This window comes from Paenibacillus sp. TAB_01 (assembly GCF_043945595.1).
Lineage (GTDB): Bacteria > Bacillota > Bacilli > Paenibacillales > NBRC-103111 > Paenibacillus_S.
Genome location: NZ_JBIFNP010000001.1, coordinates 1 through 230686 on the forward strand (window position 1 = coordinate 1; position 230686 = coordinate 230686).

Annotated in this window: 212 protein-coding genes, 4 tRNA genes and 15 pseudogenes (1 of these 231 cut by a window edge); 173 read left to right on the forward strand and 58 right to left on the reverse strand. The window is 50.6% G+C overall.

Annotated features, from left to right (window positions below; translation table 11 throughout):
* The 28 genes and pseudogenes from ACHHV8_RS00005 to ACHHV8_RS00140 form a co-directional block, all read left to right on the forward strand.
* Nucleotides 1-288, forward strand: a pseudogene (locus ACHHV8_RS00005) (hypothetical protein); the annotation flags it as partial.
* A gap of 1 nt (nucleotide 289) precedes the next feature.
* Complete coding sequence (locus tag ACHHV8_RS00010) at nucleotides 290-475, forward strand: phage head closure protein (RefSeq protein ID WP_395155626.1); 186 nt, start codon at nucleotides 290-292, stop codon at nucleotides 473-475.
* Between the two features lie 166 nt (nucleotides 476-641).
* Nucleotides 642-815: a phage tail terminator family protein gene (locus tag ACHHV8_RS00015; protein ID WP_395155628.1), complete on the forward strand. Its 174-nt coding sequence runs from the start codon at nucleotides 642-644 to the stop codon at nucleotides 813-815.
* Nucleotides 816-886: 71 nt separating this feature from the next.
* Nucleotides 887-1150, forward strand: a complete 264-nt coding sequence (locus ACHHV8_RS00020; RefSeq protein WP_395155630.1) for a hypothetical protein — start codon at nucleotides 887-889, stop codon at nucleotides 1148-1150.
* A gap of 17 nt (nucleotides 1151-1167) precedes the next feature.
* Nucleotides 1168-1308, forward strand: coding sequence for a hypothetical protein (locus ACHHV8_RS00025; protein ID WP_395155632.1), 141 nt, complete (start codon nucleotides 1168-1170; stop codon nucleotides 1306-1308).
* A 139-nt stretch (nucleotides 1309-1447) separates the two neighbouring features.
* Complete coding sequence (locus ACHHV8_RS00030) at nucleotides 1448-1993, forward strand: phage tail sheath subtilisin-like domain-containing protein (RefSeq protein WP_395155634.1); 546 nt, start codon at nucleotides 1448-1450, stop codon at nucleotides 1991-1993.
* Nucleotides 1990-2382: a phage tail sheath C-terminal domain-containing protein gene (locus ACHHV8_RS00035; protein ID WP_395155636.1), complete on the forward strand. Its 393-nt coding sequence runs from the start codon at nucleotides 1990-1992 to the stop codon at nucleotides 2380-2382. Before ACHHV8_RS00030 ends, ACHHV8_RS00035 begins: the two co-directional genes overlap by 4 nt.
* A 16-nt stretch (nucleotides 2383-2398) precedes the next feature.
* Complete coding sequence (locus tag ACHHV8_RS00040; RefSeq protein WP_395155638.1) at nucleotides 2399-2680, forward strand: phage tail tube protein; 282 nt, start codon at nucleotides 2399-2401, stop codon at nucleotides 2678-2680.
* Between the two features lie 35 nt (nucleotides 2681-2715).
* Entirely contained in the window at nucleotides 2716-2826 is a 111-nt protein-coding gene (locus tag ACHHV8_RS00045) for a phage tail tube protein (protein WP_395155640.1), read from the forward strand.
* 39 nt (nucleotides 2827-2865) lie between these two features.
* Nucleotides 2866-3183, forward strand: coding sequence for a hypothetical protein (locus ACHHV8_RS00050; protein ID WP_395155642.1), 318 nt, complete (start codon nucleotides 2866-2868; stop codon nucleotides 3181-3183).
* A 72-nt stretch (nucleotides 3184-3255) separates the two neighbouring features.
* A complete protein-coding gene (locus ACHHV8_RS00055) occupies nucleotides 3256-3411 on the forward strand; it encodes a hypothetical protein (protein WP_395155644.1) in 156 nt (51 codons plus the stop codon).
* Between the two features lie 437 nt (nucleotides 3412-3848).
* Nucleotides 3849-4067, forward strand: a complete 219-nt coding sequence (locus tag ACHHV8_RS00060; RefSeq protein WP_395155646.1) for a tape measure protein — start codon at nucleotides 3849-3851, stop codon at nucleotides 4065-4067.
* A complete protein-coding gene (locus ACHHV8_RS00065; protein ID WP_395163383.1) occupies nucleotides 3970-4212 on the forward strand; it encodes a tape measure protein in 243 nt (80 codons plus the stop codon). Before ACHHV8_RS00060 ends, ACHHV8_RS00065 begins: the two co-directional genes overlap by 98 nt.
* Before the next feature lie 309 nt (nucleotides 4213-4521).
* The gene (locus ACHHV8_RS00070) at nucleotides 4522-4998 is read left to right on the forward strand and encodes a hypothetical protein (RefSeq protein WP_395155648.1); all 477 of its coding nucleotides are present in this window, start codon (nucleotides 4522-4524) and stop codon (nucleotides 4996-4998) included.
* Between the two features lie 117 nt (nucleotides 4999-5115).
* Nucleotides 5116-5268: a hypothetical protein gene (locus ACHHV8_RS00075; RefSeq protein ID WP_395155650.1), complete on the forward strand. Its 153-nt coding sequence runs from the start codon at nucleotides 5116-5118 to the stop codon at nucleotides 5266-5268.
* A gap of 549 nt (nucleotides 5269-5817) precedes the next feature.
* Nucleotides 5818-6195, forward strand: a complete 378-nt coding sequence (locus ACHHV8_RS00080) for an XkdQ/YqbQ family protein (protein WP_395155652.1) — start codon at nucleotides 5818-5820, stop codon at nucleotides 6193-6195.
* Nucleotides 6195-6497, forward strand: a complete 303-nt coding sequence (locus ACHHV8_RS00085) for an XkdQ/YqbQ family protein (protein WP_395155654.1) — start codon at nucleotides 6195-6197, stop codon at nucleotides 6495-6497. The genes ACHHV8_RS00080 and ACHHV8_RS00085 overlap by 1 nt, the downstream gene beginning before the upstream one ends.
* A 272-nt stretch (nucleotides 6498-6769) precedes the next feature.
* Nucleotides 6770-7039 (forward strand): annotated as a pseudogene (locus ACHHV8_RS00090) (DUF2577 family protein); the annotation flags it as partial.
* A 465-nt stretch (nucleotides 7040-7504) separates the two neighbouring features.
* Entirely contained in the window at nucleotides 7505-8566 is a 1062-nt protein-coding gene (locus ACHHV8_RS00095) for a baseplate J/gp47 family protein (protein WP_395155656.1), read from the forward strand.
* Nucleotides 8556-9092, forward strand: coding sequence for a putative phage tail protein (locus ACHHV8_RS00100; RefSeq protein ID WP_395155658.1), 537 nt, complete (start codon nucleotides 8556-8558; stop codon nucleotides 9090-9092). Before ACHHV8_RS00095 ends, ACHHV8_RS00100 begins: the two co-directional genes overlap by 11 nt.
* Before the next feature lie 33 nt (nucleotides 9093-9125).
* Nucleotides 9126-10478: a hypothetical protein gene (locus ACHHV8_RS00105; RefSeq protein ID WP_395155660.1), complete on the forward strand. Its 1353-nt coding sequence runs from the start codon at nucleotides 9126-9128 to the stop codon at nucleotides 10476-10478.
* A complete protein-coding gene (locus ACHHV8_RS00110; protein WP_395155662.1) occupies nucleotides 10475-10627 on the forward strand; it encodes a hypothetical protein in 153 nt (50 codons plus the stop codon). The genes ACHHV8_RS00105 and ACHHV8_RS00110 overlap by 4 nt, the downstream gene beginning before the upstream one ends.
* Nucleotides 10628-10646: 19 nt before the next feature.
* Nucleotides 10647-10895, forward strand: a complete 249-nt coding sequence (locus tag ACHHV8_RS00115) for a hypothetical protein (RefSeq protein WP_395155664.1) — start codon at nucleotides 10647-10649, stop codon at nucleotides 10893-10895.
* A gap of 1 nt (nucleotide 10896) precedes the next feature.
* Complete coding sequence (locus ACHHV8_RS00120; RefSeq protein WP_395155666.1) at nucleotides 10897-11091, forward strand: hypothetical protein; 195 nt, start codon at nucleotides 10897-10899, stop codon at nucleotides 11089-11091.
* A gap of 519 nt (nucleotides 11092-11610) precedes the next feature.
* Entirely contained in the window at nucleotides 11611-11997 is a 387-nt protein-coding gene (locus tag ACHHV8_RS00125; protein WP_395155667.1) for a hypothetical protein, read from the forward strand.
* Between the two features lie 21 nt (nucleotides 11998-12018).
* Nucleotides 12019-13464 (forward strand): hypothetical protein, encoded by a 1446-nt coding sequence (locus tag ACHHV8_RS00130; RefSeq protein WP_395155668.1) that lies wholly within the window; start codon nucleotides 12019-12021, stop codon nucleotides 13462-13464.
* 379 nt (nucleotides 13465-13843) lie between these two features.
* On the forward strand, nucleotides 13844-14083 hold the full coding sequence (locus ACHHV8_RS00135; RefSeq protein ID WP_395155670.1) for a hypothetical protein: 240 nt from the start codon (nucleotides 13844-13846) through the stop codon (nucleotides 14081-14083).
* Nucleotides 14076-14873 (forward strand): DUF1906 domain-containing protein, encoded by a 798-nt coding sequence (locus tag ACHHV8_RS00140; protein WP_395155672.1) that lies wholly within the window; start codon nucleotides 14076-14078, stop codon nucleotides 14871-14873. The genes ACHHV8_RS00135 and ACHHV8_RS00140 overlap by 8 nt, the downstream gene beginning before the upstream one ends.
* 55 nt (nucleotides 14874-14928) lie before the next feature.
* On the opposite strand, the gene ACHHV8_RS00145 is transcribed toward ACHHV8_RS00140, so the two are convergent.
* Nucleotides 14929-15276 (reverse strand): hypothetical protein, encoded by a 348-nt coding sequence (locus ACHHV8_RS00145; protein ID WP_395155674.1) that lies wholly within the window; start codon nucleotides 15274-15276, stop codon nucleotides 14929-14931.
* Nucleotides 15277-15416: 140 nt separating this feature from the next.
* Here ACHHV8_RS00145 and ACHHV8_RS00150 point away from each other — a divergent pair, with 140 nt between their 5' ends.
* From ACHHV8_RS00150 to ACHHV8_RS00180, 7 genes are all read left to right on the forward strand, one after another.
* Nucleotides 15417-15608 (forward strand): hypothetical protein, encoded by a 192-nt coding sequence (locus tag ACHHV8_RS00150; protein ID WP_395155676.1) that lies wholly within the window; start codon nucleotides 15417-15419, stop codon nucleotides 15606-15608.
* Nucleotides 15605-15976, forward strand: a complete 372-nt coding sequence (locus tag ACHHV8_RS00155) for a YolD-like family protein (RefSeq protein WP_395155678.1) — start codon at nucleotides 15605-15607, stop codon at nucleotides 15974-15976. The genes ACHHV8_RS00150 and ACHHV8_RS00155 overlap by 4 nt, the downstream gene beginning before the upstream one ends.
* A gap of 651 nt (nucleotides 15977-16627) precedes the next feature.
* Nucleotides 16628-16918, forward strand: a complete 291-nt coding sequence (locus ACHHV8_RS00160) for a hypothetical protein (RefSeq protein ID WP_395155680.1) — start codon at nucleotides 16628-16630, stop codon at nucleotides 16916-16918.
* A gap of 165 nt (nucleotides 16919-17083) precedes the next feature.
* Nucleotides 17084-18406: an FtsK/SpoIIIE domain-containing protein gene (locus ACHHV8_RS00165; protein WP_395155682.1), complete on the forward strand. Its 1323-nt coding sequence runs from the start codon at nucleotides 17084-17086 to the stop codon at nucleotides 18404-18406.
* Entirely contained in the window at nucleotides 18387-18947 is a 561-nt protein-coding gene (locus tag ACHHV8_RS00170; protein ID WP_395155684.1) for a replication-relaxation family protein, read from the forward strand. Before ACHHV8_RS00165 ends, ACHHV8_RS00170 begins: the two co-directional genes overlap by 20 nt.
* Before the next feature lie 12 nt (nucleotides 18948-18959).
* Nucleotides 18960-19457, forward strand: coding sequence for a hypothetical protein (locus tag ACHHV8_RS00175; RefSeq protein WP_395155686.1), 498 nt, complete (start codon nucleotides 18960-18962; stop codon nucleotides 19455-19457).
* Nucleotides 19458-20097: 640 nt separating this feature from the next.
* Entirely contained in the window at nucleotides 20098-20346 is a 249-nt protein-coding gene (locus ACHHV8_RS00180; RefSeq protein WP_395155688.1) for a hypothetical protein, read from the forward strand.
* A 201-nt stretch (nucleotides 20347-20547) separates the two neighbouring features.
* Here the strand turns inward: ACHHV8_RS00180 and ACHHV8_RS00185 are convergent, their stop codons facing one another.
* Complete coding sequence (locus ACHHV8_RS00185) at nucleotides 20548-20952, reverse strand: type II toxin-antitoxin system VapC family toxin (RefSeq protein ID WP_395163384.1); 405 nt, start codon at nucleotides 20950-20952, stop codon at nucleotides 20548-20550.
* Entirely contained in the window at nucleotides 20949-21182 is a 234-nt protein-coding gene (locus tag ACHHV8_RS00190; protein WP_395155690.1) for a hypothetical protein, read from the reverse strand. Before ACHHV8_RS00190 ends, ACHHV8_RS00185 begins: the two co-directional genes overlap by 4 nt.
* A gap of 462 nt (nucleotides 21183-21644) precedes the next feature.
* On the opposite strand from ACHHV8_RS00190, the gene ACHHV8_RS00195 reads away from it, so the two are divergent.
* Genes ACHHV8_RS00195 through ACHHV8_RS00205 form a run of 3 tightly spaced genes read left to right on the forward strand, consistent with a single transcriptional unit; the run spans nucleotide 21645 to nucleotide 26705 of the window.
* Complete coding sequence (locus ACHHV8_RS00195) at nucleotides 21645-23369, forward strand: SWIM zinc finger family protein (protein ID WP_395155692.1); 1725 nt, start codon at nucleotides 21645-21647, stop codon at nucleotides 23367-23369.
* Nucleotides 23366-26431 (forward strand): DEAD/DEAH box helicase, encoded by a 3066-nt coding sequence (locus ACHHV8_RS00200; RefSeq protein WP_395155694.1) that lies wholly within the window; start codon nucleotides 23366-23368, stop codon nucleotides 26429-26431. The genes ACHHV8_RS00195 and ACHHV8_RS00200 overlap by 4 nt, the downstream gene beginning before the upstream one ends.
* Nucleotides 26432-26444: 13 nt before the next feature.
* Nucleotides 26445-26705, forward strand: a complete 261-nt coding sequence (locus tag ACHHV8_RS00205; protein ID WP_395155696.1) for a hypothetical protein — start codon at nucleotides 26445-26447, stop codon at nucleotides 26703-26705.
* Between the two features lie 73 nt (nucleotides 26706-26778).
* Here the strand turns inward: ACHHV8_RS00205 and ACHHV8_RS00210 are convergent, their stop codons facing one another.
* From ACHHV8_RS00210 to ACHHV8_RS00235, 6 genes and pseudogenes are all read right to left on the reverse strand, one after another.
* Nucleotides 26779-27534, reverse strand: coding sequence for an S-layer homology domain-containing protein (locus ACHHV8_RS00210; RefSeq protein ID WP_395155698.1), 756 nt, complete (start codon nucleotides 27532-27534; stop codon nucleotides 26779-26781).
* A gap of 189 nt (nucleotides 27535-27723) precedes the next feature.
* Nucleotides 27724-29346 carry an S-layer homology domain-containing protein gene (locus tag ACHHV8_RS00215; RefSeq protein WP_395155700.1) on the reverse strand — a complete coding sequence of 541 codons (1623 nt, stop codon included), beginning with the start codon at nucleotides 29344-29346 and terminating at the stop codon, nucleotides 27724-27726.
* Between the two features lie 173 nt (nucleotides 29347-29519).
* Nucleotides 29520-31961, reverse strand: a complete 2442-nt coding sequence (locus tag ACHHV8_RS00220; protein ID WP_395155702.1) for an O-antigen ligase family protein — start codon at nucleotides 31959-31961, stop codon at nucleotides 29520-29522.
* On the reverse strand, nucleotides 31954-33060 hold the full coding sequence (locus tag ACHHV8_RS00225) for a glycosyltransferase (protein ID WP_395155704.1): 1107 nt from the start codon (nucleotides 33058-33060) through the stop codon (nucleotides 31954-31956). The genes ACHHV8_RS00220 and ACHHV8_RS00225 overlap by 8 nt, the downstream gene beginning before the upstream one ends.
* 31 nt (nucleotides 33061-33091) lie before the next feature.
* Nucleotides 33092-34237, reverse strand: a complete 1146-nt coding sequence (locus ACHHV8_RS00230) for a glycosyltransferase family 4 protein (protein WP_395155706.1) — start codon at nucleotides 34235-34237, stop codon at nucleotides 33092-33094.
* Between the two features lie 2 nt (nucleotides 34238-34239).
* Nucleotides 34240-35679: pseudogene (locus tag ACHHV8_RS00235) on the reverse strand (sugar transferase).
* 352 nt (nucleotides 35680-36031) lie between these two features.
* Here ACHHV8_RS00235 and ACHHV8_RS00240 point away from each other — a divergent pair.
* The 21 genes and pseudogenes from ACHHV8_RS00240 to ACHHV8_RS00340 all read left to right on the forward strand — a co-directional run bounded on the left by ACHHV8_RS00240 (nucleotide 36032) and on the right by ACHHV8_RS00340 (nucleotide 60859).
* A complete protein-coding gene (locus ACHHV8_RS00240; RefSeq protein ID WP_395155708.1) occupies nucleotides 36032-37108 on the forward strand; it encodes a mannose-1-phosphate guanylyltransferase in 1077 nt (358 codons plus the stop codon).
* Between the two features lie 56 nt (nucleotides 37109-37164).
* Nucleotides 37165-38136 carry a GDP-mannose 4,6-dehydratase gene (gene gmd / locus ACHHV8_RS00245; protein WP_395155710.1) on the forward strand — a complete coding sequence of 324 codons (972 nt, stop codon included), beginning with the start codon at nucleotides 37165-37167 and terminating at the stop codon, nucleotides 38134-38136.
* 2 nt (nucleotides 38137-38138) lie between these two features.
* On the forward strand, nucleotides 38139-39086 hold the full coding sequence (locus ACHHV8_RS00250; protein WP_395155712.1) for a GDP-mannose 4,6-dehydratase: 948 nt from the start codon (nucleotides 38139-38141) through the stop codon (nucleotides 39084-39086).
* 16 nt (nucleotides 39087-39102) lie between these two features.
* Nucleotides 39103-39876, forward strand: coding sequence for an ABC transporter permease (locus ACHHV8_RS00255; protein WP_395155714.1), 774 nt, complete (start codon nucleotides 39103-39105; stop codon nucleotides 39874-39876).
* A 21-nt stretch (nucleotides 39877-39897) separates the two neighbouring features.
* Nucleotides 39898-40638 carry a hypothetical protein gene (locus tag ACHHV8_RS00260; RefSeq protein WP_395155716.1) on the forward strand — a complete coding sequence of 247 codons (741 nt, stop codon included), beginning with the start codon at nucleotides 39898-39900 and terminating at the stop codon, nucleotides 40636-40638.
* On the forward strand, nucleotides 40635-42293 hold the full coding sequence (locus ACHHV8_RS00265) for an ABC transporter ATP-binding protein (RefSeq protein ID WP_395155718.1): 1659 nt from the start codon (nucleotides 40635-40637) through the stop codon (nucleotides 42291-42293). Before ACHHV8_RS00260 ends, ACHHV8_RS00265 begins: the two co-directional genes overlap by 4 nt.
* On the forward strand, nucleotides 42271-43593 hold the full coding sequence (locus ACHHV8_RS00270) for a glycosyltransferase family 4 protein (RefSeq protein WP_395155720.1): 1323 nt from the start codon (nucleotides 42271-42273) through the stop codon (nucleotides 43591-43593). Before ACHHV8_RS00265 ends, ACHHV8_RS00270 begins: the two co-directional genes overlap by 23 nt.
* Nucleotides 43565-44131 carry a class I SAM-dependent methyltransferase gene (locus tag ACHHV8_RS00275; protein WP_395155722.1) on the forward strand — a complete coding sequence of 189 codons (567 nt, stop codon included), beginning with the start codon at nucleotides 43565-43567 and terminating at the stop codon, nucleotides 44129-44131. The genes ACHHV8_RS00270 and ACHHV8_RS00275 overlap by 29 nt, the downstream gene beginning before the upstream one ends.
* Nucleotides 44128-45171 carry a glycosyltransferase family 4 protein gene (locus ACHHV8_RS00280; RefSeq protein ID WP_395155724.1) on the forward strand — a complete coding sequence of 348 codons (1044 nt, stop codon included), beginning with the start codon at nucleotides 44128-44130 and terminating at the stop codon, nucleotides 45169-45171. Before ACHHV8_RS00275 ends, ACHHV8_RS00280 begins: the two co-directional genes overlap by 4 nt.
* Before the next feature lie 10 nt (nucleotides 45172-45181).
* Nucleotides 45182-46549 carry a glycosyltransferase family 4 protein gene (locus ACHHV8_RS00285; RefSeq protein ID WP_395155726.1) on the forward strand — a complete coding sequence of 456 codons (1368 nt, stop codon included), beginning with the start codon at nucleotides 45182-45184 and terminating at the stop codon, nucleotides 46547-46549.
* Nucleotides 46550-46568: 19 nt separating this feature from the next.
* A complete protein-coding gene (locus ACHHV8_RS00290) occupies nucleotides 46569-47471 on the forward strand; it encodes a decaprenyl-phosphate phosphoribosyltransferase (protein ID WP_395155728.1) in 903 nt (300 codons plus the stop codon).
* A gap of 11 nt (nucleotides 47472-47482) precedes the next feature.
* Complete coding sequence (locus tag ACHHV8_RS00295) at nucleotides 47483-49300, forward strand: hypothetical protein (RefSeq protein ID WP_395155730.1); 1818 nt, start codon at nucleotides 47483-47485, stop codon at nucleotides 49298-49300.
* A 24-nt stretch (nucleotides 49301-49324) separates the two neighbouring features.
* A complete protein-coding gene (locus ACHHV8_RS00300; RefSeq protein WP_395163385.1) occupies nucleotides 49325-49741 on the forward strand; it encodes a divergent PAP2 family protein in 417 nt (138 codons plus the stop codon).
* A 31-nt stretch (nucleotides 49742-49772) separates the two neighbouring features.
* Nucleotides 49773-50135 (forward strand): DMT family transporter, encoded by a 363-nt coding sequence (locus ACHHV8_RS00305; protein WP_395155732.1) that lies wholly within the window; start codon nucleotides 49773-49775, stop codon nucleotides 50133-50135.
* A gap of 2 nt (nucleotides 50136-50137) precedes the next feature.
* Nucleotides 50138-51121 carry an NAD-dependent epimerase/dehydratase family protein gene (locus ACHHV8_RS00310; RefSeq protein WP_395155734.1) on the forward strand — a complete coding sequence of 328 codons (984 nt, stop codon included), beginning with the start codon at nucleotides 50138-50140 and terminating at the stop codon, nucleotides 51119-51121.
* Nucleotides 51122-51202: 81 nt separating this feature from the next.
* Nucleotides 51203-53290, forward strand: coding sequence for a hypothetical protein (locus ACHHV8_RS00315; RefSeq protein ID WP_395155736.1), 2088 nt, complete (start codon nucleotides 51203-51205; stop codon nucleotides 53288-53290).
* A gap of 302 nt (nucleotides 53291-53592) precedes the next feature.
* Nucleotides 53593-54804, forward strand: a complete 1212-nt coding sequence (locus tag ACHHV8_RS00320) for a DUF4367 domain-containing protein (protein WP_395155738.1) — start codon at nucleotides 53593-53595, stop codon at nucleotides 54802-54804.
* 1393 nt (nucleotides 54805-56197) lie between these two features.
* Nucleotides 56198-57385, forward strand: coding sequence for an alanine racemase (alr, locus tag ACHHV8_RS00325; RefSeq protein ID WP_395155740.1), 1188 nt, complete (start codon nucleotides 56198-56200; stop codon nucleotides 57383-57385).
* Between the two features lie 234 nt (nucleotides 57386-57619).
* The gene (locus ACHHV8_RS00330) at nucleotides 57620-57901 is read left to right on the forward strand and encodes a CopG family ribbon-helix-helix protein (RefSeq protein ID WP_094012924.1); all 282 of its coding nucleotides are present in this window, start codon (nucleotides 57620-57622) and stop codon (nucleotides 57899-57901) included.
* A 3-nt stretch (nucleotides 57902-57904) separates the two neighbouring features.
* Nucleotides 57905-58255: a type II toxin-antitoxin system PemK/MazF family toxin gene (locus ACHHV8_RS00335; protein WP_014649298.1), complete on the forward strand. Its 351-nt coding sequence runs from the start codon at nucleotides 57905-57907 to the stop codon at nucleotides 58253-58255.
* A gap of 377 nt (nucleotides 58256-58632) precedes the next feature.
* Nucleotides 58633-60859, forward strand: a pseudogene (locus ACHHV8_RS00340) (Tex family protein).
* A gap of 231 nt (nucleotides 60860-61090) precedes the next feature.
* On the opposite strand, the gene cmpA reads toward ACHHV8_RS00340, so the two are convergent.
* Together cmpA and ACHHV8_RS00350 are read right to left on the reverse strand one after the other, a co-directional pair.
* Entirely contained in the window at nucleotides 61091-61231 is a 141-nt protein-coding gene (gene cmpA / locus ACHHV8_RS00345) for a cortex morphogenetic protein CmpA (RefSeq protein WP_395155744.1), read from the reverse strand.
* Nucleotides 61232-61299: 68 nt separating this feature from the next.
* Nucleotides 61300-61659, reverse strand: a complete 360-nt coding sequence (locus ACHHV8_RS00350) for a hydrolase/acyltransferase (RefSeq protein WP_395155746.1) — start codon at nucleotides 61657-61659, stop codon at nucleotides 61300-61302.
* 146 nt (nucleotides 61660-61805) lie between these two features.
* On the opposite strand from ACHHV8_RS00350, the gene ACHHV8_RS00355 reads away from it, so the two are divergent.
* The 3 genes from ACHHV8_RS00355 (at nucleotide 61806) to ACHHV8_RS00365 (ending at nucleotide 62470) form a co-directional block, all read left to right on the forward strand.
* On the forward strand, nucleotides 61806-62279 hold the full coding sequence (locus ACHHV8_RS00355; protein ID WP_395155748.1) for a SprT family protein: 474 nt from the start codon (nucleotides 61806-61808) through the stop codon (nucleotides 62277-62279).
* An 18-nt stretch (nucleotides 62280-62297) separates the two neighbouring features.
* Nucleotides 62298-62373 (forward strand) — tRNA-Asn (locus ACHHV8_RS00360).
* An 8-nt stretch (nucleotides 62374-62381) separates the two neighbouring features.
* Nucleotides 62382-62470, forward strand: a tRNA-Ser gene (locus ACHHV8_RS00365).
* 399 nt (nucleotides 62471-62869) lie between these two features.
* Here the strand turns inward: ACHHV8_RS00365 and ACHHV8_RS00370 are convergent.
* Both ACHHV8_RS00370 and ACHHV8_RS00375 read right to left on the reverse strand, forming a co-directional pair.
* Nucleotides 62870-63505 (reverse strand): magnesium transporter CorA family protein, encoded by a 636-nt coding sequence (locus ACHHV8_RS00370; protein WP_395163386.1) that lies wholly within the window; start codon nucleotides 63503-63505, stop codon nucleotides 62870-62872.
* Complete coding sequence (locus ACHHV8_RS00375) at nucleotides 63402-63806, reverse strand: CorA family divalent cation transporter (RefSeq protein WP_395155750.1); 405 nt, start codon at nucleotides 63804-63806, stop codon at nucleotides 63402-63404. The genes ACHHV8_RS00370 and ACHHV8_RS00375 overlap by 104 nt, the downstream gene beginning before the upstream one ends.
* A 171-nt stretch (nucleotides 63807-63977) precedes the next feature.
* Between ACHHV8_RS00375 and ACHHV8_RS00380 the strand changes: the two genes are divergently transcribed.
* From ACHHV8_RS00380 to ACHHV8_RS00390, 3 genes are all read left to right on the forward strand, one after another.
* Nucleotides 63978-64052: transfer RNA gene (locus tag ACHHV8_RS00380), tRNA-Glu, on the forward strand.
* Between the two features lie 38 nt (nucleotides 64053-64090).
* A tRNA-Leu gene (locus tag ACHHV8_RS00385) sits at nucleotides 64091-64173 on the forward strand.
* Between the two features lie 170 nt (nucleotides 64174-64343).
* The gene (locus ACHHV8_RS00390; protein WP_395155752.1) at nucleotides 64344-65687 is read left to right on the forward strand and encodes an MATE family efflux transporter; all 1344 of its coding nucleotides are present in this window, start codon (nucleotides 64344-64346) and stop codon (nucleotides 65685-65687) included.
* 154 nt (nucleotides 65688-65841) lie between these two features.
* Here the strand turns inward: ACHHV8_RS00390 and ACHHV8_RS00395 are convergent, their stop codons facing one another.
* Nucleotides 65842-67377 carry a DHA2 family efflux MFS transporter permease subunit gene (locus ACHHV8_RS00395; RefSeq protein ID WP_395155754.1) on the reverse strand — a complete coding sequence of 512 codons (1536 nt, stop codon included), beginning with the start codon at nucleotides 67375-67377 and terminating at the stop codon, nucleotides 65842-65844.
* A 15-nt stretch (nucleotides 67378-67392) separates the two neighbouring features.
* A complete protein-coding gene (locus ACHHV8_RS00400; protein WP_395155756.1) occupies nucleotides 67393-68052 on the reverse strand; it encodes an HlyD family secretion protein in 660 nt (219 codons plus the stop codon).
* A gap of 182 nt (nucleotides 68053-68234) precedes the next feature.
* Here ACHHV8_RS00400 and ACHHV8_RS00405 point away from each other — a divergent pair, with 182 nt between their 5' ends.
* From ACHHV8_RS00405 to ACHHV8_RS00425, 5 genes are all read left to right on the forward strand, one after another.
* Entirely contained in the window at nucleotides 68235-68777 is a 543-nt protein-coding gene (locus tag ACHHV8_RS00405; RefSeq protein ID WP_395155758.1) for an NAD(P)H-dependent oxidoreductase, read from the forward strand.
* 22 nt (nucleotides 68778-68799) lie between these two features.
* On the forward strand, nucleotides 68800-69222 hold the full coding sequence (locus ACHHV8_RS00410) for a hypothetical protein (RefSeq protein ID WP_395155760.1): 423 nt from the start codon (nucleotides 68800-68802) through the stop codon (nucleotides 69220-69222).
* Nucleotides 69223-69323: 101 nt separating this feature from the next.
* Nucleotides 69324-69509 (forward strand): YjfB family protein, encoded by a 186-nt coding sequence (locus ACHHV8_RS00415; RefSeq protein ID WP_395155762.1) that lies wholly within the window; start codon nucleotides 69324-69326, stop codon nucleotides 69507-69509.
* A 136-nt stretch (nucleotides 69510-69645) separates the two neighbouring features.
* Nucleotides 69646-70392 carry a glycerophosphodiester phosphodiesterase gene (locus ACHHV8_RS00420; RefSeq protein ID WP_395155764.1) on the forward strand — a complete coding sequence of 249 codons (747 nt, stop codon included), beginning with the start codon at nucleotides 69646-69648 and terminating at the stop codon, nucleotides 70390-70392.
* Nucleotides 70393-70742: 350 nt separating this feature from the next.
* Complete coding sequence (locus ACHHV8_RS00425) at nucleotides 70743-72122, forward strand: S-layer homology domain-containing protein (protein ID WP_395163387.1); 1380 nt, start codon at nucleotides 70743-70745, stop codon at nucleotides 72120-72122.
* Nucleotides 72123-72276: 154 nt separating this feature from the next.
* Here ACHHV8_RS00425 and ACHHV8_RS00430 read toward each other — a convergent pair whose 3' ends face one another.
* Nucleotides 72277-72702, reverse strand: coding sequence for a DUF2621 family protein (locus ACHHV8_RS00430; protein ID WP_395155766.1), 426 nt, complete (start codon nucleotides 72700-72702; stop codon nucleotides 72277-72279).
* A 152-nt stretch (nucleotides 72703-72854) separates the two neighbouring features.
* On the opposite strand from ACHHV8_RS00430, the gene ACHHV8_RS00435 reads away from it, so the two are divergent.
* Complete coding sequence (locus tag ACHHV8_RS00435; protein ID WP_395155768.1) at nucleotides 72855-73976, forward strand: deoxyribonuclease IV; 1122 nt, start codon at nucleotides 72855-72857, stop codon at nucleotides 73974-73976.
* A gap of 29 nt (nucleotides 73977-74005) precedes the next feature.
* Complete coding sequence (gene purU / locus ACHHV8_RS00440) at nucleotides 74006-74896, forward strand: formyltetrahydrofolate deformylase (RefSeq protein ID WP_395155770.1); 891 nt, start codon at nucleotides 74006-74008, stop codon at nucleotides 74894-74896.
* Between the two features lie 97 nt (nucleotides 74897-74993).
* Here the strand turns inward: purU and ACHHV8_RS00445 are convergent, their stop codons facing one another.
* On the reverse strand, nucleotides 74994-76103 hold the full coding sequence (locus tag ACHHV8_RS00445) for a GGDEF domain-containing protein (RefSeq protein ID WP_395155772.1): 1110 nt from the start codon (nucleotides 76101-76103) through the stop codon (nucleotides 74994-74996).
* Nucleotides 76104-76497: 394 nt separating this feature from the next.
* On the opposite strand from ACHHV8_RS00445, the pseudogene tkt reads away from it, so the two are divergent.
* From tkt to ACHHV8_RS00480, 7 genes and pseudogenes are all read left to right on the forward strand, one after another.
* Nucleotides 76498-78508: pseudogene (gene tkt / locus ACHHV8_RS00450) on the forward strand (transketolase).
* A gap of 73 nt (nucleotides 78509-78581) precedes the next feature.
* Nucleotides 78582-78899, forward strand: a complete 318-nt coding sequence (ppnP, locus tag ACHHV8_RS00455; protein WP_395155774.1) for a pyrimidine/purine nucleoside phosphorylase — start codon at nucleotides 78582-78584, stop codon at nucleotides 78897-78899.
* A 234-nt stretch (nucleotides 78900-79133) separates the two neighbouring features.
* Nucleotides 79134-80489, forward strand: coding sequence for a glucose-6-phosphate isomerase (locus tag ACHHV8_RS00460; protein WP_395155776.1), 1356 nt, complete (start codon nucleotides 79134-79136; stop codon nucleotides 80487-80489).
* A gap of 84 nt (nucleotides 80490-80573) precedes the next feature.
* Nucleotides 80574-81212 carry a YigZ family protein gene (locus ACHHV8_RS00465; protein WP_395163388.1) on the forward strand — a complete coding sequence of 213 codons (639 nt, stop codon included), beginning with the start codon at nucleotides 80574-80576 and terminating at the stop codon, nucleotides 81210-81212.
* Between the two features lie 312 nt (nucleotides 81213-81524).
* Entirely contained in the window at nucleotides 81525-82112 is a 588-nt protein-coding gene (locus ACHHV8_RS00470) for a TetR/AcrR family transcriptional regulator (RefSeq protein WP_395155778.1), read from the forward strand.
* A 134-nt stretch (nucleotides 82113-82246) separates the two neighbouring features.
* On the forward strand, nucleotides 82247-82471 hold the full coding sequence (locus ACHHV8_RS00475; RefSeq protein WP_395155780.1) for a DUF1128 domain-containing protein: 225 nt from the start codon (nucleotides 82247-82249) through the stop codon (nucleotides 82469-82471).
* Nucleotides 82472-82609: 138 nt separating this feature from the next.
* Nucleotides 82610-82924 (forward strand): hypothetical protein, encoded by a 315-nt coding sequence (locus ACHHV8_RS00480; protein WP_395155782.1) that lies wholly within the window; start codon nucleotides 82610-82612, stop codon nucleotides 82922-82924.
* Nucleotides 82925-83302: 378 nt separating this feature from the next.
* Here ACHHV8_RS00480 and cyoD read toward each other — a convergent pair whose 3' ends face one another.
* The 8 genes and pseudogenes from cyoD to ACHHV8_RS00520 all read right to left on the reverse strand — a co-directional run bounded on the left by cyoD (nucleotide 83303) and on the right by ACHHV8_RS00520 (nucleotide 91161).
* Complete coding sequence (gene cyoD / locus ACHHV8_RS00485; RefSeq protein ID WP_395155784.1) at nucleotides 83303-83638, reverse strand: cytochrome o ubiquinol oxidase subunit IV; 336 nt, start codon at nucleotides 83636-83638, stop codon at nucleotides 83303-83305.
* 1 nt (nucleotide 83639) lies between these two features.
* Nucleotides 83640-84254 carry a cytochrome o ubiquinol oxidase subunit III gene (gene cyoC, locus ACHHV8_RS00490; protein WP_395155786.1) on the reverse strand — a complete coding sequence of 205 codons (615 nt, stop codon included), beginning with the start codon at nucleotides 84252-84254 and terminating at the stop codon, nucleotides 83640-83642.
* Nucleotides 84254-86228, reverse strand: a pseudogene (locus tag ACHHV8_RS00495) (cbb3-type cytochrome c oxidase subunit I). The gene cyoC and the pseudogene ACHHV8_RS00495 overlap by 1 nt, the downstream one beginning before the upstream one ends.
* Before the next feature lie 24 nt (nucleotides 86229-86252).
* Complete coding sequence (cyoA, locus tag ACHHV8_RS00500; protein ID WP_395155788.1) at nucleotides 86253-87251, reverse strand: ubiquinol oxidase subunit II; 999 nt, start codon at nucleotides 87249-87251, stop codon at nucleotides 86253-86255.
* 334 nt (nucleotides 87252-87585) lie between these two features.
* Nucleotides 87586-89037, reverse strand: coding sequence for an IS1182 family transposase (locus ACHHV8_RS00505; RefSeq protein ID WP_395155790.1), 1452 nt, complete (start codon nucleotides 89035-89037; stop codon nucleotides 87586-87588).
* Between the two features lie 163 nt (nucleotides 89038-89200).
* Nucleotides 89201-89476: a hypothetical protein gene (locus ACHHV8_RS00510; RefSeq protein ID WP_395155792.1), complete on the reverse strand. Its 276-nt coding sequence runs from the start codon at nucleotides 89474-89476 to the stop codon at nucleotides 89201-89203.
* 207 nt (nucleotides 89477-89683) lie between these two features.
* Nucleotides 89684-90625: a hypothetical protein gene (locus tag ACHHV8_RS00515; RefSeq protein ID WP_395155794.1), complete on the reverse strand. Its 942-nt coding sequence runs from the start codon at nucleotides 90623-90625 to the stop codon at nucleotides 89684-89686.
* A 137-nt stretch (nucleotides 90626-90762) separates the two neighbouring features.
* Nucleotides 90763-91161: a MerR family transcriptional regulator gene (locus tag ACHHV8_RS00520; RefSeq protein WP_395155796.1), complete on the reverse strand. Its 399-nt coding sequence runs from the start codon at nucleotides 91159-91161 to the stop codon at nucleotides 90763-90765.
* 112 nt (nucleotides 91162-91273) lie between these two features.
* Between ACHHV8_RS00520 and ACHHV8_RS00525 the strand changes: the two genes are divergently transcribed.
* Nucleotides 91274-91657, forward strand: a complete 384-nt coding sequence (locus tag ACHHV8_RS00525) for a carboxymuconolactone decarboxylase family protein (RefSeq protein ID WP_395155798.1) — start codon at nucleotides 91274-91276, stop codon at nucleotides 91655-91657.
* A gap of 86 nt (nucleotides 91658-91743) precedes the next feature.
* Here the strand turns inward: ACHHV8_RS00525 and ACHHV8_RS00530 are convergent.
* From ACHHV8_RS00530 to rlmD, 3 genes and pseudogenes are all read right to left on the reverse strand, one after another.
* Nucleotides 91744-92963 (reverse strand): annotated as a pseudogene (locus ACHHV8_RS00530) (IS256 family transposase).
* 311 nt (nucleotides 92964-93274) lie between these two features.
* The gene (locus tag ACHHV8_RS00535) at nucleotides 93275-93682 is read right to left on the reverse strand and encodes a hypothetical protein (protein WP_395155800.1); all 408 of its coding nucleotides are present in this window, start codon (nucleotides 93680-93682) and stop codon (nucleotides 93275-93277) included.
* 226 nt (nucleotides 93683-93908) lie between these two features.
* On the reverse strand, nucleotides 93909-95504 hold the full coding sequence (gene rlmD / locus ACHHV8_RS00540) for a 23S rRNA (uracil(1939)-C(5))-methyltransferase RlmD (protein WP_395155802.1): 1596 nt from the start codon (nucleotides 95502-95504) through the stop codon (nucleotides 93909-93911).
* A 404-nt stretch (nucleotides 95505-95908) separates the two neighbouring features.
* Between rlmD and ACHHV8_RS00545 the strand changes: the two genes are divergently transcribed.
* The 13 genes and pseudogenes from ACHHV8_RS00545 to ACHHV8_RS00605 all read left to right on the forward strand — a co-directional run bounded on the left by ACHHV8_RS00545 (nucleotide 95909) and on the right by ACHHV8_RS00605 (nucleotide 113065).
* Nucleotides 95909-96883, forward strand: a complete 975-nt coding sequence (locus ACHHV8_RS00545) for an ABC transporter permease (RefSeq protein ID WP_395155804.1) — start codon at nucleotides 95909-95911, stop codon at nucleotides 96881-96883.
* 21 nt (nucleotides 96884-96904) lie between these two features.
* Nucleotides 96905-97783 (forward strand): carbohydrate ABC transporter permease, encoded by an 879-nt coding sequence (locus tag ACHHV8_RS00550; RefSeq protein WP_395155806.1) that lies wholly within the window; start codon nucleotides 96905-96907, stop codon nucleotides 97781-97783.
* 29 nt (nucleotides 97784-97812) lie between these two features.
* Nucleotides 97813-99342, forward strand: a complete 1530-nt coding sequence (locus ACHHV8_RS00555; protein WP_395155808.1) for an extracellular solute-binding protein — start codon at nucleotides 97813-97815, stop codon at nucleotides 99340-99342.
* 127 nt (nucleotides 99343-99469) lie between these two features.
* A complete protein-coding gene (locus ACHHV8_RS00560) occupies nucleotides 99470-101827 on the forward strand; it encodes a helix-turn-helix domain-containing protein (protein ID WP_395155810.1) in 2358 nt (785 codons plus the stop codon).
* Between the two features lie 814 nt (nucleotides 101828-102641).
* Nucleotides 102642-103511 (forward strand): carbohydrate ABC transporter permease, encoded by an 870-nt coding sequence (locus tag ACHHV8_RS00565; protein WP_395155812.1) that lies wholly within the window; start codon nucleotides 102642-102644, stop codon nucleotides 103509-103511.
* Nucleotides 103512-103544: 33 nt separating this feature from the next.
* A complete protein-coding gene (locus ACHHV8_RS00570) occupies nucleotides 103545-104633 on the forward strand; it encodes an extracellular solute-binding protein (protein WP_395155814.1) in 1089 nt (362 codons plus the stop codon).
* A 46-nt stretch (nucleotides 104634-104679) separates the two neighbouring features.
* Nucleotides 104680-105120: a type 2 periplasmic-binding domain-containing protein gene (locus ACHHV8_RS00575; protein WP_395155816.1), complete on the forward strand. Its 441-nt coding sequence runs from the start codon at nucleotides 104680-104682 to the stop codon at nucleotides 105118-105120.
* A 177-nt stretch (nucleotides 105121-105297) separates the two neighbouring features.
* A complete protein-coding gene (locus tag ACHHV8_RS00580) occupies nucleotides 105298-106623 on the forward strand; it encodes a cache domain-containing protein (RefSeq protein ID WP_395155818.1) in 1326 nt (441 codons plus the stop codon).
* On the forward strand, nucleotides 106517-107482 hold the full coding sequence (locus tag ACHHV8_RS00585) for an AraC family transcriptional regulator (protein ID WP_395155820.1): 966 nt from the start codon (nucleotides 106517-106519) through the stop codon (nucleotides 107480-107482). Before ACHHV8_RS00580 ends, ACHHV8_RS00585 begins: the two co-directional genes overlap by 107 nt.
* Nucleotides 107483-107504: 22 nt before the next feature.
* Entirely contained in the window at nucleotides 107505-108443 is a 939-nt protein-coding gene (locus ACHHV8_RS00590; protein WP_395155822.1) for an ABC transporter permease, read from the forward strand.
* 102 nt (nucleotides 108444-108545) lie between these two features.
* Nucleotides 108546-109820, forward strand: a complete 1275-nt coding sequence (locus ACHHV8_RS00595; RefSeq protein WP_395155825.1) for a sulfatase-like hydrolase/transferase — start codon at nucleotides 108546-108548, stop codon at nucleotides 109818-109820.
* Nucleotides 109821-110960: 1140 nt separating this feature from the next.
* A complete protein-coding gene (locus tag ACHHV8_RS00600) occupies nucleotides 110961-111185 on the forward strand; it encodes a hypothetical protein (RefSeq protein WP_395155827.1) in 225 nt (74 codons plus the stop codon).
* A 112-nt stretch (nucleotides 111186-111297) separates the two neighbouring features.
* Nucleotides 111298-113065 (forward strand): annotated as a pseudogene (locus ACHHV8_RS00605) (B12-binding domain-containing radical SAM protein).
* Between the two features lie 279 nt (nucleotides 113066-113344).
* On the opposite strand, the gene ACHHV8_RS00610 reads toward ACHHV8_RS00605, so the two are convergent.
* From ACHHV8_RS00610 to mnmL, 4 genes are all read right to left on the reverse strand, one after another.
* Entirely contained in the window at nucleotides 113345-114313 is a 969-nt protein-coding gene (locus ACHHV8_RS00610; RefSeq protein WP_395155829.1) for a type I phosphomannose isomerase catalytic subunit, read from the reverse strand.
* Between the two features lie 69 nt (nucleotides 114314-114382).
* Nucleotides 114383-114973 (reverse strand): tRNA 5-(aminomethyl)-2-thiouridylate-methyltransferase MnmM, encoded by a 591-nt coding sequence (gene mnmM / locus ACHHV8_RS00615; RefSeq protein WP_395155831.1) that lies wholly within the window; start codon nucleotides 114971-114973, stop codon nucleotides 114383-114385.
* Nucleotides 114974-115000: 27 nt separating this feature from the next.
* Nucleotides 115001-115762: a c-type cytochrome gene (locus ACHHV8_RS00620; RefSeq protein ID WP_395155833.1), complete on the reverse strand. Its 762-nt coding sequence runs from the start codon at nucleotides 115760-115762 to the stop codon at nucleotides 115001-115003.
* A 50-nt stretch (nucleotides 115763-115812) separates the two neighbouring features.
* Entirely contained in the window at nucleotides 115813-116793 is a 981-nt protein-coding gene (gene mnmL / locus ACHHV8_RS00625) for a tRNA modification radical SAM protein MnmL/YtqA (RefSeq protein ID WP_395155835.1), read from the reverse strand.
* A 174-nt stretch (nucleotides 116794-116967) separates the two neighbouring features.
* Here mnmL and ACHHV8_RS00630 point away from each other — a divergent pair, with 174 nt between their 5' ends.
* The 4 genes from ACHHV8_RS00630 (at nucleotide 116968) to trmB (ending at nucleotide 118674) form a co-directional block, all read left to right on the forward strand.
* Nucleotides 116968-117390 carry a hypothetical protein gene (locus tag ACHHV8_RS00630; protein ID WP_395155837.1) on the forward strand — a complete coding sequence of 141 codons (423 nt, stop codon included), beginning with the start codon at nucleotides 116968-116970 and terminating at the stop codon, nucleotides 117388-117390.
* Nucleotides 117371-117562, forward strand: a complete 192-nt coding sequence (locus ACHHV8_RS00635; RefSeq protein ID WP_395155839.1) for a WGxxGxxG family protein — start codon at nucleotides 117371-117373, stop codon at nucleotides 117560-117562. Before ACHHV8_RS00630 ends, ACHHV8_RS00635 begins: the two co-directional genes overlap by 20 nt.
* Nucleotides 117563-117588: 26 nt before the next feature.
* Nucleotides 117589-117792 carry a hypothetical protein gene (locus tag ACHHV8_RS00640; RefSeq protein ID WP_395155841.1) on the forward strand — a complete coding sequence of 68 codons (204 nt, stop codon included), beginning with the start codon at nucleotides 117589-117591 and terminating at the stop codon, nucleotides 117790-117792.
* 120 nt (nucleotides 117793-117912) lie between these two features.
* The gene (gene trmB / locus ACHHV8_RS00645; RefSeq protein ID WP_395155843.1) at nucleotides 117913-118674 is read left to right on the forward strand and encodes a tRNA (guanosine(46)-N7)-methyltransferase TrmB; all 762 of its coding nucleotides are present in this window, start codon (nucleotides 117913-117915) and stop codon (nucleotides 118672-118674) included.
* Between the two features lie 157 nt (nucleotides 118675-118831).
* Here trmB and ACHHV8_RS00650 read toward each other — a convergent pair whose 3' ends face one another.
* Together ACHHV8_RS00650 and ACHHV8_RS00655 are read right to left on the reverse strand one after the other, a co-directional pair.
* A complete protein-coding gene (locus tag ACHHV8_RS00650) occupies nucleotides 118832-119953 on the reverse strand; it encodes an MGDG synthase family glycosyltransferase (RefSeq protein ID WP_395155845.1) in 1122 nt (373 codons plus the stop codon).
* A gap of 86 nt (nucleotides 119954-120039) precedes the next feature.
* Nucleotides 120040-120567 carry a phosphatase PAP2 family protein gene (locus ACHHV8_RS00655; protein WP_395155847.1) on the reverse strand — a complete coding sequence of 176 codons (528 nt, stop codon included), beginning with the start codon at nucleotides 120565-120567 and terminating at the stop codon, nucleotides 120040-120042.
* 985 nt (nucleotides 120568-121552) lie between these two features.
* Between ACHHV8_RS00655 and ACHHV8_RS00660 the strand changes: the two genes are divergently transcribed.
* The 13 genes and pseudogenes from ACHHV8_RS00660 to ACHHV8_RS00720 all read left to right on the forward strand — a co-directional run bounded on the left by ACHHV8_RS00660 (nucleotide 121553) and on the right by ACHHV8_RS00720 (nucleotide 135577).
* Nucleotides 121553-122788: a glycosyltransferase family 2 protein gene (locus ACHHV8_RS00660; RefSeq protein WP_395155849.1), complete on the forward strand. Its 1236-nt coding sequence runs from the start codon at nucleotides 121553-121555 to the stop codon at nucleotides 122786-122788.
* A 249-nt stretch (nucleotides 122789-123037) separates the two neighbouring features.
* On the forward strand, nucleotides 123038-123553 hold the full coding sequence (gene infC / locus ACHHV8_RS00665) for a translation initiation factor IF-3 (protein WP_395163389.1): 516 nt from the start codon (nucleotides 123038-123040) through the stop codon (nucleotides 123551-123553).
* A gap of 22 nt (nucleotides 123554-123575) precedes the next feature.
* Nucleotides 123576-123779, forward strand: coding sequence for a 50S ribosomal protein L35 (rpmI, locus tag ACHHV8_RS00670; protein WP_395155851.1), 204 nt, complete (start codon nucleotides 123576-123578; stop codon nucleotides 123777-123779).
* Nucleotides 123780-123818: 39 nt separating this feature from the next.
* Nucleotides 123819-124178, forward strand: a complete 360-nt coding sequence (gene rplT, locus ACHHV8_RS00675; protein ID WP_395155853.1) for a 50S ribosomal protein L20 — start codon at nucleotides 123819-123821, stop codon at nucleotides 124176-124178.
* Nucleotides 124179-124740: 562 nt separating this feature from the next.
* Complete coding sequence (locus tag ACHHV8_RS00680) at nucleotides 124741-125901, forward strand: glycosyltransferase (protein ID WP_395155855.1); 1161 nt, start codon at nucleotides 124741-124743, stop codon at nucleotides 125899-125901.
* Entirely contained in the window at nucleotides 125898-127457 is a 1560-nt protein-coding gene (locus ACHHV8_RS00685; RefSeq protein ID WP_395155857.1) for a glycosyltransferase family 39 protein, read from the forward strand. The genes ACHHV8_RS00680 and ACHHV8_RS00685 overlap by 4 nt, the downstream gene beginning before the upstream one ends.
* A 76-nt stretch (nucleotides 127458-127533) precedes the next feature.
* Nucleotides 127534-128850, forward strand: a complete 1317-nt coding sequence (locus tag ACHHV8_RS00690) for a sugar phosphate nucleotidyltransferase (protein ID WP_395155859.1) — start codon at nucleotides 127534-127536, stop codon at nucleotides 128848-128850.
* A gap of 4 nt (nucleotides 128851-128854) precedes the next feature.
* Nucleotides 128855-129100, forward strand: a complete 246-nt coding sequence (locus ACHHV8_RS00695) for a hypothetical protein (RefSeq protein WP_395155861.1) — start codon at nucleotides 128855-128857, stop codon at nucleotides 129098-129100.
* 221 nt (nucleotides 129101-129321) lie between these two features.
* A pseudogene (locus tag ACHHV8_RS00700) lies at nucleotides 129322-131429 on the forward strand (cyclic di-GMP-binding domain-containing protein, MshE-related).
* A gap of 455 nt (nucleotides 131430-131884) precedes the next feature.
* Nucleotides 131885-133626 (forward strand): annotated as a pseudogene (gene ilvB / locus ACHHV8_RS00705) (biosynthetic-type acetolactate synthase large subunit).
* Nucleotides 133623-134111 carry an acetolactate synthase small subunit gene (ilvN, locus tag ACHHV8_RS00710; RefSeq protein ID WP_395155863.1) on the forward strand — a complete coding sequence of 163 codons (489 nt, stop codon included), beginning with the start codon at nucleotides 133623-133625 and terminating at the stop codon, nucleotides 134109-134111. Before ilvB ends, ilvN begins: the two are co-directional and overlap by 4 nt.
* Before the next feature lie 144 nt (nucleotides 134112-134255).
* The gene (ilvC, locus tag ACHHV8_RS00715; protein ID WP_395155865.1) at nucleotides 134256-135248 is read left to right on the forward strand and encodes a ketol-acid reductoisomerase; all 993 of its coding nucleotides are present in this window, start codon (nucleotides 134256-134258) and stop codon (nucleotides 135246-135248) included.
* A 203-nt stretch (nucleotides 135249-135451) separates the two neighbouring features.
* The gene (locus tag ACHHV8_RS00720) at nucleotides 135452-135577 is read left to right on the forward strand and encodes a YjcZ family sporulation protein (protein WP_395155867.1); all 126 of its coding nucleotides are present in this window, start codon (nucleotides 135452-135454) and stop codon (nucleotides 135575-135577) included.
* Between the two features lie 245 nt (nucleotides 135578-135822).
* Here ACHHV8_RS00720 and ACHHV8_RS00725 read toward each other — a convergent pair whose 3' ends face one another.
* On the reverse strand, nucleotides 135823-137010 hold the full coding sequence (locus ACHHV8_RS00725) for an aminotransferase-like domain-containing protein (RefSeq protein ID WP_395155869.1): 1188 nt from the start codon (nucleotides 137008-137010) through the stop codon (nucleotides 135823-135825).
* Between the two features lie 245 nt (nucleotides 137011-137255).
* Between ACHHV8_RS00725 and leuB the strand changes: the two genes are divergently transcribed.
* From leuB to ACHHV8_RS00750, 5 genes are all read left to right on the forward strand, one after another.
* Nucleotides 137256-138335, forward strand: a complete 1080-nt coding sequence (gene leuB / locus ACHHV8_RS00730; protein ID WP_395155871.1) for a 3-isopropylmalate dehydrogenase — start codon at nucleotides 137256-137258, stop codon at nucleotides 138333-138335.
* A 217-nt stretch (nucleotides 138336-138552) separates the two neighbouring features.
* On the forward strand, nucleotides 138553-139101 hold the full coding sequence (locus ACHHV8_RS00735; RefSeq protein ID WP_395155873.1) for a peroxiredoxin: 549 nt from the start codon (nucleotides 138553-138555) through the stop codon (nucleotides 139099-139101).
* A gap of 159 nt (nucleotides 139102-139260) precedes the next feature.
* Nucleotides 139261-139644 carry a glycine cleavage system protein GcvH gene (gene gcvH / locus ACHHV8_RS00740; RefSeq protein WP_395155875.1) on the forward strand — a complete coding sequence of 128 codons (384 nt, stop codon included), beginning with the start codon at nucleotides 139261-139263 and terminating at the stop codon, nucleotides 139642-139644.
* Nucleotides 139645-139830: 186 nt separating this feature from the next.
* Complete coding sequence (locus tag ACHHV8_RS00745; RefSeq protein ID WP_395155877.1) at nucleotides 139831-140457, forward strand: YhbD family protein; 627 nt, start codon at nucleotides 139831-139833, stop codon at nucleotides 140455-140457.
* Between the two features lie 25 nt (nucleotides 140458-140482).
* A complete protein-coding gene (locus ACHHV8_RS00750; RefSeq protein ID WP_395155879.1) occupies nucleotides 140483-141211 on the forward strand; it encodes a polymer-forming cytoskeletal protein in 729 nt (242 codons plus the stop codon).
* A 189-nt stretch (nucleotides 141212-141400) separates the two neighbouring features.
* On the opposite strand, the gene ACHHV8_RS00755 is transcribed toward ACHHV8_RS00750, so the two are convergent.
* Nucleotides 141401-143365, reverse strand: coding sequence for a glycoside hydrolase family 15 protein (locus tag ACHHV8_RS00755; protein ID WP_395155881.1), 1965 nt, complete (start codon nucleotides 143363-143365; stop codon nucleotides 141401-141403).
* 261 nt (nucleotides 143366-143626) lie between these two features.
* Complete coding sequence (locus ACHHV8_RS00760; RefSeq protein WP_395155883.1) at nucleotides 143627-143836, reverse strand: hypothetical protein; 210 nt, start codon at nucleotides 143834-143836, stop codon at nucleotides 143627-143629.
* A gap of 397 nt (nucleotides 143837-144233) precedes the next feature.
* Here ACHHV8_RS00760 and ACHHV8_RS00765 point away from each other — a divergent pair, with 397 nt between their 5' ends.
* The 4 genes from ACHHV8_RS00765 to ACHHV8_RS00780 all read left to right on the forward strand — a co-directional run bounded on the left by ACHHV8_RS00765 (nucleotide 144234) and on the right by ACHHV8_RS00780 (nucleotide 148418).
* The gene (locus ACHHV8_RS00765) at nucleotides 144234-144662 is read left to right on the forward strand and encodes a hypothetical protein (protein WP_395155885.1); all 429 of its coding nucleotides are present in this window, start codon (nucleotides 144234-144236) and stop codon (nucleotides 144660-144662) included.
* A 160-nt stretch (nucleotides 144663-144822) separates the two neighbouring features.
* Nucleotides 144823-145638, forward strand: coding sequence for an RNA polymerase sigma factor SigI (sigI, locus tag ACHHV8_RS00770; RefSeq protein WP_395155887.1), 816 nt, complete (start codon nucleotides 144823-144825; stop codon nucleotides 145636-145638).
* On the forward strand, nucleotides 145631-147238 hold the full coding sequence (locus tag ACHHV8_RS00775; RefSeq protein WP_395155889.1) for an anti-sigma-I factor RsgI family protein: 1608 nt from the start codon (nucleotides 145631-145633) through the stop codon (nucleotides 147236-147238). The genes sigI and ACHHV8_RS00775 overlap by 8 nt, the downstream gene beginning before the upstream one ends.
* Before the next feature lie 160 nt (nucleotides 147239-147398).
* Entirely contained in the window at nucleotides 147399-148418 is a 1020-nt protein-coding gene (locus ACHHV8_RS00780; protein ID WP_395155891.1) for an aldo/keto reductase, read from the forward strand.
* Nucleotides 148419-148512: 94 nt separating this feature from the next.
* Here ACHHV8_RS00780 and ACHHV8_RS00785 read toward each other — a convergent pair whose 3' ends face one another.
* The gene (locus ACHHV8_RS00785; RefSeq protein WP_395155893.1) at nucleotides 148513-149097 is read right to left on the reverse strand and encodes a hypothetical protein; all 585 of its coding nucleotides are present in this window, start codon (nucleotides 149095-149097) and stop codon (nucleotides 148513-148515) included.
* Nucleotides 149098-149231: 134 nt separating this feature from the next.
* Here ACHHV8_RS00785 and ACHHV8_RS00790 point away from each other — a divergent pair, with 134 nt between their 5' ends.
* From ACHHV8_RS00790 to ACHHV8_RS00800, 3 genes are all read left to right on the forward strand, one after another.
* Entirely contained in the window at nucleotides 149232-150200 is a 969-nt protein-coding gene (locus tag ACHHV8_RS00790; protein ID WP_395155895.1) for a Gfo/Idh/MocA family protein, read from the forward strand.
* Nucleotides 150201-150273: 73 nt separating this feature from the next.
* Nucleotides 150274-152502, forward strand: a complete 2229-nt coding sequence (locus tag ACHHV8_RS00795) for a PAS domain-containing protein (RefSeq protein ID WP_395155897.1) — start codon at nucleotides 150274-150276, stop codon at nucleotides 152500-152502.
* A 113-nt stretch (nucleotides 152503-152615) separates the two neighbouring features.
* On the forward strand, nucleotides 152616-153209 hold the full coding sequence (locus ACHHV8_RS00800; protein ID WP_395155899.1) for a sulfite oxidase-like oxidoreductase: 594 nt from the start codon (nucleotides 152616-152618) through the stop codon (nucleotides 153207-153209).
* Nucleotides 153210-153301: 92 nt separating this feature from the next.
* Here ACHHV8_RS00800 and ACHHV8_RS00805 read toward each other — a convergent pair whose 3' ends face one another.
* Complete coding sequence (locus tag ACHHV8_RS00805; RefSeq protein WP_395155901.1) at nucleotides 153302-153916, reverse strand: DUF975 family protein; 615 nt, start codon at nucleotides 153914-153916, stop codon at nucleotides 153302-153304.
* Nucleotides 153917-154191: 275 nt separating this feature from the next.
* Here ACHHV8_RS00805 and ACHHV8_RS00810 point away from each other — a divergent pair, with 275 nt between their 5' ends.
* Both ACHHV8_RS00810 and ACHHV8_RS00815 read left to right on the forward strand, forming a co-directional pair.
* A complete protein-coding gene (locus ACHHV8_RS00810; protein ID WP_395155903.1) occupies nucleotides 154192-155841 on the forward strand; it encodes a YhgE/Pip family protein in 1650 nt (549 codons plus the stop codon).
* 25 nt (nucleotides 155842-155866) lie between these two features.
* Nucleotides 155867-156868 (forward strand): YhgE/Pip family protein, encoded by a 1002-nt coding sequence (locus tag ACHHV8_RS00815; protein ID WP_395163390.1) that lies wholly within the window; start codon nucleotides 155867-155869, stop codon nucleotides 156866-156868.
* Nucleotides 156869-157314: 446 nt separating this feature from the next.
* On the opposite strand, the gene ACHHV8_RS00820 is transcribed toward ACHHV8_RS00815, so the two are convergent.
* From ACHHV8_RS00820 to ACHHV8_RS00840, 5 genes and pseudogenes are all read right to left on the reverse strand, one after another.
* Entirely contained in the window at nucleotides 157315-157587 is a 273-nt protein-coding gene (locus ACHHV8_RS00820) for a MarR family winged helix-turn-helix transcriptional regulator (RefSeq protein WP_395155905.1), read from the reverse strand.
* A 306-nt stretch (nucleotides 157588-157893) separates the two neighbouring features.
* Nucleotides 157894-159378, reverse strand: a complete 1485-nt coding sequence (locus ACHHV8_RS00825; protein ID WP_395155907.1) for a sugar porter family MFS transporter — start codon at nucleotides 159376-159378, stop codon at nucleotides 157894-157896.
* A 295-nt stretch (nucleotides 159379-159673) separates the two neighbouring features.
* Nucleotides 159674-161033, reverse strand: a pseudogene (locus ACHHV8_RS00830) (response regulator transcription factor).
* Nucleotides 161008-162473, reverse strand: a pseudogene (locus ACHHV8_RS00835) (sensor histidine kinase). The pseudogenes ACHHV8_RS00830 and ACHHV8_RS00835 overlap by 26 nt, the downstream one beginning before the upstream one ends.
* Entirely contained in the window at nucleotides 162470-163468 is a 999-nt protein-coding gene (locus ACHHV8_RS00840; protein ID WP_395155909.1) for a substrate-binding domain-containing protein, read from the reverse strand. Before ACHHV8_RS00840 ends, ACHHV8_RS00835 begins: the two are co-directional and overlap by 4 nt.
* A gap of 472 nt (nucleotides 163469-163940) precedes the next feature.
* Here ACHHV8_RS00840 and ACHHV8_RS00845 point away from each other — a divergent pair.
* From ACHHV8_RS00845 to ACHHV8_RS00875, 7 genes and pseudogenes are all read left to right on the forward strand, one after another.
* Nucleotides 163941-165988, forward strand: a pseudogene (locus tag ACHHV8_RS00845) (molybdopterin-containing oxidoreductase family protein).
* Nucleotides 165989-166003: 15 nt separating this feature from the next.
* On the forward strand, nucleotides 166004-168001 hold the full coding sequence (locus tag ACHHV8_RS00850) for a PDC sensor domain-containing protein (RefSeq protein WP_395155911.1): 1998 nt from the start codon (nucleotides 166004-166006) through the stop codon (nucleotides 167999-168001).
* Entirely contained in the window at nucleotides 167913-168308 is a 396-nt protein-coding gene (locus ACHHV8_RS00855) for a helix-turn-helix transcriptional regulator (RefSeq protein ID WP_395155913.1), read from the forward strand. The genes ACHHV8_RS00850 and ACHHV8_RS00855 overlap by 89 nt, the downstream gene beginning before the upstream one ends.
* A gap of 517 nt (nucleotides 168309-168825) precedes the next feature.
* A pseudogene (locus ACHHV8_RS00860) lies at nucleotides 168826-169793 on the forward strand (ABC transporter permease).
* Nucleotides 169794-169814: 21 nt separating this feature from the next.
* Nucleotides 169815-170690, forward strand: coding sequence for a carbohydrate ABC transporter permease (locus tag ACHHV8_RS00865; protein WP_395155915.1), 876 nt, complete (start codon nucleotides 169815-169817; stop codon nucleotides 170688-170690).
* A 164-nt stretch (nucleotides 170691-170854) separates the two neighbouring features.
* Nucleotides 170855-171838, forward strand: a complete 984-nt coding sequence (locus ACHHV8_RS00870) for an extracellular solute-binding protein (protein WP_395155917.1) — start codon at nucleotides 170855-170857, stop codon at nucleotides 171836-171838.
* Nucleotides 171823-172410 (forward strand): type 2 periplasmic-binding domain-containing protein, encoded by a 588-nt coding sequence (locus tag ACHHV8_RS00875; protein WP_395155919.1) that lies wholly within the window; start codon nucleotides 171823-171825, stop codon nucleotides 172408-172410. The genes ACHHV8_RS00870 and ACHHV8_RS00875 overlap by 16 nt, the downstream gene beginning before the upstream one ends.
* 69 nt (nucleotides 172411-172479) lie before the next feature.
* Here ACHHV8_RS00875 and ACHHV8_RS00880 read toward each other — a convergent pair whose 3' ends face one another.
* On the reverse strand, nucleotides 172480-173733 hold the full coding sequence (locus tag ACHHV8_RS00880) for an MFS transporter (protein ID WP_395155921.1): 1254 nt from the start codon (nucleotides 173731-173733) through the stop codon (nucleotides 172480-172482).
* Between the two features lie 137 nt (nucleotides 173734-173870).
* Between ACHHV8_RS00880 and ACHHV8_RS00885 the strand changes: the two genes are divergently transcribed.
* From ACHHV8_RS00885 to ACHHV8_RS00970, 18 genes are all read left to right on the forward strand, one after another.
* Nucleotides 173871-174353 (forward strand): LysR family transcriptional regulator, encoded by a 483-nt coding sequence (locus ACHHV8_RS00885; RefSeq protein ID WP_395155923.1) that lies wholly within the window; start codon nucleotides 173871-173873, stop codon nucleotides 174351-174353.
* Nucleotides 174299-174757: a LysR substrate-binding domain-containing protein gene (locus ACHHV8_RS00890; RefSeq protein ID WP_395155925.1), complete on the forward strand. Its 459-nt coding sequence runs from the start codon at nucleotides 174299-174301 to the stop codon at nucleotides 174755-174757. Before ACHHV8_RS00885 ends, ACHHV8_RS00890 begins: the two co-directional genes overlap by 55 nt.
* A 114-nt stretch (nucleotides 174758-174871) precedes the next feature.
* Entirely contained in the window at nucleotides 174872-175762 is an 891-nt protein-coding gene (locus ACHHV8_RS00895; protein WP_395155927.1) for a LysR family transcriptional regulator, read from the forward strand.
* A gap of 282 nt (nucleotides 175763-176044) precedes the next feature.
* A complete protein-coding gene (locus ACHHV8_RS00900) occupies nucleotides 176045-177700 on the forward strand; it encodes an ABC transporter substrate-binding protein (RefSeq protein WP_395155929.1) in 1656 nt (551 codons plus the stop codon).
* 15 nt (nucleotides 177701-177715) lie between these two features.
* Nucleotides 177716-178747, forward strand: a complete 1032-nt coding sequence (locus ACHHV8_RS00905) for an ABC transporter permease (RefSeq protein WP_395155931.1) — start codon at nucleotides 177716-177718, stop codon at nucleotides 178745-178747.
* Nucleotides 178744-180504: a dipeptide/oligopeptide/nickel ABC transporter permease/ATP-binding protein gene (locus ACHHV8_RS00910; protein WP_395155933.1), complete on the forward strand. Its 1761-nt coding sequence runs from the start codon at nucleotides 178744-178746 to the stop codon at nucleotides 180502-180504. Before ACHHV8_RS00905 ends, ACHHV8_RS00910 begins: the two co-directional genes overlap by 4 nt.
* Nucleotides 180491-181315, forward strand: a complete 825-nt coding sequence (locus tag ACHHV8_RS00915) for an ABC transporter ATP-binding protein (RefSeq protein ID WP_395155935.1) — start codon at nucleotides 180491-180493, stop codon at nucleotides 181313-181315. The genes ACHHV8_RS00910 and ACHHV8_RS00915 overlap by 14 nt, the downstream gene beginning before the upstream one ends.
* A 32-nt stretch (nucleotides 181316-181347) precedes the next feature.
* Complete coding sequence (locus ACHHV8_RS00920) at nucleotides 181348-181710, forward strand: hypothetical protein (RefSeq protein ID WP_395155937.1); 363 nt, start codon at nucleotides 181348-181350, stop codon at nucleotides 181708-181710.
* Nucleotides 181707-181976, forward strand: coding sequence for a hypothetical protein (locus ACHHV8_RS00925; RefSeq protein ID WP_395155939.1), 270 nt, complete (start codon nucleotides 181707-181709; stop codon nucleotides 181974-181976). Before ACHHV8_RS00920 ends, ACHHV8_RS00925 begins: the two co-directional genes overlap by 4 nt.
* Nucleotides 181973-182578 (forward strand): type 1 glutamine amidotransferase family protein, encoded by a 606-nt coding sequence (locus ACHHV8_RS00930; protein WP_395155941.1) that lies wholly within the window; start codon nucleotides 181973-181975, stop codon nucleotides 182576-182578. Before ACHHV8_RS00925 ends, ACHHV8_RS00930 begins: the two co-directional genes overlap by 4 nt.
* Nucleotides 182578-183225: a cell division ATP-binding protein FtsE gene (locus tag ACHHV8_RS00935; RefSeq protein WP_395155943.1), complete on the forward strand. Its 648-nt coding sequence runs from the start codon at nucleotides 182578-182580 to the stop codon at nucleotides 183223-183225. The genes ACHHV8_RS00930 and ACHHV8_RS00935 overlap by 1 nt, the downstream gene beginning before the upstream one ends.
* Nucleotides 183222-184091, forward strand: a complete 870-nt coding sequence (locus tag ACHHV8_RS00940) for a cell division protein FtsX (protein WP_395155945.1) — start codon at nucleotides 183222-183224, stop codon at nucleotides 184089-184091. The genes ACHHV8_RS00935 and ACHHV8_RS00940 overlap by 4 nt, the downstream gene beginning before the upstream one ends.
* 89 nt (nucleotides 184092-184180) lie before the next feature.
* Entirely contained in the window at nucleotides 184181-184762 is a 582-nt protein-coding gene (locus ACHHV8_RS00945; RefSeq protein WP_395155947.1) for a hypothetical protein, read from the forward strand.
* 49 nt (nucleotides 184763-184811) lie between these two features.
* Nucleotides 184812-185099, forward strand: coding sequence for a hypothetical protein (locus ACHHV8_RS00950; protein ID WP_395155949.1), 288 nt, complete (start codon nucleotides 184812-184814; stop codon nucleotides 185097-185099).
* Nucleotides 185100-185142: 43 nt separating this feature from the next.
* The gene (locus ACHHV8_RS00955; RefSeq protein WP_395155951.1) at nucleotides 185143-186222 is read left to right on the forward strand and encodes a hypothetical protein; all 1080 of its coding nucleotides are present in this window, start codon (nucleotides 185143-185145) and stop codon (nucleotides 186220-186222) included.
* A 32-nt stretch (nucleotides 186223-186254) separates the two neighbouring features.
* A complete protein-coding gene (locus ACHHV8_RS00960) occupies nucleotides 186255-186479 on the forward strand; it encodes a hypothetical protein (protein ID WP_395155954.1) in 225 nt (74 codons plus the stop codon).
* 29 nt (nucleotides 186480-186508) lie between these two features.
* Nucleotides 186509-186778: a hypothetical protein gene (locus ACHHV8_RS00965; RefSeq protein WP_395155956.1), complete on the forward strand. Its 270-nt coding sequence runs from the start codon at nucleotides 186509-186511 to the stop codon at nucleotides 186776-186778.
* A gap of 394 nt (nucleotides 186779-187172) precedes the next feature.
* Nucleotides 187173-188063 (forward strand): LysR family transcriptional regulator, encoded by an 891-nt coding sequence (locus tag ACHHV8_RS00970; RefSeq protein ID WP_395155958.1) that lies wholly within the window; start codon nucleotides 187173-187175, stop codon nucleotides 188061-188063.
* Nucleotides 188064-188634: 571 nt separating this feature from the next.
* On the opposite strand, the gene hxlB is transcribed toward ACHHV8_RS00970, so the two are convergent.
* Entirely contained in the window at nucleotides 188635-189210 is a 576-nt protein-coding gene (hxlB, locus tag ACHHV8_RS00980; RefSeq protein WP_395155962.1) for a 6-phospho-3-hexuloisomerase, read from the reverse strand.
* Nucleotides 189211-189215: 5 nt separating this feature from the next.
* Nucleotides 189216-189848: a 3-hexulose-6-phosphate synthase gene (gene hxlA / locus ACHHV8_RS00985; RefSeq protein WP_395155964.1), complete on the reverse strand. Its 633-nt coding sequence runs from the start codon at nucleotides 189846-189848 to the stop codon at nucleotides 189216-189218.
* A gap of 208 nt (nucleotides 189849-190056) precedes the next feature.
* On the opposite strand from hxlA, the gene ACHHV8_RS00990 reads away from it, so the two are divergent.
* The 6 genes from ACHHV8_RS00990 to ACHHV8_RS01015 all read left to right on the forward strand — a co-directional run bounded on the left by ACHHV8_RS00990 (nucleotide 190057) and on the right by ACHHV8_RS01015 (nucleotide 195874).
* Nucleotides 190057-190410, forward strand: a complete 354-nt coding sequence (locus tag ACHHV8_RS00990; RefSeq protein WP_395155966.1) for a winged helix-turn-helix transcriptional regulator — start codon at nucleotides 190057-190059, stop codon at nucleotides 190408-190410.
* A gap of 361 nt (nucleotides 190411-190771) precedes the next feature.
* Nucleotides 190772-191584: a helix-turn-helix domain-containing protein gene (locus ACHHV8_RS00995; protein ID WP_395155968.1), complete on the forward strand. Its 813-nt coding sequence runs from the start codon at nucleotides 190772-190774 to the stop codon at nucleotides 191582-191584.
* Between the two features lie 91 nt (nucleotides 191585-191675).
* The gene (locus ACHHV8_RS01000) at nucleotides 191676-192659 is read left to right on the forward strand and encodes an ABC transporter substrate-binding protein (protein ID WP_395155970.1); all 984 of its coding nucleotides are present in this window, start codon (nucleotides 191676-191678) and stop codon (nucleotides 192657-192659) included.
* A gap of 1 nt (nucleotide 192660) precedes the next feature.
* Nucleotides 192661-193683, forward strand: coding sequence for a FecCD family ABC transporter permease (locus ACHHV8_RS01005; RefSeq protein ID WP_395155972.1), 1023 nt, complete (start codon nucleotides 192661-192663; stop codon nucleotides 193681-193683).
* The gene (locus ACHHV8_RS01010; protein ID WP_395155974.1) at nucleotides 193680-194657 is read left to right on the forward strand and encodes a FecCD family ABC transporter permease; all 978 of its coding nucleotides are present in this window, start codon (nucleotides 193680-193682) and stop codon (nucleotides 194655-194657) included. Before ACHHV8_RS01005 ends, ACHHV8_RS01010 begins: the two co-directional genes overlap by 4 nt.
* A 371-nt stretch (nucleotides 194658-195028) precedes the next feature.
* Nucleotides 195029-195874 (forward strand): SDR family NAD(P)-dependent oxidoreductase, encoded by an 846-nt coding sequence (locus tag ACHHV8_RS01015; RefSeq protein WP_395155976.1) that lies wholly within the window; start codon nucleotides 195029-195031, stop codon nucleotides 195872-195874.
* A gap of 194 nt (nucleotides 195875-196068) precedes the next feature.
* On the opposite strand, the gene ACHHV8_RS01020 is transcribed toward ACHHV8_RS01015, so the two are convergent.
* Entirely contained in the window at nucleotides 196069-196497 is a 429-nt protein-coding gene (locus tag ACHHV8_RS01020) for a universal stress protein (protein ID WP_395155978.1), read from the reverse strand.
* Nucleotides 196498-196529: 32 nt separating this feature from the next.
* Nucleotides 196530-197739, reverse strand: a pseudogene (locus ACHHV8_RS01025) (MFS transporter).
* A 291-nt stretch (nucleotides 197740-198030) separates the two neighbouring features.
* Between ACHHV8_RS01025 and ACHHV8_RS01030 the strand changes: the two are divergent.
* Nucleotides 198031-199251 carry an MFS transporter gene (locus ACHHV8_RS01030; protein WP_395155980.1) on the forward strand — a complete coding sequence of 407 codons (1221 nt, stop codon included), beginning with the start codon at nucleotides 198031-198033 and terminating at the stop codon, nucleotides 199249-199251.
* A gap of 14 nt (nucleotides 199252-199265) precedes the next feature.
* On the forward strand, nucleotides 199266-199526 hold the full coding sequence (locus tag ACHHV8_RS01035) for a YkgJ family cysteine cluster protein (protein ID WP_395155982.1): 261 nt from the start codon (nucleotides 199266-199268) through the stop codon (nucleotides 199524-199526).
* A gap of 202 nt (nucleotides 199527-199728) precedes the next feature.
* Here the strand turns inward: ACHHV8_RS01035 and ACHHV8_RS01040 are convergent, their stop codons facing one another.
* Nucleotides 199729-200085, reverse strand: a complete 357-nt coding sequence (locus ACHHV8_RS01040; RefSeq protein ID WP_395155984.1) for an ArsR/SmtB family transcription factor — start codon at nucleotides 200083-200085, stop codon at nucleotides 199729-199731.
* A gap of 129 nt (nucleotides 200086-200214) precedes the next feature.
* Here ACHHV8_RS01040 and ACHHV8_RS01045 point away from each other — a divergent pair, with 129 nt between their 5' ends.
* Together ACHHV8_RS01045 and ACHHV8_RS01050 are read left to right on the forward strand one after the other, a co-directional pair.
* On the forward strand, nucleotides 200215-201600 hold the full coding sequence (locus tag ACHHV8_RS01045; RefSeq protein ID WP_395155986.1) for an MFS transporter: 1386 nt from the start codon (nucleotides 200215-200217) through the stop codon (nucleotides 201598-201600).
* Between the two features lie 248 nt (nucleotides 201601-201848).
* Nucleotides 201849-203060: an MFS transporter gene (locus tag ACHHV8_RS01050; protein ID WP_395155988.1), complete on the forward strand. Its 1212-nt coding sequence runs from the start codon at nucleotides 201849-201851 to the stop codon at nucleotides 203058-203060.
* Between the two features lie 268 nt (nucleotides 203061-203328).
* On the opposite strand, the gene ACHHV8_RS01055 is transcribed toward ACHHV8_RS01050, so the two are convergent.
* On the reverse strand, nucleotides 203329-203805 hold the full coding sequence (locus tag ACHHV8_RS01055) for a CBO0543 family protein (protein ID WP_395155990.1): 477 nt from the start codon (nucleotides 203803-203805) through the stop codon (nucleotides 203329-203331).
* Nucleotides 203806-204008: 203 nt separating this feature from the next.
* Between ACHHV8_RS01055 and ACHHV8_RS01060 the strand changes: the two genes are divergently transcribed.
* From ACHHV8_RS01060 to ACHHV8_RS01085, 6 genes are all read left to right on the forward strand, one after another.
* Entirely contained in the window at nucleotides 204009-205352 is a 1344-nt protein-coding gene (locus tag ACHHV8_RS01060) for a spore germination protein (RefSeq protein ID WP_395155992.1), read from the forward strand.
* A 4-nt stretch (nucleotides 205353-205356) separates the two neighbouring features.
* Nucleotides 205357-205626, forward strand: coding sequence for a hypothetical protein (locus ACHHV8_RS01065; protein ID WP_395155994.1), 270 nt, complete (start codon nucleotides 205357-205359; stop codon nucleotides 205624-205626).
* Nucleotides 205627-205845: 219 nt separating this feature from the next.
* A complete protein-coding gene (locus ACHHV8_RS01070; protein WP_395155996.1) occupies nucleotides 205846-206466 on the forward strand; it encodes a hypothetical protein in 621 nt (206 codons plus the stop codon).
* A complete protein-coding gene (locus tag ACHHV8_RS01075) occupies nucleotides 206463-207557 on the forward strand; it encodes a Ger(x)C family spore germination protein (protein WP_395155998.1) in 1095 nt (364 codons plus the stop codon). The genes ACHHV8_RS01070 and ACHHV8_RS01075 overlap by 4 nt, the downstream gene beginning before the upstream one ends.
* Nucleotides 207558-207653: 96 nt before the next feature.
* Nucleotides 207654-208046, forward strand: coding sequence for a Fur family transcriptional regulator (locus ACHHV8_RS01080; RefSeq protein ID WP_395156000.1), 393 nt, complete (start codon nucleotides 207654-207656; stop codon nucleotides 208044-208046).
* Nucleotides 208028-208723 carry a winged helix-turn-helix domain-containing protein gene (locus ACHHV8_RS01085; protein WP_395156002.1) on the forward strand — a complete coding sequence of 232 codons (696 nt, stop codon included), beginning with the start codon at nucleotides 208028-208030 and terminating at the stop codon, nucleotides 208721-208723. Before ACHHV8_RS01080 ends, ACHHV8_RS01085 begins: the two co-directional genes overlap by 19 nt.
* Nucleotides 208724-208870: 147 nt before the next feature.
* Here the strand turns inward: ACHHV8_RS01085 and ACHHV8_RS01090 are convergent, their stop codons facing one another.
* The 3 genes from ACHHV8_RS01090 to ACHHV8_RS01100 form a co-directional block, all read right to left on the reverse strand.
* A complete protein-coding gene (locus tag ACHHV8_RS01090; protein ID WP_395156004.1) occupies nucleotides 208871-209719 on the reverse strand; it encodes a carbohydrate ABC transporter permease in 849 nt (282 codons plus the stop codon).
* Entirely contained in the window at nucleotides 209716-210687 is a 972-nt protein-coding gene (locus ACHHV8_RS01095; RefSeq protein WP_395156006.1) for a carbohydrate ABC transporter permease, read from the reverse strand. Before ACHHV8_RS01095 ends, ACHHV8_RS01090 begins: the two co-directional genes overlap by 4 nt.
* Nucleotides 210688-210813: 126 nt before the next feature.
* On the reverse strand, nucleotides 210814-212118 hold the full coding sequence (locus tag ACHHV8_RS01100; RefSeq protein WP_395156008.1) for an ABC transporter substrate-binding protein: 1305 nt from the start codon (nucleotides 212116-212118) through the stop codon (nucleotides 210814-210816).
* A gap of 254 nt (nucleotides 212119-212372) precedes the next feature.
* Between ACHHV8_RS01100 and ACHHV8_RS01105 the strand changes: the two genes are divergently transcribed.
* From ACHHV8_RS01105 to ACHHV8_RS01120, 4 genes are all read left to right on the forward strand, one after another.
* Nucleotides 212373-212639: a hypothetical protein gene (locus ACHHV8_RS01105; RefSeq protein ID WP_395156010.1), complete on the forward strand. Its 267-nt coding sequence runs from the start codon at nucleotides 212373-212375 to the stop codon at nucleotides 212637-212639.
* Nucleotides 212633-214573: a helix-turn-helix domain-containing protein gene (locus ACHHV8_RS01110; RefSeq protein WP_395156012.1), complete on the forward strand. Its 1941-nt coding sequence runs from the start codon at nucleotides 212633-212635 to the stop codon at nucleotides 214571-214573. The genes ACHHV8_RS01105 and ACHHV8_RS01110 overlap by 7 nt, the downstream gene beginning before the upstream one ends.
* A 358-nt stretch (nucleotides 214574-214931) precedes the next feature.
* Complete coding sequence (locus ACHHV8_RS01115) at nucleotides 214932-215171, forward strand: glutaredoxin family protein (protein WP_395156014.1); 240 nt, start codon at nucleotides 214932-214934, stop codon at nucleotides 215169-215171.
* A gap of 347 nt (nucleotides 215172-215518) precedes the next feature.
* Nucleotides 215519-216073, forward strand: coding sequence for a peroxiredoxin (locus ACHHV8_RS01120; protein WP_395156016.1), 555 nt, complete (start codon nucleotides 215519-215521; stop codon nucleotides 216071-216073).
* Between the two features lie 399 nt (nucleotides 216074-216472).
* Here the strand turns inward: ACHHV8_RS01120 and ACHHV8_RS01125 are convergent, their stop codons facing one another.
* The 4 genes from ACHHV8_RS01125 to ACHHV8_RS01140 all read right to left on the reverse strand — a co-directional run bounded on the left by ACHHV8_RS01125 (nucleotide 216473) and on the right by ACHHV8_RS01140 (nucleotide 221103).
* Nucleotides 216473-218089 (reverse strand): S-layer homology domain-containing protein, encoded by a 1617-nt coding sequence (locus ACHHV8_RS01125; protein WP_395156019.1) that lies wholly within the window; start codon nucleotides 218087-218089, stop codon nucleotides 216473-216475.
* Between the two features lie 161 nt (nucleotides 218090-218250).
* A complete protein-coding gene (locus tag ACHHV8_RS01130; RefSeq protein ID WP_395156021.1) occupies nucleotides 218251-220011 on the reverse strand; it encodes a hypothetical protein in 1761 nt (586 codons plus the stop codon).
* Nucleotides 220008-220961 (reverse strand): hypothetical protein, encoded by a 954-nt coding sequence (locus ACHHV8_RS01135; RefSeq protein ID WP_395156023.1) that lies wholly within the window; start codon nucleotides 220959-220961, stop codon nucleotides 220008-220010. Before ACHHV8_RS01135 ends, ACHHV8_RS01130 begins: the two co-directional genes overlap by 4 nt.
* A complete protein-coding gene (locus tag ACHHV8_RS01140; RefSeq protein ID WP_395156025.1) occupies nucleotides 220951-221103 on the reverse strand; it encodes a hypothetical protein in 153 nt (50 codons plus the stop codon). Before ACHHV8_RS01140 ends, ACHHV8_RS01135 begins: the two co-directional genes overlap by 11 nt.
* Before the next feature lie 470 nt (nucleotides 221104-221573).
* Between ACHHV8_RS01140 and ACHHV8_RS01145 the strand changes: the two genes are divergently transcribed.
* From ACHHV8_RS01145 to ACHHV8_RS01160, 4 genes are all read left to right on the forward strand, one after another.
* Nucleotides 221574-223343, forward strand: coding sequence for a VWA domain-containing protein (locus ACHHV8_RS01145; protein WP_395156027.1), 1770 nt, complete (start codon nucleotides 221574-221576; stop codon nucleotides 223341-223343).
* A 23-nt stretch (nucleotides 223344-223366) separates the two neighbouring features.
* On the forward strand, nucleotides 223367-226759 hold the full coding sequence (locus tag ACHHV8_RS01150) for a tubulin-like doman-containing protein (protein WP_395156029.1): 3393 nt from the start codon (nucleotides 223367-223369) through the stop codon (nucleotides 226757-226759).
* A gap of 437 nt (nucleotides 226760-227196) precedes the next feature.
* Complete coding sequence (locus tag ACHHV8_RS01155; protein ID WP_395156031.1) at nucleotides 227197-229566, forward strand: hypothetical protein; 2370 nt, start codon at nucleotides 227197-227199, stop codon at nucleotides 229564-229566.
* 251 nt (nucleotides 229567-229817) lie between these two features.
* Nucleotides 229818-230686 carry the 5' portion of a vWA domain-containing protein gene (locus ACHHV8_RS01160; RefSeq protein WP_395156033.1) on the forward strand. Its footprint extends 430 nt past the window's final position, so the window shows 869 of its 1299 coding nt (coding positions 1-869); its start codon is at nucleotides 229818-229820; its stop codon lies off the right edge, out of view.

Genomic DNA, 230686 nt, shown 5'->3' on the forward strand with positions numbered 1-230686 from the left:
CCTAACGTCACCTTTGAAATTCACAAGTTCGAATACAATGGAGAGCAGAAGATCCGGTACGACGGCAAGGAATATTTGATTTTGCGAACCTTCAGCAAAAATAATGAAATACTCGAACTGGTCTGCCAAGCATATGATGATGTGCGGACGAACCTTGCCAAGCTGCGGGATATCGTGGAAATCTGGCATAACGAATTGTCGGAAAACAGCATGGGTGAGATGAGTCCGACACCAGTACAGCTTCATCGTTCCGGCTCAGCTCGAGTACAAAGGCGGCGGAAGCAGTGAAATGACCGATCAAGGCAATATGATCGAAACGACGAATACCGTCGAGGTGACAATCCGGTACCATTCGGGCATAACCCCGGATATGTTCCTCGTAATCGATGGCCAACGGTACGACATTCAGTATATCGATGACCCATACAATCGGCATGAGACGCTTGTGATTCATGCGGAAAGGGTGATTCCGTGATGCTGACTCGTGCAGGTCTGGAATCTGGACTTAACGATAAAATCAAAGTGGAATTCCCAGGCATTCCGATTCAAAGCAGTGACGTGGAGGAAGAGGTTTAAACGCCCTTCTTTGTGTCACTGGAGACCAATACAACGAGACGTTCCCGTTCCAAGTGCAGCGGGATATGACCTGCCGAATTCTATACTTCCCAAGGGACCGTCATGTCTTTAAAGAGGAAGCTTATGATGTACAAGACAGGCTGGAGCGCTTGTTCGGGTTGAATTTTCCTGCAGGTGACCGAACGATTACCATCGATAGCGCTTCTACTGATATTATCAACAAGGTTTCTCCATTATGATTTTGACTTCTCTTATTTGGAGGAGCGTGCAGATAATGACGCTGGCGAGCTAATGGAGGAGCTGGGATATCGTGGCTAGTTTTGATATTAAATCAAGTGGGCTCGATACATTTAGCCGAGAACTGGAGGACCTGCAACATCATTTTCCAAGGGAAGCGCGGCAGCTCATGCTTCGGTTAGGTACCAAGGCCAAAGCAATTGTTACCAGCAAAGCGAAGCAGCTTGTCAAGAAAGAATCGGGTAACTATTTGCGTTCTATCAAGCGCGGAAAGGTACGGATGGATGCCGAAGGGACGAAGGTTCGCGTTTATAGCGGAAGCCCCATGCCCATCTAATCGAGAAAGGCCACCGCATGGTCGGGCACGAACCTGGCAAGAAAGAAATCGGGTTTGTCCGCGGATATCATGTTTTCGACAAGGCTGAACAGGAAATTGATGATCAATGGACAGAAATAGTGGAACAAGAGTTTGACCGAATTATGAGTAAATTATAAAAAAAGGGTGATATCGATGGGCTTGCCCGAAATTAATATAAGTTTTTCAAGCTTGGCTGTATCCGCAGTCCAGCGAAGCCAGTGGGGCATTGTCGCCTTGATCCTCAAGGATGACACGGAGGATTCTTTTGACACGAAGGTGTATACCGCAGCAACTGAAATCGATGCAGATGATTGGACTGCCATGAATAAATCCTATATTGAACAGGCTTTTCTTGGTGTTCCTTCTAAAGTCATCGTAGAGCGGATTCCTGCGGAAGCGGCGAATTATAATGCAGCCTTAACGCGGCTATCGTTCAAAAAATGGAATTATCTCGCTGTCCCTGGCATTGTAGATGCGGACGTAAATACGGTTTCCACCCAAATCAAAACGTGGCGGGACAACGATAAGCGGACATTCAAGGCCGTTCTTCCAAACAGCGACAGCGATCATGAAGGCATCATCAATTTTACTACGGCTGGAATTGTGGTGGGGGCCTCAACCTATACGGCATCCGATTATACGGCCCGTATAGCCGGCATTCTCGCAGGACTGCCGCTAACGCGGTCTGCAACCTATTATGTCCTTCCGGAAGTTGATTTCATAACCGAGCATACAACGCCAGATCAAGATATTGACGAAGGCGAGCTCATTGAATCAATCATGGGGAAAAAATTAAGATCGGCCGGGGGGTCAATTCTTTGACGACCACTACCGTGGGCAAAGGCGCCGACTTTAAGAAGATCAAGATCATCGAAGGGCATGACATCGTTGCAGGAAGATATAAAGCGACCTTCAACGATGAATACGTCGGGAAAGTGAATAACAGCTATGACAATCAGGTGCTGCTCATCACTGCAATTAATGCCTATCTGCGCGGGCTGGAGGGAGATGTGCTTGATCCGTCCGCCGACAATGCGGTGACCGTAGATATCGAAGCGCAGCGTCAGGCTTGGGACGGCATCGGGACAGATACCAGCTCATGGGATGACCAGAAGGTAAAAGAAACAAGCTTTCAGTCAAAAGTGTTTTTGGCAGCTAACCTGAAGTTTCTCGATGCCGTCGAAGACCTGACATTCAAAATTTCTGTTTAAGGACGTGGTGAAATAAATGATTCCGGCAAATCGAGTTATTAGCGGCACATATGGCACCGTTTGGGTCAATGGTGAGCTCTGGGCGGAAGTAGATGCGTTTGAGGCCGATTGCGCCATTGATTATGAAGATGTTAATTTTTGCGGTGATGGAGCGACGTATAAGAAGGGTATGGGCTGGAAGGGTGAAGGGAGTATGACAATCAAAAAGGTCTACTCCCGCGTGCAGCGCGCGATGGCTGAAAATGTTCGTAAGGGAATCTATCCGAGGTTCGAGATCGGTGAAGCTGGCCGACCCTGACGCGTTCGGAGCAGAACGGGCTTCCCGTACATGATGTGACGATCAACGAATTTAACCTGCTGAAGTTTGAGAAAAAGACGATGGGAAGTGAAGAGATCCCATTCGCATTTAGCGACTATGAGCTTGTAGATACAATCAACCCATAACCTCCTATTTAGGAGAATCTGAAAGGATTTGATGAAAAGATGGCAAAAAAATTAACAATTACTGATTTGATCGCTCAGAAGGAGAGGCTGAAACAGAAGAAAAAACGGACGCAGACGCTCTATGTTGAATCTCTGGATGCAGAAGTTGTTATTCAAGAGCCGGCTTCATCCATCGCAGATGAAGCCATTGAAATGACGCAAGATCCACAAAAAAGCGATATGGCGGATGTCCATATGGTGTACCATACCATGATCGAGCCAAATCTCAAGGATGCTGAATTGCAAAAGGCATATGGTTGTGTGGCCGACGGATATTGTGCGCATGCTTTTCCGCTCGGGAGAAATTCTCAACTATAGCGGGTTTGCGCTTCAACTTGCTGGATACGGCAGCGGTGTGAAAAAGGTAGATGATGACTTAAAAAACTAATCATGTCCGATAGTGATCTGTACATGGTGCATCATTATGTGCAGCGGGGGCATGCGCTGTCGGACTTGTTAGGTTTGGACGCGGCATCGAAGCGGTTTATGAAAGTTTCGATGCTGCTGCACTATGAGGAGGAGGCAAAGCGTTGGGGGAATAGCTAGGAATCCCTAACGCGCTGCATCGAAAGGCAAGGTGACCTTATGGGATCTAAAGTCATATCCAAAACGATGGTTCTGCGTGACGGCGTCACCCGGCCCTTGAATAAGATGGCAGAAGGACCGTTGAATATAAAAACAAGCTGAAAGAGCTTAAAGAAGCCGGAGAAGAAGCATGGTCTGGCATCAAAAAGGGCGCGCTGGCCGCGACAGCTGCTATGGGAGCAGTTGGTGCTGGAGCGGTTGGCTTGGGGTCAAAACGAATGCGGGTATGGAAACTGCCGAGCCATACATTCGATATCCTTCTCGTTAGGCATCCAAAGCCCAAGTCATGGTATCGGATCTTCAGAAACTGGCAACACAGTCACCCTTTGAATTGCCGGACTACAGGATGCCGCCAAGACGTTAATTGGTATGGGCTTCTCAGGAGATAAGGTCGTCCCATGCTTCACAGTTTAGGCGACGCTGTAGCGGCTGTAGGTGGCGATACGGAGCAAATGAAGGGTATTGCTCTTGCTATCGGACAAATCCAGTCAAAAGGCAAACTGAGCGCTGAAGAGGTCAATCAGCTCGCAGAGCGCAGGGGTTCCTGCTTGGCAATTGCTTGCCAAGGAGATGGGGAAATCCACTGGCGAGCTAATGAATCTTGCCGCGAACGGTGAGCTGCTGTCCGATCAGGTCATTCCTGCACTGATGAAGGGGCTGGATTCGCGTTTTGGTGGCTCTATGGAAGCGATGTCCGATACATTTTCGTATACGGTCGCCAATATGATAGAAACAGCGACGCTCGGGCTTGCGGGTGACTAAACCTTTATTTGAGGCAATGAAGAAGGATTTGCAAGGGGTACAGGGGCTTCTATCCGGAGACGGCGTTGCTGCATGGAGTAATCTTTTCAGCCAAGGGCTGTTGAACGTTTATAACGGAACTAAGGCAGTCGCTTCTGTGCTCTTTTCTATCACTAATTTCGTTGTCAACAACTTGGGTTTTCATTGGGCCTATCGTTTATGGAGTGGCCGCCGCCTTTGCAGCCTACGGGATTGCGCTTCTTGTCGTGAGAGGCTACTCGTTAGCGACGACAGCTGCAACCTGGCTAATGGCGAGGTCACAATTCGGGATTGGCTGCAGCTGTACGGCTGAATCCGATCGGAGTTCTTGCGACTGTCCTTGGCTTACTTGTGATCGCCGGAACCTATGTTATTCAGAACTGGGAGCAGCATTTTTACGGCATGCAATTATGGAATACGGTCGTCGGTGCGGCAGAATGGGCAGTAAATAAGTATCTCGTATTCGCCAATTTCATGCTCAGGTTTTATAAATTCGCTTGGGACAGTATAGAGTTCTCCGGAAAATCGATCTGGAACGGCATTATTAGTGCCGGCGAAGCGGGTGTTAACGGTTTTATCGGATTAATCGATACGATGGTGGATCGGGCTACGAGCGGGCTCAATACGCTCATCCGCGGTGCGAACCAGGTTTCCAATAAGCTCGGTTATGGGAATGTGGCCGACGAGTTATCCTTTGGCGGGTTCGGTAAGGTCGATTTTGGCGGAGCAAAAGCAAATATGGAAAAGCCAAATGGGAAAGTGATCTAAACCTTATTCCAAAGGTGGATTTCGACGGAGCCAAGTTTTCCGAAGACAGCATCATGGCGCAAACCAAGAAGGCGCAAGCAGATCGGGATAAAAAAGAAGTCGGATGACGACAAAGAGATGACCGATTCAATGGCCGGCCTGACGGAGGCTCTGAATGCCAATACCGCGGCGACAACCCAGAATACAGCGAAGCTGAAGGATAACAGCACGCCGCTTGAAATTGCGGATTCGCTTCTGGGCCGCATTGAAAGACATCTGTATGCCACATAAAGGAGAAAGATCATGGTTGCAGGTATTTCTTTCGATCAATAACAACGAAGAAGTCATTCAACTTCCTGTGCCGCCGGCAGATTCCAATTCCCTAGTCCGTGGAAAAACGAGCAGATGAGCGGCCTTCAAGGGCAGCCGAATCTGATCGGCCTCGAGGACTCCGCTCCATTGAGATCAGTCCTTTTTTCCGGCCATCGGTCATGATTATCCGTTTTTACAATCTCGTGAACTGTGGGGGATGGCCTATGTGGAAACCATCGAACGATGGAGAGATCGGCGCCTCCGGTTCGTTTGGTTATTTCGAACACAAACGGCCAATCGCTTAATATGGCTGTCACCATTGATGATTTTGATCATGGAATAAAAAAGACGGCGATATTTACTATACCCTGAAGATGACCGAATTTACATTCATCACAATGTAGGGGGGAGCACGTTTAAGTTGCTGCTTGTGAAAAATGATCAATAGAAACGTATGATATTACGCCGCTTGCCGGGACGATCACCTGGGACAGTAATTTATCGCTCATGTCGGTTTTGGAGTATGAATTGTTCTGGAATGATACGGCGTTATTCCCGATTAACCCTTGCGAGTTGGGCAATGTTGACGTGCTTAAAGATGACGAGGAAGTGTACCGCGGCATTATTGTCACGGAGAGCCGGCCCGGATGGGAAGCAAATAAGTATACCGTGTATGATTATGCCTGGTATCTCGGCAAATCAAAGAGCGTTTACCAATTCAATAACCTTTCGGCTTCCAAGGCGATCGAGCGCATATTGAAGGATTTTGGCATGCTGATCGGCAGTGTTCCTGAAATGAACACGCCTATAGATGAAATTTATCTTGAGAAATCGCCAGCTGAGATCATCGACGAAATTCTTAAGAAACACGAGCGCCGCAGCGGGAAACGATACAGCGAGCTGTAATGCGGAAAGGCAAGATTTATTTTGAAGAGATGGCCGATATGGTCATTACCGGTACTTTTCAATTAGCGGGTAATATTGCCCCGGTCAATATCATGGCAAGCCCGCTTGCGGCCTGGAGACGGACCATTGAAAGCTTGCGGAACCAGGTGAAAATCTTGGTTGAACATGACAAGGATGATAAGGCTGCGGCAAAATACGAAGTCGTGGCAACGGCACAGGACGAGGAATCTGTCACTAAATATGGACTGCTGGAGGATGTCTATAAAATCGATGCGGAGGATGCTGCCGAAGACCAGAGGTAGCAAGAATCCTTCTGCAGCGTCTTAACCGCATTCACGAAACAAACAGCATTAAGCTGCTTGGGGATGTAGTTAAAGCAGGAAGGTTGCTTGAGCATGAGACGAGCCAATTACGGGCATGTCCGGCCGATTTATGATTGTAACCGCGAAACATACGGTATCCAATCAGATTCACATGATGGATCTGGAGCTGGCACTGCCGGAGGAGGTCAATTGATGGATAGTATCGACCTATTAGCCAGGAAAATTGCTGATTTGTATATGCAAAATCGGAATCCCCGAGTACATCTCTACGAATGGGCAGAGTCGTCGAAACCAATCCGCTTGCAGTGCAGTGGGGCGACAGTATCATCCTGAAGGCAGACAAGCTCATCATGCCAAGGATCTTTACCGATGGGCTTCAGATCCCTAACCGATGGCAGGACGCTAACGGGAATATGGTGGACGATACCGTTCTGTGGAAGATTCCCCTATCTGTAGGGGATCAATTAATTGTTGCACCGGATGAGTATCTGCAGATGTGGTATGTCATTGATTTAGTATAGGTGGTGGTTCATGCCGGCGGGTTTCCCCGCAAATCGCGCAGCTGGATTTTCCCGACAACGACCTGCAGTCATCAACTGCATCGACAACTGTTCACCGGACGTTGGATTGGGATTTTAATACTGGCGATTTTAAAATGATGGACGGAAAGCTGATGGCAGTAACCGAATTAAGCTATTTAAAAATCTGGGTTCAAAAAAATACTTCTTTTTACCGTCAAAGACAGCGGTATATATTGCCGGAACCGAATTCGGCAGCGAGCATGATACGATTATCGGCAAGAATTTCAATCCCGCCTATAGCCAAGCTGAATTTGAACGAATGATCACGGGAAGCGTTACTCCAGAATGATGCCATCACACGGGTGGATGGCTTTGGTTTTACGATGGACGGTGCGCGGTTCTTGTACATTAGTTTTGAAGTCAGTAGTATTTACGGGAAAACGGCGAGAGCAGGTGGTGGTGTAGGTGGCAAGCAAAGACGAGATTCTTTCAAATATGCTCAGCGATGTTCCGGATGACTATGATAAGCGGGCAGGTAGCTTCATCTATGACGCCCTTGTACCGGCTGCGGAGCAGTTTGAGCAAACAGATGTGTCCATACAAACAGTGAAGGACAAATTAAGCATTAATAATCTTGCTGGGGATGAATTGGCGCAGCGAATCAACGAACGAACGGGCATAACCCGTAAGACAGCGACAAAAGCAACGGGTAGCGTTGTGCTAACCGGTACAGGAACCATTCATATAGGCGACTTGTTTGAAACAGCAGGCGGCACACAATTTCAGGCAACCGAAACGAAACCCATTGTATTAAGTGGATCGGTTTCAATCGAAGCAGTGATTGCTGGCAGTAGCGGCAATGTCGCCGCAAATACGATCACGTTATTTCCCGTTACACTGACCGGGTTCACTGCCGTCAACAACCCAGGACAAACGATGGATGGTTTTGAAGAGGAGTCAGACACTGATTTGCTGCAACGCTACTTTGATCGAATCCAAACGCCGGCCACCAGCGGCAACAAAGCGCATTATCGGAATTGGGCCAAGGAGGTGTCGGGCGTTGGCGATGCCAGGATTATATCTCTTTGGGATGGTGATAACACGGTCAAAGTTGTGGTCATTGATGCAAATCGTCTGCCGGCATCGACTCAGCTTGTGAGTAACGTGCAGGAATATATCGATCCTGGGGTATCCGGTCTGGGTGAGGGCGCGGCCCCTATTGGAGCATTTGTGACCGTCGCCAGTGCAGCTGCCGTAGAGATTAACATCTCAGTGTCTATTGTACTTTCGACGGGGTATACCCAGCAGCAAGCGGAAGGTCATATTGAAGATAGTCTGGTGCAATATTTTCGCGATGTTGCTTTTGTGGAATCGATTGTCAGCTACGGAAAAACCGGAGCTGCAATATTGGCCAGCGATGGCGTCGAGGATTATTCGGATCTGCTGATTAACGGTAGCAACTCTAATATTGCTATTGGCACAGAAAATGTGCCTGTGCTTGGGACGGTGTCTGTCAATGTCACGTAGCGAGGAGATGCGAAAACGGCTGCAACCATTCATGCGCGGTTCTCTCGTATACAAATCGATTTTTGATGCAGAGGCCGCTCAGTTTAATAGTCGGGACGGTGTATTATCTGATCTGCAGGCGCAGTTATCCGTTGATACAGCCACCTGGGCATTGGACATATATGAATCTGAGCTCGGAATAGTGAAAGATGCCAGCAAGCCGTACAGTGAGCGTAGATCGGTCGTAAAAAGCAAGATGCGTGGAACAGGTAAGATCGATGCGGCTTTAATAAAAATTGTGGCAGATAGCTTTACGAATGGTGATGTTGAGGTTACTTTCGACGGGCATATACGGATTCAATTTGTCAGTGTAATCGGGTCGCCACCTAATGTGAACGATTTGTATGCAGCGATTGAAAATATTAAGCCGGCGCATTTACCCGTGAATTATTCATTACGTTACCTGACCATTTCCGAAGTTGAAAGTATGACAATAGCACAAATTGAAAGCACAACGCTCGATAGATTCGCAGGAGGTGGCGTATGACCCCACAGACACCAAACATTGGATTAAATAAGATTGATCCGGCCGTCCCCTACCACGACGTATTTTAATCTGGAGACAAACCTAGACGATAACTGGGACAAAATTGATTTACTGGTTCCGGTTAAATCAACGGCTGACAAGACTTATTACGTAAGCCCAGCCGGAAGCGACTCGAACAACGGTACGAGTGCGGCAACACCATTTAAGACGGTTGGTAAAGCAGTAAGCATGATTCCGCAGGTGTGTAATCATCTGTATACAATCAATGTAGCAGCAGGCACCTATGCCGAGGATGTATTAATTACAGGTATCGTGGGTAGTGGTACGATACGAATCGCGGGTGTTCCTGCAAACCCGGACACCCTCGTTATTAATTCCATTGCTATAAAAAACACAATGATAATTGCAAGCGTTGCAGGGTTCATGGCATCTAGTACAACACAGGCTGGATTCTTGGCGGTTCGATCCAAGCATGTTATTTTCGACAGTTGTCGTATTACAGCTAGTGCAAGCATAGCAGGCGTTGTATTCGATGGTACTTCAGGCCGCTGTATCAACAGTACCATTTCAAATCGATCTATAGGTATCGAAGTCGCTTATGCTTGTAAAGTCTATTGTGCCGCAAATAAAGGATCAGGAAATACAATTGGAATGCAAGCGCATGAGGGTGGGCAAATCGACTACACAGGCACCTATCCGGGGGGTACATCAGCCTTCTCAACATGGGCCAGCGGATCGATATCCCCTCTTATAGTGAGTGCTACAGAAGGGAATATCACGTTGTATGTCGCCACGACAGGGAATGACTCGAATGATGGATTGACAAGTGGGACAGCCTTGAGAACCATTCAGGCAGCCATTAACCGGATACCTCAGATTGTCAATCATCAAGTTACAATTAATGTGTCCGCCGGAACCTACAGTGAAGGTATAGGTATAAACGGGTTCATGGGTAAAGGATCGATTCTTCTCGTAGGTGGAACAGCCGTATCCGATAATTATGCTGTGAATAGTGTAGATGTATTTAACTGCGTACTGGATGTAACCATACGAGGCCTAAAAGCAATATCCACTACCCATGATGGATTTTCGGCCTATGGTAGTTCAGCCGTCACATTCGACGCCTGTAGGTGTACCAATGCGACAACATCGTTTAGTGCGGTTATATACAATAAGTCTAAAGGAACGGTTTCAGGATGCGAATTATCAAATAGACAAAACGGGATTTTCATTCAACGACATTCGATTGTATTTAGTACAACAAATACGGGGTCGGGGAACACGAACGGGCTTCAATCTTCGGAAGCATCGACACTCGGAAAATTTAGTTCACAACCCGCAGGAACAACGGCAGAAGCCACAGGTGGGGGAGGAGTTATCCGATGATAGCTATTCTATACAAGGATGGGTTACTTGCTAACTTTATTGATAAGGTCACAGCGATTGACGGCGATATCATCGAGGCCGAGGGGGGAGGGGCCAAGGGGGTACAGCATGATATAATCGTGCTGGATCGAAGCAATCATCCGGTATGACCGGATCGAGTCGGGACGGGTGGCGTATACAGATTGGGTTCCCGACGATCAGGGCATTCCCCAGCCCGAAGAAAAGGTAAACATTTACTACACGGATATTCCCGTACTGGTCACGGATCACGGCGAATATAAGCCAGGTGACGATTTCGACGCTTCATTGTTTACTGATGAACGGGATCGGATACCCAAAACGCAGGCTCAGATTGACCGCGCGCGGCTCGCTGACCTGGAATTAATGATGGCTGATCTTATTATGGGAGGTTTGTAAAATGGCAAATATGACATCTCTGCAGGTGCGCATTGTCGGTAATGCCTGCATCACACGATTTAACGCAGGTGAGGCCCCGACGCTTACTCTGATCATCGCAAGTAATTATGATGCCCTGAACGATCCGGGGCGGGAAGAGGATCGGAAGGCGGTTGTCGCTTATGTGGCTGCTCAAAAACCGGAGATTCCACTTTAAAATCAACGAATCCAGTAAAGCATATATTACTTTGTGAAATCAATCTTTCCATCCTCTTCTACAATAAACCGAACCGTTATAAAAAAAGAAATTGTCGAATCTAAATAAGTCCTCGGATAGCTGAATAGTGTGGCGAGTTTTCTTATTGGAGTAATTAGTTACCAGGAATAAGTGCTAAAACAACTCCGAAAATGGTGTAAAAGGTATCCAAATAGGGTAGCTCCTTAAGAAGAAATGGTGAGGTCAAAAATGAGTGGAACTGATTTGATACAGTTAATCGTTTTTATTTTAACAACGTTTTCAGCCATTGTATATATTATCCGGTTTAAAGAACAACAAAGTAACTATGTCTATTTACTCTGCTCTGCATCTATGTTTTTGTCATCTATCTGTTGGTGGAAGGCTTTTCTCATTTAGTACTCGTTTCTAATTTTCAATACGGATCATCCCTTTGAAGCTAAATGGGATGGTTGCTTTTCATTTTCCAATTCATTCTACGAAAGGCGGCGACTTAGGTATATGCTGAAAATCTCCAAAAACAGCGGTTTGACCGATATTGTCTCTGACGCAAATCCCATTACCACGCAACATCCAACAACCGGATCTGCGCAAGAAGTTAAGGTATGGCTTTTTAACGATGATGCCACTAGGACATACCAGGGCATCAACATCGATCCGACGGACGCAACCGGAGGAGACGAGAGTACATGGTTCCAGTTGGCTCCTGACGTTTCCGGTTCTGCTGGGACTTACGGTGCGGCCAGCGCTGCCCTGAGTATGGCAAACATCACTTCGGCTAATGTTGGGGTTCCATTTTGGATTAAGGTTACCGTACCTTCGGGCCAATCGGTTCAAAATAAATCGGATATCAAGCTGATAGTGAGCTACACGGAATATGCCGCATAGCCATTCGAGGAGGTAGGTAACTTGGCGTACTATCTCCAAATGCCTGGGAACGGCAGTTACATCAAGCTGCCGTCCATGACCCTGAGCCGGATTGTCGCAGAAGTAGCGGTAAGACGTAAAACAGATGTCGTAAGGGTTTTGTGGGACTTTAGGACAGGCATCAGCTTTGCCTATCTTATACAACAGATAAACGGCACCGACGCAATAGGCGCGGGAGCTATCAAGGTAAGTGGCACTTCTGTTAGCAATGGCACTACATTCATTCCTGAGAATACTAAAACGACTATTGAACATACGTTTTCTTCCACCGCTATGGATGACGGCAATATATTTTCGAACAGCAGCGGAGCCGCAAACAGCACAATAGACGGCGATATTTATGACATCAAACTGTATAACGGCACTACGCTAGTTGCCCATTATGACATGTCCACCGGCACCGTACAGGACCAGACTGGCAATGGTAATCATGCGACTCTAATCGGCGGTAGTTGGGTACAGGACGGTCCGGTAGGGGATGCCGGAACAGTCAATTATGCGACCAAACAAGTCATCACTCAATCCGGCAGTGTCGCCGTCTCTACGAAGCAGATCGTCAGCCAAATTGGGGCAGATAGCTATGCCACAGGCCAGACGATCTACCAGCCCCAGACCACCAACGCGCCCACAAAACAGGCTATCTATGCTATTGGCTCCGTATCCTATTCCACTCTGCAGGTCATCACGCAAGATGGGATTCCTGGGGTTATTTCGTATGCCACGAGACAATCAATCTATTCGTCCGGGGCGGCTGCTTATCCAACAAAGCAGGTTATAGTCAGGCAAGGAACTGACCAGCATCCAACCAGGCAATCCATTTACTCGCCCGGCGTGATTCAACTCCCGGCAAGACAGAGCATATACCGCATCGGGGTGGACCCGTCCGACACCCGGCAGATTATTTATAAGTCCGGTGCAGATATGATCCCTGTGAAGCTGGCAATCTTTCAGACAGGCTCACTCGATTTGCCAACATTGCAGATCGTTTTCGATGAGCAAAATTTGATTGTTTCCCGGGTTGCGCTGCAGGCAGATCGGGTACTGCGGGTTAGCCTGCTTGCATCCCGCGAATTAAGGATCGAGCTGGGAGGTGATTTGCAAACTGTGAAGAAGAATCAGAATTTCGAAATGGAACGCGGCGAGTCCAAGTATCTGGATTTCTCCGTGGCAGGCATTGATGATTTTACGAGTGCTTCCGTCATGTGGGCGATGAGAAAAGGCAATGCCAGCGAGCCCGCCCTGCTCAAGGATACAGTTGGCGGCATCGAAATCACTGGGTCCGAGAGATTTACTGTCTCGCTTACCACGGCAGATACCGAGAATTTTCCACCGGGCATCTACTACCACGAAGCTTATGTTATCGATGCACAGCAGCACAAGTCCCCGGTTGCTTCCGGCATCATTACTCTAACACTAGGATTAATTTAGCACTAGCCCCGAGCCGATCGGGGTATTTTTATGCCCTTAGTGGGGCGAGAGGAGTAATAGATGCAGGACATGACAGCATTCACAACAACAATCTCTATTTTAGCTGCCATTAGCGGTATAATCATCGGCTGGTTCCGGGAGGACACGTTCTATTCGACAGGAAATTCGAAAAGAGGCTGGGGACGGCGCGGTATTGCATGCTGATGTGGAGTACATCAAAAGAGGCGTAGATGACATTCGCCTTGAGCAGCGCGCCCAAGGAAAGCGAATTGACGAATTGGCTGAACGAGTGACCCGAGTAGAAGAATCTGCTAAGCAAGCACATAAACGAATGGATCGGCTTGATATAGCGCCGAGACATGACAGGGAGGAATAAATCATGCAAGATGAAATGATTCTGCAGTTAGCCACGATTGTTGCGGCCTATGTGGGCGTGATTAAAACGCTCGGAGTTAACCCCAAATACAGCCCGCTGATTGCTATTGCGATCGCGGCTGTTTTTGTATTGGTACCGAATGATATCCAGAATAAAGTTACAACAATCTCTGTGATCGGTCTTACAGCCAGCGGCGCCTATAGCTATGTCAAAAATAAAAACGGAGGCGGGATGAATGTCTAAAGGATTTGATTGCTCAACGCCGCTCACTACGGACAAGGCCCGGGAGTTTGCAGCTGATGGATTTACCTTTGTCTGCCGATATCTCGCTCCTCCGGGGTCCAGGAAGCGCCTGACGGCAGCCGAGGCGCAGGCAATCACGGACGCGGGCATGTGGATCGTGTCGGTGTTTGAGCGCGGCGCGGCCAACGCTCTTGCCGGCGCAGCGCAGGGGGCAGAGGATGGTAAACTCGCCCTGCAGTATGCGCGGGAGGTCGGTCAGCCGGAGGGCAGCGTGATTTACGCCGCGGTGGACACGGACGTCAACGCTTCGCATTACGACGCCGTCGAAGCATACCTGCGAGCGTTTGACGCAGAGATCAGCGGATATGAGCTTGGCGTGTACGGTGAGTATGAGATCTGCAAGGCGATGCACGACCGCGGCGTAGTAAGTAAGGTGTGGCAGACCTATGCCTGGAGCCGGGGAACCAAGCTGAACGATCCTAACATTTATCAATATGAGAATGACATTGTCGTGAATGGGATAGGCATAGACCGGGATGAATCCAATGGAGATGCGGGAGGGTGGCGAATAGGGATGGCCATAACACAGCAAACGACGCTTGATGCCGGGGTCGCTCAGACGATTATTAATACATGGATCGGTCCGGCATGGGACGATGCAGATAGGGCACAGCAAGTTGTAGAAGTTGATGGCGATGCAGCAGCAGCGGCAAAATTAGAAGAGCAAAAGCAATACTATAACTGGTTAGCCAACAAACTCCGCAAGGCTGCCGGCCTGGATGAAGAGTAAAAAATAAGCCCTCTTTCCTTTCGGATTGAGGGCTTACTTTTATTAGCATCAAAGCTTAGAAGCATTGTTTTAATAGTGCCTTATATACCTTCTCGTCAATTTCAAGCAGGCTCTTTTTCCCATCCTTAAACTGGATTGCTACAACGTGGGTACCCTTTGTTTTTGCCGATAGACCAGCAAGTAGCCCCACAGGGCCAAGTAAAAAACCCCCAACAAGACCTCTTCCGACTGCGCTAACTGCGCTTTTTCGATGCTCTTCGTTCATAACTTCATAAGAATCTACCGTCGTTTTGTCTACAATGATTTTTTTAAGAAAACCTGTAGTTATTGTTACTATTCCGAGGGCTTGTGTAACCATCTTCCCCTCGTAGTCCCCCGCGATTACCTTGTTTTTTGCTCCCATAGAATACCGGTCTCCTCTTCAGCCTTATAATACCAACATTCTACCACGACTAATGGACTATTTCCATAAATTTCTTGCTTGAAATAGGAACCTATGTTCGCATATAATAAGAACATAGGTTCTTGTTTGGAGGCGAACAGATGGAAAAGTACATTGGTAAAACCATTGAAATCATCTACCTGGGCGGCGATGGCCAGATCACGCAACGTCTGATTAAGGTCAACTCCGTAGGGAACGGCACCGTCAAAGCCCGATGTTTCCAGCGAAACGCGCCGCGCTTATTCCGGATTGAGAATATTTTGGCCGTACAGCCGGTTGGGAGAGCATCATGAAGCCGAATAAGTTGACGCCAGGTTCAAATATGTTTTGGGAATCAAGTCGTATGATTCTGCCTCAGCACAAGGAAGCAAGTATACATCAAGCGAAGCAATCAGTAAAAAGGTTTAAGCCGGAATTCTCGGAGGAAGAGATGGGAGAAATGTTCGGTCGATTGCAGGTGGCTAAAGCGAACACAATCGAAGTAACAATCACGGTTTATGGGGAACTTGATGATCAAGTAATAACAGGAAATGTGACCGGTCTTGATCCGCGGCTGCGTCTTATAAAAATTGAGGTTGAAGATCCGAAACATGATTGGCATCTCGTAGAGTTTTCTGATGTAATCGGTGTAGAGTTAGGGGATGATTACTATCCTTTCTGACATTGAGCGAAAGATGCTGAGGATACTTTATAATTTCACAATTAGATGGGATGGACCCCCGACTATACAGGATTTAGAGGTAAAGACTGGCCGAGACAGAGATGGTGTATATAAGGTATTGACCGTTTTAAACGATGAGGAGTACATCGAGTGGGATCGTTCTCAACCCGACAAGATAGTTATAATTGAGGGATGGGAAAGACAGCCGCTTTATAAATTCGATCCAAAACCAGCTGCATCTACAAAAAACTCCCCATTCATGAATTAGACTCATGAGCTTGCCTCAAGAGTCTTTTTAATTTGGCCAAAAATCCTCGGGCGTAACATTTCGCCCCATTCTCCTAAGAGCCCCAACGATTGCGATTTGAGTAGAGGCTCCGGCCCTCACTCCTTTACTACCATCACAAAGATCAGCGATCGTGTTTCGACTTCGACCTGAAGCCTTCGCTAAATCACCTTGGCTTATCCCTTTAGAATCAATATATTTACCAAGCAATGTCCTCTTTTTTCCTAGTCCATACATAGAAATAAAACCCCTTTCTATTACCAATTTGGACAATCTATGAAAAAAATATTCAAAAAACCGTGCATTTTGGACAATCGATACTCCGTAGACTTGAGGTATACAACGGTTTACAGGAGGTGCACAGAATGAAAACACCGATATCTTTCCGGCTTCGGAAAGACTTAGATGCGGATCTTATCAAAGCCGTCGAGAAGCTCGACAAGCGAGCATTGAAGGCACTCTGCCGGGACGGACTAAGATTAATGCTCGGGATACGTACAACGCGCACGATTGAGTTTCAGGAGCGCCCATTGAGTCTCCCGCAGTTCCCAGTTCGTCCGGATGATCCGGCGATGTCGATCGACCCCGGGCAAGGAGCTGCCCCAGTAAACAAGCCGACTATCTACGTACCTGGACGGCAGAACAAGCCCCGATAAGCTTCCGGGTGTTATTCCGATCCTATCTTCCGGGAGGAATGCCGACGCGGCAATGTCCGCGGAATATTCCGAACGGCGTCAGAACAGGGAAAACAGCGGGTTCGGAATATTCCGCAACGGGGGAACTATCCTATCGGATACTCAATGGAAAGGGGTGGCGCTGTTGTGTTGGTTGAAATCGTAAGTAGTGCTGTTATGGCCGGCGTATTGGGGTGGACGATTTTAGATAAGCAAGGAGCAAACGAGGGGAGCAAAATACAGCGGATCGCGGCTAACTGCGGGTTGACTATCAAGGATGGCAGCAAGACGATGACTATTCATTTGCTTCGGAAACGGCGGCATCCGTGGGGCACGGAATACGTTTACAAGCTGCCATTGGGTTTGTCCTTCGAAGATGCGCAAAAGAAGCAGCGGCATCTTGAAGACGGTTTGAATCATAAGCGCGGGCTGCTCGATGTAACGTTTGATGATTTCAAGAGGCTGCAGCTGCGGGCCGATCTGCTGGAACAAATAAAGAAAATATTCTCGGGGACAAAGCAACGGAAGGAAATCACGCTCGATTATGACGGTACGCTTCGAATAAATGTTTACCGGGAGCCACTTCCGGAAATGGTGCCATTCAATAACAGCACGCTGCAATCCTGTTCATCCGGCTGGACGGTAAGCCTGGGAGAGTCACGTACCGAGTCAGTCCGGCATGACTTCGAGCGGATCCCACATATGGTTGTAGCCGGCACTACGCGGTACGGCAAGTCCGTATTTTTGAAAAACACAGTAACTACCTTAATCCACAACCATACCGAGCATGTCGTGCTGACCCTGATCGATTTAAAAGGTGGTCTCGCGTTCAACCGCTTCTCCAACACCCGACAGGTCCGGACGGTCGCCAAGGACTCGTTCGAAGCGTTGGAGGCACTACAGGCAATTCAAGAGGAGATGAAGCGTCGGCAGGCGGAGTATCTCGACAAAGGATTTGAAGACATACGGGAAGCGGGGCAGAAGCAGCGACACTTTATCATTATCGACGAAGCAGCAGAACTCGCCAGCCAGGGAGAGCCAGATAAGGACGTCAAAAAGGTAAAGGTCGAATGTGAAAAGATTATATCGGAAATCGCTCGGATCGGCGGCGGGTTAGGGTACCGGTTAATCTTTGCTACGCAATATCCTACTGCAGACACGCTACCTCGCCAGGTTAAGCAAAACTGTGACGCTCGGCTCTGCTTCCGGCTGCAGACCGGTACGGCCAGCCAAGTCGTGCTTGACGAGTCCGGAGCAGAGAGCCTGCCGTTTATAAAGGGCCGGGCCATTTACCGGACGGATCGTAAGGTGATTGTACAGACCCCGTTTATCGAAAACGATTTTATCGACCGGACAATACGGCCACACATTACTATAAAACCCCGGAAGGAGAGGCCGAAGAATGAATCGGGTTCAACAGCTGAAACTCTGCAGGGAAGAAGCAATACTCTTGTCATTGAAGAGACTTGATTATTTGAGCCGGAGCCAGATCCAGCGGCTCCATGATCTTGGCGGGGAGCGTAATGCCCGGCGCGTACTGAGCAATATGGGCAGCTTAGTCTCCAGCTTTCGGGGGGAGACGGGCGAAAGTATTTTTTATCTCAGCAAAGCCGGCCGGGAACAGATTGGCTGCGAGTTAGTCCGCCAGAAGATGGCCCAGGTTAATCACTATTTAATGAGAGCGGACGTTTACATCCATTTGCGCCCCGAGGAGTGGAAGAACGAAGTCAAGGTAAGCGTTGGCGATATTGTGCGATTGACCCCCGATGCCTACTTTAGTTATCAGCTGCGCCGGCACTTCCTTGAGGTTGACCACCTGCAGCACATGCAGAAGAATCGGGACAAAATTGAGCGATACAAGCGGCTGCGGGATACTGGGTCGTTCCAGGAAAGACTACGGTACTTCCCCAAGCTCGTATGGGTGACGAGAACAGAGAGCCGTAAAAGGCAACTCGCGGAGCTGTGCAACGGGCTGGACACATTGATTTACACCTGGGCAGACATACGATAGGAGGGGATCAGGATGCAGATAACGATCAAATCAAGGTGCTGGGATGGGGCAAGACAAAAGGAGCTGCAGCTTGCAGGAGGATCGGTGATCGGTGAGGAGGTAGCATCCGGCTCAGACCGGGAGAAATTGCGGAGATGGGAGCGGGGCCTCAAGTCAATGTTGGGGTACACTGTACCTGTCGTGTTTGCTTCAAGCTTCATACCATATGGTAACGTGTCTGCCCATGGATTAGAGGAGCCTGCGCCGGCTCCCGTAATGATAGCGGCTGCCGTCCCTGCCGCGGTGAAGGAACGGATACTGCATGCTTTTGATCCGCTGATTGATCTGGCCATATCCCTTTCATATCCGATAGCCGGGGTGATGATCGCCGGAGGCTGCCTTTTTATCATGATAGGCAATCGGGAGCGGGGCATGCAGATGCTGCAAAATTCAGCGATCGGGTATATTCTCGTGCAGCTCTCGCCGATGTTTCTCAACCTTCTTGTTGGTGTCGGGCAGACTGTATCGTAGCAAAATTTTATTATAAGAAAGTCTTTGGTCGATTTGAAAAATAATCACTAAAAAATCACAAAAATTCCGTTTTGAAATGAAACAAGACGGAAAACAAATTACTGTTTCTTCTATTATAAAGGCGTTTATATTGGTTGACGAATGTCTGCGAAAGCAAGCGAGAGTAATTAATAAATGGGCGGCATGATGTAAACAAGGCCTCAAAGCCTTGTGGGGCAACGGTTTCTCTTCGGAGAAACCTGGTTAGCCCACATTTTGCCCACATCGTGTAAAATGAAGACACTTTAGAGTGATGAGAAATCCTCTAAGGTGTCTTTTGTTTTTTTAAGAAAGGGAGGGGTCTTGCTTTGGAGATTAAGCATCTTGAGCAATTTTTTGAATACATAACTGCTCATAATATTGAGGTGTATAATGAGTTTAGCTTTCAGCACGAATTAGGAATTTTCTTACGGATGACTTTACGCAATATAAAGTACAATTTGAACGGAATGTTTCCTACTTTGGAATTGGCAATACAGTAAAAAAGGAAATCGATATAAGTATCGTAGGTGGCGAGAATAGACATGCTGTCGAATTAAAATATCCAACGAATGGTCAGTATCCTGAGCAATTGTATTCATTCGTAAAGGATATTAAATTTATGGAACAACTAAAGGAGCAGGGATTTACAAAAACATTTTCCGTAGCTCTGGTAAGGGATCGTCCATTTTACGAAGGTAAGGACAATTCGGGCATATATGATTACTTTAGAGGAAGCAAGGTAGTTCAGGGAAGGATTTATAAGCCGACAGGACAACTAAAGAATAGCGATTTTATTGATGTTGCTGGGGTGCATCAAATTAATTGGAGGTTATTGGATGATAGGAGATACTTCATTGTAGAAATATAAGTACTGTCCTAAAATGCTAGGACAGTATAGTGTAGGTATCGTATATGATTACGACGAGAGGACCAACTTAGAAGGGCTTCAAAAATTTTATGTATAACTGATGAGAAGTAAAACCTGGATGAAGTTAATGCGTTTTCCGTACTTACTTTGGAGAACGCATTAACTTCAGTGTATCCTTTGTCTGTTTTCAGCACAGTAACCCTATATTTTCAATAAAGTCATCCCATACTCATTCGTAACAAAGTTCATGTCTGAATCGCGAGAAACCAGCATCAAATTAGCTGTTAAGGCAGTTGCAATAATGAGCGCATCAGGAGTTTTTATTTTCCGTCCCTTGCTTCTCTGCTCGCTTTGCATGGAAGCTGCTTTTCTTGAGACATTGGAATCGACATGTATCATATGCCGAGGTGAGAATAACCTTTCTGCGATTAAGAACTGATTGTGCCTGACACCGCTCAGTACTTCACATTCGGTAATCGTCGAAAAGAATATTCGCCGTTTTTCTTCTTGGGCCTGTCGTACTAAGTTAACAGCCGAATGATCGTTGTCTAGAATGGCGATGACGATGTTCGAATCGAATAAATATCCGGAGTGGTTATGGGTCACTTTCCCCAATCCTCCCGTGACTCCTGAATGTGATCTAATAATTGTTGCGCTTCGCCGGGCTTCAGGATTCCAGCCACACTTAAAATGTCATCGACGGAGTAATCATCATAGTCCTCGATGGTTTCTGCTTCAAGGTCTATGACAAGCTTTTTGGTGGAAATATTGTTTTCAGATAAAAACTCCCGTAAGTCTTTTGCTATATGAGGATGGAGTTTGCGTACCATTGACATGGAGAACCACTCCTTTATCAAAATATGTTGCTAAATCGGTTCGCTTCTGCGATCTTTACTTATAAACAATTATACCCGATAATGGAATGAATGGATACGGCCGCGGCGCACAGAACGAGCGATTATCGTGTGCCTTTCATGTACGATTGGGATTAATGTTAGTGCCCACCACTTGCCCACGAATCCTACGCATGCATCATATTCACACGGAGTTATCGAACCAAACTTTTAAGAAAACCGGACAAATAGTCCACCAAAATACTCAATAAACCCATGAAAAAGCTTTTGTCTCATGGGCGGCATGATGTAAGGCTCCCCAGCCTAACCGGTTTTTATAAGGAAGAAGCCTCTCGGGCAAGTTCTTGATGAACTTGTTCGAGAGGCTTCTTTGTCTGTCTATCATTTTCAGAGTAGCCTCATATGCTATAATGAAAATATGACTATTTTTCATGGAGGCATTACATGATCAGCCTGACGTATCAAGGACTTATCCAGCAATTACGCCCCTATTTTACGCAACCGGTTCTCAAGAGAGGCTGGCTATATTATAAAGATGACACGATTGAGCAATTTCAGGCTATCAATGAAACGACAGTGAAAGCCATCGTTCATGGCTCGGTGCCTTATTTTGTGCAGCTCGATTTAAAACAATTCCGCAACAGCCGGTGCAACTGTCCGGTGGATGGCTATTGCAAGCATATGGCAGCCTTGCTGTACGAGACGGCCTATAGGGCGGGGCTTCAGGCGAAGCAGCTGTTATCTCCAACGTTGAAGCTGCTGTCGGAGCCAGTGTCCTCAGGGGCATTGAAGGAAGAGAAGGTGCCGGATTTTAACGGAGTACAACTGAATCTAGACTTGGATATTGAAGAGAGCCCCATCCTGACAGGGGGTTCTTCAGGGCAAGGCAGGAGAAACAGCACGGAGATTGCCGGCAGGGGGAAATCCTTGCTTGCTTTTCCCAAGAAATCGATCAGCCCGGCTGTTCCCAAGGAGAACGGAACCGCTGCGGATTGGCATCGATATTTTGAAAAACAGTATGAACGATTCTCCATCTATGAGAACGGGCGGGAGATGGAGGAGCTGTTTCATCAGGCGATGGAGCGGTTTCTTCCTTTTGCCTCCGGGTGGGGGAATGCCGTGCGGCTTATTTATGGCATCCATATTATTTTGTTTCTGATGAAGCGGACGGATGAGCTTAAAGCGGAAATGATGAAGCAGCATTACTATCGGTTGTTCGCCTATACCCAGACCTTCACGGATATAGCCGAGCAATGTTATGTGGTGATGGCCGATATGGTCGGCAGAGTAGATCCTCTCGAAGCTCGCGGGCAGCATCCGAGGCTTGTGCAGGAAACGGCAGATTATTTGAGCGCGCATGCTTTTCCGGAGCAGCGCTCTTCTATGCCATGGGACGACGTATTCACTCTGCTGTGGCGGACGCTGTTGTTTGAGCCTGCCCTGTTGGAGCGGGAACGACGCCGGCTGGATGAGAATTTGGCCAACCAGCGGTTGTTCCCTTCGCAAAGAGATGCATTGGTTATTAGCAGGGCGTTCTTCGATATTATGGAAAGAAATGACCGGCAGGCCCGAGCATGGCTTGTGCAGGAGCTGAGTTCCAGAGGTACGGGATTGATATTCTCGCTTCTGGAAGGCTTTGCTGTCGAACGGGATTGGGACCGTCTGGTGGAATGGCTGCAGTGGCTCGTCCCGGCCGTTAAAAATGGCGGCTCCGCCTTGATGGAGACCTATTTTCAGTATTGGCAGGAAGCAGCCAAATACCTCGATCTGGAAGACGAATGGAGACATGTCATTTGTTCGATGCTGCCGGACAGCTATCTTTTTTATTCGAGGATGTTATTTCAGCAGCAGCAGTACCGGGAATGGGTCGACTTGAACGTTCTCTTCATGCGTTCTCCGACGCATTTCAGCGCAGCGGAGCTTAAGCAAGTGGAGGCGGAAGATGGAAGATTGTTGCTGCCCTTGTATCATTTGGCGGTGGAGCGCTACGTAATGGAGAAAAACCGCGCTTCCTACAAGTCGGCAGTGCGCTTGCTAAAGAAGCTGGGGGCGCTGTACAAGCGGTTGAAGGAAACCGAGCAGTGGGAGCGGTACGTGGAACAGATCAGCAAGCAGTATTCCCGGTACCGTGCTTTTCAGGAAGAGCTGCGGAAAGGAAAGCTGTTATGATCGATATATTGCAAACGTTATTCGTACATGTAGAACGGAAAGAAGACGGAGTCTTTTGGGTGAGGGGGCATGGTGAAGAACAGAGCGAGGTCCACTCGCACCTTTTAAAAATACGCCTGTTCACTTGGCATGCGCCGTCTCATTATGGCACAACCTTGGTGGAGCAGGAGGATGGGTGGCTGCTGTCGCCTTATATGGCGCTGCATTATTTAGGTTCTGACTCGCCGGCCATTCACGGCACGATTGTGTGGAGTCCGGAAGCCGCGCTGCTTCGCAGGCTTGCTGCGCTATTTAAGCAGGCGATGGAGCGCGGCTGGTATATGCCCTCCTACGAAGCGTGGAGGCAAGGAGCCTGGGGCTGGAAGCTGCTGCTGCCAGCGGAGGAAAGACAGGTATATATGCATCTGTGTCAAGAGGCTTCAGAGCTTGGACTCGACTATGCGGAAACCTGGTTCCAGCAGGCCATGCAGGAATTATTGGGGCGGGGCGGAGAGCCGGAACAAGCGTGGGAACAGTTACGCAAGGAATACGGGATTTTACGGCTCACGCTTACGAAACAGGAGCAGCCGCCTTCCAACCGGGAAGCGGCAATCGACAGCAGTGAGAATGCGGACCTGGAATGGATGAGTGAAGAGGACTGGCTGCTGGCGATAGGGTGGAAGCAGGATAGCAGCCCGTTCCGGCTTTGTCTTCAGCTGGTGGAGCCGATGGCGGGTCAAGATCCCGACTTGGACCTGGAGGATGAAGATAATTGGCGTCTCAAAGTGATCGCGCAGGACAAACAAGACCCTGGCCTGCTGCGCGAGCTTGGGCCGCGGCTTAAGCCATCCATGCTTCCAGCCCACTGGCTGGATCATTTGGCGGGTAAGCTGGAGAAGGATATGGAAGCCTGGCTGCGTATTGTCCCTATGCTGCGGGATGAGCGGAGGCCGGACCGGCTGCTAACCGAGCTGACGGACGATCAGGCGTGGCAGTTTATGGAGGAAAGCAGCCTCAAGCTGCTGCAGGCGGGATTTTCCATTTGGCTCCCATCCTGGTGGGAAGAGCTGAGCCGATCCAAGCCTAAGCTGAAGGCGCAGGTAAAATCCGGTCCGACAGGCGGCGGCTCTGGTGAGAATTCTTTGGTTGGGCTTGGACAGCTGATCGATTTCGACTGGAAGGTAGCGGTTGGCGGCATCGATTTGACCGAGGCGGAATTTATGCAAATGGCCGCTGAGAAAAAACGGCTCATGTTTATCCGCGGCAGATGGGTTCAGTTGGATCCTGCCTTTCTGGAGCAGGTCCGGCTGACGATGAAGCAGGTGGAGAAGCGGCGGGGTTTATCCTTCCGCGATGTGCTGGAGCTGCATCTGCTGGGTCCGGATGACGGAAACGGAGCGAATACATCCGGTGAGGAGGGCGAGCGGGAAGCGGAGCGGCTGCAGATCCACATCGAGCTGAACCGCCATTTACAAAAGCTGATGCTCCAGCTTCAGCAGATGCAGCGCATCCCTATCGTAAAGCCATCCTCGGCTTTGCAAGCTGAGCTTAGGAGCTACCAGCAGGACGGCTTCTCGTGGCTGCTGTTTATGCGTTCGCTTGGACTTGGCTGCTGCCTGGCAGACGATATGGGTCTGGGGAAGACAGTGCAGTTTATCAGCTACCTGCTGCATACGAGAGAGGCATTGCAACGTAAGAACAAGGGGGCCCGTAAAGTGAAGGAAGAAGCGGAGGATGCGTCGTCCCACAGCGCTGTAACAAGTGCAAGGGATTCAGAGGCTGCCCCTGCACTGCTCATTTGTCCAACTTCGGTGCTGGGGAACTGGCAGAAGGAGTTGGCCCGTTTTGCGCCTTCCTTGAACGTCTACCTCCACTATGGTCCGCAGCGGGCCAAACAGGAAGCTTTCAAGACACAAGTGGCGTCGGCCGATCTCGTGCTCACTTCCTATCCTCTCGCTCAGATGGACGAGGAGGAGCTGTCCGGCATCCAATGGGATGTGATCGGCATCGATGAAGCGCAAAATATTAAAAATGCTTATACCAAGCAGTCCACTGCTGTGCGGCGGCTGCAGGGAAATCACTGTATCGCTTTGACCGGCACGCCGATTGAGAATCGTCTGAACGAGCTGTGGTCGATCTTTGATTTCATCAATCCAGGCTATTTGGGCACGCAGCGGCAGTTTAATTACCAGTATGTCAATCCGGTTGAGAAGACCCGCGATGAAGATAAGATTCTACAGCTGCAAAAGCTGGTTCGGCCCTTTTTACTGCGCAGAGAAAAGAAGGATCCCGCCATTCAGCTGGACCTTCCGGAGAAGAACGAGATGAAAGCCTATGTGGCTTTAACTCCGGAGCAGGGAGCTTTGTACGAGAATGTAGTACAGAGCTTGATGGAGAAAGTCGATAATCTGACCGGCATGGAGAAAAAGGGATTGATCCTCTCCACCTTGACGAAGCTGAAGCAAATTTGCAACCACCCTGCACTGCTGTTGAAGGAACAAGCTATCGACGGAGGCACTAAGGAGCGCTCACTCAAAATGCTCAGGCTGCTGGAAATGATCGATGAGCTGAGGACGGAAGGCGACAATTGTCTGATCTTCACCCAATTTGTTGAAATGGGACATATGCTTCAGCGGATTCTTGAACAGGAGCGCGGAGAACGCGTACAGTTTTTGCATGGAGGCATACCTAAGGTGAAGCGGGATGAAATGGTTGCTCGCTTCCAAGATGCGACCTTGTCAGCAGAGGGGCGGTGCGGCATATTTATTTTGTCTTTGAAGGCGGGGGGCACCGGCTTGAATCTGGTTGCGGCCAACCACGTGTTTCATTTCGATCGCTGGTGGAACCCGGCCGTAGAAAACCAGGCGACCGACCGGGCGTTCCGCATCGGGCAGACGAAGGATGTGCAGGTGCATAAATTTGTGGCTCTGGGTACGCTGGAGGAGCGAATCGATGAAATGATCGAGCGCAAGCAGGGGCTCAGCGACCAAATTGTTGGGGCAGGCGAGAACTGGGTGACGGAAATGTCCACGAGCGAGCTGAAGGACCTATTTGCCTTGAGAAAAGAATGGATGGGAAAGTGAGGCGAGGATTCTAGTGAAGCAGCGTTTAGATAAAGAAGAAGAAGCGTTGGCAGACGACGGGCCACGAGCTTCGGACGAGCAAAAGAGTGAGGAAGCTCCTGACGGAGCAGACAAGCCTGTAAGGAAGCCAAAAGCACGCACAGCGCGGAAGTCTAAAGCCGCCGAACCGGAGCTTGTAGTGCCCGCTGAGCTGGAACAAAATCCTGAGCTTCAAGGTGCGTCGAGGCCATGGTTGAAGCTTTACTCGGCTATTCATAAGGAAGCAGGACGATGATGTAAGTAAAAAAAGCCCTGTACCTTTTCACTCGTGATGAGTTAAAAAAGTACAGGGCTTTTTAGCCGTTCAGTTATTTCTGAATTTGGCTAAGGATATCAAAAACACGTTTCAAGACAACGGCAGCTTGCGCTCTCGTTGCTTGAGCTTCAGGAGCCAGTGTATCTTCTGTCATACCGGAAATCAACCCAGTGTTGATTGCTGCAGCCAGTTCTTTTTGTGCCCAGATGATTTGATCAGCATCCGTATAATTTTTCAACGCTTCTTCCGGATCGGAAACATTCGTAGCAATATCCGAGTGGTCCAAAGCACGGATAACGATAGCTGCGAGTTCCTCACGGGTAATTTTAGCATCCGGACGGAAAGTCTCATCGTCGTAGCCATTGATAATGCCTGCATTAGAAGCAGCAGCTACAGTGCTTGCATACCACGCGTCAGAAGGAACGTCTGTGAAAGTACTTGCTGGAGCTTCAGCATTGGTTAAACCAAGTGCACGCACCACCAGAGCGGCAAATTCCGCACGAGTAATGTCACGCTCAGGAGCGAAGGACGTTTCGCTAACTCCGTTAATAATGTTTTTGCTAACCAGGTACTCTACATCGGATTTTGCCCAGTGATCGGACAAATCTTCAAAAGAATATACGTTTGAATATACGCTGTCTGTTGTTGTAGTGTCCACGTCTGTGTAAACACTATCCGTAGTTGTAGCAGCTGTGGTTTCCGCATCGGTGGAAGCTGTGTCTGCAAATGCAAGAACAGGTACCAATGCAGTAACTAGCATCATCGTTACAACCAGTTGAGCCGTTTTTTTGAAAAAAGATGACTTCACTGCGAGTTTCACTCCTTAAATAATTATAAAATCAAATAAATTACGCATATAAATGTACCATCTTTTTTCTATTTAGGATAGCTATTCTATGAAAAAAAGGAGTGGCAAATAGTAGTATCCATAAGATAGGCTCCCTGAAAAGAAAAAGGGACCCGATACTTTAAGTATCGGATCCTTTAAGAGCAGTAACTAGTTAATGAAACGTGCTGTGCTCAACAGACGTTTCAGAATCGTTGCGGATTGTGCACGGGTTGCTTGACCGGCAGAACCGATGGTGTCATCCGTCATCCCGTTAATCAAACCAGCGTTAATCGCAGCAGCGATTTCCTTTTGAGCCCAAACGATGTCTTTGGAGTCTTTGAACTTGCTCAGAACGCTGTCTGGATTCGAAACATTGGTAGCTACATTTGCATAGTTCAATGCACGAATCGTCATGGCAGCCAATTCTTCACGAGTAATTTGGTTGTCCGGACGGAAGGTGTTATCTTCGTAACCGTCAATGATTCCAGCCTTTACAGCGGTAGCCACGACATTGGCATACCAAGCGCTGGAGCTTACATCTTTAAAGTTGTTAGTGCCCGATACGGAAGACAATCCAAGAGCGCGAACAACCAAAGCTGCGAATTCAGCACGGGTAATATTGCGATCCGGCTGGAAAGTCGTATCCGTAACGCCGTCTACAACCAGTTTGTTAGCCAACAGCTCAACATCGGCTTTAGACCAATGGGAAGCTACGTCGGCAAAGCTTTTACTGGAAGTAACAACGGTATAGATGCTGCTGCCGTTACGCTTCAAAGTCGCTACTGTTTCGCCGTCCACAGTGGAGAAAGTGGATGGTACGAAGCTGAGCTGCTTCGTTGCAGGATTGTACAGTACGCCGGTTGTCTTGCTTGTATCGACGGAACCGGTCACTTTCAATGTGCGAGCAACATAGGTGGAGCCAAAGCTGCTCGCTGTCGATTGATTGTCTTTTCCTACTGCTTCTACGTTAAAGTCTACGGAGCTTGCTGCTTGAGCTGCGCCTAGAGCTTCAACGGCTGTTTTAATTGCATTTGCTGTATCGTCAGATACTTTGGCAATGGATACTTTGATTTTGAGGTCTTGAACGCTTACATCGAGTGCTTTAGCCAAAGCTTCCAGATCCAGTAAGGACAATGGAAGAGTCAGGGAACCATTATCGTTTACAATGATAATCGTTTTACCTGCATCCACAGCATCTTCCAGTGCGGAAGCAGGGATCAAGGCGAAATCACCGGATAGTTTCAAGGTTACGGTATCGTTGTTAGCCAAAGCATTCGAGAGCCCATAGGCGTCGACAGTACCGTCACTATTCACGGAAACCGTTCCGTCAGTGGAAATAAATCCGCCACCAGGGCCGCTACCGCTACTGCTGTGGTGATTATCTCTGGAAGATGTATTGTATACGACTTGGTATACAGAACTTTCTACCACTGATTTACCATCAAGGTACACATTTCCACTCACATTAAGATAGTTATAAGCATTAGACACATCTTTCGTGAAATTGTAGTAATAAAACTCACCGTTGAAAGACGAATAAGTCGCTTTAACTGTTGTAAGCGGGTTTTTATTCGTATCGTATACATTTACATATACAGCATCGCTAACAGCATCCTCGGCGTACACATTAGAGTATACGACTCCAGAGACAGTTCCACTTTTGTATGTAAGACTTGAGAATCCGATGTTAGCCTCTCTATTAGCAAATGCCAATACAGGAACCATAACAGCAATAATAAGCATTAATGACAGCATTGCAGATACTTTTTTTAACAAAGCATGTTTTTGCACCAGTGTTGCCCTCCTAGTTCTTCTATCTCTATTATTTGGGGATTGCAAAGTCGCCATTTCTCCTCTCACCTCCTTCTAATGGCTTGAATTGAAAAACACAACCCAAAGCCAAACCATTACAGTAATGGTAGGCTTTGGGTATGATGTTTTCCATATATTAAACGCAGCTGGGATTAAAAAGTTGCACTAACTAATTTATTTATTTCATCCCTTTCATTGGGTTCCTTGGAAATTAGTTTGTCGTAAAGCACTTGATCGTTTTTATTTTGCTTTTGAAGCGCGGCGAGGTACCAACGGGCTATTTCTTGATTGGTCTCATCGTCGAATTGGTCAGAAATAAATGGCTTTAAGTAATTTTCCGTTGAAGCATATTTTCCGCTGATGAATTCCATTTTGCTCAAATCCAGTGCCATAGTATTAGTCACATTAAAAGGTTTAACGATAACCAGCTCTTTTGGTAACTTACCAAGCTCCTCTACTTTGCTAAGAACCATATTGTGTACAGCGTAAGCATCATCCCAATATTGCTTCATGAGAGATTGATCTTTATTAATCCTGGCCTGCTCAGCTAAAGCAAAATCAAAATTAATGCGCTTTTCATACATATCAATATCCCAAGGATAATTGTCGATCTGTGTCTTAACCACATTCAAAGCCTGAGAAAGCTGGTTCTTTAATAAATAAGCTTGTATTTCTTGATCTACTAAGTAGCGGTTATGCGGCTCATCTGCTTTTGACTGATTAATTTGATTCATCAGTTGAGTAAAAAATTGTTCATTTTTTGTTTGCTGGTATCCTTGTAGTAAAATACTATTTTCAAAGGCGAGATAATCTGGATGATTTTCTTTAATACTTAAGGCTTTATTTAAAGGAGTGAAGATTTCGTTTACCGATTTTTGTCCAGACGCTGCAGCACGGGCTGATTGAAATAAGCTGTTTGCATTCAAGCTCTGAGCCGACAGGAAGAACATAATAACTGAGAGCAGCAACAAAGCAGCGGGATAAGATTTGTTAATATAAGGTAGAGAACCTTCTTTGATAAACTTGGGTCCGCTCAGACTAATATTGGATACCATGGCGCCCAAACATAAGAATACCAATATCCCTAAAAAGACAAAACTCAAGTCAAAGTCAATCGTACTGTGAATTAACAAAGATAGCGCAATAACAAAGAAAACATGTCGATCAAGTTCTTTTTCCGAATTTTTAATGCAGTTACGGATATAAAGAATAAAGTTATAGAGAAGGAATCCAATCAAAACAACAATACCGACAATGCCTGTCTCAACTAGATACTGCATAAAGAAATTATGTGCCTGACGACTTGTATATGAGTAGCTTTGATATTTCTCGTATAACGCAGCCCATGCTCCGCCGCCAGCCCCGAGAAGAGGATAATCTTCAAACAGCTTAACAGCGTCCTTATAAAATAATCCCCGCTCGATAACACTATGTGTATTAAAGTTGATACTTTCAATACGCTGTTTGATGTAGTCCGGCAATAAGTTTGTAACTCCTATGTTACCAAATAACAGTAGAACTCCCAATCCGCCAACTACCAAGGCAACGGCGGGCAATAAAATATTCGCATATTTTATTCGTATTTTTGATTCAACAATTCGTTCGACTGTAGGATATACGAACTTCTGAAACAGCCAAAGCAAGAGTGCACAGCCTAGGGACGCCCCCAAAAGAATCCAAATACCTGTAGATGCTTGAGCTAAGCTTTGATGCAAATAAAACTGCTCTCCGATTGCAGTAATCTTACTAAGAATTAAAACGGAAATTACAGAAGCAATAACCAGATATAACAGCATAAATATTTGTTTTGTAAGCTTCATAAAAGGCAAAATTAGCAGCAGTACTACCGGCAATAATACGATGGCGCCGCGGGAAAGCGTGAGGAAAAATGAAACGATAATTGGCACCAGCATAAAGCCATTTACAGCGATAGCAGCAGCTTTACGGCTATTGACAAGCAAGTAAGCTGCTCCAAATAAAAGAGCAATCAGCAAAGCAGCGTAGGAATTGGCATATTGGAAAGTAGCGGTAAGACGCAGTTCGTTACTCGCTGACATGACGGCATCTCGATAGCCTGATGGATCGCCTAAATCAACAAACCATTTCACCAAGTTTCCTGCAAATTGTTTGTAGCCTACCCAGTTTATCAGTCCAAACCATACCACGACATAGCCGGAAGCCATGATGCTATATGTAAGGATACGGTTTCCGATAGCGCTTTTGCATAAATAAATACCCAAAATAAAGAAAATTGCATAGAGCATTTGAATATAAACCATGTTGGTTGCATAATATCGGGATGCTTCATTGAGCTTAGATAATAAGTAAGTCAGGGGCAGAAGCCAAACAACAATGCTCAATATATCTCTATGATCTTTCAATTTCCAGTTGTAGAAGAAGTAAATAGAAGCTGCTATAAGAGCAATAAACCCCCACAAGGTTGCGCTGTAAATCGGACGTTCAAAATCGGCGGTAAACCCGTTAAAAAGTCCTTTTTGAAAGGGAGCCCAAAACAAGAATAAGACTACAAAACAGGTAAGCAGCCAATAAAGCAGGGATGTTTTTTCTTCTTTGACAAGATTCTTTTTATACATGACCAAACTCCTTTTGTTTAATTGCACTTTGAACGAAATCAAGTATTTCTTCCTTAAACCGAATCTCATCAAAGCTTTTTGCATGTTCACGAATTCTAACAGGATCGAATGAAAGGGAATCAAATTGTTGAACAGCCTGAAGTAAGCTTTCTACAGTGGACTCATTAAAGAACACACCTGTCTCTTTGTGAATGACAGTTTCCAAGGCGCCGCCTTTGCCATAAGCAATCACCGGCCGTCCGCTTGCTTGTGCTTCCAATGGAGTGATACCAAAATCCTCTTCGCCAGCAAGAATGAATCCTTTACACCTGGAATAATAGTCCACAATAACATCATCGGGTTGTCTTCCCAAAAAGGTTATAGTTGGCCCAGCCAAAGATTGCAGCCGGTTTCTATCATAACCATCACCTATAATAACTAAGGGTTTCTTTAAATGATTAAATGCTTCGATAGCCAGATCGATTCGCTTGTATGGAATCATTCTCGAAACAATGAGAAAAAAGTCTTCAATGCGTTCTGATTGTTTAAATTTATCAAAGCTAACCGGTGGATAAATGACCTGCGAATCTCTTCCATAATATTTGCTAATCCGTTTAGAAATACTTTTGGAGTCTGCTATAAAATGGTCGACCCGCTGAGCCGTAAGCTGATCCCATGAGCGTATCTTGTGAAGAACAAACGGAAGCGCCATACGAAAGAGCGGATTCGTGACATCCTCTTTAATATACTGGTGGTACAGGTCCCACACATATCGCATAGGAGTATAACAATAGCAGATGTGCAGTTGGTTAGGGTTTGTAATAACTCCCTTGGCAAACGCACTTGAACTGCTTAGAATGACGTCGAATTCACGCAGATCGAATTGCTCTACAGCAATAGGAAATAAGGACAACATTTTTTTATAATGCTTTTTAGCAAAGGGCAGATTATGAATGAATGAATTTCGAATATCAGCTTGCTCAAAACGTTTCGGCATCTTGGATAAGTCGGTCAGCATGGTGAATACAGGGGCTTCCGGGAATAGATCCATGAAGCATTCGAGAACCCGTTCAGCCCCGCCGTACTGATTCAAGTAGTCATGTATAATAGCGATTCTCATAAAGATTCCTCTTCTCTGTTTAAACAATTGATCACATTTTACCCAATACATGCGTGTATATTTTTCTGGTCAGTTCTGCAGTTTGACTCCAAGTAAACTGTTTGGACCGCTCTAACCCCAATTGTGAATAGGTGGCCCTTAGTGAGGTATTCGAAATGACGGTATAAATAGCCTCAGCCCAGGAGGAATAATCATCCGGGGCGATTAATATGCCTGCGTTCTCAATAATTTCGGGAATCGACGAAACGTTAGACCCAATCACAGGTGTGCCACATTGCATAGCTTCCAACAATGGCAACCCAAAACCCTCATAAATCGACGGCATAACAAACAGTGTAGCTGCACTATAGATGGCAGGAAGGTCGGTGTCATCTATAAATCCTGTGAAAACAACTTCGTTCTCCAATTGATTCTCCTTGACCCAATCAAAAATCGGGGTAAACTTCCAGCCCCGAGCCCCTACAATAACTAACTTTTCTTCAATATCATACTGATTCTTTAATAATAAAAAAGATTTTAATAAACCAATTAAATTTTTCCTTGGCTCGAGAGTACCTACAAATAAAACATATTTGGAAGGCAAGTCATACTTTTTTAAAATATCAGGGCAATTGTCAATATATCGGAAATGTTCGTCCGCTGCTAAGGGGACAACGCTAATTTTGCTCTCGGGAATGCGAAGTAGTTCTTCAATATCCCTTTTTGTTTGAATAGAATCGGCAATAATATAATCACACTTCTGTGCACTATAGGGAACCCATTTGCTGTGATGCTTTAATATCCGTTCGCTTGTCGCTTCTGGATAATGCATGTAGGCCAGATCATGAATAGTAATGACATGTTTTCCTTTTAAGACAGGTGTATAAGTAAAATTTGTTCCGTGGAAAATATCCACTTTTTTACCGCTCATCAAGTCATAAGGGAAATGGTAAAACATATTAGGTTTAAGCAGCCTGCGGATTACTTTATAAGGATACATGTTATTGATTAAATGCAGATGAAAATCACGCTCCATAGAGATGACATGATTTTCCCGAATAGATTTGGCAATACGGTTAAATGCTAAACTTACATTCATATCGGCTTGGGACGCGAATTGTTTTGCCAGACATTCAACATAACGTGCAATCCCGGATCTAGGTCCTAATAGGGGCTGGGCATCCAAAAAAACGTTCAAGATTAGTAAGCTCCTTCCCCTTTTATCACCACAGGAAGTGTTTTTAATAAAATTTTAATATCAAGAGCGATACTCCAGTTCTCAATATAATAAATATCAAGATTCATCCATTGCTGAAAAGATAGGTCACTTCTCCCACTAACTTGCCATAAACCGGTAATACCAGGAAGAACCTCAAGACGTCTCCATTCCCAATCCCCATAGCGTTCGACTTCATATGGAAGAGGGGGTCTTGGTCATACAAGACTCATGTTTCCAATGAGAACATTAAACAGTTGCGGGAGCTCGTCTATGGAGTATTTACGGATAAACCGCCCGACTTTTGTTATGCGAGGGTCATCCTTCATTTTAAAAGCAAGACCGTCAACCTCGTTCTTGTTCTGAAGATCATTCAGAAGTTTATCTGCATCAGTAACCATAGATCTGAATTTTAGCATATAAAACGGCTTCCCGTTTCTTCCAATACGCTCTTGCTTGTAAATGATCCCACCTTTGGAGTCCATTTTGATCGCAAGTGCAGTTAACAGGAAAATGGGCGAAATGATAAGTATTAATATAGCGGCGGCGATCATATCTATCATTCTTTTCAGAGCTAACCCGACACCCCGCATGGGGGTTTTAACCAAAGTAACGACGGGTAAAGCATTAATATTGCCTATTTGAACTGTACTCATAACAAGATTATAAAAATCGGGGACAATTTTAATATTAATATCCAACTTCCTTAGGTCTGTAATAATTTTATTAACTAAATCCCGTTCGGATGGAATGGTAATAATGATTTCTTCAACCAAGTGTTTATTAATTAATTGATTCAAACTGGATATTGGGCCTAAATATTTCTGGTTGTCACAATCCTCTTGTTCGTTATCATCGACGAAACCCACGATTCGATAACCAAGATATTTGTAGTTGGACAACTCTTCCATTAGAGATTTGCCGAATTTACCGGCTCCTACAATGACAACATTTTTGCTGACAATGCCTTTTTGAGCAAGTTGAATGTACGTTACACGCTTTAATCCCCGGATCACTCCTGTGGAGATAATAGCTAATATCCAGTAACTAACAATAACAATCCTAGAGAAATCGGTGAATTTCAGTAAAAAACTGACGCCAATAGTGATTAGCATGGAGAATGAGTACGCCTTTATTACTTTGTATAATTCTTCTGTAAGCCCTGAACCAGAACGAAATTGGTACAGTTTATAACGATAAACAAATACAGAATAAACTAGGGATGATATTACAAAAAAAGCCAAGTAATTTATAAAACGCGGAGACTGTAAATTCCAAATTGTAATATTTCTATCAAATTCTTGTTCAATTCGAAATTCGTATAAATAGAAATAAATCAAGCAAATTATAGATGCTTCGATAACAAAAAAAAGTATGGCTAATGCAACCGAATAATTTTTTTTTGTCTCTAATTGTCTATTCATCTCAATTGTAGGAATGTAATGACTTTTTTTTGATTTTGTTGTCGCAAACGGGTATTCCACGGAACGTACCTCCGAAAATTCGACTTGTTATACTAATTTTATTCTGAATATATAGAGGAAAGCAACTTTAGATATTGGCAATTTGTTAGTCTAGCTATTTATTTGGACACTTGATAACATGAAAATTAATTTAGTAGGCCTTCGGAAAAATGAACATATGAGTCTATTATACTAAGAATGTAGCGAAAGAAACAAATAATTCCAGCAATCGTTGCTTTGTCGCTTTTTGTTAGGCTATAATGTTATAGTTGTTTAAAATAGCTCGTTTTACGTCGATACTGGAGGGAAAGACATGACGATTACCGCAGTGATCATGGCTGGCGGGAAAGGCGAACGTTTCTGGCCCAAAAGCCGAACTCATCTCCCAAAGCAATTCTTGAATATATCTGGGAATAAATCTATGATTCAACAAACAATAGCTAGATTAGAGCAACTTATTGATATTTCACAAGTATTTATAGTAACAAATGAGCTTTATGCTGAATTGATCAGGGCGCAGCTACCTAGCTTACCGGTAGAAAATATTATTATTGAACCTGTAGGCAGAAATACAGCACCCTGTGTTGGCCTTGCCTCATTAATAATTGAAGAAAAATTTCCTGACAGTACAATGGTAGTATTACCTTCAGATCATATTATAGAAAATGAAGAAGGTTTTGTTCATATTCTACAAACGGCAGCTGATGTTTCTAATGAAAATAATAACCTAGTTACACTCGGTATAAAACCTACTTATCCTGAAACAGGCTATGGGTACATCGAAAGTACCAAGCAGGTCTCTATTGTTAATGATTTAGAAGTACACAAAGTCAATAAATTTGTTGAGAAGCCTAGCCTTGAAACTGCGCAGATGTATCTGGACTCAGGTAATTTCTTCTGGAATAGCGGCATCTTTATCTGGAAAACGGCAGTTATTCGTCAATATATTAAGGAATTAATGCCGGAAATGTATGATGTGCTTGAGTCCATGAAAGAAGCATTCAAGTTTTCAGACCGAAACGAAGTAATACGTTCGGAATTTTATAAGATGCCAGATCAATCTATTGATTATGGGATTATGGAAAAAGTAAATAATATCTATGTTATTCCTTGTATTTTCGGATGGGACGATGTGGGCAGTTGGACTGCTCTTGACAGGATTAATGAACGGGATGAACATGGAAATGTCATTAAGGGGAATATTTTAAATCTGGATACTAAACGTTGCATTATTGAAAGCAACGGCAAACTGATAGCTACGCTAGGAGTCGAGGATTTAATTATTGTTGATACCGAAGATGTAACGCTAATTTGTACTAAAGAAAAAGCCCAGGAGGTTAAGTTGCTGCTTAAGGAACTTCGTATGCAAAAACTTGATCAATATTTGTAATAATACAAATTCAAATTTTTTAAAAAAATGTCTTGGACAAAGGAGAACTTATTCAAATGACGAAGTCTGCTTTAATTACAGGAATTACGGGACAAGACGGCTCTTATTTAGCTGAGCTGTTACTCTCTAAGGGATATAAAGTCTTTGGCTTAAGAAGAAGAACGAGCGTCCCTATCCTGGAGAATATTGATCATATAAAGAACGAAATTGAGTTTCTTGAAGGGGATCTTTTAGACCAAGGTTCATTGATTCAAGCAGTTCGCGCCTCTAATCCGGATGAAGTTTACAACTTGGCTGCTCAATCTTTTGTAGGGACTTCCTGGGGCCAGCCTGTAGTGACGGGAGAAGTTACTGGAGTAGGCGTAACCAACATGTTGGAAGCCGTTAGGCTCATTAAACCAGAGGCAAGGTTTTATCAGGCGTCTAGCAGCGAAATGTTCGGTAAAGTTGTGGAAACACCACAACGGGAGACAACGCCATTTTACCCAAGAAGTCCATATGGTGTTGCAAAAGTATACGGCCACTGGATTACTGTAAACTATCGTGAAAGCTTCGATATGTTTGCTTGCTCCGGTATTCTTTTTAATCATGAATCTCCTCGCCGCGGCGTCGAATTTGTGACCCGTAAAGTAACGGATGCCGCTGCTCGAATAAAATTAGGTCTGCAAAAAGAACTTCGCATGGGGAACTTGGATGCCAAGAGAGATTGGGGCTTTGCAGGAGACTATGTGAAGGCTATGTATCTCATGCTGCAGCAGGATCAAGCTGATGATTATGTCATTTCTACGGGTGAAATGCATACCGTTCAGGAACTTGTTGAGATAGCATTTGGGCATGTAGGTTTGAAATGGCAAGATCATGTGGTAATTGATCCGAAATTTGTTCGTCCTGCAGAAGTAGATCTACTGTTGGGAGATTGTACAAAAGCAAAAGAAAAATTAGACTGGAAGTTGGAAGTTGGCTTTGAACAATTGGTTACCATGATGGTTGAGAGTGATTTGAGAAAAAACTCTAAATACAAGGTGTAATCATGAAAGTATCCCTTATAACTGGAATTAATGGATTTGTAGGTAAACATTTGGGATTATTACTAAAAATGAACGGTCATAATGTTTATGGTACTTCTAGACAACCATTTATTGAAGAAATGCCATATTCAGATTCACAGTTTAACCTATCATTTAACGATAAAGATGAAATAAAAAAGCTGCTTATAAGATTGAAACCAAATTTTATTTTTCATTTAATGGCACAAAGTAATGTTCCGAAATCTTGGGAAAACCCTGAAGAGACGAACTTTATTAATGTTACAAAAACTAAAAATCTTATTGAAGCAATAATTGAATTGAAGTCTTCCACTCGAATTATCAATATTGGCTCTTCTGAGGAATATGGATATAATCGTGATTGGAAGATGCCTATTAAAGAAACATATGACTTATTTCCACAAAATCCATACGGGAAATCTAAAGCTGCAGTTTCTAAATTAATACAACAATATGTAACTGAGTATGATTTAGATATTATCCACATGCGCCCTTTTAATCATATTGGACCTGGTCAGAAACTAGGGTTTGTTGTTCCTGATTTCGCAAATCAAATTATCCAAATCGAGGCTGGACGAAGAAATCCTGAATTAAAAGTAGGAAATTTATCGTCTCAAAGGGATTTTTCAGATGTTAGGGATATCGTAAAGGGTTACTTATTGGCAGCTGAAAAAGGGAGAAGAGGCCAAATCTATAATATTTGTTCTGGTTCACCTATACGTATAATATCTTTGCTGGAAAAACTTATTTCCTTTTCTACTGCAAAGATTTCTTATGAAGTTGATAGTAAACTTTTTAGACCAAATGATATACCAGAATATTTTGGTGATAACAGTAAGTTAATTGAACATACTGAATGGAGTCCGGAGTGGTCTATTGATGACACACTGTTGGATACGATGAACTACTTTAGAGATCTTCTCAAATTATAAGGGATTTGGTGGTCCAATGGGTACAAAATATGCAGGTCTATTAAGAGATTTAACAATTAAAGATTTTAAAAGCAAGTATGCCAGTTCCCATTTGGGGATATTGTGGAATGTATTAATGCCTATTTGTTATATATTAATTTACACTTTGATTTTTTCGAAATTAATGATGGCGCGACTACCCCAAATGACAGGAACATTTGACTACAGTATATATTTAAGTTCAGGTATTTTAGCTTGGACGATTTTTAATAATTCTCTTACAAGGCTTCAAAATGTATTTATAGAGAATTCTAATATTGTCAAAAAGGTTTATTTTCCTAAGGTGATCTTATTACTTGCGATAATTTGCTCTTCATTAATTGAATTATTTATAAATTATGTATTGTTATTTATTGTCTTGTTAGTAATCGGTCATCCTATATCTTTAAGTTATATTTTAGTTTTCCCTCTACTTATTCTGCTTCAGTCATTTGCTCTTGGGATTGGCTTAGCTCTTTGTGTAACAACAATTTATTTCCGTGATTTATCTCAGATATTCTCTATTATTCTTCCGCTATGGTTTTGGTTTACACCTATTGTTTATGTAAAAGACATAATTCCAGCCGAGTACCAGTTTTTAATAGAGTGGAATCCCTTATATTATTTCATGAATATATTTCAAGATATTGTTTTTAATAAAACTTTACTTTTTAGCGAATTTACTGTGCCTCTTTTAATTACTGTTTTTACAATTATTATAGGTACTTTATTTTATAGAAAACTTGCGCGTGAAGTGTCCGATTTGATCTAACAACAAAGGTTGGTGTCTTTAATGCAGCTTAACCTCAATACCGAGCAATTAAAAAAAAGGTTGAAGGAAAATATTGAACGAAACATCGTTACAGGGCATCAACTTCAAGATACGTATTTTTCGAATGTAGAAAAATTAATTGAAATTCACAATATTTCAGATGTTCACTATTTCTCACATAGAAAGTTTTTAGGTAAGTTTATTATAGCTTTTAAAAAAATAGTAAGAAAACTTATGAGACCGATTCTAAATAAACAAATTATATTCAACCAGTTAATGATTGAGAATATCCGCTTTTTACAACAACAGGTTAAACAAAATCAAACAGAGCAATTAAGAAAAGTAGAAGATTTATTAACCAATTCTATAGATGAGATAATTAACGATTTTGAAAGTTATCAAGTTACAAGGAATACTGATTTAACAGAAGTTGTTTTATCTAATAATGACTTAGCCAAGGACTTTCAGAAGTTCAAAGAAGAGATTACTACTGATACAAAATTAGTAACACAGATTGATTTGTTGAAATGTGACGTTGAAAAGCTAACAGCTTATATCGAGGAAATCAAGCAAGAATCAATAAAAGAAGCTTCAAAAAACATTCTTATTGAAATAAGTGATTTTTATTATAAAAAAAATGAGTTTGATTTAAGTTATCATTTGCTCTTATCAGCTTTGAAATATGACCCTCAGAATATAGAACTTGAGAGAAAATTACTTTCGGTGTTCGATACTCTAAATAAAAGTAGGGACTTACAATGAATAATGAATATAGGGCAAAAATAAATGTGGTAGAACAATCAGCACCAATAGCTCTTTCATTAAATCGGATGAGCAGTATTGTTCTTTCTATTACAAATATAGGCCAATGCACTTGGAGTGCCTATGATAAGAAAAATCCAATAACTATATGCTATAGAGTAAAAATTGAAAATAAAATTATATCTGAAGGAATCAGAACAAAATTACCTTACAATGTTGCTCCAGGAGAAGAAATTATTGTTAGAGCTAATTACATTATATCTGATGAACTTAAAAAGCAACGTGCTATTAATATAACTTGGGACCTTGTTCATGAAGGGATTTCATGGTTCGAAGATTATGGATCAGATAGTTTGCAAACAAATGTATTAATTGACTCCACTTTGGATAAAAAAAAGATTAGGACTAGAAAAAATAATGATGATGTAGCTATTCAATGTATCAATCTGTCTAAGCGTTATAAATTGTTTTCAAACTCTGTTCATAAGTTGGTCGATTTAATTCCTTTTCATAAAAAAAAGCAGTTTAAAGATTTTTGGGCGTTAAAGGACATTAATTTCAAAGTCTATAAAGGTGAGACTTATGGCATTATCGGCTTTAATGGGTCAGGAAAAAGTACATTGCTTAGCATATTAGCCCAAACAAAACAACAGACAGCTGGAGAATTTTATGTTAATGGAAGAATAGCGGCCCTTCTAGAACTTGGTGCTGGATTTCATTCGGAATTATCAGGTAGGGAAAATGTTATTTTAAATAGCCACCTACATGGTATCTCAAGAAGTGAAATGTTAAGCAGGATTGATGAAATTAAAGACTTTGCTGGCATTGGTGACTTCTTCGATAAACCGGTAAAGAGCTACTCCAGTGGAATGTTTGTTAGGTTGGCTTTTTCTTTGGCGATTAATGTGGATCCTGACGTTTTGATTATTGATGAAGCGTTGGCAGTAGGAGATGAAGTTTTCCAAAGAAAATGTTATAAGAAATTTGAAGAATTTAAGGCAAAAGGGAAAACGATAATTTTTGTTAGTCATGATTTGAATGCAGTACGTGCTTTGTGTACAAGGGTAGCTTTGATATATGATGGAAATCTGATATTTGAAGGATCTTCTAACGAAGTTGCTAATTATTATCAGAAAATGTCATTGACAGCAAATCTTGACCAAGTTAACAATACTGAAAAGAAAGAGAAAGACGATATTCGTTATGGGAATGGTAATGCCCGTATAACTTCCTTTAGGCTTAGCGATGAGAATAACGAAGAGAGTTCAGTATTCAAAACCGGTAAGTTCATAAGCATAGAAGTACAAGCAAAAGTAGAGCATTATATTGAGGAGCCAGTTATTGGAGTTTTATTTAAAACTATAAATGGTGTCGAGTTATTTGGCTCCAATAGTAAAATTTTGGGGTATAAAATAGAATCTGTAAATGCTGATGACATTTTAAAAGTTACATTTAAATTCCCAATGCATTTAAATGAAGGAACATACTTCTTAAGCCTTGGTATAACAGATCAATCCAATGGAGAGAGCATAACTGTAGACAGACTAGTTGACGTTACTTTCATTCGAGTAATTTCTGAAATGTCATGTCTGGGGCTTGTTAACCTAAACACAGGAGCTGAAATCAAAGGCTATGTCAACACAGGATTTGAATAATATACCGAAAGTATATTTCTTTTGTTTTAATTATCGAAAAGACAGAGATATTGAAGCTATAAAAAAAGAGGCAAAGACGTATTATGATAATTTTAGTGAGTTTGTAGATCGATTCGAATTTAAATTTATTTCATTAGAAGATGATTTAAAAGATAATGAAGAATATAACGATTCTGATTTAGATATCTCCTGCTGGGGATTTAAGTTTAGTGAATTATTAAATAAATATAATCCTGATATTATTCATGTGTTTAGTGATAGTCTAGAAGGTTATCATGTATTTGAAGAAAACTATGGAGATTTACCTTATCTAACATTATATACGGTTACAGGAATGGATCCTTTGCCACGATATGAAGAAGGATATTTAATTCATCTGCGACACGCAATTGATGTTGGAAATCTTCATATTGTGACAAAGTCATCGGTGGTATCACGAATGCTTTCAGAGTTGGGTATACGCTCTACACAAGTTATTACAAAGACAGATATGAAGCGAAACCAACTAAATAAAACAAACAATAACAATAAATTCACTATTGGTTTTGCATCATCTCCAATGTCAGATAATTCTTGGGAAGATAGAGGTATTCCATTATTACTTGATTTAGCTTCTAGTTTAAGTAGTTATCAATTTAAAATAGCTTGGCGTTCAAGAAATATGGAAAGATTAGCTCTTGAACTGCAACAACGTAAGTTAGATAATGTAGAAGTTTTAAACGGATTTATAGATATGTATGATTTTTATAAAGATGTGGATGCGGTGGTAGCTCCGTACACTTCATTTCATAATAATCACTCAAGCCCATTATCTATAATTGAAGCCATCGCTTTAGGAATACCAGTAATTGTGACCGGACAAGTAGGAATAAAGGATATTATTTCTAAATACGATTTTGGAATTATTACTGAAGCTACAGTTGAGGATTTAGTTCAGAAAGTTCGCTTATTAGTTGAAAAATATGATTATTATAAAAAGCAGGTTGACAGTAATGGAACAGCAGTGTTTTATTTAGATCATATCGAATTTCATGAATATATTAAATTATATACTTTAATTAGTGAACAAACTTCTGCACCGACCCTAAAGTATTGGCAGAATATTTTAAATAAAGCAGATAAATATTTAGTTATGGGTGAGAGAGAGATTGCTTATTATTACAATGATGAGAGAGTAGCAGCAATGTATGATGAGCATAGATTTAGTGAATACCCTATGAGGACGTTTGACTTAATAGAGAGATCAGCTATTAATTTCTTGATCGGGAAGTTTGGTCCGTTCAGGGTTAGCAAAGACTAAGCTGCTTGATATTGCGTCAGGTGATGGAAGAATTCTTAGAGAATTGACGAAATATGGACATGTCTCAGCACTTGAGAATTCTGGATTTATGATATCCGTTTCAGCTAGAAAGTTGGATTCAAACAGTAAAGTTACGTACATTAAGGATAATTTTTATGATTTTGAATCAATTCGGCATCAATATGATGTCATTACAATTTTTAGATTTATTAGGCACTATGATTATTGTGATCGTAAAAAAATATACCATAAGCTGTATGAGTTGGTTAGAGATGATGGTATCATTTTATGTGAATTCCCTAATAAAGTCACTGAAACTCAGTTGCGTGCCAGCATAGGATGGGAAAACTTCAATGTTTATGATGTATTCTGGCATGAGTTTGAAATTAAAGAAGAATTAGAAGAAAATAACTTTGAGATTTTAGACACCATTCCTTATGGTGAAATGTTGTTGTCCGAAGAGGTCGTTAAGAGCCAATCAGTGCCATTAGCTTTTTTAGTTTGTTTTAGAAAGAAAAGGGTGAAAATAAATTCGTGAAGAAAAAGATAGCCATATGCCACGCACAAGTACCATTCTTCTATGGTGGGGGCGAGGTTCATGCTGAATCCTTAAAAAGAGAACTATTGAAACGAAATTTTCATGCCGATATTGTTACTCTTCCTTATAAGTGGTATCCCAATGATCAATTAGTCCAAAGCATGCTTAATTGGCGCTTAATTGACCTATCAGAGAGCAATGGTGAAAAGATTGATTTAGTTATACCTATGAAGTTTCCTTCATACGGAGTACAACATGAAAATAAAGTTGTTTGGTTAATGCACCAGTTCAGACAAGTATATGATTTATATGGAACTCAATATAGTGAATTTGATCATACACCCGAAAATCAGTCCACTAGAGAGCTTGTTAAGAGATTTGATTTTAATACCATAAATGAATGCAGAAAAATATATACTACTTCTAATAACAATTCAAGCCGCCTTCAAAAATATAATAGTATAAGCGCTGAGGTTTTGTATCATCCACCAAAACACTATGGGAATTATTATACAGAAGATTATAATAATTATATCTTATCGGTTGGAAGATTAGATAAACTAAAAAGAATTGATTTATTAATTAAGGCAATGAAAGATGTAGATAAGAATGTAAATTGTATCATTGTAGGTACAGGTCCAGAGAAAGAAAATTTGGAGAAGTTAATTTATAAATTGGGTTTAGAACATAGGATAAAATTAGTGGGCTTCGTTGAAGATAAAGACTTGCTTCACTATTTAGCTAATTGTTTGGGAGTTTATTATGCTCCTTACGATGAAGATTACGGTTATGTAACATTAGAAGCATTTTTGTCGAAAAAAACGATTATTTCTTTTGAAGATTCAGGTGGAGTTCTAGAATTTGTCCAAGATAATGAGAACGGATTTATATTAAAAAATCCAGATCAAATTGCTGATAAGATTAACTTTTTATTTCACAATAAAAATACAGCAGTTTCTTATGGTGAAACAGGATATAATCTAGTTAAAGATATCTCATGGGATTATGTGATTGATCGATTAACTGAAACTATACGATAGGAAGAGATAGATGGATAAAATAGCTTTCTTTTCACCGCTTAATCCTATCCGTTCAGGGATTTCCGATTATAGTGAGGATTTGTTGCCATATTTAAAAGACTATTTTGACATAGATGTATACGTTTCTAATGGATTTGAGATAGAAAATGCGCATATTAGAACTAATTTCACCATAAGAACTTATAACGAATTTGCCAGGCTTTTTAATCAAAAAGAATATAAAGCAATAATCTACCATATGGGAAATAACTATTATGCTCATAAAGAGATTTATGATTTCATGATGCAATACCCTGGTATTGTAGTTTTGCATGATTTTTCTCTACATCACTTTTACGCGGCTAAAACGTTAGAGAACGGTGATATGAAGTCTTATGAAAATGAAATGTTTTATAGTCACGGAAAAGAGGGTTTAAGAGAGGTCGAAAAATTTGTAAAAGGTGAGATTCCGCCTATTTGGGAAACTAATTCATTAAATTTCCCTTTAAACTTAAGGGTACTTGACCGGGCAGCTGGAGTTATTGTTCACTCACAGTTTGCCCAGTCTCATTTACAGGAAATAGCAAGTTACGTACCTATTTGTGTTGCACCGATCCCTGCGCCTTTTATTGAAGATCCAGATAATATGGAAAATGCAAAATTTAACGCTAGAGAGAAACTTAATATTGATCAAGGTTGTTTGATTTTGAGTACGCTAGGATTTGTTAACCATACCAAGCGTGTAGATAAAATATTGGAGGCCTTGTATGAGCTAAAACGAGAAAGAGTTTTAAAAGATTTTAAATTTTATATTGTTGGGCAATTGGCTGCAGATTATCCTTTAGAAGAAAAAATAAAGAAATTAAGTCTAACTGAAGATGTTATTGTTACAGGATTCGTAGACCTGCAAGATTTCGATCGCTATATTTCAGCATCCGACATATGTTTTAATTTGAGGTATCCAACTCAGGGTGAAAACTCGGCAAGTTTACTAAGAATTATGGGGCATGGTAAACCAGTTATTACAACTGATATTGGATCGTTTAGTGAATTCCCAGAAGAAATAGTATTTAAAGTATCATATGGAGAAAAAGAAAAAGAAGAAATAAAACTTCAATTAAGTCATTTGTTGCATTATAAATTCAAAGAACTTGGAGAAAGTATAATTCAATATACTTTAAATAGGCATAGTATTTATCATTGTATCCAAAAATATAAGGAATTTTCAAATTCAATTATTTCTGGAAACCAGTGCAATACATTCTTAACACTTGATAAATTGATACAAAGTTTTGCATTGTCATCAAGTACTCTGTTCAACGAAAGCAATAATAATTCGATTAATAGATTTGTTAATTCTCTGAATGATATTTTTAAAGATAATACTCCACAAAATTAAATTTTAGAGGGTGTTTTGAATGAATTCTCCTGTAATAGTTAAGGAAAAAGTGGATTCATCTGTGCCACTGTTACTTTTTAAGCAATTAAGACCAAAACAATGGACTAAAAATTTTTTGGTTTTTGCAGCGCTTCTTTTTTCTTTTAAAGAAATAACGTTTGACATGAGTTTGAGTTCTATCATCGGATTTTTTTTGTTTTGTTTTGTTTCGGGCTGTGTATACATTATTAATGATTATGTAGATAGAGAGTCTGACAAAAATCACCCGGAAAAAAAATTTAGACCAATGGCATCGGGAGCACTTAATCCTTACCTCGCTCTTTCTTTTGGGCTCATTTTATTGGTAACTTCATTAATAGTTAGTTATTTTTTGCAACCTCTATTTTCGATAATCCTGATTATCTACTTTATACTTAATGTTGCATATTCACTTAAATTGAAGAATGTAGTTATTCTTGATGTTATGATCATTGCTGCTGGTTTCGTATTGCGGGCAATAGGTGGGGGAGTAGTTATAGGGGTAGGTTTTACTCCATGGTTTCTTATTTGTACAATGCTGCTAGCTCTGTTCCTTGCTCTGAGTAAAAGAAGACATGAACTTTTATTATTACAGGAATCTAAAGGGTCACATCGTAAAGTGTTAGATCATTATTCTCCTGAACTTGTGAATCAATTGAATAGTATTGTTACAACCGCAACTATAATTAGTTACTCTTTATTTACTTTTACTTCTGGAAGAACTATTCAGCTTATGTGGACTATACCATTTGTTTTATATGGGATCTTCAGGTATCTATTCCTTATTTATATTAAAGATAAAGGTGGGAGTCCTGAAAAGGTTTTATTAGAAGATAGACCATTACAAATTAATGTAGTTTTATATGCTATTACTGTTGTATTATTACTATCTTGCTTTGAGTGAGGAATTACTCCATGAATGAGAAAATATTTACTGTTAAAAAATATATAAAAGCATGTTTTATTATTTTTTCTGTTATTTTGATTTGTATGTCTCTTTATCATAAACCTAACCGATACGGTGATGGATGGGAATATTTTGGGATGACTCTATCTTTTGTAAATCATTTAAGTCCTGATTTGAGACAAGAAGATATCGAAATGAGGCACAAGGTAGCTATACAAGATAATATCGATGCGAATATTATTAAGGAAATAGATTATTCTGGTTATTTTGAGGATTTAAAAGGTGATTATTATTCTTATCACTTTTGGTTTTATTCCTTAATATGTGTACCTTTTTACTTAATGTTAAAAGTTTTCCATTTCGATACATTTAAGGTTTTTCAAGTTATTAATTCATTAATGTACATTTTGATGATTTGGTGGATAATTTATCGAAACTCATTTTGTGTTAAAAAGAAAATATGGTTAGTCATTGTTAGTTTTTTTAATCCTATCTTATTTTATATACCATGGAGTCATACAGAAGTCTTTAGTTATGTATTTTTATTTATTGGTTTATTAGAATTCTTAGAAAGAAGACTAATTGTATCTGTTCTATTAATATCTATTGCTTCATTACAAAATCCTGCAATTGCAGTTATATCAGCATGTATCGTTCTTTTTCATTTATATGAATCAAAGAAGCTTGATAAAAGATTTATTATATTAAGCTTATGTTCTTGTATTGTATTGATTCCTTATCTATTTTATTATATTAAGTTTAATCAATTTAACATAATAGCTTCAACGGGAATAGCATCTGTGAAATTAATTTCAATAAGTAAAATACTTAGTTTATTTTTTGATTTGAATTTTGGAATGATTGTCTATATCCCTGTCATTGTTGTTTGTTTATTATGCGCACTGTTCACTAGAAAAAGAAGTGCTGTTTTATGGGGAATTATTTTAATAATGATGTCAGTTGTTTGTGCTACTCAGGCAAATTGGAATAGTGGAATGATGTACATTAATCGATACACCGTTTGGATGATTCCAGTAGTCATTATTGCCACTTTGGATTTTATTGTTAAACTTAAAACGAAAAATATAATAATTTTAACAGTACTTTTTATTTTTACTTCTGGCCCTGTTATTTCTTATTGCATAATAAAGTATGATGGGTCAAATTATATTAAGTTTAGTCCTCTTGCTAGGTATGTGATGTCTGCTACTCCTTCTTTATATCAACCTCCGTATGAAGTTTTTGTAGAAAGAGCGCTTGGTAAAGAAGTTCCTTGGAATGAAGTTTTACCTCCAGTAGCGTTATGGAGTTGGTCAGGGGAAAGGAAGGCTTATATTCAGGATAGCTATGGTATCCAGGGATATCTGAATGGAAACTATAAAGCGACCTTATCCAAGGATATTTTTAATTTATCAAGTTTTAACCCGAAAGAGGATATTTTTAGCGAGCCTCAAAAAGCTGCATTTTTATCTGGATGGTATGGCCTTGAAACGAATTCGGTTTCTAATTATCGATGGATGGATGAAGTATCTGAGCTAATTTTTAATTCTAATACAGATAAAATTAGCGAGTTTAATTTAAACATTGGGAGCTTCTATCAGGAAAGAAATTGTGAAATCTATGTTAATGATCTTAAGGTATTTGTAGGGAAAATTAAATTAGAACCACATCGAATAGACTTTTCTGCGCATGTTAAACCAGGGTTGAATAAAATAAGAATCGTCTCTTTATCTCAAAGTACTACTCCAAATAAGATAAAGGAACTCCACAATGGCGATTCTAGGGCATTGAGCTTCAGTATTTCCTCTTTATCTATTAACAACTAGTTCGTAAGGGAAGATGGTGCTTTGGTGATTTTTATATTTGCTCCTTTCATAGCTTGGTTCATTTCGGGTGCATTAAAGTTTTTAATAAATTATTTGCGTTTTGGAAGAAATGCTTTCGAAAAAATTGGAAATGGGGGATTTCCTAGTACTCATACAACCATAATAATCACAACGGTTACACTTGTTGGTCTAAGTGAAGGATTCTCGTCATCTGTATTCGGTTTAGGAGTAGCTACAGCGTTAATAATAATAATTGATGCTCTAGGGCTTCGCCGAAATGTGGGAAAACATGCTGAAGTAATAAATAAGATTATAATGGAAAACCAATTAAATAATATAAAATTGAGAGAAAGTATGGGACATAAGAGACATGAAGTAGCTGGTGGGATATTACTAGGCATAGTAATTGGGTTACTCTTGCATTGGATTGTTAGTTTATAATAATTTTGGCGGGAAGGTCGGGGTTTATTTGTTGAACTTTGCATTAATTTTAATAGGTGTGTTATTGAATGCGATAGCCCAATTATTACTTAAAAAAGGTATGAATCTGATTGGAAATATCAATTTGAATGTTGATTCAATAATTAGTTTAATCCCATCATTATTAAAAAACATTTTTATTTGGGGAGGGATGGGAAGCTATGCAATTAGTATATTTATTTGGCTAATAGTACTTTCCAGGGTTCAAGTAAGTTATGCATACCCTTTTCTTAGCATTGGGTATATAGTGGCGGCATTTATTGGTTATTATTATTTAGGCGAAAGCTTATCAATATATAAGATATCAGGAATTGGCGTTATCTGTCTTGGTATAATAATACTATCGAGAGGTTAATTATGAAATATATAATTGTTGGTGGAAATGGATTCTTAGGCAGTCACCTTGTTCAAAGTTTATATAATAAAGGCGAAGAGATATTAATTTGCGATATTAACAGAAGTCGATCACAAGATTTTAATGACGATAGAATAATTTATCAACAGGTTGACATAACAAATAATGATTCGATAAAAAATATTAAAATTGATTCCGATGATGTTGTAATACATTTAGCTGCAAATCAATACCATAATAGAATTCCCAGAAATGATAGAGAGAAATTTTTTATGGATACTAACTATCATGGCACACAGAATATATTAGATGCAATGAACAAAAATAATTGTTCGAAGTTAATTTATTTTAGTACTGATATGGTTTATGGAAAGCCACGGTATTTGCCAGTCGATACTCTTCATCCTCATAATCCATTTGGTCCTTATGGGAAAAGTAAAAAAGAGTCAGAAATACTCTGTAATAATTTTAGAGAAATTGGAATGAATATCACTATCTTTAGACCAAGAATGATTATTGGCCCTGGGCGATTAGGAATTCTTAAGAAGCTCTTTAAGTTAATATCTCTAAATTTACCTGTTCCATTAATAGGTAATGGACAGAATTGTTATCAAATGATCTCTGTATTTGATTGTGTTTCTGCGATAGAAAAAGCGCTTATCCATGGGATACCTAACCAAGAGTTTAATTTAGGTTCAAAAAATCCACCTACTGTTTATGAGCTTTTAAGTGAACTCATATCTTCAGTTAAATCAAAATCTTTATTAGTCCCCACAAATGGAAAAATGGTTAAATCATCATTAAGTTTATTAGCTTCACTAGGTATTGAATTATTATTTAAAGAACAGTACATGATTGCTGATGAGAACTACCTTGTAGATGTTACGAATACGGAACGAATATTAAATTGGGAACCTTTATATACGGATAAAGATATGATTTTTAAAGCCTATGAATTCTATAAAAAGCCACAGCCTATTAACTAATAATAGGCTGTATTTAGTAATTCTATAAACTAAAGCAGAAAGTATTGTTAAATGGCTGGCAAAAAAAAATAGGAGAATATTATGAATTCCAGACTTAATTATTTCTTTTATATAAGCATTATTGTTATTTCTATCTTTTTAGCAATATTTATATTAAATATTTGGTCCTTTGACTTGTCGGTTCCTTTCTATTATATTGGAGATTCTATGCAAGTCGCAGGTTGGGTTAAATCAATTATAGACCATGGTTGGTACTATACTAATTCGTCTATAGGCATGCCGTTCGGTCAAGAAATGTATGATTATCCAAGTTCAGATTTATTTAATTTCTTTATTATTAAAGTATTTAGTCTATTTTCTGATAAATTTGGTTTTATTATGAATCTGTTTTTCCTAATTGGTTTTCCTCTTTCGGCATTATCAGCTACATTTGTAATGAGGCATCTTAAATTTTCTTATTATTCAGCCTTTGTCACGGGGATCTTATTTGCTTTTCTTCCTTTTCATTTTTTCAGAAATGAAACCCATATGTTTTTATCTTTTTATTGGACAATCCCTCTTATTATTTTAGTGTTAAACTGGGTGTTTATATATGATCGTCCTTCAAAAAAAGTTATTATTATAAGTGCGACAATCCTTCTTGTTGTTTCTAGTTCTGGGATATATTATTCTTTTTTTTCTTGTATCTTACTTGTCGCTATTGGTATTATAAAATCGATAAAAAATGCGGCAATTAAGTCAATAATATTTCCTTTAGTCCTGACGTCGGTTATTGCTATAGGGTGTTTAGCAAATCTAAGTCCAACAATAATTTATTCTCTAAAGCACGAAAAAAACTTGGAAACATCCCATAAAAATTATGGCGAAGCAGAGGCTTACGGATTAAAAATTACTCAGTTAGTACTTCCTGTAAATGGCCATAGAATTCCAGCACTTGCGAGTTTAAAAGACAAGTATAATCAAAATTATTCTATTAGTTCCGGTAGTTCACATGCTGCACTGGGAATCATTGGGTCTATTGGTTTTGTGATCATGTTATTTAGTCTTTTATTGCAGGTAAAAGATGAATTGTTGGCGAGAACGGGTAAATTAAATATTCTGATTATTCTGCTTGCTACTATTGGCGGAATCGGTTCCATTATATCGTTTGTAGTTCCAGAAATACGTGGCTATGATCGGATTGGTTTATTTATTGCTTTTCTTGCTTTTATTTCATTTTTCTCAGTGGTTGAGAGATTAAATTCCAAAAGTCATATTTGCTCAATTATTTTATATTTTACTATATTAGTTATTGGTATATTTGATCAGACTACTACTGGTTTTGCTGTCAGTCCTGATGTACAAAAAGAGTTTAACAGTGATGAAAACTTTGTCAATAAAATTGAGTCAATTGAGCCGAAGTACTCTATGGTATTTCAATTGCCATATGTAGCCTACCCCGAGAGCCCAAATGTTCAAGGTATGGCTGATTACTCTTTGAGTAAGGGATACCTACACTCTACAAATCTATTATGGAGTTATGGGGCTATGAAGGGAAGATATGCTGATCTCTGGCAAAAGACTATCTCTAAAAAATCAACTCCTGACATGATTAAGCAGTTAGCATACGCAGGATTTCAAGGTATTTATATTGATCGTTTTGGGTATCCGGATAAAGCAAAAAATATTGAGGATGATTTTAAAAAAAATTTACGATCGACACCAATAGTTAGTGAAGATGGACGATTGTCCTATTTTAGTTTGTCTGAATACAAAAAAGAACTAAATCTAACGGACACTGAAGCTCAAAACTTAAAATCAAAAGCATTATACCCAATTATTGAAGATTGGACTAATGGGTTTTATGGACTGGAGCAGGACGATACTCATAAATGGAGATGGAGTTCTAAAGAAGGTGATTTATTACTTAACAATTATTCTAAAGAATTTAAAGAAATTAACATAAATTTTGGGTTAACAACTGGTAATGCCGAATTGTCAGAGGTTTCTATGTCAGGTTTGATTAATGACTCTATTTCAGTAAATAATGAAACAATTTATATACATAGAAAGGTTATTGTTCCCCCTGGTGTCCAAAGGATACATTTTGAAACTACTGCTAGAAAGTTGAACGTTCCTGATTCTCGAGAGCTTTTTTTTAATGTAGTAAACTTTACAATAGAAGAATAATAAAGAATGCTTGTTAATTAACTGATGAAGTTTATAGTTCCATTACTTTTAGGCCAGCCATTTAACAAACTATGGTGATCATTTCTATATCTCTGAGCTGTAGAAGACTGGAGGAAAGGTACAGAACATAACACAGTAAGGACCTTTAGGCAATTGAATAACATTATTTCAAGTAAATTATCAACTTCTGATTGCCTGCTCCAAAATCCCCCAGGCCCGTCAACCTTGTCTGCATAATTGTCCAAGTCCCCACATAGACATGTTATCAGTTGATTTTACTTTTGGTGCTGGAGGGGATTGGAATGCGGCGATTCACATGGGTGATTGCCTTAGTGATGTGCTTGAGCTTGGTGTTGGCCGGGTGCGGCAAGAAGGATGCAGGGTCGGTCGTCAAGGATCTGGATGGAGTGATGAACAAGCTGCAGAGCTACCAAGGCAGTGGGAAAATGGTGCTTCACACTGGACAAGAACCCCAGGAGTATCAAGTCGAGGTATGGTATCAAAATCCTCATTACTACCGGATTTCGTTAACGAACGCGAAAAAGGATATTACGCAAATTGTTTTGCGCAATGACGATGGCGTATTCGTTCTTACACCGCATTTGAACAAAAGCTTCCGGTTCCAAAGCGATTGGCCGGAAAATCAGGGACAAGTTTATTTGTATCAATCGCTTGTCCAAAGTATTTTGATGGATAACGACCGTCAATTCACAGTCGATCCGAATGCTTACGTATTCGATGTGCTGGCCAATTATCAGAATGGATCGCTGGCGCGGCAGAAGATTTGGCTGGACAAGAAAAGCTATGCTCCGCAAAAAGTCGAAGTGTCCGACCAAGAATCCAATGTCATGGTCATGGTGGATTTTACACAGTTCGAGTTTGGGAAAAAATTCGAGAAGGATTCTTTTGATATGCAGCGTAACATGACAAGCTGGAACATCCAGTCCCTGCCGACCATGGGGACCAATGGAGATACTCCGTCGGGAGGGAAAACGCCGGCAGGAGACAGTCAAGCAAGCGGTACTCATGATCCAGGGACTATGGATGCAAAAAGCAGCGCAGCTGGCGGTAGGAATGCCGCTAACGGCACCACCGCAGCCCAGGGAGGCGCATCCGCCAGCACAGGGGCTGCTAGCGGGACTGCAGCCAATGCCAGCAAGCAGAAGGCGGGGCAGCCGGAATTCGGCGTCATCGAGCCGACTTACCTGCCAAGCGGCGTAAAGCGGCAGGATGTAAACGAGATCAAGCTGGGTGAAAATAAAGCGATCATGCTGCGCTACGCCGGCAAATACAACTACACGCTCGTGGAATCTCATCCGGAGACGCAGACAGTTTCGAATCTGCCGTCCGATATTGTAGACCTTGGTTATACGCTGGCTGTTATCACCGGCGATGAGAAAAAGACGCTGATGTGGACGTACGAGGGCGTTGAGTTCCGCCTTTCCACTGGCGATCTGCCGCTGACTGAAATGATCAAGGTAGCCCAAGCGGTTCAAGGGGAGAGCGGTAAATAACGGATATCTATACAATGATCTGATATCCCTTTTGAAGCACCGAATCAGCGACAGAGGTAACACATTGAATTCTCCAACGCGGCGGTCAGTCGAACCCTCTGTGTCTTTCCATGAGTGTACATCCAGTAGTGAACTGCCAAGCCAATAGCGATCCAGGAGCCTGTATAACCGCATCAGCGGGGATACGGGCTTCTTTTTTCATGTGGGAGTAAAAATTCGGCCCAGTTTTAAAACCGAAGGACTTCTAATTGCCGATGATGGCCTCGGCGAAGGACATAATGATTTCGCTGTGCGCAGAAGGTAATGTTTAATACTACTCTGAAAGAGTGAATCTTTAGCTTCCTGAACAGCATAAAAAAAGACCCTAATATCTCATGAGGCCACTGAAAAACTAGCGGAGAGTGCGGAATCGTTCTGTAGAAGCGAAAGCGTTCGCCTTTGTCCTTGGATTTCAACCGCTACAAGCGGGATATAATCAAAGAAATCCAGGGACAACAGCGATCGGAAGAATGTTCCGTACTCGGAGCGATACCTTTTTCAGTGGCCTCATATCTCATGCGGATAATCTCACGCGCTTCTCGTCCAAGTCTTTTCTAAGTTCCCTTCAAGCCTTTCCTCCCCGCCAATTGTTGGCAGATTCATGCTGTCAAGCCATTCGGTGAAAAGCGGCCCGTGTTCTTATCGGGTCATGATCCCTTGTCCTCCAAGGAATTACCGGTCTTCCGCAAAAAATGTAAACATTTTACCAAAAACTGACGGTTCCCTGATATCGCGCTGTTCAATATATTGTTCATTGACACTCTGCGAAGATCGGATTACCATAGATTTTATGAAAAGCGGTGAGTTCAAAGGGGAAAGCAATAGCCATAGAACAGCAATAGCAGCTATAGAACTGCAACAGCCGTGCTGTATGCCGTAAATCCCTACAGCGCTGTTCGTCCCTTCGGCTGTGTCTCGAAGGGGGCCTCGCTAGTGTCTCGAAGCCCTTCAGGCTTGGTATCTCGCTTAGCTTCTCGAGCCCTTTCAGGCTCGGTTTCTCGCTAGGTATCGAAGCTCGCAACGGGATGTTCTTCTTGCTTCATTAAAAATAGGAAGAAGCCCTATTTCCCAGCGTGCGCCTGGGGTTTTCCGATTCAGCTCCACGAGACTCATTTCGGTTTCGTTCCCCGCGCCGGTACGGATCAGGGCAAGGGAAGCTGAAGCTGTATCGGTGAAGACCGCGATTTACTGCATATAGTAGACTGAAGCGAGCGTAAAGTTACGGAAGGCGCATAATCAGCGCTCCGATCAAGGCTTTTCTATGATCTTGCTTTTACTTTTGAACCGTCGATGACAAGGGGGAGGTTCCCTGCTTCAGGGAGCTTCCCTCGATCTTTGTAAAGAAGGTGGAGTTATGGATTCGTTTTACCGGCCGACGCGGGTGGAGATTTCCTTGGATGCGCTGCGCTCCAATTTGGAGAGGTTTCGCCGGGTTTTACCCGCTGATGTAAAAATGATGGCAGTGGTCAAAGCGGATGCTTACGGTCACGGAGCGGTAGAGGTCAGCCGTGAGGCGCTTCGCTGCGGCGTGGAATATATTGCGGTTGCGTTTTTGGATGAAGGCTTGGAGCTGCGCAGGGCGGGCATTGCGGCCCCGATCCTGGTACTGGGCTATACTCCTCCGGAAGGCTTGGAGCAGGCCTGGGAGCACAACATTACGCTGAATGTGTACAGCCATGAAGTGCTGGATGCTTTTGAGAGGCTGCAGCCGCGGGAGAAGCCGCTGAACATTCATGTGAAGATTGATTCCGGCATGAACCGGTTAGGCTTGACGACAGAGGCGGAATCCGTTGCTTTCATCGAGCGGGCGCTGAAGATCCCCGGCCTGGTAGTCGAAGGGATTTTTACGCATTACGCTTGTGCGGATGAAACGGATAAAACGTATACGATAGAGCAGTACCAACGCTTCGATAAAGTGGTCCAGCATTTCGAACAGCACGGGATTCGGTTCCCTTACGTCCATGCGGGCAACAGCGCGGTGGCTATCGACAGCCCGGGCATGACTTACAATATGGTGCGGCTTGGCATCAGTATGTACGGCCTGTATCCTTCCGACGAGGTAAATCACCAGACGATTGAGCTGGAGCCGGTGCTCAGCATCAAGAGCGCGATAGTGATGGTCAAGACCTTGCCGGAAGGCTCCGGCATCAGCTACGGGACGATCTACAAGACGTCGGGCGAAGAGACGATTGCGACGCTGCCGATCGGCTATGCCGACGGCTATTCGAGGATGCTGACTGGGAAAGCGCAGGTGCTGGTGCGCGGCAGGAGAGTGCCGGTCGTTGGCAAGATTTGCATGGACCAATGTATGATGAATGTGACCGGAATTGCCGATATTCATAATGAGGAAGAAGTTGTGATTCTTGGCAGTCAGGGCGGGGAGCGGATTACCGCGGAGGAGCATGCGGAATGGCTCGGAACCGTCAACTACGAAATTATTTGTATGATTTCGCACCGCGTGCCGCGGGTGTATTACCGCAACGGCGTGGTCGTCTCGGCTATCAATCCGCTGATGCGTCATGACTGGAGCGCCCGGGATTAGAACCAATTGGACGACATTTCCATCCATTTTTTTGTTGAGAATGGAGAGGATTTTGCACAGGAAGCGCGAATAGGTATAGTACATACTTCTATGGACTTTAGTGATGACCAGCTCTGAAGTGAAAGAGGTATAACATAACTGCTATACCTTACGCATATACTGATCTTGTATAATTTTGCTGGATGTTCGCCATAATGGTAATATTGTTTGTATGTTTTTGGGGGTGTATGCTTGGTGTCCAATGCTCAGAACACGAAAAGGATCATGATCAGCTTGCCGGACTATCTGTTACAGGAAGTGGACGGCATTGTTGAGAAGGAGAACTCCAATCGCAGCGAATTCATTCGCCAAGCGATGAAGCTGTATTTGGTGGAACGGAAGAAACGTCACCTTAGAGAATCGATGCAGCGCGGATATATGGAGATGGCAAAGATCAACTTAAACATGGCCTCGGAGGCTTTTCAGGCGGAGGAAGAAGCGGATAACACTCTGGACCGTTTAGTAAGCGGGGTGTAACTATTGATTGTCAAACGTGGCGATGTGTTTTTCGCAGACCTGTCACCTGTCGTCGGCTCGGAGCAGGGCGGCATTCGGCCTGTTCTGATCATTCAGAATGATATAGGCAATCGCTTCAGTCCTACGGTCATCGTGGCGGCGATTACAGCGCAGATCCAGAAAGCCAAGCTGCCGACTCACGTCGAAATCGATGCGGAGGCGCATGGCTTCGATAGGGATTCTGTGATTTTGCTGGAGCAAATCCGCACGATTGATAAACAACGTCTCACGGACAAAATTACTCATCTCGATGAAGAGACGATGCGCAAGGTAGATGATGCATTGCAAATTAGCGTGGGACTGATTGAGTTTTAATGCATTTATGGATTGAAGCGAGGGGCCGCGTAGAGGTTCCTTGCTTTTTTATTGTCATGGGTTTATTTAAAGCTCGGGCTATAGCAGGAGCATATTACATCGCAGTTCGTGCTCAAAATAGGTGCTTTTCTTGGGGTCACACGTGCACATCACAAGTTTAGCGGCAGGGAAAGCGATTAAAGCGCAGCGGCTCCCTTACCGATAAAAAGTGAATACGCCTTCAGTTCAGCTCCATTGGAGCGGGACAAGGGCATCCCTTCTGATATGCGGTTTCTTTAAACGGGAGCGTACGACGTGCTCCATGTCCGCTTGCGGCTGTGAGGTCTGGGGAACCCTGCGGGGGAATTTGATGGAGGAGGCTGAAGAGGACGATGTCGATGTCAAAGGAAGAAGTACTGCAGCTGGAGGAAACGAAGAAGAATGTAGAGCTTTCGGATGAGGCGAAGGCTGCCGTTCAAGAGCGGATTCTAAAGCAAATTGCAGCGGAGCTTCAACTGCCTGCGGGTAAAGTGAAGACGACGGTAGGTTTGCTGGATGAAGGCAACACGATCCCGTTTATTGCGCGCTACCGGAAGGAAATGACGGGAGAGCTGGATGAGAATCAGCTGCGCGACATTGAGGAGCGGCTCTCTTATTTGCGCAACCTCGAATCCCGTAAGCTGGAGGTGCTTCGTCTGATCGACGAGCAGGGCAAGCTGACGGACGAGCTTCGCAAAGGGATCGAGCAGTCGGTCAAGCTGCAGGAGCTCGAGGATCTGTACCGCCCTTACCGGCAAAAGCGCAAAACCCGCGCCAGCGTCGCGAAGGAAAAAGGCCTCGAGCCGTTGGCCGAGTGGATTCTGTCGCAGCCTCGCCAAGGCAATCTGCTGGCCGAGGCAGGCAAGTACATCAGCAGCGACAAGGGTGTCTCTACCGCCGAAGAAGCGGTACAGGGCGCTATGGACATCATTGCGGAAAATATCGCCGATGACGCCAAAGTGCGCGCGTGGGTGCGTAAATATACATATGATCAAGGCATCCTTCGGACGGAAGCCAGGAATGCCGAGCAGGAATCCGTATACGAGATGTATTACAGCTACCAGGAGCCGGTCCGCAAGCTGCCTCCGCACCGTATTTTGGCGATCAACCGCGGGGAACGCGAAGATGTGCTGAAGGTAGCGTTAGAGGTTCAGACGGACCGTATCCACGAGTATATCGGCCGTCAGCTTATTAAAGTGCTCATCTCCGATTAAAGATACGCTGACTGCGGTGATCGAGGACGCGTACAAGCGGCTGCTGGCGCCTTCCATTGAACGTGAGGTGCGCAACGAGATGACCGAGAAGGCGGAGGAGAAAGCGATAGAGGTATTCGCGGAAAATCTTCGCAACCTGCTGCTGCAGGCACCCGTGAAAGGAAAGGTCGTGCTCGGAGTCGACCCGGCGTACCGGACAGGCTGTAAGCTGGCTGTCGTAGACGATACGGGCAAAATGCTGGAGATCGCCGTCACGTACCCGACCCCGCCGAACAATAAGGTGGCGGAAGCGAAGGCGAAATTCCGCAAGCTGATCGAGGCGTACGGCGTCGAGCTGATTGTCATCGGGAACGGGACGGCTTCGCGGGAGACCGAGCAGTTCGTCGCGGAGCTGATCGGCGAGATCAAGGAGCGCAAGCTGCAGTATTTGATCGTCAACGAAGCGGGAGCGAGCGTGTATTCGGCTTCGAAGCTGGCGCAGACCGAGTTCCCCGACCTGGATGTAGCGGAGCGGAGCGCAATCTCGATCGCGCGGCGTCTGCAGGACCCGCTGGCCGAGCTCGTGAAGATCGAGCCTAAGGCGATCGGCGTCGGACAATACCAGCATGACGTCACGCAAAAAAGGCTCGACGAGAGCCTGACGTTCGTCGTCGAGTCGGCGGTAAACCATGTCGGCGTCGATGTGAATACGGCGTCTCCGTCGCTGTTATCTTACGTGTCCGGCATCAACAGCACGCTGGCCAAGAACATCGTGAAATACCGTGAGGACAACGGCAAGTTCGTCAACCGCGCCCAATTGCAGAAGGTGCCGCGTCTTGGGGCCAAAGCCTTCGAGCAGTGCGCCGGCTTCCTTCGCATCAGCGAAGGCAAGAACCCGCTCGACAACACGCCGATCCACCCGGAGTCTTACGACGTGGTGGATCAGCTGTTCCGCGAGCTGAGGCTGGAGCTGACGCAGCTCGGCAGCCAGCAGCTGAAGGATCGGCTGCAGCAGGTCGAGCCTGCGGAGCTGGCGACGAAGCTCGGCGTCGGCGTACCGACACTGCGCGACATCCTCGACAGCCTGCAGCGTCCCGGCCGCGATCCGCGGGATGAGCTGCCTGCGCCGATCTTCCGTACCGATGTGCTCCAAATCGAAGATTTGACACCCGGTATGGAGCTGCAGGGCACGGTGCGCAACGTGATCGATTTCGGCGCTTTCGTCGACATCGGCATCAAGAACGACGGTCTGGTGCACATCTCGCAGCTGAGCGATACCTTCGTGAAGCATCCGAAGGACGTTGTCGCCGTGGGCGACACGGTCACCGTCTGGGTGCTGAGCGTGGACTTGAAAAAAGGCCGCGTCAGCTTGACGATGAAAAAGCCTCATTAAGCCGGAGCTGAGGAGCTGGATTCCGGCTGAAAAAAGCTTTTGCTTTTAATAGGGAAGCTAAGCCCTAATAAACAACAAGAGCATGAACTTGAAGGAGAAGAGTCCCTTCAAGTTCATGCTCTTTTGTTTTGCGGATGACGATCAAGCGGGCCTTAGTTTCATAGCCGCCTTGTCTCATCCTGTACCACCAAAATGCCGTCAGTTATGCTCTTGGATTTCAGAAGATGTCCGTTAGTATTGTGAGGATGAGGATTCCTCCGCATCGCTTCTTCGTGTACGATAGAAAAACCAGCAATCGTTAAGCAAACGGATTTGACGGTGGTTCTTGTTGTAGAATGCACGCATCAATTGATTGCAAAGCCATTGTGGCATACGAATCAGCCCCTTCCCGCCCAGCTAATAATACAGCATATGGCCGATTGGGCTGAGGGGTGCAGGTCCTAGTTGACCAGATCTTCCTCATCCTCGTACCATTGCTCGAGCTGAGCCTGCAGCGCGCGGATTTCGGTCAGCAGGGATACGAGCGGATACGTTTTCTCATTGATGGAAGCGAAAGCCTGCTCCAGCTGATTGATATATTCCAGCCCATGGTGCAGCTTATATGCTGGCTCCACGATATCCAGGTTGTCGCATTCCGCGATAATCCGGGGCAGGGACGGTACGTTAGCTGCGGTTAGTTTTTCCAATTCCTTGTGCAGCCGCAGGTTTAACGCAGATAACTGGTAGGCATGCGTCGCCGGCAGCTCAACGAATTCGATGTGATCGTTCAACTGCAGCACGGCATATCTCATTTTGGACATATGTTTAATAACTCCTCTCGAGCTTGTAAATACGGATCGGAAAACCGTGAAAAATCCGGGAAAAGCCTATACCTACTTGACAGTGTAGCCTATGATGCGGTTACAATTCAAGTGAGAATCTCAAAGAGAAGGAAAGCGGGGGGACCATGGAGGACAAGCAGCTGCAGCAATGGGTGGAGCAGATCTCGACCGCTTCGTTCGGGCGGCCTTTTTTGCATCAGGCTACGTTTAACCGCAGGCTGACCTCAACAGGCGGGAGATACTTTACAAGAACGCATAATATCGAGATCAGCTGGCGGCAGTACGAGCAGTTTGGGGCGGACGATGTAGAGAAAATCATTAAGCATGAGCTGTGCCATTACCATCTTCATATTATGAAGCGCGGCTATCAGCACCGGGACGACGATTTCAAAAGGCTGCTGAAGCAGGTGGGGGGCACCCGGTTCTGCAAGTCGCTGCCTACGGTCAAACGCAGGGAGCCTTACCGTTACAAGCTGGTCTGCACCAGCTGCAAGACGGAGTATTTGCGCAAGCGAAAGCTGGATCCGAAGAAATATGCCTGCGGCAACTGCAGGGGGAAATTGAAGCTGCTCGCTCTTGACTTGGAGCCGAATTCATGATAAATTAAAACTTGTCTTTCCCTGATAGCTCAGTTGGTAGAGCACTCGACTGTTAATCGAGTTGTCACAGGTTCGAGTCCTGTTCGGGGAGCCATATCTTTTGGAGAGATACCCAAGTGGCTATAAGGGGACCCTCTGCTAAGGGGTTAGACTGCGTAAGTGGTGCGAGGGTTCGAATCCCTCTCTCTCCGTACATAAACAAGGAACCGCCGTAAGGCGGTTTTTTTGTTTGACATATCAGAATTTATATGTTTTCGGGGCCCCGCAAAGGACCTGAGTCCGCTTCGAAGCAAACGCCCCACTTTGTGGGGTCAGGCTGTCGAGAAACCCGCCTTTAAGTGAAAAAGGAGCACAGACGCAGGTGGGGTATCCAAAGCTTACGAAGCCCGTTTTTCTACGAAAAACGCTTAGTTTACGTCCGCCTTTGAAATCCGTGAAAATACCTTTAAATCTAATCCAATTCACGGGTTTCAACAGCGGCTGGAGGAGGATACCCCACCGGAGTATCACACAAGTTCAGGGTTTCTCGACAAGCTCGCCCCACTTTGTGGGGTTATTTTAGCAGCCGATCCCGGCCCAGCGGCCGGCGGCTAGATCCACTTTTTCCATTTAAAAATAAGCCACATCCCGATGCCCACTACGATCAGGACGATCCATACATACAGGTAACCGTACGTCCAGCTCAGCTCAGGCATGTACTTGAAGTTCATCCCGTACAATCCGACAATAAAGGTAAGCGGCAGGAAAATGCAGCTGATGATCGTCAGCGTCTTCATGATCATGTTCATCCGGTCCGATTTCATCCCCATCTGCAGCTCCAGCAGGCCGGTGAGCGATTCACGGTACATGTCGAGCGAATCCACAACCCGGGAAATATGATCATAAATATCAATGAAGTAGACATCGAATTCATTGCGGGTATAAGGAAAGCTTTGGTGGCTGATGGTGCCGATGATCGTTTTTTCTTCTACAATAATACGGCGCAGCGAATGTATGGACCGCTTGAGCTGAAAAATTTCACGGGACACATGGATGTACGGGTTGCGGTAGATGCTTTGCTCCATTTTATCCACGCGCTCCTCCAGCTTATCCGTAAATTCGGTATATTGGTTCACGCAGCGGTCAAGCAGCCGATGCAGAATGAGGCCGGGATGCGCCATGCGGCCTTCGACGGTCGACAGCTCCTGCCTTAGATCCTCGATAAGCGTCAGCGGTTTTTTGCACACGGTAATGACAAAGTTCGGAACCGACAATGATACCTATTTCATGGGGAGCCATAGCTTGACCGGCCACCGCATAAAAGCTGATATAAATATGATCCTTGTAGTGGTCGAGCTTGGGGCGCTGATTGAGCTTCGTGCAGTCCTCGACTACAAGGGGATGACAGTGAAACAAATCCCCGACAACATGCTGCACCTCCGCAGCGTCAGGGTTCAACAGATGAACCCAGGCTATTTCATGCTCCGACGGCTGGCGTGTCGTCTCCAGCTTCGTGACTTCACCGGTTTGCAGGTTATGAATCAGCATTTTTAAGGCACACCTCGCAGCAAATTGGCATGTATAATGAACTCAGCTTATCACATCCGATCGGTGAAAATACAATGCAGAAAAAAGAATAAAAAAAGCTTGTCAATCGCCAAAGTATCAGATATAATAACTCTTGTCGCTAAAAAGTAGCAAGAAAATGCACGATGACGAGGCCCGTTGGTCAAGGGGTTAAGACACCTCCCTTTCACGGAGGTAACAGGGGTTCGAATCCCCTACGGGTCACCAAATTTCATATCCCTCGTTTTATTGCAGTATCTCAATGCGCGGTTGTGGTGGAATGGCAGACACGCCATCTTGAGGGGGTGGTGGGCGTACGCTCGTGGAGGTTCGAGTCCTCTCAACCGCATTATACACCTTTCTACAAAGACCTTAGTTTGAGGTTTTTTTTGTTTTTATACAGCTATTTTTGGATGAACCCATTATGAAGGAGTGTGAGCATGAACGCATCGGAGAAAAAGCCCGGCCGTCCGCTGCTAACGGAAGGTCGCCATTGCCAAGACTTTATTTTACTTTTCCTTGCCGATCCTGCTGGGGAATGTACTGCAGTCGCTGAACGGATCGATCAATTCCATCTGGGTAGGCAATTTTTTAGGTGAGCAGGCGCTTGCCGCAACCTCGAACGCCAATATTATTATGTTCCTGTTAATCAGCGCCATTTTCGGCATTGCTATGGCCGCCGTCATTTTGATTGGACAGAACCTGGGAGCCAAGCGAGTGGATGAAGCGAAGCGGGTCGTGGGTACAAGCACGGTGTTTTTTGCGCTGCTCGCACTGGTCGTAGCCTGTATCGGGGTTCTCTTCTCTCCTCTTATCCTCCAGTGGATGAATACGCCGCAGGATGCGATGGCGCTTGCGGTTACGTATACACGCATCATGTTTGCGGGCATTCCGTTTATGTTCGGCTTCAATCTGATTATGGCTGTACTTCGGGGCTCCGGAGATGCCAAGACACCGTTTTACTTCCTGCTGCTGTCCGCTGCGATGGATGTGCTGCTGAACCCGCTGCTGATTCAAGGCATGGGGCCGTTTCCGCGGATGGGGATTGCGGGATCGGCGGTAGCCACGTTTATCGCCCAGCTGATCAGCTTCGTGCTGCTGCTCGTTTATTTGTACCGCAAGCAATATTTTCTCCGCATCACGCGTAACGATCTTCACATGCTGCGACTCGACTTGTCCATCATTCGGGCCCTTATTCAAAAAGGCTTGCCTATGGGCCTGAATATGATCGTCGTATCGCTGAGCAACCTGTTCCTGATTCATCTGGTTAATTCGTACGGCTCGGAATCGTCCGCTGCGTTCGGTGTAGCCACTCAGATCTCCAGCTACGTGCAAATGCCTGCCATGGCGATCGGCGGCGCCGTCACCTCGATGGCCGCGCAAAATATCGGAGCGGGACTATGGGGACGGGTGCATCGAATTACGTGGATCGGCGTCGGATTCAATATTTTGTTAACGGGCGTGCTGGTCATCGTCATTCATCTGTTTGAACGCCAAGCGGTAGGGCTGTTCCTGCCTGCAGGGGGCAATGCCATCGAGATCGGCATTCATATCAATCGGGTCACCCTGTGGTCGTTCATTTTGTTCGGCATTTTTAACGTAGTAGCGGGTGTGGTCCGCTCCTCCGGTGCGGTCATTGTGCCGCTGGTGGTATCTTTTATCGCATTGCTGGTGGTCCGCAATCCGCTGGCTATTTATTTGGGGCATACGTACGGCTTCGATGCGATTTGGTGGAGCTTTCCGGCAAGCTTCCTGATTGCAGTCACGTTGAATGTGCTGTATTACCGGTTCGGCAATTGGAAGGAAGCCAAAATGCTGAAGAAGGTCGGCGGCAAGGTGGCTGCCGGAGAAGGCGCTAGCTAACGTTTGTTTCAACGCGCTTGACTCTTAAGCGCACACTGTGGCGGTCGATCGAACCCCGTTTATTGCAAAATGAAATAGAGCCTTTGCTTATTCACAGAGCTTGAACCCCTCGGGGGCTGGAGCATGCTGTGGGGCAAAGGCTCTTTTTTTTGGGCTATTCCTGCAGTCTCGGCTTCGCCGCATGCGGCGCCCGGCGCAAGAACAGCGAGAAGAACAGGCCGGCCAAGGTGATGATCGTAGCGACAATGAACGCATCGTTAATGCCGTTAATGGTTGAATGTGTTACTGCTTGACCGTACAGAGACTGAACCGCCAGCGACATGCCCGATTGGGCGGGAACGCCGGAAGCGGCCGCCAACTGCTGCCCGTACTGGTTAATGTTGTCGAGAAGTACGGTATCGCTGGTGGTCAGCGTACTGGAGTAGTTGTCCAAATGAATGGTTGTTCGAGTCGACATGACTGTGACCAGCAGGGCCGTGCCGATTGAGCCGGCGATCTGACGCATCGTATTCGACATTGCTGTGCCATGGCTTCCCAGGTGCGGAGGCAGCTGGTTCAAGCCGGCAGTCTGTACCGTCATCATCAGCATCGACATGCCGAACATCCGAGACGTGTACAGCAGCATCATATGTCCATAGGTGGAATCAATGGTCAGCTTGCTGAACTCCCAGGTGGTGATGGCGGTAATAGCCAGTCCGACGATAGCCAAAGGTCTGGCGCCGATCCGATCGAACAGGGCGCCTGAGATAGGTGACATGACCCCCATCAGCAGAGCTCCCGGCAGCATGAGCAGTCCGGATTGCAGCGGGGTGAAGCCCTTGATGTTCTGCAAATAAATCGGCAGCAGAATCATAGCTCCGAGCATCGCCATATTGGTAAATGAACCGATAATGGTGGACAGAGAGAAGACATCGTACTTAAATACCCTGAATTCCAGCAGCGGTTCGGCGGTCGACAGCTCTCTCAGAATAAAGAGCAGAACGAAAAGGGCGCCAATGACCAGCATGGCGATAACTTCAAGGCTGTCCCAGCCTTTGCTGCCGGCTTCACTGAAGCCGTAGAGCAGCGCTCCGAAGCCGACGGTAGAGAAGATGGCGCCATAGGTATCCAGCTTCGGATAAGACAGCTTGGTCACATTTTTCAGCCATTTAATCGCGAGCAAAATATCCAAAATGCCTAACGGGATCATCATGTAGAACAGAATGCGCCAAGTGTAATTTTGCACAATCCATCCCGACAGGGTAGGGCCGACAGCAGGCGCGAAAATCATGACAATCCCCATAGTACCCATAGCCGAACCGCGCTTTTCGGGCGGAAAGACGGCAAGGAAAATGTTCGTAATCAGCGGCATGATCAAGCCTGCGCCTATGGCCTGCACCACCCGGCCCACCATCATGATGGAGAAGCTTGGAGAGATGCCGCAGATCGCTGAGCCCACTGTAAAGCAGATCATGGCGAAAAGAAATAATGAACGGGTCCCGTACGATTCAATCAGATAAGCGGAGATAGGAATCAAGACTCCGTTCACGAGCATGTAGGCCGTCGAGAGCCATTGAACCGTTGTGGCGGATACATTAAAATCCGACATCAGGTGTGGGATCGCCACATTGATGAGGGTTTGATTCAGGATGGATATAAAAGCTCCGGCCATAAGAACGGTAAGCGTTCGGCCGATGGAAATGTTCTCCATGCTTGCGCCCCCTTGCTAGATGTGAATCCGTATCGATACGTTCATGCCGGGTACGATGGCCAAGCCGTTATAGCCGTCCAAAGTGATAGTGACAGGAATCACCTGCGTTACTTTCGTATAGTTTGCCGTTGTATTGGATGAAGGAAGCAGAGAGAAGGAAGCGGCGGTAGCCAAGCCTACCTTGTCCACGTGCCCGGTAATAGTCGTTCCGGGAAAAGCATCCGCATACACGTCGACGGTCTGCCCGACTTTGATATCGTTAATCCGCGTTTCTTCGATATTGGCGGTAACCCATAGGTGACTCAAATCGTAAGCGCGAGCCAGTGAGGTCCCCGTCGCAACGAAGGCATTGGGCACGACGGATTGCTGGACGATCGTTCCATCTACAGGAAAAGCGAGATCGACCTTAGCCGCAGCGGTTCCTGTCGCCGCAGAAGGCAGCTGAATGGCACCGACCTTATCGCCGGACCGGTACTGCTTGCCTACTTGACCGGACCATTCAGTCAACTGTCCCGAGGTGGTAGCGGCAATTGTTACCGGCTGTCCGTCAATTTTGGCATTATCTGTCGTAACATAATTGATGGAACGGTTGTAATAGTAAATGGAAGCCCCTGCACCGCCCAGAATGAGAACCAGTACGAGGATATTGACCAGGATTACCTTGCTCATGAACATTCCCTCCAAAAGAGTTGATGTGTTGTCTGCAAACATTTTCCCCGAAGGCCGATTGGATTATGCAGTGCAAATGGGTAAAGCAGGCTGGCAGAAGATTTTGCGTCATCTCCTCATAAATTAGGAGACTTAAGGGGACATTGAAGAGGACGACGGATGTGTGATGCAAGGGAGGAACTGAGGTTATGAAAATTTACATCGTATACGATAGCGAAAACGGGCATACGGAAGCGTTAGCCCGATCCATTTATGAAGGGGCCGACAGCCACAAGTTTGCGGAGGTCACTTTGCGGCATGTCGATGAAGCAAGACCGGAGCACTTGGCGGAAGCGGACGCCATTATTTGGGGATGTCCCGGTCACTTCGGCACGATCAGTGCAGGCTTGAAAAACTTTATCGACCGGCTCGGTTATTTATGGGCGCACGGCAAGCTCATTAATAAGATAGGGGCAGTGTTCTGTACAACCGCAACGGTACATGGCGGGCTTGAAGCGACGATGATCAGCCTGATTACGCCGATGCTGCACCAAGGGATGATTATTGTCGGGCTGCCGGGAAATCTGCCGGAAAACGCGCTTTACGGTTCGTACTATGGGCTTGGAGTCACCTGCCCCGTCGAGGCGTCGCCGGATGATCCGCCGAACCTGCCTTCCGAGAATGATCTGGCTCTAGGCCGTGCGTTAGGTCACCGTGTTGCGCAAGTTACGCAGGCAATGGTCAAAAATTAACAATGAATAGGGTGCATGCGTGATGCAATATATTATTTTTGGCGTCATAGCAATTGTGGGGCTTATATTCCTGATTATTTATAATCTGAGGGCCGATGCTAAGAGCCGAAAGGCGCAGGCGGTCAAGACGGATGCACCGGCCCCTGAGGTCCCGGTAACGGAAGAAAGCGTGCAGGAGATGGCATCCGACGATGCCAGAGTGCTGGTGGAGGATGCCCGCAAGCATGGAAATCTCGTGAAGGATGCGCATCCTTCCAAGAGGACTGCCGATAAAACGAGCGATTATGAATACAGGGAAGCGCTCCGGACGTTTCAATCGGTGCAGGAGACGGAGCATTCCAGCGCAGCTGCGGCAGAGGACGAAGACCTGGAGCTGCCGGCTCCGCCGCCTCCCCAAAAGGCGGACGACCAATTCCGCGATGCGCTTCGGTCGCTAAAAAAGTGAGATTGTCAGGAAGCCGTGCTTCCAAACGAACCGACAAACTAACATAAATCGAAGCCTAAGCCGATAATACTCCTGCAGGTATATTAGGGAGGAGGCTAACGATGGATAGTGTAAGTTCTGCTTCGAATGCTTACAGCTCGGCCGCACTGCTTCAGTCGGCCAATGTGTCTCTCTTGAAAAAGGCAATGGACGGCCAGTCCGATCAAATGAACGTGCTGCTGCAAGGCGTTGCCCAGCCGCAGGCGCCCCATCCTTATCTCGGGACTTCGCTCGATCTGAGAGTATAGGACGAGCTAGCCCGCCCGCAGCCCCTTTACAAAGTCTTAACTTTGAAAAGGGGCTTTACGTATTGTGCCGCCGCGCGATGTTTCGGATAATAAAGACGGATTCTATTATTCGCATAGCGGGGAGGCTTTTTTGAAAATGACATCGATTGGGCAAAGTAGACCGTTAATTATCGGACACCGCGGCGCAGCGGGTGAAGCTCCCGAGAACACATTGGCATCCTTTCAGCTTGCCGTTGAGCAGGGGGCCGATGCTCTGGAGCTGGACGTACATCTATCCTCCGATGGCGAGCTGATCGTGTGCCACGACGCCACCATTACGAGAACGACGGACGGCACCGGAGCTATCGAGCAGATGACCGTTGAGCAGTTGAAGCGCTTCGATGCAGGAAGCCGCTTTGATCCGCGGTTTGCCGGAGAACGAATTCCGCTGCTGGGTGAGGTATTCGCAGCCATACCGAATCGTGTGATGATTAATGTGGAAATCAAATGCGCATACAGCGAACGCCTGTTAGCCCGGCTCACGGAGCTTTTGGAGCAGTACGACAGGCTGTCCAGTGTTGTCGTCTCATCCTTCGACCATAAAATTCTTGTTAACCTGAAGCGTGCGCTGCCCAATTTGCGGATCGGCCTGCTGTATACGGCGAACTTTGCCTCGCATCGGCTGATGGCGGAACAAACCGGCGCAGCGGTTTACTCGCTGCATCCCTACTATAAATTGATCGGTGCCGAGGATGTGCGGGAAGCGGTAACCGATGGGCTGGAGGTTTATCCGTTTACGATTAACGAAGAAGAAGAGCTGAAAGCCGCCCTTGAGGCCGGAGTGACGGGGATTATTACCGACTTCCCTGCACGATTAAAGCGGCTGCTGGACAGCATGGCGTAGAGAACGCTCAGGCAGCACATCGATAAGAGGGACGGCCCGGCTGGGCCGCTGAAAACTGACAGCCGTACGGAATTGTTATGTAAAAGCGCAGGCGGTTCACCTTGGGTCCCGGATTTCAATTTGCAATGTCTCGTAGAAGCCGAGGAAGTCCGAGAGTCCAGGGGAAGCAGCCGCGAGTTTGTACAGCAGACGGACTATGGAAGCTTAAGCTCGAATCATGTTCCGTACACGCACGGATGAGTTTTCGGCGGCAACGCTTGGATGCCGTCTCTTTTTGCTGTGCGTGTACTAACAATTTGCCGTCCTCCGTCCGATATTATAAGAGATTGGAGGGGATGCTAGTGAGGAAAATGCGAAAGACAGGCTATCGATGGCTGCTCTGTTTACTGGTAATAGGCTTGATGCTGCCTGCCGTTCCCGTCAAAGCGGACGTGCAGTTCAGCGACGTGTCCGCTTCCCGGAACAGCTGGGCATTAGACTCGATCTATCTGATGGCGCAAAAACAGGTGCTGACCGGGTATCCCGACGGAACGTTCCGGCCCAGCCAGACGATCAGCAAAGCGGAATGGACGGCCATGATCTATCGGCTGTTCGATAAATACAGACCCAATATGAATGCGACCGGCCTGCAAAAAGTAGACGGATTCGCGGACGTGCCGAGCGAGCACTGGGCGTATAAGCCCATTTCCGAAATATATAGTCATTCTTTCAGCTGGGGCGTCTACGGGCTGTCCGCTAACGGCGGGCTGCTGTTTAACCCCGATGTTCAATTGTCGCGGCTGCAGCTGGCCGATCTGCTGTACTCATTCTTCGATACGCGGCTGGTCGACCGCCGGATGAGTCCGAACGATGTCTGCTCTGTCGTATCAAGCTTCAAGGATATTCCGGTGAAGCTGTACCAGGACACGAGCGAATACGAGGAAGCGAGCCGGTCCGACGGGAGGTACAACGGTGCGGGCATGATCATGATGACGTCCGACGATGTGCTGCCGACCTTGTTTATGGGGACAGGCTCAAGCGATTGCCGCTTCGGCACCGACAGCTTCTCTAATTCCCAGGCAAGCATACTGGCCAGCCTGCAGGCCTCGGGCATTATGACGGCCGACGAGAGCGGTTATTTCCGTCCGATCGACAAGGTTACCCGTGCGGAGGCGGTCACGATTCTGAACCGGATTTACAACTACCTGTACAAAAACTACTGGCTGGCCGATTATTCGACCATCGAGCTGGAAGCTCCGGGCTCCGGCACGGGAACGGGGTCTTCTGCGGGTTCCGGATCCAACTCCGGTCTCGGCTCCGGCGGAGGCTCCTTCTCCAACAACCCGAACCAGTCCTCTTATGGCGGGGGCGGCCTTGGCGGGCCGCAAAGCGACAGCGGATGGAGCAACCAGTCGGTCATTAACGTCACGGACTATTTCGACGATCAAGGCGTGCTGACCAAAGATCTGCAAAAGTACGGCGAGATCGAAACGGCGGTTCTGCCGAAAGAAAACCGCTACCTGACCATTGATTTGAAATCGGTGGAAAAAGTCGACCTGTGGGTCATTCTCGACGGGAAAATGGCGTTCCTTAGCCAGGAGGAGCTGCCGAAGACGATCAATGTCGAAGGCATTCAAGTCGTAGGGCTCCGCTCGCAGCAGCGCAAGCCGAATCCGTTAAGGCAGTCGGTCAATGCGACCTTATCGGTGAAGCTGGATGTAAGCGAACCGCAGACGGGCAAGAAGAAGTAAGTAAGGGCATGCCCCTCGAAAAAAGGCTGCGCCTGTTGTAGATCGCTCTACGACAGACGCAGCCTTTGCTGTGTCCGGAGTGGAAGGCCCTCTCCGACGGTCTTAGCCGGTCAAGCAGGGGACCGCCGCTTCCTGGCGCTTAGCATAGCCGCCGTTACTGCAGCAGATGCTTGAAGGCGCTGTAATCGATTTGCTGTTTATCCAGATAGGAGGTTAAGCTCCTGTAATCTCGCTTGGGGGTAGCGCGTATGTAGCCTTCAATGCAGTGCTCGTGCGTAATCCGCTGCGCCTTCTTCTCCAGCGCCACCTGCGCGATGGAAGCGGCAATCGAATGCTTCGCAATGTCGCGGAAGGGAGCGGGAACCGGATCGACCAGCAGGTTCAGGAAAGCTTTGGACTCTTCGTCCCACATGTGGCGGGAAGCGTCCACGAAATGATTTTGCCAGTCGAGCTTGGACTTGCCGTCTTCCTTCGGAAGCACCTTCATGAATTTGCGGAACATAAAGTAGCCGCCGATCGACATGAAAGTAATGAGCACGAAGACCCAAAATAATATAAACCACATAAAAGCCGAGTTCATCGTTAGGTTCACCTCGTTACCATTATACCTCAGTTCCCCCCTCTTCAAAAGCGAAACTGTGAAAAAGTCCCTGTTCCATAGACTCCTAGATTTATTGCGCCTTTCCTAGTAAAATAGAAAGAGTGTGAAAAGCAAAGGAGATGAATTTAGCGATGCCTAAAATCGGTTCTCACGTATCGTTTTCAGATAAAGGTTTGCTGAATGCCGCAGAGGAAGCCGTATCGTACGGGTCCTCGACATTTATGATTTATACCGGTGCGCCGCAAAATACGCGCAGAAAGCCGATCGAATCCCAATACATCGAAGAAGGCAAAGCGCTGATGGAGCAGAACGGAATCGGCGAGATCATCGTGCATGCGCCTTATATCATTAATTTGGGCTCGTACAAGGAAGATACGTATGAGCTGGCTGTGCGCTTCCTTCAGGAGGAAATCCGCCGTACGGATTATTTGGGCGTCAAGCAGATCGTGCTGCACCCGGGGGCTTATACCGACAAGGATGCCGAGTACGGGCTCGCCCGCATCTCGCAGGGCTTGAATGAAGTGCTTGCGGGAGTGAAGGACACGAATGTGAACATTGCGCTCGAAACGATGGCCGGCAAAGGGACGGAGATGGGCCGCAGCTTTGAGGAAATCGCCGCGATTATCGACAAGGTCGAGGATAACGGCCGACTGTCGGTCTGCTTCGATACGTGCCACGTTCACGACGCGGGCTATGATATCGTGAACAATCTGGACGGCGTGCTGGAGCATTTCGACCAAGTGGTCGGACTGGACCGGATCGGCGTTGTCCATCTGAACGACAGCAAGAACCCGAAAGGCGCGGGCAAAGACCGCCATGCTCCGGTGGGGGCCGGCTGGATCGGCTTCGAAGCGATGAACAACGTAGTACACCATGAGAAGCTCAGCCATCTGCCGCTCATTCTGGAGACGCCTTGGATCGGCAAGGAAGACAAGACCCAGCGTCCGATGTACGAAGCGGAGATTGCGCTGCTGAGCGGAAATGTGGAGAAACGCTTCGGTTCGGCGTTCCTTGAGGACGTGGAGCGCCTGGCGCACTTTTTCCAGAAGCAGGATCTGAATCAGCGCGACTACGTGCTTCAGGTTTGGGACGTGCTGAAGACGGACGCGAAAGCGAAAAAAGCCGACGGTCGCGAGCCGATGGAACGGCTGTACGACCTGATCGCGGAGCACCGTGTCTTCCCTGAGCTGACCGAGGAGCAGGTTAACCACCGCTTGACGGCTTGGTTTGCCGGCCGCAAAATTTTTGAGTAGATGAAATTGATGAAGGAGTAGTTTTTGTTATGACACCGACTGTATTACCTAAAATCCAACGGGATGACCAAAGAAACCGCGCGCGCATGCTCGTGTCTTGTCCCGATCAACCGGGCATCGTTGCCGCCGTATCCCGTTTTCTGTATGAATATGGCGCGAATATCGTCCAATCCGACCAGTACACGAATCATGATGGAGGCATGTTCTATATCCGCATCGAATTCGATCTGGAGGATCTGGATAACCGCTGCGACCAGCTGATGGCTGATTTCTCTCCGATCGCCGACTCGTTCCAGATGAAATGGAGCGTCAACCGGGCCAGCCGTAAAAAGCGCCTTGCGATCTTCGTCTCCAAGGAGGATCACGCGCTGCTGGAGCTGCTGTGGCAGTGGCAGGCGGGGCACCTCGACGCCGATATCGCGATGGTTGTCAGCAACCATAACGATATGCGCAGCCTGGTCGAATCGTTCGGCATTCCGTACCACCATATTCCTGTGACGGCGGATACGAAGCCGGAGGCGGAACGCAAGCAGCTGGAGCTGGTAGTTAACCAGGTGGATGTAGTTGTACTGGCCCGCTACATGCAGATTATTTCGCCGAAATTTATCGAGTATTTCCCGAACCGTATCATCAATATTCACCATTCCTTCCTTCCGGCGTTCGTCGGCGGCAAGCCTTATGCGCAGGCGCACAACCGCGGGGTGAAAATTATCGGAGCGACAGCCCACTATGTGACGGAGGAGCTGGACGGCGGGCCGATCATCGAGCAGGACGTGCAGCGTGTAAGCCACCGCGACAACGTGGATGACCTCAAGCGGATCGGCCGCCATATCGAGCGGATCGTGCTGGCCCGTGCCGTGTCCTGGCACGCAGAGGACAGAGTTATCGTTCACGGTAACAAGACGGTTGTATTCAACTAGTCTTGGGGGAGACCCGAGGCTCTGCAATCATGGATAATCAAAAAAGACGGATCCGCCAAGGGGGCGGGTTCCGTCTTTTTTTTTGCGGACAGGCGCTTCAGGCGCCCTTATGATCGATGACGACCGACTGGACGACGGTCTTGTTCTTTCCGGTCCGCTTGGCTGCGTATAGGGAGGCGTCGGCACCCTTGAACAGCGCTTCCTTGCCTTCGCCCTTCGCATAGTTTTGCAGCCCGATGCTGAGGGTAGCCGCCTGGCCGTCCAGCTCGGCATGTACGGTTGAGGCGCACTGCTGGCGGATCAGCTCGGCGAGCCGGTGCGACTGCTCCACCGTTTTCTCCGTGAAAATAACGGCGAATTCTTCGCCGCCGTAGCGGGCGACGAAGTCATTGGGCGTCACCGTTTCCCTGATCAGGTAGGCGACCCGCTGCAGAATAATATCGCCTACCCAATGGCCGTAGGTATCGTTAATTTTTTTGAAATTATCAATATCCATGATCGCAAGCTGCAGGGCGAGATGATTCCGTTCGTTCTGCTCGATCAGCTTCTCCAAATATTCGTGAAACGTTTTGTGATTATACAGATCGGTTAACGCGTCCATCTTGGACAGCTTGTCCATGATGACGTTTTTGACCAGCAGCTCCTGCTTGGCCTCCGTTGCCTGCCGCAGGCTGTTCAGCAGCTCGATTCCGCTTGACGTAATGGACAGAGCGATCAAGGTCACCCCGGCATAAAGGAACAAAACACCGATCAGATGTACGGGCAGCATGGCGGTCCGGAGCTCGGGAGTCAGGGCGTAAAGCGTGCCGAAACACAGGAGAACGAGTGAGAATGCGAGCAGGATGCGGTTCTTGTTGAAGGAGAGCATGGAAGTCAGAATAGGGAAAATATAGATCGCAGGTACGATGCCGATGGTCGGATTAATATAAATGATAGATGAGGCGTAGACGACGCCCGTGACGATAAGCAGGTTGTCGCTCTGCACCTTGCGGTAGCGGTACAGCATTTCGATCACGCCGGTAGCGAGAGCGAGACCGATGGCCTGAAGCACCAATGTACTCGGTAAATAGTCCGGAACGGCACCGAATCTTACCCGGTGAAGCCAATATTCCAGCAGCACCGTCAAGACAATGGTCGTCCAATATAAATTAATCATTTTACGATATGTATGACGCGTGTTGGCCAGTTCCAGCAACAGATGGTTCATATTCGACTCCCACCGCTATAGAATAACAGGATCAAGAGCAAATCCGAATAGTAATTATTCGCCAGCGAAATCGGAATTCCTTTAGTTTGACTTAATTTTTACCACATATTTTACAGACTATTTTTTGACTGATCCCAAGCCGGCAGATGCCGGTTTTGTTGCTGTCAAAGCAGGCGTTTTTCCGGCTGCGGGACGGGGGAGGTCCAGCTCATCTTTTTTGAATAGGAAAGAGGTTAATGGTGGCAAACTGTAACGGACAATGGTAAAATGGTGCAAGTGAGTAATTGTGTCAATAATTTTTGCACACGTGAACAACTGCATTATAACGGGTTCTGTCGGGCTTCTCGGGCAGGACGCGTGCAGTGCTGCTCCAAATCAAATAGGAGGTTCAAACATGACTGTAACGAATAAAGCGATTGAGCAATTGTCCATCGATACGATCCGTACGCTTGCCATTGATGCGATTGAGAAGGCGAAGTCCGGACACCCTGGTATGCCGATGGGTGCGGCCCCTATGGGGTACGAGCTGTTTGCCAAATTTATGAGCCACAACCCGGACAATCCGACATGGATCAACCGCGACCGTTTTGTCCTGTCCGCAGGACACGGCTCCATGCTGCTGTACAGCCTGCTGCACTTGAGCGGCTATGATCTTCCGATGGAAGAGCTGAAGCAGTTCCGTATGTGGGGAAGCAAAACGCCCGGACATCCGGAGGTTGGCCACACAGCGGGTGTCGATGCAACGACGGGTCCGATTGGGACAAGGCTTCGGTATGGCGGTAGGTATGGCAATTGCCGAGGCGCATCTGGCTTCGGTTTACAATAAAGATCAATACAAAGTCGTCGATCACTACACCTATTCCATCTGTGGCGACGGCGATTTAATGGAAGGCATTTCTTCCGAAGCGGCTTCGCTTGCAGGCCACATGCAGCTGGGCAAGCTGATCGTGCTGTACGATTCCAACGATATTTCCCTTGACGGCGAATTGAGCCTGTCTTTCTCCGAGAGCGCGAAGAAGCGCTTCGAAGGCTACGGCTGGCAGGTGCTTCGCGTAGAAGACGGCAACGATCTGAACGCGCTGGATAAAGCGATCGTGGAAGCGCAGCAGGATCCTCGTCCGACGATGATCGAAGTGAAGACGATTATCGGCTTCGGTTCTCCGAACAAAGCGGGCAAAGGCGGTCACGTAGGTCCTCACGGTTCTCCGCTTGGCGTAGATGAAGTGGTTTTGACGAAGAAAGCTTACGGCTGGCCGGAAGATCAACATTTCTATGTGCCTGAAGAAGTGCGCACGCACTTTGCGGCTGTGAAGCAAAAAGGCATTGAAGCCAATGCGGCTTGGGAGCAAATGTTCGCCGAGTATGCGAAGGCATATCCTGAATTGGCCAAGCAGTTCCAAACGGCTGTGAACGGCGACCTGCCTGAAGGCTGGGATAAAGACATTCCTGCCGCCGCCCCTGCGGAAAAAGGTACGCGTACCGCTTCCGGTATCGTGCTGAACGCGATCGCGAAGAACGTGAAGTCTCTCGTAGGCGGATCGGCTGACCTGGAATCCTCCACGATGACGCACATGAAAGACCTTGGCGTTATGACAGCGAAGGATTACAGCGGCCAAAACGTATACTTCGGCGTACGCGAGTTCGGTATGGGCGCTGCCGTCAACGGCATGCTGCTTCACGGCGGCTTGAAAGTATTCGGCGGTACGTTCTTCGTCTTCTCCGACTACCTGCGTCCGGCAATTCGTCTGGCTTCCATTATGGGCGTGCCTGCGATCTATGTATTTACGCATGACAGTATCGGCGTCGGCGAAGACGGTCCTACGCATGAGCCGGTTGAGCAACTGGCTGCACTGCGCGTAATTCCTGGCGTAACGGTAATCCGTCCTGCAGACGGCGACGAAACGGCAGCGGCATGGCGCTATGCGGTTGAGAACAAAAAAGGCCCCGTAGCCTTGATCTTCTCCCGCCAAGCGGCTCCGAAGCTCGAAGGCACGGAACAGGCTAACGAAAGCTTGCTCCGCGGAGCTTATGTATTGTCCGATGCGCCTAACGGCAAAGCTCAAGCGCAAATCATCGCGACCGGTACGGAGGTACAATTGGCGGTGGCAGCTCAGAAGCAATTGGCAGAGGAAGGCGTTCAAGTCCGCGTCATCAGCATGCCGAGCTGGGAGCTGTTCGACAAGCAATCCCAGGAGTACAAGGATTCCGTTATTCTGCCTGACGTCAAAGCGCGTCTGGCGGTTGAAATGGGCCACTCCTTCGGCTGGGAGCGTTATGTTGGCGAGCAGGGCAGCGTTCTTGGCATCGACCGCTTCGGCGCATCCGCTCCGGGTCCTGTCGTGATTAAAGAGTACGGCTTCACAGTTGAGAACGTGGTTGCCCGCGTTAAGCAGCTGTTGAAATAGGTTAAATTCCATACAGGGACCGGGTCTTCCTCGCAAGGCCCGGTCTCCCTATATCAAAGGAGAAGAGAAACCGATGTCCCAATTCGAACAAGTCAGCGTTGAAAAAAAAGCTAACATTTATTATGGCGGCAAAGTGACGAGCCGTACGGTCATTTTTGCTGACGGCACAAAAAAGACGCTGGGCATTATGCTGCCGGGCGACTATGAGTTCGCAACCGATGCGAAAGAAATCATGGAGATCCAAGCAGGCGAGCTGAGCGTGCAGCTGCCAGGCGAGAGCAAATGGCTGAACATTAACGGTGAAGGCGAATTTACCGTTCCTGCGAATTCCAAATTCAAGCTGCAAATCAAGACCCCTACGGACTATATTTGCTCCTATATCGCCGAGTAAGCAGCGGCGGCATTGAAAAAAAGATACCCTGCAGACCCTGCACGACGGTGCCCGGCCCGCAGGGTATTTTTTACAGCCGCTGAAGCACCTGCCCCGGCTTCCGCAAGACGCTTGAAGCGGGATTCTTGAGGCTGCTTTCCTGCGGACTTGCTTTTAAAAAAGGAAGAAAGTATCCTATAGACTGTGGATTAAGATAGATAGACAACCTTTTTTTATCCAATAAGGAGGAGTACCATGAGCGCCAAACTTAATTTTGACTACAGTAAAGCCTTATCCTTCATTCAACAGCACGAAGTAGACTATCTTGCGGGGCCGATCCAGCTTGCGCATGAACAATTACATAATCAAACCGGGGCGGGCAGCGATTTTCTGGGCTGGATCGACCTGCCGGTGAACTACGACAAAGAAGAGTTTGCCCGCATTCAGCAGGCGGCGAAGCAAATTCAATCCGACTCCGACGCTCTGATCGTGATCGGCATCGGCGGTTCGTACCTGGGCGCCCGCGCAGCGATCGAGATGCTGTCGCACTCGTTCTATAACCTGCTGCCTAAGGACAAGCGCAAGACGCCTGAGGTATATTTTGTAGGCAACAATATCAGCTCGACATACGTGAACCATTTGCTGCAGCTGCTGGAGGGCAAAGATATTTCCGTCAACGTCATCTCCAAGTCCGGCACGACGACCGAGCCTGCGATTGCATTCCGTATTTTCCGCGAGCTGCTGGAGAAAAAATACGGCAAGGAAGCGGCGCGCAAGCGGATTTACGCAACGACAGACCGTGAGAAGGGCGCTCTGAAGAAGCTGGCGAACGAAGAGGGCTATGAGTCGTTCGTCATTCCTGACGACGTAGGAGGCCGTTATTCCGTGCTGACAGCGGTCGGCCTGCTGCCGATTGCTACTGCAGGTGTGGACATCGAGGCGATGATGCGCGGCGCTGCCGACGCGAGAGAAGCCTTCTCGAGCCCGAACCTGGCGGAAAATCTGAGCTACCAATATGCGGCCGTGCGCAACGCATTGTACCGCAAAGGCAAAACGACCGAAATTCTCGTGAACTACGAGCCTTCGCTTCACTTCGTCTCCGAGTGGTGGAAGCAGCTGTTCGGCGAGTCCGAGGGGAAAGACTACAAAGGGATTTATCCGGCGTCCGTCGATTTCTCGACAGACCTTCACTCGATGGGCCAATTCATTCAAGAAGGCAACCGTACGCTGTTCGAAACGGTCATTCAAGTGGCTGAGGTATCCGAGCAGATTACAATCGGCACCGATGCGGACAACCTGGACGGCCTGAACTTCCTGAGCGGCAAGACGATGGACTTCGTCAACAAGAAGGCGTTCGAAGGAACGATGCTGGCGCATACGGATGGCGGCGTACCGAATCTGATCGTTACCTTGCCGGACATGAGCGCTTATACGTTCGGCTATATGGTGTACTTCTTCGAGAAGGCCTGCGGCATCAGCGGCTATCTGCTCGGAGTGAATCCGTTCGATCAGCCGGGGGTTGAAGCCTACAAGCGCAACATGTTCGCGCTGCTCGGCAAACCGGGCTATGAGAAGGAAAAGGCGGAGCTGGAAGCGCGTCTGGAGAAATAATAGCTGGCAAAACGGAAAAAGCGGTTCATCCCAAACGGGGTGGCTGCTTTTTTTCCAATGGGCATAAGAAAGCGGGGGAACGGTATGCTGGCGCAGTATAAGACAGTCAAGCACGAGGGAAAGGCTGAAATCGTCATCAAAAAATCGCGCTTCATCGGCCATGCCAAGCCGGTGGCGACCGAGGAGGAGGCCATTCAATTCATTGCCGCCATCAAGAAGGAGCACAGCCTGGCGACGCACAACTGCTCGGCTTACATGATCGGGGAGCGGGATGAAATCCAGAAGCAGTCCGACGATGGGGAGCCGAGCGGGACGGCGGGCAAGCCGATTCTGGAGGTTATCAAGAATCAGGGGCTGAAAAATGTCGCCGTTGTTGTGACGCGGTATTTCGGCGGCATTATGCTGGGGGCGGGCGGCTTGATCCGCGCTTATACGGATGGGGCGGTCGTCGGTCTCGCGGCGGCGGAGCCGATTTATCAGGTACTGCATAAGGAAGTGCTGGTGGAAATCGATTATACGTGGCACGGGAAGGTAGAGAATGAGCTTCGGAATCGGAACACGCTGCTTGGAGAGACGTCGTTTACCGATAAGGTGACGATCACCTGCCTGCCGATTGCCGAGGAGGCGGAGCGCTTCATCGCCTGGATGACCGATGTGACGCAGGGCCAGGGAGTGATTATGGCAGGAGAAGAACGCTACGTAGAGCATAAGGAATGGCCGTAGTCTGATAAGGACGCGGCTGTTTTTTGTATAAATATGCAGTATTACACGTGTATGCTCGACACCACTCTGGGCTATGCATCACCATGGGCAGGATCAGGACGGACACGATCCTTCAATTAAATAGAGGCCTACAGATGGACGCGGCATACGGCAAAGAAGGCCGGCTATTCCTTTTATCGGCCGGTTCAGCCTCCGCTTATAAACAAATGTTATAAGTGTATTTTTCTTTTCTCTCTTGCTTTGCAACAATAAAGTGATAAACTATTAAAGTGAGAGAGAGAATAGAATACGATGAAAGCGAGATGAGTCGTGTTGGCCAGAAAAGCAGTGGCGCAGGAGCTGAGTCGTGAGCGGATATTGGAGGAAGCGAGGCAGCTTTTCGCTGAGCATGGCTATCATACTTTAACGATGCGCAGCATCGCCAAAGCGATGGGGTACAGTCACGGGGCATTGTATTATCATTTTAAAGAGAAGGCTGAGCTATTTTACGCCTTGGTCAATAAAGACTTCCATATGCTGCTGGAGAAGCAGAAGGAGATGCTCAGCCGGACGCGCATGGGGAAGAAGGGGCAGCTGCAGAAGCTGATGCTGGAATTTATCCGCTTCGGGCTGGAGAACCCGTATCACTACGAAATCATGTTTATGATCAATGATACGGAGCTTCAAATGTATTCGCGCACCTTGCAGGCGCAATGCCTCGATTTGTTCTCAACGGTAGTCCGCTCCGCTATGCTGGTTCAGCCCGGCAACGAGCAGAAGATGTACAGCATGCCATGGAGCCTGTTCATGTCGATGCATGGTTTTATTTCCTACAATATCCGTTATCAGCAGAACTATGAGGATGTAAAACGGCTGGCCGAGCAGCATGTTTCCTTTTTGTGTGAAGGGCTGGGGGCTTGAACTGCGGCTCTGTCTGAGTTTTAGCGGCTTTCTGCGGGTTGAAGCGTAAGGCGTGGATCTTAGGAGAGCCGGGCCTCCTGCGAAACCTCTCTAAACGTGGTACAATGGGTAAAAGCGAGAGAGGATGAACATGAATGAACTTGACTGAGAACACGCTGGCCAATGCGGAATTTATGATGGAAGAAATCAAGAAAAAGCTGCGTATGGCTACGGGCGCTGCGCTGAAAGCAACGGCTCTGAACGACGAGCAGTACGAGGATTTGAAGGATATTTATGAGATGGTGGCAGGCAAGTCGCAATTCAGCATCAGTGAAATTGAAGCGATTACCCAAGAGCTGGGCAGATTGCGCAGGGCATAACGACAAGTGATTTTAGTGGAAAAATGGGGACAGGAACCGGGCGTTTAAACAAGCAATGCAAGGCAAACCTCCGTACAATATAGCGTAGTTCGAAGTTAAAGGGGCAATCGCCCAACGCTATCATGGAGGTGGACTTACTTGCAAAAAGCAGTATTAAAAAAGGATGTCCGTAAATTGATCGGTAAAACGGTTTACGCGCTGAAAAAAGACGGGACGACTGTCAGCGGTAAACTGGTCCGTATTAGCGGCAATAAGCTTATTCTTGCACCGAAGAAAGGGAAGCAAGTGAGAACGTCCGCACTGATTCCGCTTGTCTTGTTTGACCTGTTGGCTGTCGGAACTGCGCCTTATGCTTATGGCGGCGGTTACGGGGGGTACGGCGGTTATGGCGGCTACCCAGGCTATGGCGGCTACGGCGGCTATGGCTACGGCCCGTTCGGTGGCATCTGGTAACACAGCAGCTGCGAAGCCTTGGATAGGGCTCACGGCTTTGGCTGAACGCTCCTTGTACGGCTCCTGCGGGCCGGGAAGGGGCGTTCTTTTTGTCGGCAGCCCCTATAAAAATGCCTTATACGGCTTAGGGACTCACGCCAGGGGAAGGGGATGGGTGGAGGTTCAAACGTGTTCAGCAGGCTGCTGCCGTGCGTTTACGTTTACAGGGCAGCCGTATTATGAAGCCAGCTTAATTAAAAAAGAGTCAAAGCCGAAGCGTGCTCCTCCGGCTTTGACTGCTATAACGCCAAAACAGGCCTTCGCCGCGCGGGTGACGCGGACGAAGGCCTGTTTTCTTTTTAACGGGAGCTCTCTCCCGGGTTGGGTTACATAGCTTGCTTAGTGAGCTACCTGGTTGTAAGTCATGATCCAGAGGGAGCCTGCGACGATGGTCAGCAGAATGATCAGACCGAGTACCAGGGCCATCATATTCCAACGAGCGTTCTCGCCTTCCTTCAAGTGCATGAAGAAGACCAGCTGTACGGCGAACTGAAGGATAGCCATGAGCAGGATAATGGCGATTCGCGTCGTCTCCCCGAACATATGGTTCAGGATGACAACCAGCGGAATAATGGTCAGGACAATCGACAGCAGGAAGCCGATGACATAAGATTTCAACGATCCGTGCGAGCCGCCGGCATGCGCATCATGCCCGTGTGAGTTAGCTTGACTCATCTTACATCACCCCCATCAAATAGACGACCGTGAAGACGAAAATCCATACGACGTCAAGAAAGTGCCAGTACAAGCTGATGACATCGACTTTACGCTTGGTTACCGCGGTAATGCCGTGCTTGTTCAATTGAATCATAAGACCGATCATCCAGCACAGACCGAGCGATACGTGCAATCCGTGAGTACCGACCAGTGTAAAGAAGCCGGACAGGAAGCCGCTGGTGGCGATTGTAGCGCCTTCTTGGGTAACCATGTGTACGAACTCGGATACCTCCAGGAAAACGAAGGAGGCGCCAAGCAGTGCGGTGACAGCCAGCCAGCCGATCAGCTGGTTCTTGTTGCCTTTGTGCATAGCCAGAACCGCAAGACCGCTGGTGAAGCTGCTTGTTAACAGGATGAACGTTTCGGCGATAATGCCCGGCATTTGGAACAGCTCTTCGGCTGTCGGTCCGCCGGCCGTATTGCCGCGAAGTACGACATATGTGGCAAACAAAGTACCGAAAAGGATACAGTCCGTAATCAGGAATATCCAAAATCCGAATGTTTTGAGCGATTCGTGATCATGGTGCTCGTGCTCATGATGGTCGTGCCCGTGATGGGTTGCCGCATGTGCCATTAGATCTTCGCCCCCCTTAATGTTGCTTCTGTTTCTCTAATTTCATCCACCGGGATGTAGTAATCCGTATCATATGAGAACGAGCGTGCCAGCATGCAGAGCAGTACGCCGATCATTGAAGGAATGGCCAACCAGAGCCAGCCCCACGTAAAACCGAACCCGGCAAAGAACCAGAGGGCCGATTTGATGAATGGAATCGCCGAGTTTTTCGGCATATGAATCGGCTCGAGCGGCGGCTGCGGCGCAGGCTTCACGCCTTTGGCGCGTTCTTCCTTCGTCTCCCACCAGTCGTCGGTATGCTTTACTTGCGGCAGTACCGCAAAGTTATAAACCGGTGCAGGAGATGGAATCGACCACTCCAGCGTGCGTCCGTTCCATGCATCGCCGGTAACGTCGCGTTTGTGCTTTTTGATACTGTAAGCAATCTGCCATACCTGGAACAGGAAGCCGATCCCCATCAGGAAACCGCCGATGGTCGAAACCAAGTTCAGAGGGCCCCAGCCCATATCGAAATCGTACGAATACGTACGGCGTGTCATTCCGTCTAAGCCCAAGAAATATTGAGGCATGAAACATACGTAGAAACCGATGTTCCACAACCAGAATGCCCATTTGCCCAAGTGCTCATTCAGCGTGAAGCCGAACATTTTTGGCCACCAGTAGTACAAGCCTGCGAAGTAACCGAAGACAACGCCGCCGATCAATACTTGGTGGAAGTGCGCGATCAGGAAGTAGCTGTTATGAAACTGGAAGTCTGCAGGCGCTACGGAGAGCAGAACCCCGGTCATCCCGCCGACAACAAAGCAAGGAATGAAGGCTACGGTTCACAGCATCGGTGTCGGATAAGATACACGGCCGCGGAACATCGTGAACAGCCAGTTGAAAATTTTGACCCCGGTCGGGATCGCAATAGCCATTGTCGTAATCGCGAAGAAGACGTTGACGTCCGCTCCGGAGCCCATGGTGAAGAAATGATCGGACCCAAGTAAAGAAGGACAGGACGCTGATAATCAGCATGGCGAATACCATGGATTTGTAACCGAACAGCTTTTTCTTCGAGAACGTCGCCACGACTTCGGAGAAAATACCGAATGCCGGAACGACCACGATATATACCTCGGGGTGACCCCACATCCAGATGAGGTTGATATACATCATCGGATTACCGCCCGCGGCAAGCGTAAAGAAGTGAGCGCCGAGGAAACGGTCAAGGAACAGCAAGGCAAGCGTAACCGTCAAGATAGGGAAAGCGAAAATGATCATGATACAGCTGGAGAAGACGGACCAGGTAAACATCGGCATTTGCATCATTTTCATGCCAGGAGCGCGCATTTTAATGATCGTGACGATAAAGTTGATCCCTGTCGCCAAGCTGCCGATACCGGAAATCTGAATACCCCAGATATAGAAGTTTTGTCCGACGCCTGGGCTGTGAGACAGCTCGGAGAGCGGAGGATAAGCAAGCCAGCCTGCATCCGGCGAACCGCCGATAACGAAGGAAACGTTGAACAGCATCGCGCCCCAGAAGAACATCCAGAAGCTCAAGGAGTTCAGGAAAGGGTACGCTACGTCGCGCGCGCCGATTTGCAGCGGCACCACGACATTAAACAAACCGAACATGAGCGGCATCGCCATAAACAAGATCATGATAACGCCATGCGTCGTAAAGATCTGGTTGTAGTGCTCCGGCTCCAGGAACCCGGCGTTCGGTATTGCCAGCTGAACGCGCATGAGCAGGGCGTCGACCCCGCCGCGGAACAGCATGAGGATGGAGCACAGGATGTACATGATCCCGATACGTTTATGGTCAACGGTGGTCAGCCATTCGCGCCACAGCCAGCCCCATTTTTTGAAGTAGGTTAATACGAATACGATAGCAACCATGGCAAGTGCGATACTGACCTGCGCTCCGAGAATCATCGGGTCGCCTGTAACGAAAAACCATGATGCAAAATCTTTAATAGAATCTAACACAAGGAGTGCCCCCTTTCGTAAGCGTTAATGCCCTGTATGGGAATTAGTCGTTTCTTGCTTCATATTCATTTTGCTGTGGTCCATTGTGTTCTTAGCTTCCGTTGCTTTCGGCGTCTCTTGGGCAGGAGCCGATTCGCCGCTTGTGCCGTGATGCGCATGGGCGCCTGCACCGCCGGTATATTTGGTTACGATTTGGTTGAACAATCCTTCAGGGAAGGCAGAGAACAACTGCTTGTTCGATTTGCCCGGCAGCGCTAGCTGGTTATAGCCTTCAGACGTCAGCGGTGTCGCGGTTTGCTTCACATCTTTAACCCAGCTGTTGAACTCATCGTCCGAAGTAGCATGGACCTGGAATTTCATATCCGCAAAATGCTCGCCGGAGAAGTTGGCGCCCGTACCGAAGTAATCGCCTTGTTCATCCGCCTGCAGGAACAAAGTCATCGCCATGCCGGACATCGTGTACATTTGGCCGCCCAGCTGCGGGATCCAGAAGGAGTTCATCGGCGCATCCGAAGTCAGCTCGAATTTAATCGGCGTATCTTCTGGAATCGCGATGTAGTTCACGGTAGCAATCCCTTGGTCCGGATAAGTGAACAACCATTTCCAGTCCAAAGAAGTAGCTTGAATCGTAATGGCTTTTTTCTCGGAAACGATCGGCTTGGAAGGCTCCAAAGCATAGGTGTCCCGGGCCGTAACGGCAGCCAGCGCAATGATGATGACGATTGGAATTCCCCACCACACAATCTCCATTGTCGTGCTGTGGGACCAGTTAGGCTTATAAGAAGCTTTATTGTCCGGCTTATCGCGGTACCGCCAAACAATGTAAGCGGTCAGGATCAAAACAGGAACCAAAATAATGCCGCACAGGATGGAGGCCGTAATAATAAGATCTTTTTGACCCGCAGCGATAGGGCCCTTCGGATCCATAACCATCATGGATTCACCGCAGCCCGACAGCAGGACGAGCATAAGCAGGAAAGCCAGCGGAGCCGCAAAGCGTGCAGCCTTTTTCGTTAGTCGCATTGAATATCATCTCCCTAAATATCTCCGAACGCTCGGATCTTTTAATTGTGAAATATGGAACGTTCTTATCTATTCACTAAGATAACAGATATTAAACGATATTTCGCCGGTGTTAACAAATACGTCAAGTTTTCGTCTTTTTTCTGTAAAACAAAATTCACGAAAAAGATGATTGTTTATTTTTGGCAAACAAAAAACCCCCTAAGAACTGGTCGAGGCCACTGAAGAACTTACGTTTTTTCGGTGAGTCCAGGCGTTAGGCGAAAAAAAATGCGGCACCTGTTCCGATTTTCTCGGAGGGTACCGCATTTTTCATAGGGCTTTACGCTATTTTTTAGTCAGCCAGTTTCAATATCCGCTTTAAGTTTACTGCGAATATGGCCATAGCTCCTTGTATCTGCATGCCTAACAGACCCGAGGACGTGGCTACGTCGTACCCGTGCCGGTGCTTAAGTTCGCTGTTTTTGGCCTCGATCTTGTACCGTTCTTTCGCCTTCTCTTTGAAATACTCCGTTTCCTGGAATGCCATCTGCTCGGCGTGCTCCCCGGATTTAATGCTCACCGAGTACGTTTTACTTTTAGAGCCCTCCTTGTAGCATCCTTCTTTGAAGGGGCATCGTTTGCATAGCTCCACATCGAAATAGTAAGTGTCCTTTTGGTTTTTGCTGATTCCCTTTTTTCCTGTCCGCGCTTTCCGAATCGCCATATGGCCTGCCTTGCATACATACATGCCTGCATCTTTATTGAATTCGAATTCATCTTCCTTTTTGCGCATACCCTGGGTGATTTGTGGGTTAAGCCGGGAGACGAGTTCAATCTGATTTTCCTTGCTGTATGCGATGTTTTCTTTTTCCGAATAGGCCATATCGCCAATTACCGTCTTTACATCCATGCCCGCAGCCTTGCTTTTCTCGATGAGCGATTGCAACTGCTTGCCATCGTTCTTCTCTCCGGTCGTTACAATTGCCGCCGTAATGATTCGTTCCTCACTCATGGCAATATGCGTCTTATAGCCAAAAAACGAGGAATCTGCACTCTTGTGGCCGACGCGCGCATCCTGATCTTGCGAGATGCGCAGTTGTTCTATGTCATCCTCGACGGTCTCTTTTAGCAGATTCAACGGTTCTGTAATCTTAGGCAGTTGGGCGATACCAAGCCCGGTTTCGGTAACCTCGATGAGCTTCTGGCAATAGTCGATCTCGGCCTCGAGCGTATCCACGGCGTTCTTGGCAGGTAGCTTCCCCTTCAGCGATTCGTCGATAGAGTAGATGGCTTTTCGCAATTTGCGGGAACGGTCCTGTAAAATCTCCCTCGGTGATTTCTGGTTATAACGGGCTTTTGTATGCGTCGCGTCCACGATGATGGAGGTGCTCGTTAAAATCCCTTGCGCAGTAGCTAGTTCAACTGTCTTGCCGATGAGCAGATCCAGCAGATCCATGTTTTTTAACCGCAACTTGCGGAACTTCGTAAGGGAGCTCGGGTCGATGACGGCTTCTTCCGGAGCCATCTGAAGGAAGTATTTAAAAGACATATCGTACCGGGAGCGCTCGACCAGATCCACGTCCGACACCTCGAAAATAGCTTTCAGAAGCAGATATTTAAACATCCGCAACGGATCGATGGCGTTACGGCCGTTGTCCAAACAGTAGTTAGCTTTCAATTCGTCGTAGACGAAGGAGAAGTCAACCAGCTCATTTATCTGGCGTAGCATGTTGTCTTTCGGCACGATGAGGTCATATAGCGCTGTGTATGGGCTTAATGCAAAAGAAAGTTGAGGCTGGAACATGGTCTTCACCCTTCCGACGTATTACTTTAAAGTATACAAGAAAAAAGGCACAGCGCCCTCAAAATATTGAGAGTCTGTACCTTTTCATTAATGGACTTTTTCAGTGGCCTCGAACTGGTCTTATAGGGGTTTTATTGTATACAGCTATGAAATCATAGGCGAATTACAGGTTTATGTCATCGGATTCCGATTCCAACATACGAGAATGTACGAGATGAATCGCTGTACGAATGACGTAAATAAATACGCTGCCTACCAAAAATCCGAGTCCGATCATAAGCGATGGGTTACGATCGCTGAAATGCTGAACATTGGATAGGCACAGCAGGATGCCGATCGTAAGAATAGTCCATGCTGCTCCTGTCATCCAGTTAACTAAGCGTTGAACGTCCCTCTCATTGTGACGTACGCTGCTTACGTTTGCGGTTTTCGTCGTCATAATGATCACTTCCATTTCCTTTGTAAGTGTTTTCTTGATACTAGTATAACACACTTTACGTCATTTGTTCAAGGAATGTTCAATTTTTGATCGAAATTCAGACAAAATTAGGTGCAGGTGCAGATTTAATAAGTAGTAGTACCCCTTGAAATTAGAATCTCATGAAAAGGCCGGGATTATTCGTTATAAATCAGCATTTTGGCTTCGTTATGAAGAAGTGATGGCGGCCAATCGCTCGAGGCCGATTGCGCTGATCATCATCCGTTCTTTTTTTCTTCCGAGCAGCTTCTTGGGCCAATCGACAAAGCCACCGTCCCCGATGTTCAGCTCCTGCCCATTAATGACGGCAGTTATCGTGAACTGCACTCCTTGGTAATAGTTATTAGCGCTTGGTGTCGTATTCTCAATGACAGGCAAACCAGGTACTGTTTCTTGAAGGTGCGCGCTCAAGCTGTGCAGCAGGCCTTCGCCGTCGGTGTAGCCTCCCCGGGCGTTCAGACTTACTTTCATTTCAGCATCAAATAGACTGCTGAAAATATCGCGGTACACTGCGAGGTGCTCGGTCAGTGTCTTTTTCTCAAAGGCATAGGAGCCTTGATCCTGTCCCGAGGTAACCATGCAAAACAGATGGAAGTGGGATAATAAGCCGGGCTGTTGAAAATGCTGTGCCCGCACGTGCCGATGCGTCGTACATACCCGGACGGTATCCGCCGCGTGGCTGAGCCGGCTGGTTTTGAGTCCGTGACAAATATGCAGCGCAAGCGCATTGGTTGCATCGGCTATCACCTCGGTTCCACGCAGAGCCGAGATGATTTTGTTCTGGTCCGCTGTTCCGACCACGGAACAGGAGCCCAGGGGAGCGATAGGAGAGAGCTGAACCGGCTGAAAGCCGCGGGCTTGGGCGAGGGAGAGCAGGTCGATCTCCATCCGCTTCAGCGCGATAGGGTCCAACTCCGAGGGATGAACGAAACGGTTGCCGGCATACTGTTTGAGCAGCTCTGCAGGCGACGTGCCGATAGCTTTTCTGCGGAACAGCTCAAGCAGCAGCGTATTCAAGTCGGAGGAGGAAAGCTCGTGCTGAAGCAGGTCGAGCAGGTCGTCGTGGCCCAATTCCTTCATAATGCGGTCGATCGGTTGATACTTGCTCATGAGAGGAGCCTCCTAACGATTCATCTAGTTTATTACCTAGTATACTAGCTTATCGTTTTAGGTGCTGGGATTTTTTGGGGGGATTTGGCGTGTTGTATAAGGGGGAAATAAGCTCATAACCATTTATGGATAGCAGCTTACTTCATGTATTCCGTTTCCCCGCGGTGGTTCGTCATCTTTAATGCTTTCTCCTGTTCTTTGTAGTGTGCGATTTTACTTGAGATGTGGGTTAGATTTTGCTGCAGGGCTTCGATCTGCTCCAGAACTTTGGCTTGATGCTGCTCGAGCAGCTGCCGCCGCGGCGTAACGGTTGCCTCGCCCTGTGCTCTTAGAATGGAGAATTCCTTCATTTCCCGGATGGGCATTCCCGTCTCGCGGAGCCGGATTAAGAACTCGACCCAAAGCAGGTCGGATTCGCTGTATTCGCGGTAACCCGAGCCGTTCCGGCTAATGCCCTCGAGCAGCCCGATCTTTTCATAATACCGAAGGGTATGAACGGAGAGTCCGGTCAGCTCGGACATATGCTGAATCGTCAATGGAGTATTCATACGAGAAATTATAGCATAAAAAGGCTTGCTTTAGAGCGCGCTCTAATGTGTAGCATCGAAGTAAGGTAATTGATTGAACTTACTTTGAGGAGGATTTTATATGACAGAGGAACGTTATGAGCGCGGTTGGGAGAAGTTGATGACAATCGATGGGGAAGGGGGACAGCGGGTAATAGAGTCGCTGGCGGACATCGCTCCAGACCTGGGGAAATATGTAGTCGAGTTTGCCTTCGGAGATATTTATTCAAGAGAGGGACTGGATTTCAAGCAAAGGCAGCTGGTCACCTTGGCCTCTCTGACGACGCAAGGCGGATGCGAGCCCCAGCTGCAGGTGCACCTTCATGCTTCGCTGAATGTAGGCTTGTCGCCGCGGGAGATTATCGAAGCGATTATGCAGTGCGTGCCTTATACGGGGTTCCCGCGCGTATTGAACGCGGTGTTTGCTGCTAAGCGCGTTTTTCAGGAGCGGGGGATTAGGGTATAGGTGGGGGGATGGGAAGCACCTAGTTAAGGTCTGTCAATAATTTTGTGTAAACTCTTTTTCAGCCTTTCCCCGAGGGGAGAAAAATTTTAGCGCAAATGCTGGCCGATTCGATCAGGAAAGAACACAGAAAGCTGGAGCAGCATCTGGCCCCAATTTTGTACACGGCCTGTCCATTTACGGGTGACGTCCATCGTCGCCAGATAGAGCATTTTGAGTAGAGCTTCGTCCGTTGGGAAAATACTCTTGCCCTTCGTGACTTTACGGAGTTGGCGATGGTAACTCTCGATCATATTAGTGGTGTAGATGAGCTTACGAATTTCCGGCGGATACTTGAAAAAGGTTGCAATCTCAGACCAGTTGTTCCGCCACGAGCGGATAATGAGCGGATACTTCGTACCCCGGCTTCTTCAAACCGGTCAAGTTCCAGCAGCGCCAGATCTTCCGTGGCTGCCTTGTAAATGGGCTTCAGGTCGGCTGTCACCTTCTTGAGATCCTTGTAGGACACATAACGGGTCGAATTGCGGATTTGATGAATGACACATTTTTGGATTTCCGTGTAGGGATAACAAGCGGCAATGGCTTGAGAGAACCCGGTTAGATTATCTACGCAGGTGATGAGAATGTCCTGTACGCCACGGTTCTTGAGATCGTTCAAGACCGATAACCAGAACTTGGACGACTCATTTTCTCCGATCCACATGCCAAGCACGTCCTTGTTTCCATCCAGGTCAATGCCGATGACCATGTAGGCAGCCTTATTCACGATGGCACCGTCCTGCTTGACTTTGAAGTGAATGGCATCCAGAAAAACGACCGCATATACACCCTGCAACGGTCGATTCTGCCACTCTTTAATGAGCGGCATGATCTTGTTGGTGACATTGGAAATGAGCGTCGGCGAGACATCGATCCCGTACAGATTCTGCAAGTGATCCTGAATCTCCCGGGTGCTCACACCCTTTGCGTACAAGGCGATGATCTGTTCCTCGATGCCCGTCACGTTCGATTGGTGCTTCTTGACTACGACCGGATCGAACTCGCTCAGTCGGTCGCGAGGCACGGCGATCTCTTGCTCACCGTGCTCGCTGACAACCGTTTTCTTGCTCTTACCGTTGCGGCTGTTTGGTGTGATTTTGGCTTTCGTCTCATGTATTTCGTAGCCCAGATGCGTATCCATCTCGGCCTCAAGCATCTCCTGCAGCGTTTCAGCAAACAAGTCTTTCAACGCGTTCTGTGCGTCCTGCGCAGTTACCAGCTTATTCTCCTTAATGAATGCACGCAGTTGCTCTTTCGTCCATAATCCCATGTGTGATCCCCAAACTTTCATCTACTTCAATTTTAGTATGGTTTTGGAGTTTACACAAAAGATTTTACAGACTCTCCGCCCATGTTAGCGCCAAGGTGCGGATTATTTTTCTATGACTGTCTGGAGGTTTCCCACACAAAATGTTGTGAAGGGAGTCGGTGGCCGTCAGGCTCCTTATTTCTATCAAAAATCATATCATTGTTGTTTCATTCCTGCAATTTTTATCATCTAACTTAGCTATTACCTCTGATGACTAGAGAAAAAGACCCTTTCAAGCATTTCACTTCCATTCAGTAAAAGAAGCCCGACCATTATTTGCATTTAAACGCTGCTATTCTTGTCTGTGCATGTTTCTTTATTTCTTCATCTATGTCCTGCTCTAATATTTTAAGCGCCGATAACGAAACTTTTTTATTGTAAACAACCCTTTGTCTAACGGATGAATCATCATCCTTGGCAAGTTTAAGTTGAATATGTTCCGGCAATTTATTTTTTGACGCAACCATATGCCTAACTCTCCAACAAGGATCATCCGCAAGAATTTCAAGAACTCCCGAAGGAACAGTTTTGTTATGTGCTACCCAAAATCTCATTTCGGGGTACTGTTCTATCACTTCAACCCAAACGGCCAACGGCGCTTCCTCCCAAGCTGCTCTTAGGTATTCATCCGGCTTTTCACTAAGTCTAAGACGCATAAATTCCTCGGCAGACTTAATCACTATATCAACTCCAATGCGATTGTAATGTTCTTATGTGATCTTGTTCAGATTATATCAGACTAGTATTACTACGTAACCAATTTTTACCTTAAATTGATCTGTGGATGTGCAAAGCCTATTACGAAAACTGCCCCCCAAGAAAGGGTAATTATACAGCCCCTTACCACTAAGCAAAAGAAAAAGCCCTCCTTAATCAAGGAGAGCATGACACCGTTACTTCTCGTTATTATCCATTTCTCACTAACAGTGAGCAACACTCCACATGCGCCGTCTGTGGAAACATATCCACCGGCTGAATCCACTCCAGCCGGTAGCCGCTTTCGAGCAGCACCTGGCAATCCTTCGCCAGGGTGCTCGGGTTGCACGACACGTAGACGAGTCGTGCCGGTCTCGCGGCCGAGATCGCCGAGAGCAGCCGGCGGTCGCAGCCGGTGCGCGGCGGATCCACGACGACGACGTCGGGGCGGATGCCGCGCTTCACCCACTCGGGCAGCAGCGTCTCCGCGTGCCCGACGAAAAACTCCGCGTTGGCCGCATGGCTCAACCGCGCATTGCGCCGGGCGTCTTCGACCGCCTCGGGAATCAGCTCGATGCCGCGCACCTGCTTGGCATACGGGGCGAGCCAGAGCCCGATCGTGCCGGTGCCGCAGTAGGCGTCGACGACGAGCTCCTCGCCGGTCAGGCCGGCCGCTTCCTTCGCCGCATTGTACAGCTTCACCGTCTGCTCGGGATTCAGCTGGAAGAAGGCCCGCGGCGAGAGGGAGAAGCGCAGCTCGCCCAGCTGCTCGTCCAGCCGCTCGCTGCCCCACAGCACGCGCGTGACCTCGCCGAAAATAAGCGGCGTGCTGGAAGCGTTGATGTTCTGGGCGATGGTGGTGACCATCGGCAGCTCCTGACGGATCGCATCGATCAGCTGCACTTGTGACGGCAGCGCGTCGCTTGCGGTAATCAGCGTCAGCTGCACGCCGCCGGATTGGCGGCCTACGCGGGTGACGATCGTCCGGAGCACGCCTTGGCGGGTACGTTCGTCGTACGGCCGGATGCCGAGACGGGTGACGATGGCCTTGACTTTATGAGTTACTTCATTAATAGCGGCGTCTTGTACGGCACAGCCGGAAATATCGACAAGCTTGTGCGAGCCGGGGGAGTAGAGCCCGGTAATCAGCTGCTCATCCTGCCAGCCGGCCTGCAGCTGTGCCTTGTTCCGATAGCCCCAAGGGTTGTCCATACCGAGAATCGGGCGCAGGGGCAGGTCTTTCAGGGCCGGAGTGTAGCGGGAGAAAGCCTCCCGGACGAGCTCTTCTTTGGCCCGCAGCTGGGCAGGATAGGTCATATGCTGCAGCTGACAGCCCCCACAGGCGTCGTATACCGGACAGGGCGGCTGCTGCCGGTCCGGAGACTTTTTCTCGATTTCATCGAGCCGGGCGGTCATATATTTGGCTTCGGCCTTAAGCACGGTAGCCTTGACCACCTCGTCGGGAAGGGTGCCGTCGATGAAGACGGCCTTCCTTTTGTAATAACCGACGCCTTCGCCGTTAATCCCGATCCGCTTGATCGTAACGACGATCCGGTCCCCTGATTTGACATCCTCGCCTGTACCGCCGGATGCCCCGCGTCCGACGCTCCCGTGTATTCGGACCGCCGTGCCGGTTGGCGGCGGCTGTTTTTGTGCCTCCAGAGAAGTTTCCCTCGAACTTGCTCTTGCCTTCGAACTTGCCCTTGCCCTCGAACTTGTCCCTGTTTCTCTCCGCCGCCTGCCGCTGTTCGCCGGGACGGCGGTTTTTCTCCGTACTTCCAAATCTATTCTCACGGCTCTTGTCATGTCCATTCCGCTTTTCGTTCGGGCGGCCTGTCGTCTTTTCCGATTTGAAAGGTACCGGCTTCGCGCTTCGCACGTTGTTCTTCTCATTCATCTATAGTCTCGCTCCGATATTCGTTGGATTTATAGTAACACTATATCATGTTCGGCCCGGCTTAAGAAGCCTGGGGGCTATAGCCCCATTTCGGCGGATTTCCGGCTGTTTCCGCTCCCCCGCAAAAAAAGTCAACGCAAGGAAATCGGCCTGAAACCGCTTACTATGCCTCGGTTTTTGCCTCACAAAAATGGATGATTGCCGGAAACGGCGGCGCATTGTAGATTGAGGTCAGTGCTTCACCGCAAGACCAAGAGCATGCCGAATGATAAGGCTAACGAAAACCAACATACGTAGGAACGGAGGTAAGCTTATGGATTCAACTTTGAAGCCGGTTGCGAAATCGGCGGCCTCTACGAAAGAAGCTGCGGGTACGAGCCGGATAAAGCAGGTATGGTCAGGTATCGTCCGCGACAAATTTTTATATTTGTTAGCGCTTCCCGGTTTGCTGTATTTTCTCATCTTTCGTTATGTACCGATGTGGGGGATCGTAATTTCCTTTCAGAACTATTCTCCTTACCAAGGTGTAATGGGAAGCCCGTGGGTGGGACTGGAGCATTTCCAGCGGTTCTTTTCCAATCCGGACTTTCTGATGCTGTTCCGCAATACGCTGGCGATTAATGTGCTTTCCCTGGTGCTCTTCTTCCCGCTGCCGATTCTGCTTTCATTGATGCTTAATGAAGTGCGGAGCGCCGCCTATAAGAAGATCATTCAATCGATTGTTTATTTGCCCCACTTTTTATCCTGGGTTATTATCGTAGGCATTACCTTCCTGCTGTTCTCGACGGGGGATGGGGCGATTAACCAGATGCTGGTTAGTCTGGGCTTTGAGAAAATTGATTTCTTAACGAATAAAAGCTATTTCTGGGGCATGCTGACTGCCCAATCGATCTGGAAGGATGCGGGCTGGGGAACGATCATTTTCCTTGCTTCCATGGCAAGCATCGATCCGCAGCTGTACGAAGCGGCCAAGATGGACGGCGCAGGCCGGTTCCGCCAAATGTGGCATGTGACGCTGCCGGGCATTCGCTCCGTTATTATTATTCTGCTGATCTTAAGAATCGGCCATATTATGGATGTCGGCTTCGAACAAGTATTCTTGATGATGAACGGCGCGGTATCCGAGGTCGCGGATGTGTTCGATACGTATGTATACCGTTTGGGTGTAAAACAAGGTCAATTCAGCTATAGTACGGCTGTCGGTTTGTTTAAGTCCATCGTCGGCTTGCTGCTCGTCATCGGAGCGAACAAGCTGGCCAAAAAATTCGGCGAAGACGGCGTCTACTAAAGACGGGAGGAGGAGGCAACAATGATTTTGACCAAAAGCGACCGCACCTTTAATACGGTGAATGCGATTCTTCTCGGCATTATGGGGATCATCACTTTCTTCCCTTTATATTATGTCTTTGTCGTTTCGTTCACCGATCCGTCGGCTTATTTATCCAACGAGCTGAAGCTGCTTCCTACGAAGTGGAGCCTGGCTTCCTACAAATATTTGATGTCGACCGATGCTTTCTTGAATGCGATTGGCAACAGCGTGTTTCTGGCCGTCGTCGGCACAGCGCTCAGCCTGCTCGTTACTTCCTGCCTGTCCTACGCGATTTCCCGCAAAAGGCTGCAGGGCCGCAAGTTCATGATGCTCTTGATTCTGCTGACCACCTTGTTCAATCCGGGCATCATTCCTCCGTATTTGCTGGTGAGGGACCTGCATCTGATTAACAGCACTTGGTCGCTGATTCTGCCGGTGCTGACAAGCGGCTGGTACGTGCTGCTGATGAAAGGCTTCTTCGACAGTATTCCGGCAAGCTTGGAAGAAGCGGCCCGCATCGACGGCTGCAACGATGTCAGCGTGTGGTACCGCATCATTTTACCGCTTTCCTTGCCTTCATTGGCTGCATTCGGGTTGTTTTACGCCGTAGCTTACTGGAACACGTTCTTTACGGCGCTCTTATACATTAATGATTTCACCAAGCATCCGCTCCAGGTACTGCTGCAAAACATGCTGATCGACGCTTCGACGGCAGCAGGGGGAGGCGCCGCGGCCGAAATGATGTCCGAGCAGCGCATTCCGCCTGAAACGTTGAAGATGGCTGCTGTCGTTGTAGCGACGGTGCCGATCCTGCTGGTGTACCCTTTCCTGCAAAAGCATTTTGCCAAGGGAGCCATGGTCGGTTCGGTTAAAGAATAATTTAAGTAAACAAAGGGGAGAGCTTTTCTATGAAAATGAATAAGAAAACAGCGGCCGTTGCCGCATCCACACTTCTTGTTTCCTCGATGCTTGCCGCTTGCGGCAATGCCGACAAATCCGGAGCCGCCGGCGGTGACGGAGGAAATTCCGGCAAACCGACCGATATCAGCATCATGACGATGTATTACACGCCGGAGCCTCCGGGACCGGACAATGTGGTCGTGAAGGAAATCGAGAAGAAAACGAATACGAAGCTGAAAATCACTTGGGTGTCTCCGAACAACTATGCGGATAAAATTAACGTGACCTTGGCATCGGGCGATATTCCGGATTTGATCCTGCTGGACGATCCGTTCAGCGCGCAAGTACGCGGTATGGTAGCACAGGGCGCTTTCTGGGATTTGACGCCGATGCTGAAGGATTATCCGAACCTGATGCAGTATCCGAAGGAGTCTTGGGATAATACGAAGCAGGCTGACGGCAAAAATTACGGGATTCCCCGTGCCCGTCCGACCGACGGCGGCGGCTTCCCTTACCTGCGGAAGGATTGGCTGGACAAGCTGAACCTGCCTATTCCTACAACGACCGATGAGCTGTATACGGTATTGAAGGCATTTGTCGAGAAGGATCCGGACGGCAACGGCAAGAACGATACGATCGGCTACGCCGGCTTCGTGGATCAGAACGGGATGAGCTACCTGGGCCAGCTGCAGAACAGCTTCACCAAAGTCAACGGAGACTGGAAGCTTGTCGACGGCAAGCTGGTGAACGTCAACGTGCTGCCTGAAGTGAAGGATGCGCTCGTATGGCTGAACCGTGCCTATAAAGAGAAGCTGATTCCTGAGGACGTGGCTGTGCTGAAAAATACGCAGGCCAAAGACCTGCTGAAAGGCAACCGCGCGGGCGGCTTCCAGGATACGGCTGAAGCGGCTTGGGAACCGACAGAAGAGCTTCGCAAAACGGATCCGAAGGCGGACTTCATTCCACTGGTTTCCTTGAACGGCTATTCGAATAAAGACAGCGGATTCTTCGGTATGTATGCGATTCCGAAATCCGTACCGGAAGCGAAAGTGAAGCAGCTGCTGAAATTTATGGATTACGGCGCTACGCAGGAAGGCTATGATCTGGCGAGCTTCGGTTTGAAGGATGTCCACTACACGGAGAAGGACGGCATCAAGACGCCGACAGAACAGGCGAAAAAAGACATTGTCGCTCAGCAGGCGCTGGGTCAAATTTTCTTGAAATATGACCAATATCTGCGCGCTTACCGTACAGGCATGCCGAATGACGTGCTGGAGCGCAACAAAAAGATTATCGATGAAAAAGCAAAAATCAGCGTCGGCGATCCTTCCCTTGGTCTGAATTCCGATACGAACGTGAAGGTCGGCACCGAGCTGAGAAAGAAAATTCAAGATATGAAAACAAAGGTGATTATGGGTAAAGAGCCGATCAGCGCTTGGGACGATTATGTGACCAAGTTGAAAGCAGACCCGGATTTGGCGAAAATTACGGCTGAACTGAACGATGCTTACCAAAAACGGAACGCGGCAAGCAAATAATACATTTCTACCCCCTCGGATGCCGAAATACCCGGCGTCGAGGGGGATTTCCGCATTGCGGCAGGGTGGGCACAAGCGGGAGAGATCGGTATAATAAAGAAACACAACAAGAAGAGAGGGACTAGCTATGTGGTTTCGATGGCAGCAGCTGTGGCATTGGTGGACGCAGCGTTCCGGCAGAAGCAATTTTTATCGTAAAAGCTTGATCCTGGTGCTGTGCATTACCAGCTTGCCTACAGCGATCATCGGTATCACATCCTATATTACCGGAAGGGCGCACATCGAGAACGAGATTACGAGGAATCATGAAGCGCTGCTGAAAAAGACGATTGACCGGATGAACGACAATCTGGCTCAGCTGGAGCTTGCGGCGACGCAGTGGTCGTTGGACAGCCGGCTTGACCTGCGTCTGCGCAATATTAATTTAAGCGACGATTATAATACAACGCAAAATTTGTACCGGTTTCTCGGCGTGATGAAAGGGGCCTATCCGCTGATTGAGCAGGCCCAGCTGTATTTGGATCGGAGTCAGCCGTTGGTTATCTCCGATATTGAGGGAATCGTTCCTATCCTGAACGAGCAGGAGCGAAGCCAGTTTCACGAGCTGATGGATCAAGACCGCGGCGTGTTCTGGAAGGATTCGTTTCCGAAGGTCAATGCCAAGGGAGACACTTCCCAGGTCGCCTTGATTCAGAAGCTGCCGAGCATCGGCGAACCGTATGGGGCGCTGATCTTGTATTTGGATAAAACGAAGCTCGTGCATATGGTAGAGGAAATGACCACAGATGTGGACGGGGCTTCCATTCTGATGGGGAAGGATGGCCGCATCATCGTCTCCCAGACGGCTGCATCCGAGGAACAAGCCGCCTTAGCCGGGATTGTTCATGAAAGCGTGACGTCCAGGACGGAGGAGGACGGGTCTTATCTGCTGGATTACGACGGGAAATCGTATTCCGTTTCCTACGGCCAGTTTTCCCGCTTGGGCACCCCGTGGAGGTATGTAGCGGCAACGTCGCTCGACCAGATGACGGCGCCTGTCGTCATCATGTCAAGAATCATGCTGGCTGTTGCCGGCATAGGGCTGCTGATCGCGGTGCTGCTGTCCTGGGTCGCTTCAAATCGGATTTACCGGCCGATCGGGCGGCTCGTGAATGTGATGAGGGATCACAATCAGAAGACGGCGCAGGACAATCCGGGGGACGAGCTGGAGTTCATCGAGAGCCAGTGGAAGCATTTGAGCCAGGAGAGCAAGGCGCTGGAAAGCAGGCTGGAGCAGGCGTACCCGTCGCTTCGGACGGCCTTCCTGATGCAGCTCGTGCAGGGCCATTTCTATTCGCTCAGCGAAGCGGAGATCCGCGGCCGGATGGCGAGCTTCGGCTGGCAGCCGGATTCGCAGTGGTTTGCACTGCTGCTGGTGCAGATTACCGGCTTTGCCAAGGAAGGGGGCCGCTTTCTCGAAAGCGAGGAGCAGCTGGCTACGTTCGCCGCGGCGAATATCGCGGAGGAAATCGTCCGGACGCGAAGCCATCATGCGGAAATTATCAACTTTCAGGATATGACGGTCGGGGTACTGCTCTCGTATCCGATGGATCGGACGAAGCAGCAGGTCAAGGAGGAGCTGTACCTGCTGTCGGACGATCTGGTGCATACGATCAGCTCCCTGCTCAAAATGCAGGCGGCCATCTGTATCGGCCGGCTGACCTCGGAGGTGCGGGACATTCCGCAGCTGCTGCCGTTTCTGCGCAATGCGATCCGATACCGAGATCTGAAGGAAGACCGCCAGGTGCTTGACCTGGAGGAAATGCTTCCGAGCGCGAATCAGGAGGTGCAGTATCCTTTTGCACTTGAGAAGGAATTGATGCAGGCGATCCGGATGGGGCAGGGAGAGCAGTCGCTGCAGCTGATCGGCCGCTTCGTTCAGGAGCTCGTCTCTCAATCCGGCAATGAGAAGCTGCTGCAGGAGGGTGTCATGCAGGTGCTCGGCAGCATGCTTCATACGATGCTCGAGACCGGGTATCACCCGCATCATATGTTTGAAGGGAACAATTTGTACGAGCATTTGAACCAGCTGCGGGAGCCGGAGCAAATGGTTCGCTTCTTCCAGCAGCGGGTGATTTCCCCTTATATGGAGAAGCTCGGCCGTCATCAGGACATGCATATGAAGCAGCTGGTCGAGCGGGTGACGGATCTGCTGAAGGATCGGTTTATGAGCGATATTTCGCTGGAAGAGTGTGCCGACGCATTCGATACGACGCCTTATGCGCTCAGCAAAGCGTTCAAGCAGATTAACGGCATGAACTTTATCGATTATTTGATTTTGCTGCGGATGGATAAAGCGAAGGAGCTGCTGATCGGCACGGATTTGAAGGTGAATGAGATTGCCGAGCGGATCGGCTACCAGCCTTCTTATTTCATCCGGCTGTTCAAGAAATACGAGGATATGACGCCCGGACAGTTCCGGGAGCGTGTTTCACAGTTGAAATAAGCGGAAATTTAATTGTACACAGTGGGATAAAATCGAATAATTTCGCGACGAGAGAGCGATCGGAAGAACAAGCCATAAACTGTTCCGGAGGATACCTCACCTGCGTTGAGGCCACTGAAAAACTAGCGGAGCGTGCGGAATCGTTCTGTAGAAGCGAAAGCGTTCGCCTTTGTCCTTGGATTTCAACCGCTACAAGCGGGTTATAATCAAAGAAATCCAGGGACAACAGCGATCAGAAGAATGTTCCGTACTCGGAGCGATGCCTTTTTCAGTGGCCTCCCTGCGTCTATGCTCATTTTTCGCTTAGTGCGGGTTTCTCAACAGTCCAGCGGCTCCCTTTTCAAGGGGGCCGTTTTTTTTATTCGGGAAAAGATGCTTCAGAATTTCTCTCACAATACGCAATGTTACGTTGCCGTGAGGCGGCAGGTTAAGCCAGCTGGAGTAAACGGATTGCCACGTGAGATCGTGGAGGAATGGCCTCAGGCGCGTATTGCGGCTCTGCATGGGGGAGGGCCGGCTCCTTTTTTGTATCCAAAGACGCTAACAGCGGTGGTATCGTGTTGAAAATCAGACATCATGTGAAATTTTTGATCTTATGGCTGGAGACGGAGGGAATTCGCCATGAACGCAAATTGTGGCTCTATTCCAATAGGTGTTGTGTATGGCATGATGTAAGCGGATACATTGCGGTGCTGAAGCAGCTGCCCATACAGAATTCGGAATCACTTTTGCCGGAGGCGCTTTGCGCAGCAGGTGCAGCATGTTTGGCACAGCATGTTAATGTACAACAGAAACCTAAAGGAGGTGAAGCTGCATGAATCCGATAGGAGCGCACTGGAGCGGACGTTTGTTCGATACACTGAACGCCGTACTGCTGATCCTTGTCGCACTGGTCACCTTTTACCCGCTTTGGCACGAGGTATCGCTGTCGCTCAGCTCCATGGAGGAAGCGATGCGTGGAGGCGCATTCTGGTGGCCCCGGGATTTTACGATTTCGGCGTATCAGACGGTGCTCGGCTCGGAATACATCTGGGTTGCTTACGGGAACAGCATTTTTACGACAGTGGTCGGTACCCTGCTTACGGTTCTGATGACGGCGGCCCTGGCCTACCCGTTGACCAAGGGCGAAATGCCGGCCCAGCGTATCATATTGCTGCTCATTTTATTTACGATGCTGTTCAGCGGAGGGATGATCCCGACCTACCTGCTTGTAAAATCGCTCGGTCTGATCAACTCGCTCTGGTCGCTGATCTTGCCGACGGCTGTCTCAGCGTTTAATGTCATCATTATGATCAGCTTTTTCCGGACGCTGCCGCTTGAACTGGAGGATTCGGCGATGATCGACGGAGCCAATCCGCTCCGCATTTTTGCCTCGATCGTGCTGCCCTTGTCCAAGCCGGTGCTGGCAACCGTCGCGCTGTGGGAGGCGGTGGGCATCTGGAATAATTACTTGCAGGCGCTCATTTATTTGAACGATAAGAGCAAGTATACGCTTCCGCTGCTGCTGCGGGACGTTATTAACGGCCAGGTGACGGCAAGAATGACCGGCGAGCTTACGGGGGCCTCGGTCGACTCGGTCGTTGCGGCTACGATTATTGTAGCGATGGTTCCGATCTTATGCGTGTATCCGTTTCTGCAAAAATATTTTGTCAAAGGCGTGATGATCGGCTCCGTCAAAAGCTAATCAGGCCGCTGAATCTATGAATGGGGGAAAACCATGACGATGAGAAGAAAAGAGCTGTGGAAAAGTTTATTGGCGCTGCTGCTGGCGGCCGCGTCGCTGGCCGGGTGCACATCGAATTCAGGAAGCGTGGCAGGCGGGAGCACGGCAGGAGATGCGGGCACGGATAAGAAAGAGACGGCCTCGGACGGCCAGCCGGTGACCTACAAAATATTCCGCAATTTCGGCGCGCCGGAATATCCGGCGGACGGCGGACGCGGGAAGAAAGAGGTACTGGCCGCGCTGGATAAGGCGGGGCTGAAAGGAATCGATTTTAACGTGTCGCTTGCGAGCGGCTCGGAATATTTTACGAAGCTGAACCTTCAGGCGTCCTCAGGCGAGCTTCCCGACTTCTTCAATGTCGATATGGCGACACTGACCCGGTTTGCCGACGAAGGGCTTATAATGCCGCTTGACGATTTGCTGAAATCGGCGCCGAATGCGATGAAGCTGATCAAGCCGGGAGATTTGGAGGCGCTCAAGTATAAGGGGAAAATATACGGACTGCCCGTAGGCTATCGCCCGGAGCCGTTTAACGGGCCGGATATCAGCGGGTTTAACGTCCGCCAGGACTGGCTCGACAATTTGGGACTGCAGCAGCCCAAAACGCTGGACGATCTATACAAGGTGCTGCAGGCATTCACCAATAACGATCCGGACAAGAATGGGAAGAAGGATACGTTCGGTCTGAGCTCCGCCAAGACGGCCAATCCGCAGAATACGCAGTTCTCCGCTATTTTCGGAGCCTACGGAATCATTCCTTCGTTTTGGCACGAGCGGGACGGTCAGCTGAAGCAGGGGATGGTGCTGCCGGAGACCAAAGAGGTGCTGGCGCTGCTTCAGAAATGGTATAAAGAAGGGCTGATCGATCCGGAGTTCATCATTATGGAAACGAAGCAGCTGGAGGAGAAGGTCATCGGTTCGAAGGTAGGCGTGTTTGAAGGCAGCGCCTTCAATGTCGATCCGAAGCAGCCGATCAACGTATCGCTGAAAAAAGCGGTGCCTGCGGGCAATCTGAAAATTTTGGCTCCGCCGGTCGGAACCGGGAGGCAAGCAGGGATGGCCCGAGAATGCTCCTGCCTATAACGATATCCGAGCTATCTCAGCCAAAGCGAAAAATCCCGAGCAGCTGATGAAACTGATCGACTGGCTCGCCTCGGACGCCGGCTTCAATCTGGTGACCTATGGCGTGGAAAACGAGCAGTACACTTTCGACAAGGCTAAAAACCGGGTTCAAATGACGGTGCCTTCCTATTCCGAGCTGTATGCGCAGGGCTTCTCCAACCCGATCCGCTTTATTCAAGTGGTCGACCGGCGCTGGATGACGGAGGAGGCGCTGTCCGCGATGGAGATTACGAATAAATATACGATCAAGAATCAATTCTGGAAAACAACGCAGGGCATGCTCGACTATCCCGATCTGCCGAAGCTGTGGTCGGAATATTTCGCCAAGATCGTTACGGGTACATGGCCTGTCGATAAATGGGATGAATTTGTCACGAAATATTACAGCCAGGGCGGCAAAGAAATTGAGAAGCAGGTAAACGAGGAGTGGAACAAAACGAAGAAATAGCGGGCCTCTGCCGCTCGGGCATTCAGCTCTAAGCATCCGGCTCTCGGATAGACTCCGACGCGTCCCCTGGCTCTCCGGGAAAAGGTTTTTAACCGTTCAGCTAGAACATAATGTAGAAGAAATACAATCGGGTGTGGAACGGTTCCATCCATCGGGGGGCAAGGGGGCAGCCAGGCTATGAAAGATGCGAAACGGAAGTCTCAATTCGGGAAAATGCTGTTATCGTACTTATTGACCGTCATACTCCCGGTCGTCATTATCAGCTCATTGTATTACGTGCATATGGCGGTGGAAAAGAAGCAGGAGCTTCAGAAGCAGGCGTCGGCCGATCTGGACGCCTTATACGTGCAGACCAAAATGGCGAAGGACAACATCGATAATCTGGCGCTTCAGCTGGCATTAACGCCGGATCTCAACGCCAAGCTGACCAATCCGTTCGAGGCGGATATGTATGATTTCAGCGTGCTGAAGGAGCATCTGAAGAGTCAAATATCGGCAAGTCCGCTGATCTACTCAATGTACGTTTACTTTAAGCTAAACGATAAAGTATTGACGACGCGCGAAGGGTTTTACCCGCGGTCTGAGTTTTTCGACAAGGACCTGCTGGAGCGGATCCTGCAGCGCGGGGAAGGGCAGAGCGACTATGAAGTCCGTCTGCTGCAAAGCTCGATGGACCCATCTCTGGAGGTCATCAGCTTTAACCGGCCATTGCCTGTCACCAGCAAAGAGACGCTCGGCCAGCTGGTGCTGAATGTCCGCAAGGACGTGTTCTTCGGGATGGTGGAGCGGCTTGCAGACACGCAGCTGAACGGCATTACCATTCTTCGGTCGGACTCCGGTGAAGTGGTGTACGGCAGCGGAACGCCTGCCTTGTTGGAAGGGATATCTCCTGACAGCATGACCGGCTCGCGCATCGTCACTGATCATGGAGAGGAGCAGTTTCTCACCTACGTCAAATCCCGGTTTAATTCCTGGGTATTCGTCAAAAGCACGCCGTTCAGCGAGTACCAGCAGGCGATGGCGGGAATCCGGAGCGCGATTCTGCGCACCGCTGTGGTTGTGCTGATCATCGGCTTCGTCATGTCCTATCTGATCTCGATTTTCATGTACGGACCCTGGAAGCAAATGATCCGCGAGCATGAAGAGATTAAGAGGACGATGGAGCGTACCAAGCCGATCGTGAAGCATAGACTCATCTATGACATGCTGAATAATTACATTACCGAGCCGAACCAGATCCGCGATCATCTGCAGCAGGTCGGCGTCCATTTTCCGTTCAGTCATTACACGGTCCTTTTGGTAGCCCCGTTCTACAAGGGAGCTCAAGAGGCGGAGCATGAACCTAACCTGCTGGCCTTCAGCTTTGTTGAAAACGCTTTATCGAAGGCGATGCCTATTGCGGGCACGCTTTTCGGACCATGGCCAGTTCGGCTTCATTCTGAATCTGGAGCACGCAGAGCTGGAGGAGACCCAGCAGCAGGAGCTGGCTCTTGGGCTGCATGAAATCAACGAGAGCCTGCAGCAGCAGCATGGCGTCAGTCTGCAGTTTGCCGTGGGACGAAGCGGTTCCTTACTGGACGGTATCCATCTTTCTTATGCCGAGGTCAAGCGGATGATGAATTATAAGGCGCTGTTCAACAAGTCGGATGTCGTGTTCGTCCAAGAAGTGGAGACAGACCATCGTATGGAATATCCGTTAGCGGTGCAAAAGGAGCTCGCCCATCATATTATGGCGGCCGATCATAGCAAAGCGAATGAGTCTGTAACCGGGTTTATGAAGACTTACGTTCAGAAGAGCGGAAGCTCCCGTGAGCGGCTGCTGGAAATGATCATTATGCTGATCAGCGGCACAATGAACGACCTGTACCAGGAAGGGTACGACGCCTTTATCTCGATGAATCTGCTGGAGCTGAACAGCTGCCGCAACAACGAAGAGCTGGAGGCGTTTATCCGGCGGTTTGTCGAGGAGCTGATCGGGAAGCTGGAGCGGCAGAGGCAGGAGAGCAGCACCTACAGCCTCTACATTGCCAAGGCCATCGAATATATCGAGATGAATTACCAAAGCAACATATCGGTAACGGATATTGCCGACCATGTAGGCCTTAGCGGAAGCTACCTGAGCCGGGTGTTCAAGGCCGAGACCGGCAAGCCGCCGCTTGAATATTTGAGCCGGCACCGCATTATGCGCAGCAAAGAGCTGCTCCAGCACGACGTCCGGTCGTCTATGCAGGAGGTTAGTCAAGCGGTTGGTTACCATGATGCGCACAGCTTTATCCGATTTTTCAAAAAGTACGAGGGCTTGACGCCGGGCGAATACCGGAAGAAGCTTCTGGAGAAAAAAGACCCCGTCCAGCCCGGATAGCCCGAAGAGAGGAGGCCGGACGATGAATCATGAGACAGCACTGCACCGGAGAGCGCCTTACGCGGCGCGGAAATCCCGGATGATCCGGCTGCTGAACAAATATAAATATTATTATTTGCTGATGCTGCCGGGTCTGCTGTATTTCCTTATTTTTAAATATATCCCGATGGGCGGCATCCTGATCGCCTTCAAGGATTACAAATTGGCCAAAGGGATTTTTGACAGTCCCTGGTCGGGCTTTAAATGGTTCGAGATTTTGTTCCAAACGGAGGATTTCTGGCTGGCTCTCCGCAATACGGTTATTATCAGCTTCTATAAGCTCATCTTCGGATTTCCCGCGCCGATTGCGCTGGCGCTGCTGCTCAATGAGGTCATGAGCAGCGCGTTCAAGCGGATTATTCAAACGATTGTATATTTCCCGCATTTTTTATCGTGGGTCGTGCTGGGCGGGATGATGTTTACACTGCTTTCGCCGACGACAGGCATATTAAGCCTGTTCGGGGTGTCCAACTCTCCGGTCATGCAGCCGGAGCATTTCCGTTCGCTGCTCGTCTGGTCGAATATATGGAAGGAGACTGGCTGGGGCACGATCATTTATCTTGCGGCGATGGCAGGCATTAATCCCGAGCTGTACGAAGCGGCCCGGATGGATGGAGCCAACCGGCTCCAGCTGGTGCGTTATGTGACGCTGCCCTCCATCGCTTCGACGATCGTCATTCTGCTTATTTTGAGAACGGGCCATATATTATCGGCCGGATTCGACCAGGTGTTCATTCTGTACAACCCGCTGGTATACAGCGTAGCGGATATTTTGGATACGTATGTGTACCGAGTAGGCTTGACGATGGGGCGGTACCCTCTTGCCGCTGCGGCGGGCTTGTTCCAATCCGCTGTCGGTCTGCTGCTGCTGTTGTTCTCCAACATGCTGTCCAAGCGGCTGGGCGGCAGCGGCCTATGGTAAGTTATTTACATTTGTAAACGAAATTCAATGATACGGGCACTCGGTGAGGGCGGCTTAAGGCTCCTTTCGCCGGGTGTCCATGTGAAGGAGTGAATATTTCATATGACGAACCAGCAAGTCACTAAGCAGCAGCGGCAACATGACCGCCCTAACGTGATCGTATTTTTCACGGATCAGCAGCGCTGGGATACGACGGGCGCGCATGGCAATCCGCTGAATTTGACGCCGAACTTCGACCGGATGGCGAGGGAAGGGACGCACTTGGTTCATTCCTTCACCTGCCAGCCGGTGTGCGAACCGGCGCGCAGCTGCCTGCAGACGGGCCGGTATGCTACCGATACCGGCTGCTTCCGCAACGGCATTCCGCTGCCGGACGAAGCGAGAACGCTTGCCCACTACTTCGGCGACGCAGGTTACCGTACGGCCTACATCGGCAAGTGGCACCTGGCCGAGGAGGACCCGGTTCCCGAAGCGGGAAGAGGCGGCTATGAGCATTGGTTAGCTTCGAATGTGCTCGAGTTTTCCTCCGACGCGTACGATACGGTCGTCTACGATAACGACTGCCGGGAAGTGAAGCTGCCGGGTTACCGGGTCGATGCGCTGACCGATGCCGCCATCCGTTATATCGATTCGCATCAGGACGATCCGTTCTTCCTGTTCCTGTCGTTTCTCGAGCCGCACCATCAGAACCATCTGGACAATTACCCGTCCCCTGACGTATACCAGGGCGCTTACGGAAGCCGCTGGATCCCGGCGGATCTCCTCGCGCTGGGCGGGACGGCGCCCCAGCATATCGACGGCTACTACGGGATGGTCAGAAGACTGGACGACGCGCTCGGCCGCCTGCTGGATGCGCTGAAGAGCCTGAAGCTGTCCGACAACACGATAGTGCTGTTTACATCGGACCATGCCTGCCATTTCAAAACGAGAAACGGCGAGTACAAGCGCTCCTGCCATGACAGCTCGATCCGGGTGCCGACTGCCATCTGCGGCCCCGGCTTCCAGCAGGGCCGCCGCGTCAGAGAGCTCGTCAGCCTGGTCGACCTGGCGCCGACGCTGCTTGATGCCGCCGGCATCCCTGTGCCGCAGGCAATGCAGGGCCGCTCGCTTGTTCCGCTGGTTCAAAGCGGAGGGCACCCGACTGGCCGCAGGAGGTCTTCGTTCAGATCAGCGAATCCCAGGTCGGCCGCGCGATCCGCACCGACCGCTGGAAATACAGCGTCTCCGCTCCCGATAAGCATCCGAACCGGGATGCAGGATCGGACGACTACGTCGAAGAGTTTCTGTACGATCTGCAGGCCGATCCGTACGAGCTGCACAACCTGGCCGGCGTCGACGCCTTCCGCGGCATCGCCGATCAGCTCAAGGCACAGCTGATCGCCCGGATGGTCGAGGCCGGGGAAACGGCCCCGGCCATCCGCAACGCGCCTGCCGCAGCCGCAGGCCAGCGCCGCGCAGCTGTAAGCGAGCTGCGCGTCAAGCTGTAACGCTTGCGCAGCCCTCGCTGCTCTTGCAGCTAAAAAAGCACAGCTCCCTTCCGTCGGGAGCTGCGCTTTTTGCTGTGTTCGAGCTAATTTTAGTTATACTCTATTATGCTCTATTCCCACTCTCTAGTTACTTTCTGGCTACGTTTTATTTATGTCTAAGCTGCTCTCAAGCTACTCCCGCTGGTTTGCTCTAGGTACGCTCTCCATACACGTGAGCCGGTGGAGGCGCGATAATCGCTGCTTTGAACAGAACAGAAAGCTTGGACAGATTGCCGCCACCTATGTTTTAGGCTGCAAATCCAATGGCCTCTAATCCAAGCTGCCTATGGAATAGAAGCCTGATACAGAAGCTGCTTGCAGGAGGGAATGATCGTAGCGCCGGTAAGTGTTGGGAAGGTACATATATGATGTGCTGAAGGTGGAAGGTTTGCTATATATAGGTTCGACTGACTTCCGCGTATTCCCGCCCATTGAGCAAGCTGCATAACTGCGGATTATCTTAATACCTTGCTTTAACAGGCAGCTGCAGCCATGTTTTGTTTTGCCCCAGCCTTCGCAGCTCAGGCAGTTCAGCTTGAAGCCCCGCCCAGCTCTCTGCAGCACCGGAGGAGCATGGGTATGGGGTGGAAAAACGACAGTGCCCGCCTTTGAAATCGTTTTCCTAACCTTTTAGCCTGTTCAATTCAAAAGGACACGATTTCAACAGCGGTTGTAACCCTATACCCATGCTCCTCCCAAGCATCCATCTTTACCCTGATAAATATTTAACATCACGAAATACCCGGTTCACTATTGTGACATAAGGCCAGGTTTAATATCGGTCGGTTCTAGCGTGACCGATCAAATCCGCCAAAATTTTTTGCATAAACCGCCACCGTTTTACATATATTTCTTCACACCGGGGAAAGCTAATAACACCGATTACAAATCTCCTTATGATTTAACGATCTGTTTATGTTCCTCTAATCTTGTCTTAATAATAGAGGGCTATGATACAGATATACAATGGAACGAAGAAAGGAAGAAAAGCATGATACTTTATCAATTGGCGAAACGTTTAGAGCAGCGCAAGCAGCTGACGCAAACCATTCTAACATCGGGAGACGAGCAGGCGGTAGACCAGCTGGTGTCGCAAAGGGAGCAGGTGGAGGAACAGCTGTTCACGCAAGCGAACCGTTGGAGCGCGGAAGGGAACGACGAATTTGTACTTGCCGGACTGGTACCCGACTCGGAATGTGACCTCGACGGAGAATAACTGGAATTAGCGGGAAAATGGAATGACCCCATTTTCTTTTTTTTGTGTTCGGCCCTTTTTCCGTGTAGAATGAGGAGTGCAAGGATTCTGCAAAGCAAAAGAGGGTACCGATATGAAAGTAGTGTTATCTACCTTAAACGCGAAATATATTCACACGTCTTTGGCGCTGCGTTATTTGAAGTCGTTCAGCGAGAAAGACTTTCCTATAGAAATTACCGAGTATACGATAAAAGACCCGGCGATGAACATCGTATCCGACTTGTACCAGAAGGAGCCCGATCTGATCGGGTTCTCCTGTTACATCTGGAACATCGAAGAGACGATTACCGTGGTCAGCATGCTCAAAAAAATTAATCCCCAGCTGACCATCGTGCTTGGCGGTCCCGAGGTTTCTTACGATACGGAGTATTGGATGAACCGGATTCCGGAGGTCGACTTCATCGTGATGGGCGAGGGGGAGGAGACGTTCCACCACCTGCTGCAGGAACTGAACGGCGACCGTAAATTTTACAGCGTGTTCGGAGCTGCTTACCGTAAGGAAGACCGAGTCATCATCAATCCCCCGCGTCCGAAGCTGGCGCTCGACGATATTCCGACGCCGCACCGGTTTGCGGAGGATGTTCCCAGCCTGGCGAACCGCGTGGTCTATTTCGAGACAAGCCGGGGCTGTCCGTTCAGCTGTCAGTTCTGCTTATCTTCTATTGAAGTAGGCGTGCGCTATTTCGATATGGAGCGGACGAAGAGCGACCTGCTCTATTTGATCGAATCCGGAGCGAAGCTGATCAAATTCGTGAACCGCAACCTTCAACATCAAGCGGGATTACGCGCTCGAAATTTTTGAGTTCCTTATTCAGAACCACCGCGGCTGCGTGTTTCAATTCGAAATTACCGCGGATATCATGAGGCCGGAAGTATTGGATTATTTGGCGGAGCATGCGCCGCCGGGCGTGTTCCGTTTTGAGATCGGCGTGCAGTCGACCAACGATTTGACGAACAGCCTCGTGAAGCGCCGGCAAAATTTCTCCAAGCTGACGCGTACCGTGCTGAAGGTCAAGGAAAGCGGCAAAATCGATCAGCATCTGGATCTGATCGCAGGGCTGCCGGAGGAGGATTACAACTCGTTCCGCAAAACGTTTAACGACGTGTTCGAGCTGGAACCGGAGGAGCTGCAGCTGGGCTTTCTGAAAATGCTGCGCGGCACCGGCATGCGGGCCGACGCGGAGAAATACGGCTACAAGTTTATGGACAATGCCCCTTATGAGATTCTCGGCAACGATATTTTGCCTTTCTCCGACATTGTCAGAATCAAGCGGGTCGAGGATGTGCTGGAAAAATACTGGAATGCCCATCGGATGGACCATACCGTCAATTATTTGATCCGGGAGGAATTCCCCTCGGCGTTTGATTTCTTCCAGCTGTTCGGCGACTATTGGGAGACCCGCGGCTGGCAAAAAATCGGCCACCAGCTTGAGGATTTGTTCACACGCCTCCACGCTTTTCTGACCCATCGGGGGACCCGGGGGATGGACGTCATCGAAGGCTTGATGAAGCTCGATTATTTCCTAAATCATAAATACAAGCCGCGCAAGATTTGGTGGGACTTCTCGCTGGATAAAAGCACTCAGTCCGATTACATTCGCAGACTGGCTGAAAGGCCGGACGAGGTATCGGAAGCTTTTGCGGCGCTGCGTATGAACGAGAAAGATCTGCATAAGCACACGATGCTTGAAGTGCTGCCGTTCCGGCTGAATCATTATTTGGCAAGCGGCGAGCTGCTGACAGGTGAAGAACAGCTGCTCATCGTTCATTTTCCGCCGGACACGGCGTCGCGGGCCCAATTGTATACATTGGCCCTCGGGGCGATGGAGCCGAGCCTTTAAGCAGCTTATAGCAAGCAACCAGCCTCACACAAAAGCAAAAAAGGAGCCACTGTCATTGGTTAACTGGATTTCCGGCCGAGTGGCGTCGTAGCTTCTATATAAATAGTAAAAAGAGCCGTTCCCATTGAACTGCGCCCTTCGTTAGATGTACGTCTAACTTCTTGGGGCAATACACAATGGTCGGCTCTTTTTTCCTATATTAAAGAAAGGGACCCTCGAGGCCGCATCTCCAGAAAAGAAGAGAGATGCCGGCAGACGCGGGTCCCTTAGTTATACAGCTTAAGGCAAATAACTGCGCAGCACCGTCATAGAGCCGGTCAGCGAATAATCACCGAGGTTTGCCGGAATCAAGTAGCACTCCCCAGGCTTCACGGAAAGCTCACCATCGGCCCAGCGGATGGTGCCGGTACCGTCGCAAATGATGTGAATTACAAAGCTGGCTCCCGTCGTTTGCAGCGGCCATTCCTGCTCGACCTTTCCTTTTTCCGTAACAAAGAAAGGAGAGTTGGCTAAGGTCAGCCACTCGTTAGCTGCGGTCAAACCGGTTTTCATGAAGGTGGCTCCCGAGCCTTCGTAAGCGATGACGTTCAGGGAATCTTCGATGTGCAGCTCGCGGGGCTTGCCGTCTAGACCCAGACGGTCATAATCGTACAGACGGTAGGTGCTGTCCGAGTTTTGCTGAATTTCGGCGACAAGGACGCCTGCACCCAGCGCATGAACCGTTCCGGCAGGAATATAGAACGAATCGCCGGCCTCGACCGGAACCTCCCGCAGGCTGTCCAGAATCCGGTTTTCTGCAATGGCTTGGGCCAGCTGCTCGCGTGTAACCCCATCGTTTAGCCCGTAAATAATTTTGGCACCCGGCTTGGCGTCAAGGATGTACCACATTTCCGTTTTGCCTAGCTCGCCTTGCGGAAGTCTATCATAATGATCGTTCGGATGCACCTGCACCGATAGATCGTCCTGGCAGTCCAACAGCTTAATTAAGAGAGGAAAACGGCCGTTTTTCTCGGAAAAGCCTTTGGCTCCAAAAAAATCTTTGCCGTACTGCTCGCGGATTTGATCCAGACCGAGTCCGGCAAGCTCTCCATTCACGACACGGGTTGTGCCGTTCGGGTGATCGCCGATCATCCAGCCTTCGCCGATGGGCCCATCGGGCAGCTCCAAGCCGAACTGTTCCAGATTGCGGCCTCCCCATACACGTTCTTTCATTTCAGGTTTAAATAATAAAGGATATGGTTTCAACATGCTCCCTACTTTCTACTTATTAGCCATTCTGCCTCTGTGGGCGGGTGCAATATGCTACATGCCATTATATCAATCAGCCAGACGCTTTTCTACCGCAATGCAGTAGGGCGGATGGTTCTTTTGATTCAGGAAGCGGTATTCCAGCACCTGGTACTGCTTCTGGGGAAGCTGCTCCGCCCATGTCCGGACGGCGGCCGCTTCCTGTTCGCCGCCTTCATGACCGGTATACAATATAATAGTAAGAATACCGCCTTTGCGCAGCCACTCGACCGACTGCCGAAGAGCGGGAAGGGTGCTGTCCGGTACCGTTACCGTCTGATGATCGGCTCCGGGCAAATAGCCGAGATTGAACATCACTGCCGCGACGCGGCCTTTGGCATGCGGCGGCAGCGTTTGCTCCATCAGCGCATGACTGCGTTCATGGAGCTGAACGGGTACCGGCGCGAACGCGCTGAGCTCCTGCTCCAGACGCTGGCGGGTGCGTTCCAGCGCCTGCGCCTGGATGTCAAAAGCATGCACGGAGCCTTCCGGTCCGACGCATTTAGCCAAAAAAAGCGTGTCCACCCCGTTGCCGGCAGTGGCGTCCACTACCGTCTCTCCCGGGGAGACACGTTCTTCTATCAGCTTATGGGCATAGCTGAGGATGGATAAAAACCCCATATAAATAACGCTCCGATCTATGATTGCTTATTTTTGAGCCGAAAGCCATTGGGCCAGCTCTTCAATTTGCTCCGCTTTCAGCGTTTTTTGAAACGGCGGCATCGTTTTGCCGCCGTGGTTGATCATAGCGATAAGCTGATCTTGGGTGAGCCGGCTGCCGACTTTCGTTAAGGCCGGCCCGACATCCCCCTGCAGCTTGTCGCCATGACAAACCATGCAGTTGTCCTTGTACAGCGTCTCCGCTTTCAAGGAGACGCTGCTCCCGGAGGAGCCCCCGCCGGACGCCGCCGACGAGGAAGCGCCCGCCATGGGCGGCGTCACAAGATCCGTCGGCATCGGGGCCGTAGCCGGCTTGGAGCCGTCCTCGGACGCTGCCGGCGTTCCGGACGCCTTGGGCGGCTCGAGCATCGGCACGGTCGACGGCTTCTTCGCAGGCGGCTCCTCGAGCTTCGGCAGCTCCGCCTTGGGCAGCTCGGCCTTCGGCTTCGACCCGGTCGAAGCCGAAGAGGCTGCCGGAGGCTTGGCCGACTCGGACTTCGTGTCGGCCGGAGCTTCGCTGCCGCCTTGCGCCGCGGCGCCGTCCGTGCCGCTGCCTGCTGCGGCCTCGGCGGGCTGCTTCGCAGCGTCGGCGCTGTCCGCAGGCGGCGCTGCGAGCCCGGCTCCGGCACCCCCGCCCGGCTCGGCCGGCGCGGGCGCCGGGGGAACCGGCTGCACGGCAGGCGCATCCTTGCAGCCGCCTATCAGCACGACGGCCAATAGCGCCGTCGCTCCCAGGATAAGCTTCCTCATGTTCTGTCACTCCTTTGTCCTGGCTGGCAGGGTGGCATTCCTCGCTCCGCTTAGCGGGTTTCCGGCACACCTGCCTCTTTTTTCCAATACTTACCCTGCCATGTATCTCTCAAACGCAGCTCTGCGTCAATCGCGTTCAGGACTTCCCATTTTTTCAAGCTCCACATCGGTCCGATCAATAAATCCCGGGGAGCGTCTCCGGTCAGGCGGTGCACAATCATATCCGGAGGCAAAATTTCCAGCGTATCCGCAATTAATCGGACGTACTCGTCTTTTTCCAGAAATTGCAGAAGGCCGGCTTCATACTGCTTGACCATAGGCGTTTTACGCATGAGATGAAGCAAATGAATCTTGATGCCTTGCACGTCCATCTGAGCTACCGCACGGCCGGTCTCAAGCATCATCTCATGGGTCTCCCCAGGCAGCCCGTAAATGATATGGGTGCAGGTGCGGATGTTATGCTTGCGCAGCTTGGCAACCGCATCCAGATAGCACTGAGTGTCATGCGCGCGGTTGATGAGCTGAGACGTCGATTCGTGAATCGTCTGCAGACCCATCTCCACCCACAGGTAGGTTCGCTCATTCAGTTCGGCCAAATACTCGACTACATCGTCGGGCAGGCAGTCGGGCCGCGTAGCAATGGAAAGGCCGACCACGCCGGGCTGCTGCAAAATCACTTCATAATATTCCCGAAGCTCCTCTACCGGAGCGTAGGTGTTGGTGTAGGCTTGAAAGTAGCCGATATACTTCGCTTCAGGCCATTTTTTGTGCTGCAGATCGCGGATAGTGTTGAATTGAGTTACCAGATCGTCGCGGCGGCTTCCGGCAAAATCGCCTGAGCCGCGGGCGCTGCAAAAGGTGCAGCCGCCGGCCGCGATCGACCCGTCCCGATTCGGACAAGTGAAGCCGGCATCGAGCATGACTTTAAAAACTTTAGTACCGAATTGACGGCGCATTTCAACGTTCCATGTATGAAACCGCTTGTCGCCCCAAAGCTCGGGGACGCAGCGGTGTTGTTCCACTTGATTCATGAAATATAACCCCTTTGCTGACATAGCTTCTTTACATTTTACCGTAAAAGCTAAACCTTTGCGAATATTTCCTTGACAATAGCCTCCTAGTTCCGGCAAGGATATTTGATTCTGCAACCGACCATGCTAGTAGTGCACCAATAATACTTGATTGCGAAGGGAGAACTCAACAGTATGAACAAGTTTCGCAAAACAGTTTTGACCTTGGCACTGACAGCTTCTTTGGGAATGGGCGGCGCTCAGGCATTTGCTGAAATGAGCAGTGCGAATGCTACGGGTACAGCCACAGGTACGGGCACTTCCTCCGGCACTTATAGTACAACGGGAACGACAGGAACTTATAGCGGAAGCGGGACGACAGGGTCTTACGGTTCTTACGGAACGAATAATTATGGTACCAACACTTCCGGTACAGGGACAGGAACCGACACTTCGGGAACAACGACTTTGAATGGGACAGGAACAACGACGACAACAAATACGACAGGAACGAACACGACAGGTACGACAACGGGCAACAACGTGTACGATGCTGTCAGACATCCGGTAAAATCCAGCGAGCGTCTGTTCGGACCGTATGAATACTTACGGGACTAACAATGACGGCTACGGCTATGGCGGTAATTATAATACGTACAGCTACCGCGCTAACGCCGATACGACGACACGCAGCAACGGCGGCTGGGGATGGTTAGGTCTGTTGGGTCTATTGGGATTGGCCGGCATGAGAAGCCGTAACCGTTCCGAAGACCATATCGGTGACCGTTAATCGGGAAACCGATAGGAGGCGGCACGATGGATAGTGTTATGATTCCCTTCGGCGAGCAGAAGCTTGTCGTGGAGCTTAGCTTAAAGGAAGCTCTGGCCTTGAGCAGCGGAGCGCATTTTTGGCAGCAGCCGCAGCTTGCGGCGAGCGCGCGCAGAAAGCTGCGGTCCCAGCTGGAGAAACAGATGCTTCCGGGCTCCGACAAGATTCATTACCATGCTCTTGAGGTTTAATTTTGGTTCCTGCAGGCGGCTAAGTCATTTAGCCGCTCTTTTCATTCCTTGCAATTCGGGGTATAATCGTCTCTAATCGAGAGGTTTTGTAGACTATTGCACGTTTGTGGAGGATGAAGAATGCGTTTACGTGGCAGAAAAGGAATTCGGGAAGCGCTGGAAGCACAGCCGGAATTGATTGTACTGGAGCCGGCTCAATATAAAGGCAGATGGAAAGAATTGTTCGGCAACGATAATCCGATTCATGTGGAATTAGGTATGGGAAAAGGCCGGTTTATCAGCCAGCTCAGCTCGTTGAATCCTCAGACGAATTACATAGGCGTAGATATGTATGACGAGCTGATTCGCCGGGCCAGCGAGAAGGCGCAGGCTTCCCGGGAAGAGAATGGAGGGACTTTGGCAAACCTGAAGCTCGCTTTATTCAATATTGAGAAAATCGAGCACATGTTTGATACCAACGAGCTGGAGCGCGTCTATCTGAATTTCAGCGATCCTTGGCCGAAAAAGCGCCATGCCCGCCGCCGGTTGACTCACTCGGGCTTTGTTCGCAAATATATCGATATTTTAAATGAAAACGGAGAAATTCATTTCAAGACGGACTCCCGTTCGTTGTTCGAGTTTTCTTTGAATTCATTTGCCGATATGGGCTTGCGCATGCGCAATATTGCGTTGGATCTTCATGCCGAGGAAACGCGGACGGATTTGGTCATGACGGAATATGAAATGAAGTTCCACGATAAGGGCGTCAATATTCACCGGGTGGAGGTTGTCATCGGCGATAAAGCGCTGCAGACGCATCTTCATCAGCTGGAGCAGGCCGAGAGGCGTGAAACCGAGGCGGCTCAGAACGATAGAGAGCACGACGGCGAAGCGGATGCTTAATTATTCAAAATAAGGCAGTACCCTTTAATAACATACACTAGCGGCATGCCGGGTTCTTAACTTACTTAAGTAACCTTTGCATACCGCTTTTTTCTTATGTGCATGCTTGGCAAGAGGAAGAAGATCCCTGTCCATAGCCTGAGACAATCGGGAGATACTAAGCATTAAGCAGCTCTATCACAGCCAAGGGGCATTTTGTGGGCTTGTAGTCATCGGCGTGCCCTCTTGAAATAGAAGGGCGAAGAAGCTTATTCCCACCGCGCTCTTGACTGGCAAGACGGCCGAGCCGCTCGTCGATCGCTGCCTTCGATTGAATAGGCTCGCCTAGGCCGAGCTGAGTAAAATAATGTAGGTTTTCCTCCTCTTGACCGGGAATGGGCGAATAGAACAGCATAGGGATTCCTTTAGCCAGCGCTTCGGTGCAGGTCATTCCTCCGGGCTTTGTAATGAGCAGATCCGCTGTATCCATCCATTTATCGATTTCCTTCGTATATCCGATCAGCCGAATATTTTCATGACGGAATCTTTCATCATTCGACATGGCGGTCAAAGCTTTCTCATTGCTGCCGAGGCAGATGACGAACTGCACTTTATCTCTCCATGCGAAAAGCTCCGGCAGGAAGTCGTCCGGACGGACGAGTCCCCAGCCGCCTCCCATCACCAGCACCGTAGGCATAGCCTTGAGGCCAAACCGCTTCCGAAGCTTCTCCCGGCTGTTCGATCTCCAGAAATTCGGATGCACCGGAATGCCTGTCACTTGGATGGAATCGGAAGGGACACCGAGCTGCAGCAGCTTGCTCCTGACCTGCTGGGTTGACACAAGGTACTTATTGACCTCAGGATTTACCCAGGTTCCGTGCACATCATAATCCGTAACGACCGTACATAAAGGAATATCAAGCCCGGCCTGCTTCAACCGGGAAATGACAGCGTTCGGAAACGGATGCGTGCATACAATGGCGTCAGGCTGCAGCTGTCTTAAAATTTCCGCCGTCTGGGCATAAAAAATCCGGTGCAGAGCGAGACGGGTAAACCGGTTCAGCGATTTTTTATGAGTGCGGTACATCAATCCGCACAGCCGCGGCTGCACGGTAACCGTTTTTCGGTAAGCGGTAAAAATCCATGGCGCAAGAGTCGGATGGAGAAAGGCTCCGAGCTCCAGCACGTGTGTTTCTACATGGCGCGACAGCAGCCGCAGTCCCATAGAAAGCGCATGTGCCGCTTGCGTATGGCCGGTTCCGAACCCCTCGGATAATAACAAGACTCTTTTCTTACGCATAGTCATTCACCTTACCTTATGCCGAATGTGGATATGGACCATCTATACTCTTAGTATACCCACATTTTCCATATGCACTTGATGCCTCATACGAAAAATACAGCAGTGGCGAGCGCCGCCGTCGTACCCAGGATCGAGCCGGCCAGGCAGTCGGAAGGATAATGAAGCCCGAGATAAATGCGCGACAAGCCGACAAGGCAGGCCAGCGGCAGAACGATGGAGGCGAGCCAGGGACTGACGTAAACCAAAGGCACGGCTACCGAAAAAATGGCGGTCGTATGTCCCGAAGGGAACGAAGGGTCAGTCAACGGCTTTTTGCAGGTATTCGTATCGGGCAGAACGAGATAAGGGCGAAGCCGCGGATATTTGCGCTTCATGATGGAGACGGGAATATGGCTTAAAGCCAGTACGGCGCAGCAGTGAAAGCCTGCCAGCCTCCAGCTGCCCTGCCCGAAAATACATAAGCAAAGCGCTATGGCAATCGTTGCCGTTGCGCCTCCGAGATGGGTTAGCGTATTGAAAAAGCGGTCCAGCCACGCTCGCCGGAGGCGTTGGTTTATCCAACAAAATATGCGGTTTTCTTGCTGCTGAAGCCTTGATACGAATCGTCTCAAGGTGATCGCCTCCTTTAAGTTGTTAAAGGTAATACGTTGAATTGGAGCTTAAGGCTGCATTTTTTGGGATAAGCTTCTCTGCAGGCTCATATACATCATATTAAACCATTTTTGTTAATGGATGATTAAGCGAATAATAAATGTGATTCATTCGGGAACCGGCCCAAGCGGAGCGATGGATGCGCCCATACCGCAGTCGAAGCGGCAGCGCTTTCCGGCCCGGGAGGGAATGCCGCTGATCCAGGCTTGTCCCCGTCAGCCGCTTTTTCCACCGCTCGCCAGAGAATTTCGTTCAGCCGGAAACGGGCAGTCTCCAACCGCAGAAAAATGTCGACAGCTCTGTCTGTTTTCCGGTGGAATCCGACACCGTTCGCCAGTATTCGCAGCGGGCTATCGGCTATGTTCGCGGCTGTGCAGCCTGATTATTTCACCGGTTTGACGCTCGGGTGATTGGAACAGCGGCTGGCTGGGTAAAGGATACCATGCGCCGGCAGCCAGCGGGCTGACTTTGTCCGCAGGGGCTAGCTGGAGAATTTGTGCGCGCATTGGAATTGTTGTATCATAATGGAGAAGTTGCCGACAGTTGTCCGACACCTGCCGTAAATACAGTCTCCGGCCATCGTGGGATCGCACCAATACGGAGCTGTATGCGAACCTTTTGAAGTAATGTGGAAAATTAAGGAACGCCGTGTAGTGAAGAAGTACCCATGGCAGAATAATCCTGAAACCAAAATCTACGAAAAACAATGAAAACCATATGTAAAAAGCTCTATGGCAGAGAGCCTGATCGTTCTTATCCTGTTTTTCTCCTTTTCTAATCGAGTTCTGCCGTCAAGAGGCTGTAATACGCTTTTGACAAAACAGGGCAAAGAGAGGAAAATCATATTCGGCTACCCACACAAATCCAAAAGAGACCATCGAAGTTGTGTAAATAAAACTAGTAGAGAGAAAAAACTTTGAGGGTTCATAAAAAGGGGGATTTTTGATGCTAGGCAATGTTTTGTTGGGCATTCAGGTTGTCTTGGCGTTGATTGGTGTCTATCAGCTGTTTTTAACGTTCTTCGGCTGGTATCAACGCAAACCGAAAGCGCAGCATGCACCGCAAAAGTCGTTCGCTGTTCTGATTGCCGCTCATAACGAGGAGCAGGTCGTCGGGGCGCTGATCGACAATCTTAAAAGCCTGGATTATCCGAAAGAGCTTTACGATGTGTTCGTTATTTGTGACAACTGTACCGACCGTACCGCAGAAATCGCCCGGAGCATGGGTGTATACGCCTGCGAACGCCATAATCCGAAGCTGAGAGGCAAAGGCTTCGGTATCGAATGGATGCTGAAGGAGCTGTGGAAAATGCCGCGCAGCTATGATGGGATTGTCATGCTGGATGCGGATAACCTGGTCGCTCCGGATTACTTGAAACACATGAACAACGACCTGTGCAACGGGTCCCGAGTGATTCAAGCGTACCTCGATACGAAAAATCCGAACGATTCCTGGATTACAGCCGCTTATGCGGTGACTTACTGGTACTGCAACCGTCTGTGGCAGCTGCCGCGTCAAAACCTGGGGCTGGCTAATTTCCTGGGCGGTACCGGGATGTGCTTCGAGACGAACCTGCTGAAGGAAATCGGCTGGGGCGCGACGAGTTTGGTAGAGGACTTGGAATTTACGATGCGCTGCGTGCAGCGCGGTATTAATCCGACGTTTAACTTCGACGCGAAGGTGTACGACGAGAAGCCGTTGACGTTCAAGGCTTCGGCAAGACAGCGTCTGAGATGGATGCAGGGCCACTTCGATGTGGCGCGCCGTTACTTTATCCCGCTCTTCTGGCAGGGATTGAAGGAATGCAGCTGGTCCAAGCTGGATACAGCCGTATATGCTCTTAATGTGTATAACGTACTGGTCGCTTCCGTGCTGACGCTGGTTCTGTGGGGAGATATGATGATGCCGGGTCTGCCGGCGCTGAAATCGCTGTTCGATTATGCGCCGAACCTGTTCATGGTCATCGGTATCCTCAGCTACATTCAGTTCCCGCTGGCATTGGTGATGGCGAAAGCTCCGGCCAAAACCTGGCTGTACCTTGTTACTCTGCCCGTGTTCATGCTGTCCTGGTGGCCAATTACGGTATACGCCTTCTTCACTCAGAATAACAAGCAGTGGAGCCATACGGAGCATACGCGTGTGATCCGTTTGGAAGAAATGCAGAGCAAGCAGGTTAGCTAGAATGGTTTTCACATAGGCAGTTGACTTTTGCTGTCTGGTTATGATATGATCTTTTAGTGCAAAAGAAGAAGCGCCAAACTTCTCACCTGACGACGCGAGTCGGCTGGTTATCAAAGCTAGAGTGAACCTATGATGATATTGATCACTTGAACTTTAAGGACGCGGCGCTTGATACCCGCGTCCTTTTTAGTGTGAACAGGTTGTATATTGCAGTATTTTCATTACATTCCTTTACGGAGGTGGCAGGTTATTAGTACAGAACATTTAATTAACGATGAGATTCGGGCGAAGGAAGTTCGCTTGATCGGTGCAGATGGGGAACAGCTGGGAATTAAACCGATTCGGGAAGCGCTGCAGATCGCAGTGGATGCGAATTTGGATTTGGTTAACGTGGCTCCGACGGCGAAACCGCCGGTGTGCCGGATCATGGATTACGGGAAATACCGCTATGAAATGCAGAAGAAAGAGAAAGAAGCCCGTAAGAACCAGAAGATCGTCGAAATTAAAGAAATCCGCTTGAGCGCGACTATTGATGAACATGACTTTCAAACGAAGCTTCGCAACGTTGTGAAGTTTCTGAACGAAGGCGACAAAGTCAAGCTGAGCGTGCGTTTCCGCGGTCGCGAGATCGCCCATGCAAGCATCGGGCAAAAAGTGCTGGAGCGCATGGCCGCTGAAGTGGATGAACTTTCTGTGATTGAACGCAGGCCTAAATTGGAAGGCCGCAGCATGATCATGATTTTATCGCCGAAGCAGCAAGCATAAATATTAAGGAGGACTACACATCATGCCAAAAATGAAAACACATAGCAGCCTTAAAGGCCGTTTCAAGATCACAGGTACTGGCAAAGTCATGAGATACAAAGCCTACAAAAACCACCTGTTGTCCGGTAAATCCGCTCGTCAGAAGCGCGTATTGGCATCCAACCCGGTTATGGCTGCAGGCGATGTAAGACGCTTGAAACAACAGCTGTCCAACATCAACGGTTAATCTGATTTTATTCTACTTAAATTTTGGAGGTAATGGATCATGGCAAGAGTAAAGGGCGGGTTCGTAACTCGTCGTCGTCATAAAAAGATTTTGAAATTGGCAAAAGGTTATTTCGGTTCCAAACACCGTTTATTTAAAACAGCTAACGCGCAAGTGATGAAATCCTTGCTTTATGCATACCGTGACCGTCGTCAGAAAAAACGCGACTTCCGCAAACTGTGGATCACACGTATCAACGCGGCAGCTCGTCAAAACGGCTTGTCCTACAGCAAATTCATGCACGGTCTGAAATTGTCCGGCATCGAAGTCAACCGCAAAATGCTGGCTGACCTGGCTGTGAACGACATCAACGCGTTCAACGATCTGGCAACAGCTGCAAAAACGAAAGTCAACGCTTAATTATTAAGCTTCTATAGAACCTGGCGGCCTCCGGCTGTCAGGTTCTATTTTGTTTCTGGAGGCAGCGGGTTACGGATGTCCCCGGACTAGCGGGTCCTTAAGACATCTAATGAACTGCAGACAGGTTCGGCAGCTTCGGGACGAAGAGGCTCTCCGAGCTGGAGAGCCCCAGGCTGTCGAGAAACCCGCCTTTAAGTGAAAAAGGAGCACAGACGCAGGTGGGGTATCCAAGCTTATGAAGCCTGTTTTTCTACGAAAAACGCTTAGTTTACGTCCGCCTTTGAAATCCGTGAAAATACCTTTAAATCTAATCCAATTCACGGGTTTCAACAGCGGCTGGAGGAGGATACCCCACAGGAGTATCACACAAGTTCAGGGTTTCTCGACAAGCTCAGCCCTTTTTCTATCGATACTAATAATTACCTAACAAAAAATTAATGCTTTCTTGATCTTTATGGTGTTTAATTAATGATATCATAAAATTTGTAGATTTTAGTGCCAAAGTAATATTGTTTTTAGTTGAAAAGTACCATTTTTTGTAATCGGAGGAAGGTGGGCGCAGGTGAAATACAGTCTGATCATTCCCTGCTATAATGAAGGGGAGAACGTGGAACGAATAGCAGGCGAGCTTATGCGTTGCCTACCTGCCGATGGAGACTGGAATATTTGGTTCATGGATGACAGCACGGATGATACGACAGCCCGTCTGGAGAGGCTGAGCAAGGCCAAAGCCCGGGTCCATTACGTTCACCGGACGGGCGAGCGCGGATTAAGCGCAGCCGTCATCGACGGGTTCAAGACAGCGGACGGCGATATTTTTGTCGTAATGGACGCGGATCTGCAGCATCCGCCTGAAGTGGTGCCCAAGCTGCTTGAGCAGATGGAAGAGAGCGGTGCGGATATCGCTATTCCATCTCGGTTTGTGCCGGGGGGCAGCGACGGCGGCTTGAACGTATTCCGTAAGCTGGTATCCTGGACGGCGCGGATGATGGCCAAGGGCGCATTGAAGAAAATGAGACGGATCACCGATCCGACCAGCGGCTTTTTCGCCGTAAGGCGCCAAGTGGTGGAGCAGGCGGAGCTGCAGCCGCTCGGCTGGAAAATATTGTTGGATATTTTATGCCGGTGCAGCTATCGTACATGTATTGAAATACCGTATGGTTTTGTAGCAAGAGACTTGGGAAGCTCCAAGATGAACTTGCGCGAACAATGGAACTATATACGTCATTTAATCTCGTTAATTCAATTCAGCCGCGAGGACGCGCGTTTCTGGATGTTTGCCTTGGTCGGGCTCAGTGGAGCGATCGTAAACTCTGCGGCCTACGTCCTGCTGGTCGAACGTGGAGCCGGAGTGAACTGGAGCTTTGCCATAGCAACGCTGCTCGCGATTGTTAACAATTTCGTTTGGAACAGTCTGTACACCTGGCGCCACCGCCAGCCGGGCAGGACGTCGGGATCTTTTATGGATGCGGCTAAGCGGTTTTTACGGTTTAGTGCGGTGAGCCTGGCAGGCTTGGCATTGGCCGAGGCCGGAGTTTATATTTTTCATGGGCTTGCAGGTGTACATTATTTTATATCCGGTGTGCTTGGAATTGTCATTTCATCGTTTTGGAACTTTGTCATAAATGACCGGTGGACATTTAAAAAGAGTGCGGCGGAGGAAAGCCATACGCCTGATTTTACTCCTCTAAATGCTCCGCCTGCTGAAAGTGTAGGAAAATGAAAGTCATAAGAAAATCAATTGTTCCTTTACTGCTTTTTATCCTCGTCTTTGCTGCCGAGCTGCCTTCGATTTCGTATTGGGCCGTTCAGTATCATTACGTGGTACCTGATGCCCTGAGCCGGGTATCGAATGCTTTTACGGTAATGTACAGCAGGGACCCCCATTTGGCGGCGATCGGCTTTGTCTGGAATCCGCTGCCGAGTCTGCTGGAGCTTGTGCCGCTGCTGTTCTGGCCCTGGTGGCCGGAGCTGGCTGCCGACGGGGTTTCCGGTATGCTGCTTACCGCATTGTTCGCGGGCGCAGGGGCGCTGCTGCTGTACCGCACCTTCCGGGCGTCCGGCGTCTCCCGAGCGTTTACCGGGCTATGGGTGTTATGCTTCGCGTTTCATCCGTTTATTTATATGTATGGGGCGAACGGCATGAGCGAGGGCTTTTTTACTTACTTCCTGCTCTTGTCCGTCGTCGGCGTCGGTGCCTGGTTTCATGAAAATAATATGAAATCGATTCTGGGGCTTGGCCTTGGTTTGGCCTGCTGCTTTCTGATCCGCTACGAAGCGGTTCCTTTGGCCGCAGCAGTAGCCGCTGCTGTACTGCTCGGAAGCTTGAAGCGGAGTGATCCACTCCGTAAAAATTATTTGCGCATGGAAGGGACGGCTATTCTGACCTTGACGCCGTTTGTTTATGCGGTGGTACTATGGCTCTGGTTTAACTTCGCCATCCAGGGGAACGCGTTTTACTTCCTGAATTCGAACTACTCCAATATCGGGCAGTCAGTGAATTTGTCGGATTATTTCTCTGAACTGCAAACTAATAAATGGGAAATATTGTATTTTATTACGGAGAGATCGCTGCCTTTTCTGCCGCCGCTGGGTGTCATTCTGCTGTTCCGTCTGTTGACCCGGAGGCTGTTCAGCAGGGAGGTGCTGGCCCTTCTTCTGATGGTCGTTTCCGTGCCTGTACTGCAGTTTTACTTGCTGAACAAAGGTAATTCCTACGGCTGGCTCCGGTTCTTCTATTATCCGTTCCCCATAGCGGTTGCTTGGGCGGGCTTTGAATGGAGCTGGCTCGGAAAAAAGTGGAGACCTTGGTTCGGGGCGGTGCTGACGCTTTCTATCGTTGTTTCGGGAGTCAGCGTGTACAACTACATGAATGTCCCCCGATTGTCTCCGGAAGAGCATGCGATGCTTCACTTCCAGGAAAATGATCTGTACAAGGAAATGTCGCTGAGCCGTGCCATTTCCGCCGATCTCAGCAGCAGGCTGGCCAAGGAACCGAAGTCGCTTGTACTGCTGGATTCCTACGGAACGGCGGAAATTTTGACGACGATCCGTTATCCCAAGCAGCTGGTGATTACGTCGGACCGCGATTTTTTGGCGTTTATTGAGGATCCTGCCAAAGCCGATTATATTCTAGTGCCCCGTAATGAAGGAAAAAGCAGACAGAATGAGCTGAACGTCCGATTTCCCCAATTGTTTGCGAACGGTATGGAAGGCTGGAAGCTGGAACGGGATTACGATCAGCAGTGGAGGCTGTACAAAAAGACGAGCGCAAATTGAGCTAGTCTTTCTCTGTGAAGAGTACGGATCCGCTATTTCTCAACAGTTGTTAAATATATGATGCTTGGGTGATGCCATGAATATCATTTTATTGTCAGGCGGTTCGGGTACACGGCTTTGGCCTATGTCGAACGAGAGGCGTTCGAAGCAGTTTCTTCCCTTATTTCCGGATGCGTCGGGAAAGCGGTTCTCTATGCTTCAGCGGACATGGGAGCAGCTGCGGCGCTGCGGACTCGACCAAAATACCGTGATCTCCACCTCAGTAGATCAGCAGGCTTTAATCCGGGAGCAGATCGGCGGCGAGGCTGCCCTTGTGCTGGAGCCCGAGAGACGGGATACGTTTCCGGCAATCAGCCTTTCCTTGGCATATCTGCGAAGTGTCAGACATATCTCCGAGGATGAGATGGTGCTGGTGCTGCCTGTTGACAGCCAAGCAAACCCTGATTTCTACGAGGCTTTGCTGCAGCTTCCCCAAATCGTGCAGAAGCACGGAATGAACCTCGCATTGATGGCCGTCCGGCCGGATTGCCCTTCCAGCGAGTACGGATATATGATCCCGGAGACTGGAGCCGTGGATGGCTCCTCCTATGCGGTGATCCGGCGGTTTTGTGAGAAACCGGCTAAAGCGCTGGCGGAGGAATACATTCGGCAGGGCGCATTGTGGAACTGCGGCATTTTTTGTTTTCGTGCGGGCTACTTGCTCGGCCTTCTCCGGGAGCTCGGTTTTTCGAGAGATTACGAGCAGCTTCGCGAGCAGTACCGAGAGCTGCAAGCGAAAAGCTTTGATTATGCGGTAGTCGAGCGTGAGCGGCATATCGGGGCCTACGTTTATCAAGGCCCGTGGAAGGATATGGGGACCTGGAAAGCGCTGGCGGAAGAGACGGTCAAGCCGCGGCTTGGACCGGGATTAATCTACGGAAACGGTAAAGAGGTCAACATTTTTAACGAGCTGAACATTCCTGTGATCGCTCTAGGGGTATCGAATGTCGTCATTGCCGCAAGTGAGGACGGCATCCTGGTAACGGATACGGCGGGCAGCAGCCAATTGAAGCTGGCTCTCGCCGAGTATGCAAGGGAGCATCCGGCACAGGACCCGTTTGTGCGTGTCATCGACCAGTCCGAATTTGTGGACGGTACGAGGACGTTAACGCGAAAAGTCCATGTGCCCCGCGGCATGTCCCGTACAATCGGGTTTGTTCCGGAACAGGGCGGAGCCGTCCGCTCCATCGTTTGTACATGGCTTCATGGCAAGGCGGAATGGGTCATTAATGGCCAAAGGCTTGAGGCGGCCGGGACACATACGTTTCACAACGGGGAACAGGCCGACTTGTTGGCGGAGGAACCATCGGATTATATTGAAATTATAACGATAGATGGACGGATAGGAGGCTGAAGCGATGCGGAGCTTAAAGCATAAGCGAGCGTTTCTTGGATACCGTGCCGATGAAGTGGAAAGCCGCTTAACCGAGCTGGAGAACCGCATAAAGCTGCTGGAGGCGGAGAGGCGGCAGGAGGCTCTTGCTTTCGGACAAGAGGAGCGGCGCTTGCTGGAGGCACTCAAAGCAGTCGAGCTGGAGCTTAAAGACTTTAACTTGATGGAAGAGAGCTTGAGGCGATGGACAAACAGCAACGGTACTTCTTGAAGCCGCCGCGCCGCGCATGGTGGGGCCTGCCTGTAACAGCGACCGATGCAAGGCTCGGAGCGTTGGAGCAGCAGCTGTCCGATCTGGAAAAGGAGCTGGCGCTGGATAAAGAAAAGCATGCGGCCAGACTTGCCGGGCTGCGTTCCGCTTTATCCGACGAGCAGATTCTGCTCAAGAGCAAGCAGGAGTCGGTGTATGAGCTGATCACGCTCCATGAAGCTATGCTGGCAAGACAAAGCGACGGGTCCGCCGCCGCAGACAAGCCGAAGGAGAAGGGCCGGCTGGGCGACCGGCTGGTAGAGCTCGGGATCATAAAGCAGGAACAGCTGCAGAAAGCGATATCGCATCAGGAAAAGTTCGGCGGCCGGCTTGGGGATATCGTAACCGAGCTTGGTTTTGCCGCCAAGTCCGAAGTGGCTGCAGCGCTTCAGATGCAGGCCCAGAAGGGCCGTCTCGGGGAAATGCTGGTCGAGAACGGAGCGATCACCCAGGAGCAGCTGGAGTCCGCGCTGGAGTTCCAGCGTAAGAGCGGCGGCATGCTCGGCGACATTCTCATGTCGCTGCGCTTTATCGAGCCGGAAGCTCTGTATAGACAGATCGCTAACCAGAACAATCTCGGGCGGATCGGGATCGAGTATACGTTTGAGGGCTTGGATAAGCTGCCGGAGCAGTTGGCGAGGCAGCTCGACGCGGTACTTATTCACCGGGACGTCAACCGGTATTTGCTTGCCGTAGGCCAGCCTCTGGAACCGGTCGCGCTGAAGCGGATAGAAGCCAAGCTGGATCTCCCTGTGGAGCAGGTGCTCGCCACTCGCTCGGAAATGGAATTTTTCTGGAAAACGATATATCCGGACGAGCTGATGGAGGAGAGCACGAAGAAACTCGTCAATGAACAGCCGGAGAACAGCGCGCACGTCACGTTTACCAAGCCGCAGCTTTCGGCGATGTGGATTGTTGTGGCTGTGATTGTGCTGGCCTTATGCTTGGACTGGTTCCATACGCTGATCGTGTTGAATATCGGCGTGCAGCTGTTTTACTTTTTGATGACGCTGTTCAAATTTATGATCGTGATGTACGGTACGCGCGATTTTGCGCAGATGCGGTTTACACAGGAGGAAATTGATGCGATTGACGAAAGGGCAGCTTCCGGTCTATACGATTCTTGTGCCCATGTACAAGGAAAGCGAAGTGATTCCGTATTTGCTCGGCAATCTGGAGCGGCTGGATTACCCGAAGGCCAAGCTGGATGTCCGGCTGCTGATCGAAGAGGATGACGTGGACGCGCAGGCGCTGCTGAAGGATATGAAGCTGCCTCCGTACTACACGACAATCGTCGTGCCGCACAGTCTGCCGAAGACGAAGCCGAAGGCCTGCAATTACGGGCTGATCCGGGCGCGCGGCGACTATGTCGTCATTTACGATGCGGAAGACCGCCCCGATCCGGACCAGCTGAAGAAGGTGCATGCCGCCTTTATGAGCAGCCCTGAGAATTGCGCTTGCGTTCAGGCCAAGCTGAACTATTTCAACAGCGAGCAGAACCTGCTGACGCGCTGGTTTACGCATGAGTACAGCATGTGGTTCGAGCTGCTGCTCCCTGGAGTTATGCAGTTGAATATTCCTATTCCGCTCGGCGGTACGTCGAATCATTTCAAAATGTCGATCCTCAAGGAAATTAACGCATGGGATCCGTATAATGTGACGGAGGATGCGGACCTTGGCATCCGGCTGTACAAATCGGGGTATACTACCGCTATTGTAGATTCCCGCACATGGGAGGAAGCGAACAGCCGGGTCGGCAACTGGATCCGTCAGCGCTCCCGCTGGATTAAGGGATACATGCAGACATGGCTGGTTCATATGCGCAATCCGTTCAAGTTGTGGCGGGACTTGGGGCCGAGAGGCTTCATGGGATTCCAGGTCATGGTGCTCGCCACGCCGATGCTGCCGCTGCTAAACCCGATCTTCTGGTTTATGATCGTGATGTGGTACGGCTGGAGGGCGCAGTGGATTCCGCAATTTTTCCCGGGCGTCATTTACTATTTGGCGGGGATTGAATTCCTGATAGGCAACTTTCTGTTCGTATTCAGTAACGTTGCCGGGGTGTACTGGGTTATTCAGGAGCTGGAGAGACGCCAGGACACGACCTTCTCCTACGGCTTGGTTCGGTTCGGCGCTGCTGACGCCGATTTATTGGGTGCTGATGAGTATAGCGGCGGTAAAGGCGGCCTGGCAGCTGATCACCAAGCCATTCTACTGGGAGAAGACGACGCACGGGCTGGCCAAGCACCCCCATGCCGCAGGCACCGGAACGACAGACGTTTCTTCGTAACGTCGAAGAGACGACCCCGACGACCCAAAGATTGGGAGTCGAGAGAGCCCTTGACTCTTCATTCGTTCCGGCATATAATATGGAAATAGCAACAATGTCGAAATCGGCAATGATGAGGACGAAGTTATAAGGGCTCTTATGATCAGAGAGCGGCGGATCAGCTGAAACCAACGCCATAATCCCTTATGTACGAGCTCACCTCGGAGCTGTTTCCCTGAAAAGCATACCGCGTTTAGAAGCGTATGGCTAGTAGGGGAAATCGGAATAGCACACGTTATCGTGCTGAAGGTAAGCTTGCTTTTGTTTGCTTCTTACCTGCTAAGGTTATTTGCTGTGAGGCATATAACAAACTCTGGGTGGTACCACGGAAGATTAACCCCTTTCGTCCCTTCAGACGTCATTTATGGCGTTTTGGGATGAGAGGGGTTTTTTAGTTTTCGAGAGGAGGAAATATCATGATCGTTCAAACCACACAAAAGTCAAGAGAACAACTGCGCAAGGAACTGCTTCAACCGGATGTGATTACAGGATCTGCAATGCTGCTGCGCAGTTTGCTGCTGGAGGACGTGGATTGCGTCTTCGGCTATCCTGGCGGAGCGGTCTTATATATTTACGATGCCATGCACGGGAATCCGGATTTTAAACACCTCCTGACCCGCCATGAGCAAGGAGCTATTCATGCAGCTGACGGCTATGCCCGTTCTACAGGCAAAGTCGGCGTATGCATCGCTACCTCCGGCCCGGGGGCGACCAACCTGGTTACCGGTATCGCAACGGCTTATATGGATTCGGTGCCATTGGTTGTCATTACGGGTAACGTGGCCACCTCTGTGATCGGAACGGATGCTTTCCAGGAAGCGGATATTACGGGCATCACGATGCCTATTACCAAGCACAGCTACCTGGTGCGCGATGTGAAGGACCTGCCTCGTATCATTAAAGAGGCGTTCCATATTGCGAACACCGGCCGCAAGGGACGGTTCTGATCGACATTCCGAAGGATGTCTCCAACGACACGGCGCCTTTCTACTATCCGGAATCGGTAGATATTCGCGGCTACCATCCGACCGTTCAGCCGAATAAGCTGCAGGTGGATCGGATGCTGGAGGCTATTGCCGAATCGGAACGTCCGGTCATTCTTGCCGGCGGCGGTGTTGTTTACGCCGACGCTTCCAAGGAGCTGCTCGAATTTGTAGAGAAGGCACGCATTCCGGTAACGACGACGCTGCTTGGCTTGGGCGGGTTCCCGAGCGCTCACGAGCTGTGGCTGGGCATGCCGGGGATGCACGGCGAATTCACGGCGAACAATGCGCTGCAAAATTGCGATCTGCTCATTGCAGTCGGCGCGCGCTTCGATGACCGTGTGACGATGAAGGTGAACGGCTTCGCGCCGAAAGCGAAGAAAATCGTTCATATCGATGTCGATCCTGCGGAAATCGGCAAAATCGTCGAAGCGACGATCCCATGTGTAGGCGACGTGAAGGCGGTGCTGCAGCTAGCCGTACAAAAGGTGAAGCCGGCTTCGTCCGAGGCGTGGATCAAGCAGGTGCAGGAGAACAAGAAGAACCGTCCGCTTCGCTATAAGGACTCGGATACCGAGCTGAAGCCTCAATACGTTATCGAAATGATCCACGAGACGACGAAGGGCGAAGCGATCGTATCCACGGACGTAGGACAGCATCAAATGTGGACGGCGCAATATTACAAGTTCAACCATCCGCGTTCCTGGATCACCTCCGGCGGATTAGGCACGATGGGCTTCGGATTCCCTTCGGCGATCGGTGCGCAGGTAGCTCATCCGGACCGTTTGGTTGTATCGATCAACGGCGACGGCGGGATGCAAATGTGCTCTCAGGAGCTTGCAATCTGTGCCATTAACAAAATTCCTGTAAAAATCGTCGTTATCAACAATCAGGTGCTAGGCATGGTTCGTCAATGGCAGGAAATCATCTATGATAACCGCTACAGCCATATCGATCTGGCCGGCAGCCCGGACTTCGTCAAATTGGCGGAAGCTTACGGCGTAAAAGGCTTGAGAGCGACGAACAAAGAAGAAGCGCGTCAAGCGTGGCAGGAAGCGCTGGATACCCCAGGTCCGGTTCTCGTCGAATTTGTAGTCCGCAAGGGTGAGAATGTATACCCGATGGTTACGCAAGGATCGACGATAGATGAAATGATAATGGGGGATTCGGAATGATGCACAAACATACCATTTCCGTTTTAGTCAATAATCAGCCAGGTGTGCTGCAGCGGGTGTCCGGCTTGTTCGGACGCCGCGGCTTCAACATCGAGAGCATTACCGTAGGCGAATCCGAGGAAGCCGGTCTGTCGCGTATGGTTATCGTGACAACGGGTGACGATAAAACCTTGGAGCAGGTTTCCAAGCAGCTGTATAAGCTGATTGATGTGATCAAGGTTGTCGATTTGAGCGCCAATCCGATGGTAGCGCGCGAGCTGGCTTTGATCAAAGTAAATGCCGAGCCGAGCGCGCGTCCCGAAGTGCTGGGCATCGTTGAAACGTTTCGTGCGGCCGTCGTCGATATCGGTCCTTCCTCGCTGATCGTGCAGGTTGTCGGGGACTCCGAGAAAATCGATGCGATGGTTGAGCTGCTGAAGCCTTACGGCATCCGCGAGCTGTCCAGAACGGGCGCCACGGCGATGACCCGCGGTTCCGTTAAGTAGGTTAATGGTTCATTGCATTTATTATTAGCGTAAATTACCTTTGTGAGTGGGGGATGCAACGAATGACCTCAGGGACAAGCCGGAGTGTGGTGCGCTGCATCGCCCACTCACAGGGTTTTTAAAATAAAGGAGGAGCTATTATCCATGGCAGTTACAACGTATTATGAAAAAGATGCTGATTTGAGCGTACTGAAAGGTAAGACAATTGCAATTATCGGTTACGGAAGCCAAGGACATGCACAAGCGCAAAACCTGCGTGACAGCGGTCTGAAAGTTATCGTTGGTCTTCGTCAAGGTAAATCTTTCGAGCAAGCTAAAAACGACGGCTTTGAAGTTTTCTCCGTTGCAGAAGCTACGAAATTGGCTGATGTCGTTCAAATCCTGATGCCGGATGAAACGCAAGCAAGCGTATACCATAATGAAATCGAGCCGAACCTGAAGCAAGGCGCTACAATCATGTTCTCCCACGGCTTCAACGTTCACTTCGGCCAAATCAATCCGTCTTCCGATAAAGACGTATTGCTGGTAGCACCAAAATCCCCTGGTCACATGGTTCGCCGTGTATACGTTGAAGGCTTTGGCGTGCCTGGATTGATCGCTATCCACCAAAATGCAACGGGACAAGCTCAAGCTATCGGTTTGGCATATGCCAAAGGGATCGGCTGCACACGCGCAGGGGTTATCGAAACTTCGTTCCGCGAAGAAACCGAAACTGACTTGTTCGGTGAGCAAGCTGTACTTTGCGGCGGTGCTTCCGCACTGGTTAAAGCGGGCTTCGAAACATTGGTTGAAGCAGGCTATGCTCCTGAAATGGCTTACTTCGAGTGCTTACACGAGCTGAAGCTGATCGTTGACTTGATGTATGAAGGCGGCTTGGCTACAATGAGACATTCCATCTCCAACACAGCTGAGTACGGCGACTACGTAACAGGTCCTCGTATCATTACTGAAGAAACGAAGAAAGCAATGAAAGAAGTATTGTCCGATATCCAACAAGGTAAATTCGCTCGCGATTTTATCTTGGAGAACCAATCCGGACGTGCTTTCTTGACAGCAACACGCCGTCTGGAATCCGAGCATCCGCTGGAGCAAACAGGCGCTCAATTGCGTGAAATGATGCATTGGATCAAGAAGTAATTGTTTATTCCTCTTGGGATAATAAAATAGAAACACCAAAACACCCCGAATACTCAGCTCATACGAAGCTGGGATCCGGGGTTTTTGCCGTTCAGGGATATCCGTATTTCTAGGTCAAATGCCCCTTTACGCTCTATGCCCAAACCTTCCCCGGCACTGCGACATACGATACATTAGTTCCTTGGAGAAAGGAGATGAGATCTATGGGTTTTGTTGGAGCTGGCGTTGGAGCTGGATGTGGAGGTTTTGGCGGTGCGTTTACTAGCACAGGTGTGATTCTGGTTCTTTTCATTTTGTTGGTTATCGTGACTAGAGGATTCTTGGCGTAGTCACCTAAGTTTGAGTTGATACGCAGGCCTGCAAACCAGTCGGTTTCAAGCGGCGGTATCTATACAGCAGCATAAGCAGGACCCCGGCCGATGGGAGAGTCCACTGAAAAATAGCGGAGAGTGCGGAAGCGATCGCTGTTGTCCTCTAGGCGACAGTGATCGTAAAAAGCTCCGTACTCGAAACGATGATTTTTTCAGTGGCCTCCCCGGCAGGGGGCCCTTATTATAGCAAGAAGCAGACAAGCCTACAGAGCTTGGCGGATGACGCGGTTCAGCCGTTCGAAGCCTTCTACCATCTGCTCGTAGTCGGTATGGGTGAAGTTCAGACGCATTGTATTGCGTTCAGGGTTATCTGCGAAGAAGCTGGCGCCCGGAACGAAGGCGACACCTTCTTGAACGGCCTGCTTCAGCAGCTGCTCCGTATCGATATGAGCCGGCAGCTCGAGCCAGATGAACATGCCGCCCTTCGGCTCGATCCAGCGGGTGCCGGGCCAATTGTGCTGCTTCAGCAGATCTACCATCTGATGCATCCGCTTCTCATACTCCCCGCGCACCAGATCGATATGGGCATACAGATCAAAATGCTCGAACAACTGATGCAGCGCATGCTGATCCATCGTGCTGGAATGCAGATCGGCCGCTTGCTTGGTGCGGGTCATATTCTGGATGACCGTAGGATCGCCGATCGCCCAGCCCGTGCGAAGCGCAGGAGCGACGATTTTGGAGAAGGTGCTGGTATATACAACACAGCTTCCGTGAGGATGCTCGTCCAGCGAGAAAATGGAAGGGAACGCTTCGTCGCTTCCGAATTTGAGTTCTCCGTACGGATCATCCTCGAGGATAAGCACGTTGTTGCGTTTACAGATGTCGAGCGTGCCTTTACGGCGCTCAAGGCTCCAGGCTTTGCCGGACGGATTGGAGAAGGTCGGGATGACATAGGCCATCTTCGGCTTGTGCTCCCTGATTTTCCGCTCCAGGTCGTTCAGATCCATGCCGTCGGCATCGCAATCGACCGACACGATTTTGGCTTTATACGATTGGAAAATTTGAATCGCCGCCAAATAAGTAGGGCGTTCCACCAGAATGACGTCGCCGGGATCGATCATTACATTCGTAAGCAGGTTGATCGCCTGCTGCGAGCCGGTAGTGATCAGCATGTCGTCGATGCCGACATGAATATTTTTACGCTCCAGATGCTTGGCAATACTCTCGCGCAATGGAGTGTAGCCTTCCGTCAAGCCATACTGAAGCACTTGCTTGCCTTGGTCAAATACGCGGGAGAACGCGTCTCTTACCGCTTCGATCGGAAAATATTGCTCGTTAGGCAGGCCGCCGGCCAAGGAAATAATGGACTTGCCCTGCGTCAGTTTCAAAATTTCACGGACCGCCGAGGATTTGAAGCTGTCCATCGTACTGGAGAATCGGTATTCCATACATAAGCTCCTTTATCGTTCCTTATCCTTATAAGGGGGGATTGAGTTCACATAAAGCTTATTTTAATCCTTTAAATTCGATAAAACAACCTTATTCGACACTGTTTCGGGCATCGGAATATCTTAGGACCGCAGCCTTAGTTTATAGTTTATTCCTATGATGATGATAGATTTTATATCTTTGTCATACGGGGACAAATATGGTACAAAGGAGGTAATACTATTTTTAGGAGTGAATGAACGACATGGCAGAAGTGAAGAAAATCGCCGTCATCGCGGGCGACGGTATCGGTCCTGAAGTAATTGCTGAAGCGGAGAAAGTATTGAAGAAGACGGAAGAAGTATTCGGCTACCGTTTTGAAACAGAGCACGGCTTGTTCGGGGGCATCGCCATCGATCAGAAGGGAACGCCGCTTCCTCAAGAAACGCTTGATCTGTGTAAAGGTGCCGATGCGGTTCTGCTTGGCGCGGTTGGCGGTCCGAAATGGGACAACAATTCGAAAGAGCTTCGTCCGGAAACTGGGCTGCTCGGCATTCGTAAAGCATTGGGCTTGTTCTCCAACATCCGCCCTGCGGTTATTTTTGACTGCTTGAAGGATGCTTCTACGCTGAAGCCTGAAGTGTTGGAAGGAACGGATCTGATCGTGGTTCGTGAATTGACCGGCGGCATTTATTTCGGCGAGAAATTCCGCCGCGAAGGAGCTAACGGACAAGAGGCTGTCGATACTTGCGTGTACAACGTACAGGAAGTAGAGCGCATCGTGCGTCAAGCGTTCGAAATCGCTCAAACCCGCAGCAAGCGTCTGGCTTCCGTTGACAAAGCGAACGTATTGGAAACATCCCGTCTGTGGAGAGAAACGGTTAACCGTATTGCTCCGGATTATCCGGACGTTGAGCTGGAGCACGTATTGGTGGACAACTGTGCAATGCAATTGCTTCGCCGTCCGTCCAGCTTCGACGTTATCGTAACGGAGAACATGTTCGGCGATATTTTGAGCGACGAAGCGGCTATGCTGACAGGCTCCATCGGGATGCTGTCCTCCGCTTCCTTGGGCGAAGGCGCGTTCGGTTTGTACGAGCCGGTACACGGCTCTGCTCCTGACATTGCGGGCCAAGGCATCGCGAACCCAATCGCTACCGTTCTTTCGGTTGCATTGATGTTCCGCTTGACCTTCGGCTACCACGATGCAGCGGAAGCTATCGAGCGTGCGGTAAAGGAAGTGCTGGATGCAGGCCACCGTACAGGTGACATCGCAGTAGATAAGAGCCAAGCGATCGGTACGACCGCTATGGGCGATCTGATCGTAAACGCGATTCGTAAATAAGCTATAATTGCAGGCACCATGATGAAGACTCTTTAACATCCTTAATCGGATGATTAAGGGTCTTCATTATTTATTCTATAAAATGAACAATAAATAGCGTTAATTTTGTAAATTATAATAATTATAAATTAATAATAATTTTAATCTTGACTTTAAAAGTAGCCAATGGTACCATTCTAATTGAGAATTCTACTCAATTAAAGGAGGAAATAAGCAGATGGCAGAACGTTTGGTAGGTAAACAAGCACCGGATTTTACATTGGAAACAGCAGCAGGTAACGGCGTAGATTTCGGCAAAGTATCTTTGTCCGACTACAAAGGCAAATGGTTGGTATTGTTCTTCTATCCGCTTGATTTCACATTTGTATGCCCTACGGAAATTACCGCTCTGAGCGAAAACTATGAAGAGTTCAAGAAATTGAACACAGAAGTATTGGGTGTATCTACAGACAGCATCCACTCCCACCGTGCATGGATCAACACACCGGTTGACAGCAACGGTCTTGGCAAGCTGAACTTCCCATTGGGAGCTGACTTGACTAAGAAAGTCGCTCGTGACTACGGCGTATTGATTGAAGAAGAAGGTATCGCGCTTCGCGGTTTGTTCATCATCAACCCAGAAGGCGAATTGAAATACCAAGTTGTTAACCACAACGATGTTGGCCGCAGCGTAGAAGAAACATTCCGCGTGCTGGAAGCATTGCAATCCGGCGGCTTGTGCCCAATGAACTGGAAAAAAGGCGACAAGCATCTGGTTGCGAACTAAGAAGCTAGAACCCGAACTTGTGCCATAGCTTTTATCCAAAAGCAAGCGCATTTCAAAAAATCCCTCCGGTCTGCTATACTGCAGCTAGAGGGATTTTTCCTGTTTAGGGAGGAACCGCCATACATAGATGACGATTAAGAGATGCAGGAGGACCGATCCATGGAAGTGCTAGATCATTTGAAGTACAGCGAAAACCATGAATGGATTCGCGTAGAAGGAAAACGGGCTATCATCGGCATGACCGATTTCGCTCAGGAAGAGCTGGGGACGATCGTGTTTGTAGAGCTGCCGCAGGTGGGAGACCATTTGAAAGCGGGCGAGCCGTTCGGCAGCATGGAGTCGGTCAAGACCGTATCCGAAATGTACGCTCCGGTATCAGGCAAGGTCGTATCGGTGAATACGAAACTGCAGGATAACCCCGGCGTGATCAATCTGTCCCCGTATGAGCACGGCTGGATGATCATTCTGGAGCCGGATCAAGCGGCCGACCTGGATCAGCTCTGGGATGCCGAGCGGTACCGGGACACGTACGGACACGAATAAAATCAGACCGCAAGAAGTAGGACAAAGCTCTTCCTGAAGCAAACGGTATAAACAGCCGTTCTGACAGGGAAGGGCTTTTTTATGTTAGAGCTTGTTATCGTTCGGAAAGGTATGCAGCGAAATACACCTATTTACAACGTAACAGTGTTATGTTACGATATGTGCATCAGGAGGTGCAATCCCGTCATGAACGACCAGGATTTAATATCGAAGAAAGACTTATTGGAGCTGACAGGGATTTCGTATGGTCAGCTGTACCGTTGGAAACGAAAAAATTTAATCCCGGAGGATTGGTTTATCCGCAAGTCCACCTTTACGGGGCAGGAAACCTTTTTCCCGAAACGGAGCATTTTGGCCAGAATCGATAAGATCGTCAATATGAAGGAGGATTTGTCGCTGGATGAGCTGGCAGATGTTTTTTCTCCTAATGTGAACGAGCTTTCACTGACCAGCCTGCAGATTGAAGAACGAAACATTGTTTCAATAGAAGCGCTCGGCTTTTATATGGAGCAGATCGGCGTAAGCAGCCAATATGGATTTCAAGCGGTACTCAGTATGTACATTCTCGACAGGCTGCTGCAGACCGGGGAAATGACGCTGGAGGAAGGGAAGGGATTGCTTCATACGCTGCAGGAGCATTACCCCAAATTTCAAGGAAAACCGTGTACGGTTGTCTTTTTTAGAAAAATGGGCGCATCGGGCTTTCTTCTCGTTTCGAGCCCGAGCGAGCTTTATTTCGAACCGAAGATACGGGTAGTGGCTTCGATCTCTGCGGCCGAATGCATTGAACAGCTTAAGATGAAGCTGGGCTAAATAATAGATACGGAGGGAATGGACGATGGAACAGGAAAAAAAGCGCGATCAGATCATTAACGGGCAGGGAACAACCTCTGGCGGCTCCTTCCGCCAGGTGAAAATTAACGGGGACGGCACGGTTCACGGAGACGTGGAATGCACGCTGCTTCACATTAATGGACGCGGCGAGCTGGAAGGCGGTTTGAAGGCGGAGGAAGCGGAAATTAACGGAAGCGCCCGGATTGGCGGGGCTGTAGAAGCGAAACGGTTAAAAGTGAACGGGGAAAGCTCCATAGACGGCAGCTTGGCCTGTGACGAGCTTAAGGTAAAGGGGAATATCAAAATTAAAGGGCAGGCCGCGGGCGAAACGATCCGCCTTGAAGGCGGGGCCACCATTGAAGGCGACTGTCAAGCGGAAACGTTCGAAGCGAAAGGAGGCTTCCAAATTCAAGGATTGTTGAATGCGGGAGTGGTCGATGTGACGATGTACTTTTCCTGCCGCGCCCAAGAGATTGGCGGAGAGAAAATTACGGTACGTCCCAAGTCCGGCCTTTCCACACTGCTGAATCCGTTTCTGCCCAAGTTTGCCGCGAAGCATTTGTACGCGGATGTCATTGAGGGCGATGAAATCGTGCTGGAGCTGACAACGGCTAAGGTTGTCCGCGGCAATCGCGTCACTCTCGGTCCCGGCTGCGAGATCGAGCTCGTCGAGTATAAGCAGTCGCTTGAAGCGGACCCAGGCGCCAGAATCCAGAATAGCCGGCAGATTTGAGCATACAGGCCGCCCGATGGACGGAAGTCGGAACAGCAAAAATAAAGGAAAAGGATCGTACCCAGCGGATGGGATACGATCCTTTTTTTCTTGCCAGAATTTATAATTTCGGGGTCCCCGCAAAGTACCTGAGTCTGCTTCGAAGCATAGGCCCCACTTTGTGGGGGTTTCTTAAAAGCAAAGCTTATTTTACTTGCTCTGCAGCTTGTTGAACTTCTCCATATATTTAACAACGGTCAATACATAAGTGGCATGAGACCAGGTAAGCGGTGCAACGGACACCGGTCCGCCGTCGAACGGGTCCAGCTGCTCCGGCAGAACGCCGCTCTCCATAGCATGCCGTACGACCCATTCCAGCGTGCGCTTCGGCGATTCCAGATCGGCGAGCGTTTTGGCGCACTCGATTTCCCATTCGGCAATCCACAGTGTACAGATGATCCACGGGTTGCCCGGAATGTTCTCAATATCGGAGGAGCGTTGGAAGTAATAGTCATGGTAATAACGCGCGACGCCGCCGACCTCGGTTTTGATGGTCAGCCGCTCCTTATTGGCCTGCATCGTACTGACAACCCGTTCGTCATCCGCCGGCAGCACGCCGAATTCGAAGATGCCGTAGACACTGCTCTCGTAGGTGCGGTCCTTGACCCATTGACCGTTCTCGAAATAGAGGCCGCGGACAAAGCGCTTCTCTTCCTCGTCCCATAAATGCTTGAGGATACCGGCCTTGATTCGCTCCGCCGTATGGCGGTACCTGCTGCTGCGCTCTTCGTCGCCGAACAGATTGCAGAAGTTCGCCGCGGCGATCAGACCGCCGTATACCGCTGAAGCGGTGAAAGTGTAGATGCCGTACCGTTCCTCCCACAGATCGTAGCTCGGCTTCGGCAGGTTCAGATCCTGCTCGATGTAGCTGGACATGAAGCGGGCTGCGCCCCGGATCAGCTTGCGGTACAAGCTTTGGGGAAGCTCGATGACGGCATGCTTCTGGAAATCCTGCCACAGGGCGAACAGCACGAGAGCCGTTTCATCCTCTTGAATCGGCAGCTGCGTTTTGCCTGCGTGAATATATGGATGCCAGCTGGAACCGACGGTTCCGTCGGGATTGTATTTGTGGTGCAGATAGCCTTCCGGCGACAGCACATTCGCACAAAATTGGAAAAATGGGGTAATCATGCCTTGATATCCGGCCTTGGACATGGCATATGCGATCAAAGCGCCGTCCCGTGGCCACATGTAGCTGTAATGATCCCGGTTGCTCTGCATAATATCCGAGTCGTTGGCGGCGATAATGGCGCCGTTGACATCCGTTTGCGTGCGGACGATCAGCAGGCTGTGCTTATACATGCGGATCATCTCGGGAGTCAAATCCCCATAGTTGCGCTCCGATTTGTTTACCCAGCGCTGCCAGTAAATCTTCACACGGTCCAGCAGGTTGCCGGGATGGCTGTCTTTGACGTAGGCGTCGAGCTTTTTGACTTCTTCCAGATTTTTGCCTGCGGTCATCCAGTAATACATCGTTTCATTCGATTTCGGCGGCACGTGCAGCCTGAAGCTGATCGTGCTGTCAACAGAGCCCTGGGCAATCGCGTTGCCCATCAGATGGCCGTCCTCCGCATCGCGCCAAGTGCCTTCGGCATTGTAGAAGCGTTTGACGCCAGTCGTATATTGATGCACACCTTCAGGGCCGGTACTGCCGCTGAACATGAAGTATTTATCTTTTTTATAATGAAACACGGTATTGTTGACGGGGTAATAAGCGGCCGTATCGCCGACCTCGGTTTCATTGATCACCAGGTCCTGATTGAAGAAGACGCGCACCTCGCGCACCGTGTCCCATTCGTTATGAATTTGGACGCGTTTTAAATAGATGTCCTCCCGCTGATGCACTCCATCATTAATCAATAAGGAAATGCCCAGACGGGGATGCGTTGCGGTCACTTCCGTAATCAGTGAATCTTCCACATAGGACAGCTGAAATTGCCACTCCGGATCGCTAAGCCAGGAGAAGGACCCGTCAACCCATAGTCCGACTCTGCATTGGTACCCGCCGACATGATTTAATTGTCCCACATAAGGATAATACAAATCTCGCATGTACGTGTGATCATCTAAGTTGATCAAAAACTTTCCGTTTCCGATGACTAAATGTCTTGGCAATCCAACCACATCCTTTACAGTCTAACCTTATCATTCAGAGTACCTTTTTCTTCCTGGACGGTCAATCCCGGCCCCAGGCATGAAAACGGATACTCAGGCGCTGTTTTGAAAATTTTTTCAATTTATGATGAAAAAGAAGTCTATAACTCTACTATTACCCCTTTTGCGAGAACTATACTTGTAAATGAGGGGATAAAAAATAAATCTCCACCCGAGAGCGGAGATGGTGAGCGGGATGCCGGCCAAGCCTTTGGAGGCATATTAAGCCTGAGGAGCGATTTGCGGGCGCTGGGTCCAGTGCATGATCAAATCATACGGGTTATCCGATTGCAGCAGCCGCTGAACCTGATCCTGGTTAATCCCGTCACAAATCTCGGTTTGACCGGTATGGTACTGGATGCGGATTTGGGAGGATTGGTCATCATAGCTGACAAAAGCGATCTGCTTGCAACCAATGGAAATATACTTCATTGAACTTACCCTCTCCCTTCGAAATACGTCGATTTATTTCAGCTTATGCCGCCAAGTGCAGGATTAGAATTACACGGCCATCATAAAGTAGGGGCCTGCTCTCATAGGATGGATAAGGCCTTACTCGGGCGTGCCTGCTTAAAAGAGCGGGAAGACGCGCAGCGGAGGGGAGGAAGGAATTGTCTGCATATTCCTGCGACAAAAAAAGAGGATTTTCGCCGGGTCAGGTCGAATACATATGGAATCGCTATTTATGCAGACCCAGGTATGCTGTATGGCATATCTGGCCTGCCTTAGACCAACGCAATCCGTTCTCAGCCTTTGCTTTGACGGCAGCTGAACGCCTCGGGCCTGGTGAGAATGAAGAAGCCGTTTATCCTTGAAGGAGGCGTGATTGATGAGTTTTTGCTGTGGCGCCAGTATGATTGGGACGAAGGGAACCTTAAAACATATACGAACCCAGATCCACAATGTTCCGTTGTTGTTCTGTCCGGTTTGTCACCGGGTGGAGGTGCACCATTTGGTTGAAAGCGAGTATGAGATTTTGGCCGAATATGCGCATGGCGACGGCGCGACGGAAGTGGATTTTCAGGAATACGTGGATAACCGCAGTGATGCGGAATTAAATGAAAACTGTGTCAATCATGAGGATGAGGATCCTCTGGAGGTTGTGCGCAGTCAAATTGATATGTCTCTGGACCTGTTGATGGTCGCGAAGACGATAGGCGATGTCGAATGGGAGGAGCAGCTGAAGCGGCGACTCAACATCCTGAGCCAGCGTAAGAGTAAGCTAAAGAACAAGAAAAGCATGCGCGGCTTGACATAATGGAATTGTGACGACGTCTCTTTTTTTCGGGGCGTCGTTTCTTTGTAAGAGGGCCGGCGGGCCTTCCAGCTATCACCTGTGATATAATATGAACGGTAGCCTGACCCGACCCCCGTATTCAACATGATGACAGCGAAAAAATATAGTGTGAGGTGGAACGATGCTGCTCGTTTTATTTAAGAAATTTCTTGGAAAACGTCAGTCTTCCCACCCTGAAATATCGGATTCACAAACACCGGAGCAAGTAGTGATTCGGATTCAAGAGGGTGATTTACGCCTGCGCAACCAGTTTATTACGGACTATCAGCCGTACGTTGCGAAGGTAGCAAGCCGATTTTGCAAAAGATATGTGGACCCGGCAAGAGATGATGAGTTTAGTATCGCCCTAGGCGCCTTTAATGAAGCGATAAACCAATTTTCCCCGCAAGCGGGCCGCTCCTTTCTCGGATTTGCCGAGCAGGTTATGCGGCGCCGGTTAATTGACTATGTCCGCAAGGAGCAGCGATTCTCGCAGCAAATTCCTTATAGTCAATTCGACGTGGAGGATGAAGAGGATAATGTCGTCAATCCGGTGGAAATCCACCAGGCGATCGAGCAATACGAGAAACAGAAGGGGATGGAGGAGCGGAGGAGCGAAATTACAGAATTAAACCGGTGCCTGGCCGAATTCGGCATCCAGTTCTCCGATTTGGTCGACGGTTCCCCAAAGCATAGCGATTCCCGGCAGGCGTTGTTTGTGATAGGCAAACAGCTGTCCGGAGACTACAATTTGATGCGGATTATGCTGACCAAACGGATGCTTCCGATCAAGGAGCTGCTTGATTTCGTCAAGGTATCCCGCAAGACGCTGGAGAGAAACCGCAAGTTTATTATTGCCGTCGCATTAATATACAACGGGCCTTTTCCTTATCTTCGGGACTATCTATATATTAAAGAGGATGAAGAATTTACGGAAAGGAGGGAAGTCAATGAATAAAGGCATCGTCATGGAGATGACGGACAAAAGCATCATCGTTATGCGTCAGGACGGCAAGTTCGACCGTATTTCCCGCAGAAATCGCTCCTGCGAAATCGGCGAGGAAATTATATACGCTGACGCTGGCGTCAATTGGCGCAGTCCGTCTGTAGCCGGCCGGTCCGCAGTCGTTGCGGCGGTCGTGTTCTGCCTGGTAGTATTCGCCAGCTTTGCAGGCAAAATGGGCAGCTCCGAGGTCGTTGCCTACGTGTCGCTGGATATCAATCCATCCATTGAAATGGGGATTGATGAGAAAGAGCAGGTGCTCGAGCTTCGCGGTCTGAATGATGATGGCTCCGATTTGATTCAGGCCATCGATTACAAAGGAAAACCAATGGAATCCGTAACAGCTTCCCTCTTGGACAAAGCGGAACAGAAGTCGCTGGCCAAGGGAGAAGCGGACATTGTCATTGCTAGTTCCGTCGTCAATGCCAATGCGAAGCTCAATGACGAGCAAATTGCTGAAAAGCTACGGCAGCAGGTAACCAATCACATCAAGACGACGCATCCAGATCAAGTGAGCAGCTATCAGGTGGAGGCTTTTGCCGCCCCGCAGGAAGTGCGTGAAGAAGCAAGCAAAACAGGTGTCTCAATGGGTAAATATTCCGTATACTTGAACGCCAAAAGCAACGGCGTGCCTATAACCATCGATGACCTGAAGAAAGAATCGGTCCATCAATTCGTGAAGGAACATCAGGATAGCAAGGATGACATTGTGCAGCCGGCGAAAATGCCGAACAAGGATACCTTTAAGAAGCTGGTTGAGGAAGAGAAATCGGGTGAGCTGGATAAAAAGCTCGAGGAGAAGAAAAAAGAAAAATCTAACAAAGACAATAGTAAGGGGAACAGCAACGGCAGGAACAATCCGATAAAACCTGGCTCCGGTACGACCGGAAGCACAGGAAGCACTAATTCATCGAATAACTCTAAAGATAAAAAAGACGATAATAAAAAGGATGACAACAAGAAAGACGACGATAAGAAAGATAACGACAAGAAAGATAACGGCAGGTTCCCGTCCAAACCGAATACACCTTCGTCCGATCATATTATGCCGGGCGGCAGCAAGCCGGGAGTAACAGCGCCCGGCAATGCCCGTCCAGGGAGTAATAAGGATGACGATTCGGATGACGACAATAAGAAGAGCGATGGCCGGGGGGACGACGATAACCGCAACGACCCCAGGAAAAATGATAACAAGCAAAATGAGGCCGACAAGGACGACGGCCGGAAGAACGACAGCCAGAAGAATGAGAGCAACCAGAACAATCAGAAGAACGACAACAAGAAAGATAACGGCAAGAAAGATGACGACAAGCAGGATAATGATAAGCAAGATAATGATAAGCAGGACGGTAAGCGCACGGACAATTCTAATAAAGACGACCAGAAGAATGACAACAACCGCAGTAGGCAGCAGGATAAAGACAATAAATCATCCGATGACCGGAAAAAGGATGAAGCGGTGCAAAATTTGGAACAGAAAACGAAAACAAAAGCACCTGTCCAGGCTGCGGACACAGACCGACTACATATTTTCGACTGGTTTAGAAAATCTTAAAAAAATCAAGGGCACAGCGGACCAATATTTGGCTGCTGTGCATTTTTTTATCGTTTTTTTTGAAACGCTCTCATGACGCAGTCCTTGTCTTGTGATAAAATAATGAATAGTTGAGAGGGAAAGTAGGATTTCGATACTAAGCGAATAGGGGATATATTCCATGAGATACAGCATGTTTGGACAGACGGGCTGCCGGGTGTCTGCATTAGGCTTCGGGGCGATGAATTTGCCCGGCGTACCGTTCGAGCAGGCCGATGCGGCCTTGAATTACGCTCTGGATAACGGTATTAACTACATAGATACGGCTGCAGGCTATCGGAACAGCGAAGAAATTATCGGGCAAAGCATTTCACACCGCCGTTCGGAATATTTTTTGGCCACCAAAACGAACAAGCGGGACTACGCCTCCGCAAAGGAAGAAATCGAACGCAGTCTTGCGCGAATGAAAACGGATGTTATCGATTTGCTGCAGATTCACTATGTGAATTATGTCGATGAATTTAGAGCGGCGATGGCTGACAACGGAGCCTACCAAGCGGCGCTGGAGATGAAGGCTGCAGGAAAGGTGCGGTTTATTGGAATCACCGGTCACCGGCCGGATTTATTGACGAAATGGATCGCCAAAGGACAGTTCGATCAGGTGCTGTTTCACTTGAACCTGGCCCAACCGTTCGCCACGGATGAGCTGATTCCGGCATTGACGAAGCTGGGGATGGGGAAAGTAGCCATGAAGCCTTTGTCCGGCGGATTTATTCAGCCGGTTGAGAAGGCGATTCGGTATCCTTACAGCCAGGATGTAAACGTAATTATTTCCGGTATGGTCAGTGTCGATGAAGTGAAGCAGAATCTGGCAGCCATGGACCATGAGGTTGAAGCGGAGGAACGTCAAGAGCTGGTGCAGCTGGCGCATGATTTGGGCGGCCATAACTGCCGGCGCTGCAATTATTGCTCCTGTCCCATCGATGTGAAAATTCCGGATATTATGATTTCAAGCCAAATTCGTAAAACGCTCGGCCTGCTGCCCAAAGGACACGGTTTCTTCGAGAAGCAGAAAGAAAGTATTACCTCCTGTGCCGACTATGAGCCCTGTAAGGAGAAACCGTTGTGCGAGCAAAAGTGTCCGTACCATCTGCCTATGCAGCAGGTCGTACAAGAAACGGCGGCTTCTTATTACAGCTAATTAACTGCAGTCAATCTGGGTCTTCTGAAGGATAAAAAAACCGTCTCGCGCGTTATACGGGCGAGACGGTTGTATGGGTACACAGAAGCACGCATTAAGCGGAGATACTCTTGCTTTTGTTCTTACTCTTGCTTACTGCCGCCGGCTTGGAAGCAGCGACCATGTCCAGAGCGACGGATTCCAGGTCTTGGGTCCTAATGACTAGACGCGTAATTTCATCGGTCGTGTAAGACAGTTTAGCTGTGCGCTGAACGAGCTGCTCCAGATTGACGCCAATCCATCCGGATTTTCTGCGATGGGCGGAAAGATCGAAGGGCAGCACCGCGATAGACGCCTCGATGGGACCAGAGGATGGCGATGCTACGGGAACATCGGTCAAAATATCGTTTAAATGAAAGTACAGCTTGCTGCATTCCCAACGTATAAAGTCCGGTTGAAATGAAAGAATCATGAACGACTCGTCGCCGCTATTCTGCTGTACCAGCTTGACTTTGCCGCGGTCCTTATTCATGCGGATGAATTGATGCTGCTTAATATCCGGCAGCACGTAAAAGATGATCAGCGGCAGCCCGCTGGCCGCATACAGGAAAAGGTCCGATTGCAGCGCAATGGCGGCTAAGATCAAGCCGATAAAGACAAGAACGGAGCCGAATAAGATCCAATATTGTTTTCTGAACATGAGAAGGCGCTCCCCCAGATTGAATGCAAAATAATAAAACTTACAATATCCTATTCTACCATAAGGACAGCGGCATATTAAAGAGAATTGTCGATTTCAGTCATGTCAATTTTTTGTAAGTACGGAGGGTTCCCATGAAAAAAAGAATAGGGCTCATCGGGCTCGGCGATATTGCTGAGAAGGTTTATCTGCCTCTGCTGGCAGCCGATCCGCACGTAGAGCTGGCGGGGATAAGCAGCAGGACGGAATCGACCGTACAGCGGATCGCCGAGCAATACCGGATAGCCGGACGGCACAGATCTGTCGAATCCCTGCTTGAAGAGGGACTAGACGCCGTATTCGTGCACAGTCCTACGGAAACGCATTTCGATATTGTCATGTCCTGCCTTCGGCACGGAACGCCGGTCTATGTAGACAAGCCTTTGTCTTACAGCTATGAACAATCAAAGGCGCTGGCTTCGTATGCGCTTGAACAACAGAAGCTGCTGGCTGTCGGATTTAACCGACGATTTGCCCCCATGTACGTGCAGGCAAAGGCCTGGCTGGAGGCGGCAGGCGGCTTTGAGCTGTGCGTTGTCCAGAAGCATAGAACGAAGCTGCAGCTTCACAGCGCCATGCACACGTTATATGACGATTTGATTCATATGCTGGATTTGCTTCTTTGGCTGGGCGGAGATGAGTATGGAGAGCTGCAGTACGTCCAGAACGCCAACGCGGAGAAGCAGCTGCTGCTGGGAGCGGGCAGCCTCGTCTTTACGAACGGCGACGGAAGCGGAGGCACCGGTCAGTTCAGCATGGTGCGAAGAGCGGGCAGCGATCTCGAGAAGCTGGAGCTTCACGGAGGCAGCCGTTCCGCAGAAGTGGTGAACATGGAGGCTGGAGTTTGGTCGGAGCAGGGAGCCCTGCCGAGCCATGCTTCTTTCGGCAGCTGGGATACGATACTTCATCGCCGCGGCTTTGCCGGCGCCGTCCGGCATTTTCTTGATTGTCTGGAGGATCCGGAGGCTTGTCTCATTCGGGCGGACCGGGTTCTGCCTTCGCATTTATTGGTTGAGAGGCTGACTGCCCTTGCGTCGGGCGGCGGAGAGCTTGCTTGCCCATGAACGGAAGCTGTCCCGCAGGTAGAAGGTACAACTAGAGAGAGATTGGACAGGATAAAAGGAGGCTTTTCGCAGCTTGAATCCGTTGAACCCAGATTACAATACATTTTACAAGCAAGCCTTTATGCAATCGCCTATAGGTATGGCCCTGGCAACGGGAGAGGGACAATGGGTACAGGTCAATCCAGCCTTGTGCGCGCTGCTGGGCTACAGGGAACAGGAGCTGCTTTCCTTATCCGCCCGGTCGTTACTGTGCGCGGGGGATGATGTACGGTTCGACCATTGCGTACGTCAAGCTTTTGCCCCCGAAGAAAGCGCTGGACAGAGCATCGGACAAACGGCGGAGATTCACTGCATAAGCCGTTCCGGTGAGGCTATCGCGGTATCCTTGACGATGTCCCCTCTGTTGGACGAGGAAGGCTCTCCTGTCATGCTGAGCATGATATTCCTGGAAAGGAAGGCGGAGATGCCATCCGCCGGAGACGATTTTTTAACCGAGGACAGACAGCGAACCATCCTGGAGCATGCTATCGATATTATCACCTGCAATTCCCCTACGGGAATCTGCGAGTATGTGTCGCCTTCGGTTCGCAGCTTGCTGGGCTATGAACCTGAGGAGATGATCGGACGGCACCAGTTTGAAATTTTTCATCCCGACGATGTCCAAGCGGTGGCAGCGAGGCAGTTTGAAGATATCGATAAGTTTACCTGCCGCGTGCTGCATAAAGATGGCCGTTATGTATGGTTTGAGACGACATTGAAGTTTATCCGCGACGAGCTCGGCGAGGTGCAGAAGATTATCGGCGTCGGCCGCGATATTACGGAGCGGACTTTGACGGAGCAGGCGCTGATCCGCAGCGAGAAAAAATTGGCGGAAGCGCAAAACATCGCCTCCATCGGCAGCTGGGAATGGGATATCCTTTCCGATGAGGTCGTCTGGTCGGAGCAGTTTCTGCGAGTGTTTGACCTTCACTCGGCACCGCTGTCCGGCAGGCAGATTTTGCTGCCTCAGTATGTCCATCCGGAGGATAAGGACTTGCTTCAGGATTCGATCCGCAGGGCGCTGGAAGGAGAGCCGTATAACCTGGAATGCCGCATTATTTCCGCTGCAGGTATTGAAAAGCATGTCCATACTCAAGGCATCGTGATGGTTGATGAGCAGGGGAAAGCGGAGCGCATGGTAGGCACTCTGCAGGACATTACGGAGCGTAAAAAAATGCTGCAGCAGCTGGAAGAGTCGGCCGACCGCTACATGTCGCTCAAAAAATACAGCTCGGACGCTATTATTTCGCTGGATTTGGACGGCTATATTACCTCGGTCAATCCGGCAGCCGAGAAAATTTCAGGCTACCTCACGGAAGAACTGCTGGCCATGCACTTTAGCGAGCTTGTCTATCCTGCGGATTTGGCGGAAGCGGATGCGAAGTTCCGGCTGCTGATTCAGGGAAATGCTCAGGATTCCTATGAAATGAGGATTCACCATAAAGAGGGCGCGGTGCTGGATCTGGTGATTACACCGGCTCCTATCATTATCCGCCAGCAGCTTGCAGGCTGCTATGTGCTGGTTAAGGACGTGACCGTTCAGAAGAAGAAGGACGAGTTCCTGCGCAATTCGGAAAAGCTGTCGGTCGTCGGGCAATTGGCCGCAGGCGTCGCGCATGAAATCCGCAATCCCCTTACAGCGCTGAAGGGATTTATCAAATTGATGAAGAACGCGGATCATCAAATACCGAAATATTTGTTAATTATGAACGATGAGCTGGAGCGGATCGAATTGATTGTCAGCGAGCTGCTGATGCTGTCCCGGCCGCAGTCCGTTCAGCTGCGCCCGGTTCATCTGCAAGAGCTGGTCGGAGGCGTATCCGCCCTGATTGCGGCTCAAGCGGTCATGAAGAGCATTGCCATTGAATTCAAGTGCAGCGCCGCCAAGACGCTGGTTCATTGCGACCCGAATCAAATCAAGCAGGTCATCATAAACTTTTTGAAAAATTCGATTGAAGCGATGAACCAGGAGGGCCTGATTGTACTGGAGCTGACGGCGGACCCGGCAGAGGATCAGATTGTTCTGCGGATCGTGGATCAGGGGTGCGGCATTCCTGAGGAGCAGCTGTCCCGGCTCGGGGAACCGTTCTTTACAACGAAGGAAGGCGGCACGGGGCTTGGGCTGATGGTCAGCCGGAGGATCATCGAGCATCATGGGGGCCGCCTGTCGATTACAAGCCAGGTGAATGTCGGAACGACGGTAGAGGTCCGGTTTCCGGTACCCAAGGATAATTTGGTAGAGTCAACGGCCGTAGGGATATAATATAGGTACGGGCTGCGGCCGCTGTGAATTCCCGGTTATTCTGGGACTGGCCGGTTCAATCGCCCGCATTCCTTTACATACAGCTGCTATAGCGGCAGAGGAGGCTGATGGGTATGAGAGAAATGGATACGAGGGAGCATGCCGGAGGCCGGGTTCCGCCGGGACAGACGCTGACGGAGGGCTTTCCCGTTCTTCATTATGGCAGCGTTCCTTACTATAACGATTTGAGCACCTGGAATTTTCGGTTATTCGGGCTGGTTGAAGAGGAAGTCACGTTAACCTATGAGGAGTTTACTGCGCTGCCGCAGCGGGAATTTACGAATGATATTCATTGTGTAACGACATGGTTCAGGCTGGACAACGTGTGGGAAGGCATCGCCGTCGGTGAAGTCATGAAGCGGGTGAAGCTGAAGCCTGAAGCGAGGTTTGTCATGCTTCATGCGGAGCACGGATGGACGACCAACCTGCCGCTGGACGATTTTTTGCGGGAGACGTCTTTCTTTGGCCTGAAGCACAACGGCCAGACGCTGAGCCCCGAGCACGGCTATCCGGTACGGGCTGTCGTCCCTCATTTGTATTTCTGGAAAAGCGCCAAATGGCTGCGCGGTCTGGAGTTTATGGAGAAGGATAAGCCGGGTTTCTGGGAGCGCAACGGGTACCATATGTATGGAGACCCGTGGGCTGAGCAGCGCTACGATTTTGATTAATTAGACTGAACGAATAAACCCCAAAAAACCGGGAGCGCCACAGGCGCGCCCGGTTTTTTTAGCTGTCACGCTATAGTCAGGCGACTAACTGCTCACATAGGAACTCCGTCGGAGTAATTAGGCGAGAAGTACGAGTCATCCTTAATATTCTGATAGAACGCGGCTATGGAAGTCGCCATGTACGGGATCAGCCACAGGAAGCCGATACCGAGTGTCAGTACCGCGAGAAGGATCCAGCCGATAAAGCTTAAAGAGAGCACGAACAGGTCCGCTTTATGCCCTTCCATCATCGTTTTGCTGGCTTGGATGGCTTCCACGGCAGTCATTCCCGGATTGTCGTTCATGATAAAGTAAGCCATGGAATATCGCAGTGAAGCGATAATTCCGGGGATAATCAGCAGCAACGTCCACAGAAATATAAAAATGCTGGTCAGCAGATACAGAACGAAGGTTTGGAGAAACTGGTTAAACCCGCTGAACAGAAGGCTGACGTCCGGATTTTCGCCGCGAATTAGCTTCAGATGGTAGACATAGAAACCGAGAATGAGGGGACCGGCGATAACGAAGGTGACAATCTCTCCGAGGAAAGGAATGAAGCCGATCACAATAAAAATAAGGCAGTAAATCAGTGTAACCGCAACGGCTTGAAGCCAGTTGTTTCGCAGACTGTCTCTTGCAGTCTGGCGAATTTGGGTAGAGCTTACCATGGGACAAAAACCTCCAAATTTTGATTTTGCTAAGTGCCGAAATTTGTAGAAAGCACTCATTTTTACACATGTTACCATAATAATGGGTGCCCTTTTGTGAAACAACATACTTTTTTCCTAATTATAGTAAAACTTTATTATTTATTGACATTTGCCAGGAGGGCGGAGCTTTAATTTATTGAAGTCTAACAAGACGGCTGGCTTGGTTCTGTCGAATGATAAAAGGGTACTAAGGTTAAATTAAACAATAAATGAAGAAATCGAGTGAGTGCGGAATGAAAAAAATAATCGGCATTTATCGAACGGATCTGCTCAATATTGCCAGGGTGCCGACCGGGCTGCTGCTAATGATCGCTTTGGCCGTCCTGCCTTCGGTTTATGCTTGGGTTAATCTGAAGGCAATGTGGGACCCGTACAGCAATACTTCCGGCATTCAAATTGCCGTGACGAGCTTGGACGAAGGAACCACCGTTAAAGGAAAGGCATTGAATATCGGGAACGAGGTCGTAGCCGGCCTTCATAATAACCATCAGCTCGGCTGGGTTTTCATTGATGACGCGGAGGCACTGCGCGGAGTCGAGCAGGGAACCTATTATGCGCGCCTGCTGATTCCTGCGGATTTCTCCCGTAAGCTGGCGAGTGTGCTGGATGGAAGCGCCCAGAAGCCGGAAATTATTTATACGGTCAATGAAAAGCTCAATGCGGTAGCGCCCAAAATTACGGATAAAGGCGCGACGAATGTGACGACCCAGATCAGCGAAAATTTTATAAAGACGGTCAGCGAGACCGTGCTGGCTCGAATGAAAGAGCTCGGAGTGGAATTCGAGCAGCAGCTGCCGACGATCAGGAAAATCGAGAGCCGCATCTTGGAGCTGGAGCAGCGGCTGCCCGAAATCGAGGGAATTGGCGGCAAAGCGCTGGAAATTGAGCAAAAGCTGCCCGCCATCCGGGAAAAAGGCGAGAAAATCGTGCAGCTGGAGCAGCTTATTCCCGAAATCGATCGGGCGGGGGAAGCGATTCTGAAGGTGGACGAACGCTGGCCGCGCATTCAGGAGGCTGCCGAGGAGGTTTTGGTGATTCAGGAGAAGCTGCCGGAGCTGCAGAGAATCGTCAGCCGCGCTGCGGAGCTGGATGCCAATGCAGATAAGGCGGGACCGGTGTTAAACCAGGCGATTGACGACGCCCGTAAGTTAAATGGCGCAGTAACGACCGCACTGGAGTCCCTGCCGAAGCTGGAGGCGATTGCGGCTAACGGAGGAGAACTGGCGGGACGGCTCAGCGAATTTTTGCAGAACAACGATGCAGCCTTTCAAGCCATGATCCCTGTCGTTAAGCAAAATTTGATATTGATGCAGCAGACTGCAGATGCAGTAACACAAATAACGGAGCAGCTGCAAAATGCCGACATTGATCCCAAGCCGCTGTTGGGAGCGGCAGGCTTCGTCGCAGAGCGGCTGACTAAGGCGGCAGCGGTGCTGGAACGGCAGGCCGATTTGCTGGCAAGGCTGAATTCCATGCTGCCCGGCGAGCCTTTGCAGGAACCGATCAGCCGATTGACCGCGATAGGCACGAATTTTAACGAGCAGGCCCGGACGCTCCGGGCTATTATCACTGCCGTTCAGCAAGGAGAAAAGCCGGCCAAGGGGCTGGTCGAACCGCTTGCATACATTGTCCAAGGAGGCGAGCGGCGCTTTAGGCAGCCTGATTGGCAGCTACGATACGGAAATTGCTCCGGCGATCACCCGGGCGATCAAGGAGCTTCAAGCTGCCGCCGTGAAAACGGCCGACGTGCTGAAGGCGGGAGCAGGGAAGCTGCCGGATGTGAAGGCGGCGCTGCAGGACGCCCTTGCAGGCATCCAGTTCATGCAAAGCGGCCTGGACGCTCTGCAAAAGGATCTGCCGCAAATCCGCACAAGGGTGCATGAAGCCGTCGCGGCGCTTCAAAGCAGGATGGATGAATTCGCAGCGGCGGTGAACGAAGCTGCACCGTTGATCCGCAATGACCTGCCTAAGGCCGAACAGAGGCTGCATCATGCGGCGGATTTTGTACGCAACGATTTGCCGGCTGCCGAGGCGGAGCTGCACAGCATCTCCGATCTGTACCAGAACCGGTTTCCCGAGGTGGAGGATGCGGTGCACCGGACGGCGGAGCTGGTTCGTAACGACCTGCCCGGCTTCGAGGAGGCCGTCCATAAGGCGGCGGATCAGATCCGGCAGCTGCAGGGACAGGGAAACCTCGACGAGCTGCTGGACTGGCTGAAGAACGATACGACCAAGGAGAGCGATTTTCTCGCGAACCCTGTACTAATTAAAGAAGAGAAGAAGTTCCCGATTCCGAACTATGGCTCGGCCATGTCTCCTTTTTATACGACATTGTCGCTATGGGTCGGGGCGATGCTGCTGGTATCGTTAATGAGAGTCGATGTGGAGGACGGGGATCATCGGTATAAAAGCTACGAGGTATACTTCGGCCGTATGTGCATTTTTCTTACGATCGGGTTGTGCCAAGCGCTGATAGTATCACTGGGCGACTTCTTCCTGCTTGGAACGTATGTGGTGAACAAGCTGTGCTTTGTCCTGTTTGCGATGCTGATCAGCATGGTGTTCGTTACGATCACCTATACGCTCGTTTCGGTGTTCGGCAATATCGGGAAAGGGCTTGCGATTATATTTCTGGTACTGCAGTTTTCGAGCTCCGGCGGGACGTTTCCGGTCAGCACTTCTTCCGTTTTCTTTCAAAGGCTGAATCCGTTCGTGCCTTTTACCTATGCGGTCGGCGCCATGCGCGAGGCGGTCGGGGGCATTTTATGGCGCGCAGCGATACGGGATATCGTGATGCTGATCGGATTTATATTACTCTGCTACGTCGTAGCGCTGGCTTTGAAAAAGCCGCTGAGCGGCTATACGAGGAAGGTTGCGGAGAAGGCGAAGCAGACGAAGCTGATCTCCTAGGTGGAAGGGAAGTGGCGAGCAGGCCAAAAAGCCGGCTGCAGGGAGGAACCGCCGAGAAAGAAGGAGGGAGAATGCGGAAGTCGTGCTTCAAAGCGCAGGCATCCGCCTCAGTTTCTGGATTTAATGACCGTCTAAAACGGACCGGAAAAATCCGGGACTTCAACGGTCGAACCCCGGCGGTCGAGCCATGCTCCATACCTCTATACGCTTCGTAGCGGTTTTTTAGCGGTTCTCTTTAGCGAGGCGGCCGGGCCGGCATTGAAGCGGATGATGAACAATAAGCTGCTGCCGGCTGTTCCTACTCGACAAACGTCCGGTTGAACCGGGACAGCAGCTCGGCAAATTTTTCCCGGTCTTCGTGAGACCATTCGGACAGCAGCCGGTTGTATCGCTGAATGCGCGCCTGGCGGGTTTCCTCCAGCTCCTGCCGGCCGAGCTCCGTAAGCTCAAAGGAGCTTGCCCGCCGGTTCGTCGGGATCGGGCAAACGCTGAACGTAGCCCCTGGCTTCCAGGGCGGCTGCCTGACGGCTCACGGTGGAGACGTCAAGATGAAATTCGTCGGCCAGCGCTTTGACGCCGATAGCCCCGAAATCCGACAAATGCTGCAGCAAAAGATAATGGGAACGCTCCAGATTGCCGAGCTTGACGGCGGAGGTGCCGCGGCGAACGAGGATAGCCATTTGGTAATTGATGATTTCCACCAAGTCATTGTCTTTCATAGGGCCTCACCTTTTTTTAGAGTTACTTTGTATTCTGTACATCTCCTAGTAATTTATCGATAAAGAAGGGACAAAGTCAATGTCAAAGTAATTGTATCATACAATCACTTTGAGGGGGAAGCGCCGCAGGCTGAAGAGGACTGAGGCTCTCGGGAAAGTCTTAAGGAAAGTGAGGAGTATCGTTGCAGAAAAGTCTAGCCGCTAAGCATCGCTTTTCTGTATTTTCATATGGAATGGAAAGCTGCAATTGGCGGGTAAAGAAAAAAGCTGCCTTCCGCAGGCAGCCTTGAACATGTCTTATTTATTTTATTTGCCGTTGACCCATGCCCCGGACTCCGGATCAGGGTAATCTCCCTGAGGCTTGGCAGCGGTAGAAGCGGAAGAAGCGGGAGAAGCGGCAGAAGCGGCAGAGCCGTCGGTCCAGAGCGTTTCGATCTCTTCGAGCGAGCGTCCTTTCGTCTCCGGTACGACGCGCCAGGTAAAGAAGCAGGTGAACAGGGACATCAGCCCGAAGATCCAGAACGTCATAGCGGGTCCCGCCGTATTGAGCATGGGAGGGAACGACTGGGACACGATATAATCCGCCATCCAGAGAGCCATGGAAGCGATGGCCGTTGCTTTGCCGCGGATGCGGTTCGGGAAAATCTCGGACAGAATGACCCAGACGACCGGTCCCAGCGAAACGGCAAAGGAAGCGACATAGAGCAGAATGAAAATGAGAACGAGCGGTCCTGACGTATGCCCTGTATGGAAGGCTGCGCCAATGACGGCAAGACTGAGCGTCATCAGGCCGGAGCCTACGAGCAGCAGTGCCTTGCGGCCGACTTTATCGATCAGCCACAGCGCCAGAATCGTGAACAGGAAATTAATAAGTCCGACCAGAATCGTCTGCACCAGGGAAGCGTTCGTTCCGGCGCCTGTCGCTTTGAAAATTTCCGGTGCGTAATACATTACGGCGTTAATGCCGGTTACCTGCTGGAGAGCCGCTAACACGACACCGACGATCAGCGCGACCCGCAGACCAGGCTGGAACAGCTGACGCAGCGAACCGCTCTCTTCCTTAAATGAAGCTTTAATGTCCAGCACTTCTTGTCTGGCGAGATCGTCTCCGTGGATTTTGAGCAGAATTGGCAGCGCTTCAAGCGGCCTGTCCTGCTTGATCAGCCATCTAGGGCTTTCAGGCACGAAGAACAACAGAATCAGAAACAGCAGGCCGGGGAGAACGCCGATGCCGAACATCCAGCGCCAGCCCATTGCAATATCCCACGCGTCGTCTCCGTAGCCGGCAATGCCGGAGTTCACGAAGTAGACGAGGAAAATACCGGTGACCGTGGCGAATTGATTCAGCGCTACTAGCCTGCCGCGGTAGGCGGCCGGTGCGATTTCCGCGTTGTACAACGGACACAGGGTGGAAGTGATGCCGATACCGAGACCGCCGATCATACGGGCGATAATATAGCCTGTGAACGTATCGGGCAGCGCGGATCCGAGTGAGCCGATGATAAAAAGGATCGCGGCGAAAATCAGCACTTTTTTGCGGCCGAACCGGTCGCTCATGACGCCGGACCCGGCGGCTCCGACGATACAGCCGATAATTAAGCTGGATACGGCCCAGCCGACCTCGACTTCATTCAGATCAAACCTGGACTGCATAAAACCGATAGCGCCCGATACGACGGCCGTATCGAAGCCGAACAACAATCCGCCCAAGGCGGCTACAATGGAAACGAGGGTGACGAATTTCATACTTACCTGCTGCGGTTCATTTGGCATGCTGGCTGTGGAGCTCATTGCAGCGCATCTCCTTTCAATTCAAGCATCGATAACCCCTTGAACGGGGAATTATGGAAGGGCTTTAATGATATGATTGAAGTATCCTCTCCTGCGCTTCATAGGGAAGCGAGATTCATTATAGCATGCGGCGGGAAGCCGCTTATTTCGAATCAACAGCACTAAATTGTGTTCTTGCCGCATTAAAATGGGCTGGGGACCGATTTGGAGAAGGGCCGTCGGCAAGTAGCATAATTTTGTTCTCCGGAACGCAAAAAAATCCATGTCCATCCGCTGAGGGAACATGGATTTTTAACTAGGCTTTGGCTTGCGCCCTGTATTCGGTCGGGGTCAGGCCGGTCACTTTCTTAAAGACGCGGCTGAAATAGTTCGGGTCGTTGTAGCCTGCCGCGAAGCAGACTTCCTTGAGACTAAGCTTTTCGGACAGGATGAGCTCCTTGGCTTTCTCAATGCGCAGTCCCGTCAAGAAATCAATGAACGTTTCGCCGACCTGCTGCTTGAATACTTTACTGAAGTAATGAGGGTTCAAATGGACGAAGTCGGCGACTTCCTCCAGCGAGAGCTCTTCCGTAAAGCGTTCCCGGATATAGCCCTGTGCCCGGTCGAGCACGCTCAAAGTCTGCTGCTCGCGTTCCTCGCGGATTCGCTGCAGCGCCGAAATAACGTAAGAGCGGCTCGCGATATTCTCGCCGTGTCCACCGCCGTGCGGCGTCTGGCTCATCCGCAGGAGCGGAAGGACTTCCCGGCTGCTTCAGCTGCTCGAAGTGGCACACATGGCCGTAATCCTCATAGGTTGATGCGAATACCGCTTCGAAATACGAGGTGCGCAGGCCGTCCGCGCCATGCCGGGAGGTGCCGATGCCGACGGAGACGGTGCAGCCGAGCTGTCTTTCCGCCAGCTCGCATAGCTTCTGTCCGTATTGGCCGAGCAGCCGGCTCCATCCCGGCTCACGGTCGTCCGGGTCTCTGTGCGCAAAAATCGCCATGTGGCGGTCGATGAGAGAGCTGACGATGCAGGAGAAAGCCGCGTGATGCTTGGCGAAGCCGCGGACGGCATCGTAAATTTTTTTCTTATCCAGCGAGTAGACCTGCTCGGGAAAGGCGACGACCAGCGCGGTTCCCCAGTCGAGGGGGAAATCGAGCCAATCGGCCAGCTGCTCCACATTCGCGTCCAGCACCTGATCCACCATGAACATCAGGGCAAGCTCATTCTCGACCAGCGGCTGCAGCCGGGACACGCGGTCGCGCAGCTTCAGCTCCTCGGCCCGTTTGAGCTTCTCCCGGTCGAGCTCCTCCACGAGCTGCTGCAATGTCCGGACCACCTGCTCCCGGCGGGCGGGCTTTACGATATATTCCTTGACCCCTAACGTCAGGGCCTCTTTGGCGTAGGCGAAATAATCGTAAGCCGTGACCAGCACGGATTTGGCATCCGGCAGGAAGGAGCGGATTTCCCGCAGGGCGGCCAGGCCCTGAATACCCGGCATATTGACGTCCATTAACAGCACATGGGGACGATGCTCCTCGGCGAGCTGGATGGCTTCACGGCCGTTCCCGGCATGAATGACCTCGAACGTTTCCGGCATATGGCGCCGGATAATCCACTCCAGCCCCTCGCGTTCCAGCGCCTCGTCATCGGCGATCAGCAATCGGTACATGCAATGGGTCAGCCTCCTTTCTGCGGGGAATACGGATCGTGACGGTCGTCCCCTGTCCGGGACGGCTCTCCAGCGAGACGAGCGAATCGAGAGAGGTCCGCTCGTAGAACAGGAGAAGCCGCTTAAACACGTTGACGGTCCTATACCGGTCGACTGCCGCGGTTCTGCCGGCGATTCCAGACGAAGCAGGGCATCTCTGGTCTCCTCGCTCATGCCTTTACCGTTATCCGTCACGGAAATGACGGCTTCCCCCGTTTCCGCGGTGGTAATGCTCAGCCGGATTTCGGCTCCATGCTCCATGCCTTCAATACCGTGAAGGAACGCATTCTCCACGAGCGGCTGAATCGTCAGCGCCGGTATTTCCGCTCCAAGCGCAGACTCGTCCGCCTTGAGCTCGAAGCGGACCCGGTCGCGGAAGCGGGCTTGCTGAATGGCGAAATATTCCTGCACGTGCGTCAGCTCGTCTTGCAGGGTCACAGGCTGATCCAGCCGCCGCAGGCTGTAGCGCAGCAGGTTGGACATAGACACGATCAGGTCGCTTGTCTGCTCCGCTCCTTCGAGGAGTGCGAGCTTGGACAGCACATTCAGCGTATTGAACAAGAAATGCGGATTGATCTGGCTTTGCAGTGCCTGGAGCTCCAGCTCTTTTACGAGCCTGTCCTTTTCTAAGCTTTGCTTGTCCTTCTCGATCAGCACAAGCAGATCGCCGAGCATCTGCCGGAACGCATCGGACAGCACACCGAGCTCGTCCTTCGTACTTAGTTCCGGAGGGGCGGCATTCAGATCGCCCTTGGCTATGCGCCGGGCCATGGCCACCAGCCGGCTGACGGGCCCGTCACGCTGCGGGAAATCCAATAGGCGAGCAGCACGGCCATTAGGGTGTTGACTACAAAGACGGCGGCGCCGAGCCGGTTCATCCGGGCGTTCTCCTCCTGGATCTGCCGGAAGGCCGGCTGATACGACGTCAGCTCCAGATCGACGAGCTGCTGCTCTTCTTCGCGGAGGAAGCCTGCCGTTCCGTTCGGCTTCTTCGTATTGGCGCAGCGCTTCGGCCCCGTCCTGCGATTGCGCTGCGGTTCTTGCAGCCTGTTCCTGCTCGATAAAGGTATCGAGCATATGCACATAGCCTGTCAGCTCCGAAGTCCGTGCGGCCCCGCTCCGCTGCTCAAGCAGCTTGTCGCGCAGACCGGCAAGCCCGTCTACGGCCTCAGCCTGCCCGTTGGCCGCTGGTGTGACGGCCGGGTTCAACAGCGAGGCGTACAGCGTCTTCAGCCGCTGGTCCGCGGCTTGCGTCGTTTGCTGGTAGAGCAGAATACGGTTCATCATCAGATCGTAGCTTTGCTGGACGATCCGGCTGCTCTGAAACAAAAAGAAGGTGACCGAATTGGCCAGCAGCACCAGCAGGGGAATAAACAGCAGCAGCTTCCGTCGTATGGTCATCGGCAGGCCGCTCCCGCTGTCCCGGCTCCCAAAGTGCTCCGGTCAAGCACTGACGTCACGGTAAAATGCTGCGGCTCCGGCCGCTGTCCCCCGAAATAATCGTGCAGCAGCGATACTGCATTGCGCCCCATCTCGGCGGGCTGCTGAACGAGGGAAGCGGCTATGGCGCACTGCCGAATCCCTTCGACGGTTTCTTCCAGATCGTCGAAGGCAAAAATCCGGACATCCGGGCGCTTGGCTCGGGCGGCGGCCTCCCGGATGCCGATGCCGTCCAGTGCGCTCAAGCCGACCATCACGCTCAGCTGAGGCAGGCGCGTCAGCATATCTTCCGCTTGGCGTGCCGCCTGCAGCCTGGAAATATGCGACGATTTCACCTCAGCCAGCTGAAGCTCGGGCGAACGGCTGATCGCCGCGCGGAACCCTTCGAGCCGCTGCTGCTGATTCTCGGCGTCGCTGCCGACGAGGACGCCGATCTGCGCAGGCTTCCCCGCGGCGGAGCGGATGACAATCTCGCCCATGCGTCGTCCGGCCTCGAGGTTATCGGTGCCGACATAGGCCAGCCGCTTGCTGTCCGGCTCGTCGGTGTCGACGGCGATGACGGGAATGCCCTGATCGACGGCGCGGTCGATCCACTGCCGATAGGCGGGGTCGCCGATCCCCTGCAGGATGATAGCGTCTGCCTTGGAGGCGACGGCTTTTTGGAGCAGCTTGATCTGCTCCTCCGCATGGATCCGAAACGGGCCGGTGTAGTCCAGCTCCAATCCGTAAGCGCTCGATGCTTCGCGAGCTCCCTGCTCTACGGCGCGCCAGAACGGATTGTCGAGCTCTTGGGAGATCAGCACGATGCGGCGGGAAGGAGGCTGCTCCGCGCCGCCTGGATTCAGAGGCTGTACGAGCTGCCGGATCTGCAGCGTGGACAGAATGAACTGCGCCAGCAGAAAGGCAAAGGCAATGCTGAGAAAAAGGAGTCCTATAAATCCTGTGCGATTCGACATCTGGCCTCCGCTTGATTACGATAGTTATAGGCTCATTATACAAAAATCGCGGGACAAACCAAAACGATCCCCAGTCCTATACGAGGCCGCTGAAAGCTTGCGGAGAAGTACGGAATCGTTCTGTGAAAGCGAGAGCGGTCGCCTTTGTCCCTGGATTTCAACCGCTAAGAGCGGAAGTTAATCAGAGAAATATAGGGACAACCGCGATTGGAGAATGTTTCGTACTCGCAGCGGTGACTTTTTCAATGGCCTCGTCCTAGGGAAGGGCCGGCGAGCTGCGTTGCAGCGCTGAGCGGCCGCCGGTCGTACCCGCGGGGCCGCCGGAGAGCCTGGACCGTACGGATGAAATAAAACTTGTTTTGTCGGCACCCGTTCCTTATCATTTGTGATAGAGATTGTATTTGTAACTGTGCTTTGCTTATCTGTACTTTATATAAATGGTTGCGCAGCAGGCGGGAGAGGAGTTTTTTTCATGACAGCGTTGAATGATGTGCATCAGCCTGACGGAGTGTTTCCGTCCGTATGTTCTCTGGACTGTCCGGACCAATGCGGACTTTTGGTGACGAAGAAGAACGGGAAGATCGTCAAAATCGAAGGAGATCCGTCCCATCCGGTGACGCGGGGGGCGATCTGCAATAAAGTGCGCCATATGGGTGAGCGCATCTATGACCCGAAGCGGCTGCTTTATCCGCTAAAGCGTGTGGGCAGGAAGGGTGAAGGGCATTTCGAGCGCATCAGCTGGGATGAAGCGCTAGCGACCATTACAAGCCGCTGGAAGCAGCTGATTGCTGAAGAAGGGGCGGAGTCGATTCTTCCCTACAGCTTCTACGGAAATATGGGACGCATCGGCACCGAAGGGATGAACCGGCGTTTCTTTCATCGTCTGGGTGCGAGCCGTCTGCTCTATTCGATCTGCCAGGCCGCAGGCACCGAAGGCTACCACTATACCATGGGCAGCAGCGTAGGCACCGATCCGGAGGAGACGGTCCATGCGAAGCTGTTTATTATGTGGGGAATCAATACGGTCAGCACGAATATGCATCAGGTCGTGCTTGCCGAGCAGGCGCGCAAGAACGGCGCGAAAATTGTGGTGATCGATGTGCACCGGAATCAGACGGGCCGCTGGGCCGACTGGTTTATTCCGATTCAGCCCGGCACGGACGCTGCGCTGGCTTTGGGCATCATGCACATTCTATTCGCGGAGAATCTGACCGATGAACCGTTTCTTCGGCAGTATACCGTAGGCTGCGAGGAGCTGCGGGAGCATGTCCGCGCGTACGATCCGTACACCGTATCCGCTATTACCGGCGTCCCGGCGGAGGATATTCTCCGTCTGGCCCGGATGTACGGGGAAACTTCCCCGTCGCTGATCCGCATCGGCAACGGCCCGCAGCATCACGACAACGGAGGCATGTGCATCCGCACCATCGCCTGTCTGCCCGCGCTGACCGGGCAGTGGCTGCACCGGGGAGGCGGCGCGATCAAGGGCAACGGCGCGGTGCTGGACCATAATGCAGCGGCACTGCAGCGGCCGGGCCTGCTGGCCAAGGGCACCCGGCGGCTGAACATGAACCTGCTCGGGCGCATTTTGCTGGAGGAGCGGCAGCCTGCCGTCCGCTCGCTCTATGTTTATAATTCGAACCCTGCGGTGGTCGCTCCCGAGGTGAACAAGGTGAGGCAGGGGCTCCAGCGGGACGATCTGTTCACGGTCGTCCACGAGCTGTTCCTGACGGAAACGGCGAAGTATGCGGATATTGTGCTGCCGGCGACCTCGGCCTTCGAGAATACCGATTTTTACCGCTCCTATTGGCATCATTATATTCAGCTTCAACAGCCGGTTATCGAGCCTTACGGGGAGAGCAAATCGAACGTGGAGGTGTTCCGTCTGCTGGCGGAAGCGATGGGCTTCGAGGATGCGCCGTTCAAGGACACTGAAGCCGATATGATCCGGCAGGCATTGGACAATCCGCGCAATCCGGCGATCAGCGGGATCACCTACGAAGCGCTTGTTGAGAAGCAGTTCATGAAGGCGAAGGTGGAGCCGCTGTTTCCTGGAAGGCTGAAGACGCCGAGCGGCAAAATCGAGCTGTACTCCAAAACGATGGAGAAGAAAGGCTTTCCGCCGCTGCCGACGTACACGCCGCTGTGCGAGGACGAAGCGATGCCGTTTCTGTTCATTCCCGCGCCGAATCACAATTTCCTCAACTCGACGTTCGCTCACAACGAGAAGCACGCCCGGATGGAGAAAACGCCGAAGCTTCACATGAACCAAGCGGACGCTTCACGGCTCGGCATAGCCCATGGGGCCCGGCCCGGGTGTTTAACGCAAGGGGCGAATGCGAGCTTACCGCATCGGTGGGAGAGGATGTGCTTCCGGGCGTGGTGGTCAGCCAGGGCTTGTGGGCGGATGTGCCGGGCAGCAAGCGGGCGGTCAATGCATTGACGCCGGACCGCGTAGCGGACATGGGAGGAGGCGCCACCTTTTTCTCGGGAAGGGTGCAGGTGGCAAAACTCGGGTAAAGGAGTGCGAGCTATTTGGGCAAAGGCGTATTTTTCCGTAAAAGCTTGATCTTGATTCTAATTATTTCCAGTATTCCGGGTATTATAGTCGGAGGTCTTATTTATTGGATGGGCGGGGGGTGGCTCGAGAACGAGCTGCTCCAGCTTCATAAAAACCAAATTATTCAAAGAGCGGCGAACATCGACGATCAATTCTCTTATATGGAGACTTCGCTCGCTCATTGGGCATTCGATCCGAAGTTTAACAGCAGCCTGACGGAAACGAATTTTTTCCGGGATTTCGAGGTGGCCCGCGACATTACCAAGACGTTAGGCGTCATGCAAGGCTCCAATCCGCTGGCGAAGCAGGTAGAGCTGTATTTGAACGCCCCCAAGCCTCTCCGGTTCGGACCGGAATATGACGTAATTACTAATGCCGATACGGTTCAAACTTATACTCAGCTGCTGAGTCAGAGCAAGCTCGCGTTCTGGGCCAAGCTGGCCGCCAATCCGAGCGTTCCGGAGAAGAAGGATTTGACGCTGGTGCATAAAATACCGGGGGCCGATCTGCATCCGTTCGGCGCGCTGCTCGTGCGGCTGAACGAGGAGAAGGTCTCGGGCATGTTGAAAACGCTCACTCCGTACAACGTCGGGGAAACCTTTCTGATGCAAGATGACGGCGAGGTTTTACTGTCCAGTTCGGGAAGCGCTTCCCAACCGGCGGCGTCCTTCGATGAAACGCTGCGGGGCGAAGTGCTGAAGCGGGGGCAGAAGACGGGCTCCTTCCTGCTCGACTGGAACCGCAGCACGTATACGGTATCGTACGGTAACTTCGTCCGGATCGGCACGGAGTGGACGTATGTGTCCGCCTCGCCGATCAGCGTAATTACGAAGCCTGTCGACTTTATTTCCAAGCTCATTCTGTCGGTCAGCTGTGCGGCTTTGCTGCTTGCCGTAGTACTATCCTGGCTCGCCTCGCGCAAAATTTATTCGCCGATCGACCGGCTCGTAACGATCCTGACGGGAGACAAGCTGTTCGCGGGAGGCTCGGCCGAGACCAACGACGAGTTTAAAATGATCGAGAAGGAGTGGCTCCATCTCTCGCGGGAGAGCCATACGCTGCAAACGAAGCTGGAGGAGCAGCTGCCTCACGTGAAGGAAGGTTTTCTGCTTCAGCTGGTGCAGGGCTTTCTTTACTCTTACTCGGAGGAGGATCTGCTGGAGCGGATGCGGGCGCTCGGCTGGGAGGTGGACGGCCGCCAGTTTCTGGTCATGCACGTGCATTTGACAGGGTTTACGAATCTGGAGGGCCGTTTCTCTCAGGGAGACGAGGGTCTCGTTACTTTCGCGGCGGCCAATATTATCGAGGAATTGTCGCGCAGCCGGATGAAGCAGGCCGATGTCATGAACTTCCACGATCTGTCCATCGGCCTGCTGATCATGCTTCCGGCGAACCAGCCGTACAAGGCCGAGCTGCATGCGCTGAGCGATGAGCTGGCGCAGGCGATCAACCGGATGCTGCGGCTGCAGGTTTCCGTTACGATCGGGAAGCCGTCGGCGTCCATCTCGCAGGTGCCTTCCCATTACGAGGAGGCGAAGCAGGCGCTCGGGTACCGTAACTTCGAGAACGAGAATCAGATCATTGATCTCGATTCGATACTGACGGCGGAGGAAATCGGCGAACAGCGGTATCCTTTTGCGCTGGAGCGGGAGATCATCCAGGCCATTCGGAACCGGGCAGCAGCAGGAAGCGCAGTTCCTTATCGCGTCGTTTCTCGAAGCGCTGCTGGAGCGGGGAGGGAAGGAGATCGACGTGCAGCAGGGCATGCTGCAGCTGCTGGGCAGTATCCTGCATGCGATCCGCCATCTGGGAATGGATCCCGGCCGCGTCTTCGGCACCGCCAATTTGTACGAGCAGCTGACTCAGATCCGCGAGCCGAAGAAAATGCTCGACTGGTTCGGCAGCAAGCTCGTACAGCCTTTCATTCTGGAGCTGGACGCACGCTCGGATGTGCAGCTCAAGCGCGCGGTTGAAAGCGCGATGATCTACTTGCAGAAGCATTATATGGACGATATTTCGCTAGACAGCTGTGCGGAGCATACCGGACTGAACGCGGTGACGCTGAGCAAGTGGTTCAAGCAGGTGACGGGAACGAATTTTATCGATTATTTAACGGAGCTGCGCATGGATAAAGCGAAGGAGCTGCTGCAGCAAACCGAGCTCAAGATCAATGACGTCGCTATAGCCGTCGGCTACCAGCACAGCTACTTCAACCGGATTTTCAAAAAACACCTCGGCACGACACCGAGCCAATACCGGGAGCTGAGCCGAAGCGGTTAAAAACTGCATATGGATGTTTCAGCCGGGGCCTGTTTTGCAGCAGGTCCCGGCTTTTTTTAGTGTAGGAGCCATGAGCAGCTTTCGGGCAAAGCGAATTTCTTAGAGGCTGCTTGCCTTGATCAGCAGGCTCATACGCGGGGGCACCACCAGCGGAAGCAGCTTCGAATCAGAGTTCTCTTTTAAAGGCCACCGCGGCTGCGGCCAAAACGGGAAAAACCTTGATCTATCAACGATTTCAAAAAAGTGCTAATTGCGTTAAAAAATCCAAGCGCCCAAAATAGCGCTTTCAAAAAAGTATAGTTGTTGGAAAAATCCCCGCTGTATAAGGTTAAATTATCCAAAAGCGCCGAGCAAGGCGCTAAGGAAGAGCTTCAAGCAAACCACACGGAACAAGGCTCCGAGAAGGAGCTCCCGGCAGCCAGCCCGGAGCGAGGCACTAAGGAAAGCTCCCAAGCAGCCTAACAACATGCATTACTTTATGCCATTAACTAAAACCGGATAGACGAGGAGTGAGACCATGGTCAAATCATCACCAGCAGAAGAGCTCCCCGCACGGCTGCCCGCAGCGGGGATTCGTTCCAACGGTTCCTTATGGAGCCGGATTGTTCACGACAAATATTTGCTGCTGCTTTTATTTCCGGGCCTGGCCTATTTCGTAGTTTTCAAATATGTGCCGATGTGGGGCGTGCTGCTGGCTTTTAAAAACTATCAGCCGTTTCTCGGCTTTTTCCAAAGCGAATGGGTCGGCTTCGATAATTTCAAGCAGTTTTTTCAGGACCGGTCTTTTTCCGGCTGATGAAAAACACGCTGGTGCTCGGACTGTACGACATTATCTTTTTCTTCCCGGCTCCGATTGTACTGGCTCTGCTGTTAAATGAAGTGCGGAAGTCCTTCTATAAAAGGTTCATTCAGACGATCATCTACATCCCTCATTTTATTTCGATGGTCATTGTGGCGAGCATCACCTACTTGATGCTGACGACCGAGGGCGGCGTGGTGAATGAGCTGATCGCCCAGGCGACAGGGGCTAAGATCGACTTTTTGACGAGTGAAGGCTGGTTTCGGCCGCTCATTATTTCGCAAAGCTTATGGAAAGAGGTCGGCTGGGGCACGATTATTTTCCTTGCCGCGTTAGCCGGTGTCGATCAGGAGCAGTATGAGGCGGCGATCGTGGACGGCGCAAGCCGGCTCCGCCAGCTGTGGCATATTACGCTGCCGGCGATCCGCGGCACGATTGTAGTGCTGCTGATTCTGCGGATGGGCAATTTCCTCGACCGCGGGTTCGAGCAGATCCTGCTCATGAGCAACGCGCTGAACCGGAACGTAGCGGACGTATTCGATACGTACGTATACACCGTCGGGATTACGCAGGGGGCGTTCAGCTACAGCACGGCCGTCGGCCTGTTCAAATCGGTCATCGGGATCATCCTGATCGTGACGACGAACCATCTGGCCAAGCGTGCGGGACATTCGGGGATATTTTAGAAGCGAAGGGAGGGGAACGCCTTGAGACATAACACGCTGGGAGGCAAAATATTCGACTGCGCGAACTATGTGTTCCTCGCCGTCGTGGCGCTGGGAATGCTGCTGCCGATCCTGTATATTATCTCCGGCTCGTTCGCCACGGAGGTCGAGCTCAGCAGCCGATCATTCTTTATTATTCCAAAAACGTTTACATTGAATGCGTACGAATATGTTTTTAAGGACAATGCGCTGCCTAGGAGCCTGCTGGTTTCCGTATTCATTACCGTGGCGGGCACGCTCGTCAACCTGTTTTTCACCTTTACGATGGCGTATTCGCTGTCGCGCAGACAGATGGTGGGCCGCAACTTTTTTATGAACATGGTCGTTTTCTCGATGCTGTTCAGCGGAGGGATCATCCCGACGTTCCTGGTCGTCAAAAGCTTGGGACTGATCGATTCCTACTTGTCCGTCATGCTGCCGACCGCTATCAGCGCATTCAATCTGATCGTCATCAAGTCGTTCTTTCAGGAGATTCCGGGGGAGCTGCTCGAATCGGCGCGGATTGACGGCTGTACCGATCTTGGGGTTCTGTGGCGCATCGTGCTGCCTTTGTCCAAGCCGGTTATTGCGACCTTTGCGTTGTTTTATGCCGTCGGCCATTGGAACGATTTCTTCAACGCCCTGATCTATATCAACGACGCCAAAAAATGGCCGATGCAAGTGCTGCTGCGCCAGCTCATTCTGCTGGCCAGCGGCTCGCTGGACATGTCGACGATGGACCCGACTTATGTCAAGCCGCCGGATCAATCGATCAAAATGGCCGTTATTGTGGTAGGGACGCTGCCCATTCTGCTCGTTTATCCGTTTTTGCAGAAGCATTTTGCCAAAGGGGTTCTGATGGGCGCCGTCAAAGGGTGAACGTGCTCCGAATGGTTTGGTAGGTTTAAGTAGGGCAGCCGTACTATGTCAGGTGACCGCCTTTTGTGCCTCATGCCGCTTCCCTCGCCAGTCTCCCAGAGGCACGAATGTATCATAGATAAGCGAATCGTTGACGATCGAATAAAAAAAGGGAGGAATTACACATGAAACGGAAACGGAAATGGAGTCATACCCAGAAGGCTGCCGCGGTGATGAGCGCCGCTTTGTTCGCAACGGCTTTGGCCGGCTGCAGCTCGGGAGGAACCAAGCCGGAGGCGTCGGATAGCGGAAACGCTCCGGCGGCAGGGGGTACCAGCGAGCCGTATAAGTTCTCGGTCATGATGAAAAGCTTTCAGAACGATGCGATTACCCCGGAGAGCAAGGTTTGGAAAAAGGTCGAAGAGTACACGAATACGAAGCTGGAGGTGCAGTTCACCCCGGATGCGGCTTATAACGACAAGCTGAATATTACGCTGGCTTCAGGCTCCATGCCTTCCGTTATTTTCGTCGTCAATACGAAGCTGCCTGCGATTGCCAATGCCATCAAGGGGGGCGCTTTCTGGGAAATCGGTCCATATCTGAAGGACTATCCGAATTTGAAGCAGATGAACCCAACGATTCTGAACAACATCTCCGTTAACGGCAAATATTACGGATTATACACGTCCCGGCCGCTCGGCCGCTATGCTGTCTCATACCGCAAGGATTGGCTGCAGAATGTCGGCTTAAGCGAGCCGAAGACGATCGACGATTTCTACAACATGCTGAAAGCGTTCAAGGAGAAGGATCCGGACAAGAACGGGAAGGACGACACTTACGGGATGGTCGTGACCAAATATGCGGGACCGTGGGATATTATGCAAACCTGGTTCGGCGTTCCGAACAAGTGGGGCGTGGATAAGGACGGCAAGCTGGTGCCGGCTCACCTGACGCCGGAGTATATGGAGGCATTGAAGTTTTTCAAAAAGCTGTATGACGAGAAGCTCGTCAATCAGGATTTTGCGGTATACGATTCGGCCAAGTGGAACGATCCGATCATTAACAGCCAGGCCGGGGTAGCCGTGGACGTAGTGACCGCTCCTACCAGATCGATGAGAAGATCAAGGCAGGCAAGCTGCCAGGCGAGATGGACGTGTTCGGAGCCGTGAGCGGTCCGAAGGGCTTGTTCACCCCGGCGACGACAGGCTATGGCGGCGTATTCCTGATCTCCAAATCGTCGGTGAAAACCGAAGCGGATCTCCGCAAGGTACTGAACTTCTTCGATAAGATTTCGGATAAAGATATGCAGATCATGATGAACTACGGCCTGGAGGGCGTGCACTATAAGGTAGAGGACGGCAAGCTCGTGACCATCCTGACACAGGATATGCCGCAGGCGCCGGACGTGAATATCAAAAGCTTCAACCAGCTGTCCATCGGCGTGCCGAACGTGCTGGATACGGCCTTTAAAGCAGGGACACCGCTGCGAGCCAAAGCGAATGACGTGAAGGCGGCGAATGAGAAAATTATCGTGCCGAATCCCGGCGAGCCGCTCGTATCCGCGACCTATACGCAAAAGGGCGCGCAGCTCGACCAGCAGGTTGAAGACGCGCGGGTCAAATTTATCGTCGGCAAGCTCGACGAAGCGGGCTTCAAGGCCGAGATGGAGCTGTGGAAGAAAAACGGAGGCGAAGCTTATATGAAGGAAATGAACGACGCTTACGCTGCAAGCAAGAAATAGCATTCTGATATGTTTAAAAGACAGGCCGCCTGACGGGTTCAGGCGGCCTGAGTTTGTTGAGAAACCATATCAAAGCCTGCACTGCCCGGCTCCGCAGGTCAGACGGTATTCAGGCTCTGCCGCTTCTTGGTCTCCGGCTGCTCCGACGAACGGATCAGCTTGATCGTCAGCAGCCCGGTGAGCAGCAGCAGCGCGGAGATCAGCCCGATGACGCCGCCCCAGCCGAAGCCTGTCAGGAAGAAGCCTCCTGGACCAGCCGACGACGCTGGACCCCGTATAATAAAACAGCAGATACAGGGAGGAAGCGTACGCTTTATGCTCCCGCGGAGCGATGCGTCCGACCCAGCCGCTGGCTACGGTATGTCCGGCAAAAAATCCGCAGGCAAACAAGATCATCCCTGCGATCATAAAGACGAGCTGTCCGGCCAGCGTCAGCAAAGCGCCCGCCAGCGACAAGCCGATCCCCCAGCCGATCAGCGCGGCCCGGGAATAGCGGTCGGCCAGCTTGCCGAACCAGACCGAGCTCCACGATCCGACGAGCTGGAAGACGAACAGGCAGCCAATGACCGCCTGGCTTAAGCCGTAAGGAGGCTGGGACAGCGGATAGCCGATATAGTTGAACAGCGTCACATACAGGCCCAGCATCAGAAAGCCGATCATATATAAGCTCAGCAGCCTGCTGTTGGCAAAGCCGCTTTTGAACCCTTCGGCCCAATGGCTAAACGAGATGCTTACCGGCTTGAAGTTGCGGGATTTCGGCAGGTACAGCCAGAAGCACACGCTGCAGAGCAGGCTGAACAGGCCCAGGATCAGCATGGCGGCGTGCCAGTCGAACAAATCGGCCATCAGGCTGATGATGACGCGGCCTGCGAAGCCGCCGACCGCCGTGCCGGCCACATAAACGCCGATTACCCGCCCCAGGCTGCGGGGCTCGATCTCTTCGTTCAAATACGTCATCGCAATCGCCGGGAAGCCGGACAGGCTGATACCTTCCAGCAGCCGGACGATCAAGAGCACATGAAAGCTGGTGCTGAATGAAGAGAGGATAGCAAGCACTGACGTGACGAACAGCGATACGCCCATCACTCCTCTGCGGCCCCATGCGTTCGAGAGAAGGGAGACGAACAGCATGCTTACGGCCAATGTGAAAGTGGCGAACGAAATAATAAAGCTGGCCGTGGACGGGGAAACGTGGAACTCGCTCGCGAAGGTACCGATTAACGTTTGCGGGCTGTACAAAATCGCGAACGTAACCAGGCTGCCGAGCAGCATGCTGATCAGGGCCCGTCTATAGGCCCCGGTACCGATTTGAATATACTGCATGATGGAACGCCTCTTTTCCCAAATCCGAATAAGTAACGCAAGTGTACTCAGTCTACTCCTTGAAAACATATAACGTCCAATTTATTATTGTTATAGAAATGATACCTTTCTGTAATAGATTTAAGGAGGTCGAGAGTATGGAGTGGCAGCAGCTGGAATATTTCCGCACCGTAGCCAAGACGGAGCACTTCACGAAAGCGGCGGAGCAGCTCGCCATTTCGCAGCCGGCGCTCAGCCGTTCGGTGACGAAGCTGGAGGAAGAGCTGGGCGTTCATCTGTTTGACCGGCTCGGCAGGTCCGTTCAGCTGAACCCGATGGGGAAGCTGTTTCTGAAGCGGGTGGAGCGGGCGCTGCAGGAGATTCAGGACGGCATCGAAGAAGTACGCCAGTTTCACGATCCGGATGCGGGAACGGTGTCGCTTGCATTTCTGATGACGTTCGGGCTGCATATTTTACCGGATCTGATCGGCAAGTTTAACCGGATGTACCCGAAGATCGAGTTTCTGCTGTACCAGAATCCGACGACGGTCATTTTGCCGCAGCTGCAGCACAGCGAGGTGAACCTGTGCATCGTAGCTGCCCGGTCGGGAATCAGCGGGGGCTTGTCTGGCACCGGCTGATCGAGGAGGAGCTGTTCCTGTATGTGCCGGCAGACCATAGGCTGGCCGATCGGGAGGCCATAAGTCTCCGCGAGGCGGCTGGAGAGCCGTTCATCTCCTTCAAAAAAGGCTACGGCATGCGCACGCTGACCGACGAATTTTGCGCCCAGGCGGGCTTCGTGCCGCGGATCAAATTCGAGGGCGACGACGTAGCCACCGCCGCAGGACTGGTCTCTGCCGGTCTCGGCATTGCGCTGATCCCGGCTTTCACCGGGATCGACGCCGGCCGGATCCGGCGGCTGCGCATTACCGGGCCGCGCTGCCGCCGGGAGATCGGACTGGCGTGGGTCGAGGACCGCAGGCTGTCGCCGGCTGCGGAGCGGTTCCGCTCGTTTATTATCGAGCAATTCCGCGAGCAACCGTAAGAAAGAGCTCCGGCAGCGCCCGGGAACGGGCAAAAGCAGGCTTGACACCTATAAATGATAATGATAATCTTTATCAATGAATACCATGTGCGCATCGGATCGGGGTGCTCTCGAATGAAAACATTGGAGAAAATTGAAACGTTTCTAGTATTGGCTGAATGCAGTTCGTTTATAGAGACGGCTAAGAGACTGTACTGCTCGCAGCCGACGATCAGCAACCATATTCAGCAGCTGGAGGAGCAATTTCACTGCAAGCTGTTCTATCGTAACGGCAAAAGCATTCAGCTGACGAAGCAGGGAGAGCTGTTCCTCCAATATGCCAAGCAGATTACCCATCTGTTCGAGGAAGCTGAAGTGAAATTGCAGCAGTCCGTCAATGAGGAAATATTATCGCTATATGCCAGCAGCTATATTGCAGGGTACTTTTTTCCCGACATCTTGGGCAGGTACCGGAGCGCTTATCCCAAGCAGGCGATGGAGATTCATACCTACTGCTACGAGGATTTGAAGAGCTCGCTCCAGGATGGCAAAACGAGCTTTGCTCTTATGCCGATCTACCCGGAAGACGAGTACATTCAGAAAAATTTCCAATCGACTATCCTGTTCGAGGATGAATTTCCTCTCATCCTGCCGCCGAATCACCCGCTGACCGGACGAAAAGCGGTGTACACGAGAGACTTGAACAACGAGACGCTGCTCCTTCCGCGCAGCCGTTATCTGCAGGAATATATCGTGAATGAGTTCGAGCATAATGAGGTGAAGGCGCGTTTTTTGCAGATGAGCAACTTCGAAGTCATCAAGCAGGCGATCAAATCGCAGCTGGGCATCGCCTTCCTGCCTTACAGTGCGGCAGCCAGGGAGATCGAGAGGGGAGAGCTTGCCTGCCAGCAGGTGTCATCGTTTCGGATCAAGCGAAAGAATGGTTTGGTGGTACGTAAAAACACCCATTTAACCGATGCCGAGCTTCAATTTTTTCAAGTTGTCGAACGATATTTTGGTGCATAGGCAGGGTTCAGCCTGCAGACATACGAACATTTTCTTGCTTCGGCGAGGGAATGTTTTTTTATGGTTATTGTGCGGAAAAGCGGGCGGGACCCGCTAAAATCGACATCAGGTTTATCTATTGAACCATTGGAAAATTAAATGTAAGCGTTAACACCGAAGCGTATCAAGCGCATGCCGAAAAAAGGAAATTTTAGTGAGATTGATATTCATTATCATTTGGAATATGATTATTTTGTCATTATTCGACAATATCTTTTTAACGATCCATAGGAGGTTAAAAGCATGTCTTTATCTTTTCGTCGTCACTCGATAAAGCTGGTTACTACGGTGCTTGTGGCTCTTTCCGTGCTGGCAGCAGGGTGCCAAACCGCGAAGCCGGAAGCAGACGGCAGTGCAGCCGGAGCGGCAGCAAGCAAGGAGCAGCAGGGCCCCGAATTGAAAATTGCGGTGCCAAGCGATGTAGGTCCGCTCAATTTGTACCTGAGCTCAGGCAATGAAAATATGCTGGAGCTGGTCTATGACAAGCTGTTCTCGCCGTCTCCTTTCGTCAAGGAGCCGCAGCCGTGGCTGGCGGAATCCGCCCAGCAGATTGACGATTTGAACTGGGTCGTGAAGCTTCGTTCGGGCATTAAATGGCATGACGGACAGCCCTTCACGGCAGAGGATGTGAAGTTCACATTCGAGTATTACCGCGACGGCCCTTCGAACCGGTATACCCACCACGTCAGCGAGGTGCCGCGAATCGAGAAGATTGTTGCGGAGGATGCAAACACGGTGCGGTTTACGTGCGCTTACGCATGCCCGACTCTGCAGAACATTACGATGGCGGATCTGCCGATCCTGCCGAAGCATATTTGGGAAAAGGTTGAGAATCCGCGTAAATACACGGAGCTGCCGGTAGGCACCGGACCTTACCGCCTCGTCGAATACAAGCCGGACCAATATTACAAATTTGCCGCTAACGCGGATTATTTTAAAGGCAAGCCCGTGGTCGACAGCCTGCTCATGCCGGTGATCAAGGACCCGACGTCCATGTTCAATGCGCTGCGTTCCGGGGAAATCGATGTCGCCTCCAGAGGGGTGCCGCCGGAACTCGTCGATTCGTTCAAGAAGCTTCCTAATATGAAGGTGGCTAATACGACGGAGCTGTCTTTGGTGGAAATTCGCGTCAATTATGAGAAGGAGCCTTTGAACCAGCCGGAGCTGCGTCAGGCCTTATCGCTGGCGGTCGACCGCAAAGCCATCACCGATACGGTGATTCTGGGCCAAGGACGTCCCGGACTTCAGGGCTACCCGCATCCGAACTCTCCGTGGACGAACCCGAATCTGAGCACGCCGTTTGATGCCGAGAAAGCGAAATCCTTATTGGAGCAGCTGAAATACATCGACCGCAACGGCGACGGCGTGAGGGAATCGGAAGACGGCAAGCCGCTTGAATTCTCGTTGAAAGTTACGGCAACGGAGCCTACGTGGATTCGTTCGGCAGAGCTTCTGAAGCAGCAGTTCGCCAATGTCGGCATTAAAACGAACGTTGAGGTGCTGGATGCAGCTACGATCGGGACGCTGGGCCAAACCCGCAAATACGATATGTATCTGAGCAACATCACACCGCATGGCGTCGCCGATCCGGATCAATTCGTCATGTCCCACCGTTCCGGCTATTTATGGACCAAAGGCCTGGCTTATCCGGAGATGGACGCGCTGACGGCCAAATGGATGGCCGAGCCGAACATCGAGAAGCGCAAGCAGATCTCCTTCCAAATGCAGGAGCTGTTTAACCGCCAGCCGACGAGCATCGTTCTGTACTATCCGAAGGAAAATTATGCTTACCGCGCAGACAAATACGACGGCTGGGTGGAATCCCCGGGGTATGGAATCGTTCATAAGTACTCCTTATTGCCTGCAGAGGTTAAAAAAGCGGCAACGGGAACGAAATAAGGACGGTGCGCGCCCATGGGTAACAATCCATCCTCAGGAAGAGGCATAAGCCGGTTCCTCTCCGGGCGGTTCGGCCGCAAATTGATCCAGTACGCGCTGGTACTGTTTATTGCGCTTACGATTAATTTTGCTCTGCCCCGGCTTGCTCCAGGCGATCCGCTCATGTATTTCATGGGGCAGGAGGTCAACACGCTGACGCCTGAGCAGCGGGACCGGATGAACCGGGAGCTGGGGCTCGAAGGCTCCGTGTGGGAGCAGTACGGGGATTTCATGAAGGGGGCTGTCAGCTTGCAGCTGGGCAGCTCGACCAAGTATGGCAAGCCGGTGACGGAGGTGTTGCGGGAGCGAATTCCGTGGACGCTGCTGCTGGTGGTGCCGGCCTTCGCGATCAGCCCGCTGCTAGGGATCATTGGCGGAGCCTATGCCGCCTGGAATCGTGGGAAACGAAGGGACGTCCTGCTTCTTGCAGGCGTCCTTGCGCTTGAATCTACCCCCGGCTTCTGGGTAGGCATGCTGCTGATTGCCGTCTTCGCCGTTCGTCTGGGCTGGCTCCCTTCGTATGGAGCGGTGCCGCTCGTGCACAGCGATGATTTCTCCTACTACATCGAAATGGTTCGTCATCTGATCCTTCCGGTATCTACGATTACGATAGTAACGGTAGGGACGAGCTTTTTGCTGACGCGTTCCTCTATGCTCGATACGCTCGGACAGGACTATATTTACATGGCGGAAGCCAAAGGGGTCAGCCGCCGCACGCTTATTTACCGACACGCGCTGCGCAATGCGCTGCTTCCCGTGTATACCCACGTGACGATGAGTCTCGGCGTTCTGCTGAGCGGAGCGGTCGTCGTGGAGACGGTATTCTCCTATCCGGGGCTCGGACGGCTGCTCTATGAGAGCGTCGTTGCAAGGGATTATCCCATGATGCAGGGGGTATTTCTGATGATTACGATCGGAGTCATCGCAGCCAATCTGCTTGCCGATCTGACCTATCCTCTGGTCGATCCCCGCGCACGGTCGAGAAAGCAGGTGAAGGAGGCCGTATGAAGCGGAGTATGTCGAAAAACATGGGTATCCTGGGCGCGGTCCTTCTCGGATTGATCATTATATTAGCCGTGGCCGGACCGGCACTTGTACCTTACAATCCAACGGAGCAGTCGGGACTGCCCCTTCAGGCTCCCGGCGGGCAGCATCTGCTTGGCACCAACGATATGGGCCAGGATATTATGGCCGAGCTGGTGGAAGGAGCGCGCATCTCGTTAACGATCGGTATCGTCTCCGCATTTATTGCCACACTGATCGGCACGGTGCTGGGCCTCATCTCCGGCTATGGGCTGGGCTGGCTCGATGCCCTGATTATGAGAGTGGTCGATGTCAGCATGACGCTCCCGTTCCTCCCGCTCATGATCGTTGTGGGCGTTTATATGGGACCGAGCCTGTTTACGCAGATAGCGGTGATTACTTTGGTGATGTGGGCAGGCAAAGCCCGCGAAATCCGCTCGCAGGTTTTATCCTTGCGGAGCAGGGGGCCGGTGCTGGCAGCGCGGTCTATGGGCGCCGGTCACTTGTATGTGCTGAGGAAGCATGTGTTTCCAAGCGTTGTCCCGTTGATGATTCCTCAGTTCGTACGGGCCGTGAACACCTCCATTATGCTGGAATCGTCCTTGAGCTTTCTCGGACTCGGCGATCCGTTATCGAAAAGCTGGGGCAGCATCCTGTTCTATGCCAACGCGAGAAGCGCGTTTTTGACGGATGCCTGGCTTTGGTGGGTCCTGCCGCCCGGATTATGCATCGTCGTCACTGTGCTCGCCTTTTCCTTCATTGGCTACTGGCTGGAGGAAAGAGTGAGCCCGCGCCTGCGTGCCTATACCGGCGCTTTCTCCAAACTGGCTTCGGGCCGGTTCGGCAAAACGAAGAAGCCGAACCCCATCGCAGTCCGGCAGCCGGATGGAGCTTCGGCTGAGGTGCTTCGGGTGGAAGGGCTGTCCGTGCAATTTCCGCAGCCGGCGGGTACCGTTCGCGCCGTGGAAGCCGTAAGCTTTACGCTTCGGCGGGGCGAGGTGCTCGGCATCGTCGGAGAATCCGGCAGCGGGAAAACGACGATTGCAGCCGCCGTCATGCAGCTGTTGAAGCCTCCTGCAGAGATCTCAGGCTCCATCTGCTTTGACGGGAAGAACCTTGCACAGCTTTCGCCGGTGCAGATGAACGAGCTTCGCGGCAGCCGGATTGCGCTCATTCCGCAGGCTGCGATGAATGCGTTGAACCCGGTCATGACGATCAGGTCGCAATTGGCTGAGGCGATGGTCTCGCACCGTTCCATAGGTAAGGCGGAGGTGCTGCAGCTGGTGAGTGAGGTGTTGGGCCAGGTCGGGCTCGACTCGAAATGCGGGGACGCTTATCCGCATGAGCTGAGCGGAGGCATGAAGCAGCGCGTCGTCATTGCGATGGCGCTGATCAACGGGCCCGACCTTATTATTGCAGATGAGCCGACCACGGGACTGGACGTGCTGGTGCAAACGGAAATCATTAAGCTTTTGGACGATTTGCAGCAGCGGCTGGGACTCGCGATGATCTTTATTTCCCACGACCTTCCGGTCGTCTTGAGGCTGGCGGACCGCATTCTCATTATGAAGCAGGGGGAAATGGTGGATGAAGTTACGGCGGAAGCGCTGACGGCTTCCACCGTCCATCCTTACACACGCCGGCTGATGGATTCGATTCCCGGATTAAGAGCGAAGAAGGCGGCTTCCGTATCATCTTTAACAGAAGCAGAGGCTGGAGGGGGAAGCTATGTCCGAATTTGACCGGCAGCAGTCCGAATTAGGGGATACAGATCTGCTGCAAGTAAGAAATGTAGACAAAACGTATCCGTCGGGCGCAGGCTCCGTCAAGGGAAAGGTGCTGAACGGCATCAGCTTTGATATCCGCAGCAATGAAACGGTCGGTTTGGTCGGGGTAAGCGGCGCGGGAAAAAGCACCGTCGGACGTATTTTGGCGGGATTGGAGCAGCCGGACGGCGGCAGCATCCGATTCGAGGGCCACGACGTGCTGGCCTTAAAAGGGAGGCAGAAGAAGCTAGCCCTGATGCCGCTTCAAATGATTTTCCAGGACCCTTATGAATCGCTATCCCCCCGCATGACGATCGAGCAGCTGGTGTCCGAGCCGCTTGTCATTCAGAAAGTGGACGGCAAGGATAAGCAGGCGCGGCGTGAGCGGGTGCGGGAGGCGCTGGCCGAGGTATCTCTGTCCCCGGATAAATACATGAGCCGGTACCCGCATGAGCTGTCGGGCGGCGAACGCCAGCGGGTCGGGCTGGCAAGAGCGTTCATCTGCCGCCCGCGGCTGATCGTAGCGGATGAGCCGACCTCGATGCTCGATCCCTCGCTGCGGCTTGAATTGCTGGAGCTGATGAACGGGCTGCGCCGGCGCCATGGCACATCGTATTTGTTCATTACGCACGACATCGCTTTGACACGCCATTTCTGCGATCGGATGCTCGTATTGGATCAAGGCTCCATCGTCGAGTCCGGAAGCACGGAGCAGGTCATCGACCGGCCGGAGCATCCGTTCACGCAGCGGCTCATTCAGGCGCTGCTGGAGCTGAACCGGTTTTAATTACAAATGGAGAGGAGCGGCGTTAACTTATTATGAAAGATTTGCTGATGTTGAATTCGAGAAGCAATTTTGTGGAGGGGCGCGTGAACGACCCGCGCTTTCAGCATGATTTTACTATTATAGATGCTTACGATTTGCCGGGCTTCGATCTGACGCCGTACAAGGCCATGGTCGTTCCGGGTTTAATTGATCAGGAGTTTCTTTGGAAGGAGAAGGAGCTGATCAGGGAATTCCTCGACAGCGGCAGGGTGCTCGTGTTCAGCGGACACCTGTTCCGCCCGTGGCTGCCCGGCGCTTCGAGCTTCGTTCCGCGCACGATTCGCAGCTACCACGATTATGTGGTATCGGTCGTCAGCCGCATCCTGTCTTTGAAGGCGTCAAGCCGGAGGACATGACCTTTAATAAAGGAGTTGCCGGATTTTTTGCCAGGGGCCATCATCCTGCGCCCGAGGGAGCTGAGGTGCTGCTGACGCTGCCGGACGGAGAGCCGATCGTTTATATCGACCGCAGCAGCACGAAAGGGACGATTTTCGTTCATTCCGGCAACGACTTGTTCGGCTATATGAGCTCGGAGAGCACGTCCCGGCGCATCGGGCCGCAGCTGATCCGGTGGATTCGGGACGAGCATGAGCAGCTTCAGGCAAAGGGGGAAGCGGTATGAGAAAAATAGGCGTCATTTACGGAGGCTGTGTTCAACACCACCGGACCTATAACGAGCCGAAATATAACCGTTATTTCCAGGAGCTCATCTATTTGCCCGAGTTTGCGGAGGCCTCGCTGGAGGGGTTCGACGTGCTGCTGTTCCCTTCCCAGCTGCATCAGGGGCTGGTCGCACAATCCAAAGAGAAGATCCGAAAGTTTGCCGAGAACGGCGGCACGATTGTCGCTTTCGGTCCGCAGGCGCACGAATGGCTGCCGGGGCAGAACTGGGAGTTCAGGCCGACCAATTTTTGGTGGTGGCTTGAGAAGGATGCAACAAGCGGACTCGTTCAGTCCATGCCGGAGCATAATCTGTTCGAATATATTACGCTCGAGGATGCCACCTGGCATTACCACGGCGTCTTTTACCCTCCTCAAGGCTCGGAGGTGCTCATTGAAGTCGAGGAACAGGGGGCTATTCTGTACATTGACAAGGTCAGCACGGCGGGAAGCCTCATCGTGACCACACTGGATCCCGATTTCCATTACGGCTCGTATTTTATGCCGGCGACGGAGCGGTTTTTGGACGGGTTCCTTCCATGGCTGGCCGAAGGGAACTGGTAATGCTCCGGATTCAAGATTTGACCAAGCGTTATGGAGAGCATACGGTGCTCGACCGTTTGAACCTGCACTTGGAGCAAGGAGAAACCGCATTTCTGCAGGGACGCTCAGGCTCGGGCAAAAGCACGCTGCTGAAGCTGCTGTACAGGGAGCTTGCCGATTATACGGGAGAAATCCGGCTTGGCAGCCAATCGATCCGCGAGCTGCCAAAGCATGAGACCAGACGCAGGGTCGGCGTCATCTTTCAATCGTTTGAGCTGCTGGAGCGCAAGACGATATTGGAAAATGTAATGCTGGCCGGTGAAATCGCCGGGCGCAGCCGGAGGGAGCTTGAGCCGGAAGCCTGCCGCTTGCTGGAGCGGACCGGCCTTCGCGGCAGGGAGCAGGCTTACCCCGGCGAGCTGTCCGGCGGCGAGCAGCAGCGGACCGCTATCGCCCGTGCGCTGCTGAATCGTCCGGGGCTTTTGCTGGCCGATGAGCCTACGGGCAATTTGGATACGGAAACAGCGTTGGAGATGCTTCAACTGCTGACGTCGCTGCAGCAAGAGGAGGGTATGACTATGCTGATCGTCACCCACTCGGAGCGGCTGACGGAGGCATGTCCCTCCCGGATGCTGCGGATGGAGCAGGGAAGGATCCTGGAGTCATGAGTATGCTCAGCTATTATATGAGGGAAGCGCGGGAGGGACTGCTGCGGAATGCGGGCGCTGGATTGGCCGCTGCGGCGCTGATTGCCGTTGCTATGACGCTGCTCGGTGCGCTGCTGCTGTTCCGCTCCGGTCTCAGCGACCTCCGGAGCTTCCTGGAATCGCAGGTCAGTATAAAGGTGTACGTGAGCCCTGGGGTGGGCCCTCGGGAGGCGGCCCGTATATTGGGAGCCAAAAGCTTCGTCAAATCGGTCCAGGTGGAGACGAAGGAAGAGATGCTTCAGAAGCTGGCGGCTTTCTTCGAAGGCAAGGAGCAGCTGCTCGACAGCTTCAAGCAAAGCGGGCTGCCGGACGCCATCCGGCTGGAGCTGCGCGACCCCGCTCAAGCGGAAGCCGTCGCCGGTCAGCTGCGGGGGATGAGCGGCATTATGGAAGTCATTTATCCGCAGCGGTATGCGGAAACGGTGCTGCAGCTTACGCGGCAGCTGAACCGGTACGGTACGGCCGCATTCGTGTTCTTCGCCGCCGTCTCGTTCCTGACGGTATTTCTTGCGATGCACCTTTCGTTGTACCAGCGGCAAAAGGAAATCCGAGTCAAGCTGCTGCTGGGCGCGAATCCGGCTCATGTGCGGGGGCAGTTTCTGTTCGAGGGCGGGATTATCGGCCTGCTCGGGAGCCTGGCGGCTGCCGCCGCGCTGGATATGCTGTACCGGTTCATGCTGTTTCCGCTGGAGCGGCAGTTCCGCGCGGTATTTCATTTGACGGGTACAGGGCTGTACGGCGTTGAGCTCGCTGTGGCTGCTGCAGGCACGGTCATCGGGGTTGCGGCCAGCTTTGCATCCACCCGAAAGCTGATGAAAGATGGCTAGACGGAACCGCAGTATGGGTTCTGCTGCTGTGCTCGCTGCTCTCGGCGTATGCTTATGCTCATCTGACCGGGGCGTTCGCCGACTACCTGGTGACCGTGCATGACGAGCAGACGACCGACAAGCTCAAGCAGGAGATGGCGAAGACGAAGGAAGAGATCGAAGCGCTGTCGCCCCGTGTCGATCAGCTGGAACGCCAGTATGATGCGAACCGGCAGACGGCCGTTAACAAGCTGAAGCTGTACTACGACCAGGGGCTGGACACCTGGATGTCTCTGCTGCTGCAAAACGAAGCGCTGGTCGACGTATTGGGCAATCAATGGCTGGCGGAGCGCCAGCTGGAGTCGTATATGCAGGAGCTGAACCGGCTGTATGCGGAATTCAGCCAGCTTAAGGTGACGAAGGCATCGCTGGAAGGCCACGAGCGCCTGCTGTCGATCATTGAAGAGAATCTGCAGGCGAGGTATCAATTTCTGGCGGATAATCCGGATGTAGCGATCGACCAGCTGGCCAATTATTTGGATATCGATTGGATGTCCGAGGTGGAGAAGCCGCTGATCCAAAGTTTGGAGCAGGACCCGCTCGCTGACGGAAGGCCGGCTGAGCCAGTGGGCAGTCCCGTACGCAGAGGCTTCAGGCGCCCAATCGTACAAGCTGGAGGAGCAATGGCTTAACGGGAACAGCGCGCTGTCGTACTTCTTCCGCTCGGATCACGTGTATGTCGTGTATACGAAAAAGGACATTCATGTCATTCTCATCGGCCAAGTGTTGAAGCAGGACGATGGCAGCTTCGCCAGCTTCGGTCTTCAATTCGAAGCAGGCTTTTTCAACGGATTTCTGATGCCTGCGACACTGCTGGATGAGCTGAACGGCTTTCGCCTCGTACCGGAGTGGCTGCTTGACGCATCGGCTTCGGATCAGCAGGATCAGCAGACGGATCGTACTGTCCCATCCGGCCGCTGGGAATTACAGCAAACGAACGGTGCGCTGCTGCTAAAGAGCAGTTCTTAAGATGACGAGGCGGTACCGAAGCTGCATAGGAGGTGATTGTTATATGAAGAAAATCATACCGCTGCTGCTCATTCTGGTCTTTTTGCTGCCCCTGCCCGTCTGGGCGCACATTACGAATGAGCAGAACTTGTATGACGATATACAGTATTCCGAAGCGCGCGATGCGATCGTCATCTTGAGCGGACTTGGCGTGATCCCGTCGGAGCACGGTGCTGCCCTGTTCCGGCCGAAGGACAAGCTGACCCGCGCGGAGCTGGCTTACTGGGCCGGTACGTTTCTGAAGGCGTCGAAGGACCAGACCGCGGAACCGAAGACTGTTCAGCAGGCGGCGCTGCAGCAGGGAATCGTATCGACGCTGGAGGGCGCTGCTGCGTTGAACGATGTGAACCAGGCTTATTTCGGCGGGCTTGCGCCGAAGCCGGAACAGCCTGAGGGGGAGGTAACCAAAGAGGCGTTTGCCGTATGGATGTACGGCCAGCTGTCGACTCGCGTCGATGGCAGGACGCTGTTCGACCGGGCCGGGTTTGAAGCAGGGCCGGCGGGCGTGGTGGAGGACGTCACGGTGAAGGAAGCGAAGGCTGCGAACGGAGCCGCAGTTAAGACAGTGACGCTGCAGGTGAACGGACAAGCCTACGCGCTTGGCGAGCATCCCAAGCTTGTGCATGCCTCCGTCGAGCCTTCCGATTGGAAGGGAAGAACGATTCAGGCATCGTGGACGTTCAAGGCGGCCGACGGCAAGCCGGTGCTGCAGCTGTTGACTTTTGCCGGGCAGGCATCGGCAGGAGGTCGGCAGGGACAGGCTGCTGACCGTCCGGCAACCGCAGGCGCAAGCACAGGCACGGGTACGACTGCAGGTGCGGGGGCAGCCGCAGGAGCGGGTACCAGCGCAGGTGCAAGCACTAATGCAGGAGCAGGGGCGACCGCAGCAGGAGCAGGTACAAGCGCGGCTGCAGGGCACGCAGGTCATGCTGCAGGTGCGGGCAGCGGGAACTCCGCTGCTGCTTCTGCAGCGGAGGCAGGCCCCGGCTTCCCGGTTGTTCCCGTACTGGTCGTGGCGATCCTTGCCTTCATAGCCGGGTGGGTTTTTATGGCTAAGAGAAAAACAAGTAAAACGAAAGCTTAACTTAAATCTTCATTTCATGGGAGGCAATGTAAATGTCAGTTATTCATGTGTTGGATGATCAGGATCAGATTGAAATCGGGTTTGTCGATATCGAGAAATACCACGGCAAGCTCGCCTTAATGGCGGTAGCCGTCAGCTTCCGCGCACAGCAGGCTGCATTCAAGGTGCTGTTCGGGGCCGTATCCCGCAGCGCAAAGAGGTTCTCGTCCAATCCGGCCATGCGGGACCGGGCTTCCGGGACGGCTTCGAATACGTAACACGTGCGGTGACCCGGGGAGCTTACACTGTGGATGTGAACTATCCGCAATCCCAATTCGATCCGCACCGTCCGCAGTCGTATGCGTTTGTTATTTCGACGACAGGCGGCGAAGCCGTAGAAGTGGCTTTGAAGGACAATTTTCTTCCGATGCGATTCTATGATTTCCTGCTCAAGGGAAGAGAAGGCACGATGACGGACGCGGATAAAGAGGAATTCCGCCAGTTGAAGAGCTCCCTTGCCGAGCTGGCGCTGGCTTTGCCTGAGGAAGAGCTGTTTACAGTCAGACGCATTTCCTAGAGCCTGAAGACAAGCGGCCTATCCGAAGCGTATGTCCTGGAGCAACCGATGGGGGTGCGGGGCATCGGGCGGTTCGAGAGCCTGATGAGTACATGAAATGACCGATGCCGTGCATGCGAATCCTTTTGCCGCTCGCTGTTGTTCCCGGATTTTATCATTCCCGTCCTTCGGGGGGGAAGTCCGGGAATAATGGCGAGCGCGCTTTTGGCTTCTTTGGAACCATCCGCCTGCTCCGCTTGCTTTTTTACCGGATTGCCAAAAGGTATTTGTTTAGAGCATCGGACCCTGATCTATAGGAACAGAGACATACTTTAAGGCTTGACACACCTTATTGATAATGATAATCTTTATCAATGAAAGGGTTGTACAGTGCATCAGATCGGGGTGCTCTTTTGTGAAAACTTTAGAAAAACTAGAAACATTTCTTGTGTTGGCCGAGTGCTGCTCATTTGTCGAGACGGCCAAGAGACTTTATTGTACGCAGCCGACTATCAGCAATCATATTCATCAGCTGGAAGAGCAGTTTGAATGCAAATTATTTTACCGTACCGGGAAAAGCGTGCAGTTAACCAAGCAGGGGGAAATTTTCCTGAAGTACGCGAAGCAAATTACCGAGCTCGTGGAATCGGCGAGCCATCATTTAAAGCAATCGCTTGAGGAAGAGCTCCTGTCTCTTCATGCCAGCAGCTATATTGCGGGCTCATTTTTTCCGGGAATCTTGAAGAAATACAAGAGTAAATATCCGAAGCAGCCGCTGGAGATCCATACGTACGAGGATGACGAGTTGAAAAGCTCGCTTCAAGAGGGGAAAGCAAGGCTCGCGTTCATGCCGATTTATCCGGAGGATGAGTCGATCCGCAGCCATTTCGTATCGTCGGTGCTGTTTGAGGATGAATTTCCGCTGATTGTTCCTGTGGATCATCCGTTGACGTTGAGAAAAGAGATCCATTCACGCGACCTTCAGAATGAGACGCTGCTGCTGCCGGAAAGCAGGTATCTTCAAGACTATATTATCAGCCAGTTCAAGCAGCATGGAATTCAGGCCCGCTTTGAGCCGCTTAACGGCTTTGAAACGATGAAGCAGGCCGTCCGATCGAAGCGCGGCATTGCCTTTATGCCTTACAGCGCCGTTGCGGGAGAAATAGCGAGAGGCGAGGTCACCTACAAGCTCGTATCCTCCTTCCGGATTAAGCGCAAGAACGGCTTCGTCGTGAGGAAAAATGTCCATTTGACCGAGGCGGAGCAGAAGTTTTTCCTTATCGTGCAAAAATATTTCTGCGGATAGAACCGCAAGACCTTTTTACAGTCTGCAATGAACAGTTCGAATCCTCTTGCCTGATGGAAGAGGATTTTTCGCATATACGCCGTTTATCGCGTATGAGGCACTCTAATAAAAGAGTGCCGCCTGCTCATTGCGTATCATTGTGCGGGGTTACTTGCGGAATGGATGCGCAGATACCTGCAGCCAATCGTTTTCCGTCAACGTAATGAAATCCGGTGGAGAATAACATGGCTCCTGATCCAAGCAACGTGTGTACCTGATTGCATTTGATGCAAAAGTAACTCATTTTGTTCTTCCACTCCTATCTTTGTCCCATGATTCAATGAGCTTGCTTTGGTGTATTACCCTTAGAATTTCTCATTGAAACAGGAGGGGTCCTAGTTTTTTATTTATTTTCGACCAAATCATGGGATCAAGGAACTATTTCGGAGAGAGCTGGAATGAAATCACGGGTTAGAAATGGGACCAGCAGGCATAAGAACAACGCAGCCTTCGCCGGAACCGGCAGGAGACTGCGTTGTTAGCTTGTGCTTTAAGTCCGATGCTACGCCGCACTTCGAGCAAGCTTTAAGGACTATTCTAAATTGGCGTGCTGGCCGAACATCGTGGAACCGTCAGTACCCTTGCGCTCCATAATACTTAGAATGATGGAATCGAGTACCAGCAGCAGACTCTGCTCGAAAAGGGAGCCCATCGGTTGAATCGTTGTTTTCTCTGGGTTGGATGAATCCTTCACGGCAGCGCGCAGCTCGATTACGGTTTCTGACAATTGACCTATGGTCGATTTTGGGTTGACGGTAACCGAAGCGACGGAGGCTCCGAGGCTTCGCGCCTTTGCCGCCATACCTGCCAGACTCTTGGTCTCGCCTGAGCCGGAGCCGATAATGAGCAGATCGTCCCGGCCTAATCCGGGCGTCACGGTTTCACCGACAACATACACCTGCAGGCCCAGATGCATCAGCCGCATGGCAAAAGCCTTCATCATCAGGCCGGAGCGGCCGGCGCCGGCAACGAATACCTTCTGTGCCTGAAGTATCCGTTCCACGAGCTGTCCGGCGGATTCATCGGACACCTGCCGAAGCGTATGCTGCAGCTCCCGGATGACGGCGTCCGTATAGCCGCTTAGGTTTACCGATTTTGCCGAAGTCATAGCTCTTAACCCTGTTTGATCAGCTTCTGCATTTCGGCAGCAACCGATTTTTTGTCCTCATGACCGGTAATGCCTCCGCCGACGATAACCAGATCCGGGTTGGCTTTGACGACTTCCGGCAGCGTATCCAGCTTGATGCCGCCGGCGATGGCCGTCTTGGCATTTTTGACGACGCGCTTGATAGCGTTGAGCTCTTCAAAAGAATTTTTGCCTGCCGCCTGATGGTCGTAGCCGGAGTGGACGCAGATGTAGTCAACGCCAAGAGCGTCGATTTCCCGGGCGCGTTCTTCCAAATTCCGGACGTTGATCATATCGACCATAATTTTTTTGTTCTGCTTGCGGGCTTCCTGGACAGCGCCTGTAATGGTGGAATCATCGGATACGCCGAGCACGGTGATGATATCCGCTCCCGCCTCGGAGGCTTTCATAACCTCATAGCCGCCGGCATCCATAATTTTCAGATCGGCCAGTACCTTTAAGCCGGGGAACGATTCCTTGATTTCCTTGACGGCTCTCAGGCCTTCATTGATGACGACCGGCGTACCGATTTCGACGATATCTATATAAGCTTCCACTTCTTTAACGACTTCCTTGGCTTCCGGAATATTGACCAAATCCAAAGCTAATTGTAATTGCATGAGCTTCACTCCTCGGATTGTAATGATTTGTTTTCGTTTGAACCTGATTGTTTTTCCTGCGAACATCCCTTATTCTAAAAGCAAGCTTTCGATTTAGGAAGTACGCACTTCAAAGTGGTGTAGTTACCGTGAAGATACTATTGGACCGTTTGGCGGCATAATAAGCTCATGCAATAATACCTATTTTATTCGGAGGGTGATGTAACGGATGGCCAGCGAACTGAAGGAACGAATAGATTTGAAGATGATTAACTGTGAAAAGGAGCTGACCCTTGCGGTCATCGGAGGCAAATGGAAGCTGATTATTTTGTGGCATCTCGGGCTTGAAGGCACGAAGCGGTTCAGTGAGCTGAAGAAGCTCATTCCTTCCATCACGCAAAAAATGCTGACGAACCAGCTGCGCGAATTGGAGGAAGACCGGCTGGTGGAGCGCAAGGTGTATGCCGAGGTACCCCCGCGTGTCGAATATTCCATGACGGAGTACGGAGAGAGCTTGATGCCGATTCTGAAAATGATGTACGACTGGGGGAAGGATTACGGGGAAAAGGTCGTTTGGAAGTAAATGGGGTAAAAGGCCGCTTTGCGGCCTCAGGCTGTCGAGAAAGCCACACGAAGTGAGCCATGCGTACCAACGCAGGTGGGGTATTTAAGCTTACGAAGGCCGTTTTTCTTCGAAAAACGCTTAGTTTACGTCCGCCTTTGAAATCCATGAAAATACCTTTAAATCTAATCAAATTCACGGATTTCAACAGCGGCTGGAGGAGGATACCCCACCGGAGTATCACACAAATTCAGGGTTTCTCGACAAGCTCGGGCCTCTCTGCGGCCTTGCCTTATTGCGCAGCTAACGTGCATTGTGCAGGCTGCATCCGCGCAGGGGCAGGCTCGATTCGATTGAAAATAGAAGGAAAGGGACTTGTCCGATGTCTTTTCAACAGCTTAATTCGATGATCCCGGTCTTTGAACACATTACCGTAAGCAGTATTTCTCAAACCATCGAATGTCCCGCGAACCGGCATCTGCTGATCGTCCTCCTCAGCGGGCATCTGACGCTTACCGTCCCTTGGCAGGAACCCGTCGTGGTGACGCAGGGCTACGCCTGCCAGCCCGGCTGCGGCCCTTTCACCATTCAAATTCCCCGAACGAGACAAGCCGAGTACGCGCTGCTCACTTACGGGGTGTTCCCTGAGGAAAGCGCCTGGACCTTATCCGGGCCGCTGCGCACGCTAAGCGAAGTGAAAATCAAATACATGCTGGACGAGCTTCTGCGTACGGACGCGGCCGATCCGGCGCTTGCGGCGGAGGAGGAAGCGGCGCAGCAGTTCAGGAAGCGGCTCCTTCTGGAGCGCATCCTGTTTATTTTTATGTATGAAAGCCGGATGGTCCGGGAGGAGAAGCACGCCGCGGTATCTATCGAGCATTCGCTCTCCTATATGAACGAGCATTATATGCTGAAGCTGACGCTCCCGATGATGGCCGAACGGGCCGGTATGAGCGAAGGGCATTATACGGTGCTGTTCAAGCGGCATACGGGGTTAACGATGACGCAATATTTGCGCCGGCTGCGTATCGACAAGGCGAAGCAGATGTTTCAGCAGACGAGGCTGTCGGCCAAAGAAATAGCGCAAAGGGTCGGTTTTGCCGATTATTTTCATTTCAGCCGGATCTTCAAAAAAGAATCGGGCTGTTCGCCGACCGAATTTCAAACCAGCGTTCAACAAAATCTAAAAAAATAACATGTCCGATCTTAAGAATAGATATGTTCTCAGAGGGGAGTTCCGGCTACAATGATTTGAGAATAATTATCATTATCAGGAGGAAGGTACAATGCATCTTTGGATTCGTCATCGTTCATTTTATCTCATGTTGTTTGTAGCCGTAGTTTTATTTTTATCCGCTTGCGGCCAGACGGCCTCTAACCCGCCGGCCTCCGGCAGTGCAGGCCAGCCTGCCCCGGCTGCGTCGGGCGCTGCACCGCAGGATACCAAAATTACTGTAGAGGACGCGCTGGGGACCGTCACGCTGCCCAAAAAACCGGAGCGCATCGTTACGATGGACTTCAGCTTTACGGATATGCTGGTGACACTGGATGTACAGCCGATCGGGATTGCAGACGACGGCGCCCCGGATCTGTTCATGGATTCCGTGAAGAGCAAGCTGGGCAAGTACACCTCGGTCGGCTCCCGCTATGAGCCGAATATTGAGCTGATCAGCTCGCTCAAGCCGGATTTGATTATCGTCGATATCAACAAGCACAAAAATGCGATTCCGCAGCTGAAAGCGATTGCGCCGATTCTCGCGCTGGACGATTATCAGGCCAACTACGAGCAAATGCTGAAAAACTATATGATCACAGCCAAAGCGGTCGGCAAGGAAGCAGAGGGGAACAAACGCCTGCAAGAGCATCAGGCCAAAATGGAAGAAGCGAAGAAAAAAATCAAAAACGCCAACCTCACCGTGCTCCCGGCGGTTGTGAATCCTAAAGGGTTCTTCGGCCACTCGGATCATTCCTATGGCGGCTCGATGCTCAAGATGCTCGGCTTCACCGATCCGGTGAAAAACGACAATGCTTATCCGCAGCTGACGCTGGAGCAGCTGGTTGAAACGAATCCGCAGGTGTTGTTCCTGATGCCGACGGATAAAACAACGATTGTAGATGAATGGAAAACGAACCCGCTGTGGAACAAAATCGACGCGGTCGCCAACCAAAAAGTATTTACCGTAGAAAGACGCGACTGGTCGCTGTCCCGCGGCATGCTCGGAAGCGAGAAAATCGCTGAAGACATTGTGAAGCAGCTGGGAGAAAAATAAGATGGATCATCCAATCCGACGGGAAAAGCAGAGCCGATTATGGTTTCTGCTCTTCCTGTTTTCCGTGGTCCTGATCCTCTTGGCCGCAGGCCTGCTGTTCAGCCTGAAATGGGGCCAGGCGCAAATATCGTGGAGCACGTTGTTTGAGGCGCTGACGTATCAGAAGCAGGATAAGGCCGATCTGTACATTCAAACGCTGCGCCTGCCGCGGACGCTGACAGCTTGTATCGTGGGTATGCAGCTGGCGCTGGCGGGCCTGCTCACCCAGCTGGCTACGAGAAATCCGCTGGCTTCGCCGCATATTTTCGGCATTAACGCCGGAGCGTCGCTGGCGGTCGTGCTGGGGCTTTTTGCCGTCGCCGGCCTGTCCTTGACGGGCACGGTGATGCTTGCTTTCGTAGGGGCCGCCGCAGGCGCCCTGCTGGTCTGGTCGCTGACAGGACAAGGGGGGAAGCAGCCGGTCCGTCTGGCCTTGGCCGGAATTACGGTGCATTTCCTGCTGTCTTCGTTGACGGAGGGCTTGATTATTCTCAACCAATATTCAACTGAGAGCATGATGTTCTGGCTGGTCGGCTCCGTGAATCAGGCGGGCTGGGCGGAGGTGCGGATGGTTCTGCCGTGGTTCGCGGGCGGTCTGCTGCTGCTCGGCCTGCTCGTACCTTCGTTCAGGCTGCTGCTGCTGGACGATGAAATCGCCGCCGGGCTGGGGCAAAGGATTGCAATCATCCGGGGCACAGCGCTGCTGCTTGTTATCGTGCTTGCCGGCTCGTCCGTCGCGATATGCGGGCCGATCGGCTTCGTCTGCCTGATCGTGCCGCATATCGCCCGCGCGCTGGCGGGCAGCCGGCTCGGCGTGCTGGTCCCGCTGACCGGCCTGCTGGGCGGCCTGCTGCTGGTCTATGCGGATTTGCTCAGCCGGATGATCGCGTTCCCGTTCGAATCGCCCGTCGGGATCGTCACCTCGGCGATCGGCGCGCCGTTCTTTATTTATTTGGCCCGCCGGAAGGGAGGGGCGCAGCGATGAGCAAGGGAGCTGCCGTTGCCGCGGCATTATTGTTCATGCTGGCGCTGGTTGCCGTGTCTATCAGCGTCGGCGCCGTATCGATCCCTCTGAACGGACTCGGTGCGGCTCTGCTGTCCAAGGACAGCCCGTCTTATTTTATCGTGCATGAGGTACGTCTGCCGCGGATTATTGTCGGCATTCTGGCCGGGTTCGGTCTGGCCGTAGGCGGCGTGATTCTTCAGAGCCTGGTGCGCAACCCGCTGGCAAGCCCGGATGTGATCGGCATTACGAAGGGAGCGGGCTTTGCGGCCGCTGCGGTCATCTTCCTGTTTCCAAAGGCGCCCGGCTATGCGCTGCCTGCCGCAGCCTTTGCCGGAGCCGTCGCCGTGTTCTTCATCCTGATGCTGCTGAGCCGCCGGCTGACCTTGTCCCCGGCCATGCTGGCCTTGGTCGGGGTGGCGATTGGAGCCGTGTTCCAGGCGGCCATCCAGTATATGATCGTGACGCATCCGACGAATATCAGCATGGCGCTGCTCTGGATGTCGGGCAGCCTCTGGAACCGGGGCTGGAGGGAAGTGATATCGCTGCTTCCCTGGATCGCGGTGCTGCTTCCTTTCGCTTGGATGAGCTTTCCGAAGCTGAATGTATTTCAGCTCGGGGACGAGTCCAGCGCCTCGCTTGGGCTCGACATCATCCGACAGCGCTTCTGGCTGCTGCTGCTGGCCGTAGCCCTCGCGGGCATCTCCGTCTCCGCGGTAGGGGCGATCGGCTTCGTCGGATTGATCGCGCCTCATATGGCGCGAAGCATCGTCGGCGGCCGGCACCAGTGGCTGATTCCGCTCGCGGCGCTGCTCGGCGCCGACTTGATGCTGCTCGGCGACGTGCTGGGCCGCATCATCATTATCCCGAGGGAAGTCCCCGTCGGGGTGATGACGGCCGTTATCGGCGCGCCATACTTTGTGTACCTGCTGCGCAGGGAACGCAAGGTGCGGTAAAGCGGGCCGGAGCTGGTGTGCGGCACTGCCTGCAAAGATCAGGCATGGAGCAACGCTCAGTTCTGGATTCATCGAACGCTCGTAGGCGGGCTGCGATCTTCATGAAGCTCGATCCAAATAGAAAGCAAGACTCCCGTCTGCGTATGAACTGCACCCCAATTGTTAGACATCAACTAACAGTGGGAGGTGCAGTTTTTTTACGGCTATGTTCGGGAACCTATCCGCTCTTTGCAATCCCGCACCTCTGGGTTCAGTGGCCACCGGAAATGACTTACTCTGGCGTTCCCAAAAGTTTGAATAGCTCCTTCTTACTATGACAGTAGATGACATAGTCCTGTTGTATTATGAAATAAATAACTGCGAAGGAGTAGATGAACTTGAAGAGACTTACTGGGAAAATCGCTCTCGTAACCGGAGGAAGCCGGGGGGCAGGTCGTGGGATAGCCGTTGAACTTGGGAAAGCCGGAGCCGTCGTTTATGTGTCGGGAAGAAGCTTGCGGGGCGCTGCCACTAACGGTTTTCCGGGCAGTATCGATGAGACAGTCGAGGAGATTCTAAACAATGGTGGCGAGGCTTACGCATGCCGCTGCGATCATACCCGTGATGAGGAAACAGAAGCTTTGATCGACAGAATCCGGCAGGAACAAGGACGTCTTCATATACTCGTGAATAACGTCTGGGGACTGCATGACCTGGAAGTGAATTTACAGCCCAAGCCTTCCTGGGAATATCCTCTGAGCATGTGGGATGCTATGTTTCAGAGCGGAGTACGCGCGCAAATAGCGACAAACCATTATGCGATTCCGCTTATGCTGGAAGCCGATTCCGGATTGATCGTACATACCACATTCCGGGATCAGGATAAATATTTAGGAACTTTCTATTACGACCTTGCGAAGAATACGATTAACCGCTCCGTGTTCGGATTAGCTCAGGATCTCCATAACACCAAGATTACGGCGGTAGCGGTCTCCCCTGGCTGGATGAGAACGGAACTAGTATTACGAAATTTCAATACGGATGAAGATCATTGGAAGGAGGTTGAAGCTCTTAAACAGACGGAGTCGCCGTATTATATTGGGCGAGCAGTGTCCGCCTTGGCGGGGGATAGCGAAGTGCGGCTTAAACACGGACGGGTACTTCAAGCGAGTGACCTTGCCCGGGAATACGGATTCACCGATGTGGATGGACGCTTCATTCCTCCCTTTCTCATATAAGGTGTACAGTAGAGAGCTTTCTTGCTGAACAATGCATACGCGATAGCTAAATGAACCGCCTTCTTTGAATGAACTGCACCCCGATTGTTAGACACCGTCTAACGATTGGAGGTGCGGTTCACTTTTCAATCGGTTCATTTATTGCTTGGAAACATATGAAAGTTTAACTTAGCCATTTTATAAGTGCTGGTTTATTACTTCACAATCAAGACCGGACAATGCGCATGCTGAACTACATAGTGACTGACGCTGCCGACCAAAATTTCAGACAGCAGATTTAAGCCGCGGCTTCCCATGACGATCAGATCGTACTGCCCTTCGCGCGCTTTCGCGCAAATGGTTTTGGCGGGCGGGCCGGTCATATATTCGGTCTCGAACGGTATGCCCGTTCCCTGCAGAGTCTGTCCGGCTTCCTGCAGGACGCGGTGCCCTTCCTCCTCCTGACGGTCGTCGAGATTGTCTACGCCCAACGCCGCGTCATTAAACGCAAGAACCGGGCTGACATGCAAGAGCGTAATCCGGGTGCCGTTGGCCGCCCCCTGCGAAGCCAGCCATTGTGCGGATTGTACGGCGCGAAGCGCATGATCCGAGCCGTCGACAGGAACTAAAATACGTTGATACATTGAGATCTTCCTCCTTTGCTGCTGCCTGCAGCTTAATGGTGAGTAATGGCTGCGTCGATGCCGGCCAGATGCCTGCGCCGTGCGGTCAGGAACAATACGCCGAGCAGAACCATTACAGCGCCGAAAATAAACGGCACGCTCGGGTTGAACCACTCGGCCAATTTACCGGCAAGCCACGGCGAAATCGCGCCGCCCATGAACCGGACGAAGCTGTAGGCAGCCGAGGCGACCGACCGTTCGACGGGAGCGGATTCCATCACAGCGGTCGTAATCAGCGTATTGTTGATCCCGAGGAACATGCCGGAGATGACCACGCAGACAATAACGACCATCGGCGTGTGGGCCCCGATGCCCATAATGAACAGGATAACGGCGAAAGCGGACAGCACCGTTACGATCGAAGCGACGGAGCCGAACCGTTTCTGCAGCCTTGGCGCAACAAAAACCGAGGTAATGGCCAGCAGCAGTCCCCAGCCGAAAAACACATAACCGAGCCCGTGTTCGTTCAGCTCCATTACATAGGGCGAATAAGCCATCAAAGTAAAAAATCCGAAGTTGTACAAAAAGGCTACAACCCCCAAAGTAAGCAGGCCGGGATAGCTGAGCGCCTTGAACGGGGCCGACAGCTTGATCGGTGTTTTGGGCTTCGCGACTTTAGGCATAATAAAAAGAATAAACAGAAAAGCGACGGTCATCAGGACACTGACGCCGAAGAACGGGCCGCGCCAAGAGATCGAGCCCAGCTCGCCGCCGAGCAGCGGAGCCTACGGCAATACCGAGCCCCAGCGCAGCCTCGTAGAAAATAATCGCTTGCGCCGTACCGGACGTGGACAGCCCGACGATCGCCGATAAGGCGGTGGCGAGAAACAGCGAGTTGCCGAAGCCCCAGCCTCCGCGCAGCCAGACGATGGCGTTGATCGTATCGGAATTGCCGGCAAGACCTGCGAACACAATAATAAGAAACACGCCGGTAATTAACGTCCATTTCGTCCCGAGCCGGCTTGAGACGAACCCGGTAATGAGCATGGCAACCCCGGTGACGAGGTTATAGCTTGTAAAAAGCAGCGACACCTGGCTCGGCGTCGCATCCATTTTCTTGGCGATAGCCGGCAGAATCGGATCGACCAGCCCGATCCCCATAAAGGAAATGACGCAGGCAAAAGCAATGGCCCAGACGGCAAGCGGCTGACTGAACGTACCGGACCGTTTGTTTATTTCTTGATATCCAGCTTCTGATGACATGGAATGTTTACCCCTCCGATTCGGGCTGCTTTGCGCTAGTATTCGCTCCCGGAACGGCTGCTATGCGGCAGCTCCCGGGCAAGGGAATAGGCGCGAACCCGCTAATATGACTTGTAACAAAAAAATAGTTGTACAATGAAACTATATACTTGTAGTATACAACTTTATATGGTGCTGTCAATATGATTTACATTACGAATCAGCAGGAATAAACAGGTGCCAAACGAAACGTTTAGCGGTAAAATAGAGGGGACTGTGAAGAGAAAACGCTTCCGAAAAAAGGAGACTCGTATGAACATCACACCCGAACGGACGCAATACCGCATTCCTTTATTTTGCGGCGTCACTATGCTTTTCTGGTTTTCCATGTACACATGCGTTCCTATTCTGACCGCTTATGTGATGGATTTGGGAGCGTCGAACCAAATGGCGGGGGTCATCGTAGGCATGTACGGCCTCAGCCAAATGCTGCTGCGCATTCCCGTAGGCGTCGTCTCCGACCGGCTGCACAAGCGTAAAATGTTCATCATTGCCGGCCTGCTGTTTTCCGTATTCTCCGGGATGGGCATTCTGCTGACGCAGGAGCTGAACTGGATCTTGTTCCTGCGGATTCTGGCAGGGGCGGCCGCGGCGACCTGGGTCGACTTTACGATTCTGTTCGCGAGCTATTACCCGAAGAACGATACGACAGGCGCGATGGGGACCATCTCGATGTACAATTCCATCGGACAAATGCTCGGTATTTTGTGCGGCGGCTGGTTCGCGGATCACTACGGCTGGGAATCGGCCTTCCTGATCGGGGCCGTTGTAGGCTTTATCGGCATGCTGGGCGCATATTTCATTGTAGAGAAGTTCGAGGAGGACGCACCGAAGCTTACGCTGCAGGGCGTCATGGAAGTGGCCCGCGACCGGACGCTGCTGACGGTATCGTTCCTGGCGATCCTGTTTCAGATTCTCACGTTTGCAACGGTGTTCGGCTTCACGCCGGTCTACGCCGGATCGCTCGGCGCCACCAAGCTGGACATGGGGCTGCTGACCTTTGCCTCCACACTGCCTACCGCGATTGCGGCCTGGGTCGGCGGCAAATATATTGCCCGTAAGCTCGGGGAACGGAAGGTCATTATTCTCGGCTTCGTGCTGAGCGGGGTCTTCACCATCTTGATTCCCTTCACGCAGACGCTGTGGATTCTGATTCTGACGCAAGCCATCGCGGGCTTCGGACGCGGGTTCACCTCTCCGGTGCTGATGTCGCTCAGCATCAAGCATATGGAGCCCGGCAAACGGGCGACGGCGATGGGATTTTACCAGGCCATCTACGGACTCGGCATGTTTATCGGGCCTTTGTTCATGGGTTTGGCGGGCGATTGGCTCACGCTGCACGAAGGCTTCGTTATCGTCGGGGCATTCGGCTGTGCCACGGCGCTGCTGTCGTATGTGATGCTCCGGTCGGCGAGGCTGGAAGGGCCTTCCGTCTCGGTTCCGGTCAAGCCTAAGATCGAGAAGCCTATATAAGAGGAGGAAGCGGGATGGAGTGCAGGGCAGGGTGCGCGGCGTGCTGTATCGTCATCTCGATTTCTTCTCCGATTCCGGGGATGCCTGAAGGGAAGCCGGCCGGCATCCGCTGCCTGCACCTGACGGCCGATAACCGGTGCGGACTATTCGGCCAGCCCGAACGGCCTGCCGTGTGCGGCAGTCTGAAGCCTTCGCCTGAAATGTGCGGGCAATCCGATGAAGAAGCTTTTGCGATATTAACGAGCCTCGAGCAGGCAACAAAGCCTGAACACTAGAGTAGTACGGCCGGAGCTGAGACGATTTGGGCAGGTACCAGGAGGAGGCTCCCGGCCTCAACCGTACAAGCTTTCTTTCTGACATTCGCGAATCCCAGACGCGCATTGCGGGCGCCTAGGTCCCATCCTCAACCGAAAGAAGCCTTCACCGCCGGATGCGGCAGTGAAGGCTTCTTTTCTGTATATGGGCTTGCACAGCAGCTTAGCTTGGAGATGTTGTACCGGTTTCGTTTCCCGGAGAAATGCCTGTCCCGGAGGTATTGGCGCCGTTCAGCACAGCGGCAAGCAGGCCGGGGAAGCGTGCTTCCAGATCTTCCTGCCGGATCGTGACGAAGTGCTGCGTGCCTTGTACACGGACGAATACAACGCCGGCTTCGCGCAAGGTCCGGGTATGATGGGACAGCGTCGATTTGGCTACAGGGGCCGTAAAGCAGCTGCAGGATTGCTCGCCGTGCTGCGCGATCTCCTGGATAATACTCAGCCGGATCGGATCGCTTAAAGCGTGAAGCACCGAGGTCAGATGTATATCGTCCCGATGGGGATGATGTAATATTTTCATTGTAAGCCTCCTCGAAAGCTCTCTTCAGGCTTCCAATCTTTTGATTGAATTGTAACATACGGAGTGCTATACTTCAATTGTTCGATGATATTAGAACTATAAAAATATTCTCATTCCCAAGGAGGATTTATGAACAAACAGCTTGCATCCGATTCGATCAAACCATCCGGGGCCGGCTTTCAGGAAGGCCTGGTCACCGCGCTTCTGGCCGTCACCGTCATTATCGTTGTGATGAATACGATGATGTTTAACTTGGCGCTGCCGGAGGTTTCCAAGCAGTTCGGCCTTTCCTCGATATCGGCATCCTGGATTGTGACAGGCTACTCCATTGTATTTGCCATTTCTTCGATCACGTACAGCCGCCTGTCCGATTATTTGCCTATCCGTACCTTGCTGACGGTCGGTATCTTGTCGCTTGGCGGTGCCTCGATTCTCGGCTTTTTCAGCCATAGCTTTGCATTGCTGCTCACCGCCAGGCTTATTCAAGCTTCGGGTGCGGCCTCCGTACCGGCACTCGGAATCGTGCTGCTCACCCGGTTTATTCCGGCGGAGCGGCGGGGAAAGGCGATGTCCATGGTGATGTCGGCCAGCTCTCTGGGCCTCGGTCTCGGACCCGTAATCGGCGGCGCCGTGATCCAGTATATGGGCTGGAACTATTTATTCGCCGTCACCGGCATCGTGCTGTTCTTGACGCCGGTCTTTTACCGGCTTCTGCCGAAGGAGGCTTCGCAGCGGGTGAACTTCGATTTCGCCGGCGCTCTGCTCATCGGCCTGGGAACGACGGCTATGCTGCTGTTCCTGACGACCCGCTTGTGGGTGCTGCTGCTGGTCGGGCTTGCCGCGCTGTACTTGTTCTGGCTGCGGATTCACCGGGCGCCCAGCCCGTTCGTCCAGCCGGCTCTTTTCCGCAATAAGCCGTATATGACGTTAAGCGCGCTGGGCGTCGTATCCTATTTGAATAATTTCGCTACGCTGTTCCTGATGCCGCAAATTCTGGCGCACTTGTTCCAGCTTAGTCCGGGCCAATCCGGGCTCATCATTTTCCCGGGTGCAGTCTTGTCGATGATCGCCTCCAACCGGATCGGCAAAATCATTGACCGCTTCGGCAACGGCGTGTTCGTCAAATATGCCTCCTGGTTCATTATGGCTTCGGCCGTATTATTCGCTTTGTTTGCCGGCAGCTCGATCTATGCCATTATGCTGATCTATATGCTGATGAGCGTCGGCTTTACGGCACTCACCACAAGCGTATCCAACGAAATGTCGCAGCGGCTGTCCAAGGAAGAGATCGGCGCGGGGATGGGCCTGTTCCAGCTGATTCAGTTCTTTAGCGGCGCGTTCAGCGTCGCTGTGACAGGCAGCGCCCTCGTCTGGCAGCAAGGGCTGCCGCTTCCGACCGCCTACGCGAACGTATTCTGGGGCATGTCCGCGATTGTCGTGATCGGAGTGATTTGCTCTCTCGCTTATAAAGGCGTGCGCCGGCCGGTTGCCGCGGCTCAAAGCTTAGGTCGTTAACGAGTGCGTGTGATTCCCGGCTCTTTCGTTCCGGTCAGGCATGTCTGCCGGGGGCACGCTCCAGCTTTATTCGCAGCGTAAATAATTAACGCAGTCAAGAAGGGCGCTTTCGGCTTTGAGCCGAGGCGTTTTTCTTTATATGTATTGACATGCGGCGTCACAGTGCTATAATCGCTCAAGGTTCGTTTCATATAAAAAATATTTGCGCTATAAACTTTCCTGCGGGAAAGCTGCGAGGAGGAAGCAACGTGGCCAATACGGGGGTCAAAGCTGTACCGTTAACTAGCACTGTTTTTCCGATTTTATTCGCTATCAGTATCGTTCATTTGCTCAATGATACGATGCAATCAACGATTTCAGCCCTATTTCCTATCCTAAAAGAGACATTGCAATTATCGTATTCGCAGATCGGTCTCATTGCCTTTGCGATGAATATTACCGCATCCTTTTTGCAGCCGGTCGTCGGGCTGTATGCGGATGTGAAGCCGCGTCCCTATATTTTGCCGTTAGGCGTATGCTTTACGCTGGTCGGGATCGTCTCGCTGGCGCTCGCCCCGAGCTTTGCGATCATTCTGCTTTCCGTTATCGCCATGGGCGTAGGCTCGGCGATTTTCCACCCGGAATCGTCCCGTGTCGCCTACTTGGCCGCAGGCGGGCAGAGGGGGCTGGCCCAGTCCATCTTCCAGGTGGGCGGCAACATCGGCAGCTCGCTCGGACCGATTATGACGGCATTGATCTTCGCAAGCTATGGCCAATTCAGCGTCATCTGGTTTACTTTTGCCGCGATTGCGGGCATTGTGATTCAATATTTCGTGGCAGGCTGGTACAGCCGCCAGCCGGTGATGCCGCGTTCGGCCGGCAGGGCCAAATCCGCCGACGGCCAGACGGTAGGGCTGTCGCGGAATAAAGTGACCGCGGCTGTCGTTATTCTCGTCTTTCTCGTTTTTTCCAAGCATGTGTACATGTCGAGCATCACGAGCTTTTATTCCTTCTACTTAATTGAGGATTATGGCGTGACTGTCGAGCACGCACAGCTGTTCCTGTTTGCGTTCCTGGCGGCATCGGCAGCGGGGACGTTCTTCGGAGGGCCGCTGGCCGACCGGTACGGCCGCCGCAATATCATTTGGCTGTCCATTCTGGGGACGGCGCCGTTTTCGATTCTGCTGCCTTTTGCAAATTTGTTCTGGTCCGGTGTGCTGGTCGTCTGCGCAGGCTTCGTTCTGTCGTCCGCGTTTTCGATCATCGTGGTATATGCTCAAGAGCTGCTGCCGGGCAAGGTCGGTCTGGTCTCAGGCTTGTTCTTCGGTTTGGCGTTCGGCTTGGGCGGGCTTGGCTCCGCCGTACTGGGTTCGATTGCGGATGCGACGAGCATCGCCTTCATTATGAAAATGTGCGCGTTCCTGCCGCTGCTCGGTATTTTGGCGGTGCTGCTGCCTAAGGATGACGAAGTCCGGGCGTAATTTTTTATAACGAAATACCAGTTATACTTGGTAAGTTAAAGCGTCAGTGTTTCCTAAGGGAGACACTGGCGTTTTTTTGCGCTGCAGCTGTTTGTAGAAAAAACATGACAACGCTGTTTCAAAAGGGTAGTGGGATGAAGATAGATCTTTTGGGAGATTATTTTGGACGGGGCGATAGCTCAAAAAATGGCATATAACCACAGCGGCATGGTGGGAAGAAGCTGTAAGGGCCGTTTGAATATGGAGGAACTTGAAGACCTTCCGATTATCATGGACCGTATATTTTCTTGATTTTTTCAAAAAACCACAGATAGTAGCAGTATGAAATTAATAGAGTGATGGTTACGGTGATGAAACTCAGATACCATGTCCAATTTAAGTATTTAATCAATTCTGTGTACTTCTCCAGAAAGACTTCAATTATTGTAATTACCGTGGGAAAGCTAAAAACGTATATGGTTTTAACAAACCACGGTTTCTCTTTAGGAAAATGAACATTAAAAATGGAACTTATAGCAGGGAAGACGAAAAACTCAAAAGTAAAGCTTGCTCTGTAAGCTATACTTAGAAACCCTACAGGATATTCGATTAATCTGCCTTGAACAACTAAAGCGCCAAATAGCCAAGAAGGTACTTGCATGAATAAAAAACTAACCTGTGCTCGAATCAAGGTTTTCCGGTTGATGAATATTACCAGGAGAATGGCAGTAATGATCCAAACTGTGTAAAGAATAAGTGTTTCCATTATTATCCTCGTTCGGTAAATTGATATTTTTATATGTGAATTATGGTCAAAAATACGGATTTTTAATCTGGAAGGACATGAGGGAGAGATAAGAAAAGTGTATTCAAGGTAGTTCCAGCTTGCTTGAAAACGGGTAGTATGGGGAGAAGGGTTTCGGGGAAACTATAGGGGATTTCCCCATTTTTGTTATAAACGAGGAAAACATGACCAACGACCAACTCTCTTTAAGATTAAAGCTGATTTTGGAGAGCCTGCCCTCCGGCTTGGATCTGAACTGCCGCGCCATGATGAACGGCCGCTTTACCATCGAGCTTCTTTATGTGATCTCCATGTGCGATGAGAGCCAGATCAATCACCTGCTCATCAAGCCTTTTTTCAATTGTGAGCATGCCGAAATTTTGGAATACCGGCTGGAATCACTGCCGAACAGCCAGAAAATTACCGGCGAAATGGACTATACCGCTCATTTACTGCAGGGACACGCTTTCGTATTCGTCGGATCCAGCGTCTTTCTGCTTGAGGTCAATCGGGTATGGAATTCGGAGCCGATGACGTCGAATATTGAAACGGCCATTCAAGGATCGCAAAATTCGCTTTCCGAAAATAATGCGACGAATTTGAGTTTAATCCGGCACCAGTATGTCTCGCCATACCTGCATGCGGATTACCGGCGTGTTGGGCGTGTGAGCGCTACCGAGCTGATTCTTTTATATGATGAAAGATTCTGCAAGAAGCACGTGCTTGAAGAGCTGGAGAACCGGCTCGGCAAGGTGAAGGCCGATATCGTTCAATCGGCGGGCCAGCTGGAAGAATATTTGCTGATGGACCGCAAGGAGCTGTTTCCTTCCTCTCTGATCACCGAGAGACCGGACCGGATAGCCAACTGTTTATTGAAGGGGAAGGTCGCGATTCTTATACAAGGCTCTCCTTTTGCGCTGGTCGTTCCGACCACCTTTTATGACCAGTTGTCCGCGATGGATGATATTCATAATCCGTACTGGTTTACGACCATCATTATTGCTTTGCGGTATATTTCTCTTATTTTTACAGTGGCCCTGCCGGCCATCTATGTGGCTATCGTGTCGTATAACCCGGAGGTGTTTCGGATTCAGCTCAGCTTTTCGATTGCAGGGAGCCGGGCGGTCGTGCCGTATCCGTCTTTTGTCGAAGTGCTGCTGATGCTGTTCATCATTGAAGCGCTGGTAGAGGCCAGTGTACGCCTGCCCAAATATATCGGCCAAACGGCAACGACCGTCGGCGGACTTATTCTGGGTCAGGCCGCGCAGGAGGCCGGTTTGGTCAGCAGCATTATGATTATCGTGACCTCGATGGTGGCCATCTGCAACTTTATCATCCCGGTGAACACTTTGAGCTATGCGATCCGGTTTTTGAAATATCCGCTCATTTTGTTCGCGGCTTTCCTCGGCATCGTGGGTGTCATAGGAGGGATATTTCTTTACTTGATTTTGTTATCCAACCACAGAAGCTTCGGTGAACCTTATTTTCAATTACCGATAAAGCTGCAAAAAAAAGGCGATATGTCCTAGGTAGGTGATCGGTACGGTTCGGTACATTTATTATTTTCCGATACTTTGGATGCTCGTCAATATTATGATCTTCGTTCCATCGATCTTGTTTAAGGAAAGGTATCATGGGGCCATGGCCTCCATGGGGACGGCTGTAGTTGTAGGGAGCGTGCTCGAGCTCGGCTTTCTGCATGTCATGCGCCGTTTCCCGGGACAAGGCGTTCCGGAAATTTTGGCGACCGTCTCCCCCGCTGGCTGTGTGCTGCGCTTCTGTCCATCGCGGCAGCTGTGTTGATGATTCAGGGCATTCAGACGGTCGCGGGCTTCACTGTGGTCATCAACCGGTTCATCTCGCCGGACATTAAGGTGATCTACCTGCTGATGTTCACCGTCCTGCTTGCCTGGCTTGGGGCGACACGCAGTACGAAAACCGTTCTGATTCTGACCGAAATATCGCTGCTGCTGAATGTGCCGCTCGTCGTGGTTCGTCCTGCTGAAGTCCATTGGGGGAACGATGATGGATTGGGATGCCATTATGGCTGTTGCCAACCATCTGCCATTCGCGCCGACGTACAAGGGGGTGGCTGCAGCATCGTTTGTTTTTTTCGGCTTTACCCCTTTGTCGGTGATGAATCGCCTATTGACAGCGGATATGAAATGGAGGGGGCTGTGGATTTTACCCATCCTGGGCATGTTCACTTTGCTTGCCAGCTTTTTTATTCCGATAGGCTACCATGGAACCGAAGCGATAGAAAATTATGTATACCCTTGGACGACGACCTCCGATTCGCTGGAAATGGAATACGGATTGATTGAGCGGGCCATTTTTATTTTTTCGTCGCTGTACTTGAATCTGTCGATGCTGTACGCCATCGTTGCCTGGCATGTTGCGCTGGAATGGTTTAAAGGCGGCTTTTCGAAAAAGCGGCACGTCAACCCGGATCAGACGGAAAGGCCTCTGCTGATTAAAATTATATGCGGCGTATTTGTCATCCTGGTCTTCATGTACGTAAAGCTGTTAAATGAGCAGCAGTTTTTCGAATTCGGCGCATTCGTTCATGAGTGGAACTTCGGGATCGAGGCTGTGCTGGTCGCTCTGCTGATATATATCGGATGGGGGAGGAAAGCCGCATGAAACGCATAGCTGTTCTTTGCATTCTGGCCCTCTGTTTGTCCGGCTGCTCGGGAATCGCGTTCCGGGATATTGACAAGCGTTTTTTTGTCGTAGCGCTTGGAATCGATAAGGCCGATCAGCGAAAAGGCTACACGGTATCCTTGAAGCTGGGTATTCCCACAGGCAAAATTGAAGCGGGGCAGGAGCTGTTCGAGGTGATCCACCAGGAAGCGGAGACGATTACGGAAGCGATCCGTTTACTGAAATCGAAGGTAGATAAAGAGCTGGATTACGGCCACACGAAAATTTTCGTATTGGGCAAATCCTTGGTGCAGGAGGATATTACCGAGACGATGGAATGGCTCGTGCGTAGAAGGGATATTCAATTCATATCGTATTTGGCGATTGGGGAACCGGATGCGATGAGCGTGATGAAGATGAGTCCCGGCTGGGAACGCTTGCCCGGTAACACGCTGTTTCTAACCTTTTCCACGGAAGGGGTGGAAACCTCGTATATTTTGACGGAATATTTGTTTGATATGAACCGCCGCATTCATGAGAAGGGAAAAGATCCTTACCTGCCGATTATCAAGCTGAAAGGAAATACGTTTGAAATCAACCAGGTAGCTTTACTCGATAAACGGAAGGCACGGCTGATCACGGACCCTGAAGAAACGGAGCTGCTCGACCTGTTTCGCAAAGAAGGCTTCCATCGGCTTGCGCTAAAGACGAAGTCGGAGGGGAACGTCATTACATTGGGCGTGACGGATGTAAAATGCAGGTATTCCATTGTGAAGGATCCTGAAGGAGGACAGGCGATAGACGTAAGAATGAAGCTTAAGGGAATTGTCGAGGAATCCACGCAATCGATCATTTCGAAGGATTTGCTCCGGTACCGCAAGTCGTTCGAGGACACCTTCAACCGCAAGCTGAGCCGGTTTTTGAGAAAGGTCGTCAGCCAGGGCATTGATCCGATCGGCTTCGGGCTGCGCTACAGAGCAAGCCGGATGGTATCCGCAGAGGAATGGGAGAGATGGACGAAGACTTATCCGGCGATGCCTATCCGGGTGCACACGGATGTCGTTATCGAAGGAACAGGAGTTACCAAGTAAGGCGGAGAACCGATTTAACCCACCGGCATATTGACTTAGACTTAGTATAAGTTTAAAATAAGTGTAAATCAAAAGAGATGCCGGAGGTAATGGATTATGAGCAGAAAAGGACAGCTGACGCCGCAGCGTAAGGCGATCTACGAGATCGTCATGGACAGCACCGATCATCCGACAGCGGCCGATATTATCGAACGGCTGAACAAGCGCGGGCACCAGTTTGCTTACGCGACAACTTATAATTCGCTCCGGTACTTGACGGACGAAGGCTTGATCCGCGAGCTGAAGCTGGATGGAGATGCCAGCCGCTATGATGCGCGGACGGAGGATCATCAGCATATTATGTGCAGAGTTTGCGGACGCGTCGATGAGGTGTTCACCACGGTTCCGCAGGAATGGGCTCTGCGGGTCGGGGAAGAGACCGGGTATCAGGTGGAAGAGGAGCATATTTTACTGAAAGGGGTGTGCCCTGGATGCAGCAGCAGCCATTGATCGGGGATTACTGCGAAACTACGCATACGATTGTTATTATCAGTCCGTTTCCGCATACGCTGCATGAGCTGGTCGGCCCGCTGACCGCCAAGTGCTATGACGTGCTTGTCTTTCATCATCTGGATGAGCAGGCGCTGGCCAAGCTGCCGATCGATCTGCTCATTCTGAACCGGACTCGGGACGGCAGCGTTCCCTCAACGCAGGCGCTGCCGCTCGGCGCGCCCACCGTGGCGCTCGTCCAGGAGACGGCGGCGCTTGCGGAAGAGAACTCGGCTTACGCCGCAGCCTTCTCCTGGCCGTCCGCTTCCATTCCTGCCGTGCTGGAGCGAATCCATGAGCTTCTTCAGCATGGCGGCCGCGGCATCGCAGGAAGTGCGGATCAGGTTCGGCTTAAGGATCTGTATGTGGATTTCAGGCGGATGTCCGTTTATTTGGGCCCTGCACGCGTTGAGGTAACGAAGACGGAGTTCGATCTGCTGAAGGCGCTTCTGGATACGAGAGGAACGGTGCTGTCCCGGCAGGAGCTGATGGACCGGGTATGGGGCGACCAGTACTTCGGGGGCAGCAACACGGTGGATGTCCATGTGAAGAGCTTGAGACAGAAGCTGAAGGATAATCCGAAGTCGCCCAAATATATCGAGACGGTGCGCGGCGTCGGCTACCGCTTGGCGGATTAAGCCGGGGACGCGACGAAATGTATCAAGCTGAAAAACCGCCGGAGCGGTGAATGGCAGCTCCCTTTGTTAGATAATTAACGAGGGGGATGCCGTTCATCAGCCGGCGGTTTATTTTGTATTCAAAGCCCGATCGTTCTTGCTAATCTGTTATTCCTTGACGGAACCGGCCGTCAGACCGGAAACCATATATTTCTGGAAGAATAAGAACAGCAGGACGATAGGAATCGTTGCCGTTAAACAGATCGTCATGATGTTCGCCCAATCATAAGAGACTTCACCCATATACCGGATCGCGATACCGGGATTTAATGTGCGCAGCTGATCGTCGTTAATCAATGTCAGGGAGTACAAGAAATCATCCCAGGATAAAATAAACGTGTACACGCCTACAGCGAACACGCCCGGCTTGGACAAAGGGAGCACGATGCGGAATAAAATGCCGAACCGGCTGACGCCGTCGATCTTGGCCGCTTCCTCCAGCGAAATCGGAATGCTGTCGAAGAACACTTTGATCATCCATATGGAGAAGGGCAGGGAAGCCGTAGTCAGCGCAACCGTCAATCCGGTGCGGGTATTTAACAGGCCGTACGTGTTATAGATGGAATATAAAGCGATCAACAGCGAAATGACCGGCAGCATCTGAGTAGATAAGATGGAAAAGAGCATCAGTTCCTTGAATTTAAACTGAAAGCGGGAAAAGCCGTAGCCGGCGAGCGTAGCTACCAGTAAAGTGAGCACGGTTGTCCCGAAGCTGACGATCAGGCTGTTTTTGTAAAACACGACGAACGCCCCGTCGCTCAGCAGCTTCACGAAATGTGTGAATACCGGGTGGCTCGGAAACCATTCCGGCGGAATGCGGAACAGCACGCTGTTGTCCTTGAAGGCCGTAATGCTCATCCAATACAAAGGAAACATCAGGAAGACTAAATACAATACAACGACGATGAAGGACACGGCGCTTGCTGAAAAGGAACGGCGGAGTGATGATGGCTTCAATGTGCTTTCCCCCTCACGCCGGTATCCTCGCCCAAGGCAAACAGCTTATTATAGAGCCAGGAGATGAAGATAAGCAGTATGAGCCACAGGGTGCCGATCGCCGCTCCTTTACCTAGATCGAGCTGGATGAAGGCCGTTTTATAGCTAAGAATGGCAATAGTCGTTGTGGCAGTCAGCGGACCGCCGCCGGTCATGACCCAGAAGAGCGGGAACATTTTGAAATTTTCGATGATCGCAATCAGCGTCACGGTTTTGATCGTGTTCTTCAGCATCGGCAGCGTGATATGGAAAAACATTTGCCGTTTGTTGGCCCCGTCGATCTTGGCTGCTTCATACATATCCTCGGAAATCCCTTGCATTCCCGCCAGCAGCATCGTGGTCATGAAGGGGAGCTGCCGCCACAGCGCGGCTGTCATCACCGCAGGCAGCGCCAGCTTGAGATCCGCCAGCCACTGATACGGCTTATCGATGATGCCCGCCTGCTGGAGGATGTAGTTGATGACCCCGTATTGCGGCTGAAACAGCCACATCCAGAGCAGCGACGCGACGATGGTCGGAACCGTCCATGGGATCAGAATGAGCGTGCGGGTCAGCTTGCGCAGCGCGATTGGGCCGTTCAAGATCATGGCGAGCAGCATGCCGAGAACGAATTGCACCGCGACAATACCGAATACATAAACGATAGTCGTGCGCAGGGAATCGAAAAATTCGCTGTTCTCAAATATTTTCCGGTAATTGCTGAACTCATTCCACGAATACGATTTCATCTTTAATAAGGAAACATCGAAAAAGCTCATATAAATCGATTTAACAATCGGAATGCCGATCGTCAAGATCAGAAGGATCATAGCGGGCGAGACGATAGCCAGAAGAAAGAGCCGATCCTTCCACAGCTCGCTGATCCGCCGCTCACCGGCTTTCGGGGCGCCTTGCGGCGCGCCGGAACCGGGTTTCAACGTATGGTCCACGTGAAGTCACATCCATCCTTGGTGAAATTGCCTGTAAGGCTTTATTGACATAGCAGAATTGATAAATTTTCGGGGCCCCGCAAAGTACCTGAATCCGCTTCGAAGCAAAAGCCTCACTTTGTGGGGTTATTTTATCGATTGCTTCAGCTTGGCGTCGAGTTCGGCGGCCACCTTGGCAGGGTCCTGCTTGGCGACAGTGACCTTTTGCAGGGCTTCGGCGATATCCAGGTACGCCTGCTCCAGTCCAGGGGTATTTTGCGGCAGCGGCTGCACGTACTTGAACTGCTCCATCAATACTTTGTCGAACTCGGTCGTCGTGAATTCCGGCAAGGAGCTGAGTGACTGGCGGGCGGTCAATACATCGCTTTGCTTATGGTACAGAGTAATCATGTCTTTGTCGGTCAGAAATTTCACGAATTCCGCGGCCATTTCTTTGTTCTTGGAGGCGGAAGAAATCACGAGGCCGTGCGCTTCGCCGATCGAAACGCTTTTTCCCGACTTGCCGGCAGGAATTAAGGCTGCGCCCCATACTTTGTCGAAAGCCTCGCCCTTCCCGCTCAGGTTGCGGAACACGGCTTTACCGTAGTAGCCGTCCACGTACATGCCCAGCTGCCCCAAGGAGAACAAGCTGCGCAAATCCTTCAGCTTCGCGCCCTGCGGCGTAAGCTCCTCGTTGGCGAGCGTCTGATAATGCTTCAGAGCTTCGATGACCTCGGGCGTGTTGACATTGACCTTGCCGTTCTTGTCCAGCACGGAACCGCCAAAGCTGTAAATATTTTTCAGGGCGATCATTCCGTTGATGGCAAGCTTATCCGTTGCTTCGCCAAGGCCGTACACTTTCTCGCCGGCATCGGTTTTCAGCTTGGCAATTTTGCGGGCGGCCTCCATCATTTCCTCGTAGGTCTTCGGAGGCGTTTCCGGCAGACCGGCTTTTTTGAACAGCTCCTTATTGTAATAAAGAATGTAAGGGGTCGGCGCCCACGGCACCCCCATCAATTTGCCCTGGTAAGAGAAATCCTCCTTAAAGGAAGGCAGAATGTCGTTTACATAATCTTTGCCCAGCAGATCGTCGACCGGCACGATAATATCGGAAGCGGCATAGGTGGAGAACCACGACGGGAACGTTTGCATAATGTCGGGAGCGTTGCCCGATGACGCCATTACGAAGGTTTGCTGCTTAATATCACCGAACGGAATGCCTACGAATTGGATCGTTACATTCGGATGCTTCTTATGGAAGGCGTCGGCCATTTGCTCCAACGCGTCTTTCGTTGCCGCTTCGCTGATGCTCCATGAAGCGAATTTCAAGGTAATGGGCTGATCGCCCGCCGCTTTCGCCGCTTCCTCATTTCCCTCCGGCGCCTTGCTGCATCCTGCCAGGGAACCGGCCAGCAGCACCGCTGCCAGGGCATAGCCTGCTTGTTTTCTCATATATTGTTGACCTCCTCGAATGGTTGCGTGACTTGCCTTATTATCATAGAAAACAGCGGGGCGGCTGTATATTTTCAGTTCGTCACTTTTATAGCCTAACGATGACTTGAGCCATCGTACGTTTTTGACATTTATAATTAATTTATGATATCCGGCGTTGAAAAGGGCTGGGAGCCGTTCATTTACGTCCTTAAGTATGACATAATCAGAAGCAGTTATCGGGTGTATTTTATTTGGAGGTGCCGCGGCAAGCGATGAAGGCGAATCGTACATTCCTGGTCTATTTTCTTTCTTATTTGATCGTTATCATTGTTCCCGTTGTCTGCATCGGCATCTTTTCGTACCAGCTGGCCATACGGACGCTGGAGGAGGAGCTTAGTCAAGCCAACGCGCACCTGTTGAACCAGCAAAGCCAATCCTTGAACAAAATCGTCAGGGATCTGCACGCCCTGTCGGTGACCGCCGGGTTGGATGGAAAAGTATACGCCTATGCCCAAAATGCCGGGGACCATATTTGTTAAACGAAATGAAGGATGCAGTGAAAACATGGGCCGGCTCGAATGAGCTGATTCAATCCGTTCATTTATTCGCTGCCCAGACGGGCGCGGTCATATCTTCCGACGGAATGGCCAGCATATCCTTACAATCCGGGCAGGAAAATGTGCTGGAGAAGCTGCGAAGTACAGGGAAGAAAGAGCTGTGGATTCCTACCCGCCAGATGATGGACCGGGACGGGAATCAAGTCAGCATCATTACGCTGATCGGTAAAATTCCGCTTGCCTTCCCCGAGGAGCTCGGCTATGTAGCGGTTCATATTTATGAAGAGAAGCTTTCCCGGATGCTCGAGAGTATGGAAGGGAACCCGCATACGAATACGTATATCGCCGCGGCGGACGGGAGTCTGATTTCCTCCAGAATTCAGGAGCGGTCGGATTATGTCACGCTGCTGACCCATGTAGCCGGCATCCCGGATTCGGGCGAAGAGCATTATTATGTCGATAAATCGCGCGGAGCCCCGACGCTGGTAGCTTATTCGAAGACGCTGGAGAACGGGTGGATGCTCGTGTCGGAAACCCCGATGACGTATTTGATCCGCAAGCTGTCGTATATACGCAATGTGACGGTGGCCGTCTGCTTGCTGCTGATCGCTTTGGGCGCGATCCTATCGTACTTCTTGTCCAAGTCAATGTACCTGCCGTTCAAACGGCTGATGAGCCGAAGCTTATCGTTGGAAGCATCCTTCCGCACCAATTTACCGGCCATTCGCGAAAGGTTCGTATCGAATTTATTGAACAATAAAATAGCCAGCAGTACCGAAATCCAGAGCAGCCTGAGCTTCTTGAATCTGAGTCTGTCATTGAACGGATATGTCGTCATGCTGATAGAAATCGACGATTACCCGGCTCTGGAACGTACTTATTCTACCTCGGATTTGAATTTATATAAATTCGCCATCGGCAATATTGCCGAGGAAATTATCGGCGAAAGCTTCGGCTGTCTGTCTACGGAAAGGCAGGCTAATCAATGCGCGGTGCTCGTTAACGTGCAGGACACGCCGCCGGATGAAGTGCGAGCCATTCTCCAAACATATGCCGGGCAAGTCTCGGCAGCGATTCTGAATATCCTGAAGTTTTCGGTAACGATCAGCGCAGGCAGCCGCTACGAGTGCATGGAGGACGCCTACTTGTCCTATAACGAAGCGGCTGAGGTGATTCAATATAAGCTGGTGCTCGGTACGAACAAAGTGATCTTCAGCGAAGATGTCCGGCTGGAGCGGGGCGGGATCGATTATTACTACCCGCTGCAAATGGAGAAGCATTTAATCAATTTTCTCAAAAACGGAGACGGCCCTGCCTCCGCTGCAAGCCTGGAGCAGTTAACGGAAGAGGTGAAGCAGAATCCTCGCCTGACGTATGAAAATATTTACCGGCTGTACAACCGGCTGCTGGACGCCGTGCTGGAGGCGCTTTTGGAGCGGGGAGGCTCGGTAGGACAAGTATTCGGAGAGGGCGTGTTTCTGTACCGCGAGCTGGCGGGCATGGAAACCATCGATGCGATTCATGAATGGCTGGAGCGGGTGCTCACGCGGATTGCGGCTTTTGCGGCGGAGCAGGAAACGATGACGAATCCGACGGTAGACAAAGCGCTCGCCTATATGCAGCACAATTTCCGGTCCGACCTGTCGCTGGAGGCGATTGCGGACTCCGTAGGGCTGAATCCTGCGTATTTTAGCCGAATTTTCAAGCAGTACATGGGAAAAACGGTCGTAGAGCATTTAACGCAGTTGCGTCTGGAGGAAAGCAAGGCGCTCCTTGGCGGGAGCACGATGAATATTCATGACATCGCCCGAAGCGTAGGCTACAACAATACGAACAGCTACATCCGTTTTTTCAAAAAGCTTGAAGGCATTACGCCCGGCGAATACCGCAAGCAGATCGACCGCCGCAGACTATAGGCCGCGGCAGGTTCGAAGCCTCACCGTTTCCTGCGTACGGTAGCGGCTGACAAGGCTATGGCTGCAAGCGCCTGAGGGCGAAAGCCTGCGATTCTGCGGAGCGGCCGGGCGCACGCACCGTGCTTTTTCGGCGGCCTCTCTTGGACGGAGAGGTTTTTTGGCATGAACGGAGGGAGCCTGGGATGACCTTGGGGAGTGCCCGCAGCTTGGTTAAAATGTATGCTTGCGGAGTTCATCAGATCTTCATTATAGCTTCATGAAACCTTAATGATGCGCGGAACTTGTCCATGTTACTATAAGTCTATCGAAAGTTTAGATTTAGTTTAAATTCAAGTTTAACTATAGGAGGTACGAACTTATGTCCACCACTACACCGGTTATTGTTTATTCCAGCAACACCTGCGGCTACTGCAAGCAGCTTAAAAAATATTTGAGCGATGAGAATATCGCTTTCGAGGAAAGAAACGTCGATACGAACGACGCTTATTATGACGAGCTTGAAGCTTTGGGCGTTAGCTCGCTTCCTGTCACTCTGATCGGCGACGCCAAAATTTTGGGGATGAATACGACCCGGATTAAGTCCGCTTTGGGGATGTAAAGGTTTTAGGCATTAAAAAGCTGTTTTGTTTAAAAATCCGCTAGCGGCAGGCCAGCGGAAGGGAAGGTAGATGCCACAGGAGCGTCAGCGTTCGCCTTTGAAATCGTGAACGACCCATACTGCCATTCATTCAAAAGTTCACGATTTCAACAGCGGCCGGAGGCATGTACCTTCCCTGGAGCTTTCCCCGGAGCTTCCCCGGAGCTTTCTATAAAGCGCTCGTACGCTGCTCATTTTTTGCACATATGCTCATCATTAGTTAGCCCGTACGCTCGCACTTACGCCCAATCATACGCTAGCAATGTGCGCTAGTAATCATACTCAAACATTCCAAGGAGGAATTTATCATGACACAAGCTATCGAAACTGTAAAAATCGGCCTGAAAGCCCCTCAATTTGATCTGCCTTCCACGATTAACATGGAGACGCTGGAAGAGAACGTGACCTTGGAAAGCTACCGCGGCCGTTGGGTAATGGTGTTCTTCTGGCCTTATGACTTCACGTATGTATGCCCGACGGAAATTATCGCATTCAGCGACAACGTAGATAAGTTCAAGGAGCTTGGCTGCGATATCGTAGGCATCTCGGTGGACAGCGTCTATACCCACCGTGCTTGGATCAATACGCCGCGCGACCAGCAGGGCATCGGCCCGATCAACTACCCGCTGGCGTCCGACTTCAAGAAAGAAACAGCCAAAGCATACGGCGTGCTTGACGACGCTTCGGGCGCGGCGCACCGCGGTCTGTTCATTATCGACCCCGAAGGCGCAGTTCGCTACCAGGTAGTTACCGATATGAACGTCGGCCGCAGTGTCGAAGAAACGCTGCGCATTCTTGAGGCGCTTCAATCCGGCGGCTTGTGCCCGGTGAATTGGAAAAAAGGCGATAAAACACTCGGATAATTGCAGTGTCAAAAAAACCGGCATCCTAAGCGGAGGCCACTGAAAAACTAGCGGAGAGCACGGAATCGTTCTGTAGAAGCGAAAGCGTTCGCCTTTGTCCTTGGATTTCAACCGCTACAAGCGGAAGATAATCAAAGAAATCCAGGGACAACAGCGATCGGAAGAATGTTCCGTACTCGTAGCGATGACTTTTTCAGTGGCCTCCCTAAGCGCTGCCGGTTTTTTGCACTATACGCAAAGCCGGGCGGAGCCCGTTTTCCGAGGGGAAGCACCCCGGCCTTTTCTTTTCTGTGGCAGCAATAGGCCCCGCCTTTCTGCAGCAATGGAAGTAGAAACGCCTTCCCGAAGACAGGAAGGCGTTTATTGTGTCGGCAGCTTACTTTTTAACCGAAACCGTGGTTAAAACGAGTAAGCATCGTACTGAAGCCGGTTCATCAGACTGATCCAAACGTCGGGGGTTTCCCCGCCGCTAGACCAGTATGCGAAGCCTGCGACATGATTTGCAAGGCCTACCTGGTATTTCGCGGATAAGGAACGGCTGTCCTCCAGCCAGATGGCATGTGAAATGCGATTGTACACATAGTTCGACGTATACTGTCCGAGTACCGGGTTCCATTGGGGAGTCATTCCCGTGGCATCTACAACTTCAAGCTGCTCTCGGATCGTCAGCTCCGTGCTGGAAGCAATGCCTGCGGTGTCGGTCCAATCCCTCGTGTAAAAGGGGAGGGCGACAATGGCTTTGCCGGCCGGAACCGAAGCGAGCAGCGTTTGAACGCCTGCGCTCAGCCAAGGCAGGGAGGATACGGAGCCGGCCGTCACGTCCCCGTCCCAATGCTCGTCGTAGGCCATCAGCACGACGTAGTCTGCGCTTTGACCGAGCGCGGCGAAGTCGAAGGCCTCCGTCCAGTCGGTACCGGTATCCGGAGATACGTTAACCGATAAAGTTTTATTCGATGCGTGCAGCTTGGAAGCCAAGCTGGAAATAAAGGACGTTAGCGCCTGTCTGTCAGCGGCATCCACATTTTCAAAATCGATGTTAAGGCCGTCGAGGCTGTACTTATCCGTAAATTGCGCGAGCTGCTGGGCGGCCGCTTCCGCTTTCGCCGGATCGGAGAGCACCTGATGCGTATACTGCTTATCGAAACGGTTGCCGACCAGCGGCCATACCTTTTTCCCATTCCGGTGCGCCCAGCTGACAAGGTCTGGGCTGGCTGCATCTTCGATGCCTTTTGCAGCATCAAGGAAAAACCAGCGCGGCGACAGCGTATTGATATTGGCATCCAATACGTTTTGCTTGAACTGCTCCTCCGTTTGATTATACTGCCATCCCAGCTGAATCAAGGGGGCGGGTGAAGCCTGCAGTGCCGTCGACCAGCGGGAGCCGTTGACGAGCTTGTCGATCACGACGGCGGTCTCCTGCCGGGTAATCGGGTCGTTCGGACGAAATTGACCCTGGTCGCCATTCATTAGCCCCAATTGGCGAATCTGTTCGACGTAGGGCACCGCCCAAGAGGAAATCCGCGACGCATCGGAGAAAGTGGAGCTTGCCGGGCTTGCGGCGGCAGAGCCGCTTTGCTTCAGCGCTTTGACGAGCAGCGCCGCAGCTTCCTGCCGCGTAATCGATTGATTGGGAGCGAAGCGGGAGGCGCTTACGCCGTCCACGATGCCGAGCTCGACGCCCGCCTGCACCCAGCCGTAGAACCAGGCGTCCGCAGGGACGTCCGTAAAGGCAGGAATCGCGCTGGACAGCGGCTGCAGCTTCAGGACCCGATCAAGAGCCGCAATGAATTCAGCCCGCGTAATGGGCCTCTCCGGGGAAAAGCTCCGGTCTCCGGTTCCGTTCATAATATTTTTCTGAACCAAACCGTTAATTTGTGTCCGGGCATAGCTTGAAGCGATATCGTCAAAAGCCGGAGCGGGCTCCGCCTGAGCCTTCCCGGGAATAGCGGGGGCGAGCAGGAGAGCCGCAGCCAGGAGCAGCGGAACGCGCTGCTTTACATAAGTCATTAATTTCATAGGAAATGCCTTTCTGCCGGTTCTGAGATGGACTGTCTTGTGTACGATTATAGAACAGCAACCTTAATCATGGCTTAAATCACGAAGGAAAGGAACTGGGAATATATGCAATAAAAACCGCGACAACGGCTTGTCGCGGTTTTTATTAGGCTGTGAGCCGCTTATTGCTCTGCAGCGGTCACCTGTACTTGATAGGCAATCGTAGATTGCGGCGGATTGCCTAGAATGACCCGGCTTTTATCGAAGTAGGTGCCGGTAATCACCGCCGGTCCCGGCTTCAGCTTGAAGCTGCCGGTCAGCAGCACGATTTCCCGGTTCAGCAGCACGGTGGCCGTGTTGCCGTCGACGGCGGCGATGCTGCACTGGAAGCGAACCGGCGATCCCAGCTTTTGCTTGGGCAGCTCGGTGAGCAGAATGTCCGTCACGCCCGCCTTCACGCCTGCAAAAGCATATTGGCCGCCCTGGTACTCGAATACGGCCTGTTTCCCGGCGGCTTCGCCTGTCGGGTTCACGACGAGCAGACTTCCCGGCTTCTCCTGTGTGAAGCCGTCCGCTTCGATATCGAGCAGCGGCTTCAGCTCGGAGCCGTCCGCTTCATAGGCGATGTACCGGGCTTTACGGGCCTTCGAGGCAGCTTCGACGATCAGCACGGGCAGCTTCCGCATGCTGAGCGCATCCGACCACGTCAGCGATTTGACCGTCAGCTTGCGCTCAAGCGCCGTCTCCGCCTTCTCGATCGTTTGATTCGCGCCAAGGCGTGCGAAGACGAGCGTATCGTCAACGATCCCGGCGGCTGTGAACGGAGTGGAGGCCGTCGCCTTGGCACTGATCACGCTGGTAAATTTGGCGGCGGCGTCATGGACTGCGCTGCGCAGCAGCTGCACCGGGTCCGACTCCAGCCGGTGCTGCTGCAGGGCCTGTACTTCCTTGTCCGTATTCTGATAAGCGCTGAGCTGGCTGTACAGCTCCAGCGCATCGTCGAATTTGCGCGTGGCGACCAGCTGCTCGGCGCGGGTGAATTGACTGCGCATCGTCGATTGAATATAGGCGCTTACTTTGGATTTCGCATCGAACCATTCCTTTGAGCTCTGATACGTTTGCGCATCCGCGATAAAGGTTTTCAAATCGTTTTTTCTAAGCAGCGCAGCGAGCGTATTCTGAACATAAGTCTCGAGCAGCGGCTGCAGCCAATCGGCCTGCACTCCGTTCGCCTCGTAAAATTGACGGATGCCGGCCGCGCCGGCCAGCACTTCCCCGAACGGCTTGCTCTTGGACAAAGCATCGAGCCGCATCTGATCATAGGCCTTCAGCTTGGCGGCGAGCTGCTGCTTCTTCGTTTTCTCATCTTTGAAATAAACGGCCGGAATTTGCGCGAGGTACGCAATCGCCGTATCGTTGTCGACCGTTTTCTTCGTAATGGCGGTGTCGATGCTTTTCAGCAGCTCGCTTTTGCTTGCGGCGAAGGCCTCGTTCAGCTTCGGCTCGACCTGGTAGACGGCTTCGTTCTCGGCGAACAGCTTTTTGGCTTCGTCGTCCTTGCCTGCATATTCCTGCTGCAGCGTTAGAAATTGCCCGTACGTTCGGACGAGAGTCGGCACGTCGTTCACCTGCGCTGCGGCGCTTACGTCCTCTGTCATCGCCGCAAGCTTTCTTTTCAAATCGGTCACCGGGCGCAGAACGCTCAGCGCTTCGGCGATCTCATCGCTGCGATAATCGAAGCCTGCGATCCGCTCCGCCTTCAAGTACAGCTCCTCCGCCTCCAGCAGGTGTCCTGCGGCCTGCTCGGCCGAGGCTTTGGCATACAGGTCGGTCTTCAGCCAGCTGCTGTACACCTTGTAGGCGGCCAAAGCAAGCATCAGGGCCAGCAGAAGCGCAGCGGCGTTCCGGTATATTTTGGAGCGGGCGTACATGGATCGGTTCATCCGTTCTGCCCCCCGGTCTCAGGCTGAACCTCCGGGTCAACGCCTAATTTGCGCTGCACCGCCCCCGTTACCTTGCCGTAGAGCAGCAGGTAGTCGGACGGGCTTTCCTGGATCAGCCGATGCAGGCGGAGCAGCCGGTCCTTCGGAAAATCGTCCACGAAATCGGCAATCAGCTCTTCGAATTGCACGACATAGCCTTTGACGCGCAGGGCGGCTCCGGCTGCCAGGGCTAGCGTCTCGCGGCCCGCGGGCATCGCTTCGATCAAGACGCGGTTTCTGACGACGTAGTTCAAGGTCTCCCGTCCCACCAGCTGCGGGCTGACCTTGCATACCTCCGCCAGATACAGGATGAAATCCTTGTCGAAGTCGTCGGGGATGAGCGTCTGCAGCTCCAGATCCATATCGCTGCGCAGTATAAAATGGTTCAGGCACATCAGCTTCAGCACCTTTACCTGGTTTCCGGTAATCAGGTAGCCGATTTCCCGCAATTTTTCGTAAGCGGACTTGTAATCGTCGGATTTAAGATCGTTGGCGGCATCGTCAATGTCGAGCAGCAGCCCTTCGCGAATCGATTGATTCTCTTCAAGCAGGAGCTGGTGCAGCATCCGGCTGCGGATCGCTGCGGCATAGCGGCGGCTGAGCAGGGCATAGCCTGCCACGAGTACGGCACCGGCCGCCAAAGAAACGGCCATCTCCGTCACGTTCCTGGCCATGGCGAAGGCGCCGAGACTGATGGAGGCGATGAGCATTCCATCCCGGAAGGCGCTGCGCTTATGCAGGGAAGCGATCGCTGCCTGAATGGCTATGAATTTGCCCTCGGCGCCGCATTTCAGGCAGCGGTCGCTCCAAAGCGCAGAGTAGCTTCCGCAACCTTTGCAATGTTTTATACGTTCAAAAGCATGACGTGTGCGCACGCTTTTGCGGAATTGTACGGCTCTTTTATTTGACATGGCGGTCACCGCTGTTCAATAGATTCATAAAGTCGGCATCGATCGTCTCCGGCCGGGCTTCCGTTTTTTTGTTTGAATGGAAGCTGTACCAGCGGCTGAGCACCACAACGGCGGCAATGGCAATTCCAATAGTTGTCAGCATTGGTTTCTCCTAAATTTAGATTAGCTTAGTGGAATTTTCATATTTAACAAGTTAAGATGGATTAGTAGACATAAAGTCACACCCTGCGAGATCCACTTTTTCCATTTTACCACAATGGGGTGTCGAACCTCATGTAAGAGATCAAGCGGAGCGGGGGCGAAGAATGGGCCAACGGTCCCATCGGTTAGACGAAGCGGGCAGCCATCCGGTATACTCGGGTCGCTTGCCCCGAAGCGCGTCGATAGACGTTATATTCATTAAAAAATACGTCGAACGCCCCGATTGGATTCGACAGCTTCCGCTTCGGTTCGGCTTTTGCCGCGTATACAAAAAGGCTAGCGGGGACAAGGCATGTTTGTCAACAGAACATAAGCTTACAAAACGGCGCAAGCAGCCGAACGACGCCCCGGCGGCGCCCAGACTTTTTGCGGTACCAGCATATAAACACAGCTTTTGGAGGAATCAATGGAATGAATGCCAACAATAAAATAGCTCAGCGCGTGCTTTCCGCGCTTTTGTTCGTCATGATGACCTGCAGTCCGCTCGCTTCGCCCGCCTCTGCGGCGGCCGACTCGGATACGAAGATCGATGCGGTTCTGTCTGTCGACGTCAGCACCTCGATGAATGAGAGCGACGTCAACAAGCTCAGCTACGAGGCGATGAAAATGTTCGTCGACATGTCTTCCGTGCAAGGAGACAAGATCGGCGTCGTCGCCTACACCGATCAGGTGCTGCGGGAGAAGGCGCTGCTGAAGATGAACAGCGTGCAGGATAAGAAGGATCTGAAGGCGTTCATCGATCAGCTGACGAGAGGGCCTTACACCGATGTAGCGGTAGGGGTCAGCGAAGCGGTGAAGGTGCTCGACTCCGGTGCGGAGCAGGGGCATGTGCCTCTGATTGTCCTGCTGACCGACGGGAACAACTCGCTGGCGCCGGGCAAGACGCAGGAGGAGTCGGACAAGGAGCTGAACGCCGCCGTCCAGAAGGCGAAGGACAAAGGCATTCCGATCTATACGATCGGGTTGAATGCCGACGGGCAGCTGAATAAATCGGTCATCGAGAAAATCGCGAAGGATACGAACGCCAAAAGCTTCGTAACGAGCTCGGCCGACGATCTGCCGCAAATTTTAAGCGAAATTTATGCGAGCCATCTGAAGCTGAAGGTCGTTCCGCTGAACGGATTTACGGCGAACGGGCAGTTCCAGGACGTCACTGTTCAGATACCGAATTCGAGCGTGCTGGAAGCGAATATTTCGATTATGTCGAACAAGCCGGTCGAAGTGAAGCTGCTCGACCCGTCAGGCCAGGAGCAGCCGATTCCGTCGGATAAGGTGATTTATTCGGCCTCTAACGCTTACTCGCTGCTGAAGATTTTGAACCCGGCCCAAGGAGATTGGAAGCTCAGAATCAAAGGCGTTCCGAAAGAAAAAATAAATATCAATTTAATTTATAATTACGATGTGCAGGTGTCGATGCAGGTTTTGTCGTCTAATCCTTATAAGCCCGGAGACTCGGTTTCCGTCAAAGCGACCCTGCAGTCCAACGGACAGAACGTGTCGGATGCCGGGCTTTATACCAACGCGAAGTCGACGCTTGTCGTAACTGACCTAGATACGAAGAAGACGCAGGAGCTGCCGTTAACCACCACCGCTCAAGGGATTGAAGGAACGATGAAGGTGGCGGAGGCCCACGACTACGAGCTGAAGGTGAAGGTAGAGAATACGAACTTCGCGCGCGAATCGGCGCCTGTGAAGATTTCGGCCAAGGGCGCGCAGGCTGCGGCCCCGGCGGAAGGCAATGCTGCGGAGGAGAAGGTCAACTGGGTGGCCCGAGGCGCGTGGATTGCCGGACTTGCCGTACTGATCGCCGCAGCGCTGTTCGCCTTGAATGCCTGGAAGCGGGCTAATAAGGGCTTCGTCGGCCAAATGGTCATCGAGATCAAGGATGAGGATACCGGCGAGAGGACAAGTCCGCAATACCGGAAGCTGAACGCCTTCAAGGGCAAATGTCAGCTGCATCAGCTGCTCCAGCTCGCCCCGGAATTTGCCGAAACGAAGCAAGTGGTGCTGAAGCCCGGCGCCGGCGATACGGTCGTGCTGTACAATGAATCCGGCTGTGTCATCGAGAAGGGCGGACGCGTCTTCGAGGCGGCGAAGGGCAAAGAGCTGAAAAATAACGACCGAATCAAAATTACGCTGCAGAACGTAAATAAATCTATTACGCTGGAATATATCAAATAAGGCGAACGGTTGGAGGAATACGCATGAAAGCGACAGTAAGAGAACATATACAGCAGTTGGACGTCTCGCTGGGCGGAGGCATTATCAGCGACAAAATCCGCGTCGACACGATCGACAACCCGATGCTGATTATCGGCTTGGGCGGTACCGGGATCGATGCGCTGCTCCGCCTGAAATATCAAATCAACCGCCGGTTCAAGCTGCCGGAGGATTCGTTCACAAAGAAGAAAAGAGAGAAGCCGAACAATGTCGAGTTTCTCGCGCTGGAGACGAACGAGCACGACCGCAACAAGAAATATAAGGGCATCGGCCTCGACCCGCTGACCGAATTCGTGCTGCTGTCGAATGCTGAAATCGGCAGCGTGCTGCAAAACCGCAGCGTGCTGGAGCCCTACATCAAGGAATGGCTGTCGCCCGAGCTGACGATCACCGATGGGATCAACGGTGCGTCAGGGGTACGGCAGGCCGGACGGCTGCTGCTGTTCACGAAGATCGTTCAGGTGGTCCAGACGATCGAGCGCAAGATCAAGACTCTGTCGGTAGGGACAAACAAGAAGCTGATGGTGTTCCTGCTGACCGGCTTGTCCGGCGGTACGGGCAGCGGCTGCTTCCTCGATATCGCGTACATTGTCCGCGGAATTATCGAGCGGGATTACGGCTCAGCCGGGGTGGACAAGGTCAACCTGCTCGGCTATTTGTTCACGCCGGACGTGAATCTGGCGAACAAGAGCCTGACCGAGCATTCGCGCGAGTATATCAAGAAGAACGGCTATGCAGCTCTCAAGGAGCTGGACTACTGGATGAACGTCGACGAGCGGAGCGAGCGGTTCAAGCAGCAGTACGCCAGCATTTTGAACGTGAATTCGCCTATGCCGCCGTTCAATCTGGCTCACCTGATCTCCGCAACGAACCTTGAGGGTAAGCTGTTGGAAAATGCTTACGACTACTGCATGAACGTGACGGCGGAGAACATTACGAACTTTATGGCGAGCGAGGACAAGCATTCCGGCGAGGAGTTCGCGATCCACGACTATATCAGCAACATCCGGACGAATATCAACCAGATGCCGAAGGCTTACGCCGCCAACTATCAATATAATATTCTCGGCGCTTCGTCCGCCGTGCTTCCGATCGAAGAAATGACAACATACCTGGCCTTCAAGGTGTTCCAGCGCATGGAGAAAATGTTCCACGCCGAACCGAGCCAGGAGGAGGTCGAGAAGCTTGCGCACAAGCTGGGCATCGACCCGGATTCGATCCACCGCGAATTCAACTCGCGGGTGCCGGAGCCGCTTGCAGGGTACCAGAACAGCGAGCGTCTGAGCTACACGAACGTTGTGAAGCAGCAGGTCGTTAACATCGACACCGAGCTGGAGCAGAGCTTCCTGTCGCGGGCGCGCGAGGAATATATCAAATCCCGCAGGCAGCTGCCGGGGCAGATCAAGGAGCTGTTCTCCGAGCAGGTGACCAAAATTTTCCGCAATCCCGAGCAGGGGCCGTTCTATGTATCGCGGATTATTTTGCAGGATAAGGGCTTCTGCCTGCTCAAGCTGATCTCGTCCTACATCGAATCCTTGAAGGAGAGCATTGTCCGCATTCCGCGCGACATCGAGTCTGCGGAAGAAAGCTCCCTGCAGAAGATGACCGAGGCGCGGAGCGCGTTCATCTCGAAGGACAAGAAGAAGGACGCTTATATCGAAGCGAAAATCCAGGAATATTTGCTGCACGCCGACCGCGAGCGGATGGAGCAGATGGTTGAATTTTACGAGGATTTGTACAACTTGATCAATCAGGAAAATTCCCGTATTTACCTTGTGTTTACGGAGCTGTTGAACGAGCTGAATAAAATATTCGAGAAAAACGGCGATATTCTGACCAACGGCGAGGAAGAGGTCGATCACAGAGGGAACCGGACTTACTTCTGGAACGTGGTGAGCGTGCCGGATATGGCGAAGCTGATCGGTCAGGTAACGGATGAGAAAAACGTGAACGACCTGATCCGCGACTTTACGAACGAGCTGCTTCAGCGGTCGAACAATTGGATCAAGGAGCAGGAGGTCGATGTGATCAGCTCGATTTCCGAGTTTCTGACCGACCATTTCGGAGACCTGATTACGAAGTCGATGGAAGAATATTTGATCATCAAATACGGCCAGGACGATTCGATCGAGAAGCTGGTCGAGAAAAATATTGCCAGCCGCCTGCACGAGGAAGCGAAGCCGGTATTCCACTTAAGCAACAACTCGGGCCACTTTAACTTCCCGTCATGGGGCTTCGTATCCGTACCGGTCAAAGCGCCGAACATTTTCAAGGGCATCCGGAATTTCCAGGATCATGCGATTGCCAACTCGCGGTTTACGATCAAGGAAAGCGAAGTGAAGAACCGGATTTTCTGGCTGAACACGCAGAACGGGATTCCATTGTTCCTGTATACGCCACTGAAAGTGTACGAGACGAGCTATGAGAATACGATTCTGGAGCCGGAGGGTATCGGCCGCCATCTGGTGCAGACGGATAAAGTGAACTGGACTTACCTGCCTTCGCCGATTCCGGAGAAATCGTGGGGCGATACGTACGATAACGAACGGGTCAAAAAATATAACGCCGAGGTCCGCGGGCTGTTCAACAAGCTGCTGTCCTACCGGGTGATCCGGGTGAAGGGCGACGACAGCGGGACGATCAACCGCTATGAGTGCGTATTTACGAAGCCGTTCGATTTAAACGGCCATCTGGCTTCTTACAACCTACAGCTGAACGCCGGACAGAAGCCGAATCTCGGGGAGCTGCAGCGCTGTGTGAACGAGCTGAAAGCTTTTGTAGAGCAGGGGCTTCCTGCGGAAGGGTCGAAGGATATTTTTGGAAGCGTCAACGAAGAGATGGCTAAGGACAACCTGATCCGTTCGCCGGAGCTGCTGAAGCGCGTGAAGGAAGAAGCGGCGAAATACGATGCGATCACGCACAAAATCGCCGAGCTGGAGCGGGTGCTAAGCTCGCATAAGGATGAAGAGAAGCTGATGCAGCTGTTCATCGATGCGATGTATACGAGCACCATCGTGAAGAAGGGCGCATTGTACGTCTACGATCACGATGCGGACGAAGACCCTTGGGATGCCTTCGTTAATCTGATGCAGGTGAACAAATTCGTCGAATACCGGATTTACAGCCAGATCCGCGAGTTGGACGAGAAAAAGCGCAGCCTGCTTGCGCGCAAGTCGGCGAAGCGCAGCCAGCAGCTGACGGCTTCGACGGATATCAGCGGATTGATCGCGGCGCTGCAGCAGATGGCGGAGTCCTATCAGGAAGCCAAGTCGGCGCTCGATTACGACCGCGTCGAGTACGAGAACGGGGAAGATATGTACCAGTTCTACAAGCTGGTGGCGGGCAAAGTCAGCGACATGCTGCGGAGCTTGAAGTAGGGCGCAGCGGGCTGCTTCAAGCAAGCTGCCTTGTAAGGTGCCTTGCAAGGTGCAGCAGGCCGTGAGCAAGCAGTCGTCCTCTTGAGGTACAGCGTAGACATTCAAATGGGGGCTTTCCAAGGCGCAGTGGGCGGCTCAAGCGGCTGCCTTCTAGCAGGGCAGACATGAGGAAGCAAGCTGCCTTGCAAGGTGCCGCGAGCGCAAGCGGGGCCTCCGCCTTTAAGGTGGAGACGATCTGTGCGGTCCGTACGACGCGCAGCCTTACCGGATAAGGTAAGCACGCCGGCAGCTCCATTGCTATCCGAAGCACGGAGGAAACGCCATCTGAAAGTGTAAACATACAAATAAGCTTTATTCGTGCGCGTGGATAGGTCATCGCTTACTACGCTGCGAAGGAAGCGGAAGCATTTGGTAGAAACAAGGAGGTGCAAGGAAGCATGAGAGAAGCATTGCTCTCCTTTGCCAATACTTACGCCGCGGAGAAGGAAACGAACGGGAATGATGCGGATGAGCTGCGCAGTATCAATCATCCGCTGGTTTTTCTTTTCCTCGGCGACGCCTCGTCGGAGGCTTTGAAGCAGGTGCACCGGCTGGGCGGCAAACGCTGGAACAACAGCGCCGGCGTCGTGTATCTTCACGTCGGCTCCGAGCCGCAGGAAGTCCCGGGCGGGGGTAATGTCTATACGTGGACGATGTCCGGGCCGGAGACGGAGAAGAAAACGCTGCGCTCCGAGCTGTACAGACAGTTTTATCAGGATGAGCCGAAGCTGCTGGAGCTGAACGTGATCCTGCGCCGGATGAACAACCGGATTTCGGAATACGGACGGATGTATTCGAGCATGCAGCGCTTGAATATCGCGGTGGTCGTCAAGGCGGACGATCCGCTCAGCGTGCTTGTTCCCGAGCTGACGGTGCTGATGCGCTCGATCTTCGGTGAGCATTTCCGCTCGGTGCAGACGGATCTGTACACGCTGCTGGAAGAGAAGCAGGTAGGGGAGAGCTTCGCTCTCTCCTCTTCGTTTGGTGTCAGCTTCTTGCGGGAGGCAGACTACTGCCAGAGCCGGGAATATGCCCTCGAAGGGCAGCTGCAGGTGACGGGGGAAGGCATTAAGCTGCCGGTTCGCCACGGCCCTGCGCCGCTGTTCGATATGGTCTATTTTCTCAGCGACAAGGACGAACGGGGGATTTTCCCCGAGAGCGGGATGCAGGGCTGCTACGAGCTGATCTGCAGCTTGAATCTGCTGAAAAACCGCAAGGTGCCGGACGAGCTCGATCCGCAGCACGGGGCATACAACAACCAGCAGTTCAAGCAAAATATGACGCCGCCGGATGCCGGAGGCGGGAGCTATGTATCCGCAGGCTATGCCAAGGTGCAGCGGCCGAATCAGGCGATTGCCCTGGCGGTGCTGTATCATTTTTACCGCAGGGCGCTGAACCGGCTTCAAGAGAATGCGAGCGGGAAAGATACCCGCCAAGTACTGGAGCTGCTGGAGCTGGAGCCGCATCGGATCGATGACCGGATCCGCGGGCTCATGTCCGGCCACGACAAGGCGCTGGATGGCATGTACGGCCTGTTGTACCACAACATCTCCGCTGCGGAGCTGAAGCAGATGACGCTCCGCCAGGCGGAGGCCGCTTTGTATGGGGGCAATGCCCAGACTTTTTTCGAAACGAATGTCGTGCGGCGGGTAGAGGCCGCTTTTGACAGCCAGGAATACGGACGGGCGCTGGCACGCCGCTTTCAGGAGCGGGTTGCGGCCGATCCGGCGTACGGGTGCATCAGCGGCGTACGCTGGACTGCCGAGCGGGAGCCGGGGAGTCTGCCGTCCGAGCTGCGTGCGCAGTGGAAGGAAACCGTCCAGCTGCTGGAGCAGGGCCGGGCGGAGCTGGAGCAGCGGTACGAGGAAGCTGTCGAGCTGCAGGGCATGGCGCAGCGTTCCTTATGGAGCCGGCTTACGAAGCAGCTGCCGATTAAAGAGGCCGTCCGCTACGTATTGGACGAAATTTATGGGCTGAAGCTGGAGCTGCTGGCGCTGCGGATGAAGCAGCGGCTGCTGGAGCTGTATCTGGACGAGCTGGAAGGACTGCACGTCCAGATGAGGCAGCTTGCCGACCGGGCCGGACAGGCGGAGCAGTCACTTCGGGATGCGAGCCGTAGCTTCACCTTTCACTCCAGCGATTATTTGGGACGCAACATTCACGAGTATTACGGACAGGTGGTAAGTACCGTCACCGATGAGCTGGAGGAGCGCCGCGGCGCGGATTTTTACTGGAACGAACGAAGCCTTGGCAGCATCACCGGGCTGCTGGAGCAGGGGGAAGACAAGCTGGTGCAGCGTCTGATCGAAGCGGCGCGCAGAGATATTTTCGTTCACCCGCTGTTCGACCAGACGTTCGAGGGAGAGCTGCTGGAGCGGGCCAACGTAGCGGCAAGCTACGATAACCGCGAGGTATTGTCCAAGGAGGACTTGTACCGCGACCTGTACGCGACGCTGGAGAGCGAGGCTGCGATCCGGGCGGATGTTTACCGCTCAACGCACAGGCATCGATATGAGGAAAAGTACTTTTTCGGCGACTACAGGAGCGAATTTATCCAATACGCGTACGCGGTCGATCATGGAAGCCGCACTTACAAGCTGGGCTGCGTCCATGAGAAGAAGCCAAGCGGAATCGAGAAGCTGAACCTGATGGGCGGCTTCCGGCTCGGGGATTTGATGTATTACCGGAACGGCCGGCTGTACTACGATACTTATGTGCAGAACGGCTACCTTTTTCACGGAAAGGCCATGGAATGGGAACCGCAGTAAAAGCGCCGTTCCCACAGGGGAGCGATGAAGCGTACGCCCGCCGCGGCGTCGGTGTATACGTGTTGCGGGAGGCGGCTGGCGGCTGGCACAGCCGTGCAGCGGACGAAGGCATTTGTTTCAGCTGCCGGTTACGGACGGGATTGAAGCAGGCTTTCCAAGCCGTTCCATGAAGGCTTATACAGCAGGCGGACGTTAGGCGGAGAATGGTATGTACGTGAATATGCGAGTGTTTTAGAAAGAGGGGGGAGCAAGTGAAACAGCGAAAATGGAATGGGCTGTTGACCCTATTCAGCCTTATTGGCGGCTTGTTGGGATTTCTTATCGGAGAATGGGTGTTGAATCAGTGGGAGGGCAAGCTGCATGAAACGCTGCTGATGGGCATCTATTTCGGACAGTTCGCGCTTGTCGTCGGGCTGTGCTGTCTGATCGCGGAGATGATTTCACCGCAGCTGAACGGGCACAACTGGAAATTGCGCTATGCCGGAGACGGCTGGAAGCTTCTGGTTCCGGGAACGCTGGTGATGCTTTTTGTCGGTGGGCTCGTATTTCAGTGGTTTTACGGCATCTCATTCGGAAAAAAAGAAGCGCCGCAAAACTATGTGCTGCTGCTGGACATGTCGGAAAGCATGAAGCAGACGGACCCGAACAAGCTGAGCAATCAGGCGGCGCAATCGTTAATCCGGCGGATGGACGACTCGACGCGGGTCGGGCTGTACACGTTTAATGAAGCGCCGCAGCTGATTTTTCCGCTGACCAAGCTGGATAATTCGAGCGTGAAGGAGCAGCTTGCGTCCAAAGTAAGCGGTATTGCCGAGCCGTATGGAAAAACGGATATCGGCCATGTGCTGACCGCCGTTATGGATCAGCTGAGAAATCAAGGGGATGCCGGCAGCCAAACGACTATGATCCTCATTTCCGATGGGATCAGCGATATGAACAATGCGAAGGTGCTGGCACCATATGTGCAGAACGGCGTCAAAATCCAGACCGTCGGCATGATCGATGCCTCCGAGCCGAAAGGCAATGCGCTGCTGCAGCAAATTGCCGAAGGTACCGGCGGCACCTTCTACGACGTGAAGCGCGCGGATGGCATTGCCGGCGCGTTCGATCAAATTTATGC

Bases quoted from the DNA above. Each gene is read 5' to 3' on its own strand.
- ACHHV8_RS00575 (WP_395155816.1), top strand. From the start codon at position 104,680: ATGAAACTGATCGACTGGCTCGCCTCGGACGCCGGCTTCAATCTGGTG.
- ACHHV8_RS00840 (WP_395155909.1), bottom strand. From the start codon at position 163,468: ATGTCGAATCGCACAGGATTTATAGGACTCCTTTTTCTCAGCATTGCC.
- ACHHV8_RS01005 (WP_395155972.1), top strand. From the start codon at position 192,661: ATGGATCATCCAATCCGACGGGAAAAGCAGAGCCGATTATGGTTTCTG.
- ACHHV8_RS00920 (WP_395155937.1), top strand. From the start codon at position 181,348: ATGAAAGATTTGCTGATGTTGAATTCGAGAAGCAATTTTGTGGAGGGG.
- ACHHV8_RS00445 (WP_395155772.1), bottom strand. From the start codon at position 76,103: ATGAACCATCTGTTGCTGGAACTGGCCAACACGCGTCATACATATCGT.
- ACHHV8_RS00220 (WP_395155702.1), bottom strand. From the start codon at position 31,961: ATGTATAAAAAGAATCTTGTCAAAGAAGAAAAAACATCCCTGCTTTAT.
- ACHHV8_RS00410 (WP_395155760.1), top strand. From the start codon at position 68,800: ATGCAATATATTATTTTTGGCGTCATAGCAATTGTGGGGCTTATATTC.
- ACHHV8_RS00650 (WP_395155845.1), bottom strand. From the start codon at position 119,953: ATGCGTAAGAAAAGAGTCTTGTTATTATCCGAGGGGTTCGGAACCGGC.
- ACHHV8_RS00260 (WP_395155716.1), top strand. From the start codon at position 39,898: ATGCAGCTTAACCTCAATACCGAGCAATTAAAAAAAAGGTTGAAGGAA.
- ACHHV8_RS00160 (WP_395155680.1), top strand. From the start codon at position 16,628: ATGAAAACACCGATATCTTTCCGGCTTCGGAAAGACTTAGATGCGGAT.
- ACHHV8_RS00735 (WP_395155873.1), top strand. From the start codon at position 138,553: ATGGCAGAACGTTTGGTAGGTAAACAAGCACCGGATTTTACATTGGAA.
- ACHHV8_RS01125 (WP_395156019.1), bottom strand. From the start codon at position 218,089: ATGAAATTAATGACTTATGTAAAGCAGCGCGTTCCGCTGCTCCTGGCT.
- ACHHV8_RS00190 (WP_395155690.1), bottom strand. From the start codon at position 21,182: ATGTCAATGGTACGCAAACTCCATCCTCATATAGCAAAAGACTTACGG.
- ACHHV8_RS00555 (WP_395155808.1), top strand. From the start codon at position 97,813: ATGAAAATGAATAAGAAAACAGCGGCCGTTGCCGCATCCACACTTCTT.
- sigI (WP_395155887.1), top strand. From the start codon at position 144,823: ATGCTGCTCGTTTTATTTAAGAAATTTCTTGGAAAACGTCAGTCTTCC.
- ACHHV8_RS00155 (WP_395155678.1), top strand. From the start codon at position 15,605: ATGAAGCCGAATAAGTTGACGCCAGGTTCAAATATGTTTTGGGAATCA.
- cyoC (WP_395155786.1), bottom strand. From the start codon at position 84,254: ATGGCACATGCGGCAACCCATCACGGGCACGACCATCATGAGCACGAG.
- ACHHV8_RS00310 (WP_395155734.1), top strand. From the start codon at position 50,138: ATGAAATATATAATTGTTGGTGGAAATGGATTCTTAGGCAGTCACCTT.
- ACHHV8_RS01105 (WP_395156010.1), top strand. From the start codon at position 212,373: ATGAAGGCGAATCGTACATTCCTGGTCTATTTTCTTTCTTATTTGATC.
- ACHHV8_RS00660 (WP_395155849.1), top strand. From the start codon at position 121,553: ATGCTAGGCAATGTTTTGTTGGGCATTCAGGTTGTCTTGGCGTTGATT.
- ACHHV8_RS00825 (WP_395155907.1), bottom strand. From the start codon at position 159,378: ATGAGCTCCACAGCCAGCATGCCAAATGAACCGCAGCAGGTAAGTATG.
- ACHHV8_RS01120 (WP_395156016.1), top strand. From the start codon at position 215,519: ATGACACAAGCTATCGAAACTGTAAAAATCGGCCTGAAAGCCCCTCAA.
- ACHHV8_RS00295 (WP_395155730.1), top strand. From the start codon at position 47,483: ATGAATGAGAAAATATTTACTGTTAAAAAATATATAAAAGCATGTTTT.
- ACHHV8_RS00255 (WP_395155714.1), top strand. From the start codon at position 39,103: ATGGGTACAAAATATGCAGGTCTATTAAGAGATTTAACAATTAAAGAT.
- ACHHV8_RS00120 (WP_395155666.1), top strand. From the start codon at position 10,897: ATGGCAAATATGACATCTCTGCAGGTGCGCATTGTCGGTAATGCCTGC.
- ACHHV8_RS00015 (WP_395155628.1), top strand. From the start codon at position 642: ATGACCTGCCGAATTCTATACTTCCCAAGGGACCGTCATGTCTTTAAA.
- purU (WP_395155770.1), top strand. From the start codon at position 74,006: ATGACACCGACTGTATTACCTAAAATCCAACGGGATGACCAAAGAAAC.
- ACHHV8_RS00100 (WP_395155658.1), top strand. From the start codon at position 8,556: ATGTCACGTAGCGAGGAGATGCGAAAACGGCTGCAACCATTCATGCGC.
- ACHHV8_RS00785 (WP_395155893.1), bottom strand. From the start codon at position 149,097: ATGTTCAGAAAACAATATTGGATCTTATTCGGCTCCGTTCTTGTCTTT.
- ppnP (WP_395155774.1), top strand. From the start codon at position 78,582: ATGTCCCAATTCGAACAAGTCAGCGTTGAAAAAAAAGCTAACATTTAT.
- ACHHV8_RS00900 (WP_395155929.1), top strand. From the start codon at position 176,045: ATGTCTTTATCTTTTCGTCGTCACTCGATAAAGCTGGTTACTACGGTG.
- ACHHV8_RS01085 (WP_395156002.1), top strand. From the start codon at position 208,028: ATGCAGCAGCAGCCATTGATCGGGGATTACTGCGAAACTACGCATACG.
- ACHHV8_RS00930 (WP_395155941.1), top strand. From the start codon at position 181,973: ATGAGAAAAATAGGCGTCATTTACGGAGGCTGTGTTCAACACCACCGG.
- ACHHV8_RS01080 (WP_395156000.1), top strand. From the start codon at position 207,654: ATGAGCAGAAAAGGACAGCTGACGCCGCAGCGTAAGGCGATCTACGAG.
- ACHHV8_RS00040 (WP_395155638.1), top strand. From the start codon at position 2,399: ATGATTCCGGCAAATCGAGTTATTAGCGGCACATATGGCACCGTTTGG.
- ACHHV8_RS00350 (WP_395155746.1), bottom strand. From the start codon at position 61,659: ATGTCCAAAATGAGATATGCCGTGCTGCAGTTGAACGATCACATCGAA.
- ACHHV8_RS00285 (WP_395155726.1), top strand. From the start codon at position 45,182: ATGGATAAAATAGCTTTCTTTTCACCGCTTAATCCTATCCGTTCAGGG.
- ACHHV8_RS00910 (WP_395155933.1), top strand. From the start codon at position 178,744: ATGAAGCGGAGTATGTCGAAAAACATGGGTATCCTGGGCGCGGTCCTT.
- ACHHV8_RS00885 (WP_395155923.1), top strand. From the start codon at position 173,871: ATGGAGTGGCAGCAGCTGGAATATTTCCGCACCGTAGCCAAGACGGAG.
- ACHHV8_RS00570 (WP_395155814.1), top strand. From the start codon at position 103,545: ATGACGATGAGAAGAAAAGAGCTGTGGAAAAGTTTATTGGCGCTGCTG.
- ACHHV8_RS00250 (WP_395155712.1), top strand. From the start codon at position 38,139: ATGAAAGTATCCCTTATAACTGGAATTAATGGATTTGTAGGTAAACAT.
- ilvC (WP_395155865.1), top strand. From the start codon at position 134,256: ATGGCAGTTACAACGTATTATGAAAAAGATGCTGATTTGAGCGTACTG.
- ACHHV8_RS00750 (WP_395155879.1), top strand. From the start codon at position 140,483: ATGGAACAGGAAAAAAAGCGCGATCAGATCATTAACGGGCAGGGAACA.
- ACHHV8_RS00905 (WP_395155931.1), top strand. From the start codon at position 177,716: ATGGGTAACAATCCATCCTCAGGAAGAGGCATAAGCCGGTTCCTCTCC.
- ACHHV8_RS00355 (WP_395155748.1), top strand. From the start codon at position 61,806: ATGGAGGACAAGCAGCTGCAGCAATGGGTGGAGCAGATCTCGACCGCT.
- ACHHV8_RS01000 (WP_395155970.1), top strand. From the start codon at position 191,676: ATGCATCTTTGGATTCGTCATCGTTCATTTTATCTCATGTTGTTTGTA.
- ACHHV8_RS00465 (WP_395163388.1), top strand. From the start codon at position 80,574: ATGCTGGCGCAGTATAAGACAGTCAAGCACGAGGGAAAGGCTGAAATC.
- ACHHV8_RS00765 (WP_395155885.1), top strand. From the start codon at position 144,234: ATGAGTTTTTGCTGTGGCGCCAGTATGATTGGGACGAAGGGAACCTTA.
- ACHHV8_RS00140 (WP_395155672.1), top strand. From the start codon at position 14,076: ATGTCTAAAGGATTTGATTGCTCAACGCCGCTCACTACGGACAAGGCC.
- ACHHV8_RS00475 (WP_395155780.1), top strand. From the start codon at position 82,247: ATGAACTTGACTGAGAACACGCTGGCCAATGCGGAATTTATGATGGAA.
- ACHHV8_RS00175 (WP_395155686.1), top strand. From the start codon at position 18,960: ATGCAGATAACGATCAAATCAAGGTGCTGGGATGGGGCAAGACAAAAG.
- ACHHV8_RS00590 (WP_395155822.1), top strand. From the start codon at position 107,505: ATGAATCATGAGACAGCACTGCACCGGAGAGCGCCTTACGCGGCGCGG.
- ACHHV8_RS00420 (WP_395155764.1), top strand. From the start codon at position 69,646: ATGACATCGATTGGGCAAAGTAGACCGTTAATTATCGGACACCGCGGC.
- ACHHV8_RS01020 (WP_395155978.1), bottom strand. From the start codon at position 196,497: ATGTATCAACGTATTTTAGTTCCTGTCGACGGCTCGGATCATGCGCTT.
- ACHHV8_RS00775 (WP_395155889.1), top strand. From the start codon at position 145,631: ATGAATAAAGGCATCGTCATGGAGATGACGGACAAAAGCATCATCGTT.
- ACHHV8_RS00085 (WP_395155654.1), top strand. From the start codon at position 6,195: ATGCGGAAAGGCAAGATTTATTTTGAAGAGATGGCCGATATGGTCATT.
- ACHHV8_RS01140 (WP_395156025.1), bottom strand. From the start codon at position 221,103: ATGCTGACAACTATTGGAATTGCCATTGCCGCCGTTGTGGTGCTCAGC.
- ACHHV8_RS00415 (WP_395155762.1), top strand. From the start codon at position 69,324: ATGGATAGTGTAAGTTCTGCTTCGAATGCTTACAGCTCGGCCGCACTG.
- ACHHV8_RS00180 (WP_395155688.1), top strand. From the start codon at position 20,098: ATGGAACAACTAAAGGAGCAGGGATTTACAAAAACATTTTCCGTAGCT.
- ACHHV8_RS00050 (WP_395155642.1), top strand. From the start codon at position 2,866: ATGGCAAAAAAATTAACAATTACTGATTTGATCGCTCAGAAGGAGAGG.
- ACHHV8_RS00265 (WP_395155718.1), top strand. From the start codon at position 40,635: ATGAATAATGAATATAGGGCAAAAATAAATGTGGTAGAACAATCAGCA.
- ACHHV8_RS00880 (WP_395155921.1), bottom strand. From the start codon at position 173,733: ATGCAGTATATTCAAATCGGTACCGGGGCCTATAGACGGGCCCTGATC.
- ACHHV8_RS00270 (WP_395155720.1), top strand. From the start codon at position 42,271: ATGTCAACACAGGATTTGAATAATATACCGAAAGTATATTTCTTTTGT.
- ACHHV8_RS00800 (WP_395155899.1), top strand. From the start codon at position 152,616: ATGAGAGAAATGGATACGAGGGAGCATGCCGGAGGCCGGGTTCCGCCG.
- ACHHV8_RS00925 (WP_395155939.1), top strand. From the start codon at position 181,707: ATGACCTTTAATAAAGGAGTTGCCGGATTTTTTGCCAGGGGCCATCAT.
- ACHHV8_RS00595 (WP_395155825.1), top strand. From the start codon at position 108,546: ATGACGAACCAGCAAGTCACTAAGCAGCAGCGGCAACATGACCGCCCT.
- ACHHV8_RS00125 (WP_395155667.1), top strand. From the start codon at position 11,611: ATGCTGAAAATCTCCAAAAACAGCGGTTTGACCGATATTGTCTCTGAC.
- ACHHV8_RS00505 (WP_395155790.1), bottom strand. From the start codon at position 89,037: ATGTTCCAGCCTCAACTTTCTTTTGCATTAAGCCCATACACAGCGCTA.
- ACHHV8_RS01045 (WP_395155986.1), top strand. From the start codon at position 200,215: ATGAACAAACAGCTTGCATCCGATTCGATCAAACCATCCGGGGCCGGC.
- ACHHV8_RS01075 (WP_395155998.1), top strand. From the start codon at position 206,463: ATGAAACGCATAGCTGTTCTTTGCATTCTGGCCCTCTGTTTGTCCGGC.
- ACHHV8_RS00060 (WP_395155646.1), top strand. From the start codon at position 3,849: ATGCTTCACAGTTTAGGCGACGCTGTAGCGGCTGTAGGTGGCGATACG.
- ACHHV8_RS00630 (WP_395155837.1), top strand. From the start codon at position 116,968: ATGAACAAGTTTCGCAAAACAGTTTTGACCTTGGCACTGACAGCTTCT.
- ACHHV8_RS00435 (WP_395155768.1), top strand. From the start codon at position 72,855: ATGCCTAAAATCGGTTCTCACGTATCGTTTTCAGATAAAGGTTTGCTG.
- ACHHV8_RS00805 (WP_395155901.1), bottom strand. From the start codon at position 153,916: ATGGTAAGCTCTACCCAAATTCGCCAGACTGCAAGAGACAGTCTGCGA.
- ACHHV8_RS01100 (WP_395156008.1), bottom strand. From the start codon at position 212,118: ATGAGAAAACAAGCAGGCTATGCCCTGGCAGCGGTGCTGCTGGCCGGT.
- ACHHV8_RS00565 (WP_395155812.1), top strand. From the start codon at position 102,642: ATGAATCCGATAGGAGCGCACTGGAGCGGACGTTTGTTCGATACACTG.
- ACHHV8_RS00580 (WP_395155818.1), top strand. From the start codon at position 105,298: ATGAAAGATGCGAAACGGAAGTCTCAATTCGGGAAAATGCTGTTATCG.
- ACHHV8_RS00315 (WP_395155736.1), top strand. From the start codon at position 51,203: ATGAATTCCAGACTTAATTATTTCTTTTATATAAGCATTATTGTTATT.
- ACHHV8_RS00895 (WP_395155927.1), top strand. From the start codon at position 174,872: ATGAAAACATTGGAGAAAATTGAAACGTTTCTAGTATTGGCTGAATGC.
- ACHHV8_RS00150 (WP_395155676.1), top strand. From the start codon at position 15,417: ATGGAAAAGTACATTGGTAAAACCATTGAAATCATCTACCTGGGCGGC.
- ACHHV8_RS00405 (WP_395155758.1), top strand. From the start codon at position 68,235: ATGAAAATTTACATCGTATACGATAGCGAAAACGGGCATACGGAAGCG.
- leuB (WP_395155871.1), top strand. From the start codon at position 137,256: ATGGCAGAAGTGAAGAAAATCGCCGTCATCGCGGGCGACGGTATCGGT.
- ACHHV8_RS01040 (WP_395155984.1), bottom strand. From the start codon at position 200,085: ATGAAAATATTACATCATCCCCATCGGGACGATATACATCTGACCTCG.
- ACHHV8_RS00855 (WP_395155913.1), top strand. From the start codon at position 167,913: ATGCTCGACTGGTTCGGCAGCAAGCTCGTACAGCCTTTCATTCTGGAG.
- ACHHV8_RS00560 (WP_395155810.1), top strand. From the start codon at position 99,470: ATGTGGTTTCGATGGCAGCAGCTGTGGCATTGGTGGACGCAGCGTTCC.
- ACHHV8_RS00225 (WP_395155704.1), bottom strand. From the start codon at position 33,060: ATGAGAATCGCTATTATACATGACTACTTGAATCAGTACGGCGGGGCT.
- ACHHV8_RS00745 (WP_395155877.1), top strand. From the start codon at position 139,831: ATGAACGACCAGGATTTAATATCGAAGAAAGACTTATTGGAGCTGACA.
- ACHHV8_RS00075 (WP_395155650.1), top strand. From the start codon at position 5,116: ATGACCGATTCAATGGCCGGCCTGACGGAGGCTCTGAATGCCAATACC.
- ACHHV8_RS01035 (WP_395155982.1), top strand. From the start codon at position 199,266: ATGGAGTGCAGGGCAGGGTGCGCGGCGTGCTGTATCGTCATCTCGATT.
- ACHHV8_RS00400 (WP_395155756.1), bottom strand. From the start codon at position 68,052: ATGTTCATGAGCAAGGTAATCCTGGTCAATATCCTCGTACTGGTTCTC.
- cmpA (WP_395155744.1), bottom strand. From the start codon at position 61,231: ATGCCACAATGGCTTTGCAATCAATTGATGCGTGCATTCTACAACAAG.
- ACHHV8_RS00525 (WP_395155798.1), top strand. From the start codon at position 91,274: ATGACAGAGGAACGTTATGAGCGCGGTTGGGAGAAGTTGATGACAATC.
- ACHHV8_RS01055 (WP_395155990.1), bottom strand. From the start codon at position 203,805: ATGGAAACACTTATTCTTTACACAGTTTGGATCATTACTGCCATTCTC.
- ACHHV8_RS00635 (WP_395155839.1), top strand. From the start codon at position 117,371: ATGAATACTTACGGGACTAACAATGACGGCTACGGCTATGGCGGTAAT.
- ACHHV8_RS01030 (WP_395155980.1), top strand. From the start codon at position 198,031: ATGAACATCACACCCGAACGGACGCAATACCGCATTCCTTTATTTTGC.
- ACHHV8_RS00935 (WP_395155943.1), top strand. From the start codon at position 182,578: ATGCTCCGGATTCAAGATTTGACCAAGCGTTATGGAGAGCATACGGTG.
- ACHHV8_RS01155 (WP_395156031.1), top strand. From the start codon at position 227,197: ATGAGAGAAGCATTGCTCTCCTTTGCCAATACTTACGCCGCGGAGAAG.
- ACHHV8_RS00200 (WP_395155694.1), top strand. From the start codon at position 23,366: ATGATCGATATATTGCAAACGTTATTCGTACATGTAGAACGGAAAGAA.
- ACHHV8_RS00425 (WP_395163387.1), top strand. From the start codon at position 70,743: ATGCGAAAGACAGGCTATCGATGGCTGCTCTGTTTACTGGTAATAGGC.
- ACHHV8_RS01135 (WP_395156023.1), bottom strand. From the start codon at position 220,961: ATGTCAAATAAAAGAGCCGTACAATTCCGCAAAAGCGTGCGCACACGT.
- ACHHV8_RS00290 (WP_395155728.1), top strand. From the start codon at position 46,569: ATGAATTCTCCTGTAATAGTTAAGGAAAAAGTGGATTCATCTGTGCCA.
- ACHHV8_RS00430 (WP_395155766.1), bottom strand. From the start codon at position 72,702: ATGAACTCGGCTTTTATGTGGTTTATATTATTTTGGGTCTTCGTGCTC.
- ACHHV8_RS01010 (WP_395155974.1), top strand. From the start codon at position 193,680: ATGAGCAAGGGAGCTGCCGTTGCCGCGGCATTATTGTTCATGCTGGCG.
- ACHHV8_RS00640 (WP_395155841.1), top strand. From the start codon at position 117,589: ATGGATAGTGTTATGATTCCCTTCGGCGAGCAGAAGCTTGTCGTGGAG.
- ACHHV8_RS00395 (WP_395155754.1), bottom strand. From the start codon at position 67,377: ATGGAGAACATTTCCATCGGCCGAACGCTTACCGTTCTTATGGCCGGA.
- ACHHV8_RS00720 (WP_395155867.1), top strand. From the start codon at position 135,452: ATGGGTTTTGTTGGAGCTGGCGTTGGAGCTGGATGTGGAGGTTTTGGC.
- gcvH (WP_395155875.1), top strand. From the start codon at position 139,261: ATGGAAGTGCTAGATCATTTGAAGTACAGCGAAAACCATGAATGGATT.
- ACHHV8_RS01070 (WP_395155996.1), top strand. From the start codon at position 205,846: ATGATGGATTGGGATGCCATTATGGCTGTTGCCAACCATCTGCCATTC.
- ACHHV8_RS00055 (WP_395155644.1), top strand. From the start codon at position 3,256: ATGTCCGATAGTGATCTGTACATGGTGCATCATTATGTGCAGCGGGGG.
- alr (WP_395155740.1), top strand. From the start codon at position 56,198: ATGGATTCGTTTTACCGGCCGACGCGGGTGGAGATTTCCTTGGATGCG.
- rplT (WP_395155853.1), top strand. From the start codon at position 123,819: ATGGCAAGAGTAAAGGGCGGGTTCGTAACTCGTCGTCGTCATAAAAAG.
- ACHHV8_RS00780 (WP_395155891.1), top strand. From the start codon at position 147,399: ATGAGATACAGCATGTTTGGACAGACGGGCTGCCGGGTGTCTGCATTA.
- ACHHV8_RS00460 (WP_395155776.1), top strand. From the start codon at position 79,134: ATGAGCGCCAAACTTAATTTTGACTACAGTAAAGCCTTATCCTTCATT.
- cyoD (WP_395155784.1), bottom strand. From the start codon at position 83,638: ATGAGTCAAGCTAACTCACACGGGCATGATGCGCATGCCGGCGGCTCG.
- ACHHV8_RS00110 (WP_395155662.1), top strand. From the start codon at position 10,475: ATGATAGCTATTCTATACAAGGATGGGTTACTTGCTAACTTTATTGAT.
- ACHHV8_RS00545 (WP_395155804.1), top strand. From the start codon at position 95,909: ATGGATTCAACTTTGAAGCCGGTTGCGAAATCGGCGGCCTCTACGAAA.
- ilvN (WP_395155863.1), top strand. From the start codon at position 133,623: ATGATGCACAAACATACCATTTCCGTTTTAGTCAATAATCAGCCAGGT.
- ACHHV8_RS00995 (WP_395155968.1), top strand. From the start codon at position 190,772: ATGTCTTTTCAACAGCTTAATTCGATGATCCCGGTCTTTGAACACATT.
- rpmI (WP_395155851.1), top strand. From the start codon at position 123,576: ATGCCAAAAATGAAAACACATAGCAGCCTTAAAGGCCGTTTCAAGATC.
- ACHHV8_RS00320 (WP_395155738.1), top strand. From the start codon at position 53,593: ATGCGGCGATTCACATGGGTGATTGCCTTAGTGATGTGCTTGAGCTTG.
- cyoA (WP_395155788.1), bottom strand. From the start codon at position 87,251: ATGCGACTAACGAAAAAGGCTGCACGCTTTGCGGCTCCGCTGGCTTTC.
- ACHHV8_RS00550 (WP_395155806.1), top strand. From the start codon at position 96,905: ATGATTTTGACCAAAAGCGACCGCACCTTTAATACGGTGAATGCGATT.
- mnmM (WP_395155831.1), bottom strand. From the start codon at position 114,973: ATGGGGTTTTTATCCATCCTCAGCTATGCCCATAAGCTGATAGAAGAA.
- ACHHV8_RS00915 (WP_395155935.1), top strand. From the start codon at position 180,491: ATGTCCGAATTTGACCGGCAGCAGTCCGAATTAGGGGATACAGATCTG.
- ACHHV8_RS00135 (WP_395155670.1), top strand. From the start codon at position 13,844: ATGCAAGATGAAATGATTCTGCAGTTAGCCACGATTGTTGCGGCCTAT.
- hxlA (WP_395155964.1), bottom strand. From the start codon at position 189,848: ATGCAATTACAATTAGCTTTGGATTTGGTCAATATTCCGGAAGCCAAG.
- ACHHV8_RS00940 (WP_395155945.1), top strand. From the start codon at position 183,222: ATGAGTATGCTCAGCTATTATATGAGGGAAGCGCGGGAGGGACTGCTG.
- ACHHV8_RS01150 (WP_395156029.1), top strand. From the start codon at position 223,367: ATGAAAGCGACAGTAAGAGAACATATACAGCAGTTGGACGTCTCGCTG.
- ACHHV8_RS00600 (WP_395155827.1), top strand. From the start codon at position 110,961: ATGATACTTTATCAATTGGCGAAACGTTTAGAGCAGCGCAAGCAGCTG.
- ACHHV8_RS00515 (WP_395155794.1), bottom strand. From the start codon at position 90,625: ATGAGCAAGTATCAACCGATCGACCGCATTATGAAGGAATTGGGCCAC.
- ACHHV8_RS00025 (WP_395155632.1), top strand. From the start codon at position 1,168: ATGGTCGGGCACGAACCTGGCAAGAAAGAAATCGGGTTTGTCCGCGGA.
- gmd (WP_395155710.1), top strand. From the start codon at position 37,165: ATGACGAAGTCTGCTTTAATTACAGGAATTACGGGACAAGACGGCTCT.
- ACHHV8_RS00820 (WP_395155905.1), bottom strand. From the start codon at position 157,587: ATGAAAGACAATGACTTGGTGGAAATCATCAATTACCAAATGGCTATC.
- ACHHV8_RS01015 (WP_395155976.1), top strand. From the start codon at position 195,029: ATGAACTTGAAGAGACTTACTGGGAAAATCGCTCTCGTAACCGGAGGA.
- ACHHV8_RS00510 (WP_395155792.1), bottom strand. From the start codon at position 89,476: ATGACGACGAAAACCGCAAACGTAAGCAGCGTACGTCACAATGAGAGG.
- ACHHV8_RS00815 (WP_395163390.1), top strand. From the start codon at position 155,867: ATGGATGAATTCGCAGCGGCGGTGAACGAAGCTGCACCGTTGATCCGC.
- ACHHV8_RS00760 (WP_395155883.1), bottom strand. From the start codon at position 143,836: ATGAAGTATATTTCCATTGGTTGCAAGCAGATCGCTTTTGTCAGCTAT.
- ACHHV8_RS00375 (WP_395155750.1), bottom strand. From the start codon at position 63,806: ATGCTGATTCATAACCTGCAAACCGGTGAAGTCACGAAGCTGGAGACG.
- ACHHV8_RS00010 (WP_395155626.1), top strand. From the start codon at position 290: ATGACCGATCAAGGCAATATGATCGAAACGACGAATACCGTCGAGGTG.
- ACHHV8_RS00725 (WP_395155869.1), bottom strand. From the start codon at position 137,010: ATGGAATACCGATTCTCCAGTACGATGGACAGCTTCAAATCCTCGGCG.
- ACHHV8_RS01115 (WP_395156014.1), top strand. From the start codon at position 214,932: ATGTCCACCACTACACCGGTTATTGTTTATTCCAGCAACACCTGCGGC.
- ACHHV8_RS00620 (WP_395155833.1), bottom strand. From the start codon at position 115,762: ATGAGGAAGCTTATCCTGGGAGCGACGGCGCTATTGGCCGTCGTGCTG.
- ACHHV8_RS01130 (WP_395156021.1), bottom strand. From the start codon at position 220,011: ATGAACCGATCCATGTACGCCCGCTCCAAAATATACCGGAACGCCGCT.
- ACHHV8_RS00990 (WP_395155966.1), top strand. From the start codon at position 190,057: ATGGCCAGCGAACTGAAGGAACGAATAGATTTGAAGATGATTAACTGT.
- ACHHV8_RS00145 (WP_395155674.1), bottom strand. From the start codon at position 15,276: ATGGGAGCAAAAAACAAGGTAATCGCGGGGGACTACGAGGGGAAGATG.
- mnmL (WP_395155835.1), bottom strand. From the start codon at position 116,793: ATGAATCAAGTGGAACAACACCGCTGCGTCCCCGAGCTTTGGGGCGAC.
- ACHHV8_RS00870 (WP_395155917.1), top strand. From the start codon at position 170,855: ATGAAACGGAAACGGAAATGGAGTCATACCCAGAAGGCTGCCGCGGTG.
- trmB (WP_395155843.1), top strand. From the start codon at position 117,913: ATGCGTTTACGTGGCAGAAAAGGAATTCGGGAAGCGCTGGAAGCACAG.
- ACHHV8_RS00610 (WP_395155829.1), bottom strand. From the start codon at position 114,313: ATGTTGAAACCATATCCTTTATTATTTAAACCTGAAATGAAAGAACGT.
- ACHHV8_RS00685 (WP_395155857.1), top strand. From the start codon at position 125,898: ATGAAAGTCATAAGAAAATCAATTGTTCCTTTACTGCTTTTTATCCTC.
- ACHHV8_RS00960 (WP_395155954.1), top strand. From the start codon at position 186,255: ATGTCAGTTATTCATGTGTTGGATGATCAGGATCAGATTGAAATCGGG.
- rlmD (WP_395155802.1), bottom strand. From the start codon at position 95,504: ATGACAAGAGCCGTGAGAATAGATTTGGAAGTACGGAGAAAAACCGCC.
- ACHHV8_RS00810 (WP_395155903.1), top strand. From the start codon at position 154,192: ATGAAAAAAATAATCGGCATTTATCGAACGGATCTGCTCAATATTGCC.
- hxlB (WP_395155962.1), bottom strand. From the start codon at position 189,210: ATGACTTCGGCAAAATCGGTAAACCTAAGCGGCTATACGGACGCCGTC.
- ACHHV8_RS01145 (WP_395156027.1), top strand. From the start codon at position 221,574: ATGAATGCCAACAATAAAATAGCTCAGCGCGTGCTTTCCGCGCTTTTG.
- ACHHV8_RS01060 (WP_395155992.1), top strand. From the start codon at position 204,009: ATGACCAACGACCAACTCTCTTTAAGATTAAAGCTGATTTTGGAGAGC.
- ACHHV8_RS00240 (WP_395155708.1), top strand. From the start codon at position 36,032: ATGACGATTACCGCAGTGATCATGGCTGGCGGGAAAGGCGAACGTTTC.
- ACHHV8_RS00695 (WP_395155861.1), top strand. From the start codon at position 128,855: ATGCGGAGCTTAAAGCATAAGCGAGCGTTTCTTGGATACCGTGCCGAT.
- ACHHV8_RS00955 (WP_395155951.1), top strand. From the start codon at position 185,143: ATGAAGAAAATCATACCGCTGCTGCTCATTCTGGTCTTTTTGCTGCCC.
- ACHHV8_RS00690 (WP_395155859.1), top strand. From the start codon at position 127,534: ATGAATATCATTTTATTGTCAGGCGGTTCGGGTACACGGCTTTGGCCT.
- ACHHV8_RS00790 (WP_395155895.1), top strand. From the start codon at position 149,232: ATGAAAAAAAGAATAGGGCTCATCGGGCTCGGCGATATTGCTGAGAAG.
- ACHHV8_RS00195 (WP_395155692.1), top strand. From the start codon at position 21,645: ATGATCAGCCTGACGTATCAAGGACTTATCCAGCAATTACGCCCCTAT.